Raw genomic sequence first — 230,686 nt, 5'->3', positions numbered from 1 at the left:
ATCAAACCTTCGACAATTTTAGTATTTAGTATTGCTTTTGGTATTTCGGTTGATGACACCATACACTTTCTAGCCAAATACAGACAAGAATTAATAGTTAATCAATGGCGGATTAAAAAATCGGTTTACGCAGCATTAAGAGAAACGGGTGTGAGTATGTTTTACACTTCTATTGTTCTTTTCTTTGGTTTTTCAGTCTTTGTGATCTCTAATTTTGGAGGTACAGTTGCTTTGGGCTCCCTAGTTTCGGCAACATTACTATTTGCTATGTTGGCGAATTTAATTCTTCTTCCTTCTTTACTTTTATCCTTAGAGAGAAGTATTGCTAACAAAGAAGTTTTCAAAAAACCACAAATCAACATCTTACCAAAAGAAGAGCCAGCGCTTAACGAATACGACGACGAAGAATAAGCTCGTATTTACCGACATTCTGTTCGAATATTTTTAGTCAAAAGGCTATCTTTGACAATTAATTCAAGACGCATTTTTTCATGAAATCTATTAGCATAAAAGAAATTCTTTCTACCGAACCAAAACATCAAGAAGTCACCGTAAACGGATGGGTTAAGACTTTTAGAAGTAATCGTTTTGCTGCGTTAAATGATGGCTCTACAATTCACAACATTCAATGTGTTGTAGATTTTGAGCAATTTGACGAAGAACTTTTAAAGCAAATAGCTACTGGGGCCGCATTAAGAATAACAGGTACTCTAGTAGAAAGCCAAGGTAAAGGACAAAGTGTTGAAATACAAGCTAATAACATTTTTCTACATGGTGCTGCTGACCCTGAAACATACCCTATTCAACCTAAAAAGCACTCCATGGAATTCTTGCGTGAAAAAGCGCATTTAAGAGTTCGCACAAATACTTTTTCTGCTGTTATGCGCGTGCGATCGGCTCTTGCGTTTGGGGTTCATAAGTATTTTAATGAAAACGGATTTAACTATTTTCATGCGCCAATAATAACTGGATCTGATGCTGAAGGTGCAGGTGAAATGTTTCGTGTTACCACTTTAGATGGCAAAAACCCTCCATTAGATGACAATGGCGAAGTAAACCACAAAGAAGATTTCTTTGGAAAGGAGACAAACCTTACAGTATCTGGTCAATTAGAAGCTGAAGCCTATGCAATGGGATTAGGTAAAGTATATACTTTTGGACCAACTTTTAGAGCTGAAAACTCTAATACATCAAGACATTTAGCCGAATTCTGGATGATAGAACCAGAGATGGCTTTTTTTGATTTAGATGCAAATATGGACCTTGCAGAAGATTTTATTAAAGGCGTGCTTTCTTACGTTCTTGAAAACTGCGCAGATGATTTAGCATTTCTAGAGAAACGTTTGTTGGATGAAGAAAAGACAAAACCTCAAGCGGAAAGAAGCGATATGCCTTTAATCGAAAAATTACAATTCATTATAGGCAACAACTTCAAAAGAGTAACCTACACTGAAGCCATAGATATATTAAGAAATAGCAAACCCAATAAAAAGAAAAAATTTAAGTATCCTATTAATGAATGGGGTGCCGACTTACAAAGTGAGCATGAACGTTTCTTAGTAGAAAAGCATTTTAAATGCCCTGTTATTCTTTTTGATTATCCTGCAAAAATCAAAGCGTTTTATATGCGTTTAAATGAGGATGGTAAAACAGTAAGAGCTATGGATATACTTTTCCCTGGTATTGGTGAAATAGTTGGTGGATCGCAACGTGAAGAACGCCTAGATGTACTGAAAGAAAAAATGGCCGCTTTAGATATTCCTGAAGAAGAACTTTGGTGGTATTTAGACCTTAGAAAGTTTGGTACTGCTGTACATAGTGGTTTTGGACTTGGCTTCGAAAGACTAGTTCTCTTCGCTACGGGTATGGGTAATATTAGAGATGTAATACCATTTCCAAGAACCCCTCAAAATGCGGAATTTTAATTGAAAATGGTTAACTTTATAAGAAGCTGAAACAACCTAAATGCTAAAACAACACTTACAATTTAAACTTTCTCAAAAGCTATCTCCTCAACAGATTCAGCTTATGAAATTGATTCAATTACCTACACAGGCATTTGAACAACGTCTTAAGCAAGAACTTGAAGAAAACCCTGCATTAGAAGGTGGTAAAGAAAAAAGTGATGATTTAGACAATGAGTATGATGACAATTATGAGTCGGATACTGATAATGAAACAATCGCAGCTGAAGACATCAATATAGACGATTATTTAAGTGATGATGAGATTCCTGATTATCGCACGAAAGCAAATAATTATAGCGCAGATGATGATGAGAAGAGCATACCGTATGCTGCCGGAATATCATTCACTCAATCGTTAATCAATCAACTTAATACGGTTTATTTAAGTGATGAAGAATGGAACATTGCAGAATTTTTAATCGGAAGTGTTGATGAAAGTGGTTACATCAGAAGACCGCTTACCGATATTCTTGATGACTTAGCTTTTACACAAAATACATATACCGACGAAAAAACCATTGAAAAAGTTCTTAAAATAGTACAAGAACTTGACCCTCCAGGGGTGGCAGCGCGTTCATTGGAAGAATGTCTTATAATACAACTAAAAAGAAAAGAACCAACTTCTAGTACAGAACTTGCAATTGCAATTTTAGAAAAGTCTTTTGACCAATTCACAAAAAAACACTATAAAAAATTACTTCAAAAACATGGTATTACAGAAGCAGAACTAAAAGATGCCATATCTGAAATAGAACGTTTAAATCCGAAACCTGGAGGATCATACGCAGGTAATAATCGTATTGTTGAGCACGTTGTTCCGGATTTTTCCATTCGCATTGTAGAAGGTGAATTAGAGCTTTCATTGAATGGTAGAAATGCACCTGAATTACATGTATCTAAAGAGTATAGTAACATGCTTAAAGGTTATAAAGATTCGAAAGAGAAATCTAAATCGCAGAAAGACACCGTGATGTTCATCAAGCAAAAACTTGATGCAGCTAAATGGTTTATTGATGCTATTAGACAGCGGCAACAAACGCTTTTTATTACGATGAATTCCATAATGAATTATCAAAAAGAATATTTTCTTACCGGTGATGAGCGTAATTTAAGACCAATGATATTAAAGGATATCGCAGATGAAATTCACATGGATGTTTCTACTGTTTCTCGTGTTGCTAATAGCAAATATGTAGATACCCCTTATGGCACTAAATTGATTAAAGAGTACTTTTCTGAATCAATGAAAAACGAACAAGGTGAAGATGTGTCTACAAAGGAAATAAAGAAAATATTAGAAACCGTAATCGGTGAAGAATCAAAGAAAAAACCCTTAACAGATGACAAGCTCGCTGCCATTTTAAAAGAGAAAGGTTATCCAATTGCTAGAAGAACAGTAGCTAAATACCGCGAGCAATTAGCTATACCCGTCGCTAGGCTTAGAAAACAGATATAATCTTTATGCGGTTTTTTTTACAGTTTATATCTTATCTATTTCATCCTTTATTTACACCCATTGCAGGCACTTTAGCTTATTTTTTATCTTCGCCAAAATATAGTAATCCGGAATTGCAAAGCGCTAACATTTTGCCTATTCTAATTCTCACGGTAATAATTCCAATAATATTCTATTTAATTCTATTAAACATAGGCCTTGTAAGTTCCATCTTTATGCCTAAAGTACAAGAACGCATTTATCCAATTGTTATAAATATTATTTTACTTTTAACTATTGTCTTAAAGATAATTCCAAACAATTATATCGCAGAACTTTATTATTTTTTTATTGGTTTAATTATTGCATCACTTACCGCCCTTATGTTTGTAATTATGAAACTTAAAGTAAGCATGCACTTAATAGGCATGGGCAGCTTACTTATGTTTTTAATTAGCCTTAGCATTCATTTTGAAATTAATATCACTATAGCTATTAGTGTTTTCACACTAGCAACAGGACTTGTAACCACCTCTAGATTATTTCTAAAAGCACATACTAAACCCGAATTATTGATAGGTTTCTTTATTGGACTCACCTCCCAACTTCTTACGATTCAGTTTTGGCTGTAATGAATTCTAATCTAAATTCTTAAACGCATCTCCTTCATAAGTGGTATAGTTTATCTTAAGAGCATTTATTTTTCTCAGCTCATTTTTTATATCCGAAATAAGCCCCATATTAGCACGCCTATCAACTTTTAAAGATACTGTCACAAATGCCCTAATATGCTCCGGCTTGCTTTGTATTTGTCTTAAAACGTAAGGTGCTACTTCAGATATATCAGCAAATTTATCATTGAGCTGAATCCTCGGTTCTTCACCAACAAGGTTACTGTATTTTAATGAAGGTTTACCTACGTGTATTTCTATAATTCTATCCTTTTTCTCTAAACGTTTAATTTCAGATGCATTTGGCAACTCATTTTCAACATTCAATTCAGTATTTTTCATTACAGTTACTGTCATAAAAAAGAATAGTAACATAAAAACAATATCTGGTAAAGAAGCTGTTGAAACTTCTGGAGTTCTTAAACTAGATTTCTTATTAAATTTACTCATGGTTATTGGTTTTTTAGTTCGGCTTCTGATATATTCATCGGATACATATTCTGAATTATTTTTATCCTAGCTTTCAACTTTTCTTTATTCAATAGGGTTGTTTGTGAATTGTGATATAAAGAATCCATCTCAGTATAATTCATATTATACAGTCGATTGGACTCACGGTTACGCAAGAAATTATAGGCAGCTACAATTTCATTTTGCATAGTTATATACGTACCATATTCCGTTTCTCTATGAGTACTTAATACAACCACTGCTTTTTTAGGATTATCTGAAGATGTGGCATCCCTTAAACCTCTGCAATAGTCACAAACCATAGCAGCTTCCTGCAAACCACCGTTGTCTATAAAATTAATAACGATTTTTTTCAAAAACTCCGCTTCAATCGGTACTTCATCAATCAATAATTGACCATTTGTATTGACCAGTACCGACAATATATTACGTTTTTGATATTCAATAAAATCTCCATCTTCTTTAGGAAGCATTCGATCTAAACCAACATCAGTATCAATTGTAGTTGTGACCAAAAAGAAGATTAATAATAAAAATGCAATATCAGCCATTGATCCAGCATTCACCTGAGGCGCACTTTCCCTTTTTCCCATAATAAAATATTTAGTGGTTATTACATATAACTTTGCCTTGTAGGCATAAGCTACTTTATTAAATTATAATATGTAATAGAAGGGTGTAGTAGTAGATAGATGATAAAATCAACTATTTTTAATGAGCAATATTTATGCCAAAAGAAGAGATTTAAACAAGAAATTAAAGAATATAAAATATAAAACCAACCCGCAGTGGTTTAAAGTTTATATCCTCACCTGTATCCGTTTGAACATCGTTAAAAATACCATTTAACGCATAGTAAACTTGTAAATTAAAGGTATTATAGCCAAAATTAAATGTAAGTCCATACTGAAATTTATTCACATCTTTATTTACAAAAGACAGTTTATAATCTTCAAAAACAGCTTTAGATCTTGCACCAAAAACATAGCCCAATTTAGCCCCTGCATATATTCTATAGAACTTATAATTAGTTGCATTTGAAGTTCGCCACCTAAATTCTAATGGAACCTCAATCATATGGGTTTCTATTTTATTACGCTTAAGATTATCTACATCTAAAGGAATACCATAATTAATATTGCCGCCAACCGCTATAGCTTGCAGATTTGTATAATAGGAGTAAACACCATAACCTAAGCCCAAACCAATTGCAACCGTCCTATCTACATTTAAAGGCATATCCTTTACAAAACCTGCTTGAAAACCATACGACAAATTACGTTGACTAACTTCTGTTGGCTTATCTAAAATAAAATTATAAGTAAACCCAAGATAAAATTGATCCTCCAGATAACGTGTATCCGCAGGTAAAGTATCTTGCACTAACTGAGCATTGCCCATAAAGTTTATTAAAGCAAAAAATATAAATAGCTTTATTCTCATTAAAACAAAGTTACAGAACTTGATCAAGAACCCATTTAATATTTTTAATTGACTGAAACTATATTATAAAAAAAACGCTCCAATTTAAATTAGAGCGTTTTTTCAAAATAAGTTTGAACGGTAAGCTATTGTAAATTTCTAAAAGCATCACCTTCGTAGGTGGTATAATTAACTTTAAGAGCATTTACTTTTCTGAGCTCACTTTTAATATCAGATATAAGACCCATATTTGCATTCTTATCCACCTTCAATGATGTGGTTAAGAAATTTTGCAAATCTTGATGTTTCTTAGCTCTTTCTTGTAAGATATAAGAACCAACCTCAGAAGGATCTGAGAACTTATCGTTAAGTTGAATCTTCGGCTCTGTACCGTATACTTTTTCGTATTCTTTTGAAGGTTTCCCAACATAGATATAAATAACTCTATCTTTTTTATCGAGCTTCTTTATTTCGTTTGCGTTAGGCAAAATATTTTCAACCTTCAAACTATTATCTTTCATCACGGTAACCGTCATAAAAAAGAATAACAGCATAAATACAATATCAGGCAAAGAGGCTGTTGATACCGCAGGTACTTCACCACTCTTCTTTTTGCTGAACTTAGACATATTATTATATTTTTATTCTTGTTAATTAGCTGATGTTTCTGCCTCCGATAATTTCTGAGGAAAAAGCTCTTGAACCTGTTTTACCTTTTCTTTCAACTTCTCTTTCTCACTTGGAGGGGTCTGTTGGTCTAAATAGGTAGCTTCCATCTCTGTAAAATCTTTACCAAAAAGCCTATTCGCTTCTCGGTCACGCAAATCATTGTATGCACCTACTAATTCATTTTGAACTGTAATGTATGTACTATACTTTGTTTCACGGTCATTTTTTAAAGAGATAATCGCTTTAGATGGATTATCAGACGATTCGGCATTCTTTCTACCTTTACAGTAGGTACATGTACCATCACCGTTATTATCTAAAAAATCCTTAGCCTTCAACCTTAAAGCCTTAATATCCGTTAACTCATCGTCAACAAGTAACTGACCATTTCGGTTGATAATTACCTGCAAAATATTTTTTTGCTTGATAACAACATCATCTTCTGGCGGCTCCATTGGAGGCAACATACGATCCAAACCTGCATCCGTTTCAATGGTAGTCGTTACCAAGAAAAAGATAAGTAATAGGAAAGCTATGTCCGCCATTGATCCAGCGCTTACTTCAGGTGCTCCTGCTCTTCTAGCCATAGTTATCTATTTTTTTATTTACTAAACATATTTTTTACAGCAGGTAATACAAGAGAAGCCACAGCTACGATAGTAAGAATGAAAAATACATTTAATCCCATTCCAATTTTCTTAATTGTGCTTTCTGATGTTTCAATTCCTCGACCTGCCATTTCCTCGACACTAACATCGGTACCACTAGCAAATACGTAAGCAATTACAACAACTACCAGAAAACCACCTACAACCATCAAAGTCTTTTTAAGACCAGCCGGATTAGCAAATAAATTCATTAAGGTGAATAAAAGGCTTGCAACAACAGCAATAGCCAGTAATATATATGTGATAATGAACATACCGCTCATTGCTCCACTATTTACCGCTTCTGAGGCGGGCATTTCACTTTCAGGCAGCATAAACCAAAGCAGGGCTCCGATTAATCCGACCACTAAAAGTGCAATTTTTATTATTTTATGCATGATGCTTTGAATTAAGAGTCCGACTTATTTTTTGTGATCCACCAACATATCAATCAAAGAGATTGAAGAGTCCTCCATATCGTTAACGATACTATCAATTTTAGCAATAATATAGTTATAGAAAATTTGAAGAATAATCGCAGTAATAAGACCGAATACTGTTGTTAATAATGCCACCTGAATATCACCTGCAATAAGTGATGCACTCAAGTTACCAACAGCAGCAATCTTTTGGAAGGCTTGAATCATACCAATAACCGTACCCATGAAACCAAGCATTGGTGCAATAGCGATAAATAAAGATAACCAAGAAACGTTTTTCTCAAGTTGTCCCATTTGAACACCACCATAAGATACTACAGCTTTCTCTGCAGATTCTATACTCTCACCAGCTCTATCTAAACCTTGATAGTATATTGATGCAACTGGCCCTTTTGTATTTCTACAAACTTCTTTAGCAGCTTCTACACCACCTGATGCTAATGCATCTTCAACTTGTTGCTTCAATTTACTAGTATTTGTACTAGCCATATTTAAATAAATAATTCTTTCAATAGCTACTGCTAAACCAAGAATTAAACATAAAAGAACGATACCCATAAAACTGGCACCACCAGTAATAAACATTTCTTTTAAAACTTGTGTAAAGCTCTTTGCTGCTTCTGGAGCTTCGTCTTGTAACATAACTGCCGTTGCTGTTACAGTTGTCGAAAGATTCGAAACTGCCGATGCAGCGATTGTTTTTGCATTTACCATGTTTGCACTTAAGACAAACAACCCAGTCATTGCTAGGATAGAGAATAATTTTTTCATTTCGTTCAAACTTAAATATTAGTTAGTTAATAGGGTTAAAGATATAAAAATTTTGCAATTAAAAAAGTTAATAAGAAATAGATAGAGAAGCTACTAAAAATCAACTTCTTATCCATCACTTTTGTAGCTCTTATTATTCAAACTACTATATTCATTATGCTGCGAGCAGCTTATATTTCATTAATTCGACTTTCAACTTTATTATAAGTAGTTGAATGGTAAAGCAATTTACACATTCTCTTAAACACTAATGCGAGTTTTTACATTTGTTTCAACTAACATATGTTCTCGCAGAGAGGAAGGGATTCGAACCCTCGATACACTTGTGATGTATACACACTTTCCAGGCGTGCGCCTTCGACCACTCGGCCACCTCTCTAAATTCAGAATTTCAAGGAGTCCAAGAAACAAAAAAAATACTGTACTATGAAATTTGTTTTGATAATTTTAATTCATCTCCCCACGAAGTGATGTTTCAAACACAGTTTTAAACAGTTTAGAAGAAACATCATCACCTATCAGATACATCAATTTTGTAATTGCTGCTTCTGTAGTTAAATTTTTTCCATCAATAATTCCCAACTTTTTTAAATGCTCACTTGTTTTATATTGCCCCATAATTACGCTACCTCCAGAGCATTGGGTAACATTAATAATATGTATTCCTTTAGAATTAGCATATTTAAGTTCAGACATTAGCCAATTTTCTGTTGGCGCATTACCTGCTCCGTACGTTTCAATAATTAATGCTTTTAAATTTGGAGTATTTAAAATACTTCTAAAAACAATCGCGTTTATTCCAGGAAATAACTTCAAGATTGCAACATTTGTAGCCATTTGCTTATGAACTTTTAGCTTTTTGCGTGAATTTATCTTTAACAAATTCTCCTCATAAACCTTTAAATGTACTCCCGACTCTGCAAGAGCAGGGTAATTTAATGAAGCAAAAGCCTGAAAATGTTCTGCATTAATTTTTGTAGTTCTATTTGCTCGGTATAATTTATATTCAAAATACAAACACACCTCGCGTACAACGGGCGTATCTTTTTTACGCAAAGAGGCTATCTGAATTGCAGTAATTAAATTTTCTTTTGCATCTGTTCTTAAATCACCAATTGGCAGTTGAGAACCCGTAAAAATCACTGGTTTTGACAAATTCTCTAACATAAAACTTAAGGCAGACGCCGAATAACTCATAGTATCACTACCATGAAGTACAACAAAACCATCATGTGTGTTGTAATGCTTCTCTATAATTTCCGCTATTTTCACCCAATAATCTGTATTCATATTAGATGAGTCGATAGGACTTTCAAAAGAAACCGAGTCAATTTCGCAATCGAGTTGCCCCAATTCGGGAATATGTTTTTCTAACTTTTTAAAATTAAAAGGCACAAGCGAATCGGACTCATAATCTTTTACCATACCAATGGTACCACCAGTATAGATTAACAAAATAGAAGTAGTATTTTTCAATTTAGACTATTTATCAAATTCCAAAAATATCTTTAGAATTCTGAGTTGTAATTTGCGCTAACTCATTAGAATCTAAATTATAAATATTTGAAAGTTTCTCTAAAACATTAATAAGGTATGCACTTTCGTTTCGTTTTCCCCTATATGGTACCGGTGCTAAATATGGTGAATCAGTTTCTAAAACAATATGCTTAACGTCTACCTGATTTAGAAAAGTATCAATTTTACCATTTTTAAAAGTAACCACCCCACCAATTCCTAATTTCATATTATAAGAAATAGCTTGTTCCGCTTGGTTAATATCGCCTGTAAAACAATGAAAAATACCATACAAATCATCGCCTTTCTCACCTTCCAAAACTTCAAATACTTCATCAAAAGCATCTCTACAATGAATCACAATTGGTAGTTTATATTTCTTAGCCAATCGAATTTGTTGCTTAAAAGCCTCTTGTTGTTGTTCTAAAAATGATTTATCCCAATACAAATCAATTCCAATTTCTCCAATAGCATAAAATTTTCTTTTACTCAACATCTCTGTTACATGTGCGAGTTCCTCAATATAATTTTTTTTTACATGTGTTGGATGCAACCCCATCATTAAAAAAATATTATTAGGATAAGATTTTTCTAGTGCTAACATTGCCGACGTATAAGTAGAATCAATAGCAGGAATAAAAAAACGTGAAATTCCATTTTTCAATGCATTAGCCACAACCTCATCACGATCTTCATCAAAAGCTTCACTGTATAAATGGGTGTGTGTATCTGTTAATATCATGCTGCAAAAATAGGTTTATCTTTACCAAAAAAAAGTATGTCAAGTCTTAAAAAACTTCTTAAGAAAAAAAAATACACTCAAATACCGCTAACACTTACTGGTACCAACCATTTTGAAATTAAAGCAACCTTAAACGGAGTAGCTGGTAAATTTATTCTTGACACAGGCGCATCCAATACATGCGTTGGAATAGACAAAATGGAGTTCTTTAAACTAACCTCCAAAGACTCTAAAATAAAAGCTGCAGGAGCTGGAGCAACTGATATGGACACGCAAATTTCAACTAAAAATAAAATCTCGCTTGGCAATTGGAAAAAGAAGAAAATTAAAATTGTACTTTTTGACTTGGTACATGTAAACGAAGCGCTAACCCAACATAAAGCGAGTCCGGTTGATGGAATTATCGGAGCAGATATCCTAATTAAATCAAATGCAATTATTGATTATAATTCGAAAAAACTTTATTTGAGCAATAAGTAAAGTATGACAAGGAAGAAAATGTGATAAACCATACTATTAATTGTACAAAAAAAATCCCCTTATCAACTTGATAAGGGGATTTTATATTTAATATTATTCGTTTACATTTCCAGTGCTTTTTTCACATCACCATTCATTAATAATTCCTCCGGATTCTCCAAAGCCTCCTTTACGGCAACTAAGAAACCAACAGACTCTTTACCATCAATGACACGGTGATCATAAGAAAGAGCGACATACATTATAGGTGCTATTGCAATAGCACCATCACGAGCGATTGGTCTTTCTACAATATTATGCATACCTAAAATAGCACTTTGAGGAGGGTTTATTATTGGCGTCGACAACATAGAACCAAATACACCCCCATTAGTAATGGTAAATGTACCACCTGTCATCTCGTCAACTGTAATTTCACCATCACGAGCGCGAATAGCCAATCTTTTAACTTCAGCTTCCACACCTCTAAAGGTTAAATTTTCTGCATTTCGTATCACGGGAACCATCAAACCTTTTGGCCCGGATACCGCAATACTTACATCACAAAAATCATACGATATCATCTCTTTACCATCTATCATAGAATTTACTGCAGGATACATCTCTAATGCTCTAACTACTGCTTTAGTAAAGAATGACATAAACCCTAAACTAACTCCATGTTTCGATTTAAAATCTTCTTTGTACTGCGAACGCAAGGCGAAAATCGGTGACATATCTACCTCGTTAAAAGTAGTTAACATTGCCGTTTCATTCTTCACCGCAACTAATCTTTCGGCAACTTTACGTCTTAACATCGAAAGCTTAGAACGTGACTCTCCTCTATTACCACCACTAGTAGGTGTGCCCATAGAAGGATTAGCTTTCACAGCATCGTCTTTTGTTATTCTACCATCTTTACCAGACCCAGAAACAGCCGAAGCTGAAATACCTTTTTCATCTAATATTTTCTTTGCAGCAGGTGAAGCTGTTCCAGTTGCATATGTCTTAGCTTCTACCTTTGCTGCTGGCTGCGCTTTCACCTCAACCTTTGGTTCCTCTTCTTTTTTGGCTGTTTTTGGCGCATCGCCACCGGCAGGTTTTTCCGCACTAGTATCAATCAAGCAAACCACCGCACCTACAGCAACAGCATCACCTTCTTCTGCTTTAAGGGTAATAATTCCACTTTCCTCAGCAGGTAATTCCAATGTAGCTTTATCTGAATCGACCTCTGCAATAGCCTGATCTTTTTCGACATAATCACCATCTTCTACTAACCATTCTGCAATCTCTACTTCGGTAATCGACTCCCCTGGCGAGGGTACTTTCATTTCTAATACCATACTATTATATCTTTAGTAGTCTTTTTTATTATTGAACTCTTGTTGCGTTATTGTTTTGGCTTTCTACGTGTCATATTATCTTTTGTTTTATCGAAAACAAAATCAATAACTTGTTGATGTCTCATCTTAGATCGAACTGCACTACCTGCCGCCGGAGCAGCATAAAATCTTCTAGTTGCAACTCTAAATTTACTTGCACCTTTATAATGCATCATTAAATGACTCCAAGCTCCCATATTTCTAGGTTCTTCTTGAGCCCAAACTAAATCATCAGCAGCTTTATACTTCTTAATTATTTCTTCTATTTTCTCTATCGGAAGCGGAAACAATTGCTCTAAACGAACCAAAGCAACATCATCTCGATCCAACTCTTCTTGTTTAGCCAAAAGATCATAATAGAATTTACCAGTACAGAAAACCAAAGACTTCACTTTTTTAACATCTGCAGTGGCATCATCAATAACTTCTTGAAAACTTCCATTTGCTAATTCATCAACAGTTGAAACCGCTTTTGGATGACGCAATAAACTTTTTGGCGTGAATATAATAAGCGGCTTTCTAAAATTCGCCTTCATTTGTCTTCGAAAAATATGAAATACTTGAGCAGGCGTAGAAACATCTGCCACATACATATTATCTCTTGCGCATAGCTGTAAATATCGTTCCATACGAGCTGAAGAATGTTCCGCTCCCTGACCCTCATAACCATGTGGAAGTAACATCACCAAGCCGTTTTGCAATTTCCATTTATCTTCAGCTGCCGATATATATTGGTCAATCATAATTTGAGCACCATTGCTAAAATCACCGAATTGAGCTTCCCAAATAGTTAGGGTATTCGGACTAGCCATAGCATATCCGTAATCAAAACCAACCACACCATATTCTGACAATAGTGAATTATAAATTTCAAAATTACCTTGCTTTTTGGCAACGTGATTTAGAAGCAATACTTCTTCTTCACTAGCTTCGACCTTCATAACAGCGTGCCTATGTGAAAAAGTGCCTCTTTCCACATCTTGCCCTGATATACGAACATCAAAACCTTCTTCAAGCAAACTACCATAAGCCAACAGTTCCCCCATTGCCCAATCTAGCTTATCACTCTCAAAAAACATTTTTTTACGATCACCTACTAATCGCTCAACCTTTCTTAAGAACTTTTTACCTTCCGGCAATTCGGTAATGGTTTTGGCAACATGAGTTAATTTCTTCTTATCATAAGTTGTGTCAACTGTATCTAACATCTCCCATTCACGAACGCGTTCAAAACCTTTCCAAGCATCTTCCATAAAAGGAGTAATGACAGTTTTCGCCTCTTTACGTGAATCTTCTAATTCTTCTTCAAGTGATTCTTTATATTCTTTTTCTAATTGCTTAACATATCCATCATCAATAATGCCTTCTGCTAATAATTTTTCTGCATAAATATCTCTTGGATTCTTATGCTTAGCAATTGCTTTATACAATTTTGGCTGGGTAAAACGTGGTTCATCACCTTCGTTATGCCCATATTTACGATATCCTAATAAATCAATAAATACATCACGTTCAAATCGCATTCTATATTCTAGTGCAAATATTGCGGCGTGTACAACAGCCTCGGCATCATCTGCATTTACATGAAGCACCGGACTTAATGTAACCTTACCAACATCTGTACAATAGGTAGATGATCTAGCATCTAAATAATTAGTTGTAAAGCCAATTTGATTATTGACTACCATGTGAATAGTACCGTTAGTTTTGTAACCATCTAAGGTTGCCATTTGCACCAATTCGTAAGCAATTCCTTGCCCAGCAATAGCAGCATCACCATGTAATACAATAGGTAATACTTTAGAAAAATCGCCTTTATAACTTGCATCTTGTTTGGCTCGTGAAATACCTTCTACCACAGCGCCAACAGTTTCTAAATGTGAAGGATTAGGAGCGATATTCATGGTAATCTTGTTACCATTATCTGAAATGCGATCGGAGGTCCACCCTAAATGATATTTAACATCACCATCAAAAATCTCTTCTTCATAGTCTTTACCATCGAACTCACTGAAAATATCTTTCGCCTTCTTACCAAAAATATTAGTTAGGACATTTAAACGACCTCTATGTGCCATTCCCATTACAAATTGCTCTACACCCATTTCTGCGGCGCGTTCAACAATTGCATCTAATGCCGGAATTAAAGACTCGTTACCTTCTAAGGAAAAACGTTTTTGACCTACATATTTAGTATGCAAAAAGCCTTCAAAAGATACCGCTTGATTTAATTTTTTAAGAATATGTTTTTTATGATTATCATCGAAATTAGGATGATTGTCGTTCACATTCAACCAATTCTGAATCCATTCAATCCGCTCAGGCTTTCTAATATACATATACTCCACCCCTATAGCATCGCAATAAATTCGCTTGAGATGTTTTATGATTTCACTTAGCGTAGCTGCACCAATACCAATTATTTCACCAGCATTAAACACGGTATTCATATCAGCCTCTGTGAGACCAAAACTTGCAACTTCTAATGTCGGCGAATACTTTCTTCTTTCCCTTACAGGGTTAGTTTCAGTAAACAAATGACCGCGACTCCTATAGCCATCAATCAAACGTATGACCTGAAATTCTTTCTGAAAAGACTCCGGCACTACCACTTGCTCACCATTGGCAATTGTCATAGTTGCACTACCTTCTTGAATTTCAAGTTCATCTAAAGAACTCTCTACTCCAAAATCAAAACCTTGAAAAAAGGCACGTAAACTAGGTTCAACACTATCAGGGTTTTTTAAGTACTGATCGTAACGTTCCGCGTAAAATGAAGTATGTGCGGCATTTAAAAACGAATAATTATCCATATAAAGATTACTCTTTCAGCTTTGTAAAAGTTCTTCAAAAATACAACATTTAACAATTCTAGGCTTATCTTAGCCCTTATATTCAAGTAAAATTACAAATAATGCAAATTGTTCAATTCAGTTGTTTTAAAAACTTAACTATATTTTTCTTTTTGTTATTTATCAACAGCATTGGTTATGCTCAAGACCAAAACCAGTCGACTAAAAGCCCAAATGCTTTTTGGAGCAATGTACGTTTTGGTGGCGGCCTAGGCTTAGGATTCACTAACGGCGGGTTTAATGCCAGCGTCTCTCCAAGTGCTATTTATCAATTCAACAATCAATTTGCAGCAGGTGCAAGTGTATCTTTCAACTACGCAAAATATTTAGAAGATAAACGTACAGCTTATGGCGGTAGTATATTGAGCTTATATAATCCAATACCTTTTTTACAAATTTCTGCAGAATTAGAACAATTACGTGTAAATCAACGATTTGATAATGGTAGCACTCTATACGAAGAAAACTTTTGGTCCCCAGCTTTATTTCTAGGATTAGGCTATACTAGTAATTTTGCAACTATAGGGATTCGATACGATGTACTTTTTGATTCCAACAAAAGTATTTATGCTGGAGCTTGGATGCCATTTGTCCGGGTATACTTTTAGAATTTAAACAACTAAACAACAGAAGCAATATCAACTTCTACTTTTAGTTTACTTTTCCCACTTCCAAAAACAACTCCTTTTAGCGGCGGTACATCGTAATAATCTCTACCCCAACCTACAACAATATGTTGATCCATTGGAATCAAATTATTTGTTGGATCAAAATCTACCCAACCAAAACTAGGTATAAATATAGAAAACCATGCATGAGAAGCATCGGCACCAACTAATTTTTCTTTTCCTTCAGGTGGTAGTGTTTCAATATAACCACTAACATACCTAGCTGGCAATCCGACTGAACGAATGCAAGCTATAGCAATCTGGGCAAAATCTTGACAAACTCCTTTTTTCTCCTTCATTACTTCCGAAATAGGAGTAGATATACTAGTAAAGCCCGAAACAAAATCAAAATCAGTATAAATACGCTGCATTAACTCAAAAGCTGCATCAAAAACAGAACGATTAGGCTTAAATGAAACTTTAGCATATTCACGTATATTGGCATCAGCACGTCTAATAAAAATGGACTCCAAAACAAACTGTTTTGCATCCATAACAGCAACATCACCATTAGTTCCAATCAAAGCCAATAGAGCTTCATTCATAGTAGTACCCTTACATGCTGGAGAGAAAAAAGAATCTTGAAATTGAGAATAATTTCGAACAACTTTACTTCTAGTTGTAACCTTTAATTCTCTATGCTCGGTTTGAATTGAAAAGCGAGTTATATAATTGCCAAAAAAATCTATTCGTTCAGATATTTCTGCTGGGCTTGGCGTTATATCAATTTTATAATCCAACAACTCTTGACCTTTTGATTCTCTTGGTCTTAAAGTAGCAATATTCTGGCAATAATTTATTGGAGCATTATATTTATACTTAGTCGTATGGGTGACATTAAAAATCATACTATATCGGGAATGACTGCGTTACCAATTGATTTTGCTTATCTGTATGATTGAAATACGTACTACTGATAGATTGAGATGTTTGATATAAAAGTTTAGAGAGATTACCCAATAACTCATCAAGTTCTTCACGTGAAAAATCAGAATCACTTTTCGTCTTAACCAAAATAGAAGACTCAGCTAAACGAAGTTTAGAAAATGCATCAAAAATATATTTTTGATAATTACTGAGATTATTATCATTTCGAGAATGTGGTAATCGTGCAATATCTTTTTGAATTCTATTTAACATGAAAGTTAAAGACCTAGGATATTCTAAATCAAACACCACTAAATCTAATACATTTTCTATTTGAATGTAAGATCGATAACTATATCGATAAATATTCAAACTTTCATGACTCGTTAAAAAATATTCGAGCAAATCATATTCTACTTGCTCATCATACTTTATAGTAAGAAGTGAACGACACTTTGTAATCGTTAACATACTTTGCTCCAATTGCAAGCCAATGAAATAAAGCAACAACCCTTGTTGCACTAAAATACTTTCCTCAATCAGACCCATAAATGCAATTAATCGCGTTATTAACTGATTAAGCACTTTCAGTATTTTATTTACAGAACGGTCATCACTTTTCTCAAATGAATTCCAGAGTTTTTGAATATTCTCAAATACTCGCCACATATCCGACGACCACAGATTTCGAATACTGTAATACGAATTACTAAACATTGAAATTGTATGCGCAAGACTGCCAGGTCTATCTTTATCTAATATTACAGACAACATTTCTTCCATGGGATTCTCCATAGCTTGCTTACCATCTTTAGATTTTTCTGCAAAACCAGGATACGTTCCTGTTAAATGCGTAACCGCCTTAAATAAAACCTGAAGTTTAATAGCATCTGGTTTCTCATTTTTATTCTGTTCTAAGGCCATTTGCCTCATAACCATCCGAATAAAACGTGCATTAACTAAAGTACGACCCACATACCTACCAGCCCAATATAAGTTTTCAGCAGTAAGACTTGGTAAATCATTTAAACCAGAAATTGCAATTGGGCTCTTTTTTTGCCACTGCCTATTTGAATTCTCCTGAACAGGAGTATCTTGAATCACCCAAAAATCTTTACTTGTACCTCCACGCTGATTAGAAACTCTTACTGTTTCTCTATCTGGGGCCACGCGAACCAAACCACCGGGCATTACATTGTAATCTTCATTTCCCGCGATACAAAATGCGCGAGTAACCAAGTTTCTAGATTCAATAGAAGCTCCAACCAAATTAGGTGCAGTTGAAAAACTTATTTTTTCTTGAGCTACATATCGGTAAGGTGTTGTCTCTATTTCTTCCTTAAGTTCATCTAACTCTTCCGAACTCATAAATTCAGCAAAATGTATACTTTCTCTATTTGTACGATCTATTCTTTTAATAACCAATTGAGAAAGATTCTCTAACACATATTTTTTCTCTTGCTCTTGACCACACCACCAAGATGCTATTTGAGGCAGAATTAAATCTTCATTTAGAAAATACTTCGCAACCGCAGGCATAAAAGGAATTAATCCCGGGTTTTCGATAACACCACTACCAACTGGGTTTACAATTGATACATTCTTTCTTCGAACTACATCTAGCAAGCCGGCAACACCTAAATGAGAATCTTCACGTAATTCTAAAGGATCAGTAAAGGCATCATCTACCCTGCGTAAAACAACATCAATTTGCTTAAGACCTTGTAAAGATTTCATCCAAAGAAAACCATCTCTTACCACTAAGTCATTCCCTTGAACTAAAGGATAACCTAAAAATGAGGATAAATATGCATGCTCGAAGTAAGTTTCGTTATGTGAGCCAGGAGTTAATATAACAATATTTGGATTTTCCTTTTTTATTGGAGAGGCATCTATTAACATCTGGTTTAATTCCTCAAAGAAGCCAGAAAGACGTTTTACGTTCATTTTGCCAAACATTTCTGGTAATATTCTACTTGTGGTAGACCTATTCTCGAGCGCATAACCCATTCCTGAAGGCGCTTCAGAACGATCATTAACCACCCAAAGCCTACCATCGGTACCACGAGAAAGATCGGCCGCATATATTGAAAGAAACTTTTCTGTCGTATACTCTATACCTGCACATTGTCTCAAAAAACCACGATGGCCGTATATTACTTCATGGGGAACTATGCCGTTTTTAATTAAATTTCGCTCACCATAAATATCTTTTAAAACCAAATTCAGCAATTCGGCTCTTTGCTTTAATCCAGCTTCTACTGTTTGCCATTCGCTCTGTCGGAGTAAAAAAGGAACCACATTTAGGTTCCATGGACGGTGCATTCCATTTGGATCATTATAGACGTTATAGGTAACTCCATTTTCAGAAAGCAACCAATCAATATCTTTTTGACGGGCTATTAAACCTTCGACACCAACTTCATCAAATTCTTTAAGCAATTTATTCCAATACGATTTTACACCATTATCCGGCGTAAACATCTCATCATTTTTAAATGCAGTAATATAATTACTCAACCAACGAGTACTTGTTATCGGCATACAACTTTTCGATTACTTCTTTCGCAAATCCAACACATGTGGATATTCAGGGTTTACAGGCACCTCCTTATACACAAAGGTATTGGAAGCATTCTTAGGTTCAACCATTCTACTCGTAAAATTTGTAACAGGACCCATTTCCATAGGAGTTATCTCTCCTTGTGTGTGACCAAAATCCCAAAAACGATTAATTCTTCTAGATTCTGCCTCATAACTATTCACAGGATATGTTTCATAAGAACGCCCACCGGGGTGCGCTACAAAATAAGTACATCCTCCAATAGATTTTTTATTCCACATATCAACAATATCAAAAACCAAAGGCACATCAACTCCAAGAGTTGGGTGCAATGCCGACCAAGGCTCCCATGCCTTGTATCGCACTCCCGCCACATACTCACCTTTTGTGCCAGTTGAGCTTAGTTCAATTTTCACCCCATTACATGTTAGACTATAACGTTCGTCTGTGAAATTTCTTACTTTTATTTGAACCCTTTCTAAAGATGAGTCAACATATCGCGCTGTTCCCCTACCCGACATTTCTTCACCCAATACATTCCATGGTTCTATCGCCATGCGCAATTCAATTTGCATAGAATTAATCTCAACCATACCATATAATGGGAAACGGAATTCAAAAAATGGATCAAACCAATCTAATTTAAAAGGATAACCAGCATCATTTAATTGTTCTACTATATCTCGAATATCTTCCTTTACATAATGTTCCAACAAGAATTTATCATGCAACTCTGTACCCCAACGCACTAAATCGTGTTTATAAGGTTTCTTCCAAAACCACGAAACTAGCGTACGTACTAACAACATTTGCATCAAGCTCATTTGTGCATGGGGCGGCATGTCGAAAGCTCTTAATTCTAATATACCTAATCTACCCGTTGATGAATCTGGAGAATATAATTTATCGATACAAAACTCTGCACGATGTGTATTTCCCGTAATATCTGTTAATAGATGTCTAAACAAACGATCTGTTAACCAGAAAGGCACTTCTTCGTCATCGGGAATCTGCGAAAATGCAATTTCCAATTCATATAGATTTTCCAATCTTGCCTCATCTACTCTTGGTGCTTGACTTGTAGGACCAATAAATGCTCCGGAAAATAAATACGAAAGTCCAGGATGATGCTGCCAGAAAGTAAGCAAACTTCTTAACAATTGCGGGTTTCTAAGTAAAGGACTGTCAGCAGGAGTAACACCACCTAAAGTTACATGGTTACCCCCGCCAGTTCCCGTATGCTTTCCATCGAGCATAAACTTTTCGGTACCCAATCGTGATTTCTTAGCTTCTTTATAAAGCTTTAATGTATTATCAGTAAGCTCTTTCCAGTTTTTAGCTGGATGCACATTCACCTCAATCACTCCAGGGTCCGGTGTGATTTTCAATACCTCAAGACGATTATCTCGAGGTGGATCATAACCTTCCATAATTACAGGAACATTCAATTCTTTAGCCGTAGCCTCTATACTGGACACTAAATCCAAAAAGTCTTCGGCTGTATCTAAAGGTGGTAAGAATAAAAATAATTTATCATCTCGCACCTCCGCGCAAATAGCTGTGCGCACAAAAGGTTGTTTTTTACTGGTTGTAAAAGTGGAATTATTCTCTAATCTTTTTTGCAAATCCGACCCATAATTTTCTAATGGCGGTTTGGCCTCAAATAATTCTGGTTCTGCAGTAGGTTCCGATGGCACTTCTGGTTCTTTCGGAAGTGATTCTAAAGGCAAACGTAACCCTACTGGTGAATTACCAGGAGTTAAATACAAATGTTTACCTCGAAATTCCCATTGGTTAGTAATCCAATTATCATCTTTTTTCGCCAACGGAAAAACATGACCCACTGGCTTACCTATACCTTGCTCTAACACTTCACCCAACTTGCGTCGCAAGGCTGTATCTTTCTTATCGTAATCTTTCGGCTCTACATCTACTGGCAGTTTTCCTTCTTCCCATAAAAAATAGAAAGCATCTTCAAAAGCAGGAACAATACTATCACTACTGCAGACCAAATATTTAGTCAACGTATTTAAAAATGTACTCGTAATATCTTTTGGCAAAGTATAGGATTCGGTAAAGGAAGCCAATAATTTGTGGTTTTTCCAGATAGATTCTCCATCTTTACGCCAATGAATACCTATTAGCCAGCGAGGAAGCGGTTCACCAGGATACCACTTACCTTGAGCATGATGCAACATTCCACCTTTACCAAAGGCATCAAGTAAACGTAGCGATAAGGAACTAGCTAATTCTCGCTTATGCTCACCATCAGCAGATGTATTCCACTCTTCACCCTCCATGTCATCCACAGAAACAAAAGTAGGTTCACCTCCCATAGTTAGACGAACATCATTCTGCTGCAATTCATCTTCAACAACAAATCCTAAATTATAAATCGCTTGCCACTGTTCTTCGGTATATGGTTTTGTTACTCGTGGAGATTCAAAAATTCTAGTAACAGAATTATCAAATTCAAATTCGGTTTCACATGGGTCGGTTAATCCATATACAGGAGCCGCACTCTCAAAAGATGGTGTACAAGCTAAAGGAATGTGTCCTTCACCAGCAAGAAGTCCGGAAGTAGCATCTAAGCCTATCCATCCAGCCCCAGGCAAATAAACTTCTGCCCAAGCATGTAAATCTGTAAAATCTTCTTCAGGCCCTGAAGGACCATCTAAAGATTTTTCGTCGGACTTTAATTGCACCAAATAACCTGAAACAAAACGAGCTGCCAAACCTAAATGACGAAGTGTCTGTACCATTACCCAAGCAAAATCTCTACAAGACCCTAATTTATTCCCCAGAGTCTGTTCACAGTTTTGCACCCCCGGTTCCATTCGTATGGTATAATTTAAATACTCATATAATTTTTGATTTAATCCTGTGAGAAAATCAATAGTTCGCATCGGAGTAAGATCTATTTTATCGAGCCATTCCTGTAGCAGAGGACCTTTTTCTGTTATTTCTAAGTAAGGTAATAGCTCTTTTTTAAGATCTTCGGAATAAGACGACGGAAAATTCTCAAAAGCTTCTTCTACAAAAAAATCAAAAGGATTAATAGTTTTTAAATCTGCTATAATTTCTACCTCTACGGAAAGCTCTTCTGTTTTCTCCGGAAAAACTATTCGCGCTAGATAATTGCCGAATGGATCTTGTTGCCAATTGAAGAAATGATTCTCAGGCTTTATTTTAATAGAATATGCCTCAATTGGTGTTCTACTATGTGGCGCAGGTCTTAACCTAAAAATATGAGGAGAAAGATTTACCCGTCGATCATATTTATATACTGTTTTATGAGCAATTGCTACTTTTAGTGCCATATGCGATTGAAATTTTCAAGAATTTCTAAGATAAGTACTAATTCTAGCAAAAACTATCTAAATCAGTAAACTAAGTACAACTTTTATTCTATAAAAAAATATAGGTAGCTCTTTTTGCTAGATTGATAATCTATAACAATAATTCCATAAAAATTGTTAACATTTCGCAAGTTTGGATTTACAATAATGTTCTTAGGCATACTTCTAGAAAGAACTCGGAAAATGAAAAACTATTTTCTAATTTTTTGCTCCCACTCCCATGCGGATTTCATAGCCTGATCTAGAGTAGATTTCGCTTGCCACCCTAAAACAGTATTTGCTTTTGTAGTATCGGCATAAGCCGTAGTAATATCACCTGCTCTTCGAGCTACTATTTTGTAGTTCAATTTTTGACCAGAAACCTTTTCAAAACTCTTAATTACCTCTAAAACAGTACTACCAGTGCCTGTTCCAACATTAAAAACTTCGTAATTTGATTCATTTTTTCCTTCGAGTAATCTTTTCAATGCCACAACATGGGCTTTAGCTAAATCTACAACATGGATATAATCGCGAACACAAGTGCCATCTTCCGTTGGATAATCATCGCCAAAAACAGAAAGTTCTTTACGCATTCCCATTGCGGTTTGCGTTATAAAAGGTACTAAGTTTTGTGGAACACCTACTGGCAACTCACCTATTTCTACGCTTGGATGAGCTCCCATAGGATTAAAATATCTCAGAGCTATGGCATTTAAGCTAGGAGTTACATTACAAGTATCTGCAATAATCTCCTCACCCATCTGCTTAGTATTCCCATAAGGTGATTCCGCTACTTTTACCGGAGCATCTTCAGTAATAGGCATTTCATCTGCTTGCCCGTAAACGGTACAAGAAGAGCTAAAAATGAAGCTTGATTTCGCTTTCTGTGAAAGCTCCTTCAAGATATAAACCAAAGTTCCAATATTGTTCTCGTAATACAACAATGGTTTTTCAACACTCTCTCCTACCGCCTTTGAGGCTGCAAAATGTATAACACCTTCTATATCATCATGTTTTTTAAAGAAATTCTCAACTTTATCACGTTCCTTTAAATCTAATTTTTCAAACAGGGGCAACTTGCCTGTGATTGAAACTATACCGTCTAACACTTTTTCTGTAGAATTAGAACAATCGTCAATAATAACAACTTCAAAACCTTCATTCTGCAATTCGACAACAGTATGCGATCCAATAAATCCTAAACCACCTGTAACTAATATTTTCATGAAAAATTATTTTTTCGTTCCAGTAACACCGGAGTATGATGTAATTCTTTTCTAAGCGAGATGCAAAAATAAAACTATTAATTACTTAGCATTAACAAAACCGATAACAGCCTCTGTAATATAGTTTATCTGTTCATCATCTAACTCTGTGTGCATTGGAAGCGATATCACCTCCTTCACCAATTGGTTCGTTATCGGAAAATCTACCTCTTTATAGCGTTTATTTTTATATGCCTCTTGCAAATGCAATGGAACAGGATAATAAACTCCATGCGGAATATCCTTAGATTGTAAATAAGCCGCCAATTCATCTCGCTTACCATTGGTTATTTTCAATGTGTATTGATGAAATACATGACAAGCATAATTTTGATTTTCCTCTGAAGCTTCTGCTATCATTTTAGGAACAACAATATTTTCTTGACCCTCAAATGCCTTCGAATACTTTCTAGCGGCAGCTCTGCGCTTTTCACAATACGAATCGAGCAATGGTAATTTAGATCTTAATACTACTGCTTGAATAGAATCTAATCGAGAATTCACTCCAACCACATCATGATAATACCTGCGATACATACCATGATTGACAATACCTCTAATGGTATGCGCTAAATCATCGTCATTGGTAAAAATAGCTCCACCATCTCCGTAACAGCCTAAATTCTTTGATGGAAAAAAAGATGTTGACCCTACATGACCCATAGTGCCTGCCTTTTTCTTACCACCATCTTTAAATGTATGGCTTGCACCAATTGCTTGTGCATTATCCTCTATTACAAAAAGATTATTTTTTTCAGCAATTTCTAAAACTGCATCCATATTTGCACATTGCCCGAAAAGATGCACGGGTACTATTGCTTTTGTTTTTGGAGTAATAGCGCGCTCGATTGCTTCAATATTTATATTGAAAGTATCTGGATCCACATCGACCAATACAGGGGTTAATTGCAACACTGCAATAACCTCAACTGTTGCGGCAAAAGTGAAATCGGCTGTAATCACTTCATCACCAGGCTTAAGACCCAGCCCCATCATGGCTATTTGCAAAGCATCTGTACCGTTTGCACATGGTATTACATGCTTAACCCCAAGATAGTTCTCTAATTCAGCTTGAAAAGCATGAACCTCTGGTCCATTAATATATGCTGAAGTTTCTAAAACCGAAGTTATTCCGTTATTTACTTGTTCTTTTATCTCTTGATACTGGCCTTTAAGATCGACCATTTGTATTTTTTTCACGAAGGATTTTTATAGCGTTATACAAAAATACAAAATGAGTCTATATGATTTTAGATGCATTTAGAAAAGAAAAAGTATTTTCGTATCAAAGTTTTCTACATTGCACTTCATCTACAATATTTTCGTTCAACTTTCCTGGCTACTCTTACAAGTAGTAGCGCTATTTAATCAAAAAATAAAACTTTTTGTTCAGGGACGAAAAAACACATTCCAGATATTAGACAAGCAAATATCGAGCAATGATAAAATAATATGGATACATGTTGCTTCATTAGGAGAGTTTGAACAAGGCCTTCCTATTATTGAAAAATTGAAAGGAATATATCCGACCAAAAAAATTGTAGTTACTTTTTTCTCACCATCGGGTTATGAAGTGAAAAAGAATACAAAGGCGGCTGATGTTGTTTGCTATATGCCTTTAGACACCATAAAAAACGTACGTAAATTTTTAAATAAAGTCCATCCAGAATTAGTGATTTTTATTAAATATGAAATATGGCCAAACTTTTTAAATGCATTGCAAAAAAGAAACATACCGACCATTTTAGTCTCTGCTATTTTCAAAAAAGATCAGATATACTTTAAAAGCTATGGCAACTTTATGCGGAAGGCCTTAAATAGATTTGACCATATTTTTGTACAAGATGAAAATTCCAAAAAATTATTAGCATCCATTAAGCTAAAAAACACAACTATTAGTGGTGACACAAGATTTGACCGTGTCGCTCAAATCTTAGAGCGCGACAATACGAATGAACTGATAGCAAAATTTAAACAAAACGAGACATGCATTGTTGCAGGAAGCTCTTGGCCCGAGGATGAAAAAATTTTAATTGAATCAATTAATGTTTCTAAAAGATCCGTGAAATGGGTTATTGCTCCACACAATATAAAGAGCGATCAAATTTTAAAACTAAAAAGTTCCATCAACAAAAAAGTCCTACTATTTTCTGAGAGTGATTTATCGACCATTCAAAACTTTGAGGTTTTAATAATTGACAATATTGGCCTATTAACGCAAATCTATAGTTACGCAGACCTGGCATATGTCGGCGGTGGTTTTGCTACTGGTTTACATAATACACTAGAACCTGCTGTATTTGGCATTCCAGTGATAATAGGCCCCAATTTTCAAGGTTTTAAAGAAGCAGAAGAATTAGTAGCGAACAAGGGCATTTATACGATTTACAATTACGAGGAATTTGAAAAATTACTTCACTTATTTTTAGACCAGAACCCCCGTATATTCTTAAATGAAACAGGTGCCATTAATACTACTTATGTTCAACGAAACAAAGGTGCTAGCGTCCAAATAACCGATTACATACGTACATTACTCTAACCTACAACGTTAGTTTAATGCAGTTCCTCAAAAAAATTATATCCCCCCTTTGCCTTATAACACTATTATTAGCCTGTAATAGCACTATTGAGAAAACAAAAGAAAAAAAGCCTTTAAAAAGATATGAAGGCATTGAGAAAATTAAAAAAAACCATAGAGAGATTGACAGTATAAATTCTTTAAAAAAGAAAAAAATCAAACAGTCAGATTCCCTAAAACCAAGTATAGCAGTACTATAATTAGATTATTTAATTTTTGTTAGTTTTACCTAAACCGTAAAACCAACTAAATGAATTCTAAACTTTTTCGAATATCACTTACTGCAGCACTTTCTGGGTTTCTATTTGGATTTGATACTGTAGTTATCTCTGGCGCGAATCTGCCAATTAAGGAACTTTGGGACACTTCGCCGTGGTTTCATGGTACATTTATTATGTCCATGGCTCTCTGGGGCACAGTGGTCGGATCTTTATTTGGCGGCATACCCTGTGACCGTTTTGGTAGAAAGAAGACACTGTTTTGGATTGGAATTCTATACGCAGTTTCAGCAATAGGTTCTGGAATCGCCACCGATCCCTATATGTTTTCATTCTTTAGGTTTGTGGGAGGTTTAGGTGTTGGTGCATCATCGGTAGCTGCGCCGATATATATATCTGAAATTTCTTCGCCAGAAAACAGAGGTAAACTTGGAGCTCTTTACCAATTCAACTTAGTATTGGGTATTCTAATTGCTTTTATTTCGAACTACCTACTACAAGGTGTTGGTGGAAGTAACGATTGGCGCTGGATGCTTGGCGTTGAAGCCATCCCCGCTTTATTATACACCATAATGGTTGTAAGCATACCCAACAGCCCTAGATGGCTCGCAATAACTAAAGGTGATGATGTTGGCGCTTTAAAAACATTAAAACTATTATACAACGAAGAACAGGCACAAATTAAATTAAAAGAAATAAAAGATAGTATGTCTATCTCTTCGGTAAAGGAAAAACTATTCTCTGGCCGCTATAGCAAACCGCTCTTACTAGCCTTTTTAATTGCATTTTTCAATCAATTATCAGGTATTAATTTTATACTATATTATGCCCCGGAAATTCTGGAGCGAGCAGGTCTTGCAGCACAAGAATCATTATTCAGCTCTATCGCTATAGGCATTGTAAATCTAATTTTCACTTTTGTTGGAGTTTGGTTAATTGATAAATTAGGTAGAAGACAACTAATAAAAATTGGATCATACGGCTATATTATTAGTCTTAGCATGGTAGGCTGGTGCTTTTATTCTGGTGCCAGCTCAGCGTTATTATTAACTTTTGTGCTAGTATTTATAGCTTCTCATGCAGTAGGCCAAGGTGCCGTTATTTGGGTTTTCATCTCGGAGATATTCCCGAATAAAGTTCGTGCATATGGTCAATCTTGGGGCACAGGTACACATTGGGTTTTTGCTGCAATAATAACATTAGTTACACCTATATTTTTAGATGCTAATGATGGAATATTCAAAGACAATCCTTGGCCGATTTTTATCTTCTTTGCATTTATGATGGTACTACAATTACTATTTGTGATTTTCATGATGCCCGAGACAAAAGGGGTATCCTTGGAGGAGTTAAGCAAAACACTAAGTGGAGAAAAAAAGACCAACTAAAATTTCTTTAAAACAAGTTGTCGAATATTTTTGCAGTACAACGTACTAATAAAATAAGTTTTATACCAATCATCGAATTAACATAACTCACTGCAATACAGACACTTTTTTTTATTATATTTATTCAAACTAGTAAATTAATTATATGGAAACTGATATTACATTTGGAACCCGTCTATTAAACGGATTTTTAAAAGTTATGGTCTTTTTTCTGGTTATTACTTTAATTGCTGTCGTTGTAGGTCTTCTACTCGTCGGTGTTGGAGTTCTTTAATTAGATTAATATTTCAATTCCCAAATTGAATCTAATTCCTATTTATAATTAAAAATTTGATTTTGACAAAAAAAGATAGCCTTGACAGATGTCAAGGCTTTTTTTTATTTCCTTTTATAAATAAACAAAGCCACCTACTAATGCAGATGGCTTTGTACTGACCAATTCAAAATATCAAAAATGACATCTTAATATAATAGACTGATCTAAACTATAAATGTTACAATTTTAAACCACTATTTCTTACCAATAATATGTAACACGTCAAAGGTTTTCTTAACAATTAATGTATTCCCATTACTTACGTTTAGATCTTTAGAAGAAATCTCTTCGTTATCAATTTCTACTTTAAGAATTTTAAATGGTAAACCATGTAAATTAATTTTCAATGTTTCATATGAAGTAATATACTTGCCTGCTTTGTACTGTTGTATAATTATTTCATCTTCTTTACCTGTAAAACTAAAGTTTCGTTCGCTGTACACTCCATTTCCATACTCAAAACCATCATTGGCATCTTCATACACCATCGACATTTCTTTTCCTTCTTTATAGTATACATCTAAAACTAGTTCTGTAATTTCCTTTTCCCCTACGTACTGTTGAATAGGATATTTTGGAATAATTGCACCCTCACGAATAAAAATTGGCATGAAATCTAAATCGGCATCTACCCATTGTTCTTTTCCACCAATAACAACTGCATCATCCCAGAAATTATACCATCTACCTCTAGGCACATACATCCTTCTTCCTTTTGCATTAGGTTCAATTATAGGACAAACCAATATATGATCACCAACTACAAATTCGTCTGTTCTAAAATGCGTTTGTGGATCTGCCTGATCTATCATTACTAACGATTTCAACATTGGCACTCCCTCATTTGCATACTGCCAGAAGGTACTATATAAATAAGGTAATAACTGATATCTAATCTCAATAAATTTACGAACAACATCAGTAATACCTTCATCAAATGCCCAAGGTTCTTGATCTCCATGATCTCCAGATGAGTGTGTTCTACAAAATGGGTGAAAAATACCCAATTGAATCCAACGTGCATACAATTCGCCATTCGGCTGTTCAGCAAAACCACCAATATCAGAGCCAATAAAAGAAAAACCGGACATACACATACGTTGTGCTTGAATATTAGCTATCCATAGATGTTCCCAATTTGCAACATTATCACCTGTCCATGAAGAAGTATAACGCTGAGTTCCTGAGTATGCTGCTCTTGTTATTACAAATGGTCTTTTTGGATAAATAAACTTCTTAACTCCATGATAGGTTGCCCTAGCCATTTGCATACCATATACATTATGTGCTTTTCTATGACTACATGGATTACCATCATAATCGTGTCTCACATCATTTGGAAAAGTTTTGTTTGGCACCTCCATTACTGCAGGTTCATTCATATCATTCCAAACACCGCGTACTCCAATATCTTCTATCAATTCTTTATACAATCCTGCCCACCATTCTCTAACCTCCGGCTTTGTGAAGTCTGGGAAATAACATTCTCCTGGCCAAACTTTACCTTTCATATATGGACCGTCTGCTCTTTTACAGAAATAATCCTTCTCTAGTGCTTCTTGAAAAACATCATTTTCAGGATCTATTTTGATTCCTGGATCAATAATTACCACCGTCTTAAAGCCATCATCTTCCAACTCCTTTACCATTCTTTTAGGGTCTGGGAAATAATCTTTATTCCACGTAAAACACCTAAAACCTTCCATATAATCTATATCGAGATAGATTGCATCACAAGGGATCTGTAATTCTCTAAATTTATTGGTAATTTCTTTGACTTTAGACTCTGGATAATAACTCCATTTACATTGGTGATAACCCAACGCCCAAAGTGGTGGTAAATGGTGTGGCTTTCCAGTTAAATCGGTATAATCGGCAACCACATCAGCCATATCCGGACCATAAATGAAATAATAATTCATTTCACCCCCTTGTGCCCAAAAGCTTGTTACATTTCTGCGTTCACTTGAAAAATCGAAATATGAACGGAACGTATTGTCAAAAAAGATTCCATAAGCCTTCGTTTTATGCAAACCGACATAAAAAGGAATTGTTTTATATATTGGATCAGTATCCTTAGAATACGCATATGAATCTGTAACCCAGTTCTCAAAGCGCTTTCCTTTTAAATTTAAATGAACAGGCTTATCACCAAGACCATAAAAGCTTTCGCCTTCTTGACTCACTTTACTCATTTTAACTACGTTACCACCAAACTCATAACTCTCTTCCCAATGAAAACCTAATTCGTCTTCACTAAGTAAGGTTTTATCTTCGGCATCATAGATAGCTTTTCGCATATCTGATTTATGAATTTCACAAATCAATTTAGCAGTAGTAATGGTGTACTTATCATCATCTTCTGTTATCTCTAGATGATTATAACCTTCACTATGATATTTAGTTATTGCGTAGGAAAAATCTTGACTTATATCTTGATGGCTAGTATAGCGAAAACGCAATACTCCGTCTCTTAAAATCTTAACTTGTAAGAAAATATCATTATCTGCCTTAAAAATTAAGGTGTCAACATTTTTCTCATATGTAGCTATCTTACCCGGAAAAAGGTTACCCTTATATTCCAGTTCAGTATTAGTAATCATAGTTTTTATTTAGTTAATTACACACAAATGAAATCATTTCTGCTAAGAATAAAAATATTTTATAATGCATTTCACAAATTGCTGAATATCATCAAAATTCTTGTCAATTACATGAAATTATTTAAAATAAATACGAAAATAACATGACTTAATTATTCCCATTTTAAAACAATTACTCCTAATGGAGGTAAATTAATCGTTGCGGAATACAATTTATTGTGCCATGGTGACTTTTTAATTTTAATTGTTTTAGTATTTGAAACCCCACTACCTTCATACTTTTTTGAATCGCTATTAAATATTTCTTTTAGACTTCCTTTTCTTGGGAGTCCAACCTTATAATTCTCTCTAATTACAGGGGTCATATTACAAATAACGACAAGGTCATTTTCTTCATCATGCCCTTTTCTGATATAAGATAGCACTGAATTTTCAGCATCGCTGTGATCAATCCACTCAAAACCTTCGCTACTAAACTGCTTTTCATATAACGCAGGCATGCTTTTGTACAGCATATTTAAATCTGTAACGTATTTCTTTACCCCATTATGAAAGTCATATTGTAACAAATGCCAATCTAAACTTCCTTGAAAATTCCATTCTTCACTTTGGCCAAACTCAGAACCCATAAAAATTAAATTGGTTCCAGGATGCGTAAACATATAGCCATATAACAGTCTGAGATTCGCATATTGCTGCCACTCATCACCAGTCATACGGCCTTTTATTGACTTTTTACCATAAACAACTTCGTCATGCGAGAGTGGTAACATAAAATTCTCTGAAAAGGCATAGGTCATGCTAAATGTAATATCATTTTGATGGTGCCGTCTATAAATACCTTCTTTTTGAAAATATTCAAGCGTATCGTGCATCCAACCCATCATCCATTTCATTCCAAAGCCCAAACCTCCTAAATCTATAGGTTTAGAAACTCCAGTAAAATTGGTAGATTCCTCTGCTATTGTTTGAGTATCAGGATAATTCTCATACACTGCAGCATTTAACTCTTTAATAAAGTCTATTGCCTCTAAATTCTCATTACCTCCAAACTTATTTGGATCCCACTCCCCTTCTTCTCTAGAGTAATCTAAATATAACATTGACGCTACCGCATCTACCCGTAAACCATCTGCATGAAATTTATCGAGCCAAAACAATGCATTACTAATTAAGAAAGATTTTACTTCATTACGACCATAATTAAAAATTAAACTTTTCCAATCTGGATGATAACCTCTTTTTCTATCAGGATGTTCATAAAGGTGAGATCCGTCAAAAAAGCCAAGTCCATGGGCATCTTCAGGAAAATGTGAAGGAACCCAATCTAGAATTACACCAATATCATTCTGATGTAGTTTATCTACCAATAACATTAAGCCTTCTGGCTCACCAAAACGAGATGTTGGAGCAAAATATCCTGTTAACTGATAACCCCAAGATGGGTCATAAGGGTATTCCATTACAGGCATAAACTCTACATGGGTAAATTGCATTTCTTTAAGGTATGCTACTAGCTCTTCAGAAAGTTCAGCATAGGTTAAAGAACGATTTTCCTCCATTTTACGTTTCCATGAAGCTAAATGAACTTCATATACAGAATAAGGTTTATCAAGGGCGTTCTTATCTTTACGATAGCCCATCCAATCATTATCTTTCCATTTATAGTTGAAATCCCATACTACTGAAGCAGTTTTCGGAGGGTGTTCACAGCTCAAGGCAAAAGGATCTGCTTTTTCTGTTTGAATACCATAATTGTTGCTATGTATCTTGTATTTATAAGTTTCACCTTGCTTAACTCCTGGAATAAAACCTTCCCAGATACCAGAATCATCCCACCTCACATTTAATTTATGTTCTCCATCCGTCCAAAAGTTAAAATCGCCTATAACTGACACTTGATTCGCCGATGGAGCCCAAACTGCAAAATAAGTTCCTTTTTCACCATTTACTGTTATAAGATGTGAGCCAAACTTCTCATACATTCGATAATGCTTGCCAGCTTTTATTAGATCTACATCAAATTCGGTTAAAAGACTGTGTACAATAACGTTGCTCATATTTGGTTTTCTAGGTAAATACTGTTTTTAGTTTACTATAACAACCTGTTTATATTTCAAATAACTCACCTATATACTTTTAGCGTAACTTTTTTTTACTATCTAAATGAGTTTAAATTTCAACTTCTACAATTTACTTCAAACTATTTATTACCATGGTTGGGCATTAAATATCGTATTTCTATTTCGTTTTATCATTATATCAATAGTAATTTATTAGCACATAAATATATTTATACAGCACTACAACGCTATCGTAATGCAAATTGCTGAATTAAAACCAATTTTAAGGTTCAAATAAAATTAAGACAATGCCCTTTTGAAAAGATAGTTGAAGTATTTATTATTAAAGTTGATAAGCTAATGGATGCTTAAGATAAGAAAACTATCGTCTAAAAATTAATAGACAACAACTTTCAATTTGTATTTACATCAACTTAAAGAGCTACAAAACGGGTTATTATTCATTCACCGAACAAAGTATACCATTCGTCTGAAGCACTATCTCGGGGATAGCGTACAGCACCATTTTCCACCACATAAAATGACCATTTCACATCTAAAAAGGGTGTAATTCACAACATATAGCAAATGTGAGGCTTACTTCAATCTAACTTTGAATCAGAATTAAAAAACTCAAATCATGTCAAATAAAATTAAAAGTTCATTATTCTTAAGTTGTTTTATCGCAGTCTTTACTATTTATAACTTTAGCATAACTGATTCGGAAAACAATTATAACAATACTACCGAATTTGCTCATGCAGAACTTGAACAAGATGCTCCAGCTTTCGAATTAGAAGTTAAAAACAATAAATAATACATACTTAACCTACTAACTAACCGGGATCAATAAAAACTCAAATCATGTCAAATAAAATAAAAAGTTCATTATTCTTAAGCTCGTTCGTTTTTGCCCTTACTATTTATAATTTTAGTATTGATGAAACCGAGACCAACTTTAGCCACTCGTCTGAAAATATTGAAGGTAAATTTGAACAATTGACAATGATAGATAACCTACAATTTGAAGAAAACAATTAAAACATTACAAAACTAACTTAAAAGAAGGGCTCAGATATAAATCTGAGCCCTTCTTTTTTTTATTATTCGAACACTTCTACGAGCAAAATTCATTACAACCATTATGCTCTAATGACTATTTGCCTTAAATTGCTACAATAGCAATATAATTACCATATACTATCAGTCTCATGCATTATAATTGAAGGAAAGGATGAACTCAAATTCTTTTCAATACAAACGCTACAAGCCTTTATAATGACTAACATATATTCTTGTCATTATCTTTAATTCTACTTACTATTTATAGCACAACCTTTAAAAGTACACGCTATATTCTAGCTTGTGCTTTCAAACCATAAAAAATCAAAAAGTAGCTCGTCGTAGAAATCAAACATTTCATCCGAGGGCCTATATAACAGGAGCTAAACGCAATTATTTTCTACCACAAAAAAGAATCATTTCACATCAAAAAAGGGTGCTTTTCACAACAATTACCCAAAACGAGGCCTACTTCAATATAACTTTGAATCAGAATTAAAAACCTAAATCATGTCAAACAAAATCAAAAGTTCGTTATTCTTAAGTTGTTTTATCGCTGCACTTACATTATATAATTTCAGCATTACTGAAACACAAAATCATTATAGTGAATCAACTGAAATTGTTAAAGCTGAAATTGAACAAGTAACTGTCATTGACAACCTTAATTTTGAAGAAGCTCATTAAGGTTTTTTAATAGCTAGCAACAAAATATACCTACAACCAATTATATTGAAAAACTAAAAAACCCAAATCATGTCAAATAAAATCAAAAGCTCATTATTCTTAAGTTGTTTTATAGCTGTCTTTACTATTTACAATTTTAGCTTAACCGAAACCACTTCTAACAATACTGCAGAAATTGCAATTGCAGAACTAAATGAAATACCTACGCCAAACTATCTTTTGGAAGTAACAAAATAAGCCTACACTTAACCTACTTAAGAAATGAACTCAGATAAATCTGAGTTCATTTCTTTATTCACTTAATTACTAACACTTTAACCTTGTTTTTAGTCAATTAAAATATAATTTAGCAGTTAAACTATTATTGTGGTAGTATTAACTTAATATAACAACTCTTCTCATTTATATATGGTACTATTGCGGTAATTTACAAATACTCCAATGATGTATACCACTTACACCAATAGGTTTAAGAACTGTATTATAAATCCTGTTACAAATTATTTTAACAACAGAAACAACCCACTAAAGCTATGTGGTTTTTTGTTTTTAATAGCGGCTTTACTTTCAACAACTGTAACGCAAGGGCAATTAGAATGTGGTTCTGAACCTTTTCCTAACCAATGGACCGTACATGAATATTCAGCTAACCTATATACAGCGGTTTACACCTTTGCCAAGTATGATTTAGATGGAGATGGTCTTAAAGACATTGTTACTGGAGGATGGTGGTATAAAAATTCAGGGAATGCCTCTGACAATTGGACAAAAAGCACAATTGGTGGCAACTTTGGCAATATAGCTCATGTTCATGATTTTGATAATGATGGCGATATGGATTTATTAGGAACGACGTTAGGCTCCTCAAGAACTGAATATCAAAGTGTTCAACTTGTATGGGCAGAAAATGATGGATTTGGAGTTTTCACGCTACATACTAATTTACCAACTATCAACTCATCATGGTCCGAGCCTTTTCTTGCAGGTTTAGCAGGAGGCGATTTTGGATCAGGAGGTACATATCAAATGGCAATAAACTGGAATGGTGCAGAGCATACAAATGAACCCGTTCAATTACTCACACCAACAGTAACACCAACCATAGGAACATGGAGCTTAGAAGACATAAGTAATGATTCTTCTGGAGAAGATCTTCAGGCGGCTGATATCGATAATGATGGTGATTTAGATCTTTTTCAAGGGGTGAATTGGTTGGAAAATAATGGCTCAGGTACTTTTACTACACATTTAACAGGTTTAAGCTATGGCAGCACTCCAGATCGAGCACAATTAGCAGATTTTGATAAAGACGGTGATTTAGATGCTGTAGTAGGCCAATTAGGATATGGTTCTGATTCTAATAGATATGATTTTGCTTGGTTTGAAGCACCTGCAGACCCAACTCAAACTTGGGACAAGCATTTATTATCTACTGACGTTCATGGGAGTTTAAGTGTATTTGCTGCTGATATTGATTCTGATGGAGATGAAGACATAATCGTAGGTGAATGGTTAGGTTCAAGAAGATTAATGGCATTTGAAAATAATTTATGTAGCAACGAAGATTGGGAAATGCATGTCATTGATGATAGTCCTCAAAATTGGGAGCACCATGACGGCGCAAGAGTAGTAGATATAGATAATGATGGTGATTTAGATATTGTTTCCAATGGCTTTAAAAACCAAAAAGTAGTTAGAATTTATGAAAATTTGTCTACAATTGCAGCTAACCAAGACCCAGTTGCAAATGCTGGAAACAACAAAACAATTTCACTTCCAACCAATTCTACTACCATAAATGGAACTGGAAATGACCCAGATGGTGGAAATGTTTCCTTTTCTTGGTCGCAAACTAGTGGGCCAAATACCGCATCTTTAAACAACTCATCAACAGCTAACTTATCAGCTAACAACTTGTTAGAAGGGACTTATGTATTTAGACTAACGGTTACCGATGATGAAAATGATACTAATTATGATGAAATGTCTGTCACGGTAAATGCTGAACCGAATAATGATATACCGATAGTTAACGCTGGTAGTAATCAAAATATAACATTGCCAACAAATACAATTTCCTTAAATGGCTCTGGAAATGATCCTGATGGCGGCACTGTTACATTCACATGGACTCAAACAAGTGGCCCAAATACAGCGATGCTTTCTAATTTAAATACCACTGAATTAACTGCTACCAATTTAATCGAAGGCACTTATGTTTTTCAATTAAAAGGAACCGATAACGAAAACGATTCGGCATCAGACAATGTTACTGTAATTGTGGCACCACAAGCAAACTCTGATATTCCAGTGATTAATGCTGGAAGTGACCAAAATATAATACTCCCAACTAATATGTCAACCTTAATTGGATCAGGCAATGACCCAGATGGAGGCACTGTTACATTCTCGTGGATACAAATGAGTGGTCCAAACACGGCAACACTGACTAACACAAACACTTCTGATTTAACTGCTAGTGATTTAATCGAAGGCACCTATGTTTTTCAATTAACCGGCACCGATGACGAAAACGATTCGGCATCAGACGATGTTTCTGTCATTGTAACACCTCAAACAAACACCGATATTCCTTTAGTTAATGCTGGAGGCGACCAAAACATAATACTGCCAAGCAATACAAGCACCTTAAATGGTTCTGGCAATGACCCAGATGGTGGTACCGTAACATTTTTATGGACTCAAATTAATGGACCAAATACTGCTATTCTTAGCAATACAGATACTGCTGTTTTAACTACCAATGAATTAATTGAAGGAACGTATGTATTTCGATTAACCGTTACTGACAATGAAAACGATACTGCATTTGACGAAGTATCAATAGTTGTAAATACAGAAAGCAGCACTAATGAACCACCAAATGCAATTTTGGAATCAGATATTATTATTGGCGAATACCCTTTAACAGTAAATTTCACAGGAAATAATTCAACAGACGATTCTGCTATTTCCGCATATGCTTGGAATTTTGGCAATGGCGAAACTAGTGACATCGAAAATCCGAGTTATACTTATACTGCTCCTGGCACTTTCGAAGTTGAATTAACAGTTACGGATTCAGAAGGACTATTCAATAGCACTTCATTAACCATTACAATTAACACACCTGAAGTAATCGAGGAAGAATCTAATATTATTTTAGAAGTAAACCCAGCCAAAGAAGGCATAGCACGTATACTATTACAGAATAAACCAATGGGCACGGAGATAACCTCACTTTATTTACACGATGCGACAGGACGCTTAATAGAAACATTCCACATACAAGCAATTACATCAGATAATAACATTTACGAATTACCTATAAACACTCTCAGAGAGGGCTTATATTATATTAGCATTGACTTAAATAATGGCGAACAAGAAGCGCTAAGTTTAATCATAAAAAATTAAGATTAACCTCATTAGATTAAAATTCAATTAATCTTAAAAAAGTCTTCAAAACCCTATATTAATATAAGTTTTGAAGGCTTTTTCTTTCTATTACATTTGGTTAAATATTTGCCAAAATCAATATCTTCATTAAACCAAACCTCCCTTTACTAGTCAAAGATGTGTAATTAATAAAAAATAAACAGATGAAAAAAGTAATAGTATTAATGATGCTTTTAGTGGGCGTAACCACAATAGCACAAGATAAAAAAGAGAGAAATCACAGAGACGGTATGAAAGATTTAACAGCCGAACAGGTTGCTACTTTACAAACCAAGAAGATGACTTTAGCCCTAGATCTTTCTAACAAACAACAAACGCAAATTCAAGCAATTAATCTTGAACAAGCTACTACTAGAAAGGCTAAAATGGCAGAAAGAAAGGCAGCAAGAGAAGATGGCGAACGTAAAAAGCCTTCTTCCGAAGAACGTTATGCTATGCAAAATGCTCGATTAGATGCTCAAATTGCTCATAAATCTGAAATGAAGAGTATTCTTTCTGATGAACAATATGCTAAATGGGAAAAAATGAGCCATGCTAGAAAAAAGCGAGGTGGTAAACAGAGTAAAAAAAACACCAAAAGAAAATAGGTTGATAGTGAGAGTTGATTGATTGAAAAGGCCATCCGAGTTAACGGATGGCTTTTTGTATTTTATAAACCTTCAATATTATAAAGACAACTTCTCTACTGCTCCTATTGTTTTATCTAAATCTTCATACGAAAGGGCATCATTTAAAAAATAACTTTCAAAAGCACTTGGTGGCAAATAAATACCTTGTTCCAACATACCGTGAAAATACTTTTTAAATGTATCATTATTTCCTTTTGCTGAAGAGGCAAAATCAACAACAGGTTCATCCGTGAAATGCACCGAAATCATACTACCAAAGCGATTAATCTGAAAAGGAATTCCTTTTTTATTAAGGGCCATTTCTAAACCTTCATGTAAGTGTTTGGTTTTCTTGGATAGACTCTCGAAAACCACAGGTCTGTTATTTAATACTGTAAGCATTGCCAGACCAGCACTCATAGCCAATGGGTTTCCACTTAAAGTCCCTGCCTGATACACCGGACCATCTGGCGCCAAATGAGACATTATTTCATTGTTAGCTGCAAATGCTCCTACAGGTAATCCACCACCTATAACTTTCCCAAAGCACACTATATCAGCATCGATATTCAATGCTTCTTGTGCACCTCCTTTTCCTAATCTGAATCCGGTCATAACCTCATCAAAAATTAAAAGAATATTATTTTCAGTACACAGTGCTCGTAATCCGGTTATAAAATCATCAGAAGGTATAATACAGCCCATATTACCAGCCACAGGCTCAATAATAACAGCAGCAATTTCATTTGAATTCGCCTTCACTAAGGCTTCAACACTAGCTAAATCATTATAGTTTGCTAATAACGTATCTTTTGCTGTACCCTGCGTTACGCCAGGGCTATTAGGACTGCCGAAAGTCACAGCTCCACTCCCCGCCTGTATTAAGAAAGAATCTGAATGTCCATGATAACAGCCCGAAAACTTAATAATCTTATCTTTTCCTGTAAAACCACGAGCCAATCGAACAGCACTCATACAAGCTTCGGTACCACTATTAACAAATCGAATTTTATCAATATTTGGCACCATAGAAACTGCCAACTTCGCTAGTTCGGTTTCAATTTCGGTTGGCATACCAAATGAAGTTCCCTTTTTAGCTTTTTCAATAACTGCGTTAATTACCGGTTCGTAGGCATGACCTAAAATTAAAGGCCCCCACGACGCTATATAATCAATTAAACGATTTCCATCTTCATCATAGAGATAAGCACCTTTCGCTTCTTTTACAAAAATTGGATCTCCACCTACGGCTTTAAAAGCCCTTACTGGCGAATTTACTCCACCAGGAATATATTTTTTAGCTTCAGAAAATAAAGCACTGCTTCGTTTATAAATCATTATAAAATTTCTTGTATTACCTTAAATTTTCGAAAAATTACTTTAGACAATCAATCTACTCAACATCAACTATTATCTGTTGTCCAATAGCTAGATTTGAGTTATTCATTTTATTGAGACGTTTTATTTCAGATACTGATATCGCATACCTTCTAGAGATAGAATATAGAGTATCGCCCTGTTTTACTGTATGAATATTATCTGCATTACCTAACCCCGAAGATGCTATAACAACATCACTTCTTATCTCTGTTTGTAAATCGTATTGATATAATTTATGCCTTTCTATTAGTGAAATTAATTTCTGAGGGTATTTTTTATCGGTAGCATAACCTGCTTTACTTAAACCTTTTGCCCACTTCTTATAATCATATGGCTTAAAATCGAATAAGAAAGCATAGCGCGAACGCGAAGTTAAAAAATGACTATGATCACGATAGGAATACATAGGGTGATTGTATTTACGAAAACATTCGCCTTTTTCATCATCATCATGAAAATCATAATCTCCTTGCCAACCAGTATGACATTTTATTCCAAAATGATTGTTTGTTTTGGCCGCCAATGCACCCTTTCCAAATCCGCTCTCTAATAAACCTTGTGCCAAAGTAATACTAGCGGGAATACCAAAAGCCTTCATTTCAAATTGAGCAATTTCTGAAAACTCGTCTATATATTCTGCTATACTACCAATTTCAAATTTTTGAAATTTTCCAGAATCATTAGGCAAAGGATACAAACCATCATCCTCAGTACTGCTAGTTGTACTCTTTTTATCAACCACCACCTTAGGCCCTCTTTTACTTTGATCAGAGTATGTAACTTTTTGCTTCACCTTACAGCTAGAAACAGTAATTAAAATAGCACAAAACAAGATTATATTCTTAATCATATAGCGATTAATGGTTTGTTCTTTTTCTCTAAGATTTGATTCATTCCTGAAATGCCTTGTAGACCACCAGTATGAATAGCTAAAATTTGGGTTCCGGGTTTAAAACAGTCCTTTTGAATCATATCTATGATTCCATAAATCATTTTTCCCGTGTAAATTGGATCCAATACAATTTTGGTTTCTTTTTTAAAATTGTTTAAAAAATGAACCAACTCATCATTTACTTTAGCATAACCTCCAAAATGATAATCTGCTACTAAATCCCAATTTTTCTTCAGTACAAACTTACAAATATCTTCCTTTAAAAAATCACCCTTTAAGGCTGAAAAACCGAGAATCTGCTGTTTTGCACTACTCGAATTTATTATTCCTGATACAGTACCTCCCGTTCCTACAGCACAACAAACCACATTAAAATCTACATCATTTGCACCTAAAATTTCTTCACAACCCTTTACAGCTAATTTGTTAGTTCCTCCTTCAGGAAGCAAAAAAAAGTTTCCAAATTCCTTTTTTAAATCGGCAATAAATCTCTCATTTTCCTTATTTCTATAGGCACTTCTCGATATAAATTTGAATTGCATACCATACTCATGAGCTAATTTTAAAGTTGGATTACTTATAAAGTTTTCATTTAGCTCTTCGCCTCTTATAATGCCTATTGTTTTTAACCCATACTCATTGCCTGCACAAGCCGTTGCTGCAATATGATTAGAAAATGCGCCACCAAAAGTTAAAATTGTATCATGTTTATCCTGCTTGGCTTCAAGCAAATTATATTTCAATTTACGGAACTTATTACCTGATATAACGGGGTGCAACAAATCTTCACGCTTTACAAAAAGCGAAATCTTTTTTTTATTTAAAATTGAAAGTTGTATTTCTTGGTTCTCGCTCAATACTTTGGATATTAAACCCAAAGATATTTAATAAAGCTAAAAGGTGTACGTTGAGAAGTATAGTCTAAATTATCTTCGTGTAAATAAGCCTCTCTTTCAAAACTAATATTTTGATATCCTTTATACCTATCAAAATAATATAGTGACTTTATAATCCATTCAGATACATAGAAAATATAAAAAGGAATTACCAACAACTCTAATTGTTGTTTAAGATGTATTTTCTCATGATTAATTAAAGAAACATCACTCTTTAAAGCGTCATTCTTTAAAATAATGAAAGGCCAAAGAGAAAGGCCTACATAATTCTTGCGGAAAAAATGTTTAAAAACTAAAATCATATTCTGACTTTTAAACGTTTTTTAATAAAGATAATTGTTAAAAAACTCGTCATAACATAAAACCAAAAATCTTGCCAACTATTATCTAAAGTCGATTTAACTATTGATTTATACTATTAAAGACACATTTTCAAACGATATTACTACATCCATAGCAAAAAATCAAGTAATTTTATACTTGAATTAATATCAAATCAAGGTTTGTGAAGAAGCATATACCTATTGAAGAAGGTGATTTTTACTGGTCTGAAGAGGGGTATCGTGTTTTCACAAAGCAATACCATTTAAAAAGAGGCTACTGTTGTGAAAGTGGTTGCAGACATTGCCCATATGGCTATGACTCTAAAACTAATTCGCAGTAAACATAGTTAAGATTATGCATACATAATGGTTCGGCATAGTTTTTGAAGCTTAATCAATTAGAACAAACTGAATCTAATTCTAAAAATATCCGCTATGAAAAAAGTTAGAAATTTTGCACTTCCAGTACTTGTTTTAATGCTTTTAGCATCTTGTACTTCAGTGCGTGTATTATCCGATTACGATAAAGAGGCGAATTTTAATACCTACAAATCATATGCTTTTTATAAAACAGGAATTGACAAAGCTCATATTTCTGATTTAGATAAGAAGAGAATTTTAAGAGCCATTGAATCTGAAATGGATACTCGAGGCTTTGTAAAATCTGAAGATCCAGACATATTAGTAAGTATTTTTACAAAAGAAAAAGAACAAGTAGACATTTACAACAATTACTGGGGTGGTGGTTTCGGTTGGGGATGGAGCCCATTTTATTATGGTGGATATGGCCCAGGTTGGGGTGGAAATAATATCCAAAGCAGAACTGAAGGTTCGTTATACATTGATCTAATTGATGCTAAAAACAAAGAATTAGTTTGGCAAGGCAAAGGAATTGGAAACCTAGGAAACACTACCAATATTGAAAAGAAAGAAGCTCGAATTAAAGAATTTGTAACTAAAATACTTGAAGCATATCCTCCTTCTTTAGAAACAACAAAATAAGGGCTATAATGTTATATTTAAAAGCCTCCTATCGAACGATAGGGGGCTTTTTTTTGTAACTTTCGCTTAGAACAACATATTATTATATCATAAAATGAAATCTCTAATTTCCACTATTTTTTGTCTATTTATTGTCCAAATTGCTTTATGTCAAAACAAGTATGAACGCAATTTTGATGAAAACAAAGTTCCGCAATTTGAAGTACCGAATCCGCTCGTGACCTTTGAAGGTATAAAAATCAACTCTGCTCAAGAATGGACACAAAAGCGAAGACCTGAACTTTTTTCATTCTTTGAAGAAAATGTATATGGAAAAGTACCTGACACTATTGATGACTTATCATTTGAAATTCTAGAACAAGGCAATAATGCTATTAACAATAAAGCAACTCGTAAACAAGTAAAAATCACAATTGCTAAAAACAACGATGCTATTAGCTTTACGGTTTTAATTTATTTGCCAAAAGGAATAGCAAACGCTCCAATATTTCTTAGTACGAATTTTAGAGGAAATCACACTATAAATGAGGATCCAAATATTATTATAACTGATGCTTGGGTTCCGAATACGAAAGAACTGGGGATTACAGATCACAAAGCTAAAGAATCATCACGTGGCACACGTACTAACCGATGGCCTGTAGAAAAAATTATTGATGGTGGTTTTGGACTTGCTACAATATATTATGGCGAAATTGACCCTGATAAAAATGATTTTTCTGATGGATTACATGCTCTTTTTTACAATGAAGGTCAAAAAAATCCAAAGCCTAATGAATGGGGAAGTATCACCGCTTGGGCTTTTGCGCTGAGTAAAACCTTAGACTATTTTGAATCAGATGCAACTATTGATGAAAATAGAACAGTTGTTTTTGGACATTCGCGATTAGGTAAAACTTCACTTTGGGCTGGAGCTACAGACCAGAGATTTGCAGGTGTTATTTCTAACGATTCAGGTTGCGGTGGGGCAACACTTTCTAAACGTAAATTCGGCGAAACCATCGCTATTATCAATACTTCTTTCCCCCATTGGTTTAATGACAATTTTAATCAATATAATGAAAATGAACCTGCATTACCCGTAGACCAACATGAATTATTAGCATTAATAGCACCAAGACCATTATATGTTGCCAGTGCACAAGATGATGAGTGGGCTGACCCAAGAGGTGAATTTCTTTCAACACATTACGCTTCTGCCGTCTACGATTTATTTGAAAAGAAAGGAATTTCTACGACCGAGATGCCAAAGGTGAACCAACCGATACAAAACACGATTGCATATCATATTAGAACCGGCAAACATGATGTTACCGATTTCGACTGGGAACAATATATTAAATGGGCGAAAATAAATATTGAATAACTTAAGAAACTCGACTCTTAATATATCTTATCTGCCCGTTATGATTCGATTCATGTTCAACAACATGAAACCACTTACAATAATTATTAGTTTGCTGATTTGCAAAGAATTTTGTCGATTGCATTAGCCAACCATCATCCCTGTTTTTTAATTCTTTCTTAGATAATTCTCGCACATCGTTTAAAATATCTATATAAAAACTTACTGGCTTACCTTTGAGTAGTTTTCTACCCGAATCTCCCAAATTACTTGCTGCGTTCCACAACTCTTCATTAAGCCCGTAATTCAAACTATTTTTCGCTACGCCAGTAAATGTATCTAATTGATAATAACGTTCCGTAGCGGCAAGATGTAACAACATAGCACCTATTGAATTTGAGTTTTCATCTAACAGAAAATCTATATCCTTCTGAGTTACATTATTTACATCTCTATTTAATGTAGCTCTCATCCAATCCATCATAGAAATTAATATGCTCACTTGTTCTGTATAACCTTCTCGTTTACCGAATTCATGAATATTATCCTTGACTGAAATAGTTCCGCTTGATGCAAAATTTACTTGTGGAATTAATAATCCAGCACCAAATAAACCGGATGCTTTTAAAAAATTTCTTCTCTGAATTGATTGATGGTCGTTATTCATTTTAATTGATTTGCATAGAAGATAGTTACAAACCAATAATATTATCTCCGAATTCTGGAAAGTTTAACATTAATCCTTTAACAACAATTCTGGTAAACCAGAATCTATTGTTTGACCTAAATATTCCAACTTCCACTCCAGAGAATTGGTTAAAATGTAAAACATCTGAAGCTCACTTAAAAGACGATTCTGAGCATTACTTTTTAAAGTTGAGGCTTCAACCTTTTTCAATAATGAATTATTGACATTCTTTTTAATTCGATTATAATCTCGCTCATCAAACGGATTAAAGTAATCTGCAGTAACATCGTAATATTCGAAATCAGGATTAATTTTCACTTCTGCTTCTGGTATGCTTTTTATACGTAATGTTTTATTGGTCTCGTCTATCTCAAAGTCGATTTGTGATAAATCATATGCTACGGTTACCTCCGCATTTACTACCACCAAAGCTTTTTTGTTAGCAGATATTAATGATCCAAAAAGCAATTGCGAATCTTTATAATTATAAACTTCAGCAAAATAGCCTTCAGTTACTACCAACTTAGAAACATTCTCAATCTGTTTTTGAATCAACATTGAATTTTCTTGAAGTATCGTTTTTTCCTCTTTATTATCTGAACACGACCTAAAAATCAGCACACCGATTAATGTAACAACTACCCCAAGCAATATTTTTTTCATAATTACAAAACAGGTTTACAGTTTAACTAACAGCATTAAAATCTGATTTAAAAATGCATAAATGCAAAAGACTCTTTAAGATACATAATTTTCTTTTCGAGCGCTTTTTCGAACTTCATATGTTGTTCTGAATTTGGATTAAATGGTCGGTGTTTTAAATCTTTTTGAACCGATTCAACTTTATCCATTATTGGATAATCACTAGCAGAAATCCACGAATTTTTAAAGCGCTCCCAGATATAATCAATCGCTAATTGGTTAGGATGTACCATATCTGTTTTATAAAAACGATAATCACGTAACTCATCCATCATTATTTCATAAGAAGGAAAATAAAGTCCACTATCCCCACAAGAGGGAACCCCAATCATTTCGTGTATAGCCGTAATCAATCTTGATTTGCTAAGTTGGTTTTCTACAAAGCCATCTTTTAAATGTCTTACAGGAGAAACCGTAAAGATTATTTCAATATTTTTATTAATCGTCTGAATTTTTTCAACACAATTTCTCAAACAATTTAAAATCAATTCAACGCTTAGAATTTCTTTTTCAAACTCTTTCTGGGGTATTTTGTGACAATTCGAAACTATTTTATCATTTTCGATTTTTCGATAAACCCAAGACGTACCAAGTGTAATTATGATATGCGTTGACTCTTTTAATCTTTCATTTGTATATTTAAGTCCAGCATTTAATTGCTGCAATAAGTTCACTTTAGATACATCACTCAAGTCTGAATGCGCATCAAAACAATGCCAACGTTCATTAAAAAAAAATATATCTTTTTCTGAATAAAATGAATTTGATATTGCCCTAGTTATTAGATTTTCAATCGCTAACGGATGAAATAAAATGCCAAATGGGTTTTGAACAGACTGAAATTTATAGTACTTAAATTTACCTCCAATATGTTCAGAAAAACAAGAACCTAAAAAAAACAATTGACTATTATAATCAATTTGGTTTTCGACAGATTCTAAAGGAATTTGTGTTTGTAATTTCATTTAGATCTAGACATTGGACTTAACTTATTAAATACTTGATACGGATATACCTCATAAAACACCTGATCCTCATTTATAGAATTTTTTGCATTTTTATAAGCACTTTTACGAACCTCTTGCGCTTCTAAATCTCTGTTCAATTCGGTTAAACAAATAGATTTAAAAAAAAGTGCATCACCAAAGTTATCATAAACCTTCAAAGACATATCTAAATTTTCTATAGCCTTTTCATAATTTTGAAGTTCGTATTCGGCTAGCCCCAAATAGAACCAATCTAAATGATGAACCGCATGCTCCGGTTTTCGTTTCGGAAAATCAGCAATTTGCTGTTCTTTACTTTTTTCTAAAAACTCTTTTGCCTTTTCAAATTTATTTAACTGCAAGTAATTTAATCCCAAATAAAAATTATGGGTATGATCCATTACATAAGAATCACCATATTTTTCTTTTACACGCATAAATTCTTCAATAGATTCTTGGTGTTCTTTAGAAAAAAGACATTTCATAAAAGCACTATATTCTAAATATTTCTCTGGATTAAGGGCTGCTGCTTTTTCTAGAAAAGGCTTGCCAACTGCATATTTTCTTGATTTATATAGTGGCATCGCTTTTTGTTGCCAGAAATAGGCTGAATCTGGAACAATGATTAAAATTGAATCTAGGTATTTTTGATAACCATTAGAGTACATACCCTGCCGGTTTGCTTTATACCAATAATTAACCACCTTATTCGAATCTATCTTACTTAAATTCGTATTTGAACTCGATTTAAATCCTGATTTATTTTCAGAACAAGATGCTAAGACTAAAAAAAGTAGTGCGAAGTATTTCATAATAAAAATTAGAATTAAAACTTAAACAGACTGTATTACCAATAATTTCTAAGACAAGTATTTTTTAGCATTATCTAATGCCGCTTCAATACCAGAAGGATTCTTTCCGCCTGCTGTTGCAAAGAAAGGTTGACCTCCCCCGCCACCTTGTATATACTTACCTAATTCACGAACAATAGTACCTGCATGTAATTCTTTCGCAGCAACTAATTCTTTTGAGATATAACAAGACAGTAGCGCTTTTCCATTTTGTTCTGTTCCAAATAAAAGAAATAAATTTTCTTGATTATTTCCCATTTCAAAACATAAATCTTTAATCCCACCAGCGTCCAAATCAATCTTTTTAGCTAAAAAACTAACCCCGTTTATTTCTTCTAATTCTTTTGCTAAATCTCCTTTTAGATTTTTGGCTTTAGCTTTTAATAGTTGTTCAACTTCCTTTTTAAGTTTTGCATTTTCCTCTTGCAAGTTAGCTACCGATTTTACTGGATCTTGCGCATTATTCAACAAATCTTTAATCTCAAAAAGTGTTCTATTATTTTCAAAATAAAAATCTTTAACAGCATCAGAGGTAATTGCTTCTATTCTTCTAATTCCTGCTGCTACAGCACCTTCGGATTTAATTTTAAAATGCCAAATATCAGCAGTATTCTTAACATGCGTACCACCACATAGCTCTATTGATTGTCCAAAACGCACCGTTCTAACAGCGTCACCATATTTCTCTCCAAACAATGCCATTGCACCTGCTGCCATAGCTTCATTTATAGGTACATTTCTATTTTCTTCAAAAGGCAAATGACCATCAATACGTGCATTCACAAAATTTTCTACAGCTCTTAATTCTTCAGTTGTCAATTTAGAAAAGTGAGAAAAATCAAAACGCAAATATTTCGAGTGTACAGCAGAACCTTTTTGTTCAACATGTGTACCTAAAATTTCTCGAAGTGCTTGATGCAATAAATGCGTTGCACTGTGATTAGCTTCTGTTCTATGTCTTTGTTTTTCATCTACGACTGCGATAAAAGTTTCGTTTAAATTCTTGGGTAGATTCTTAACAAAATGTATGATTTCGTTATTCTCTTTTTTCGTATCTACAATATAAACAACATCGCCATTTGGCACTTCTAAATACCCCTTATCACCTACTTGACCTCCTCCTTCGGCGTAGAATGGTGTTAAATTAAAAACAAGCTGAAACTGCACTCCATCTTTTTTAGAAGTAACTTTTCTATATTTCACTAATTTAACTCTTGCATTTAAAACATCATAACCAACAAATTCTTGTTCTAAATCTTCCAATAAAACTGTCCAATCACCTTTAGAGACTTCAGAAGCACTCCTCGAGCGATTTTTTTGCTCTTGCATTGCAACCTCAAATCCTTTTTCATCTAATGAATAGCCTTTCTCACTTAAAATTAAAGCCGTTAAATCGATAGGAAATCCATAAGTATCATATAATTCAAAAGCTTTTCTTCCATCAATTTCTTTTCCTGTGGCCCGGGCTATAACAGTATTTAACAACACTAAGCCTTGATCCAACGTGTTTAGAAAAGAATTTTCTTCTTCTTTAACAACATTTTCAATGAGTTGTTGCTGTTCTTTCAATTCGGTGAAATTCTCACCCATTGTTTCAACCAACACTTGGGTTAATCGATAAATAAAAGGCTCTTTAGTATTTAAGAAAGTAAAACCATACCGAATTGCTCTACGCAATATTCTTCTTATTACATATCCTGCACCTGTATTACTTGGTAATTGTCCGTCTGCTATTGAAAATGCTACTGCCCTTATATGATCGGCAATAACACGTATAGCAATATCAATTTCTTCTGACTTACCGTATTTAGAATGTGTTATAGCTTCTATTTCACGAATAATTGGTTTAAAAACGTCGGTATCGTAATTCGATTTTACATGCTGCATTACCATGCATAAGCGTTCAAAACCCATTCCTGTATCTACATGTTTTGCAGGTAAATTTTCTAAACTACCATCTGCTTTACGATTGTATTGCATGAAAACTAAATTCCATATCTCAACAACCAATGGGTGGTCTTTATTAACTAATGAAGCACCAGACACTTTCTTTTTCTCTTCGGCTGAACGAATATCAACATGAATTTCTGAACAAGGTCCGCAAGGCCCTTGATCGCCCATTTCCCAGAAATTATCTTTTTTATTCCCTAAAATAATGCGATCCTCAGGCACAATAGCCCTCCAAAGTGCATAAGCTTCTTGGTCTTTTTCTAAATTATCAGAATCACTACTACCTTCGAAAATAGAGACGTATAGACTTTCTTTATCAATCTCACAAACTTCAGTTAAAAACTCCCATGCCCATTGAATAGCTTCTTTCTTAAAATAATCACCAAAGCTCCAATTACCGAGCATTTCGAACATGGTATGATGATAAGTATCTTTACCAACCTCTTCTAAATCATTGTGTTTACCACTAACTCTTAAGCATTTTTGAGTATCTGTAATACGAGAATTCTTAGAAACAGTGTTTCCAAGGAAATACTCTTTAAACTGATTCATACCCGCATTGGTAAACATTAAAGTAGGGTCATCTTTAATAACCATTGGGGCTGAGGCAACAATCTTATGTGATTTACCTTTAAAAAAATTTAAAAAATTCGATCGTATATCTTTGGAAGTCATAGAAATTGCTAACGTTTTGCAAATTTTAACAATTTGTACAAAACAATTTTTATATTTGTTTGTTCTGTAAAAAAACAGTTGCGCAAAAATAGGATAAAATCCATTTATGTCTAAGGTAAAGTACTATTACGATCCAGATACGTTATCCTATCGAAAGATAGAGGTACAGAAATCGAAACGTTACCGCAATATTGCCTTCTTCTTTTTAGGCTCATTACTCTTTGGAATCCTTTCCGTTGTTTTACTATTAAACACGAATTTAATTAATACTCCACGCGAACTTTCTTTAAGACGTGAAGTTAAAAATTACGAATTACAATTTGAATTGCTCGATAAAAAAATGGAGCAAATTGAAGAAGTTTTAACGAATATTGAAGATCGCGACAACAATATTTACCGCCTTTATTTTGAAGCAAATCCGATTCCGGAAGAGCAGAGACGTACTGGTTTTGGTGGTGTAAATAGATATCGTTCTCTTGAGGGTTTTAATAATTCTGAGATGATAATTTCAACTACGAGAAGATTAGATATTATTAAAAAGCAAATGGCGATTCAGTCAAAATCTTTAGATGAGATTACAAAACTTGCCGAGGAAAAAGAAAAATTACTAATGGCGATACCTGCTATTCAGCCAATAAACAATGAAGATTTAACACGAATGGCATCTGGTTTCGGATGGCGTTCTGATCCCTTTACAAAAGCACGTAAAATGCATAGAGGAATGGATTTTACTGCTCCAAGAGGCACTCCAGTTTATGCTTCTGGTGATGGCAAAGTTACCCGTGCAGATAATGGAGCTTCAGGATTTGGAAATCATATTCGTATTGATCACGGCTACGGATATCTTTCACTTTATGCGCATTTAAGTAAGTATAATGTAAAAAAAGGACAAAAGGTAAAACGTGGCGATTTAATAGGATTTGTAGGTAACACTGGGCGATCAGAGGCACCTCACTTACATTATGAAGTTTGGAAAGACAAAGACCGTATTAATCCTATTAATTTTTACTACGGAAGTTTATCAGCGGAAGAATTTGAGAATATGTTGAAATTCGCAACTCAAGAAAATCAATCCCTTGACTAATGCAAATAGAACTACCTGAAAAAAGATATTACGGTATTGGCGAAGTCGCTAAGGCGTTTGGCGTAAATACATCTCTCATACGTTTTTGGGAAAAAGAATTCGACGCCTTAAAACCTAAAAAGAATGCCAAAGGCAATCGCAAATTCACACCAGAAGACATAAAAAACCTCAAACTTATTTACCACTTGGTAAAGGAACGTGGTTTCACATTAGATGGCGCAAAAATTCACTTGAAAGAAAACCGTCAAAAATCTTTGAACAATTTTGATATTATTGATAAGCTTGAGAAGGTAAAAGCTGAATTAATCAAAATTAAAGAACAGTTGTAATTGTTTATAAGCGAAATTTTTTTCGCTATGCTGTAACATTTTACTACTTTCTGCTGACTAACATGTATTAACTATATTTTCAAACACTAAAATAAACACTATCATGAAAAAAGGACTAATTGCATTAATCGTACTTGGGGTCTTAGCCATAGGCATATACCAATGGGCTGTTGGATTTAATAATACCGCCGTAGAACATGAAGCGAATGCTAAAACCGCCTGGTCTAATGTTGAAAGTTCTTACCAACGAAGAAACGACCTTATTGGTAATTTAGTAAAAACGGTACAAGGTGCTGCTGATTTCGAAAAAGAAACTTTAGAAGGCGTTATTCAAGCGAGAGCTAATGCTACCAAGACAACTATTGATGCTGGAAATCTAACTCCAGAAAAAATGGCTGCATTTCAAGATGCGCAATCTGGACTTACAGGTGCTTTGAGTAAATTAATGGTTGTGGTTGAACGCTACCCAGAGCTAAAGGCAAACCAGAATTTTCTAGAACTACAATCGCAATTAGAAGGTACTGAAAATCGCATAAATGTAGCACGTGATCGTTTTAACGAGGCAGTAAATATCTACGATAAACACACGACCAAATTCCCAGGAAAACTATTGGCGGGTCTTTTTGGTTTTGATGAAATGGCACGCTATGAGGCAGCCGCTGGATCAGAAAATGCACCTGATGTAGATTTCGATTTCAAATAGAAACTTATGTCTAGAGTAGAAGACTTTTTAACTACCGAAGGTGAGCAAGAAATAGTATCGGCCATACTTGAAGCTGAAAAGAATACTTCTGGTGAGATACGCGTACATATTGAGGCTCACACCCGAATGTCACACGATGATCGTGCTAAAGAAGTCTTTCATCTCTTAAAAATGGATAACACTAAAGATGCAAATGGGGTATTAATCTACATTGCTGTAAATGATAAAAAGTTTGTAATCTACGGTGATCGCGGAATAAATAAAGTTGTACCAGTAGATTTTTGGGAGTCAACTAAAAATGCAATACAAGAACAATTTATAAAAGGCAATTTTAAACAAGGTATTATTAACGGTATTTTATCTGCTGGAAACGAATTAAATACTCATTTTCCTTGGAATGCAAATGACACTAATGAACTGAGTAATGAAATATCAAAAGGTTAGCATATTGCTCTTTTTCTTGTGTTGCCTAGTTGGGCATGCGCAGTTTAAAATCCCTGAAATACCTGCGGAACAAACTAGTGTTTACGACTATGTAAACTTACTATCACAGCAGCAGAATAGTGCCTTAGAACAAAAATTAATTCGATATTCCGATAGCACTTCAACACAAATTGTTATCGCCATTATAAAATCCACAGAAGGTGAAGAGATTAACTATTTGGGTGCTAACTGGTTGACGGAATGGGGTATTGGTCAAAAAGGAAAAGACAATGGCATTCTTGTTATTTTAGCCAGAGACGACCGAAAAATTGGAATTAATACCGGCTATGGTGTTGAAGGCTCACTTACAGATGCAATGAGTCGTCGCATCATAGAAAATGTAATTATTCCACATTTTAAACAAAATGATTATTATTCGGGACTTGACAATGGAGCAGATGCCATTTTTCAGGTACTTAATGGAGAATTTGAAGAGGAACGCACATTTGATGATCAACAAGGTTTTCCTTTAGATGCATTACTACCCTTTATCATATTTATCGTTATTCTGATAATCCTATCGCGCAGAAACAACAAAGGTGGCGGTAGAAATGGAGGAAAACGTTCAGGCGGATTAGATCTTTGGGATATAATCATTTTAAGCAATATGGGGCGTAGCGGTCACTCTGGAGGAGGCTTTGGTGGCGGCGGTGGAAGTTTTGGGGGAGGAGGCTTTGGTGGCGGTTTCGGCGGCGGAATGGGCGGCGGCGGCGGCGCATCCGGAGGTTGGTAGTATTATATAAAACACTTCACATTATTATAGACTTCTCCGAGTAATATATTTTACTTTTTACGCATACAAATTGTTGCCGGAACCCCCGTAAAATTAAAGTTTTCGCGAAATATATTATTGCGAGTTTTTTGAAAATTTAATAATTAAACTAGATTCCTTAATGAAAGAATAACTAAATCTACTATAAAGTGCATTACTATAGCATAAACAAAACCGATTCTAATTCGAATATATGAAAATATAAAAGCGTAGATTAAAAAGGGTAGTATTATCAACGGCCAAAAAGCCAATTGTTTCATTGAAAGATCAAATGTTGGTAAATGGAGTATCGCAAAGATTAAAGCAAGCGTATAAAAAAGAAAAGTATTTACTTTGTTCCAATTCCTTTTAAACCATAATAGACTATCTTTTTTTTGTAGTAATACAAGAAAAATAGATAAAGATACTAGTATCGCATTTGCGTGGTACTGAATTAAAAAACTACTATAGAATTCTAAATTGACAAAAAAATAAGGACCAATCAAATCAATAACAAAATAGCCTAAGTTTATCGCAATAAAAACATTGAAGTAAGTTGCATTAAACTTACCAAGTATCAATCGAAATTGCGTCTCCTCCACTACCCCAGCAATAATCGGGATCATTAATGTAGTCAAAAATATATCTATTTTATTCGTATAATATTCCGGTAAATAGCTAATTTGCTCTGGCACTTCCACAGCAAAGAATTCGTGAATTAGTATGGTAGGTATTTGTGCAAGTATAAGAATCAGTAATGCTACCAAATAAAATCGCAATGTAAGTAGGATTCGGTTTTTTGTAGTAGTTTGTAATCGATGTGAATCAGGTTTACGTACGAATTTCAGAAAAGACTTGGTATATCTAAAGTTCTTTTTTGATCTTTTTATAAATTTCTTAGGACTATTGACTTTATCTTTTTCAGCAACAATTGCATTGGGATTATTGATTTCAGAAACATCATTTATTCGATTAGCTAGTTCTTCTTTAGCCGCAATTATTGCTTCTTTTACATATAGGTCAGGAGAATTAATAATGTTTTCAAGCTCAGTCGAATCTTTCTTTTTATATTTTTCTGAAAAAAAGTTAGGCATAAGCACATATTAACAACTTGTAATTTCGTGCTAATATACTTAACTCACAAATGTGTTATTTCTTACGCATATAAATAGTAACCGGAACACCTGTAAAATCGAAATTCTCTCGTAATTTATTCTCTAAAAAACGCTTGTAAGGATCACGTACATACTGTGGTAAGTTGCAAAAGAATGCAAACTGAGGATAGTGCGTTGGCAACTGCGTAATGTATTTTATTTTTACGTATTTGTCTTTGTAAGCTGGAGGAGGTGTATGTTCTATTATCGGTAGCATCACGTCATTTAAATCACGTGTTTTAATTTTTTTAGAACGATTTTTATAAACTTCGACCGCCGTTTCTATTGCCTTATAAATCCGTTGTTTATTCAACACAGAAACAAAGAGAATTGGAACATCTACAAATGGCTCCATTGCTTGCTTTATTCTTTCTGTATATTGCTTCATGGTATTGGTTTCTTTTTCTTCAACCAAATCCCATTTATTTACCAAAATAACTATACCCTTATTGTTTCTTTGTGCCAACCAGAATATATTTTCCACTTGGCCATCAAAACCTCTTGTAGCATCAAAAATTAAAATACAAACGTCTGAATTTTCGATAGCTCGAACAGACCGCATTACAGAATAAAATTCTAAATCTTCTTTAACCTTCGCTTTTCTCCGGATACCTGCCGTATCAACAAGATTAAATTCGAAACCAAATCGATTGTATTTGGTATCCATACTATCTCTAGTTGTACCGGCTATATCGGTAACAATGTATCTATTTTCCCCTATTAATGCATTAATAAATGATGATTTTCCGGCATTAGGTCTTCCAACAACTGCGAACCTAGGAAGTTCCACCTCTTCCTTTGTGTTTTCTGGCAGCACTTTTACGAGGTCATCCAGCAACTCACCCGTACCACCACCATTCATACTAGATAGTGTATAATACTCCCCTAAACCTAATGCATAAAACTCAACCGCGTCTGCTTCTCTTTTTGCATTATCAACTTTATTGATCACAAGGAAAACTGGTTTCTTAACTCGGCGAAGTAATTTAGAAACTTCTTCGTCCATACCAGTGACACCCGTCTCTACATCTACCATAAAAATAATAGCATCTGCCTCATCAATTGCCAATTCTACTTGTCGGTCAATCTCCTTCTCAAAAATGTCTTCACTACCAACAACATAACCTCCAGTATCAATTAGTGAAAATTCTTTACCGTTCCAATCACTTTTCCCATAGTGGCGATCACGTGTAACACCGCTAACGGCATCAACGATAGCCTCTCTACGTTGAATTAAGCGATTAAAAAAAGTGGATTTTCCGACATTAGGTCGTCCTACAATAGCAACAATAGCACTCATTATGGTAATTTAAGCCACAAAGGTAATGTTAATCGCTTTAAACCTTCTAATCAATAAAGGAAATTAGATTTTCTACGTTGTAGTATGCTCTTTATTCTTATGAATGACAATCAAATCGGTTTTCGCATCCTTGTTTTTAGCCAAGTAAGGCTCACCTACTAATCTTTCACGAATAACTTGAGAGGGAGCTCCATAAGCAACTACATGATTCTCTATATTATTCACAACCAAAGCGCCTGCACCAACAACGGTATGTGCACCAATAGTAATACCTTCTATAACACTAGCTCCTAAACATATTGCTGAAAATGCTCCTAAACTCACATGACCACCAGTAGAGGCACGCGGAGCTAAACTTGAATAATCTGCCATACTGCTATCGTGATCCAAAGAAGCATTGGTATTTACAATACAAAAATCACCTATTTCAGCATTTGAATTTATAATAGCACCAGGCATTATAATTGTACCTACACCTATTGTTACGTCTCTGCCTATTACTGCCTGAGGATGTGCGGAAGAAACAAATTCAAAATTGGGAACTATCTCGGTGATTTTATCAACTACTTTTTTTCGTATCCAATTATCACCAATAGCAACAATACCTGCAGTGATATTAAATTTATCTATAAGAAAAGGGAGTTCATCTTCTGTGCCTAAAACTTCATAGCCATTGGCTAAGCGGCATTTTTCTTTGTAGGTATCAATAAAGCCAATTACATTAAAATCGGCCTCTTTCTCGATGATATCTAAAACCACATTTCCATGGCCGGATGCACCGATAATAACAATATTTTTCATTCTCGTGGGGGATTTGGGGGTTCCACTTTCGATTACTCAAATGTAGGAATTATTAAGAGGGAAATAGATAATATGTAATATTATTCGATGAACTACAAAAAATCAACAAACCTTCTTAACATAAGTAATAACGTGCTTTATAAGCCTTTATTGCTAACTATTGTTGTAGCCAAAACGTTTTAACTGACGCGCATCGCTACGCCAGTTTTTATTCACCTTTACATATAATTCTAAATGTACTTGTTTACCAAAAAACTTTTCGAGGTCTTTTCGTGATTCAACGCCCACACGTTTTAAAGCACTGCCTTTATGGCCAATTATAATTCCCTTTTGCGAATCGCGTTCTACCATAATAACGGAACGCATTCGAATAATATCCTCATCTTCAAAAAACTCCTCCGTTACTATTTCTACTGAATAGGGAATTTCTTTTTTATAATGAATAAGAATTTTCTCGCGTATCGTTTCATTTACAAAAAAGCGCTCTGGCTTATCCGTAAGTTGATCTTTTGGATAATAAGCAGGTGCAATGGGAAGTAATTCTATAATTCGTTCAAAAACATTCTTTACATTAAAATTAGATAGGGCAGAAATCGGATGTAATTCTACGGTAGGTAGTAACTCTTGCCAGTATTGCACCTGTTCCTCTAATATTTCTTGGGTAGTGGTATCCACTTTGTTGAGCAACAATAAAACTGGAATCTTACTATTTTTAATTTTCTCAAAAAAAGCTTCATCTTTTAAAGCTTTTTCCCCTATTTCCACCATATATAATAACACATCTGCATCTTCAAATGCGGATTTCACAAAATTCATCATAGAAGATTGCAGCTCGTACGCAGGTTTAATAATTCCCGGTGTATCAGATAATATCATTTGAAAATCATCTCCATTTACGATTCCCAAAATACGATGTCTTGTGGTTTGTGCTTTTGAGGTAATAATAGATAGTTTTTCACCTACAAAAGCATTCATTAAAGTAGACTTCCCAACATTTGGATTACCTATAATATTTACAAAACCAGATTTATGCTCTTTCATTACGGAGGTTTTTGAAATAAGCTTTAGTAGCTTTATTAACCTTTGGAGCTAGCAAAAGTACTGCAATCATATTTGGTATCACCATTAAAGCATAAGACAAATCAATTAAGTTCTTTACTAAGTCTAAAGATGCAACCGCCGCAAACACTATCATAATAACAAAATACCAATTGTAAAATTTACCAATTTTAGCATTTGTTAGAAAAGAAAGACATTTTACACCATAATATGAATATGTAAATAAAGTAGATAGCGCAAAAGCAGAAACTATAATCATTAATAAGTCGTCACCATAACCAAAAAGTGTACGTTCGAAAGCGGTTAAAGTCATTACAATTCCGCTTTGATCTTCGAGATATGCACCACTTAAAATAATAACAACAGCTGTAAACGTACAAACCAAAATAGTATCTATAAATGGTCCTAGCATTGCTACCAGCCCCTCTTTAATAGGATTATCGGTTTTAGATTGACCGTGATACATGGGCGCACTACCTAAACCTGCCTCATTTGAAAACATAGCTCTTCGAATACCTATTATTACTAGACCCCAAAAACCACCAGTTACTACTGTATTAAAATTCCAAGCTTCGGTAAGTATTAATTTTAAAGAAGGTATAATTTGAGAAGCATTCATAGCCATCACTATAATTACCGCAATTAAATAAACAGCAACCATAAATGGCACTATTGCCGAAGCTACCTTCGCAATTTTGGTTAATCCACCAAAAATTACGAATGAGGTAACTATTGCCAACATAAATCCAACAGTCCATTTCCAATTGTTTTCCTCCATCTCAAAAATAGTTTTCGATGGTTCTATTACACTCATAAAAGTTTCAGTAAATTGATTAGCAGTAAAGACTCCTAAAAAACCGAAAAGTCCGCATACAGCAAAGAATATAGCCAAGGGTCTCGCTTTTGGTCCTAAGCCCTGAGTAATATAAAACATTGGGCCACCTTGCAGTTTACCATCAGAATCGGTTCCTCTAAACATTATAGAAAGACTACACGAGTAAAATTTAATACACATGCCTATTAAAGCAGTAACCCATATCCAGAAAACGACACCTGGTCCACCATCATGAATGGCTATTGCAACACCCGATATATTCCCTAAGCCCACTGTTGCTGCTACTGCAGCCGATAGCGCTTGAAAAGAACTTACATCGCCTTTTGCATTTTTATCATCATACTTTCCAGCTGTTATTGCTATTGCATGACCGAAATACCGATAGGGCAAAAACTTTGAATAAAATACTAAAAAAAGCCCTCCACCAATTAAAAGAATGAACATTGGCCATTCTGTGAATGGTATTAATTGCGCTAAAATATCGTTGATTGTCTCCAAAGGCTATGTATAAAATCCGAAGTTATACATTTTACGGACTTTGGAAAACGTAGTTACAAAAAATATTCTTCAAACAAACTTTGAAATAACTAAAAAACGGTTGTATATTTGTCGCCCGTTACAAATAGTAGCGCACCTTTATCTCGTCAGCGTAATGACCTGAAGTTGCAAAACAAGTGAGATAAAAAACCCATATCGCGGGGTAGAGCAGTAGGTAGCTCGTCGGGCTCATAACCCGAAGGTCGCTGGTTCGAGTCCAGTCCCCGCTACTAGCAAAGAGCTTCAGAGAAATCTGGAGCTTTTTTTATTCCCATAACTCAAAACAATATCAGTGCTGGTTCCCCCGAAGCGTCGGGGCTGTCCCCGCTACTAGCAAAGAGCTTCAGAGAAATCTGGAGCTTTTTTTATTCCCATAACTCAAAACAATATCAGTGCTGGTTCCCCCGAAGCGTCGGGGCTGTCCCCGCTACTAGCAAAGAGCTTCAGAGAAATCTGAAGCTTTTTTTATGCCCATAACTCAAAACAATATCAGCGCTGGTTCCCCCGAAGCGTCGGGGCTGTCCCCGCTACTAGCAAAGAGCTTCAGAGAAATCTGGAGCTTTTTTTATTCCCATAACTCAAAACAATATCAGTGCTGGTTCCCCCGAAGCGTCGGGGCTGTCCCCGCTACTAGCAAAGAGCTTCAGAGAAATCTGAAGCTTTTTTTATTCCCATAACTCAAAACAATATCAGCGCTGGTTCCCCCGAAGCGTCGGGGCTGTCCCCGCTACTAGCAAAGAGCTTCAGAGAAATCTGAAGCTTTTTTTATACCCATAACTCAAAACAATATCAGAGCTGGTTCCCCCGAAGCGTCGGGGCTGTCCCCGCTACTAGCAAAGAGCTTCAGAGAAATCTGAAGCTTTTTTTATTCCCATAACTCAAAACAATATCAGCGCTGGTTCCCCCGAAGCGTCGGGGCTGTCCCCGCTACTAGCAAAGAGCTTCAGAGAAATCTGAAGCTTTTTTTATACCCATAACTCAAAACAATATCAGAGCTGGTTCCCCCGAAGTGTCGGGGCTGTCCCCGCTACTACGAGGAGCTTCAGAGAAATCTGGAGCTTTTTTATGCCCATAACTCAAAACAATACCAGCGCTGGTTCCCCCGAAGCGTCGGGGCTGTCCCCACTACTAGCAAAGAGCTTCAGAGAAATCTGAAGCTTTTTTTATGCCCATAACTCAAAACAATATCAGAGCTGGTTCCCCCGAAGCGTCGGGGCTATCCCCGCTACTAGCAAAGAGCTTCAGAGAAATCTGAAGCTTTTTTTATTTCTATACTTTTTTATTTACAAATGCTTTTTAATAAATCCAACACATTATGTATTAGAACTACTCTGTAGTTATAAATGAGTTAGAATTAAATATATGCTCTGGCACATATTTATTTATTATGTATGGCGTAATTTCATCTAAAGTCTTTTTTGTAATCGGATGAAGTCCAGGTGCCGTAAAAAATTCAATTTCCCCTTCCTTCGTTTTATAGTACCAAATTATTGGTCGATTGGTTTCTTCATTAAAAAAGGTTGTAGCCATATTAACTTCTACTTTTTTAAAATTTGCTAATTTAATTGGATCTAAGGGTTCTATCTCTTTATCAAACTTTTTATTGCAATCGACCTTCGCGTAATGTGTTTTATTCCATACCATACAGTCTTCTGTAGCTTGTTTTGACAACTCCCCAGATGTTCGATTTAAAAAATAAAACAAACCAAAAACGCAAAAAGAAACTACACCAACTATGAGCCAAACCCATTTCCCAACAAATAGTCCTTTTTTCGAAACAACACCATCAGCATTTACATATGCAGCATAATTATCATAACCTATATAATTACACAACATATCTACAGTCGTTTGTGTTGGAGAACCAATATTAGGTTTTTCATTTATATATAAATCAAAAGCTCTTTCTACAGTTTTATAACTTAAATCTGAATTATTAGAAACATAAGTTGCCAAAGCATAATTAGCCTGAGAAGTACAATTGCTTTTTGCCTTTTCATATACTTTCCGAACAATTTCTTCAATTCGATTTGATTCCATCCTGTTAAAATACAATTATTAGCTAATACTAAAAGTAACAAAATGATATGGGATTGCCCAGTGTCACTCGTGTCCAATACTTGTCCAAAACAAGTCTTACTCCTGTCTACACCTATTCTAAATAGTACCCTTTTATTTGTCTCAGAAATGATTCATACTGTGCTTTGCTAACATAGTTATCTAGAAAATCATTCTCTATTTAAATCTAACATGCGTCGGCAATTGCCCAATTGAGAAGAAGTGTAAGAACTGGCGCATTTAGATTTTTTCTTCTCAAAAAAGGGAGACGTCTCTTCAATTTTTAAAGCGATGCATTATCGCACAATTCACTGAGTAATAACTCGGACAGCCAAAGGTATGTCCAAAAATTAAAAAAAATGAAGAAAGCAATGATAGCCGTAATGGCAATAGTTTTTAATATGTTCTTATTTTCTTGTACAAACGATTCTACTGCAGACACCGACAATTTATATGATGTTCAAGCAACTGAAGGCGATGATGAAGATGTAAATGACGGCAGAGGTGACGGTGAAGGATAATTTTCCTTAACCAATATTATAGAAAGCCATATCTAACGATATGGCTTTTTTATTTTCTTAAATTTAACGTCAAACTTAATCGATATGAAAAACGCTAGAGGCGTGTTTTTTTTGCTATTACTATTATCTATTGGCTGCAACAGTTTTAAAAAAAGTGAATCATTAAAATTTGAAAAATCTCAAATATTAAAATTACACAACCAGAGTAAAAATGTAAAACTTGAAAAGTCACAAAGACTTATTTTAGCCAACAGTGTATATAACCTTGTTAAAAGAACCCCTGTAGATAGCTTTACACTGGCAACTTTATACAATAAAAGCAATATCCATTATGCCTTAAAACAAATTGACAGCTCTTCTTTTTACGATCAATTATTATTAAAACAATCGAACTTAATACAGAACAAATATTATGCAGGAAAGGCAAGTCAGGCTATAGCTTATTATTTTGATGCTAAAACCCAATACGATAGTGCCTATTTCAATTACAACCAATCGAAAAACTATTTTCAAAGCATTGGTGATAGTAGCCAAGTTGGTCGTCGTTTGCTAAGCATGGGACAGATTCAAAAAAATCAGAACGATTTTTTTGGTAGTAAAGAAACATTAACCGAAGCACTCCAATTTCTTAAGCCTGAAAAGGATATAAATTATATAGCTTCTAGTTATAGCGCGTTAGCATCCAACCATCGCAAACTATTAAATTACGATGAGGCAATTAATTACCACTTAAAAGCTATTAAACTTTCAAAATCATCAAAAAATATTCTTGCCTATAAAAACAATTTGGCGACCACTTATATTGATAATAATGAATATGAGAACGCCATTACCCTTTTAAACACGGTACGCCATGATACTCTATTGAAAAAAAAATCTTCACAATATGCTAGAGTGCTAGACAATTTAGCCTATGCTCAATGGTTATCCAATAACAACCAATCAGAAGACCTATTTATTAAGGCACTTTATATTCGACTACAAAATAAGGATCAAAGAGGACAAATTTCTAGCTATACACATTTGGGTGAATTTTATGCTGAAAAGAACAAAAAAAAGGCATTTGATTATTTCGATTCTGTAATACAATTATCTAAAAGTTTAAAAATTCCGAAAGCAGAAAAAGATGTTCTCGTTCATTTAATGGATTTGGATGACAAGAACACGAATCTAAAAGATCGCTATATATTTTTACAAGACAGTTTGTATGCCGAAGAACTAAAAGTTAAAACGCAATTTGCTAAATACAAATATGACGACAAGCTAAAACAAGAAGCTATTCTGCGTTTAGAGAAAGAAAATGCAGAACAAGCATTGAAAGCTAGCAAAGAACGAAATCAAAAAATTATGTATTTGGGAGGAGCAATTTTTTTGGCCTCCCTCCTAGCCTTTGTATTTTTTATATTTAGCCAGCGTACGAAACAATTAAAACAAAAAAACAAATCGGAAAAGCTAGCTGCTATTTATGAAACTGAAGCAGAACTATCCCGAAGATTACATGATGATCACGGTGGTCGATTAAATCAAACCATGCTATTGGTTGAAAATGATGCTGATAAATCTATAGTCTTAGACAACTTGGAAACATTGTATAAACAAAGTAGAGATTTCTCGAGAGAAATTAATGAAGTAGATACAGGAGCTTATTTTTGGGAGAACCTATTAGCAATGATAAAACTTAGAACACCAACCGATGTAAAACTATTTATAAGTGGTGCTAAAGAAATTAATTGGACTGTAATACCCGCAACAACAAAAACCGCCTTGTTTAAAATAATGCAAGAGTTGATGATTAACTTAAAAAAACACAGTGGTGCGAGTATAGTCGCAATAACATTTGAAAATACCAACGATGTTTTACAAATAAACTATGAAGATGATGGTAACGGTGCTACACAAGAAGAACTTCGACTAAAAAATGGACTGCTGAATACGGAAAAGCGTATTCTAGCCATTGGTGGAAGTATTATTTTTGAATCAGAAAAAGGAAATGGTTTTAAGGCAGCGATACAATTTCCTATTTAATTATACCGTGCTATGTTCAAAAAAGTACTAATTGCAGAAGATTTTCAAGATGCCAATTTAGGTATTATAGACACGCTTAGAGAAAGATTACATATTACCGAAGTTCAAGAAGAACTTTATTGCGACAGGGCTTTGTCTCGTTTAAAAGTAGCCCTTGGGGCTCAAGAACCTTTCGAACTCTTAGTTACCGACTTACATTTTAAAAAAGACCATGTAACGCAGCGTATATCATCAGGTATTGAACTTATAGCAGCTGCTAGGTTACTGCAACCCGGTATAAAAGTGATTGTAAATTCTATGGAAGACAATCCTATTAAAATTAATGCTCTTTTTAAAGACCAAAAGATAGATGGCTATGTTTGCAAGGGTAGACACGGCTTAAACGAACTGGTTTCTGCTACAAAGGAAGTATATCACAATCGAACGTATTATTCGCCGCAAATAAATTTAAATATCGCTGATAACGTTTTTGAACTAGACGATTATGATTTAAAAATATTAAAAGAACTGGCCGCAGGACTCACCAAAAAAGAGGTTTCCGAAAAATTTAAAAAAGAAAATATCTCACCTAGCAGCGAGAGCACCATTGATAAAAGAATTAGCCGACTCTATGACGAATATCGTGCTAAAAACACTACTAACCTTCTCTTTAAATTAGTAAAAGAAGGAAAAATATAACGCGCTAAGCTATAAGCTTTCTTTATTAAAATACAATTTAATATTCCTTACAGATATCTGTAAGGAATTCTTCTTTTATGGGTATAGGTTTGGTGCATCATTAAGTATAAAACAGTATTTAAAATGATAAATAAACAAATCAATTTCAACGTATAACAAATTGTTGGCCATCCTGCTGTGTGGGGTATTCGGGGGAAGTTCTATTTGGCGGGTTTGGCCTTCATTAAGTTTTTACAATTCATTAGATTAACCATTATTTTATAAACATAGGTAGAGGTCGATTTTACAATCGACCTTTTTGTTGCGGTTACTATTTTTAAGAATGCTATGAAGTCTTTTTAAACTTATTTAATTGTAAAACGCATATAAACTGGCAAGTGATCCGATAGATTTCTGGCTTTATCAATATTTTCACAATGCTTAACAAAATCTATAACAGTGCCATCCACTCTATTAATTTCACTATTATAAAAAACGTTATCTATGGCATAATTTAGATATTCATTTTTAGAACATATTTTTTTTAAGGTCGTTTTTTTATTAGAAACCGCGGCATTATAACCCAATCTTTTTAACCCATCAAAAACACTTTCCTTTTCATCTACATTAAAATCGCCTGCCAAAATAATTGGATGCTCGGCTGTACTCGTTTTCAAATACGATGTAATAGCCATTATTTCACTTTCTGGATTCTTATCATGTGGTCTGGAGTGAAAATTTAATATCGAAAATTTCTTGCTATTGCTATAAAAATCGAGATAAAAGGGCTCTCTATCCACCAAAGAATCTAAATCTGAAATTAGTGCACCCCTATTTTTAATCTTTATATTTTTTGTTTTCCAGATAAACGCATAACGCTCCGTCACATATTTGGTACTGTTGGTAGGATTACTAATCACATAATCCCATTTTGCCCCTTTTCTGTTTAATTCATCAGACAATTTAGCAACGGCCTGCGCCCCACCATAACCCGCCACAACTTCTTGCAAGGCGACAATATCAGCATCACGTACTATTTCCGCTATCCGATTCAACTCTTCGCTGTTCTTTGTTTTTCCAAAATCTTGAATATTCCATGAAACTAGACTAATCTGTTCTTGTGCGGTTACCGAAAAATGAAATAGAAATAAAAAAAGGAATGTAATTTTCTTAAACATATAGGCTGACATTATACCTCACGAAAATAAACATTAATCAATTTTCGCATTACGGAATTCCGTAAAACATGCTGCTGAATTTATAGTAGGTTTGAAACACCAAATTCAACCAACTGTTGCGATGAAATACATTTTCAAAAACGATTTCCATAGTTATATAGCCCTTGCCTGTACCATACTTCTACTAATTACTATATTCCCTTTACCTGGAATATTTTACAAGTTTTTAAGAATAGCTATATTTCTTGGTGCAATTATTATTGGTGGTAATGCTTATAAAACACCATTTTATTTACTCTCATTTGCCTTAATCGCCTATTTATTTAATCCGATAATACCTGTGTACCTATTTGAAAAAACCATTTGGATGCCTGTAGATATACTCTGCGCACTACTATTTATTGTTAGCGCTTTTAATATAAAAAACTCAAAAACCTACATCCCATATGCTAAAAATAAAAAAAGCCCAAAAGCATATGGTAGAGATAGAAAATATTAACCCAACAAAAACTACCTATGGAGGAACAAGCTATTACCGAAGAAATAAAAAGTCATTTTCTAAGATTATATCAAATTGCCCTTGCAGATGAAGAATTCAGTCCTTTAGAGATGAAACTTCTCTATCAATTTGCTAACGAACGAAAAATTTCTAACAATCAATTAGACGAAATACTAGTTGCACATTCGGGACCAATTACGATTCCAGAATCTTTAGAAAAAAGAATTGAGTACTTATACGATTTCGCACTAATGATATGGGCAGACGGTATAGTAACAGATGATGAATATAATACCCTTAAAAAGTATTGCCGAAAATTTGACTTTTTAGAGGAGAAAATAATTACGCTAACCGATTATCTAATCAATAGCGCAAAAGAAGGCAAAAGCCGAGAATCTATTCTACAAGAACTTAACTAAAAAATTATGGGACTTTTAAAAAGTATCGCAAAAATAAATCCAATTAAAAAAGTAGAAGAAGAATCACCTATTTTATCCTTTGAAGAACAGCGAAAAAACTTTCACGAAGATGGTTTTTCTTCATCAAAATCTTGTCAAGGACGTTCAGAAAACTTACAAGCTGGACTAGAAGCCATTTATTTTAAGTTCGAAAATAACTGCAAAAAAGAAGAAGTTGAACAACTAAAACTGAAACAACCTTACGTTACAGAATTAAAAGGAAAGAAAACTTTATTACTAACGAAAGATGAAGAACTGCAACGAGAAAAAAACCGTCTTGAGGACCGAGAAACTAAAATTGATAAATTAAAAAATGACATTGTAAGCGTACGTAGAAGTCCACAAGATTACGGCATACCAGTTGACCGAAGATCCACATCTAAATTCTGGATAGGTTCTGTTCTATTATTGTTTTTAACGATATACATTTTTATTTTTTACATCTCAACTTCTTTTTCAGCGTTCTTTAGAACTTTCGACCCATCGACTGAGCTTTTTGGCGGCATGTTTTATCCAAAGGCATTGCAAGAAGCCTATGAAGCCGGAGCATTAGAACTAGGTTTTATTCTCTTTATACCCTTTGTATTCTTTGGACTTGGGTATTTAATTCACATGTTCTCGCATAAAAAAAGTTTTATTAATTATGTAAAAGTGACTTTACTATTTGTAACCACTTTTATTTTTGATGCACTTCTAGCCTATCTAATTGATGAAAAATTATATAATCTAAACAAAACTTTTGAAGACCCTGCTTTTTCTATTTCCGTTGCTATTAACAGCCCAAGTTTTTGGGTTATCATATTTGCAGGTTTTGTTTCCTATATCATATGGGGTCTCGTTTTCGACTTTGTAATGAAGGAACATGCAGATAGAGATAAAATCGAAAATTATATTATTTCTTTAGAGGGTGAAATTAAAATTTTAAGACAAACTATCAACAAACAAAATGATACCATACAAGCTTTAGAGAAATTGATTGACGATCATAAAGTGCGTTGTACAGAATTAGAAGATATTATTGATGGTTTTATTCTACCTATTAGAAATTATAAAGCACTTTCATCTGAATACCTACAAGGGTGGCAAGAGTGTATCTCCTCACAAATTGCATTGGGTCACGACGAAACCAAAGAATATTTAAATGAATGCAGAAAAGTTTATGAGGACCACATTACTAAGTTAGACTTAGACTCAGATGATTATCAGAACAAAGTGTACACTAAAACATTATAAAAATGAAAAAACTATTTCAAATATTAATGATAATCGCCCTTACTATCAGTCTAAATTTCTGCAAATCCGAGAAGTCAGATGCAGCAATTGAAAAGGCAGTAGCAAAAGAATTAAAGAAGCAAACTAAAGTTGATTGTCCAAAATATATTTTTGAGAACAAAGCGAACAATTTAAACATTAGTATTTTTTTAGACCTATCTGATCGCATAACCCAACCTAAAACAATTCAAAAAGATCTAGACTACCTAAAAAGTGTTTCCACCTCCTTTTTAAAACATGTAAAAACAAAAAAATTAATATTACTACAAGATAAAATTCAGCTTTATTTTAATCCAGAACCCACAAATGACACTATTAATTCTGTAGCTGAGAAACTGCATATAGAGTTTACTAAAGATAGTCCAAAAGCTAAAATAGAGGCTACAGAACAACTATACACTACTCAACCTAGTGTACTTTATGATTTGGCACAAGCAGACTCCAAAAACCCTAAGGATTATCCTGGCTCAGATATCTGGCGATTTTTTAAAGACAATGTAAAAGACTACACTATTAGCGATTGTCATAGAAACATTTTGGTAATCTTAACCGACGGGTATATGTATCATGAAAATAGTCAGATGAATGAAGATAATCTAAGCTCCTATCTAACCCCAAAATCTTTGGGTAGACTCCCTTTATCAAATTCTAATTGGGAAACTATCATAAGCGAAAAAGGATATGGCTTTATTAAGGCAAATGATGGATTAGACGATTTAGAAGTTTTGGTAATTGGTGTAGAAAGCTTAAACCCTAAAAATCCGTATGCTATTGATATAATGAGAGCCTACTGGACCAATTGGTTCAACGAAATGGGTATACAAAAATTTAAAATTCAAAATGCAGATTTGGCTTCGAGTGTTGAAAAGGTCATAGAAGACTTCATTAATCAAAACTAAAAATACAAACTTTTGAAAAATCTTATTAGTGTATTATTTATTTTATTCATTAACTATAGTTCCGCTCAACACTGTTCAAACGATAACCCAATATATTACACCAATAGCGCTACAAAAGTTTATCAAGAAATGAGCTCTGATTCAGCTATTAAGTTTATAATTCCGAACGGGAAATCGGTGAGTGTTGAAAGTTCCTTTTTTGGAAGTACTGGTTTTTGGCGTATCTGTTGGAATGGTAAAAGTGGATTTGCTCTAAAAAAACAATTATCATTCAACAAAACCGCTGAACAATCTAATTCTATTGCAATTGACAAAAGTAATCCAGCTTCAACACAAGAGGTAAAATTCAATCCTTTTTTAGGGCAAACTTCTACAGCCATAAATTTTCGCACTGGTCCATCTTCTTCATTTACTAAAATATCAACTTTAGCAGCTGGTAGTACTTTGTATGTATATTCCCATGAGACGGTTAGTGGATACTATAAAGTCATTGATATAATGACGAATGATATCGGTTGGGTTTATTCAAAATATGTAGAATACATTCAAGACATTGAAATTGATGAATCGGGGGTGTTTCAAAATACTGGTTATTCTTCAAATTATAATTCTGAAGTTACTGTTGAAAATAAATCAAATTACACCCTTAAATTAATAATCGACACCGAAACCTTCGCATTAAAGCCCAATTCCACCAAACAACTAGACATTAAACCAGGCAAAAAACATTATATAGCATCTGCCCCTGGTGTTATACCTGCGTCTGGCTACCAATCTTTTGAATCAAACAATGGCTACCAATGGTCATTTTGGGTGTCCACAACAAGAAATTAGTAAAGGAATAAAACTTGCTAAATATGTTACTGTAAAGCCTAATTATTAAAAATACATTTTAGCCAAAAATCAGGTTTTAAACCTCTAATGGAATAGGTATATTTACCCTTATTCAAAATATAAATAATGGCAATAAAAAAATCAGAACTCTACTCATCCCTTTGGGAAAGCTGTGATAAACTTAGAGGCGCTGGCGGGATGGATGCCTCACAATATAAAGATTACGTACTTACGATGCTTTTTGTAAAGTATGTGAGTGATAAATATACAGGCGATGCAATGAGCCTTATTGAGGTGCCTAAAGGTGCTTCTTTTGAAGACATGGTGGCGCTTAAAGGACAGCCCGACATAGGCGACCGTATCAATAAAGAAATACTACGACCGCTATTTGCCTCAAACGGACTAGAAGGCTCGCTAGAAATTGTAGATTTTAATGATGATGAAAAACTAGGTAGCGGTAAAGAGAAAGTAGAATTGCTTTCTAAGCTTATTGCCATTTTTGAAAACCCTGCGCTTAACTTTAAAAACAACCGTGCCGAAGATGATGATGTACTAGGTGATGCCTACGAGTTTTTAATGCGTCACTTTGCCACCGAATCTGGTAAAAGTAAAGGGCAGTTTTACACGCCCGCCGAAGTATCTAGAATCTTATCTAAAGTAATAGATGTACATAAAGCAGATAAGCCATCTTATAGCGCTTATGACCCAACCTGTGGTTCTGGTTCGCTATTGTTAAAAGTAGCTGGTGAAGCACCTAACGGATTAACGCTGTATGGTCAGGAAAAAGATGTAGCGACCAAGGGACTCGCTATTATGAATATGTGGCTGCACGGCTACCCAGAGGCTTCTATTGCCGGCAAAAACACCATTGCATCACCACAGTTTAAAGATGAAAACGGACAGTTAAAACGTTTTGACTTTGTAGTGGCAAACCCACCGTTTTCTATTAAAAACTGGGACAGTGGTATTGTACCGCTAGATGATGTGTATAACCGTTTTAGAGGCTACGGTGTGCCGCCAGATAAAAATGGCGATTATGCCTTTTTATTACACATTATCGCCTCGCTTAAAAGTACTGGTAAAGGCGCTATTATTTTACCGCACGGTGTCCTCTTTAGAGGTAATGCAGAGGCTGCCATTAGACAAAACATCATAGAACGCAGGTTGATTAAAGGGGTGATAGGCTTGCCAGCCAACTTGTTTTACGGTACCGGTATCCCTGCTTGTATTATTGTGATAGATAAAGAAGATACAGACACCCGCGAGGGCATCTTTATGATGGATGCCAGCAAAGGCTTTATAAAAGATGGAAACAAAAACCGACTGCGTGAGCAAGACATTCACCAGATTGTAGATGTGTTTAACACACAGACTAAGGTGGAGAAGTACGCACGCTTTGTCTCTTTTGACGAGATAGAAAATAACGAGTACAACCTGAACATACCGCGCTATATAGATACCCAAGAGGCAGAAGATATACAAGACCTCAATGCACACCTTAACGGTGGTATTCCAGATGTTGATATAGATGGCTTGCAACGCTTTTGGGAAGTATATCCTACACTCAAATCTCATTTGTTTTCTCGCTTTCGCGAAAGCTACTCACAATTAAACGTAGCTGCCAGTGATATAAAAGGTGCCATTTATGAGCACCCAGAATTTACGGCATATAGTGATGAGTTGGCATTGGTTTTTGAGCGTTGGAAAAACAAAATCTATGACGACCTACAAGGCATTAATGAACACACGGCACCTAAAAAACTAGAAAAACACATCTCTGAAGCGCTCCTACACGAGTACAACGGTAAACCACTGGTAAACTCGTATGCGATGTACCAGCATTTTATGGATTACTGGAATGATATGATGAAGGATGATGTGTACCTACTTGCCGAAGATGGCTGGGTAGCAAAAACCAAACGTGTACTAGAAAAAAACAGCAAAGGCAAAGAGGTAGATAAAGGCTGGACCTGTGACCTCATCCCTAAGCAATTGGTGATAGATAATTATCTAGCCACAGAGCAACAAGCCTTAAACGACTTGGTAAGTACCCTAGAAACCAAGCAAGCAGAAATTACAAGCTATAACGAAGAGCACGCTGGCGAAGAAGGACCACTAGCCGATGCTACTAATGATAAAGGAACCATTACCAAAACCACACTCATTAAGTATTTAAAAAGCATAAAAGGAGATACTAGCGAAAAAGAAGCCTATGATTTGGGTAACAAATTGTTGACCGCTTTCGCGAAAGAAGCCACCCTAAAAAAGCAAATTAAAACAGCCGAAAAGGAACTAGACGAGCTCACCTTAAAGAAATTTGGTGCCCTTACCGAAGCCGAAGTACGCACCTTAGTAGTAGATAAAAAATGGTTACAGACGATAAGTGACTTGTTACAGGCAGAGATAGACAGCATCTCACAACGCCTTACTGGGCGCATCAAAGAACTGGCAGAACGCTATGAAAACGCCTTACCACAACTTGCCGAGCAAGCCACTACTGCTGAAGAAAAAGTAGCCAGCCATCTTGCAAAAATGGGATTGGTATGGAGTTAGAAACAAAACAAGGCTTTAAACAGACTGAAATTGGTTTGATTCCAGAGGATTGGGATGTTGCAACTATGAGGTCCTTAACAACCTTAATGACCAATGGTTTTGTTGGTACAGCTAAATCACAATATACTGAAGCAAGAGATGGCGTTCTTTATATTCAAGGATTTAATGTAAAAGAAAATTCATTCAACTTTAAAGGAATTAAGAAAGTTAACCCTGAATTTCATAAGAGAAATAAAAAATCTGATTTAAAAGAAGGAGATTTATTGACAGTTCAGACAGGTGATGTAGGATTAACTACGATTGTCCCGAAAGAATTAGAAGGAAGTAATTGCCACGCATTAATTATTTCTAGATTTAAAAGTAATAAAGCATATCCTTGGTACTATACTCAATATTTTAATTCTAAAGAAGGTAGAGCTAGATTAGTAGAACTAGAAACCGGTACCACAATGAAACACATCAATGTTGGAGAACTTCAACATTGGTTAGTCCCGTTACCACCAACCCTAGCCGAACAAAAAGCCATCGCCACCGCATTAAGCGATGTAGATGATTTAATAAGCAGTCTAGACGCACTCATCGCCAAAAAGAAAGCCATAAAACAAGGCGCAATGCAACAGTTGTTAACGCCACCTAGTAAGGGTGGAAAACGCTTAGATGGTTTTGATGGGGAATGGGTGGAGAAGAAAATAGGGGGAATAGGAAAGACCTACGGAGGCTTAACGGGTAAAACCAAGGTAGATTTTCAAAATGGCTACTTTCCATATATAACTTTTCTGAATGTGATGAACAATACAGTTATTGACTCTTCGATTTTTGATTATGTTAATATTAAATCTGGAGAACAACAGAATAAAGCAAGAAAAGGAGATTTGTTTTTCAATACCTCTTCAGAAACACCAGAAGAAGTTGGAATGTGTGCATTTCTAAATGAAGAAATCAACAACTTGTATTTAAATAGCTTTTGCTTTGGTTTTCGTTTAAAAGAAGATTGTAATATGGATGGTCTATTCTTTTCCTATTTGATGAACTCAGATATTGGAAGAAATTTATTTCTATCCTTGGCTCAAGGAGCTACAAGATATAATTTATCGAAGAATAATTTTAATAAGCTAATTATTACTGTTCCAATTATAGAAGAACAACAAACCATCGCTCAAATTCTTTCAGATATCGATGAAGAATTGGAGGAGCTTGCCACCAAAAAAGAGAAATACGAGCATATAAAACAAGGGATGATGCAGGAGCTACTTACTGGTAAAACTAGGTTGGTGTAATGGAAAAAACAGCCCAAATTAACAAGGTAGTCCAGTCTTATTTTGAAAAAAATAAAGATCTGGATATCGTACCCGCAAAAGAACTAATGCCGGAGTTTATAAAAGCTGGCATATTTACAAAAGATAATAAAAATGGTAAACCTATTAGACAGGTGCTACGTGATTTAAAAGAAACAAACCAATTGCACCTTATACCATTTGCTCACGGCATACAGAAGCCTAAGAATACGAGTTGGTTTTTTATACCCTCAAATAAATCTACACCCAAAATTAAGAGTGTAACTCCAAAATTTAAACGGGTTACAACACCTGATAAATTAACAGCCAAAAGGAAGCATAAAGATGAAGACTATATCATTGATTTATGCGATGAGATTTTAGGTGTAAAAGCATCTAGGCAACACCGTTTCGATTTCTTGCTAGGAGACCTACACACTAATGGAGTTTCAAGAACCAAACTACCAGTTGATGCGTACTATGCGCCTAAAAACCTAGTAATTGAGTTTCACGAAAGACAGCACACCGAGTATGTAAGCCATTTTGACAAACCCAACAAAATGACCGTAAGCGGAGTGCACAGAGGTAAACAACGCGCAAAATACGAACAACTTAGAAGAGACTTATTACCAGAAAACGGAATACAATTAGTAGAGCTAGACTATTCTTTGTTTGAGGTTACCAGTCAAAAGAAGTTGGTGAGAAATAAGAAGAACGATTTAGAAGTGCTTAAAGCAATTTTAAATAAAATATGATGGAAGAGTTATTGAATGCTAAAATGAGCATGGTATAATGATTAAATAATATTTAAAATAATGGCAAGATTAATAGAAGTAGAAGAAAGAGATATCAATTACATTTTTGGCAAACCGAAGCCATATAGCTTAGACGTATACCAACGTGATTATCGTTGGTCAGACACTAAAGAATACAAAATCGTAACTACTTTATTAAAGGATATCGAATTACGATTTGAAAATAATATTCTGAAAAACTCACGCAGTACCAGTAGTGATCTTGCCAAGATTCTTAAAGATGTTGAAGCGAACTTCAAACCTTATTTTTTGAATACCATAATGCTCAATGAACAAGCTGGTAATATTTATATCGTTGATGGTCAGCAACGTTTAACAACACTTCTGCTAATTTTAATAAAATTATATCATATTGGAATGAGCAATAAAACAGACTTCAATGTAAAGAAGTTTATTGGAGACCTGGTTTATGAAGAGGATATGGCAAGTCAGAAACATTTTAAAATTTCAAATCCAGATCGTAATGCCATCATTGAAAAAATCTTCGAGAAGCAAACAGTTGAGAAAAGTGATATTACTAATATCACGCAGCGCAATCTAAAAGAGAATTATGATCTTATCTCTAAGTATCTAGACGAATATTTTAGAACATCAGATGTTTTTGACGCTAAGAAATACAATTATTACGTGTATAATTTATTGCAAAAGGTTCTTATAATAGAACAGGTCATTAAGCATAAAGAAGATGTGGCTATGATTTTTGAAACTGCAAATGACCGTGGCAAGGAACTTGATCCACACGAAGTACTAAAGGGTATGCTGTTAGGAGTTCTTGAGGTTGAAGTTAAAGAAGAGTGCAATACACTTTGGAATCAAGCATTGCAGACATTTTTTGAAATTGATGGCAACTACAAGAATGTAGATGATTTTTTTCGCACCTATTTTAGAGCCAAGTATGCTGATAATGCTGCACAATACAATCGTTTTGCTAATAAATACCACCGCAATTTACTTTCTAATGACAAAATTATAGCAGATTTAGATAGAAGTGACCCTGCTAAAATTGCCTCTTTTATAAGTAAGGAATTTGTTTATTTCTATAAAGTGTACCTTAAATTAAAACGACTGGCTAGTGAGGATGAAAACCTGTATTTATCTTCTAATTACGCCAATGAACAAGGACAACAGTATCTTCTTTTACTTTCCGCTCTTACCTACAACGATGTGGATGAAGATGAAAAAGTTGATTTAGTTGCAAGAAAGTTTGATCAATTCTACACAATATCGCGTTTAATTGGCGCCGGAGACAATAACGACCGTCAAAAACTATTTTATGACCTAACGGTTGCAATAAGAAATAAACCGCTTTCAGATGTTGCAAAAAGTTTTGATACAGTCACTATAAAGTTTTTTAATGAAAAGAGTTTCCAAATCAAAACTATCAACGATATTTTCCAATATAAATATTTTAGCAGAGCAAAAAGAGATGGTAGGTTTACAAAATATGTTTTAGCACGCATAGACCTATTTCTTGCAGGTATATTACACGAAAATTCATTTTCTAAAGAATATTCATTTCACTATTTAACTCATTCAGGTAGCAAACCTGTTAATGGGTTCCACGTAGAACATATATTTTCTTATAATGAGGATATTATGGATCAGTTTGTAGATGATGAAGGCTATATAGACGATAAGCTATTTCATGACGAAAGAGAACGACTTGGAGCCCTTATACTTATGAAAGGAAATGAAAATATTAGGACCAGTAATTGGAAGTATCATCGTAAGAAAAAATCATACTCAAATAGTGGTTTCATATGGAATCGAATTTTAACCGATTCCGTGAATAAAGCTTCACTTAATAGTTGTACTCACCCTATTAAAAATGATTTTAAGAGTTATAAACCTATAGAAGGTGGTTTACTTGAAATAGAAGCAATAGGTGAAAGACAGGAGTTACTCTTTAAATTAATTAAAGAAATATATCAGGATTAATTGAAATTCTAACCTTACAATTGAACTATGATTATAAATCACATAGGCAAATCAGAACGCGACTCTCAAAATAGAATCATTAAGCTATTCCAAAATGAGCTACACTATACCTATTTAGGCAATTGGGAAGAGCAAGAACGTAATCAACCCATAGAGGAACACTTAATATTTGATTACCTTATAAAAGATGGTAAGTATTCAAGAACGCTAGCTCAAAAGGCAGTAAATAAATTGGTTAAGACCGCAACTAGCCTATCTGATGATTTATATGAAACCAATAAAGAAGTCTATAAATTATTGCGTTACGGTATCACCGTACGTGAAGAGTTAGGGCAGCCAAAAGAAACTGTCTGGATTATAGACTGGAAAAATCCATACAATAACGATTTTGCAGTTGCAGAAGAAGTTACCGTAAAAGGAAAATACACTAAGCGACCAGATGTAGTGCTTTTTGTAAACGGTATTGTAATAGGTGTTATAGAGTTAAAAAGAAGTAAAGTAGGTGTATCAGAAGGTATACGCCAAAACTTAGACAACCAGAAACCAGAGTTTATACAAAAGTATTTTACCACAATGCAACTTGTAATGGCTGGTAATGATACGCAAGGTTTACGTTATGGTACTATTAAAACTTCGGAGAAATATTACTTAAAGTGGAAAGAAGAAAGTTCTAAGGAATATGACTATTTAATAGATAAACAAATCAACCAGCTTTGTGAGAAATCGCGATTACTAGAACTCATCCACGATTTTATTGTGTTTGATAAAGGCACTAAAAAGTTATGTCGTCCTAATCAGTTCTTTGGTATTAAAGCGGCACAAACACACGTAAAAACCAAAACAGGTGGTATTCTATGGCATACCCAGGGTTCTGGCAAAAGTCTTACGATGGTATGGCTTACCAAATGGATTCGCGAAAATCTAAAAGATAGTCGTGTCTTGATTATTACAGACCGTGAAGAATTAGATGACCAGATTGAAAAACTATACACAGGTGTAGATGAAAGTATCTACAGAACAAAAAGCGGGCGCGATCTTATAGGCGTACTCAATCAAAAAACAGAAATGTTAGTGTGTAGTCTCGTGCATAAATTTGGCAGAAAATCTGATGAAGGTGATTATGACACGTACATAGAAGAACTTAAAGCTAGTTTAGGTAGTGACTTTAAAGCTAAGGGTGATATTTATGTTTTTGTAGATGAATGTCACCGTACACAATCTGGAAAGTTGCATGATGCAATGAAACTTATTTTACCAGATTCTCTATTTATAGGTTTTACCGGAACACCATTACTTAAAAAGGACAAGCAAAAGAGTATAGAGGTTTTTGGTCCGTACATAGGTGATCCATACAAATTTGATGAAGCAGTAGAAGATGGTGTGGTACTGGATTTATTGTACGAAGCACGCGATGTGGAACAATTCATCACAGACCAGCAAAGTATAGATGAATGGTTTGAAGCAGAAACCAAAGGATTAACAGATGTTGCTAAAATTCAGCTGAAACAAAAATGGGGCACCATGCAAAAGGTGCTAGGTTCAAAATCTAGACTAGAGAAAATAGTATTTGATATTGTAAAAGATTTTAAAGTCAAGCCTAGGCTTTCTACAGGTCAAGGTAATGCGATGCTTGTTTCAGGTTCGGTGTATCAAGCTTGCAAGTATTATGAGTTGTTTCAAAATGCAGGTTTTAAGAACTGTGCCATTATCACATCGTATCAACCACATCATGGCGATATTAAAGGAGAAGAAACAGGAGAAGATAGTCCTACAGATAAGCTCTTAAAGTATGAGGTATACACCAAGATGCTTAATGGTCAATCTGCCGAGGATTTTGAAGCTCTCGCAAAATCACAATTCATAAACGAGCCAAATAAAATGAAGTTGCTTATTGTGGTGGATAAGCTTTTAACGGGTTTTGACGCACCATCTGCTACCTATTTGTACATTGATAAATCGATGCAAGACCACGGCTTATTTCAAGCTATTTGTCGTGTAAACAGAATTGATACAGACGATAAAGACTATGGGTATATCGTAGATTATAAGGATTTATTTAAAAGCCTACAAAAGTCAATAGGTGATTATACTTCAGAAGTATTTGACGGTTATGATGAAGACGATGTAAAAGGATTATTGAAGGATCGTTTTACAGAAAGCAAAGAACGTCTTGAAACAGCATTAGAAGTTTTGAGAGCTATGTGTGAACCTGTACACCCTAAAGATGAACCTACTTATATTAAATTTTTCTGCGGAAATACCGAGGATCCATTAGATGTAAAAGCCACAGAAGATAAGCGTGTAGGTTTATATAAAGCAGTAGTGAGTTTAATAAGAGCATATGCAAATATTGCAAACGAAATTCACAAACTTGGATACAGTGATAAGGAAGCAAAAGAAATTAAGGAAGAAGTAAAATACTATTCAGATTTACGAGAAACTATAAAAAGAGCTAGTGGTGATTACATTGATTTGAAAAGATTTGAACCAGGAATGCGTCAATTAATGGATATGTATCTAGATGCAAAATCAAGTAAAAAAATATCTGACTTTGAAAATAAATCTCTGGTAGATTTAATTGTACACGTTTCAGAACCAAGTGCGGAATATCAATCAAAAAACAGAAGAGAGGCAGTTGCAGAAACTATTGAGAATAACGTAAGAAAGGCAATTGTAGAAGAGGCAAAGGCAAATCCCAAGTACTACGAGAAGATGTCTGCCTTACTCGACGAACTTATCTTACTTAGAAAAGAGGAAGCAATTTCTTATGAAGAATATTTAGAAAAAATCAAAACCTTAGCAGAACGAGTAGCAACACCTTCTAGTGGTTCTAATTACCCTAATACTGTAGATTCCAGAGCAAAACAGGCATTGTACGATAATTTAGATAGCAATGAGCACCTAGCAATCGCAGTTCACTCTACTATTATTGAAAATAAACTTGACGGCTGGCGTGATGGTGGTATTAAAGAAAAGAAGTTAATGCTTGCCGTAGGTAGAGTCGTTAACGATATTGACACTACATTGCATATAATGGAAATTATAAAAGCGCAAAATGAGTACTAAAACAGAAACTATTGCATTTGCAAATGTAGAAGTTGAGGTTCTGCGCAAGAATATTAAAAATATGCACCTTGCCGTTTATCCTCCAAATGGCGCAATAAAATTAACTGTTCCTACTAAAACAGATGAGGAAGTTTTACGTCTTTTTGCCATTTCAAAATTAGGTTGGATTAAGAAGAATGTAAAGAACTTCAAAGAACAAGCAAGAGAAACAAAACGCGATTATGTTTCTGGCGAGAGCCATTACTTTAAAGGTCAGCGGTATTTATTAAACGTTAACCATCATAACGGATATAACAAAGTAGAGATTACAGGCTCAAATAAAATTCAACTTTGGGTAAAGCCAAATGCAACAGTAGATGAAAAAGCAAATATCATTAAAGAATGGTATCGCAAACAACTAAAGAGCCAAATACCAGAACTGCTTGAAAAATGGGAAAAAATCATCGGAGTTCAATCTAATGATTGGAACGTAAAACAAATGAAAACCAAATGGGGTGCTTGTAATGTAGATGACAAACGTATCTGGTTGAATCTTGAATTAGCTAAAAAGCCAACCATTTGTTTAGAATATATACTTGTTCACGAACTAGTTCACTTGCATGAAAGAAATCATAATGCACGTTTTATTTCACTTATGAATCAGTTTATGCCCAAGTGGAGGATGTATAGAGATGAATTGAATAGTCTACCTATAGTTCATAATGATTGGGGATATTAATTAAATTAGATTTTAAGCATATATAAATTGAAGAAATACTAAGAAAATAATAAACTGAAAAGAAAATAAGTAAAACCACCAATATTTATTAGCAAATTTTTTCAAACTATTATGGTGGTGGAAAAACTGGTTATCAAATTTATAACTCTATTGCTTCTACCCTCCATCCTATCGTTTCCGTCAACATTTTAATGATTTGAGCTAAGCTTAAGCCTTAATAATAAGCAACTTTGTAGTGTAAGAAATGGTGATAGCCATCATAGTAAATAAAAAACACATACAAATGAGTAATACAGGAAATACAGTTTTAGGAATATTAGCAGGAACAGCAATTGGAGCAACCTTAGGAATATTGTTTGCACCTGATAAAGGTGAAAAAACAAGACAAAGAATTGCAGATCAAGCAGCTGCCACAAGAGACAGCATTGCTGAAGGCGCAATCGATTTAAGCGATAGAGCAGCTCATAGTCTTTCTTCAAAGACAGATACACTAGAAACTAAAATGAATAGCATTGTATCGGACGTGAGTTATAAAACCGAAGATGTAATCACAACATTAGAAAGCAAATTAGCCGATTTAAAAGCTAAGAATAAAAAATTACAAAAAACATCGTAATGGGAATTATCAAATCATTAAACCAAACCTCCGATAAAGCCATTGATATTAGTGAAAACTATTATCAAAAAACACAAGAATATTATAAGCTTAAAATTTTTCAACAGCTTACGCAAACCATTGGTTTGTTTTGTAAAACGGCACTTATAGGCAGTCTAATTTTTTTAGGAATTATTTTCTTAGCCGTTAGCGGGACTTTGGCTTTATCGAATTTATTAAATAACCCTATAGCTGCTTGTTTAATTATCGCAGGATTAATATTTCTATTGGCGTTCGTAGTTTATTATTTACGTGCAAAAATAGACGCCTACATCATTAAAAGTAGTAGTAAAACATTTTTCGATTAGATGAAAACATATAAAAATCAGAAAGAAATAAATGCAGACCTCGCACGGCTAAACCTTGAACGTAAAATAGCCTGGGAAGAAATTAAAGGACTGCGTTACCAACTAGAAGAAGATTTGCAACCTTACAATTGGATGAAAACCGCAATTTCGGTTACCAAAAAATATGGTTTACTTTATCTAGTTCGTAAAATTCTTAAATGATTTTTTAATACAAGTTTGGTTGGTTGATTTGGATAGGGGTACATAGCAATATGTATCCCTATTTTTTTTACAGCATTTCTAACGGAACAGTAATATTGTTCTGAAATTCACTAGGGCTAATGCCGTATTTTCTTTTAAATATTTTAGAAAAATAACTGCGACTACTAAAGCCTATTGTATAAACTATTTGTGATATATTCATATCTGAGGTTCGAATATGATCACGAGCTGCTTCTAAACGTATGTGTCTAATATATTCGGTAACCGTTCGCGTATACAATAGCTTAAAACCCTCTTGCAGTTTTGCCTGTGATAATCCCGATTTTGCCGCTAACATCTCAAGTGAATAATCTTTTGAAGGGTCTTTTATAATGGCATTTGCCATTTTCCGCACTAGTTTTAATTCATTTCTAAGTAATGAAGTACTTGGCATTTTATTTTTGAATTCCTTATCGTGTTGTAAAATATGCATGGATAAAATCTCGTATACTAGACCTTCAATCTGCATAATGCGAATCATTCCTTTTGTACGAACTTTACGTAAAGCACCTATTTTAGTGGCCAACTTTAAATTGTAATTACCATAAAAAGAAAAAGCCTTCTCATGATCCGCATCTAAAAAAACGCGATACAGACGCTGATTAAGTTCATCTACATTATTCAATCTCTTTTTAAGAAATTTCTTTCTAGTAATTTGGATTACATTAATTGCTAATTTTTCATCTTTAGGAAAATACCCAAAATTATAACCGCCGTCGCGACTGGTAATTATCACAGACTGAAATTGCTCTAATGTTTGTATATCATCTTCAGATTGATAGCCGAATCTATGTTTACAATAGCCTTCAAGACAATACGAAAAGTGAATTGGATTATATTCTGAAGCATCCATTCTTATAACAACATCCTCAAAAAACTTAATATCATATTCCAAAAGACTAACTCCCCAGTCAAAAGTGATAAAGCGTATAGAACCAAAAGCTATCTTACTATTTACAGTCAGTATATATTCACCCCAACGCTCGTCAATTTCCCCGCCAATAACCTCCTGAATTTGACGTACTGTACCTTCAGTACTTTCAGCATCTACAAATATTTCAATCACATTTTCCTTTTTTATAGCAAAAGCCATTATAGGCTGTGAATCAAATATATAAATAAAGCCAATACACATCTAAAATAGTTTGGTTTAACAAAGGTTTCAAAACTAAAAAAGCTCCTTTAAAGGAGCTTTTAGTTATTCGAATTTACATCTCGCAAATAAATATATTTTAAAAAGCTTCACTATTTTCAAGATTTACAGCGTTTAAATTAACCGGATTATTCATTTGTAATGTGCGAATTGGGAATGGTATATTAATATCGTGTTCGTTAAATTTCTTTTTAATTGCCATAATACCTGCACTTTTAGCATCTAACCTATTTTTGGCATCTTCGGCATCTACCCAAAAGCGACAAATAAAATTAATAGAACTATCTGCAAATGCAGTCCAGTAAACTTCTATTTCAGAATTGTCATTTTGATGATATACAGTTTCTATTGCTTCTTTTACTAGAGATTCAACCAAATCTAAGTCTGACTCATAACCAACCCCACATTCAACGGCTATTCTCATTTTTTTTGTTAGCGAGTAATTCTTTAACGGATTTTCAATGATTGTTTTATTCGGAATTATAACCAAACTATTATCAAATTCTTTTAAGACCAAGCTGTTTAGATTAATATCTACAACCTCGCCTGCATAACCCGAAGTTTCAATCCAATTACCTACATTAATTTTGCTTCTAAAAGACAGTATAATACCGGAAAGAAGATTTGACAATGTACCTTGCAAGGCCAAACCTATAACAAGACCCGATATTCCTGCACCAGCTAATAATGTGTTTAATGTTTTACTTAGATCTAGTGCGCCAAGTGCTAAAAACAACCCTATAGACACCACAAAAATTGCAGAAAAACGACCAATTAGTTTTGTGATACTTTCTTGTGGTATTCTTTTTTGCGCAATCCGTACCGACCATTTATTCACATAACGTGCCATATAAAAGGCCAACACCATTACTATGGTGGCCACTAATAAATTAGGTATGCTCTCAATAAACGAGGTCATCCATCCTGTTAGTTTTTCAAATATATCGGTAAATGATTGTTCAATTTTATCTTTCATTACAATTGTTTTAAAGTTCAAATTTCTTTTAAATTATCGCTATAAAACATTAAGAAACTTCTTCAAGCTCACTTATTTTAAGTTGATCTGCCGTGTCTTTAATGAACGCATCCAACATCCAACTAGACTTTTCTAATTCACCAATATAGGCTCCTAACATATCTACTGATCCTTCATCTCCTGCTTCATCAGCTTTATCTAATATAATCTTCATCTGCTGTAATAATTTTTTATGGTCTGATAGCAGACTATTAACCATTTCTTTATCTTCTATAAAGGGTGATTCTTCTTCTATGTTTGACATTTTAAGATATTTAGATAAATTACTTACCGGATGATATCTTAAGGTTAAAATACGTTCAGCGATTGCATCAATTTTAATTCTAGCTTCGGTATACAATTCTTCGAATTTTACGTGTAAATCGAAAAAATTTCTTCCCAAAACATTCCAATGGAAACTTCTTAATTTTTGATAGTAGATGGTATAATCTGCTAAAAGAATATTCATTTCCGTTACAACTGGTACTAATTTTTTGTCATTTATATTTAAGTAATTCATATGTAATAATTTTAGTTCAGGTGGACTATGATTTTCATACTCTCAACTTCTACTACAAATATATTCTCAAAGCAATTTGGTCTTTTGCTCATATGAAGCAGATGTTAACACATTCACGTAACCATCTCATTTAAAATTAAATAGCACTCCATAATGAATGTATATTTTACAATACTATTTAGCATTTGAGTTAAGGATTTAATCATTTGAACAAAATTTGAATTATATATCAACATAGCTTTGTATCAAACAAAAAACACTAGCGACCTGTTTAAGTATAACATAGAAATGGTGTTTTTTATAGGATGTAAAATGATAAGCATCCATAAAAGAAGTTATCATTCATTAAAATTTTAATTTAAATGCAGACGTATACCGAGAAAATTGGAAACAAATTAAATGAATTATTAGAAAAAACTTATGATGCCGAAAAGGGGTTTAAAAAAGCCGCAGACCATACAAATCATACGTATTTAAAAGAATACTTTGAGAAAAAAGCTGTACAACGAAAAGATTTTGGATATCAATTAAAAACTGAGATTAATTCCATTGGACAAAAAGCGGAAACAGGCGATAGTATGACCGCGAAAGTTCATAGAACATGGATGGACGTTAAAGCACTTTTCTCATCTGATAGTGAAGAAGCTATGCTAGAGGAGGCTATAAGAGGTGAAAAAGCGGCAATTGCTGAATACGAAGATGTCTTATCTGAGACAACTTTACCATCAACAACAGAAATGCTACTTCAAAAACAAAAAGACAGCATTCAATCTGCACTTTCTACCGTGAAAACTTTAGAAAATTCATTTTAAGTAAGAAAAATAAATCTAAAAAAAAGGGAAGCACTAGCTTCTCTTTTTTTATGCCTTATTATTTATAAAAACGATTTAAAATAGAAATAAGGTGCTCATATTTAATATGTTATATAAATTTCAAATGAGTCAAGATTTAGATTGATACGGCTAAAGTGGGGCTCTAAATATATTCATCTTTGTAACAGTTAGAGGGAACAATACGATTTCCTAAGTATAAATTTAAAAACCATATAATATGTTACGTTGGACAATCACTTTTATAATATTAGCAATTATCGCCGGAATTTTTGGATTTGGTGGAATAGCCGCAGGAGCTGCTAGTATAGCTAAAATCTTATTCGTTATATTTTTAGTGCTATTTGTAATCTCATTACTTAGAGGAAAAAAGGCATTCTAATTTCCGCGTAGACATATTCAAAATATATTTTATTAATAAAAATTAAATCAAGATGAAAAAAATCGCAAAACTATATTTATTATTATTTGTTTCAGCTCTATTTTTAACTGCAACTAGTTGTAGAGAAAAAACTACTAAAGAAAAAGTTGAAGACTCTATTGAGGAAGTTGGAGATGAGATGGAAGAAGGAGTTGAAGAAATTAAAGATGAGGTTGATGATGCTACTGATGACCAATAATATGCATTGATACAAAACATTAAGGCAGGCAATTAATTTTGCTTGCCTTTTTTATTTAAAATTAGAATTTGATTCAAATAAAAAAGAGGCGGTAATACCGCCTCTTTTTTTTAAACATTAAATAATTTAAAACTACTCTACGATAGTAAATTCTGACCTTCTATTTTCTTGATGCTTAGCAACAGAACATATATTTTGATTATTACAATCATTAACTAATCGTTTTTCACCGAAACCTTTTCCTGATATTCTTGAAGGCTCAATTCCTTGCAGCACCATATACTCACTAGTACTTGTAGCTCTTCTTTGAGATAGCGCCTCGTTGTATGCATCATTTCCTCTTGAATCGGTATGTGATTGCACTTGTACCTTAACCTCTGGAAATGCTTTCATATAATCAATTACCTTTTGTATTGACACTACTGCATCTTCACGAATATTTGATTTATCAAAATCGAAATAAATTGGTTCAATATCCAAGTATTTCACCAAGTCTGTTCCTACCGGAGCTGACTTATCTATAGGCTCTAAGAACACTTCTACATTGTTTACATCTTCGTTCTGGTTTATTGTAAATGATTTATCACCATCATTGAAATCTTCTTTTGATGCAACAATACTATACATACCACCATCACAATAACCTTCCATATCGAAATTTCCATCTTCATCAGATACCCCTTCTGCCACAACAACTCCTTCTGCATCTGTTAAAACCAATTTTGCATTAGGTATAATACTATTGGTTTGCTGATCTTTAACAATACCAGCAATAGCTATATGGCAATCTAGATCAAGTTCTTTAACTTGGGTAAAACTATAAATATCATCTCCACCATGACCCCCTTCTCTATTTGAAGCAAAGAAACCTTTTTGCGTATCACTATCGAAAATAAGCGAAAAATCATCTTCATCAGTGTTTATAGGCTTCCCTAAATTCACAATATTCGGTTTATCTAAATTATCTAATTTAGAAGCAAAAATATCCAGACCTCCTAAACCAGGATGGCCATCTGAAGCAAAATAGAGAACATTTTCTTTTGTTACATATGGAAAAGTTTCACGGCTCTCCGTATTAATTCCTTTCCCTAAATTTAAAGGAGTACCAAAACTACCATCTTCATTAATATCAACGACAAACAAATCAGACTCTCCCACAGTTCCATTCATATCGGAGGCGAAATACAATTTGCTTTCATCTGTTGAAAGTGCTGGATGTGCTACAGAATGACTATCACTATTAAATGGCAATGAAATAACATCTTTCCAATCGCCATTAACTAATGAAGCACGATATATTTTTAAACGACTTATACCTTGCTCATCTCTAGAAAAATTTCCGTTTTTAGAGTTGTTTCTTGTGAAATAAACAGTGTTGCCATCTTTTGTGTATGCTGAAGAAGATTCATGTGTTTTCTTATTAAAAATTTTAGACAATTTTTCAACACTTTCGTAATCCCCATTCTCATTTGCAATCGCTTTATAAAGATTTGTAAATGATTTACCATTCCATAAATGGACATTTCTTTTGGTTATTCCACTATCTCTTGATGTTGAAAAAATTAAATCTTGTCCTTTAAATGACGGAGCAAAATCTGATTCGCTGGAATTTATATTTAGATTTTTAATTTCAAAAGCATCTGATTGCTCTTCTATTTTTGCTAAATAATCAGGGGCTTCCGTTAGTTTTACAGCCCGAACTTCACCACTAGTAGCTTCCTTGTATTTATTCATCCAGAGTTCAGAAGCATCATAATTTCCATCAGATTTTAACGACTGCGCATATCTATATATATATTCAGGCTCTACTTCTACACCCTCGAGGTTGAAAAGTTTTTCGTACCAAACGGCAGCTTCTGTATATCGCGCATTCTGATAATTTGCATTACCCAAATCTCGATAAATTTGCTCATCTGAATGACCTTCGGCCACTAATTTTTCGTAAGAATCTATGGCTAATATATAGTCATAGTTTTTATAATCACTTCCCGCTTTTTTTATCTTCTTTTCTTGGGCCATACCTAAGGCGCAAACCATTGACATTAAGAATAGCGTATATATATATATATATTTCTTGTGCATTTTAGTATATTTAAAAGAATCTTGGGGCTATTACCCTTCTAAATCTATTTTTAAACTCATAACGTAACATTACCTCAAAAGAACCATCATTAAAAGCTGTATTACCCAACTCTGTAGTTTCTTTATCATAAGCTAAGCCTATTAAAAACTGTTCTGAAACCTGGAACCCAAACATTGCGCTTACGGCAGCATCCCATCGATAGGCAACACCTAAATTAAATTTATCATTTAGTAAGAAATTTGCAGAAGCATCTATTTGTAGTGGTGCGCCATTAACTGCTTTTAATAAGGCTGCTGGCTTAAATTTTAAATTCTGATTTAAATCAAAAACGTAACCTGTAATAAAATAAAAATTCATTCTTTCTTGAGCAATGGTAGAACTTGCATTATCAAAATGCTGAGTTTCTAGAAAGTTTGGTACCGATAAACCTGCATAAAATTGGTTTGTATGATAGTAGATTCCTGCTCCAAAATTGGGCGAAAATTTTTTATCAATATTCGTACCCCCGATAGAAACAGCTTCATTACTGTAATTACGAAGTTTTGTGAAATCTAAATTCAGTAAGTGTCCACCAGCTTTTACTCCAAAGGATAATTTACCTGTATCAGAAGTATTTATGGTATATGATACTACACCATCGAAATAAGTATCTTGATTTGTACCATTACCAATCTCATCATTAACAATAGATAGACCAATACCCACGCCACGACCTATAGGTGTGTTAAAATTTAAAGTCTGAGTGGTAGGCGCTCCATCCAATCCTATCCACTGCGAACGGTGAAGCGCAGTAATACCAAGAACACCACGTGAGCCCGCATAGGCAGGATTTACTGCCATTGTATTGTACATGTATTGTGTGTATTGGGCATCTTGCTGTGCCGTAATACCCCACAAGGAGAATACAATAAACAAACTCGAAATAATTAATTTTTTCATCCTATTGATTTAATAATTGTATTTGATTTTCGTCTTTTTATCGATTAACATAGAGGTAACCGTTTTTAACTTTTGCGACACCTTCATTCATATAATCTATTATATAGAAATATGTACCTACTGGCAATTCATCATTTTGTTTAACAGTAACACGGCCGTTAGATATTCCTCTAAATGCATTAGAACTATTATCATAACCTTTGGTTTCAAAAACTAGCACACCCCATCGGTTATAAATCCTAACGGTATTATCGCGATAAGATTCTATATTATTTATTTTAAAGATTCCATTATTCATTCCTGGACCAACAAGATCACTCTGAATTACGATATCACATACCGTTCCAGACGGCGTCATTCCTCCCACAGCACTACATGGCTCATATGGATTTGTATTATCAGCTATCTCCTGTTCATTTGACACATCGTCACCATCACAATCTGCAGTTAACCATAGACCTGTGCGTTCCACTGTAATGCTCATTTCTTCAAAATCGCATGGATCTAATGGATTTGTTTGATCATTTAGTTCTGTTCCATTTAGCACACCATCTCCATCACAGTCAATAATTAAATAATCACCTGAAGGATTAACATTAACATTATCAGCGTCATAATCGCAAGGGTCTTCCGGATTGGTACCGTCTTCTAATTCTTGACCATTTAATACGCCATCTCCATCACAATCAGTAATAAGATATGTTCCAGTTTGAATCATAGTCATACTTGCAATTTCATAATTACATGGGTCATTTGGATTTGTTCCATCTAATATCTCTTGGTCATTAGACACTCCATCTCCATCACAATCTGCACTACCCAATCCGTTACATTGGTCATAGTCAATTGTGATAGTGGCTTCATTTGATTCATTACCATCATTATCTTCTACCGTGTATTCAATTACTTCTGGGTCTGCTGTAAAACCTGATTCTGGGGTAAATGTTACTTCTCCAGTAGTTGGATTTACCGTCCATACTCCTTCATTTGGAACGGTTACTTGTGTACAATCGCCATTAGCATCGGTAGTATCACATACACCACCAGTTACGGATGTTGCATCTAAACTTACCGTCGTTGGGTCAATACTTCCATCGGGGTCGTTATCATTGTCAACTATATCAATCGTAACAGTATCTCCAGTAATATTATCAGCACTATTATCATTATCTGCGACTGGTACTTGTACTGCATAGTCAATTGTGATAGTGGCTTCATTTGACTCATTACCATCATTATCTTCTACCGTGTATTCAATTACTTCTGGGTCTGCTGTAAAACCTGATTCTGGGGTAAATGTTACTTCTCCAGTAGTTGGATTAACCGTCCATACGCCTTCATTTGGTACCGTTACTTGGGTACAATCGCCATTAGCATCGGTAGTATCACATACACCACCAGTTACAGAGGTTGCATCTAAACTTACCGTCGTTGGGTCAATACTTCCATCGGGGTCGTTATCATTATCAACTACATCAATTGTTACTGCTGTATTGGTAGGATTGTTAGTACTGCTATCATTATCGGCTACCGGTACTTGTACTGCATAGTCAATTGTGATGGTTGCTTCATTTGACTCATTACCATCATTATCTTCTACCGTGTATTCAATTACTTCTGGGTCTGCTGTAAAACCTGATTCTGGGGTAAATGTTACTTCTCCAGTAGTTGGATTAACCGTCCATACTCCTTCATTTGGAACGGTTACTTGTGTACAATCGCCATTAGCATCAGTAGTATCACATACACCACCGGTTACAGAGGTTGCATCTAAACTTACCGTCGTTGGGTCAATACTTCCATCGGGGTCGTTATCATTATCAACTACATCAATTGTTACCGCTGTATTTGTTGGATTATTCGTGCTGCTATCATTATCGGCTACCGGTACTTGTACTGCATAGTCAATTGTGATGGTTGCTTCATTTGACTCATTACCATCATTATCTTCTACCGTGTATTCAATTACTTCTGGGTCTGCTGTAAAACCTGATTCTGGGGTAAATGTTACTTCTCCAGTAGTTGGATTTACCGTCCATACTCCTTCATTTGGAACGGTTACTTGTGTACAATCGCCATTAGCATCGGTAGTATCACATACACCACCAGTTACGGATGTTGCATCTAAACTTACCGTCGTTGGGTCAATACTTCCATCGGGGTCGTTATCATTGTCAACTATATCAATCGTAACAGTATCTCCAGTAATATTATCAGCACTATTATCATTATCTGCGACTGGTACTTGTACTGCATAGTCAATTGTGATAGTGGCTTCATTTGACTCATTACCATCATTATCTTCTACCGTGTATTCAATTACTTCTGGGTCTGCTGTAAAACCTGATTCTGGGGTAAATGTTACTTCTCCAGTAGTTGGATTAACCGTCCATACGCCTTCATTTGGTACCGTTACTTGTGTGCAATCGCCATTAGCATCAGTAGTATCACATACACCACTGGTTACAGAGGTTGCATCTAAACTTACCGTCGTTGGGTCAATACTTCCATCGGGGTCGTTATCATTATCAACTACATCAATTGTTACTGCTGTATTGGTAGGATTGTTCGTGCTGCTATCATTATCGGCTACCGGTACTTGTACTGCATAGTCAATTGTGATGGTTGCTTCATTTGACTCATTACCATCATTATCTTCTACCGTGTATTCAATTACTTCTGGGTCTGCTGTAAAACCTGATTCTGGGGTAAATGTTACTTCTCCAGTAGTTGGATTAACCGTCCATACTCCTTCATTTGGAACGGTTACTTGTGTACAATCGCCATTAGCATCAGTAGTATCACATACACCACCGGTTACAGAGGTTGCATCTAAACTTACCGTCGTTGGGTCAATACTTCCATCGGGGTCGTTATCATTATCAACTACATCAATTGTTACCGCTGTATTTGTTGGATTATTCGTGCTGCTATCATTATCGGCTACCGGTACTTGTACTGCATAGTCAATTGTGATGGTTGCTTCATTTGACTCATTACCATCATTATCTTCTACCGTGTATTCAATTACTTCTGGGTCTGTTGTAAAACCTGATTCTGGGGTAAATGTTACTTCTCCAGTAGTTGGATTAACCGTCCATACGCCTTCATTTGGAACGGTTACTTGTGTACAATCGCCATTAGCATCGGTAGTATCACATACACCACCAGTTACAGAGGTTGCATCTAAACTTACCGTCGTTGGGTCAATACTTCCATCAGGGTCGTTATCATTATCAACCACATCAATTGTTACTGCTGTATTGGTAGGATTGTTAGTACTGCTATCATTATCGGCTACCGGTACTTGTACTGCATAGTCAATGGTGATAGTGGCTTCATTTGACTCATTACCATCATTATCTTCTACCGTGTATTCAATTACTTCTGGGTCTGCTGTAAAACCTGATTCTGGTGTGAATGTTACTTCTCCAGTAGTTGGATTTACCGTCCATACGCCTTCATTTGGTACCGTTACTTGTGTGCAATCGCCATTAGCATCAGTAGTATCACATACACCACTGGTTACAGAGGTTGCATCTAAACTTACCGTCGTTGGGTCAATACTTCCATCGGGGTCGTTATCATTATCAACTACATCAATTGTTACTGCTGTATTGGTAGGATTGTTAGTACTGCTATCATTATCGGCTACCGGTACTTGTACTGCATAGTCAATTGTGATAGTGGCTTCATTTGACTCATTACCATCATTATCTTCTACCGTGTATTCAATTACTTCTGGGTCTGCTGTAAAACCTGATTCTGGTGTGAATGTTACTTCTCCAGTAGTTGGATTTACCGTCCATACGCCTTCATTTGGCACCGTTACTTGGGTGCAATCGCCATTAGCATCAGTAGTATCACATACACCACTGGTTACAGAGGTTGCATCTAAACTTACCGTCGTTGGGTCAATACTTCCATCGGGGTCGTTATCATTATCAACTACATCAATTGTTACTGCTGTATTGGTAGGATTGTTAGTACTGCTATCATTATCGGCTACCGGTACTTGTACTGCATAGTCAATTGTGATAGTGGCTTCATTTGACTCATTACCATCATTATCTTCTACCGTGTATTCAATTACTTCTGGGTCTGCTGTAAAACCTGATTCTGGTGTGAATGTTACTTCTCCAGTAGTTGGATTTACCGTCCATACGCCTTCATTTGGCACCGTTACTTGGGTGCAATCGCCATTAGCATCAGTAGTATCACATACACCACTGGTTACAGAGGTTGCATCTAAACTTACCGTCGTTGGGTCAATACTTCCATCGGGGTCGTTATCATTATCAACTACATCAATTGTTACTGCTGTATTGGTAGGATTGTTCGTGCTGCTATCATTATTAGCGACAGGCGATGCATTAATTGGCACTACAATTATTAGTGGCTCGCACATGCAATTGCTATTTGAAGGTATAAATTCAATTATAACAGATTTCGATGTACATATTGGAGAAGCACTATTAAAAGTTAGTGTTTCAGACACTGTTGCTCCTTCAGCAATTATATTTGAAGTGTTTCCAGCCCCAATTGAAAATCCTGTTTTAACTCCTGTGCCATCATCACAATAGACATCATAAGTATAACCTGCTACCGCCTCGTCTCCACCTACATTATTAAAATCAAGATTTACGGTAAAATCAAAACTTCCATCAGTCTTTTCAAAATAAGTACCTCCATTATTATTAGTTACTTCTAAAATTGGTTTCTCTAAAGGTAGAATTTCATAGGAAAAACCTGTTGCTACTTGAAAATCACCACAATTTTGAGTGGAACAACTAATACCTGGTACTTGAACATAATTTACTATTTGTACTTCAGCCGAATCATCACAAATTGCATCACCTAAGGTTATAATATCAAATTCGAAATCTATAGTATCGTCATCGACTACTCCACTAGGATATTTAATAATCATTTCTTGATGATCACCAACAAAACTTATACTTTCATAAGTAGCAATATTTGTCCCATTAGCAACAAATGTGCTTGGAACATATTCAATACCTGGAATCAATATAATCTTCGCATAATCTGAACTACTAGAAGTTCCATTTTTAATTGTTGTTACTACATTAATTGTCTCTTGAACACCACAACCATCAATTGGCACCCCGTAACCTGGAAGGTTTATAGTACTCAAAGCACTATAAGGCGCTACCGCTTGATCCACTTCGATAGAGGACGTTACTGCTCGAAGTCCATTTCCTAACGCAGGGTCTCCACATGGACTTTCACCATAAACTTTAAATGTTATTACTGAATTAGAAATAAAATCACATTCCAACTGCACCAACATATTAATATGAGCTGTTCTTTCATTTGTATCGTTGTTTGCAGGATCTCCGGCTATACCCTGAATTGCAGCAATAGCCGTATGACCCATAATATCCAATCGGGCTATACCATTTGTGACAACAGAATTCACAGTCTGAACATCCCCAGAATCCTTAGGATATTCTATTTCAACAGAATTTATGGTCATACCGTCATCACCTCCTGGAATTGCAAATTCGACATATGGATGAATTAAATCTGCTAATTGAGCACTAACCACATCTAATTCAATATTAAAAGGCGTACATAGCGTTTGTGCTGAAGAAGGTTCATTTGTAATAGCCATTTGAACCTGGGCATCTTTGGGTTCAAGTATGATTGAGGTTGATCTTTGATAACAACTGGCTCCTATACTTTGAAAATCTGAAACATCAACATTTAAATCAGGATATCCTGGGTAACCTAGACAATCCCATCCATGTTCAAAAATTACGGTTTCATCGGTACACACATTTGAATTTACTTTTAAACGAATAGAACCTGTTTCATCCTTTGCCAATGCTCCAGCTTCTATCCATGCTTTGTCAGCTGCTATATGATAATTGATAGCTGTTTCTACACCACCGGATACACTATAAGCACCAATTACATCTACTCCAGTTGGAATAGTTGCTTGCAACCAATTATAACCTACATCTTCGGCACTGGTATTACTAATATTAACATCCAAATCAACAATATACGAATCACCATTTACTGTAGGTGATGGCGATTGCATTAAGAAAGTTGGAGGCGTATATTTAAATGTATTGGTATTCGTAAAGCTTGTTGCCTCGGAACTTGCATAAGCAAATTCATCAAAGTTTATGGTATAATTATAAGTGGTAGTTTCCGGAGAGAGACATGTGCCCGTAAATTCTACATAAAAACGAGGATAATGCAGTGCTCTTTGGTCGCGATTTACAAACCCAGGGCCTGGAGTTATAATAACTTGACCATTATTTTCTGTGGCCACAAACTCACCTGTTGCGGTAGAATATGCACCTAAAAAGCTTACTGAAGTTACATTACCTGTAAACCTTGCTCCCTCAGGAATATCTACCACAGTTGATGTCCATTTAGAAAGAGGCCTATATTCATCTGGAAACATATCACCAGGAGCCATGTTATGCGTAAAATAAAGCACTCCAGTTTCTGGAGCACAACCATTGGCTGAACGCGATTGATTACTTCCATAAATTCTAGGTCTAGAATAATACGCACGATCCCCCCATGTATCACAACTTACTCGTGTTGTACTATCCGAAAGGTCTGTAAAAGCATAAAAATCACCTCTAAATCCGGACAACTCAAAGTATAAAATATCCCTAAAATCTTTTGCAAACTCAAAATTTAGTTCTAATTCAATTTCATCGGTTTCTAAACCTTCTCCATAATTATAGGTATTACTAATGATATCTCTATAGGAAGAAAGGTCGAAAGTGAGCATATAATCATCCGGTCCATTAGTAGTTAAGGTGGGTGGCACGGTTATAACAGTAGTTTGGGTTGTACTCGATTTATCATTTATTGTAATGGTTCCATCAACAAATGAAATAATATCAGCACCCTTAGTTTCTGTATCTGCTGTGTGATAATCTATATCTAAAAAAAGATTATTAAGGCTAATGTTGTTTATGCTTGCAGTAGTTACCAAAGTCATGGTATCACCTGCCAAATATTTTTTAGTTTCATGAACATTTTTATCTAAAACAACCTGCGTACTCTGAGTATCATCTGTCCAACCAGCGGTAGTTCTATTTGCTTCAAAACTGGTAATACCAGGGCCAGAGCAACCTCCTGGGCAATGTGCATATATTTGAACAGATCCACAATGAATATCTTGATCCCAACAAATACCGCTTCCACTAGTACATTTGTAATTAGTTTTATATGGAATTGTTTGTAATCCATTAAGACCAGGTCCACACGTAACGGTCAATGGAAAATTAACCCATTCCTTAAAATGACCACTCGTCATGGAGGTTGTCGTGTAAGTAACCTCACTACCTGTTTGTGTGAACTCTGAGGATGCAGATGGTTGTAAAGTCATCCCATTAGGAACTGTTATTGATACGCTCCATTCGGAACCAGCATCATTTGAACCCATATTGTCACCGTCACAAAGAGGGTAACCCGTACCACCAATATATAATGATGGTGCAATTGCTACGACAAAATCTTCTCCGTCCACAACGTCCGTTGGAGCCTCAACTTCTGTTACACTTTGATAATCTCTAATAATATTAAAGTAGTTGAAATCTACTCTTTTTGGTAATCTATCACTCTTGCATTGATCTTTAAAGTTTACATCTAAATATGTATGCTCCCAAACCATGTAATCATATCTTCCAGTACCACAGTTATCTCTTGGATCTATTTCAAAGTCAAAGGATAATTCTGTAAATTTTCCTGGTGGCAGATCATCATAAAAACCATCGTTATCCAAATCATCAAGACCGAAATTAAGTCCATCTGGATCTGATGTAAAGAAATCAGCTGGTATATAAACTGATTCGCCAGAGCCATTTGTTGGATATCTATCACTCGGAAGTGACGATGGTGTAAACGAAGGATTAGAGCCAAACCTGAAATTTGAAACACTACGTGTATCTCGATAATCAAATGCCCAAAGTGGGTTGTTCGTTGGATCGGTAATCTCAGAAGTATTGTGTCCTAAACCTAGATTAATAGCAACATCCAAAGCCATAGAACCTACAGCTGTTTTTGTGTTTTCAATTTTAATCGTATACGAGACTGCATTACACAGTTCAACGCGCGTAGCTCCACCTTTGGTTAATTCAATTTCAGGCACATTTGCGCCAAAATTTAAAGAACCGGTTTGTTGTTGGGCTGCTTGACAAGTTTCATTAGGAGCACAACCCCAATAGGCGTTGTGTAAAATATCAGTATTGATACAATCATCTACCCTAAAAGTTTCTGTTAATACTATAGATTCGCCATTATCAAAACATCCATTTCCATCACCTACTGACAGAAAAGGAGCTGCGGTCATATCAAAATTATAAGTATAAACACCTCCAGTTATTGAGGTTGGACTTAAATCTGCAGTACCATAGGAGAGTTTGTACAGGTCATCAACGTCGGATCCGACCGTTACATAATAAGTATAATTATCGGTACACCCATTACCACCTTGGGCTAAAGTTATATTACGTGTATATGTTTCACCTACGTTTGCATTAGTTGTTGGAATAGAAGAAATATTTAATGAAGCGGCCCTTAAAGTATATGAGTCGACTGTTATGTCATCATCTGTAGCCGTTTGATTCCCTCCTTGATCTATAAAAGTAATAGTATGGGCATCTTTAAAGATTCCTCCAGAATTCAAAAATTCTACAGCTTCACAATTTGCACTACGTTCAAAAGAAAAATAAACTTCGTCTCCGACAACCCACGTGGCATCGCTAGGTCTGCGAATATTAAAAATTGGTTCATTTGCTGTACCGCCTTCAGATAAAACAAAATCAGCTGATCCATTTTGAGCAGTAATTACTGCAGTTCCAGAAACATATTCTATTCCATCAGGAAGTGCAAATGTTATACTAAACTCGTGACAAGTAGCATTTTTACCTTGAATATATACTTTCTCTAAAGAATTGTTGGCGCCACCACAGGTACCTAGTTCCTCTGGATCTATTGTTACTTTAAATCGATTAGTATCAATTTGTGCCATACTGGCCGTAACAAAAAGAAACAAAGAAAACAATGTTAAAATTGTTTTTCTGTTCATTTTACAAAGATTGAATTTGAGAGTAGCGTGTGTGAAAACAGCAGAATGGCACCGTTTGATTATCTCAAAAACTTTGTAGGACCATTTTAGGGGGATAAAATGTTTCATAGTTTTTTCTAGATACGTCGATAAAACCTTAACTAGATAGATTTTAACACTGACGCAATTATGTCTTTAGGGTATTTTACCCTTTTACAAAGAATAGTTTTCTTTACATTTTATCGAAAAAATTGTTGTGGCTGCCTATTTATTTTGATGTGAAAAGTATATTTTTCGTTATAAAACTATTAGAATTATAATTTATTAACAATATTTATCCTACAAATAAATTGTCTTTTTCTTCTTTTTTTACTGCTACCAACTTTTTTAAATGCGGCTAAACCATGAATAAATCCACCAGATATTAAGTGATTTTAGTTGCCAATTGCGCTTTATAGAGAAGAGATATTTACAATTCTAGCGCTCATTACGGAAGTTTTATTAACGTACTACTAAATTATATATGTTTTTTTAAATTCTAATTCTTTGCACCTAGAATATTAAAATACCATTCAGTATTAGAATATTCTTTTATTGATTGATGCCAAATACTAAAGTTCGCCTCCGCAAATAATTTTTCATAATTATGTGAAAATGAGCACTCTGGACCATATATTTGAGAATCGCTGTTTTTATCAAAATCTACTTTTATACCAATTGGTTCTATTGCAATAAACATGACTTTTCCTAAATTATTTATATGCTTTAAGAATTTTTCTAGGTCTGCTTGGGTAAAGTACTCCAAAACACCACCTGAAGTAACAAAAATAATATTCTCTCTCTCATTTTCTCTTATCCATTCAAGAGCATCGACAGCTACAAACTCAAGTCTTAGGTTATCTTCGAATTTCTTTTTATTAATTTCAATCTGTTTTACACTTAAATCTATTCCTACCAACCTATCTACTTGAGGAAATTTTTCACTCAAATAATTTAGAACATTACCGTTGCCTGTACCAATTTCTACAATTGTATAAAATTCACAATTGGTTTGGGATAATTGCACTTTGAGTTGGTCAAATATGAATGACCAATCCGGCAAGAAAATATTTTCAAACATATCGTCGGTGCGAAGAAACAATTCATCCCCTTTGCTTGCCCAATAATTGCGATGTAACTTAGAAAGATTCTCAAAATCTTGGTCTTTTTCTGCCTTCTTCAAAATAGCATCTCGCATTAAAAATTCCAATTTAGAAAGGTTTTTATCTAAGACTATAGTCATACCTTTTTCTCCTAATCTGGCTGCTTTTTTTGGCATTAAAACCACCAATAAATGACCAATTAAATACCTCAGTTTTTCTTTCATTTTACAAAATTGTGATTTGTTAAGAAATCATTTTTAACATTGTAGTCCGTATCTTAACAAAATTTATCATTAACAAGTCATCGAGAACTTTGACAATATAAAGATTATAATTACTGCTAAGTGATTTACTTTATACATTAGTTCTTGTTTACCTAAAGTATTTTACAAAGGTTGAGTTTAGAAGTTAGATTATTAAAAAAACACCCATCAATAAACACCTCTAAATTTTCATTAGTCTAAGAAAATAGCATTAAATCTATTTAGTATAATTAATCTTTTCCCCCTTCGTTAAAAATATTCGATACAATTAAAATTATCAATTAATAAATAGTTACTGATAATTAATTAAAATTTAAGCATGCCTACACCACACAAGAAGAATAACGGCTCATCGCCTTTTGAAAATCAGATTAAGGGCAGAGACTTGGCGTACCCAAATACTACACTACATGAACTTTTTAATGTAATAGCAACAGAAAACCCGAATTCGTTAGCATTAAAATTTAAAAACAAATCTCTTAGTTATGGTGAATTACAAAAGAGCATTAATCAAACTGCTCAATATTTAAGATCTGAGGGACTTAGTACAGGACAGGTCGTAGCTATATCCTTAGATCGCACACCTGAGTTTATTATTACAATCTTCGCAGTCTTACAATGTGGTGCGGCTTATGTTGCAATTGATACCGGATACCCTCCTAAACGAATTGAATTGATTTTAGCCGATTCGAACTCTAGTTTTTTTATTTGCAGTGAATTACATAAAAACTTACTGCCTCCAGTAAAAAAATTATACGTTGATGATATTTCTATGAAATCTAGAAATTTATCACCCAAACCACTGCAGCTGCGTGTTGAAAACACTACTGTTGCATATATTATTTATACTTCAGGTTCTACCGGAAAACCCAAAGGGGTGCAGGTTACTCATAAAAATATCATGAACCTAGTTAATTCAATGGGTAAAGAACCCGGTATAAATAAAAATGATAGAATTTTTGCTGTTACCACCATATCGTTTGATGCTATGGTTATGGAAACTTTTTTACCACTACTTCATGGTGCAGCAGTAATATTAATTGATGAAGATACTCGCAGAGATGGCGAATTACTCATAGCCAAAGCCGAAGCTGACAAAATCACTGTTATGTGGGGTACACCAAGTATTTGGCAAATTTTGATAGATTCGGGTTGGAAAAAACCGTTAAAACTAAGAGCTTTAATTGGTGGGGAACCAGTACCTAAAAATCTAGCAAATAAATTATTAGACCGCTGTACTGAAGTCTGGAATATTTACGGCCCTACGGAAACTACGGTATGTTCTATACTTACCAAAATCAACAAAGCAGATGACCCAATTGTAGTCGGCCAACCAATTGCAAACACTCAAATTCATTTATTAGACAAAAATAAAAACCATGTTGAGCAAGGCGAAATAGGTGAAATAGTTATTGGCGGAGATGGGGTCTCTACGGGGTATTTGAACAGACCTGAATTAACAAATAAACTCTTTATACCAAACCCATTTAATGGAAAATCAGATAGTAAAATGTACTTATCTGGAGATTTGGGAAAACTATTACCAAACGGGCAGATACAATGTCTTGGAAGAAAAGACAAACAAGTAAAAGTTAGAGGACATAGAATTGAGTTAGGTGAAATAGAGGCTATACTGAACCAAATAACAGTCATAAAAAAATGTACTGTAATTGTTAGTACTTCTTTAGGTAATGAACCAAAATTGGTTGCCTATTTACAATCCACTGACAATCTAAAAGACACTATTGCTTTACGTGCACAACTTGAAGAAATATTACCCGATTATTTGATACCCTCAATTTTTATGTGGGTTGATGAATTTCCGATTACAACTAATGGAAAAATAGATTTTAACAGCCTTCCAAAGCCCGAATATGTAAGACCAGATTCCACCCCATTATTTAAAAAACCACGCACACAATTAGAAAAGGATATTGCAATAATCTGGAGTGAGCAACTCCATATACCCGCTATAGGTATTGACGACAACTTTTTTGAAATGGGCGGCACATCGCTATTAACACAAAAGGTAGCTTCTTTGATTCGAAAACGCCTAAAATTAAAAGTGCCAGTTACCAAAATATATCAATTTCCAACAATCGCTGGTTTAAGCAATTATTTGAATACAGCAAGCAAGATATCATCATCTCCAAAAGTTAACAAACAAACAAACAGCAAATTAGACAACGACGTTGCAATCATTGGTATGGCTGGGAGATATCCTGGTGCACTAACAATAGATAGGTTTTGGGAAGTATTACGAGATGGTGAAGAGACTATTTCCTTTTTCACTCCTGAAGAACTTGACAAGGCTATTCCTGAAACTCTTAGAAAAGACCCATTATATGTGGGCGCACGTGGCGTTGTACCTTCCGCAAAAGAATTTGATGCGCGCTTTTTTGGCATCAACCCAAAATTAGCAGAGGCAATGGACCCCCAACAACGTCTATTCTTAGAAATTGCTTGGGAAGCTCTAGAAGAAACTGGGCATTTGCCAAAACATTATACTGGAAGCATAGGTGTTTATGCTGGGACTGGCACAAATACTTACTACAAAAACAATATTCTACCTAATAAAGAATTAATAAATCAAATTGGGCATTTGCTGGTGAATACCGTAAATGAAAAAGATTATATAGCTTCTAGAACAGCTTATCATCTTAATTTAAAAGGTCCGGCTGTAAGTGTTCACTCCGCTTGTTCTACTTCACTTCTTGCGATTGCTGAAGCCGTAGAAGCAATTAGAAATGGACAGTGTGATATTGCTTTAGCAGGCGGCTCTAGTTTAACAGCACCTATAAATAGTGGTCATCTTTATCAAGAAGGTTCAATGCTAAGTTCTGACGGACATTGTCGTTCATTTGATGCAGATGCAAAAGGAACCGTATTTAGCGATGGAGCAGGTGTTATACTACTCAAAAGCTTAGCAGCTGCAAAACAAGATGGTGATTACATTTATGGCGTAATAAAGGGTGTTGGAATTAATAATGACGGTGGCGGTAAAGGAAGCTTTACAGCACCAAGTGTTGAAGGACAAGCTGATGCTATTTCAAGAGCATTACAAGATGCAAATGTACCTGCTTCTTCAATTAGTTATGTTGAGACACACGGTACGGCTACTCCATTAGGAGATCCAATAGAAATAGAAGGACTTAATTTGGCCTTTGGCGAACAAGAACAAAATGGATTTTGTGCAATAGGCTCAGTAAAAAGTAATATGGGACATTGTACAGCTGGAGCGGGTGTTGCTGGTGTGATAAAGACAATTTTATCAATGAACCATCAACAGATTCCTGCTTCTTTAGGTTTCTCCAGTCCAAACCCAAATATTGATTTTAACGATAGTCCGTTTTATGTAAATAACAAATTATCAGATTGGAAAGTTAACACCGACTTAAGACGCGCAGGAATTAGCTCTTTTGGAGTTGGAGGTACTAATGTTCACCTCGTTGTTGAAGAATATGTAATGGAGTCAATAAAAACAGATACTGGCAGACCCTTGCAAATTGTGCCATGGTCAGCTAAAACTGAAAACAGTTTAAACGATTATGGGAATAACCTAGGTGCGTATTTGAAATCAAACACATCGAATAACTTAGCAGATATTTCATATTCACTTAATGTAACCAGAGATGATTTTAATCATCGTCGTTTTATACTTGCAAACACTAATAAAGAAGCTGCTCAAATTCTTTTAAATGGAGAAAAAACAACTACATCATCGGCAATTCTTAAAGAAGTACCCACTGAAATAGCATTTATGTTTCCTGGGCAAGGCGCTCAATATTTGCAGATGGGAAAGGCTCTTTACGAACACGAAAAGGTTTTTAAAGAAGCTGTTGATACTTGTGCTGAAATACTGCAAAAAAATATTGAATTAGATATACGAGAAGTTATATTTCCAGAAGAAAATACAGCTGAAGTAGAGAAAAAATTAAAAGACACTCGCTTTACACAACCAGCACTCTTTGTAATTGAATATGCCCTAGCTCAATTATGGTTAAGTTGGGGAATAAAACCAACACTAATTTGTGGTCATAGTATTGGCGAATTTGTTGGCGCTCATTTAGCAGGAATTCTAAACCTAGAAGATGCTTTGCATTTAATAGCTACACGTGGTCGTTTGGTAAGCGAATTACCTGGAGGTAGTATGTTAACAGTTCGAATTACAAACAATCACTTAACCAAAATACTTCCTAATGAGCTCTCAATTGCAGCAATAAATGCAGATAGATTATCAGTCGTTTCTGGATTAAACACGGATATTCAAGATTTTATCCTAACTCTAAAGGAACAAAAAATTCCATATCAATTATTAGCAACTAGCCATGCTTTCCATTCAACAATGATGGACCCAGTATTAGATACTTTTAAAGATGAAGTTGAAAAGATTCAACTTCAGAAACCAAATCTGCCAATAGTTTCGACAGTTACCGGAAAATGGCTTACAGATAGTGAGGCAACTAGCGCTGAATATTGGACTAATCATTTACGAGCAACAGTCTTATTTTCAGATGCAATGGACACCATTTTAGCTTTAGAAGATGTTCTCTTACTTGAGGTAGGACCAGGTAAAGCTCTTACTACTTTGGCACGCCAAAAGAAAACAGCTAAATCTAAACCTATTATTTCTAGCTTACCTATACCAAAAGACAATCATAATTCTTATCCTGATTTATTAAATGCTTTGGGACAATTATGGCTAAATGGTCTTGAACCTGACTGGCTAGCATTTTACGCGGGTCAATCTAGACAAAAATTAAGACTGCCAGCCTATGCCTTTGACCGTAAACTATGTTGGATAGACCCCATAAAAATTGAACAACCAACTTTATTAACTGAAACAGATTTACCAATTGCCGTTCAAGACAATAAAATTGAACATCAAATCCAAACAAAACCAATGAGAAAGCCCATTCTTCTTAATAAAATTTCAGAATTGATTGCGAATGCATCTGGAATTGAACTAGAACCTTCTGATAATTATTATAGCTTCTTAGAACTAGGCTTAGATTCTCTTATTTTAACTCAGATTGCATTAACCTGCAAAAAAGAATTTAATTTACCACTTACATTTCGCCAACTCAATGAAGATTTTAACACCCCAGATCGCCTAGCTGATTATTTAGATCAAAATTTGGCTGCAGAAGCCTTTGCGCCAATACCAATAGAAGTACCTAATCAATTTACTGGAACCCCTACTCCAAGTACAAATTCTTCATCAATAACATCAGTTTCTACCAATACCAATGGAGGATATGCTATTGCTGGTAATCAAAATACAGCACTTGGACTTATTGCTCAGCAATTACAGCTTCTGGGTAAACAAGTTGAACTTATGCAAGGTGGCAACATCGCCCACAACCCAATAGAGGCTAATCAACAAAACGAGCCGCTAACAAATTCTAATGTAACTAAGGCTGCACCATCAAAAGCTATACTTTCTGAGGAAGAAAAGATTGAACATAAAAAGCCTTTTGGAGCTGCACCAAGAATTGAAAAAAAATCTTCCGATTTGAGTGATTACCAAATGGAATTTTTAAATACATTGACCAATCGATACAACAAAAAGACACTGGGTAGTAAAAACTCTTCACAAAAGAATAGAGCATTAATGGCTGACCCTAGAGTGGTTTCAGGCTTCAAACCCTTGACCAAAGAAATGATTTACCCATTAGTCATTGAAAAATCGTCTGGCAACCGACTTTGGGATATTGATGGTAATGAGTACATAGATGCTTTAAACGGTTTTGGTTCCTGCATTTTTGGACATCAACCCGAATTTGTAACTAAGGCCTTAAAAAATCAAATTGATTTAGGTTACGAAGTTGGTCCACAACACCCTCTTGCTGGGGAAGTTTGTGAATTACTATGCGAATTTACGGACCACGAAAGAGCCGCTCTTTGTAACACTGGATCAGAAGCAGTACTTGGAGCAATGCGCATCGCTCGTACCGTAACTGGCCGTTCTCTTATTGTTGCATTTTCAAGATCTTATCATGGAATTAATGATGAAGGTATTGTTCGCGGTTCTAAAAAATTAAGAACCTTCCCAGCCGCAGCCGGCATACTTCCAGAAGCAGTTCAAAACATGTTAATTTTAGATTATGGCACTGCCGAAAGCTTAAAAATTATTAAAGAAAGAGCTCATGAATTGGCAGCCGTTTTAATAGAACCTGTTCAATCTAGAAGACCAGAATTTCAACCTATAGAATTTATAAAAGAAATTAGGGAAATAACAACAGAATCTAACACTGCTCTTATTTTCGATGAAGTTATAACAGGTTTTAGAGTTCACCCAGGTGGCTTTCAAGCACTTTATGGTATTAAAGCAGATTTAGCTACTTACGGTAAGGTTATTGGCGGTGGCCTTTCAATTGGGGCTATCTTAGGAAAACAAGAATATATGGACGCCTTAGATGGCGGCTTTTGGCAATACGGAGATGATTCCTATCCGGAAGTTGGTGTCACCTATTTCGCTGGTACTTTTGTAAGACATCCATTGGCACTTGCAGCATCTAAAGCTTCACTTCTTCATTTGAAAGAACAAGGACCACAGCTTCAAGAAGGTTTATCTGAAATGACCAACGATTTAGCCACAGAACTTAATTTGGAATTCCACAATAGAAATCTTCCCTTAGAAATTACTCATTTCAGTTCGTTATGGAGACTAAACTTTAAAGAAGAAATTCCTTATTCAGAATTATTGTTTGTACTATTAAGAGAGAAAGGAATACATATTTGGGATGGTTTCCCCTGCTTTATAACAACTGCTTACACAACAAAAGATATAAACATTATAATTAAAGCCATTTTGGATAGTTTGGAAGACATGATGGCTGCTGGTTTTTTTCAAAAAATTGCAACAAATCGTAGCCATAAAACAAATGCAAAATTACCTTCAGCTCTACTAAACAAACCACCAGTCACGGGGGCAAGATTAGGTTTGGATAAATCGGGTAACCCAGCATGGTTTATTTCCGATAAAAAGCAAAATGGAGAATATGTGAAAATAGAATTTTAATGGAAAAAGACCAAACTATACCATTAATTCAACGTCAAAAACAAAGTTCATCTTTTGACCCCTTCTCGGGGCCTAAGATTGAACGAGTAGTTTGTACTACTCGTTCACAAGAAGAAATTTGGACTGGGTGTAAGTTAAGTGGCGTTGATGCTAACAAAGCATATAATGAATCTATTTCATTAAAACTAAATGGCAAACTGCATACAGATGCACTAGAACTTGCTGTGCAAACTCTAGTTCAAAGACATGAATCGTTACGTTCGGTATTTAGTACTGATGGACGTTTTATGACCATATTCGAAAAACTAGAAACTAAAATAGAATATATTGATATTAGTGAACAACAACAAGATTTAAAAGAACATGCTTTAGCCGAATATTTAAAAAAAGACGCAAACCATCTTTTTGATCTTATCAAAGGTCCTTTACTAAAATTAGGATTAATAAAAGTCGAAAACAATCAACACCTTCTAGTAATTACAGCACATCACATAATTTGTGATGGATGGTCAATTGGTATTATATTGCAAGACCTGGGGTCGCTTTACTCCGCCTACGTAAGAAACGAAACTCCGACATTACCAAAATCTGAAAGTTTTCATGTTTATGCAGATGAACAACATAAATATACAAGCAGTATTGATTACAATGAAATTGAACAATATTGGCTGAAACAATTCAGTAATACTATACCTGTTGTAGATTTACCAACTGATTTTCCACGACCTGCACATAGACAATTTAAAAGTGCACGACTTGATTTTCCTATGGACTCTATGTTGCTTGAGTCTTTAAAGAAAACCGGTGTAAACGCGGGGTGCAGTTTGGTTGCATCATTGTTAGCAGGTTTTGAATTGTTTTTGCACGAACTTACAAACGAAGAAGATTTAATAGTAGGACTACCAGCCGCAGGTCAATCAGCCGCAGGCCGAATGCAATTAGTAGGACATTGTGTAAATATTTTACCATTACGAAGCAAACTCCGTTCTGAAAGTACTTTTAATAGTTATTTAAAACAACGAAAAACTGAGCTTTACGATGCTTATGAACACCAACAATTTAGTGTTGGTCATTTGCTGCAAAAATTACCAATTGCTCGAGATGCATCAAGAGTACCTTTAGTTCCGGTCGTCTTCAATATTGACTTAGGCCTTACCGATGGAGTTACATTCGAAGGACTTACATTTGAATTAATTAGCAACCCCAGAGCATATGAAACTTTCGAAATATTCTTAAATGCTAGTGGTAATACCGATGGTTTGGTTTTTGAATGGTCTTACAACACAGCACTCTTCACATCCAACACCATACAAGAGATGATGACGTCTTTTGAAACACTATTAAAAAAATTGCTTGCTAATCCTAATCAAGAGATTTCTAAAATAACATCAAAAAACTATTTATCAAATTATTCAGAACTCAACAATACAAATGCCAATTATTCGACTTTAGCTTTACCAGATTTAATAAAAAAACAGGTTGAAAAATCTCCATACAAAACTGCTCTAATCTATAATGATTCCGAATATAGTTATGAAGAATTGCAGTCCAAAATAAATCAATTATCTCATTATTTAATTGAAAAAGGTGTTAAACCAGGAGACTTAATAGGTGTTTCTCTACAACGATCTAAGGAGCTGCCTATAATATTATTAGCCATTTTACAATGTAGCGCTGCCTTTGTACCATTAGACCCAAAATATCCAACAGCGCGTTTAGAATATATGTTAGAAGATTCAGAGGCTAAACTCCTAATTACTTCCAAAGAAATTTCAGCAAAATTTACACCTTCCCTAGAATTACTTTTTATTGAAGATGCTCTTGCTGCGGCTCAAACATTTCCTAAAATTAGTATTTCGGAACCAGTAGACCAAGAAACTTTAGCTTACCACATTTACACTTCTGGATCCACTGGAAAACCTAAAGGTGTGCGAGCTACTCATAAAAGCTTAGTAAACTTTTTATGCAGCATGTTAGATGAACCAGGGCTGAACGAAAATGATCGAGTATTATCTATAACCTCAATGTCATTTGACCCTGTCTTTCTTGAATTATTTTTACCATTAATTACTGGAGCTACAATAATTCTAGCAGATGACGATATGGCTCGAGATGGACGACTACTGCTTGATTTTTTAAAAAGTGAAAAAATAACCGTTTTTCAAGCTACCCCAACTGCTTGGCAAATGCTAATAGAAGTGGGCTGGAAAAAGCAATTACCAATAAAAATATTGTGTGGTGGAGAAGCATTGACTAGACAGTTGGCAGATCAACTTCTCGAACGCAGCAATGAGTTGTGGAACATATATGGGCCTACTGAAACTACAGTGTGGTCAATTATTAAGAAAATTGAACCTGGAAATGATATAATCACAATAGGCAAACCCATAGCCAACATGCAACTATATCTTCTCGACAATAAGAACCAATTAGTTGCGCCTGGAAAAATAGGAGAAATATGTATTTCTGGTGCTGGAATGACCCTTGGATATTGGAATAGACCAGACCTTAATGAAAAATTATTCATTAAAAATCCTTTCAGTGTAGAAAATAATGTTCTCTATAAATCTGGTGATTTAGGTAAATTATTACCTAATGGAGAAATACAATGCTTAGGCCGCGTAGACCATCAAATTAAAATAAGAGGTTACAGAATTGAACCAAGTGAAATCGAAAACGCTCTTATTTCACTCGACGGTGTACAAAATGCAGTGGTTGTAGCCAATTCAAATAGACTTATTGCTTACTTAGTTCCTTGTTGCAAATTAGACAACATTGATAATCAAGTAAGTATTTGGAGAAATAATCTAAAATTAGATTTACCAGCTCATTATATACCCCAAGATTTCAATATTCTAGGAGAGCTACCAAAGACACCAAACGGAAAAATTGACCGTAAGTCTTTAATGAATACCCCAGAATCCCTTATAAAAATTCCTTTAAATAAAGCACCTCACACAGCTAATGAGAAATTAGTTTCTAAAATTTGGGAAGAAGCTCTTGAAATTAAAAACATCGATTTAAATAGTAACTTTTTTGAATTGGGGGGCCATTCAATCATTGCTGTAAGAGTAATGTCATTAATTGAAGAGAAAACTGGAAAAAGACTTCCTTTAGCTACGCTTTTCGAACACTCTACTATAAAAAAATTAGCAAAACTATTAGATTCTGACAAAGCTATTAAAACTAATTCAGTAGTCGTTCCGATAAAACCTAATGGTAACAAAACACCCTTATTTATTGTACACGGAGCAGGACTCAATGTGTTAAATTTTAATGAAATAGCGAACCATCTGGATGGTGATCAACCGGTGTATGGTATACAAGGCCAACAAATACTCCCAAAAGACCAACCGCTACCCACTATAGAAGAAATTGCAGCTAAATATGTAACCAGCATAATAGAGGCAAACCCCGAAGGACCTTATGCATTAGCAGGTTATTCCCTAGGTGGATATATTGCCTATGAAATGGCAAAACAATTAAAACTAGCTGGAAAGAACGTTAGTATGCTTGCGATACTTGACACCTATATTGACCCACAATTTTTTCATACATCACTTGTTCGAAAAAAATTGGCAACTACCGGATATCATATTGCACGACTTTCCTTTTTATTAAAAGATATGACTACTAGTTTAAAGGACTTAAAATTTCATACGAACAGGAAGATCAAAGAAATATTTTTTGGTGCCAACAGATATACTGATGAAGACAAATTAAGAAGTCAAGGTCATACTAAAATTGATAGTCGAGTATTCAAAATAATGAATAATTACCATATTATTCCAGATGACATTCGAGTAGATTTATTAAGAGCTGATGAAAAAATTTATCACATGCACGACCCTAAATACTTAGGATGGCAAGAAGTAGCTTTGGCAGGAGTTGAAATACATATGGTTCCCGGACATCATTTAAATATGCTAATAGCACCAAATGTCCAAAAATCTGCTAAAATATTGCAAAAAGTATTGGATACAAGAAATTGAAAATACCCTAATTAGCATATTTCAGTAGAAAATCATAATAAATATTTACACAAAAATGTGCGATAGAATTTGCATGAAAAGGCTCTAAATAATTCAAAGATTATTTAGAGCCTTTTTTCAAGAAAAAAATTCATTTGAACTTAGTCGTATTTATCAGGAGTTAGTCGAATCTAAACGTACATTAAAATGATTATAAATTAAACTATTAAATCAACATCTCTAAACCCCATACTCCTGCTAAATAGAGGAATACGTACAACTTATAAACAATCTTTAAAATAAAATAATTTGATTATAATCATATATTTAATAGATTCAATTGTGTGGTTTTGAGCGAATATTTATCTTAGCTTTTAGACAAAATAATCCGCCCCCGAAACCCTTGAATTCCTACACAACTATTTTTATAAATCATCAATAAAAAAGTAGATTTTCAATTAATTATTTAAGAACTATTTAATTGAAAAACTAGGCAATAAAAATTGCATTTTAAGCATTATTGCTACAAACAAAAGACTGTATTAGGTTAATTCATGAAAAAATATAAAAATTCAGACTTCATAATTCCTATATCTGTGATGCTACAACTTTGTATCATCAATGGTGTCTTTGCCTTTCTTATAACCGAAACTTATTTTAACATCTACCATATAATATATTATAACTTTATGTGGATTCTGACAATAAATGGGGTTAAATACTATCCTTTCGCACGCAAAGACCGCTTTTTTACACAAATTAGAAAAGTAATTCAACTCTATGTAGTCTATGGTTTAGCATATTTCGCTTTATTCAGTTTTATGAATGAATTACACGAAACCATACAATATTACTTACTAGTTTATATACTATTATGCCTTTCACTTTTCACTTATAGAGCATTCTTTTTCTGGTTAAGAAGCAAATATCGCACAGGAGGCGGAAACTCTGTAAAACTAGTAGTATTAGGGGCTGATGAAAATCTTGATAAGATACAAAAGGTTTTTGATGTACCAGAACACGGTTATAGATATTCGGGCTTTTTTAGTGACATACCTTCTGTTCAGTCAAGCTATTTAGGAAAAGTTGAAGATAGCTTTCTATATATTTTAGAAAATGATATTGATGAAATCTATTGTGAAGCATCAAAATTCAATGCCCAAGAATTAAAAAATCTTATTGGATTTGCTGATAATAACCTCATAAAATTTAAAGTTTTATTGGACAACAAAGAAATGTTCTCAAGAGCCATGTCTATTGAGCTCTATGATAGCATTCCTGTTTTAAATTTAAGAAATGTACCACTAGATACTGAATATGCTCGTATTACTAAAAGAACTTTTGACATACTTTTTTCTTCTTTAGTAATAATCGGAATACTATCATGGTTAAGTCCTTTACTATATGTTCTAATAAAATTAGAATCTAAAGGAAACCTTTACTTTAAGCAAAAGCGACATGGCTTTAAACGTCAGGTTTTTTGGTGTTATAAGTTTAGATCCATGGTATCGAATAAAAGCTCTGACACTAAAATGGCAACTAAAGATGATGCAAGAGTAACTAAAATCGGTAACTTTTTGAGAAAAACCAGTATTGACGAATTACCTCAATTTTTTAATGTCTTTAAAGGTGATATGAGTGTTGTAGGCCCAAGACCACATATGGAACTACATACTGATCATTTTGAAAGTTCAGTAGACAAATATTTAGTTCGTCATTTTGTAAAACCAGGCATTACTGGGTTAGCCCAAACTAAAGGGTATCGTGGCGAAATAGAAAATAAACGAGATATCCAAAATAGAGTACGCCTAGATATCTTTTACGTTGAAAAATGGTCTTTATGGCTCGATATATCGATTATTTTTGATACTGTTATGAATATTTTTAAAAAGGAAGAAAAAGCATATTGACAGTAAATTCATAACAATATTGAAAGACAAACTATAAAACGTCACGTTCGACGATCTTATTTTGGGTCGCAATTATGAATTCTTTACTTTACCGATTACAAAACACTTAGTAACCTATTAACTATCATCTTATTAAGATTACAATGAAGAAAATTAAACTTAAACATAACCATTCATTTATTATAGGTGCATTGTTTGTGATTTTTATGTCGACCTCAATGGTTTCGTGCGTAAACACAAAAGGAGCAACATATTTCTATGATACACCAGATACGCAATTCGTGACCTCAAATGAAGATTTAGAACCAGTAATTCAAGAGAACGATCTTTTAAGTATCACTGTAAGTAGTATTAATCCTGAAGCTGCTGAAATGTTTAACGATTCAAATATTTCACAGGCGCAAACAGCCAATGCTGTTGGAAACGTGGCCAATATTTCAGGTTATTTAGTTGATCAAGATGGTTTTATAAGATTCCCAGTTTTGGGAAAAATCATGGCTTCTGGCAAAACTAAAAAAGCTCTACGAGAGGAAATCACTTCTATATTAGATGATCGAAAATTATTATTGGACCCCATTGTTGATATACGTTATCTAAATTATAAGGTATCCGTTTTAGGAGAGGTGAAAAACCCAACTGTTTTAACAGTACCAAGTGAAAAAATATCAATTTTTGAAGCTCTTGGTCTAGCAGGTGATATAACAATATTCGGAGTTAAAGAAAATGTTGTTATTTTAAGAGAAGAAGGTGGAGTTAAAAAACTAGCTAGGGTTGATTTAACAACGGATGATATTTTTAGCTCTCCCTATTATTATTTAAAATCTAATGATGTTGTTTATGTAGCTGCCAATAAAACAAGAATATCTAGTTCAAGTCAAGCAAATCTTTGGGTACCTGTTATTCTAAGTGCAATTTCTCTTGGTATTGTGGCAATTGTAAACTTCAAATAAAACTTAAATGGCATCAATTCAAAAAAATAAAGCACATGAAGAAGAGAATTTCTTGAGCGAATTGTTCTCAAGATTTCTTCCCTTTTGGCCTTTATATGTATTATTAGCTTTAATTGGGCTTTTTAGTGCATGGACCTATCTAAAATTTACAACACCAATTTACGAAGCTTCTGCAACTTTACTAATTAAAGATGAGAATAAAGGTGTGGATGACGCCAAAATGCTAGAATCAATTGACCCATTCGACTCCAAAAAAATTGTTGAAAACGAAATTGAAGTAATACAGTCTAGAACTTTATTAGATAAAGTAGTAACAGAATTGCATCTTTACGCACCTGTTATGGAGGAAAAATCTTTTGGTGAGTCTTCGGCATACTCTATTTCTCCTATTTCAATTGAATTAAAGGATCCGAATAACATTCCACTTTATTCGGAAGATGAGCTCATGAAATACTATTTCAACTATAACGCAGAAAAAAATTCTGTTTTAGTTAATGGTAAATCATACCGTACCGATGAATGGATAACAACCTCTGAATTTGGTGAAGTTAAATTCAACACAACAAAGAATATAAGTACAGGTAAAAAAGGAAAACTATATTTTTCTTTATACAACCCAAGATATCTTACAGACTATTTATTAGGTAATCTATCAGCTGGTGCTACCACGAAACTTTCAACTGTAGTAAAAGTCACTTTTACAGACCCTGACCCAAAACAAGCGGAAGATATTTTAAATGCATTGATTTATGCATACAATCAAAAAGCCGTAAATGATCGTAATAGACTCGCAAATAACACCCTAGAGTTTATTGAAGATCGAATGAATAAGGTTAAAGAAGAACTTGGAAGTTTAGAACAAGAGATTCAAGAGTTTAGATCAAATAAAGGAGCTATTGACCTTAGCGAACAAGGCAAACTGTATCTTCAAGATATGGGGTCTTACGATAGGCAAATGGCCTCAGCAAGACAACAAATTGCGGTGTTAGATCAAGTTGAAAGTTATATAAAATCGAATAATACACAGGGTGGTATCGTTCCTTCTAGTCTTGGTGTAAACGATCCATCTCTTACGCAACTTCTGAATAAATTATATGATTCTGAAATAAAATACGAGAAACTAAGAAAAACAACAGCAGAGAATAACCCTATTTTAACTTCAGTATCTAATGAAATTAGAAAGATTAGGCCGAGTATCCTTGAAAACATTCAGAATCAGAAAAGCAACCTAGAGGCTAGTTTAAGCAATTTAGGGCAAAGTGCTGGTTCATCACGTAGTGCTTTAAAAGCAATTCCTGAAAAGGAAAAGGAACTTCTCGAAATAAGCAGAAGAAAAGCAATTAAGAGCAATTTATTCTCATTCTTACAACAAAAAAGAGAAGAAACGGCACTCACCTATGCGCCAAGTGATCAAGAAAGTCAAATTGTTGATTTAGCACAAGCATCTATGGACCCCGTTAGTCCAAATGCCAAATTAATTTATTTAATAGCATTAGCATTATCCGTTTCATTGGGTCTCGCATATGTAATTGTAAAGGAATTTTTAAATAGAAAGATTTTATTCCGCTCAGAAATTGAAAAATACACTTCAATACCTATTATTGCCGAAATACCTTACATTGAAACCAAAGACATGGTTAAAATTGAAATTTCGGAAGATTCAAAAGTTTCTGACGATAAAAAAATAGTTAAAAAATTAAATCGCAAGAAGACTAGGCCATTAAATAACACCTCTGTTTTAGTAGGACAAGAAATATACTTACAAGATTACTTTAGACAACTTGGTGCCTCTTTAGGATTATATAGTAGAAGTTTTACTAAAAAAAGCATCTTAGCTACTTCAAGTATCTCTGGAGAAGGAAAGAGTTTTATCTGTACCAATCTTGCGAATAGCATCGCTAAATCAGGAAAAAGAGTTGTATTAGTTGATGTTGATTTTATTCGACCTAATACCTCTAAACAATTTAATTTACTAAAAAGCAAAGGTATTCTTGATTACTTAAGAGGAAACTGTGGCTTATCTGAGATAGTTAATTCTACAACTGTAAATAAGAATTTGAGTGTTGTATCAGTAGGTCATAGAGATGGTGATGATCACACAAACCTTTTACTAAATGGCAAATTGGATTTACTTTTTGAATTTTTAAAGAACAAGTTCGACTTTGTAATTATGGATGCTCCACCAATTGATCTTGTTGCTGACGTAAATCTATTAGCTGAATTTTGTGATGAATCTTTGTTAATGGTCAGACACGACCACACACCGAAGCAAATTGTAAAACATTTTGAACATTCAAATATTTTAAAAAGACTAAAAGAGGTTTCAATAGTTTTCAATGGTGTTAAAAAACGAGGTGCTTTAAATAAAGAAATAGGTTATGGATATGGTTATTCATCTAAACATAGTCATAAATATGAGTATATGCCAGATGAGTAAAAATATGATATAACAAGTAGAAAAAAAATCCATGTTAAAAAGTAAGTTCAACATTTACTATAACAAATGAGCTTTAAAGAGAATGTAAAAGCAGCAATCAAAAAACAAGGTTGGCTTACCAAAATACTTCGTAATTACAGAGATGGATTTCTCTTTTCAAAATCGTATAATCGAAGTATTAAAGGCAGCAACAACAGGCTGAATATAGATTCATCCGCTAGATTTGTAGGTTGTAAAATAAATGTTGATGGTAACAATAATACCATTAATATAGGAGCAGATTCATTTTTTAAGAATGTTGAAATTTTCATTTATGGAAATTCAAACAAGATAGACATTGATCAGCTGGTTTCATTTAACAAGGGTGGATCACTTTGGATAGAAGATGAAAATTGCAAAATAGAAATTGGCATGAAAAGCACCTTTGAAAACGCACATATTGCTGCTACAGAATCTAATTCAAAGATTACTATAGGCACTGATTGTATGTTTGCATATGACATAGATGTTCGCACAGGTGACTCACATGCTATATTAGATAAGGCAACAAAAAAAAGAATTAATGCCGCACAAAACGTGATGATTGAAAATCATGTGTGGGTAGGCGCGCATGTATCTATACTAAAGGGGGCGCTAATTGCCTCAAATAGTATTGTTGCCACGCGTTCGGTTGTAACTAAAAAATTTAAACAAAAGAATATCATTTTGGCTGGAATACCAGCCTTAGCAATTAAAGAAAACATCACATGGACAAGGGAACGCATCCCTGACTAAAACAACAGGAACTTGTCAAGTAATCGAAAACACATAACCATTAAACACCCGATTAACCTTGTTTGACCCTTTAAAAAATAGATTCATTGCTCCTTTAGCAAATTTCATCAGAAATAAAATTGGAGGTGGTCATGAGCGAAGCATTAAAGCAAAAAAGAATATTGCTGGATCTCTAGTAATTAAAGTAGTTAGTATTGCTATTAGTTTAATAGTTGTGCCACTAACACTTAATTATGTGAACCCATCTCGCTATGGAGTTTGGCTTACATTAAGCTCAATTGTAGCTTGGTTCAGTTTTTTTGACATTGGAATTACTCACGGACTTAGAAATAAATTCGCCGAGGCAAAAGCAAAAGGCGATGATGAAAGCGCACAAATTTATGTGAGTACCACTTATGGTATTTTAGCTATTGTATTTGCAGCAGTATGGTTAGTATTCATTCTTGTCAATCCATTTTTAGATTGGTCGTCACTTCTTAAACTAGCACCAGAATATGCGGCTGATGTATCCAAATTGGCTTTAATCGTTTTTACCTATTTCTGTTTACAATTTGTACTGCAAACCATAACAACAGTAATCACTGCAGACCAGGAACCAGCGAGAGCATCCTTAATTAACGTAATTGGACAGGTAATCACCTTAATCGTAATTGTTATTCTTGTGCAAACTACTGAAGGTTCGCTTGTAAATTTAGGATTGGCACTTTGCGTATCGCCATTAATAGCATTAATAGGAGCAAACTTCTTTTTTTTAGAGGAAAATATAAAGCCTATAGACCGAGATTATCCAAAATTAAATTTAGTCATGCCAAAGGCCTATTTAATCTGGGTGTTATTTTTTTCGTAATACAAATCGCAGGTCTTGTACAATATGAATCTGCTAACATAATTATCTCTAGAAGTTTTGGACCAAGTGATGTTACCTCGTATAATATTGTTTACAAGTACTTTAATATCTTGAGCATGGGCTTCATGATATTCCTAACACCTTTTTGGTCAGCTTCTACAGAGGCTTACATGAAGAAAGAAATCGACTGGATTAAAAATAGTATAAAAAAATACAATTATCTCAATTTAGCATTTTGTGCTGCTGGTATCGTTATGCTCTTTGGCTCTGAAACTATTTATAACCTTTGGCTAGGTAAAGATGTAGTTGATATAGACTTTGAATTATCTTTTTGGGGATTTGCTTTCTTTATGGTTTCCTTGTACGGATCCAAATATGTTAGTTTTTTAAATGGGATTAGCGCATTGCGTCTTCAGTTTTGGGCTAGTTTATTCAGTCCTATACTTTACCTGATTTTGGCATATCTGTTAATTGATTATTTTAAGATGGGCGTACATGCTATGTTCATTGCGGCAATTTTAGCCAGTTTCAACAGTTTTATACTTGCACCATTACAATATCACATGATTATTAACAAAAAGAAAAAAGGCATCTGGACTAGATAGTTAACACCACTTTTTCCTAATGAATTTGAACAACTTTAAACATAAAGTCAAAAATAAAATCTGGCGCAACATAAAAGATCACTTTTATGATGAGCGCATAGCAGATAGTGCTTTGGTGCAAAACATTAACTTGAGCACAGCTAAAAATCAAAAAAAAGCAGTTATTAGTTATGTAACGTACAGTCACTTTAATGATTGGGAAAACAACAATATTGGAAGAACTCAACCATTTGAAATACTTTCAATGGTTAAAGTATTATCAGAAGCTGGCTACGCAATAGATATTGTAGGTTGTCATGATTTAAAATCTTTGGAGTACTTAAAACTTAAGAAATACGATTTAATCTTTGGTTTTGGTGAGACATTCTATCAATTAACATTACTGCATCCGAATGCGACTTCTGTTTTATATATGACAGAGCATCATCCAGATTTTACTAAAATAGAAGAGCAAAAGCGACTTGACTATTTTTATGAACGGAAGAAAAAAAAGGCAAATACAGTAAGAACAGGCAACTTCTATTGGGACCATCATATGAAAAAAAAATACACTCATGTAATAACAATGAGTGAAACTATGCCCTTTAAACAGGAATACACAAAGCCTTTTAATATTTTCCCCACTGGAATTCTAAACAAAAACTTTGAATTTAAACCAAAAAATCATGATTCTTCAAAGAAACATTTTTTATGGTTTGGCTCGTATGGTGCTATTCATAAGGGCTTAGATTTACTGTTTGATGTATTTGAAAAGCATGATGACATTATATTGCATGTAGCTGGTTTTTATGAAGACGATAGACGTCTTTTAGAAATTCCAAAAAAGAAAAATATTATAGATTACAAGTATATTGATATTCAATCTGCACAATTTCTCGAAATAATAGACACTTGTACTTATTGTATTCTCCCTTCCTGTTCAGAAGGTTTTTCCACTGCAATAACCACTACTATGCGACATGGCTTAATACCAATTGTAATGGAAGGAACGGGATTTAATAGATTAGATGACTTAGCGTTCTATTTAAATGACTTTCATGTAGATTATATTGACGAGCAAATAAAAGAGTTTTCTAACAAAGACCCCGAATATTTAGCATCTTTAAGTGAAAAAGCATTTTCTTTCGCAAAATCAAACTTTTCCATATTAGCTTTTGAAAACAAGTTCAAAGCAATTCTAAACGAAATAAACAATTAAATGATTAATGTTGTTCACATACAAACACATTTACCGTCATCTGGCAACGCGGCTTTTCGTCTCCATCGAGAGCTAATTGAAAGAGGGGTTAATTCGAACATGTTATCATTATCGTCAGATGTTTCCGAATCTAAAAACATTCAACACTTAAGAAAGAGATCAGAAGTTGTTTCAATTTTGAACCAAAAAATAGAAAGTCGCCTAACCCAAGATTCTATTGAAAAATTCGGAATGTTTTCATATCCAGTTTTAGGTAATAATATAACTAAACATGAATTAGTTGAAAATGCAGACATTTTATATATTCATTGGGCCATTGGAGGTTTTTTAAATTTTAAGAACTTTCATCAATTAGCCAAACTTAATAAGCCAATTATTATTTTCATGCATGACATGTGGAATATAACTGGTGGTTGCCATTATAGTTTCACATGTGATAACTATATTACGGACTGTTCAAATTGTCAAGTTTTTTCTAAAGACAAACAAAAAAAATTAGCCGTTAAAGAATTTCAAAAAAAGAAGAAATTTTATGATGCTTATGACAATCTTCATTTTATAGCACCAAGCATGTGGCTCTATGAATTAGCTAAAAATTCAATGCTATTAAAACAAAAACCTATTTATTACATCCCTAATATCATAGGTAAAGAACCATTTAAGCCATTAGATAAAAAGGTTACAAGAAAATTACTAAACTTAAATGAAGATGAAACAATTATTGCCTTTGGTGCTGCTTCACCTAATAGCCCTTACAAAGGTTGGAAATATCTAAAACAAGCTTTAGATATTTTATCAAAAAAATTAAAAAACACTGCCATTACTGTTATCATTTTTGGTAGTGAACATAATGCTGAAATCGCAGAAGCCATTCCTTTTAAGACAATATTTTTTGGAAAGTTAAATGACAATTATTCTACTGCCTTAATTTATAATGCTGCCAACGTATTTGTAGCTCCTTCCGTAGCTGAAACCTTTGGCCTTGTAATACTAGAAGCTTTGCGTTGTGAAACGCCAGTTGCTGCTTTTAAGACAGGAGGGATTCCTGATATAATCGAACACAAACAAAACGGATACTTAGCAGAGTATAGAAATGCAGAAGATTTATCCGAAGGAATATTATTCTGTTTACAAGAAACTATAGTTGGTTTTGCACCAAAACAATTTGACACTGAACCAATAATTAGCAGTCATTTGGAAGTTTATGATAAATTATTATCAGCTAAATAAGAACATTAAATGGAACAAGAAGAAGAAATCTTTCTCCAATTATTAGAATCTAGAAACGCACTTAAGCACCGACAATTGCTTAATGTCTTTTGGGCTGGTTTTTTAATTTACACTTTAGGCTTTTCTCTTTCAGCTGATCCAGCTCCTAATTATATGATTTGTGATTTATTAAGACTCACAGGCATAGGACTTTTCATTACTTCATCACTATTATTGGTAGCATTTAAATTTGAGAATAAGTATTTAGGAACAATGTTTCCATTACTTATGTTTTGGCAATTTTTCGTTATATCTAGGGGTATTGAACTCGATTATGAGGGTGTTAAAAATATTCTATTTAATCCTTTGAACGGTATGTTTCTATACCTAACTCCACTTATACTCTTACTTCCTAGAAACCCACGTTCACTTAAATTAATATTTAAAGTAATAGCCGTTCTAGGTATTCTTTTTTTTACAGAACTAGCCCTTATGCATGCTCCTATTATAGACCGAGACAATGTAATGGGTAGAGATATATTTGAGGTACTTGTAAAAATACTAGCATTACCGTTGGGCTTCTTAATTTTGACTTATAATTACCACTCTAAATACTTGAATTTTCTAGCGATTGCAGTTATTCTACTTGCCTTAGCCATAGCTGGATTTCGCGTTCGGAGAGGCCTAATATTTATTTTAGGTTTGGTTTTGGTTTTTGCTTTTTTAATTTTCTTATATATCAATAAGAGGCAATCTGTATTAGTGGTTTTTGCGGTTTTTGCAGGTGTATTATTCACTATTCTAGGCCTAGGTATTTTTGGCAATAGTGACATTGAATTTGTAAATAGGATAAAAGAGAGATTAGAAGAAGATACTAGAAGTGAAGTCGAACTATATTATTATGCAGACATGGAAGCCCATGATTGGCTTATTGGCAGAGGAATGAGAGGTATGGTAGCAGCTCCTGCAGGCATTGACTCGTCCGGTGATTACACTGGATACAGAGACGGTATTGAAACTGATTATCTAAATATAATTTTAAAAGGAGGAATTGTAAGTTTAGGATTATTGCTTTTAATAGCAATTCCGGCTATGGTAAAGGGATTATTTTTTTCTAACAATTCGCTTTCAAAAGCTGCTGGATTCTGGATTTTATTATGGCTGGTATCACTATACCCCTCAACAGTAACAACCTTTAGCATGAATTATATATTAGTATGGATTGCAATTGGTATTTGTTACTCTCCAAAATACACTCAATTAAGTGAAGAAACATTAAAAGATTACTTTAAATATGATATAGAACCTAGCATAGAACATGATGATTCCCATCACTTAAATTAAAATATAATTAGATGCCCTCACCTAAAATTTTAATATTAAACCAACCTTTTGTATCTGATACTGGAGGAGGAATTACACTTTCGAATTTATTTTCTAAATGGGAAGCCGATAAAATAGCTGTGGCTTGTTCAGGTTATCTTTTAACAGGTGATATTGCCAAAGATAGATGTAACAATTATTATCAATTAGGTTCTGAAGAAAGAAAATGGATTTTTCCTTTAAACCTATTTGGTCGCAAATATGAAAGTGGTGAAGTTAGCTTCTCAAAACAACCTAAAAAAAATGTATTGCATGAAGAAACTGATACAAAGGTAAGGTCAAATTTCATAGAAAAATATATATCTCCAATTTTTCACTACTCTGGTCTTTCTCATTTTATTTCTAAAACACAACTGTCTCCAAAATTCTGTGATTGGCTTACCGAAATTAACCCAGATGTAATTTATGCGCAAAGCTCATCCAGAGAAGAAATTCTTTTTTGTATTGCAGTTCAAGAGTATTTAAATAAACCCATGGTTTTTCATAAAATGGATGATTGGCTAACACTAGCTGGTAACAAAACGTTTATGAAAAATTATTGGAGAAAAAAAATAGATTACGAATTCAAAGATCTACTAAACCACTCGAATCTTGTTATGAGCATTAGTGATTATATGGGTGAAGAATATTTAAGAAGATACAACAAGGAATTTGTCACTTTTCACAATCCAATTGATATAGACTTTTGGAAAACTGGACAAAGAAGTGACTACGCTATAAACCATAGTCCTACAATAATGTACGCCGGCAGAATTGGTCTGGGCATCGACAATTCGTTAATGACCATAGCGCATGCTATTGATCTTGTAAATGAAGATTTAGATATGGAAATAAATTTTCTGATTCAGGCACAAGAAGCGCCAGATTGGCTTGACAACTTCAAATGCACTAATCATCAGAATTTTGTGTCGTATTCTAGGTTGCCAGAAGTCTTTGGCGCGGCTGATTTTATGATATTACCCTATGATTTTGACCCGGACGGACTTGCTTTTATCAAATATTCTATGCCTACAAAGGCCTCTGAATATATGGCAAGTGGCACCCCAATAATCATTTTTGCTCCTGAAGACACAGCTTTAACTCAATACGCCAAAAAGCGCAAATGGGCAGCCGTGGTTACCGAAAACAAAACAGAAAAATTGGTCGAAAAAATCAAAAACTTAATAGAAAACAAGCAGTTACGTGAGGAATTTGCCCTTACAGCTAGAAATCTAGCAGAAGAACGCCACAATACCGATATTGTAGCCAATAAATTTAAAAAATGCATTGAAAGTGTAATTCATAATTAACAAACACAAAGTGTTTTACACATCTTACTGTCGAAGATAAAAATATGAATAATCTAGTAATAGGTATACCAACTTACAAAAGACCAGATATGTTGGCGAAATTAATACGCAGCATATACCTATGTACTATAGACCGTTCAATCATCAATAAAATTGTCATTTTAGTTGTAGATAATGATTTAGAGAAAACGGCAGAAAAAATTGCAATTACTCTTGAAAAAGAGTGTCCAATGAATTTCAATTTTATTTACCAGAGTTATACCATAAAAGGCTTATCCAACGTTAGGAACGAAATTTTAAAACAGGCCATAAATTTAAATCCCAAATACATCATTTTTGTCGACGACGATGAATATGTTTCTAAAAGCTGGCTGAATGAATTGGTTAATCTAGCAGAAAATAAAAACGCCGATATCGTTCAGGGCCCAAATATTCCTGTATTTGAAAGTGAAGTAAAACAAAGTATTTCAAATCATTTTGATTATCTAGATTTCGAACACCATAAAGAAATAACCGATTTTGAAAGTAATAATGTACTACTAAAAACAAAATTTATAGTAGACAATCATTTAACCTTTGATATACGCTTTAACATTACAGGTGGTGAAGATTCGTTTTTTGGTGTTCAAGCAATGAAGAAAAAAGCTAAAAATTATTGGTCTAAAAAAGCAGTTGTGTATGAAACCATACCAGATACCAGAGCAAATTTATCATGGTTAATCAAACGTACTTTTAGAGGTGCATCAACGTACACATACATTTTAAAATTACAAAAAGACTTTAAACAATTAATCAAGAAATTTGTAGTAAGTATTTTTTATTTAATAACAGGCATTATAACATTGCCCTTTGCCATCATTCCTTGGAAAAACAGATTTTGGGGTGTACTAGCTATTTCAGATAGTCTTGGAGCTTTGTCAGGAATGATTAATGTGAGATACAATGAATATTCATCATAAATAATTAAGTAAAAGTTTCAATCAATAAAGCATTAAAAAAAGCTAATAATCAAAACTAAATTTTAGAATTATTCACTAATGAGAACTGCACTAATAATAAATATCCCGGCACCTTATCGATTGCCAATGTATGAAATCCTAAACCAACATTATGGAGAAGATTTCATGGTTATTTTTTGTGCGAATACAGAATCAAATAGAAAGTGGAACATCAATGAACTTCAATTCAAACATGTTTTCTTAAAAGAAAATGTACATCTAAAAAAAGATGGTTTCAATTATGTGCATAATAATCCTGAAGTATTTAAAGTATTAAAAGAATACAAGCCAGATAACGTTATTGCTACAGGCTTCAACCCTACACACCTTTACGGCTGGATTTACACACTAGTTTATCGCAAAAATTTTATACCGATGACGGATGGCTGGCTCGGCTCAGAAAAAGATTTGTCTTGGGTTCATACCCTTGTTCGCAAAATTGTTTTTAAAACATCTTCAGCATATATCGGCGCCAGCAAAAATAGTATGAAACTTTTTGAAGCATACGGTATTAAGAAAGAGAAAATCTTTCAAAGTGCACTTTGTATCCATAATTCTAAATTTGAAAACGAAAAAAGATTTGATAGTCGCAAGTATCATGTTATTTATTCTGGACAGTTTACAGAACGCAAACTACCATTATTCTTTGCAGATGTAGTTATACAGCTAGCGAAAAAAATCGAAGGCTTTAAAATTTTGATTCTTGGAAGTGGACCATTAAAAGGAGAACTCTTTTCGAAATTAGATGCACATAATATTGATTATGATTTTCCCGGATTTATATCTCAAGAAGAATTACCAAAATATTATTCAGATGCTAAATTGTTTTTGTTCACAACAAGAATGGATCCATGGGGAGTTGTAGTTAACGAAGCTATGGCAAGCGGTACTCCAGTAATTACAACTCCTTTTGCAGGAGTTGTAGATGATCTTCTAATTCATAAATACAATGGGTTTGTATTAGAAATTGACACAGACAAATGGGTGCAGAAAACAAATGAAATTTTAAATAATGCCGAAACTTGGCAGACGTTAAGTGAAAACGCCAAAACTAAAGTACAAGAATTAAATTTCCAGAATGCTGCTCAAGGAATAATTGATACCATTAACCATATAGAAAAAAAGTGATACTAATCTATCATTAAATATAGTCCATAAAAATGCTACCAAAAATACTATTCATTTTACATTTACCACCACCTGTTCACGGGGCTTCGATGGTTAGTAAACGTATGAAGAATAGTTCGATAATTAATTCAAGTTTTGAAGCAAACTATATCAACCTAGCCACCTCATTTAATTTAGAAGATATTGGCAAACACAGTCAGGGTAAACTACGTGAAGTATTAAAGATTCAAAAAAACATAGTAAAAACATTATTTAGAACAAACTACGACCTTTGCTATATGACCTTAACTTCTAAAGGTCCTGGGTTCTATAAAGACTTACTAATTGTCATTTTACTTAAGCTTTTTAGAAAAAAAATAGTTTTTCATTTTCATAATAAAGGAGTGAAAGAAAACAGTAGTAACTGGTTAAAAAAACTATGTTATAGCTTTGTATTTAATAACACCAAATGCATACTCCTTTCTCCACTACTTTACGATGATATTGCAAGATATGTTAAAAAAGAAGATGTATATTTTTGCGCTAATGGCATTCCTGAGATTCAAATTATTAGCAATAGAGAAATCTCAAATGAAACAGTAAGTTTTCTTTTTCTTTCAAACATGATGAAATCTAAGGGCGTATTTACGCTCTTAAAAGCATGCCAGATTTTAGCTGCTAAAAACTTAAATTTCGAGTGTAATTTTGTTGGTGACTGGTCTGATATTGATGAAATTACATTTTCTTCTAAAGTAAAATCCCTTGGGTTATCTAATAAAGTTTTTGCTCATGGCAAAAAATATGACACCGATAAGAACCCATATTTAGAAAAGGCAAATGTGTTTGTTCATCCCACGCATGAAGATTGTTTCCCACTTGTTCTTTTAGAAGCAATGCAATATAATTTGGCAATTATTGCTACTGATGAAGGCGCTATTCCGGAAATAGTAATCAACGGAGAATCCGGCTTTGTCATTGAAAAAAAGAACACTAAAGAACTGGCTAATAAAATGGAAAAATTTATCAAAAACCCAGAGCTAAGCACTAAGATGGGCAATGAGGGCAACAGACTTTACAAAGAGTCGTTTACATTTCAAACATTTGAAAAAAGAATGATTTCTATTTTAAACAATGTAAATAAAACGAATTAAATAGGTTTATGAAAATTGCAGTTCTAACAGATAATATTAACAACATAGCCAACTGGCAGTTGCGAATACTTAAACATATTCTTGACACGGCTGAGCTTGAGTTTTCTGCACTTATAATTTCTGAAAAACCTAAAACCAGCAAATACCCCGAACTCCGGTTACCTAAAAACTTCTTAAGTAGTGTAATTTTAAAAATGCAATGGCATATCGAACGAAAGTTCTTTTTTAACAAACCAGCAACAGTCAGTTTCTCTAAGTTAAAATCTGAATTAAAAAACATTGAAAAGTTTGAATTCAATCATAAAGAAACAAAAGTAAATTCTAAAATAATTGAAAAATTAACAAGCCTAGAATTAGATTTAATACTTGAACTTGACACTTGTTTTAATTCAGACTTACTCGCTCCTTTTTCAAAAAAAGGTAGCTATTCTCTAAAGCATAATGCTGAGCATATTAGTTCCAATAGTCCGATAGGTTTTTGGGAAATCATAAAAGAAGAAGCAACTGTTTTTGTTTCATTGCGCAACCAAAAAGAACAAGACAATGACATAGTTATCATAGACCATGCACATTTTAATAAACATTGGTCTTTAGTAAAAACTACAGATATGGTTTTGGAATCTGCTGTGGCACTTTTAATAAAAAATCTAAAACCAAATATTCAAAGAAAACTCCATGTTTCTGGAACATTAGAAACTACTAAAACCTTATTAGAGCAGCCTAATTTTATACAGGTGTTAGATTATTCATCTCGATTTTACTTCAAAGTAATTTCTAAAGTTTTCGAACGTATTGCTACTAAAATATTTAAATGGCGTTATCAATGTTTTACTTTATTTATTGCTGATGGTAAATTTAACGAAACAGATTTATCAACTTTAAAGCCTATCGATTTACCTAAAAATGAATTTTGGGCAGATCCCTTTTTGTTTGAATTTAAAAATGAGAGATACGTTTTTTTTGAAAATTTCCCCTACGCTACCAAACGTGGAAAAATTTCTTGTGGAAAATTAAAAGACGATAAAATAATTGAAGTTATTGATATTTTAGATTTGGATTATCATTTATCCTACCCATTCATTTTTGAGGAAAATGGAGAAATTTTCCTCATGCCTGAAAGCTCTGAAAATAAAAGACTTGATATTTATAGATGTGTAAAGTTTCCTGAGAAATGGGAATTACACACATCGGTGTTTGAAGGTAAATTAGTTGCCGACGCCTTTTTCTATAATGACGAGCAGGGAGACAAATGGTTATTTCTAAACAAAGGCGATGAAACCACAGTACCTCTAGAAAATGAATTACATATTTATAAAGTAGAATCATCGGACTTTTCAAAATTGACACCACATAGTCAAAATCCCGTTTTAATTGATTCTCGAATTGCCAGAAATGGCGGTGCAATTTTTAGCTATAACAATGAAATTTATAGACCGTCACAATGTAACGATCAAGGCGTTTATGGTCGTGCGTTAAATATCAATAAAATAAAAAAATTAAACTTAGAAGAATATGAAGAAGAAACTGTAAAAACTGTTGAACCAGATTTTTATGAGGGACTTATGTCTGTCCATCATCTTCATCAAACCGATGATCGTTTTGTTATAGACGTTGCTTATACAAAACATTAGATTATATAATTTGTTTAAAATGCATAAAAAACTACATACAGAATGTTTAGGTTATCAAGTTTTTAATGGCGAATTAGCACAAGCTTTTTCACCACAAAAAACACTTGTTAATACAATCAATCAGTATTCTTATTGCATTGCAGAATCTGACCCAGAGTTTAGAGAGGCCTTAAAGCAAAGTGAAGTTCTATTACCAGATGGAATTGGCATTGTTATAGCCGCCAAATTACTTTATGGTAAAAAAATTAGAAAAATAGCTGGAGCTGACCTGCACGATTATTTACTAAATAAATTGAATTCAGAACAAGGCTCATGCTTTTACTTAGGTTCATCTGAAAACACTTTATCACTAATTAAAAGTCGTCTTTCAAAAGAATATCCTAATATTAAAACAGGCTTCTATTCACCTCCGTATAAAGATAAGTTTTCAGAAGAAGATAATGCCCAAATGATTGCTGCCGTAAATGAATTTAAACCTGACGTGCTTTTTGTTGGCATGACCGCTCCGAAACAAGAAAAATGGTCCTTTGTCAATAAAAGCGAACTTGATGCTTCTATAATTTGTTCGATTGGTGCGGTTTTCGATTTTTATGCAGGCACTATGAAAAGGCCAAATAAAATTTGGATTAATTTAGGTCTCGAGTGGTTAGGAAGATTGCTTAAAGAACCTAAACGCATGTGGAAACGTTATATATATTATGGTGTTATTTTCTTGGGTTACTTAATTAAAGCATTCTTCAAGAAAGTATTCTAGTATATTAAACATAATACTACTCTTAATTTTCACGTCTGACAATTACTTTTTTCTGTGTACAATCATGGGCTGTAGCCACAGATTTCCTAGGCTTTACATTATTCTTGAAATTTTAAAATTTGTTTGATTTTTTGAAAAATTTACACCTTTAAAATTCAACCAACGCTATTTCTTATTATCTTAAATGCCCATTGAGTAAAATCAAATTGGAGCAAACATTTTATTTATCAAACCAACTAAAATGAAAAACAATCTAAAACATCTTATTGCACAAAATAAGAAAGAAGAGAATGCTTACACAGCTAAAAGACAATCAGAAATAGACAACCCAAAAACAGGAGACAAAAGACGTGACTTTTTAAAAAAAACTGCCTTAGGTGGAATTGCCTTATCTAGTTTCATGGGCTACTCTTTTGAAGATACTGTTGCAGAAACAACCTCAAAAGTTAACCGATCTTCTTCGCCTTCCGAACTAAAAATAACCGATATGCGTTATGCGCTTACCAGTGTAATGGGCGGAACAGCAATTATTAGAATCGACACCAACCAAGGAATTTATGGTTTAGGTGAAGTAAGAGATGCGGCCGATGTTCGATATGCATTAATGTTAAAAGCTCGTATTCTGGGGCAAAACCCATGTAATGTTGAAAAAATATTTAAAAGCATAAAGCAGTTTGGAGGCCCATCCCGACAAGCGGGAGGTGTATGTGCCGTTGAAATGGCATTATGGGATCTTTGTGGCAAAGCATATAATGTGCCTGCATGGCAATTATTAGGCGGAAGATATCGAGATAAAATAAGACTTTATGCAGATACTCCAGAGGCAAGTTCACCCGAAGAGCAACAACGTTTAATAAACTTTAGAGTAAAAGATCAAGGGTATACTTGGTTAAAAATGGATGTTTCTATAGGTGAGCTAAAAGGAATTCCTGGCACTGTTGTAAACGGTAAATTCTGGGAGGACAATAAAGGGAACCTAAATCAATGGGGAGACCAAAGAAATTATATGTCTTATGGAAATACTGCACACCCATTTACACAAATTCAGATTACAGAGAAGGGACTAGAACATCTTCAACAAGTAGTTGAAAATGTTAGAAATATGGTTGGTTATGAAATTCCAATTTCTACAGACCACTATGGTCATTTTGACCTTAATAACGGTATTCGTTTAGCCAAAGCATTGGATAAATATCGCTTAGCATGGTTTGAAGACATGATACCATGGCAACACACAGAACAATGGAGAACTATTTCTGACGCCATAGAAACACCTACAACAACTGGAGAGGATATACATTATTTAGAAAACTTTAAACCATTAATTCATAATCGTTCCGTTGATATTGTGCATCCAGATTTAGCATCTTCAGGAGGTCTTTTAGAAACAAAACGCATTGCAGATTATGCTGAAGAATTTGGTATTGCAATGGCCATGCATCAGGCGGGTACTCCCGTTTCATTTATGGCTAATGTGCATTGCGCTGCCGCCACACAAAACTTCCTAGCACTAGAACATCACTCTGTAGATTTACCATGGTGGGAAGATTTGGTAAAAATGACTGGCAAAGAAAAAATGATTGACAAAGGCTTTTCTCCGGTGCCTTTAGATTCCCCTGGCCTTGGAATTGAACTTAATATGGATGTCATAAAAGCACATATGGACCCGAGAGATAAATCATTCTTCGCTCCAACTGATGAATGGAATGAACTTAGATCTCACGATAGAACTTACAGTTAAACAACTTAATTAGAATTATCTATAAATAGGAAAAATGAATAAAAATATAATATTAGTAATTGCAGGAATCTTAATATCATTTTCTACTCAAGCACAAGAAGTTGGAAGTAGTCCAGCGTATATTAAAGCACTAACATCTGAATGGAAAGGAGAACGCTTTGAAGACGGCAGACCTAAAGTTTCAGATGCTCTTTTAAAAAGAATGAAGAATATTCAAATTGAAGAGGCTTGGGGATATTTAAGAGGAAAAAACTATCATACCCAATATGAAGGAGATTGGAAAGTAATTCACCCAGATGGCGTTATGACCGGCCGTGTTGTTACAGCACAATATATGCCCGAAAGACCTGACTATAAGCAATTAATTAAAGTCACCGGAGGCAAAGAAAAAAGAGATACTATTGGAGGAAGCAACTCGTGGCCGATTCAAATTCTACAACCTGGTGATGTTTATGTAGCTGATGGTTATGGTAGAATTATTGACGGCACATTAATTGGATCTAATTTAGGAAATGCAATCTATGCCAATTCTGGCAATGGTGTAATCTTCGATGGAGGAATTCGTGATTTAGCAGGTCTTTTGGATATTGAAGGTTTTAATGGATGGTACAGAGATGAGGACCCCTCGTATTTACAAAATCAAATGTTGACTTCAATTAACACACCCATTAGAATAGGACGCGCTACGGTTTTACCTGGCGATGTGGTTTTAGCTAATAGACATGGTACAATTTTTATTCCATCTCATCTGGTTGCCAACTTAGTTATCTCATCTGAAGTAGTGGGATTAAGAGATGTGTTCGGTTTTCAAAGACTTAAAGAAAAAAAGTTCACCGCTGGTCAAATTGATACGAAATGGACTGACGAAATAAAAACTGATTTTAGAAATTGGTTAAAAAATTATCCAGATAGTAAATTGCCAATGACTAGAAAAGAACTAAACGATTATCTGAAAACACAAGACAAATAAAAACGGTTTAAAAGAGCAATTGTAATATGAAAAATATCAAAAAGCTATTTCTATTATTTGTTTTTTGCGGTACTCTCGTTTCTGCCCAAAATTCAAATAATGAAGAAATTTTGGAAGTTGAAAAAACCATTAATAAACTTAGTAAAGCTATGGTAGATCGCGATAGTGCAGCACTACAAAGTATAATGATGGAAGAATTAACATACGGGCATTCTTCCGGTAGAATTGAAAACAAAAAACAATTTATTGAAGCCGTAGTAAATGGTACATTCGATTTTATTACAATTGATAGAAATGATCAAACCATTTATTTATCAGGAGACAACATAGCTGTTGCACGTCATATTTTTCAAACCAAGGCACGTAATGCTGGCGAACCTGTAGATGTTAAGATTGGAAATATGATGATTCTAAAAAAGCACAATGGCAAATGGCAAATACTAGCAAGACAAGCTTATAAATTGTAGCTCTAAGTTAGTTAAAAGGAAGATTAAAATTATAGCCTTGTATTCGTTACAAAGGCTATTTTTTTGCTGTCTGGCGACCAACTTGGCACATTTATCGTTCCTTGACCTCCGTATATATATCCAATAATTTTCGGCTCCCCTCCTTCATAAGGCATTACTCTTAAAAGACAATGTTTATAAAACGGATGTGAACTTGGATCTATATCTGATGGAAATGAAATAAAAGCTATCCATTTTTTATCCGGACTTACATGAGGAAACCAATCATTGTACTGATCAAAAGTAAGTTGAGTTTGCTTTTTTCCATTAGCTTTCATTCTCCATAATTGCATTGTTCCCGTTCGCACTGAATTGAAAAAAACATGCTTTCCATCAGGGCTGTATTCAGCCCCATCATCAAGTGTAGGTAAATCTGTTAATTTTTCTTCTCTACCAGATTCAACATCAATCGTAACAATATTATACGCACCATCACGATTGCCCGTGAATATCATTTTTTTATTATCGGGTGACCACCCATGCAAGTACGATGCACCTACACCTTTTTTAGTGACCAACTTTGGTAATGAATCACCTTCAGTTGGCAAATAATATATAGCAGAAGTACCACCATCATGCTGATTATGATTACTTATCCCCAACATTTCTCCATCAAAAGACAAGACGTGATCATTATTATTATTTACTGCAAAACCTGTATTTAAAGGCGTAATTGAATTGCTTGAAATTTCGTAGTTATATAAATGCCCTTTTGAATTATAAATTAGTTTCTTCCCGTCAACTGTCCAATTTGGAGCTTGTATAGAATGTGCAGACTGATAGATTATTTTTCGATGACCCGATTCAACATCCATTATTTCTAGGTTACTACCTAGGTAATCACGATACGGTTTATAGTCAGAATCTACTGGCCGAATAATTCTCACATTTCTGTAAATAGCACTTTCTACTACATCAGAATTATGCGAACACATATATATTCCAACATAAACTTCATTATCCATTTTAACGGTATCGAGGGTTACACTTGTAAAATCTTCGCCAAACTTGGCTGTAGACATTATATAGGTGTCTCCTTTTCTTTCCAATTGAATCACATCTGGATTGGTTCCTGATGAAACTACTTCTTCCGTATCTGCCCCGACTTCTTTTCTTGACTGTAACGTTGTTAACCCATCGCCATGAGTAGAAGCATTTACATGTTTTGAATTTGGATCTAAACTATTTTTAATTATCCAACCTACTTTTCTATGTGGATCCACTCCATCACCAACGAATTCTACCTCAGCTCTTAGTATAAAATCTCCCTGAATAGTTGTCCATAAATAATGAAACTCATCTGAGCCAAACCACATATTAGTACCAGACCCACTAACAGTATATGTTTGTTCTTTTTCAGAATAAATAACCTTTCCTGAATTTTTACAATCACCTATATCTGTATTTCGATCAAATTGCCCAATTTCATTTTGAGCGTATCCTGAAGAAAAACATAGTAGTACTAGGAAAAAGAATAGCGATTTTAATAATTTCATTTTAAGTTGGTTTAGTTGGCACCTTGCTAATTTCTATCATTGCAGTAGAATGAGCATCTAAAAAAAATAATTATAGAAGTTACAAATTTTAAAATATAGCATCCGCTAAATTTAAAAACAGATTAATCTGATTTAGTCATATCATACCGTCTTTTGTAATCTAGTGGAGTAGTATTCGTTATTGTTTTAAACTGCCTATTAAAATTAGACATTGTTCTAAAACCACTTTCATAACCTGCTCTTGATGCATTCATTTTTTTTTCAATTAAAAGCTTACATGCATGTCCAATTCTTATTTCACTTACAAATTCTGAGAACGTTTTGTTCGCATGAATTTTAAAATATCGACTAAATGATGTTGGGGTCATGTTGGTTAATGTAGCAAGTTCAGTTATTGAAATTTTTCTCTGAAAATGCTTCAGTACATAGGCATACACTTTATTCATACGCTCTGTATCGCCTTCTCTAAGTGTATTAGTGTAACCAACACTTGCTAAGGGCTCTAAATTATCGATTTGTGATAGTTTATTTAAAATATGCATTAAACCCAATACCGCATCAAACCCTTCAAGATTTGGGAGATTTAAAATCATTGTTCGTATCTCTTTTGCACCACCTTTTGTCACATCAAAACCACGTAAACTTTTACGAAATAATTTCCGCAATAAAATTCCTTCCTCTTTATTTAATAGTGTTTCGCCAATAAAATTCTCGTCAAAATATATCACTATACCTTCTGCCCAATTCACATTATCGTTTGTACCTTCTAAATTATCACTACGCCATAGATGAGGCAAGTCTGGCCCTAAAAAAGTAATATCACCAGCTTGGAAAGATTTTACATGATCCCCAATGAATCTGGTGCCAGTTCCATTTAAAACCATAAATAATTGATACTCCGGATGAAAATGCCAGTTTGGATCAAAAATCGTTTGTCTTAATAACTGAACCACAAAGGCATGCGTTTTAGGAATTGGTGATTTTTGTAGTGCTATTTTCAATTTTATAATTTTTGATAACAATTAAAGTAACACTAAACTATCTACAAAAACAATTATTTGACAATTATGTGATATAATAAAGTCAATATCTGCAATAAGACAGTCTAATTGATGTGATATTATTACTTAAAATTGATAATTATTTAGATAAGCATATTATGAAAAATGTTCTAGGAGGGATTATCGGTGGTCTAGTTGTGGTAACGTTATTTATAGGATGTACTAGCAAGAAACAAAAAATTGTTTTTGTCGATGATCAACCAAGACGTATAGAGTTATTATTTCTAGGACATGAATTAGAGCATCATAATTCTAATGAATATTTCCCAATTCTTGCAGCCGCACTCACAAAAGACGGTATAAATATTACATATACAGAAGATATAAATGATCTAAATTCTGATAACCTAAATTTATTTGATGGTTTAATAATTTATGCGAATCATGAAGAAATTGAACCGAGTCAAGAAACAGCTCTTCTAGAATATATTTCAAGCGGCCATGCTTTAATTCCGATTCACTCCGCTAGTTTTTGCTTTAAAAACTCTCCAGAATATATAGATTTAGTTGGGGCACAATTTAAGAATCATGGAAAAGGTACTTTTAATACTACCATTGTAAAAAAAGACCACCCTACTATGCAAGGTCTTCAAGAATTTTCTACTTGGGATGAAACTTATGTACACGATAAAATAGCAGATGATATTGAAATTTTAATGGAACGCGTAGAAGGTGAACATCATGAACCGTGGACTTGGGTTAAAAAAGTTGGTGAAGGAAAAGTTTTTTACACAGCATATGGCCATGACGAACGCACTTGGAATCAATCTGGGTTTCAACAATTAATAAAACAAGGTATACTCTGGGCCGTCGATGCTAACGCTAAGAAAAATTGGGAAGCTTATACTAAAGACATTCCAACTTTAGCCTATGAAGAACGTGACAATATTCCTAATTACGAAAAACGTAATCCACCTTTAAAATATCAATTACCATTAACACCAGAAGCATCAGCTAAGTTAATTCAAGTACCAGCCGGATTTAATTTAAAACTCTTTGCATCCGAACCAGATATTATTAATCCGATTGCAATGAACTGGGATGAAAAAGGCAGACTTTGGGTTATCGAAACTGTTGATTATCCTAATACGGTACGTGATGAAAATGGCATAGGTGATGACATGGTAAAAATTTTAGAAGATACTGATAATGATGGCAAAGCCGACAAGGTTACCGTCTTTGCGGAAAACCTAAACATACCTACTAGTTTTGCATTTTACAATGGTGGAATTATTGTTTCTCAGGCTCCACATTTCTTATTTCTAAAAGATACCGATGGCGATGACAAAGCAGATATTAGAGAGATTATTATTGATGGCTGGGGAACATATGACACCCATGCTGGGCCTTCCAATCTTCAAAATGGCATTGATAATAATCTATATGGCGTTGTTGGTTATTCTGGTTTTAAAGGCTCTATTTATGGTGAAGGGCTTGACTTTAATCAAAACATGTATCGTTTCAATCCAAAGAAAAAATACTTTGAAGTGTTAACGAATACGAGCAATAACACTTGGGGATTGGGTATCACTGAAGATAACTCTCTTTTTGCTTCAACGGCAAACAACACCCACAGTGTTTATTTAGGAATACCCAACAAAATAATGAAAGGTTTGGATGGAATTCCAGCTCAAGGAAGCTTAAAAATTGATGGGCACTATGCCATGCAACCATTAACTCCGAATATTAGACAGGTTGATGTTTTCGGAGGGTTTACTGCTGCGGCAGGGCATCATTTTTATACAGCAAGAAATTACCCAAGTACGTATTGGAACAAAGTTGCTTTTGTTTGTGAGCCAACTGGTGGTGTTGTTCATATTGCAAAAATAGAAAGAGACGGCGCTGGGTATAAGGAGAAAGATGGAGGTAATATTTTTGCTAGTTCTGATGAATGGGTTTCTCCTGTTGAGGCCAAAGTAGGTCCTGATGGTAATGTTTGGGTTGCAGATTGGTACAATTTTATTGTGCAACACAACCCGACTCCAAGAAAAGATAATGCAGGGTACAATGCTACAAACGGAAAAGGGAATGCTTATGAAAATCTATTGCGTGATAAATCAAGAGGGCGAATATGGCGAATTGTACCAAAAAACATGGAAGAAGAATCTCCATTAACTTTAGATAAAAATGAGCCTGATGAATTAATTGAAGCACTTTCAAATGACAACATGTTTTGGCGTTTAACTGCTCAACGCCTATTAATTGAACTAGGAAATAAAGATATTCTATCAGATCTCTACGAACTAGCCAACAACAAAAATGTAGATAAATTGGGAATGAATGTCTCTGCGCTACATGCACTTTGGACTATTGAAGGGCTAACGAATTTAAATACAAATAAAGAAGCTTATAATATTATTAGTAGCGCTCTAAATCACCCTTCTTATGCAATTCGTAAAGCAGCATTACAAATAATCCCTAAAAATGAAAAAAGTGATACGTCTATTTTAGATTCTAATCTTTTAGCTGACAAAAATGAATTAGTACAATTAGCTGCACTATTATATTTTGCTGAGCGCCCTGCCTCTGAAGTTATTGGTAAAAAATTGTTTAATATTAGTGAAGAAGAATCAACTATAAGTGATGATTGGCTATCTAAAGCAACATATGCTGCTGCAAGTAAGCATTCGATTAGCTTTATCAATGCGTTTACAGCATCAAACCCAAATTTAAAAATAAGCTCAGTACTTGCTAAAAAAAGGCAAGAAGTAGATTATGATGACCAGGATTGGAAAACTATGCAAGTACCCCAATATATTGAAGATGCGGGTTTAGATATGGATGGAATAATCTGGTTTCGAAAAGATTTTAATTTCAATTCTACCGAAAAGACACATATCTCATTAGGCCCTATAGACGATTCTGATGTAGTTTATATTAATGGTGAACAAATTGGTGCAACAGAAAAAGATTATGAAAGAAACCGATACTATGATGTTCCTACAAAATTACTTTCAAAAAGAAAAAACACAATTGCAATTCGCGTAGAAGATACTGGAGGTGGGGGCGGTATTTACGGTAAACCAGAACAACTTTATATTCGTTCCGGCAAAAGAACAGTAAAACTATCTGGCAATTGGAAATATGAAATAGAAACGGATTACTCACAAAGAACGAGAAACGCTTTTAGCGGTGCTTCTATAGCTCAAGTTTTTGCGCAAAATTATGCTAATGCAAGCACTACGAGCAACCTAGATGAAGTTGATACCGACCGTAACAGTACCGTTATCAATATTAAAACGATAAAGAATGAAATGAAATTCGACCTTTCAGAATTCGTTGTTGAAGCAGGCGAATCTATTGAATTGGTCTTAGAAAATGTTGATTTCATGCAACACAATTTAATTATCATTAAACCCGGAACTACAGATAAAGTTGGCGCTGCTGCAGATAAATTGGCGCAAGACCCTAAAGGAGCCGATTTAAATTATGTGCCAAATATGAACGAAGTACTTTTTGCAACAGATTTAATAAATCCGCAAGAAACTGTGACACTTAAATTTACCGCTCCGAGTGAACTAGGCATGTATCCTTTTATATGTACGTTCCCTGGTCATTGGCGAATTATGAAAGGAGTAATGAAAGTAGTTTCCAAATAAATATAAGCATGTCAAAAAATATACAATTTGGTGTAAGCACTTGGCTTTGGCAATCACCATTTACTACAGCATCTATTTCACTTTTTCCCAAGATTAAAGAAATGGGGTTTGATGTGGTTGAAATTCCTGTTGAAGACCCAAATTTAATTGATGGTGTAATTGTGAAAAAAGCGCTAATAGACAACGGATTAACTCCAACTGTTTGTGGTGTATTTGGTCCTACAAAAGATTTAACATCTGACGATGTTAGCTTACATGAAAACTGCTTTAATTATGTAGAAGAATGCTTCAAACTATGTGCAACTTTTGAAGTTGATTTTTTAGCTGGACCAATGTATTCTGCCGTAGGCAAAGCAAGAATGGTATCGGAAGAACAACGTAAGATGGAATGGCACTTAGCAGTTACAAACCTTCAAAAAGTTTGTGAAATAGCAAAACAGTATGGACAACAAATTGCCTTAGAATCATTAAATAGATTCGAATCTGACTTGGTAAATACCGCTGCTGATTTACTTCGCTTAACAAAAGACGTTAATGAACCTAATGCCAAAATTTTACTCGATGGTTTTCATATGACTATTGAAGAAAAAAATATTAGAGAAGCTATTAAAAGTGTTGGCGACAAATTAATTCATGTGCAAGTTTCTGAAAATCACAGGGGAATACCTGGAACAGGACTCACACCTTGGAATGAATTTAAGTTAGGCTTAGATGACATAAATTATAGAGGAGCTATGGTAATCGAAAGTTTTACTCCAGAAATAAAAGAATTAGCAGGAGCTGTATGTATTTGGAAAAACCTAGCAAACAGCCAAGATGAATTTGCATCCGAGGGACTCAAATTTTTAAAACAAACATTTAATTAAACTAGAATGCAGAAAATAAATATAGCTATTGTTGGATTAGGCTTCGGTGCAGAATTCATTCCAATTTATCAAAAACATCCGAATGCAAATTTGACTGCCATATGCCAACGGAATGAAACCAAATTAAATAAAATCGGAGATGTTTTTAATATTGAGAAAAGATTCACTTCGTATGAAGAATTATTAAAAGACCCCGAAGTTGATGCAGTTCATATAAATACTCCTATTCCTAATCACGGTGAACAATCAATTAAAGCATTAAAAGCTGGAAAACATGTTGCTTGTACGGTACCTATGGCAACAACTGTTGATGAATGTAGACAGATTGTAGAATTGGTTAAAGAAACTGGCCTGACCTATATGATGATGGAAACTGTTGTTTATGCACGTGAGTTTTTATTTATGAAAGAGTTGTATGACAATGGTGATTTAGGGAAAGTCCAATTTCTAAAAGCTAGCCATCAACAAGATATGGATGGATGGCCAAATTACTGGCCTGGACTTCCGCCAATGCACTATGCAACGCATTGTGTAGGCCCTGTTTTAGCATTAACGCGTGATGAGGCCGAATATGTTTCTTGTTTTGGCTCAGGTACTATTAGAGAAGAATTAATAAAAGAATATAATTCACCATATGCGGTTGAGACTACGCATATTAAATTTAAAGATTCCGATTTAAGCGCTCAAGTTTATCGCTCTCTTTTTGATGTTGCACGCCAATATCGAGAAAGTTTTGAAGTGTATGGTTCGAAAAAATCTGTAGAATGGCCATTGATTGAGGGAAAACCATTGGTAGTACACACTGCTAAAAAACCAGAACCAGAGATTCCTGAAGAAGTTGAGAGCCCAGATTTTGCCAAATTACTACCTAAAGAAATTCAAGGTTTCACAACACATGGAGTTTATGATACAGATGATAACACACACCTTTCATTTACTCAAGGTGCTGGTCATGGTGGTTCACATCCTCATTTAGTTCATGCCTTTGTTGAAGCTCTAATTAACGGAGAATCTCCATATCCGAATGCTGCCCAATCTGCAAATATTACCTGCGTTGGCATATTATCTCATGAATCAGCTTTAAAAGGTGGAGAATTAATACGACTCCCAGAATTTACTTTTAATCAGTGAATCTCTAGCGACCCATATTAATTAATATTTAAAATACATTATACTACAATTTGAAAAACAATTACAAAACTCAATGCAAATTGCTCTCATCATTTTTAGCACTAAAAGATTTATTCTATATTGACATGTTTTAATCTTATAATTTAAGATTAAGAGTGTTCAAGAAACCCAATAAATTTAGGATAGTTTCTTATATTCTAATTCAAAAACTAACACAAATAACATGAAAAAATTAAAACTTAATTTAACACTTAAAAGCTTTGCTCTCGCTTTTTTACTTATAGGAGGTATCTCCTGTAAAGACAACATCAAAAAAGATGCGGTTACTGAAGAAAAAACAACTAAAACAGGCGAAGAAAAAACAAACACTGTTAATTTTGGCGGTTTAGCTTTATACACGGTTCGCGATGATATGGGAACTGATGCAAAAGCTACACTGCAAGCAGTTGCAGATGCTGGATACAAAAACATAGAAGCCGCCGGATATGCCGATGCCAAGTTTTATGACATGTCGCCCACTGATTTTAAAGCATTTTTAGACGAATTAGAATTATCTCCAATTAGTACGCATCAAGCAACTGTTACCCTTGAAAATGCCGATGCCATGATGGCGGATGTAAAAGCAGCTGGATTTGAATACTTTGTCATTCCAATTCCTCCTATGGGTATGTTTGAATATAACCAGGAAAAACAAGCCATGGGGATGAAAGGTTCTGCTGCAGATCTAGCTAAAATATTAGACACTTTAGGAGAGAAAGCTTCCGCTGCGGGACTTAAACTTCTATATCATAATCATGATTTTGAATTTAAAAAGAATGATGCAGGCGAAGTAATTATCGATTATTTATTGGAAAACTGTAACCCCGAAAATGTCAACTTTCAAATGGACTTATATTGGGTTACTAAGGCAGAAGCTGACCCTATTGCGTATTTCGAAAAATATCCTGGAAGGTTTAAAATATGGCATGTAAAAGATATGGATAAAGAAGGACGATTTGCACCAGTTGGTACTGGAGAAATTGATTTTGCGAAAATTCTTGCTAAAAAAGACCTCTCTGGAATGTTATATTACATGGTAGAACAGGATCAAACATTCGATGGCATGAAACCCTTGGAAGTTATTCAAACGAGTCATGATGGATTAAAGAAAATTGGTTTTAAATAAGCCTCTTTAACTAACTTTTAGCAATTTAAAACCCATTTAAGCTTCTTAACGGCCGATGGGTTTTTCAACCTTAAATAAAACCAAATGATGAAAAGAACGTTTGCGCTATTCAATGTAATTTTAATTTTGATTGGCACCAGTAAATTATTGGCTCAATCGAAAATTGAAACAGGATCCAATGTAGCGGTTACAAATACCAATTCAGGAAAAGTTAGAGGGTACATACATAATAAAATAGTAACTTACAAAGGTATCCCTTATGCGAAAGCTAATCGCTTTGAATTAGCTCAAAAACCAAAACCTTGGGATGGTGTACGTAGCTCCACTATGTACGGAGCTGTTTCTCCTTTATTAATTCCTACCACTAGTGTTCAAGATGAATCAGAATTTGTTTTTGATCATGACTGGGGGTTCACCAATGAAGATTGCCTTAATCTAAACGTATGGACACCAGGTTTAAAAGACGGAAAGAAAAGACCCGTCCTTTTTTGGATACATGGTGGTGGTTTCACATCAGGCTCAAGTCACGAATTACCCTCCTATGATGGTGAAAACTTAAGCAAAAAAGGTGATGTTGTTGTTGTATCCATAAACCACAGATTAAATGTATTAGGCTTTTTGGATTTATCCTCATATGGAGAAAAATATAAGCATTCTGCTAATAACAGTATTATTGACATAAAACTTGCATTAGAATGGGTACGAGATAATATTTCCAATTTTGGAGGAGACCCTAAAAACGTTACAATATTTGGTCAATCTGGGGGTGGAGCTAAAGTAAACACGTTAATGGCTATGCCTTCAGCGAAGGGCTTGTTTAATAAAGCTATTAACCAGAGCGGATCGTTTAGAATTGGCATTTTGGAAAAACAAACTACTCAAGCTATTGCCGCTGAAACTTTAAAAGCGCTAAAAATAGATGTAAACAATATAGATGACATTCAGAACATTCCGTATTTAACTTTAGTAGATGCTAGTAATAAGGCGCTGAAAATCGTAGCAGAAAAAATGAAAGCCGCGGGAAAACCAATAATTGGATTTGGTTTAAATTGGGGGCCTAGTGTAGATGGTGAAGATTTACCATATCAAACAGGATCAACAGAAGCTTTAGAACTTTCAAAAAGTATTCCATTATTAATCGGAACTGCTAAAAATGAGTTTTCCCCATTTGCTAATATGCGTTTTGTAGGTGCCCCCGATGAAACTGTTATTAATTACATTAAAGAAACTTATAAAGATAAAGCAGAAGCATATATAACTGCAGCTAAAAAAGCTTATCCAAACGATACTAAAGTAAAAGACCTCATAGACATTGACCTTATATTTCGCCCAGGTGCAGTTGACCAAGCAAATTCAAAATCATCTTTAAAGGATGGTGGTGATGTATACATGTATCTTTTCACATGGCAATCACCCGTCTTTGATGGAAAATATAAATCACTTCATTGTATGGAACTTCCTTTTGTATTTGACAACATTGCACTAGCAAATCAAATGACTGGTGGTGGTAATTCAGCTCATAATCTGGCTGATGTTATGAGTGAGGCTTGGATAAATTTTGCAAAAACAGGAAATCCTAATACACAAAACTTACCGGAATGGCCTAAATACACTAGCCAAAATACGGCGACCATGCACTTTGACAATACTTGTATTGTAAAACCGCAATTAGACAAAGAATTATTCGCACTAACAAAACAAAAGTAAGTTAGGCCACTTAGGGCTTCAGAATATGCACTTAGAAAAACATATTTAAACTTTTAAAATCTAAACATAAAGTTGCACTATTTATAATAAAATATACTTAATAGTATATTTAATTATGGTTTATTTTGCCCCAACATTCTAAAAAGATTTTATACTCCAGAAAAGTTCAATTAACATTTTTAATTTTCTTAAAATATCACTTAAATATGAGCTCCCGATTGATGAAAATTGGAATTCATAATTAAATAAAATTCAATTAATTTTATCTATTTTAAACTTAAGATAAATTTATTAAAATGTCCAATTTCCTTCAAATTTAAATTTAAAAAAACCAACCGTTCTGTATTTTATACTTATTGATATATTATAAACATCTGCAAATTAACAACTTAAAAAGATATGCGGAAATAAATTTTAGTTGAATAGTATATTTCAATTTATACTTATTAGTATTTTAATAAACTATCATTTCTTATTTTGAATGAGAAGCATTAAAAAAATAATTGATAAAATTTGGTGAAAATTTAAATCTTATTGTTTTCTAAATCACAAAGTATTTTATCCACATCTTGACAAAATTAGCAGCAGAAAACTACCCTTATAACAACGCAATTCTTGTTCGTACAGATCGAATGAATTTTCCACTAATAATACTATCTCAAAGAGCATCTCAAGGAAAAATTCTGTTTAATATACTTTATGGTATATTAAATATTCTTATCGATTTTCCATTCATTAAACTCCTCAGAAATCTTTTCATCTGTAAGCGGATAAAGACCAACTATTGTCCTCCCCGCTGCTACCTTTTCCATCACAAATTCTTCAAATAATGTCATTCTCAAACATTCATCTGCAACCTCTTCTGCTATAGCAAATGGTATTACCATTACACCATCATCATCACCAACGAGAATATCCCCTGGAAAAACAGCCACATCACCACAACCAATTGGCTCGTTTAAAGCAATGGCTTGATGCAAAGTTAAATTAGTAGGTGCAGAAGGCCTTGTGTGATATGAAGGAATATCTAGTGATGCTATCTCCGCAGAATCCCTAAAACCACCATCAGTAACAATTCCAGCAACTCCCCTAACCATTAAACGAGTGACCAAGATGGAACCAGCTGAAGCTGCTCTAGCATCTTTTCTACTATCAATTACCAATACAGCTCCTTCAGGACATTCTTCCACCCCTACCCGCTGCAAATGTTTTGGATCCTTAAAAACTGTAATCGGATTTAAATCTTCACGGGCCGGGATATAGCGTAATGTATACGCTTCACCAACCATTGTCGGCTTACCTAATTTAAGCGGATGTACGTCTTGTATAAATTGCTTTTTTAAACCTTTTTTAAATAAACAAGTGGCTATTGTTGCTGTACTAACTTTCTTTAATTTTTGTTTGGTTGAAATCTGATTCTCTTTCATATTCTTATGCATTACGCCAAGTTTCTTTTAACCATTCTAAATCTTTCTTCATTTGCGCGTAAACAATCTCCTTATCAATCGTAAGTGTTCTGGCTCCATGTTCGGCTCCACCTAATTCATACTCCAAATGAAGAGATATTGGTACATTAATTTTATACTTTTTAAGTAACTTAAAATAGCGTGTAAAATCTACCATTCCTTCGCCAAGCGGCGTATCTATTAGCTCCCATTTACCATCCAATATTCCCCATTTAAAATCTTTTATTACAATTGACTTGATAAAAGGACGAATTAACCTCAGGCCTAGCTCCCAGCTACCTCCACCTTCAACAACCGCATGACGAATATCGTATTGACTGCCAATAAACTCATTATTAGTTAAACTTAAAATAGGTTCCAAATCCCAAATCGGCGCTCCTACGTGGTTACCAGCATGATTCTGATAGCATCCGATAAGACCAAGTTTAGCATTCAGTTCTTCTAATTTCTTTAACTGATTACCATACAGCTCCTGACTTTCAGCTATACTACGCTCTTCAGGATATGCCAACCATCCTGTTCTATAATGAGTTAAACCTAATTTACTCGCTATTTCTAACACCTTTTGCTGAACACCGTTTTCAGCATCTAAGACATTAGTTGTCATTAATTTTGATAACAACCCATGTTTTTTCATTGCCGCCACGGCCTTAGGTAAATCGACCTCAACATTTTCAGGCAATACATGACCTTTAGGTCTTACCGTTAAATCTATTCCATCAAAACCCATTTTAGAAGCTATTTTAGCCATCTCATTATAGTCTAGAAATTGGAGGTGTTTCGAAAAAAGATGAACAGAAATATCGTCTATATTAAACCTTTCTAATTCTAATGGATTTGCCACTCCCAATACCGGCATCGCCATAAGACCCGTAGAAGATAGTTTTACAAAATCTCTTCGAGATAAAATATTGTTCTCTTTTTTCATAATTCTGCGTGCTTTTTTGATTTATATGAGTGATTTTATGTTAAAAATTTGATAGTCTAACAAATATACCTATTTTTGGTTTACCAAATTGGTTTACCAATTTAATTGTATTATTACGAAATATCTACTTCTATTATTGTTAGCTTGTACTATTCACAAGCTGTTAAATATCGAATATACAATATTGACTACAGCAGGTGTCGAAAAATTTAAGAAATGAATTAGCTAAAATCATACTTTTCGACACCTAATTAGTAAAAACAACAGTAGTTAAATTATGACGTTAAACCATATCTCGCCATTTAAGCAAATAAAGAAAATACTTAAAAATCTAGGGCCAGCCTTCTTTATCATTGGTTATATAGTAGGCACAGGTAGTGTTACCTCAATGGTAGTTTCAGGTGCTAAATATGGCTTAAGCCTTTCTTGGGCATTGTTACTCTCTTGTTTCTTTACTTATTTCTTGCTTGTTGCAATCAGTAAATTGACTATAGTTTCTGGAAATACTCTCATGTTTAATTATAAAAAAGCATTTGGCAAACCAGTCACAATATTTATTATAACTGCTCTACTAGTTTCAATTGTTTCTTCTTGTATAGGCGTTATGGGTGTAGTAGCAGAAGTTGCAATGGAATGGATTTCTGTTAAAACATCTATCTCTTTTTTGAATAAACCAATTATTTCAATTTTCTTCATAGCTATCTTAATTGGACTATTTTGGACTGGTAAACATGAAAATTTCATTAAAGCAATGAGTATTATGGTTGGCTTCATGTCATTCGCTTTTATAATTACAAGCTTTATGGTTGTTAATGAAGCAGGAACGTCCATTGTTGATTTTTTTCCGGAATTACCTGAAGGCGATAATACTGGTCTTGTAATTGCGGGTATTGTTGGAACCACCATGGCAGGAGTATGTTTGGCTTCTAGGAGTATTTTAGTACAAGAACAAAATTGGGGCTTAAAAGACTTAAAAACAGAAAATAAAGATGCAATGTCGTCTATGGTAATGACTTTTCTTATAAGTCTAGCTATTATGATAAGCGCAACAGGAACGCTTTACTTCCAAGGAACTGAAGTTGATAACGCGACAGATATGATGCATGCCTTAGGCCCGTGGGCAGGTGATTTTGCACTTACCCTGTTTACCATGGGAATTATTGGTGCAGGCTTATCCTCTATATTTCCAAACCTACTACTATTCCCTTGGTTATTGGCAGACTATACAGGCACTGAAAGAAACATGAAAAAACCCATGTATAAGCTTTTTGTAGTATTGATAGCTCTTTCCGGATTGATAATTCCTATTTTAGGAGGAAAACCCGTCTGGATATTAATCGCTTCACAAGCATTAAGTCCTTTTATAATGCCCTTGATTACGCTGTTCTTATTAATTCTTCTTAATAAATCGGATTTAATGAAAGAATATAAAGCTACAATATGGATGAATATCGCTTTGGGCGCAACCTTACTATTTAACTTCTATATGCTCTATGTCGCATTGACAGGATTTATAAATTTTATCTAGCAAATTTCTGAAATTCAACAAATCTCACAAACCAAGTTGAAACTATATATTTAACGTGCATTATTTTTATTACAAAAACAACTCATTCCAATTCTCGACTATATTGGCGGGTAGCACAACAAAATCTTTGATTCTTTTTCAGAATTAAAATTTATTTCATCAATGGCAGCAGAGAAGAAAATCTCATCTCCTTGAGTAAAACTATATTCCTTGCCTCCACATATTATTGTACCTGCTCCAAAATATATTACTGCAACAAAAAAGCTGCCGTTCGCTTTTAAAGTACAGTTACCATCCAAATCAAGTTCCTTTAACCCAAAACAATCAGTATGGGTTTCGTTAAAAATAGTCTTTAAGGAATATGACTCTGAAGATTCAATAGTTTGCGGATTTACTTTCCATCTCTTTAAAGCCTCCTCATATGAACAACCGTCATAATGAAAACACTCTAACATACTTTTCTCGCCTACACCTTGATGTATTAACTCATCACTAATGTGAAGTCCGCCTGGTGTTATCTTTTCAACGCGCATTGTGTAATCCGTCGGCTCTTGTACCTCCATTAAAAAACAACCACTTCCTATAGCATGCGGCACACCACCATATATCATATAAGCATCACCTGGATTCACCTCTATCTTGTGTAGACATGCTAACATGCCTTCAATGTCTTGATTTATAAATAGCGCTTTCCAGTGTTCTTTCGATACACCTTCTTTAAACCCCATGTAAATAACACTTTTCTCACCGTCTATTTCGCGCTTATTTAAAACATACCAAGACTCTGTTTTTCCAAACTCAGAATTTAACTTTTCTCGAGCATACGCTTTATCCGGATGCACCTGTATAGTAAGCCTCTCTTTAGAATCGAGCATTTTTATCAAGACCCCTGTAGTTCCGAATTTCTTAGCTAGTTCCTCTCCTAAATACAATTCAGGATTAGATGCAACCAATTCTTTTAATGAATGTGTACCAGCAGTTGTTTGCATCAGCGAAAGACCTTCATTTTCAGGCCTATTTTTACCTCTCGCAGTAACCGTAGACATAATCCATTCTTCAGGAAGACTGCTGTCTTCCTCTTCATTTTCTAATTTCCATCTATCTATTAATGCGCCACCTTCATATGTACGCCATACTCTATTTGAAAATTGCTTTAAAGGTATATATGCAAACTGTTCTAAATCACTTTTCATTTATTTGTTTATTTTTTAAAATATTTACAATATAACTTCTGAAATACTATTCATAACAAATAATCTATTTTAAATAAACCACTTTAAAGACCAAATATAATTTATAGAATATCATATATAAAGTCTTAGAAGTTTTCTGATTACACTAAATAACTTATCTAAAAGATAAAAAGTCATATAATCATCATATTATCAACAGGTTTATTGTTAAAAATTTGTGAGTCTTATAAATATATGTATTTTTGGTGAACCAAACTGGTTAACCAATTTATATAGTATGATCAATCGACAACTATCCCTTATTTGCCTCTTAATTTTTGTTATCTCTTGCAAAACAGAAACTAAAATGAATAATATCGTTAACTCTATTGATGAATTTAATGAGCGAGTTTCAAATATTCAACCTGGCGATAGCATTGTTTTGGCAAACGGTGTATGGAAAAACGCAGAACTACTTTTTGAAGCAAACGGAACAGCTGAAAAACCGATTACACTTATAGCGGAAGAAAAAGGCAAGGTAATCTTAGAAGGTGAATCAAATTTGAGAATTGCAGGTGACTACTTAATTGTAAAAGGCTTGGTTTTTAAAAACGGATATACACCCACAAATGCTGTTATTTCTTTTAGAAAAAGTAGAGAAGAAATGGCAAATAATAGTCGCCTCACAGAATGTGTTATTGACAATTTTAATAATCCTGAGCGACAAGTTCAAGATTACTGGATTACTATTTACGGCAAAAACAATCGAATCGACCACAACCATATTACCGGTAAAAAGAATTTGGGTGTAACGATGATTGTCGGACTAGACACAGAAGAAAGTAGAAAAAATAATCATAAAATAGACCACAACTACTTTGGCCCTCGGCCTACCTATGGCAACAATGGTGGCGAAACGCTAAGAATAGGCACCAGTCATCATGCCTTAGAAAATTCTAACACCTTAGTAGAATCGAATTACTTTGATAGAACAAATGGCGAACATGAAATTATTTCTAATAAATCGTGTCAAAACACATTTAAGTATAATACATTTTTTGAGTGCACAGGAACACTAACTATGCGCCATGGTAATGAAACGCTGGTAGATGGAAATATGTTTATAGGAAATGGCAAACCAAGTACAGGTGGTGTACGTGTAATTAATGAAAAACAAATTGTTACCAATAATTACCATATTGGTTTAACTGGTTACCGTTTTAGAGGGGCATTTGTAATGATGAACGGCGTACCTAATTCACCGCCTAATAGATATGTTCCTGTTATAGATTCTAAAGTAAATAATAATATATTTATCAACTGTGATAACATTCTTTTTGGAGCGGGTAGCGATTCGGAAAGAAGTCAAGCTCCTCGAACTTCAGAATTTTCGGAGAACATTATCTACAATGAATTCAAAAAAGACATTTTTACAATTGATGATGACATCAGCGGTATTAAATTTTTAGGTAATATTCTAGGTGAAAATTCAGAAACTAAAATTAAAGAAGGTTTCGAAAATTCCGAAATACAATTGGTGAAAAATGAACAGGGTTTTTTAATTCCCAAATCTGATAAAATTAAAACTATAGTTACAATTAGTCCTAACATTGCAACCAAAGAAAATACCGGAACAACTTGGTATTCAAAATCTGATAATAGCATTGTATTAAATTCGGGCCAAGCGATAAAGGTTGAAGCAGGGATTAATACCTTGTATGAGATTGTAAAAAATTCTAAAGGTGGCGACATTATAGAATTAGAAGAAGGCGGCTCTTACCTTTTAACTAAAGCTGTAAAAATAAATCACCCCCTAACATTTAAAACTTCTGGGAAAGAAAAAGCAATTATACAATTTGAAAGAATGATGGCCTTCGAAATAGAAAATGGAGGAAGCTTATCATTAGAAAATATAACTTTTGATGGTACAAAATCTCCTGACTATGCTGGCAATTCAGTTATTAGCACCAGCAAGAAATCAATGATTGACAACTACAAATTATTTATAGACAAATGTGAGTTTAAAAACATGATTGTAAATCATTCTTTTGATGTGCTTAGAGTGTCTAAAGGAACATTTGCAGATACTATCAGCATACAAAACTCAACGTTTAGAAAAATTTCTGGAAGCATTGCTGCTTTAGATAAAGAAACAGACGATATTGGAGCTTATAATGTTGAATACTTCTTAATGAAAAACAACACAATTACTGAACTGCAAGGAGCAGCGTTAAGATTATATAGAGGTGGCAAAGATGAGAGTACCTTTGGTCCATTTTTAGAAATAGATCATAATGTATTCGACAATGTTGGTTTTGGAAAGAAAAACAAATACGATGCGGCTATATCTTTATATGGTGTGCAAGAAACAGACATTAGAGATAATATATTTAAAGATAGCAAGGCCATTAACATGCATCTGGTCGTTGGTGAACCTATTGTTAAAGTGCGAAACAATGCCCTAAGCAATTCTGAAAAAATAAAGGTTACTGGCGACCAGAAATACTTGGTTGAAAACCAATGGAACCTTACACCAACATTTTCAGATAACACGTCATATTTATTAAATGAAAACTCTCCACTTAGAGGCAAAGCTACAGACGGATTAGATTTAGGAATTCTAAAAAAATAGACTCGTGAAAATTAGCAATCAAAATATTATGCGAACTGTAATTCTTGTAGGAGTATTTCTATTAGGTTTATCACTTATGAAACTACATGCCCAAGAACACCCTAATTTAATTTTAACTAAATCGGGTGTAGAAAAAATAAGAAAAGAATTAGGCAAAGTTCCCCTTTTTGATGCCTCTTTAGAAAAAACAAAGCAACAAGTTGATGCCGAAATTGCTTCAGGAATCGAAATACCAATTCCAAAAGACTACTCTGGAGGCTATACGCACGATCGTCATAAACGCAACATGGTAGTATTACAACAAGCAGGAGTTTTGTATCAAATTCTTAATGACGAAAAATATGCGAAATACATAAAAGACATGTTGATGCAATATGAAGAACTATATAAAACACTTCCACTGCATCCTAAAACAAGATCATACGCTAGAGGTAAATTATTCTGGCAATGTTTAAACGATTCTAATTGGTTGGTTTATGTAAGTCAAGCATACGATTGTGTCTACAATTATTTAACTAAAGACGAACGCAAGAAACTAGAAAAAAACTTATTCAGACCCTTTGCAGACCATATTTCAGTAGACAGTCCACAGTTTTACCAAAGAGTTCACAACCATAGTACTTGGGGTAATGCTGCGGTGGGTATGATTGGTTTAGTTATGAATGATCAAGAATTAATAGACCGAGCGCTATATGGTATTAAAGGCGTAAACCTTGATACAAATGCTAAAGATGACGATGGTGGTTTTTTAAACAAAGATGGAAAAGCAGGTTTTTTAGCGAACATAGAAGAACCTTTTTCCCCCGATGGCTATTATAACGAAGGACCTTATTATCAAAGATATGCCATGTATCCTTTTTTAATTTTTGCCGAGGGATTGCATAATTTGAAACCAGAAATAAAGATTTTTGAATACAAAGAAGGTGTACTTATAAAATCTATAAATGCGTTATTAAATTTATCTGATGCCGATGGTGAATTCTTCCCATTGAATGATGGTCAAAAAGGAATGTCATACCACAACAGCGCTTTAGTAACCGCATTAGATATCTCTTATTATTTTGGGAATCAGGATCCAGGACTATTATCTATTGCTAAAGAACAAGGAGAAGTCTTATTAGATGATTCTGGATTAGCAGTAGCTCTTGGGGTTAAAAATGGCATTGAGAAACCATTCACTAAAAAATCAATTAATTTATCTGATGGTCCCGAAGGTAAACAAGGTGGTGTTGCCATTTTAAGAAATGAAAATATCGAACTAGTTTTTAAGTACGCATCGCAAGGGTCAAGTCATGGCCATTACGACAAACTTTCTTATTCCTTATTTGAAAAGGGAGATGAAATTATTCAAGATTATGGTCTTGCTAGATTTGTAAATATTGAGCAAAAAGGTGGTGGCAATTACCTAAAAGAAAATAAAACTTGGGCAAAACAAACCATAGCCCATAATACCATTACCCAAAATGAAACTTCACATTTTAATGGCAAATATGAAATCGGCAGTAAGCATCATTCCGAACTTCATTATTTTGATAATTCTAATCCGAAAATTCAAATTGTTAGTGCCCTAGAAAAAAATGCATACCCCGGTACAGAAATGTATCGAACAATGGCTCTAATTAAAGATGTAGGTTTTACCAAGCCTTTTTTGATAGACATCATGAAAGTAAATTCTAATAAAGAAAATCAATATGACTTTCCCTACTATTTTATGGGTCAAGTACTGCAGTCCAATTTTGACTATACTAGTCCGACCACACTAACCACATTAGGATCGAAAAATGGTTACCAACATTTGTATGTAGAAGGAAAAGGTAAAGCTCCATCTGAAAACACTAAATTTTCATGGTTAGGAAATGGTAAATTTTATTCACTAACAACCGCAACTAGTAATACAGACGAACTTATTTTTACTAGATTAGGCGCTAATGACCCAGAATTTAACCTAAGAAGAGATGCTGCGCTAATGATTCGAAGAAAGAATTCTAAAAACACGATATTTGTTTCAACAATAGAAGCTCATGGTAGTTATAGCCCTGTTACAGAATCGGCAATTAACTCTAAAAGTAGCATTAAGGAATTAAAGGTAGTTTTAGACACTAAAGATTATACAGCTATTGAAATAACGACCATAAATAACAATACAAAGTTATTTATAACGACTAATACAAACGCTTCAAAAGAAGCAAAACACATTTTAAAAATTAACGATAAGAACTATAATTGGTCTGGTCCTTATTTTTATAAATAAAAACTAATAAATTAGAAATTATGAAAAGATTTAGTGAAAAATACGTCATCGCAAAAGATATGGAATGGGAAGTACTAGGCGGTGGAGTATCAAGAAAGTTTCTAGGTTACGATAACCAAATTATGATGGTAAAGGTTAAGTTTGAAAAAGGGGCATTAGGCACCCCGCATCAACATTTTCACACGCAAGCTACTTACTGTGTTTCGGGTAAATTTGAATTTGAAGTTAATGGAGAAAAGAAAATTGTAGAAGCTGGTGACGGAGTATATATTGAACCTAACTTACTTCATAGTGCAGTTTGCTTAGAAGAAGGTATTCTTATTGACACGTTTAGCCCAGTTAGAGAAGATTTCTTAAGTGGTGATGCAGTATCTTATTTTGGTGATAAGTCATAAAAAAATAGTTACAACTAGTACATTCCCAAAATCAACAAGATTTCCATGGCGTACTAGTTGTAATTTCTGACTCAACCTCACCTAAGGTGTTGTGAACGAAGATTTAATAAAAATAAATTGTATAGTCCTCAAACCCATTAGTTCACAATAACAATAGGACTTGCTCACAAAAGCAGTGTAAAGTTCGAGTAAGCTAATCTTCATTACACAAATTGCATAATAATAGAAAACGATTCCATTTCTATTACGTTTATTGAAATTTTGACAGTAATTGAATCATTCTTGCGTTCGCTTAGCACATAATTTATGTGCTATTTTAGACTAATAGCTTTAAAGCCATCAGCAAAATTTTCCTGCAAAACAATATGTCCTGCCTCCAAAATAGTTCCATTGTTTGCTTTCCATTTCACAGTAGCACCATCAATAGAAATCTTTGGCAAAACAAAACTATCTAAGCCACTATTAACACTAAAAGACCCCTCTCCAATTGACATAAGTCTAGCAGGTAATTCTACGCTTGTTAAGCGATTAGCAAGAAAAGATTTCTCCCCAATAAACGTAAGACCGTCAGGCAAATCAATACTTGTTAAACGGTTATCACGAAAAGCACTTGCCTCGATAGACGTTAGTCCTGCAGGTAATTCCACGCTAGTTAAGAAGTTTACATTAAAAGTACTCTCCTCAATCGTCTTAAGACTAGGAGGTAAAGTCACACTCGTTATTCTGTTATTCTGAAAAGCAAAATCTCCAAGAGACTTAAGTCCAGTAGGCAATTCTACATTGATTAAACTATTATCTCTAAAAGCTCCACTCTCAATAGACAAAAGCCCAGCAGGCAAACTCACAGCGGTTAAATTGTTCGATTCAAAAACACTCTTATTAACGGACGTAAGTCCTGCAGGTAGCACTACACTGGTAATACTATTATTCTGAAAAGCACTATTCTCAATTGACATAAGTCCAGCCGGCAAAACTAAGCTCGTAAGACTATTGTTCTTAAATGCACTATCACCGATAGATATAAGACTAACAGGCAAATTCACACTGATAAGGCTCTTATCTCGAAAAGCATTTTTACCAATCCCACTTACAACCTGTTTGTTAAGCATCTGAGGGATAATAATGTCTGATTGATAATTTTTTCCGTCGGTATCGGTGAGTGACGAGGAAGTTATTATTCCATCTACTATGGTTACATCATTATCTGTGAGGCTATAGGGTGTTTGCGACTTACCCACAAAGGCTAGTGCAAACAAAAAGATTGTACTCAATATAATTCTACTCATAATATCTATTGTGTAAATTTTTTATATCAGGCTAATTGCAGCCTTTTTTTATTCATCATTTATCAATCACCTTCTTGACAGCTTTATCTATTGCAGAATAATCTGTTGATTCAATAAAACCAATCGAAAAGGTCTGAACCGTTGTCAAATGTTTGGTTGTAGTTTCTCCGTTTTGTCTCCCAAAACCAAGAACGGTCATATCAGGTCTGCTCACATAATTATCTGGAATATCATCATCTTCATGATGCAGCATATAAAGTACACGAGGTGATTTCGGATCCCCGAAAGCCATCCATTCTGGGGCAGGAAGATCGCCCTCAAAAGGTTCTTCAATTGCATGTTTTTCACTATCAACTGATGCATACCAAAAATCAGTCACTTCCATTTCACCATTAGGAACTCCCTCATATTGCACCCAATAATTATAACCATCACTAATATTAGTCATTGTAAAATCACAACGATTTGGATAAAAATCCCATTGTCCTTGCCATTTTTTATTATCTGATGTAAAAGTTATTCGCACATGATTATCAGATTCCATATCCACTACAGAACTTGATGGATCTGTTCCTGCATTCATGGCATGAAAATAACTGCCATCTTGCTTATGAATAGCGTTTGGAAATCCTCGATATTCACCTTTATGAGCAGAGCCTTTCTCATTATGAAAGCCTATCCAATCTACACCATCATTGTCAATCATGCTTGAAAGGCCTCCACCTTCCTTTTCTAAATAATAAGTAGTTGAGGGTGTTGTAATAATATATGCTGATCCGCCACCGGCCGATTCATCTATACCATGTGTTAGTTGAACTTTCTGCTCAGTACAAGAACCGAATACAAACAGTAGAACAAGTAATGATGATAATTTTGTAATACCCATGTTTATTTTCTAACTAATTACAGAACCTTTATCAACCGCACTTCTTTTAAGCAAAAAGCCAATCACAGAAATAATTAAAGCACAAACAACAAACATCATTCTACCCCACGTCGGATTTGGGATCAACGACATTAGTAAAATACCAATACTCATTACCATAACCATATTACCTAATTTTCGTCGTTGTTGTTGATCTACTTCGTCTTGCTGATTATCAGATATTATTGGAGTTTCCAAATCTTCAAAAAAGCGGTCAGTTTCAATTTTATTTTTGTCCTTTGCCTCTTTATAGAATAGTGATGTCGCCCAGAAAAAGCCACCGGTGATAAATACATGACCAGCAATCGTAAGAATAATGTTCATGTCAATAATCTCCCTTTTGGTAAGCGATTCAATTCCAAACATTGACACAAAAACTTCGCCAGTAATAACATTAACAACAAGCCAAGAAACAACTAAACCGACCGCGATTGTTGCCCATGGAGCCCATTGTGGGGTCTTCTTAATAATAACACCTAGTAAAAGTGGTACCATCATTGGCATTTGAATCATAGTAGAAACGGACATCATCAATTCAAATAAACTAAGTTCTTTTAGCGATGCGAAATAAAGCGCAGCGATTATTACTCCAATACCACTTATAAAGCTTACTACTTGACTTAGTCGCAATAACTTTTTATCATCAGTTTGTCGATTCCTTTTTGCAAGAAAAGGTTGATAAATACTTCGAACAAATATTCCAGCGTTTTTGTTTAAAGCCGAGTCCATAGAAGACATGGATGCTGCAAAAAGACCTGCCATCAACAGCCCAACAGTTCCTATTGGCATTGCGTTACGAGCAAAAACAAGATATACAGCATCGGCAGCTTTGTTTCCCAACTGAGCATAATCTGCAGGTGCATCGGGATACAAAGTCGCAGCAGCCCAAGGCGGAATAAACCAAATAATAGTTCCAACTCCCATTAGCGTCATTGCCAATAAAGCCGCTTTACGAGCATTTATGGAATCTTTTGCATTCAAAAATCGAAATGAATCATGAAGATTCATCATCGTAATAATTTGTTTGGGTAAAAAGAAAATGAATGTGCCTATTAATATTAACGGATAGTTCATATTCGGACCAATGAAAAATCCTCCTGGGAAATTATCTATTAATTCAACAGGCCCTCCAACTTTAACTAGCGCCACAACAGCACATGCAATGGACACTACAGCAACCACCAAAGTTTGCACAAAGTCTGAAGCCACAACACCCCATGCTCCAGACAATACTGAAACGAACAAAACTGTAAGACCAATAGCAATTATGGTATATGCAATATCAGCATCAAAAACAGCACTAGTAAAAACACCTAAAGCATTTAACCAAACACCAGCATTCAAGAAGGAAAACACGATTAGTGCCCAAGAAAAAAATGTTTCATTTTGAGGTCCAAATCTCCTTTTTATGCCTTCAGTAGGAGTATCTACCCTCATTTGTCTAAAACGTTGAGCGAAGTAAGCATACCCACAAAAGAATGCAAAGGTATTTCCAAGGTAAACAGCGCTAATTGCAAAACCATCGGCAAATGCTTTACCTGCCGCTCCTGTAAATGTTACGGCAGAAAATTGCGCCATAAACGCCGTCGACCCTACCATCCACCAAAGCATTTTACCACCTCCACGAAAATAATCACTGGTAGATTTACTGGCCATTCGTGAAAACACGACACCAATTGCTAGAATTAAAATAAAATAAAGCCCAATAACTAGATAGTCATAAAACATAGTTCCCGTTTTTTACTGAAGATGACGAACATCTGTCCAGTTATCATTCTTTCTGATTAAATCTATAAGTTGTTGATACAAGCTACCTTCTTTGAAGGACTGATAGTAGTCTACTTTTTCTCCCTTTATATCTTTCACAAACTCTCTTGCTAAATATTGCCAATTGCGTTCTGTATCACCTGCTACCTTTGGTTGATCATCAATAATTTCTTGTGGCAATGGAAGTTGTTTCCATTTCTTATTTTCATCCCAAATATGAAGCGGTCCCATTCCGTAGTGACCTTCTATAAAAATGGCTCCTTTAGTTCCATAAAAAACAATATGGTTTTCATGAAATTTTGGATTAAGTCCGCCATGCTTGAATAGCACTGATACAGGTTTTGAAGCTATTTCACTTTCTAATTGTGCCATTACCGTATACGACCACTCGACATTACTTTCTCCCCACTTCAGCGAAGGGTCATTAAGGTCTTTAGGAATATGGTCTCTTCGCGTTTTAAAATTATGAACACCCTCTACAATTGGGGCTTTTCCTAAATCATCACGAACCTCCCCAATTATCGATAGAATTTTTTCACCTATAACTGATGTCGCTATTGACATCATGTGCGTGAAATTATTGTTCAAGCGACCGCCGCCATCTTCTTTACGATGCGACCATCCAAAAGGTATATCTCGTTCAAGATTAAAATGTGAAATAAATTCAGCCTCTACCGGTTCTCCAATTACTCCATCTGCCACCAACTGTTTTGCATGTATTACACATGGCATGTAGCGAAAACTAGAAGCAAATGCTGTTTTTACATTTTTACGCTTAGCAAGTTCATATAATTCAAGTGCTGAATCTCCATCAACAGTTAGCGGTTTATCACTATATACATGACAACCAAACTCGATTGCTTGTGTTATCGTTTCATAATGAGCGCCTCCTGGGGTAGCAATGGATACAATATCTGGTTGACAATCTTTTAAAGCTTTTTGCCAATCCGTGCTTGAGTATGGAATTTCCATTTTCTTTGCCACTTCAGCGACAACTTTCGGAGTTCTACCCACAATACCAACTACCTCCGCACCTACGGCACGAAAAGCATCTGCATGGCCTTGTCCTGCAAATCCGGTTCCTGAAATAAGCACTTTTAATTCTCTATCCATTTTTTAAATTTTATTATCTGATTCCTTCATTTCACCCCTTCTCAAACACTATACTTGCTTAAAGACGATATTCTTTAAACGGAATTACAAATTAGGGCTTCTTGAATACGCGCATTAAAATGCCAATTACTGACCAGTAAATCTAATTCTAATAATTTGGTTAACCAAAAATCATTTCAATTAAATACTTATAAATTACTATAAAATGTAATGTAATTTTACATTTTAGTAAAAATTATACATATTTTACAGTGATATATTATTATATTAGCATTTTTTAAAGTTGATGGATTTTTTAAATTTTAGTCTAAAAAAGAGAATTTCAACGATGGTTAACCACTTTCACAACTAACCAAGTTTGATAAAATTAAGAGGATTTATGTCTGCGGATAAAATTAAAAACATAGGAGAAATAAACATTGAAACATCAGTCGATACAATTGTCGACCAGATAAATGAATTGATTAGTTCAAATAAATTAATTGAAGGAGACAAAATACCATCCGAAAGATTCCTTAGTGAACAGTTCAAAGTAGGCAGAATGTATGTTCGAAATGCGCTTAGCAAACTCGAATTTTATGGAATTTTAAAAAAATTACCTAACGGTGCGCGAGTTGTTGCAGGAAACAAACACTCTGCTCTTACTACACTTACCGCAAATGCGGTGAACTTACTAAACCCCGATTATAAATCTCTAATGGAAGTGCGAAATGTTCTAGAAATTGAATCTGTTGGGCTTGCAGCGGAAAGGTTTAAGCAAAGTAATATTGAAGAATTAGAAATTGCAATAGAATTATTAGGCAAAAAGGTTGCTGCAGGTGAAGCGGGCATAGAAGAGGACTTAATGTTTCATATTGGAGTAGCAAAAGCATCCCAAAACAATGTAATCATCTACCTTGTTTCATACTTGGTTTCCCAAATGATGAATTTTTCTAAAAAATACGACATCTGTCGTGATTCAAGACCTCTTAAAGCATACAATGAACATGTTGTAATTCTAGAGCATATTAAAAATGGAGATGTCGAAAGAGCCAAACAAGCTATGCGTGATCATTTATCTACCCTTTTCGACTTTATTCCAGAATCAGAAATAAAATAAACTATACTAATGAAAATTGAACAAATAAAGGTATTTGTAAGTTGCCCAGGAAGGAATTTTGTAACCGTAAAAGTTATCACCGATGAAGGTGTTTATGGCTTAGGTGATGCTACTGTAAATGGCAGAGAAATGGCAGTTGTTGCATATTTAGAAGAACATGTTGTGCCTTGCTTACTAAACAAAGACCCACACCAGATAGAAGATATATGGCAATATTTGTACAAAGGTGTTTATTGGAGAAGAGGACCGATTACAATGGCAGCAATAGCAGCAATAGATATGGCATTGTGGGATATTAAAGGAAAGGTTGCTGGTCTTCCTGTCTACCAATTACTTGGCGGCAAAAGCAGGGAAGGAATTACCGCTTATGGTCATGCAAATGGCGAAACAATCGAAGAGACATTAGACAACTTAGGCAAGTTTATTAACAAAGGATTTAAAGTAGTTCGCCTACAATGTGCAATACCAGGACTTGCTGGTTCTTATGGAACATTAGGTAAGAAGAAGGACTACTATGAACTTCAAAGTGATCGCCCGTTACCTCCAGAACAACCTTGGTCTACATCGAAATACTTGAATTTTATTCCTGAACTTTTCAAACAAGCTCGCGAAAGATTTGGATATGACATACAATTGGTTCATGATGTGCATAGTAGATTAACACCAATAGAATCGGCACATCTAGGTAAAATACTTGAACCATACCAACTAATGTTTCTTGAAGACGCATCACCAGCTGATAATCAAGATGGATATCAAATTATTAGAAACCACACTACAATTCCCTTGGCTATTGGAGAAATTTTCAATACCGTTTGGGATGCCAAAGATTTAATAGTTAATCAGTCTATTGACTACCTAAGAACAGCAATTACTCATGGTGGCGGAATTACACCAATGAAAAAAATGGCGAATTTTGCTGACATGTATAACGTAAGAATGGCTCCACATGGCGCGCCAGACCTATCTCCTATTTGTCACGCAGCGCACGCACATTTCAATATTTGGGCTCCTAATTTTGGCGTACAAGAATTTATAGGATTTGGAACGGAGAAACTGAATAGTGTATTTAGCCATCCATTATCTTTTGACAATGGCTATATCCGTCTTGAAGACAAACCCGGATTGGGCGTTGAATACGATGAAGAAGAAGCTTCTAAATATGAATACAAACGATCTTATCTGCCAGTAACTCGTTTAGAAGATGGCACATTGTGGTATTGGTAAACAAATTAAGCATTAAAATCTTATCTTCAATCTATCAATGAAAATGACGAGTTCAATTACATTTAGACTCAGACAACAGCAATACTCTGGATCTATACCTTGGTATTAGCTAGTTTCCTTTTGCAAGTTAGAATATTAAATTTTGGATTCGACCAAGATTAATACTGACAAAAAAAGCCCTTCCCCCTGGCTCATTTATATAAGTGATTTAAAAAAAATCTAAATGAAAAACAGTCTACTGCATTACTGCATATTTCTGTTGCTTTTATCTTGTGGAGGAAACTCAAACAAAAAAGAAGTGATGTCAGCAATAATATTGCCAGCATTTAATTCTCAATACCACGAAGCACCAGAACTAGTTGCTGCTGTTGCATCTAAAGACTTACCACCAGTTTCTGTCCGTCTACCAGACACTCCGCAAGTAATTACACCCTTTAACAAAATAGGCAAATATGGTGACGAATTACGTTTTGGACTATCTGGGCAAGGGAATATGGACCCCATTCGAGCTTGGGGGAACATGAGTCTAGTGCAACATGATTTTGATTCTGATTTCACCAAAATAATACCACATGTAGCGAAATCTTTCGAAGTTAATGAAGACAACACAGTATTTACTTTCTATTTACGAAAAGGAATGAAGTGGTCCGATGGCACACTTTTCACTGCTGATGATGTTGAATTTGCTGTGAATGATATTCTTTTAAATGAAGATTTACAACCATTAGCACAAGTCTGGAGTGCAGGAGGAAAAAGTGTTGAATTCAAAAAAATTAACGATTTAACTTTTACCTTCTCTTTTATAGAACCTTATAGTGAATTTCTTCATGTATTAGCTGATCGTCGTTACCTGCACCCCACTCTTTATCAAAAAGCGTATTGTTCGAGAGCACACCCTGATTACAACCCTAATCTTGAAGCTGAATTGAAAGCGAATAATTTAAACGATTGGCGAGACTACCTACGTATGCTTTCAGGAGATCCAAGAGCAGTTGGTACAAGATGGGAGAATCCCGATCGCCCAACTCTTGAAGCATGGAAAATAGTTGAACCATATAAAGGTGGATCAACAATGGTTGTTCTTGAACGAAATCCATATTTCTGGCAGGTGGACACCGAAGGCAATCAATTACCTTATATAAGCAAGTTAATTGGCATTGTATACGGGGACCCCGAAGGAATGTTACTAGGAGCAATTGGAGGCAATAACGATTTGGGTTTTTCCATCTTTGGAACACCTGTTAACCGTCCGCTACTTGCCAAAACTGCTGGACGCCATGGATCTGAACTATATCCTGCAACAGCCATTGGTGGAACTAGTTTATTGTTTCAATTGAATTTAACGCATAAAGACCCAGAATTAAGGAAGCTATTCAATGAAAAAGATTTTCGTGTAGCACTTTCAATTGGCCTTGATCGTCAGGAAATAATTGAAACTGCACTTTTTGGCGATGGCACACCATGGAACAACGCACCTTTTGAAGATAGCCCGATGTACCATAAGCGATACGCTACAGAGCACTTGCAATTCGACATGGACCAAGCCAATAGATTACTTGATAAACTTGGTTTAACGAAAAGAAACTCCGATGGTATTAGACTTATGCCAAGTGGACGTCCGGTTCATTTTATTGTAGAATCAACGAATCGCCCGCCAGAGCGAATAGACCAACTAGAAATGATGATTCAACAATGGCGTAGAAATCTCGGGTTAGATATCCGAGCCAACATCACAGTAAGTTCTCTTATGTTATCGCGCACCAATAATAATGATCACGACGCTGCCATATGGGTTGATTTTGCAAGTTGGATGCCAGGTCGCTTTCCTACTAGTATGGTGCCACTAGAGTTTGATTCCCGTTGGGGAATTGACTGGGTAAATTGGTATAAAAGCGATGGGGAAAGAGGTGAAGAACCACCCGAACATATCAAAGAACGTTTTCTGCTCTATGAAAAATCCAGAGGAGCACCGGACCTTGAAGCCCGCAGAAATTATTATCATCAAATTGCTGAAATCGCAGCAGATCAGTTTGAAACTTTTGGCATATCAAAAAACACAACCAATTACGGACTCAAAAAAATTGCATTAAAAAACGTTCGACCCAGCAATCCAAGCAGCAATCAATACCCACTATCGTTACAACGTCCTTGGAGTTTTTACTGGGATACAGAAACCGGTAGTCGACCTGATATTTAAATTTTTCATTTATAACTATTCGAATATATTAATCAAGTCTAATAATCATAATAAAAGCAATATGTTGTCTGCTTCATTAATTATCATATAACACCTAATAAATATAATGTTTGAATTCATTATTCGTCGCATCCTCTGGACAATACCAATACTTTTTTTGGTATCGCTTTTGGCATTCGCTATAATACAAGCACCTCCTGGCGACTTTGTAACCGCATTAAGTGCATCGCTAGCAGAACGCGGCGAAGAAGTTGACATGGCCCAATTAGAAGCACTTCGTGCTCGCTTCGGCCTTGACCAACCTTTTTATATTCAATATTGGAAGTGGATTAGCGGTGTAGTAGTTGGTGATTTTGGCATCTCTTTTGAATGGCGTCAACCAGTAAGCGAACTAATTGGGGAACGTCTAGGATTATCCTTCATTTTAGCCATATCAACAGTTTTATTTACATGGGCACTTGCATTACCAATTGGAATTTATTCGGCAGTAAAAAAATATACAATCGGTGACTACATTGTAACAACTATTGGATTTATTGGCTTGGCTTTACCAAATTTTTTATTAGCACTGGTTCTTATGTATGTTGGTGTTGTTCATCTAGGGAATGATGTTACGGGTTTATTCTCTCCAGAATTTAGAAACGCGCCATGGTCATTCGCAAAATATATGGACCTCCTTTCTCATTTATGGATTCCTGTGGTTATTTTGGGCACGTCTTCTACAGCGAGTATCATTCGAATAATGCGTGCCAACTTGCTTGATGAACTTCCAAAACCGTATGTAACTACCGCTAGAGCGAAAGGTCTCTCAGAATTTAAATTACTAGTTAGATATCCTGTTCGCGTTGCTCTTAACCCTTTCATTTCAACTATTGGATGGATGTTTCCTCAAATTATAAGTGGATCTGTAATCGTTTCGATTGTATTATCACTTCCAACAGCTGGCCCCTTGCTATTATCTTCTCTTAAGGCGCAAGACATGTATTTGGCGGGTTCCTTCGTACTTCTTCTAAGCATTCTATCTGTAGTAGGCATGCTCGTTTCTGACATATTACTCGCTATTGTTGACCCTCGAATTCGTGCAAAGAAATAAAGCTATGAACGATATTCCCAAAAAGCAAGAAACGAAAGTCACCGCACAATCAAATCAAGATAATGCTTCGCAATGGCGTTTAATGTGGTATAGCTTTCGCCAACACAAGCTTGCAATGTTAGGGGGAATCGTAATTTTATTATTCTATATAGTAGCATTATTTGCAGAATTTATAGCCCCTTTCGACCCAAACGCATCGACATCAAAAAATGTGTATCATCCACCACAACTTATTAAATTTATTGACTATGATGTAAATGGTAGCCGGTCTTATCGACCGCATGTCCAATTAATGAAACTAGATAGGGACCCTATTACTCTTGAAGGAAAATTTACTCCTGTTCAAGGCAAAAAGGTTTATTTAAAATTACTTGCAAAGGGCGATCCCTATAAAATGTGGGGTAAAATCAGCATGAGTCGTCACCTCATAGCTCCTGTGAACCCAAATGAACGTTTTTATCTATTTGGTGCCGATCGTTTAGGACGTGATATGTTAAGCCGTACCATTATGGGTACAAGAATATCAATGTCAATTGGACTTGTAGGTGTTGCCTTAAGCTTATTTATTGGAATTATTTTGGGTGGAGTTTCGGGTTATTATCGAGGTGTTACTGATACCATAATTCAACGCGTTATAGAAATTATGATTGCCTTACCAACGATTCCGTTATGGTTAGCGCTCAGTGCAGCAATGCCCCAAGATTGGTCTACAACAACACGTTACTTCGCTATTACTATTATCTTATCATTAGTTGGGTGGACCGAATTAGCACGGGTTGTTCGAGGGCGTTTTTTGACTTTACAATCTGAAGATTTTGTAATTGCAGCCAAACTAGATGGCGGATCGCAATGGCGTATTATTTTTAGGCATATTTTACCATCGATGACAAGCCATATTATTGCAGCTGTTACACTTGCGATACCAGCTATGATACTTGCAGAAACAGCATTGTCATTTTTAGGTCTCGGACTACAACCTCCAGCTATATCTTGGGGAGTTCTACTTCTTGAAGTACAAAACATTAGATCAATTGCCGCTGGCCCCTGGTTATTTCTACCAGGAGCTATGGTTTTGATAGCTGTTCTTTCTTTAAATTTTCTTGGTGACGGATTGCGAGATGCAGCCGATCCATATGCACGCAAAGACCATTGATAAATATGAACGAAGCAACGCAGAAAAAAACTAACGATACGGTTCTCGAAATAAAAAATCTAGTGACCGAATTTCCAACTCGCAAAGAGACCTTTCGTGCAGTGGATGATGTTAGCTACTCATTAAAGGCCGGTAAAACCCTCTGTGTTGTGGGCGAAAGTGGTAGCGGAAAAAGCGTTACTGCTAGGTCTATATTGCAAATCCTTGATGCACCCGGAAAAATTGTATCCGGTGAAATTCTATTGCACAGTGAACGCGGAAAAGCTCTAAATGACCCCATAGATTTAGTTAGGCTTAAACCAAGATCTAGAGCTATACGCTCCATTCGAGGACGTGAAATTGCAATGATTTTTCAAGAACCTATGAGCTCTTTATCTCCAATTCATCGCATCGGGAATCAAATTGCGGAAGTTCTACAATTACATGAAGGATTGTCTAAAAAAAAAGCTTGGGCACAGAGCGTTAGTTTGCTAGAACAGGTCGGAATTCCCGAACCAGAAACTGCCGCTAAACGATTTTCATTTGAATTTTCAGGAGGCATGCGTCAAAGAGCGATGATTGCAATGGCATTAGCCTGTAATCCTTCCGTATTAATTGCCGACGAACCAACAACCGCATTAGACGTTACCACTCAAGCAGAAGTACTCGAGCTAATAAAATCTATACAACTAGAACGAAATATGGCCGTCCTATTTATCACGCATGATATTGGAGTCGTAGCGCAAATTGCCGATGAAGTAGTTGTAATGAAAAAAGGTAAAGTACTCGAACAAGGTGACGTATTTAACATTTTTGCAAAACCAAGCCACCCATATACTCGCGAACTCATTTCTAGCGCTCGAGAACTCGACCAACCCGCGGTTCAACGATTAGAAGCAAGGGCACGAAAAAAATTGGGCGAACCGATTTTAACAGCAGAGAATGTTCGAAAAGAGTTTGTTATTTCAAGTGGGATGTTTGGATTGAAAGCCAAAAAAGTCGCAGTTGGCTTAAAAGATGCAAGCATCGAACTTCGGGCAGGAGAAAACCTAGGAATAGTTGGTGAAAGTGGCTCAGGAAAAACCACCTTAGCTAGGTGCTTACAGCGCATCTACGATATCACTTCTGGAAAAGTTAATTATACTGACCGAAATGGTGAATCTGTAAATTTAGGAAGCCTAAAAACCAATCAATTACGACCCTATTGGCGCGATATTCGTACAATATTTCAGGATCCATTCGGATCATTAAATCCTCGAATGACAGTAGCTAAAATTATCGGAGAACCCATGCTCGTTTCAGGAGAACTTTCAGGTCGAGCGCTACAAATGCGTGTGGAGGAATTACTCGAACTTGTAGGTCTTCCGGCATCAGCGGCCCATAGATACCCCCATGCTTTTTCTGGTGGTCAACGTCAACGAGTTGCGATTGCTCGTGCGATAGGCCCAAAACCCAGAATAATTATTGCAGACGAACCCACTTCAGCTCTTGACTTAAGCTTGCGCTCAAAAACCCTTGACTTACTACTCACGTTACAGGATCAAATGGATCTTAGCTTTGTTTTTGTAACCCATGATATTTCCGTAGTACGCTATTTCTGCGATCGTGTTGCTGTAATGTATAAAGGAGAAATCATTGAAGTAGGTGATTCTGAACAAATTTGTACAAACCCACATCATTTGTATACACAATCTTTATTATCTGCAGTACCAAAACCAGACCCATTACAACGAAACAATAAACGAATTCTATATTCCTAAACTAAAAACAAATTAATTATGTTAGAAAATTGGTTTTCTCTAGAGGGCAAAGTTGCATTGGTAACAGGAGGTTATCGTGGACTTGGACTTTCCATTACACAGGCCCTAGCCAATGCTGGAGCTAAAGTTTACATAAACGGACGTAATGCTGAGGGTGTAAAAAAAACAGTGTCTGAATTACGTGAAAAAGGTTTAAATGTTGAAGGAGCTGTATTTGACATTACTAATGAAAAATCTGTGATAGCGTCCGTTCGGAAAATAGAAAGTAACAACACCTGCATCGACATCCTAGTTAATAATGCTGGCATTCAACGACGAGGTCTTTTAGTCGACATGTCTGTTGAAGATTTTGAAACCGTAATTCAAACAAATTTAAGCGCAGCGTTTATTGTTTCGAAAACAGTTGTGCCAGCAATGCAAGTAAAAAAAGGAGGTAAGATAATCAACATATGTTCACTAATGAGCAGTCTGGCACGAAAGACAACAGGCAACTACGCTGCTGCAAAAGGTGGTCTTGAAATGCTTACAAAGGCAATGACTGCAGAATGGGCTGAAGAAAACATTCAAATTAATGGAATTGCTCCTGGATATTTCGCAACTGAGATGACAAAATCACTGGTAGAAGACAAATCTTTTAACGATTGGATTTGCGGACGAACCCCATCTGCTCGTTGGGGCAAACCAGAAGAATTACAAGCATTAGCCGTCTTTCTAGCATCGAATGGATCGAGCTTTGTGAATGGTCAAGTTATAATTGTGGATGGTGGACTGAGTTCTGTTATCTAAAATTTAAATTTTTCATCAAATTGTCCAATGATTAAAAGCAGCTTAAGATTTATTTTAATAATACAATTAATCGCTACGAATAAAAAAATACTGAAATGAAGATCAATCTAATTCTAATCTTTTCTTGTGCTTTTCTACTTTTTATTTCCTGTGGAAAAACTTCAAATTTAGACGATACCTATGTAAAAGATATTAAGGAATTAAAAGAAGCAATTAATCAAGCAAAACCAGGTAGCGAAATTATACTCGCAAATGGAATTTGGAAGGATGTCCAAATCAAATACTTTGGTAATGGCACTAAAGAAAAACCAATTACGCTACGTGCTGAAACTGAAGGAAAAGTTTTTATAGAAGGGCAATCATTCTTACATCTTGGCGGAGAACATCTAAAAGTTGATGGATTATATTTTAGAAATGGCCATTCACCTACTTCTGGAATAATTCGATACAAAATCGGATTGGACAGTGTTGCCAACAACAGCGAGGTTACTAATTGCGTTATTGAGAATTTCAATAAGCCTAAGGTAACAACAAGCGACCAGTGGATTGAATTTTATGGAACTCATAATCAATTTGACCATAACTACATTGCTGGAAAAATAAATAATGGCTCCACTTTGATGGTTTATCATGATGGAAATGAAAACACAAACAATTATCATCAAATAGTGAATAATTATTTTGGGCCGCGCCCAAGACGTAGTGGAACAAATGCAAAAACTATTCAACTTGGAAATAGTAAAACACGCTTAACCCCAGGACGAGCAACTATTTCAAACAATTATTTCGAAGCTTGTAATGGAGATGAACAAGTCATTTCAGATATGACAAACTACAATTCATTCATCAACAATATTTTCAACAAATGTGAAGGCGCTCTAGTCTTGCGTCATGGAAATTTTGCAACGGTGGATCGAAATATATTTATTGGAGGCGACGAGTCTAAATTATATGGCGGAATAAGCGTCATGAACACAGGACACTGGATTACCAATAATTATTTTTATAAAATAAAAGGAGAAGGGTTTAGAAGTCCGCTAGCTATAATGAATGGTATTAAAAACACACCATTACAAGGGTTTAGACAAGTTACTGACGTTGTAATCGCCTATAATAGCTGGATAGATTGCCAATCAACTTGGCAAATAGGTGTAGGACAAAACAAGGCAAGTATAGATTCAATACCATTTACTGAAATTCGATCTGAACCTCCTTTACGCTCAACCATCGCCAATAATTTAGTTTATAACACTCAGGTAGATAAGTCTCCACTTATCAATTATGACAACATGGAGGGCATCTTATTTAAGAACAATATACTTGATAATCATGGTACTCAATTTTCAGAATACAATGTATTTAAAAATGAGAAGTTGAAAATGAAACAAATCAATGATTGGTTATTCGCCCCAGAAGATGAACAAAACGAAATACTAAATAAAGTGTTCTACGGATATGATTTTGGTAGAATTAAAAATGACCTTTTTGGAAATTCAAGGGCAGAGAAAAATAGAGTTGGTGCAATTAACGAACTTGGATTTGCCGAAAAGTTCCAAATTGACAAAAAACAATATGGCCCAAAATGGTTCTCACCAGCTAAAATTAATTTAAAATGAAAAACTGTTTATCACTAGTACTTATTGTAATTCTACTTCATTCTTGTGGAGAAAAATCAAGTTCAGAAAGTATTTTAGTAAAAACCATTATTGAATTAAATGAAACAATTGACCAAGCAACCCCAGGAACTGATATTGTTTTAGCCAATGGAGTTTGGAAAGATGTCCAAATCAAATTCTATGGAGAAGGCACAAAAGAAGCTCCAATAACATTACGCGCAGAAACACCTGGACAAGTATTTATAGAAGGACAATCGTTTTTACATTTAGGAGGAGAAAATCTTTTGGTAAGTGGATTGTATTTTAGAAATGGCTACACCCCATCTTCCGGAATTATACGTTATAAAATCGGATTAGACAGTGTTGCAAATAACAGTAGAGTAACCGATTGCGTTATAGAAGAGTTTACACAACCTAGTCGCGCAATGAGCGATAGGTGGATTGAATTTTATGGCAAACACAATCAAATGGACCATTGTTACATCGCTGGAAAATCTAACGACGGAAATACTTTAATGGTTTGGCATACAGGTAATGAGAACACCAATAGCCATCATCAAATAGTATATAATTATTTCGGACCACGACCGAGAAAAGGAGGACCAAGAGCAGAAACCGTGCGTATTGGAAACCCGCAGATGACACCTGGCTATGTGAACGTATCTAATAACTATTTTGAAGCTTGCAATGGAGAGGTGGAAATCGTTTCTGATAAAGCTGACTTCAATATTTTTAGAAATAATATTTTTTATAAATGTGAAGGCTCGTTAGTCTTAAGACATGCTAATTACGGAACAGTAGACGGTAATATTTTTATAGGAGATGACGACTCTGATTTCTATGGCGGAATAAGACTAGTGAATACTGGGCACTGGATTACTAATAATTATTTTTATAAAATTAGAGGAGAAGCATTTAGAACACCATTGGCTGTTATGAATGGAATACCGAATTCAATTTCAAATAGATACAAGCAGGTAACAGACGCTGTAATCGCATACAATACATGGGTAGATTGCAAATCGCCTTGGCAGTTTGGAATTGGACAAAACAGAGCAAGTGCAGATGTGTTACCCGCAAGTGAAATCCGCTCCTTACCACCAATAAGAACAACTGTTGCGAACAACTTAATTTATAATTCTAAAGTTGATAAAGAACCGGTGATTGATCATGATAGCATAAACGGAATTTTATTTAAAAATAATATCCTAGATAATAACGGAGCTGTATATTCAAAATTTGACATTTTCCAAAACGAGAAAATAAATATGAAACAAATAAATGAATGGCTGTATGCACCCGAAAACAAACAGAACGATTTCATGAACAAAGTATACAATGGATATGACTTTGGTAGAATTAAGCATGACCTCTTTGGTGAATCTAGAATAAAGAAAAGTAGGATTGGTGCAATCAATAATTTAAAGACCGCTGAAAAATTTGTAATTGACAAGAAAAAGTATGGGCCAAAGTGGTTCTCGACTAAAAAAGTTGATACCGAACCAAAAGTTTTTAAAGCATCTTCAAAAGAAGGGGTGCTTTCACAATTAATTGAACAAGCAAACCCAGGTGATATTATTGAGCTTGTAGATGATTTATATTCTATTACTACTTCACTTAAAATTGACAAGGAAATCACGCTAAAATCAAATAATGAAGACAAAGCACAGCTCCTATATATAGGCAAAGAAAATACCCCTGTATTTGAAATGAACCCCAAAGGTGTTATTCGCCTTGAAAATATTTCTATAAAAGGTCAGAACAACCAATTAGCCTTTGCTCCGTTAGATACAAACATGTCTTCAGCTTATAAGATTTTCGTTGAAAATTGTATAATAGACAGTTTTAGCAATGTACTTAAAGCATCTGAAGGATCTTTTGCTGACACCATCACAGTAAGTAATACTAAGATTCAAAATTGTGAAAATGGTATTATCCTAGCGGCCGATGACAAGGGTGATTACAATGCAGAAATGGTAACCTTTAACCAATGTGATTTTTTCAATATAAAACGCAATGTTATTAATTTTTACAGAGGCGGCTATGATGAATCTACAATTGGCGGAGTTTTAACTTTGACTAATAACACTTTTAAATCGTGCGGTAGCAAAGAAGAAAGTGGATTGCTAATTAAGACTCGCGGTATAATTAATGTAATTATCGATGGGAATACCTTCAGTGATAATCCTGTAAAATTGGTTGCTTTATTATGGGGTGCAAAAAACAACCGTCACAGCAATAATTCTATAATTAAGTCTGGCGAGATCAAAATAGAAGAGCAACAAGAACTAGATATACTCTACTAAACGCCTAACAATTTCTTTAGTATTGCGAGGAATTTTCACTCTCTTTTTATTGTCCTCTTTTAATAGACTACTCAGCTCTGTAAGTTTTATAGTAAGTCGATTAAAATCATTCTACAAATTAATTACTGTCTAAAGGATAAAATATTTAATTATACAGGTGAGTCTTTGTCATGAAATAGATGACCAATTACACAAAACATCACTTCCTAGCACTGGATATGGTCTAAAATAATGTATAGATTTTATTTTTTTAAATTATCGATAACTACGAAAACATCAATAAATAAAGATATTTTTTGTCAAATTGAAACCTAACCATAGTGTTAAATTCAAAATTAATTTTTCATTAACAAAAGAATAACATATATTTGGTCAACCAATTTGGTAAACCAGTATGGTAAACCAAATAAGAAATTCTCTAACAAGTATAAATTAAAACGATATGTGCCAATGAAATTTTAAAAAAGAAAGGATACTTAATCATCCTTTGCAACAGTACGTTACTTCATTCTAAAGAGAAGCAATAAGAACAACATGTAAATAATACTAAATCTATTTAAACGATAAAAACAAAGAGTTAAATAGATTTTACGATTAGTATTATATAAGATCAAATTTGATTTCTGAAATCATATTAAAATCGGCTCATCCGAATAGCATTACTAACTTAATCTTAATACAAATGAAATTTAAAAATAAACTAGCACTAATATTTGCCCTGTTTGTCAACATGGTAATATTTGCTCAAGACGGCACTCAATTGACCGGTACAATTGTAGATGCAGATAACATCCCTATTGCAGGGGCAAACGTTATAATCGCCAATACTACAACAGGTACGGCGACAGACTTCGATGGAAATTATGAGATTACCGTAAATGATGGTGATCAACTTCAATTTTCATATATAGGATTTGTCACTCAAACAATAGCCTATACAGGACAGGGAACTTTAAATGTAACTATGGCCGAAGATGCAGCATTACTTGATGAAGTAGTGGTTGTTGGTTATGGTACACGTAAAAAATCTCACCTTACAGGTGCAGTAGCTAAAGTTAAAGGTGATGCTATTGCCGGAATACAGGCTGCACGTGTTGATGACGCTTTAGCAGGTAAACTACCTGGTGTTTTAATTCAAAATCAAAGTGGTGCACCTGGTGCCGATCCAAAGATTCAAATTAGAGCAGCTTCATCTATTACAGGAAATTCAGATCCATTAATTGTTGTTGACGGGTACCCTATTTCTGGAAGTTTAGCTACAGTTAACCCAAACGATATTGAAAGTTTAGAAGTTTTGAAAGATGCGGCTTCCGCTGCTATTTATGGTTCTAGAGGAGCTAATGGTGTTATCTTGATAACTTCTAAAAAGGGTAGAGCTGGTAAAACTAAGTTTAGTTACAATGCTTACACAAGTTTTTCGAATAAGTATGTAGACAATATTAAAATGACAGCTAGCGAATTCGCAGATTACGCTGATGCTTCTATTGCAAATGGCAATTGGGATGTTTCGGAAATTGAGGCAGCCGCTCCAGGATATACACAGTTTAAAATAGACGGCTTTAGAAATGCACCGGATGTTGTTGCTAGAGAAGATTATTTTTTTGGAACAGGTTCTACTCAAAGCCATGACTTTAGTATGAGTGGTGGTAGTGAAGATTCGAACTTCTTTGCATCAATGGGTTATCAAAACACCGATGGTGTTGTAGTAAAACAAGGATTTGAAAGGCTCAATGCACGTTTAAGCGCTGACACTAAACTTGGTAAGAAATTCAAGGCGGGAATAAGCTTTAACGGATTTGCTTCCGATAGATCTGATTTCGAAGGTAGCTTAAGAGATGCAAATAGACAGTATGATATTAGTCCAATTTACCATACACCCGCATCTATTGCATTCGTACAACAATTAGAAGCGCAACATCAAGCTTTGGATGGTGGTAATGGTATTAGAGTGAGCAGACAAGGTGGTGTGTCTGGTTTTAGAGCATTTGATTCTAGAGCTGTAGCCGGAGACCTTCCAGGCATTTTCCCTCAAAGTATATATGACTTACAACCTGGTGATCCTGCATGGGACTGGCACTACGGAAGAGATGGTAACGGTATTGGAGGGTCAGGTAATCCTGGTACTGCTAGTATTCTTGAGAACAAATCAAATACCGAAAAAACGTATTTTGCTAATATTAGCTCCTATTTATCATATGCTATAGCAGAAGGTTTAACCTTAAAAACTGTTTTAGGTGGAGATTATAGAGCTACACAATTCAAACAACACGCATTAATTACTGGTGACGGTGGTGGCGAATTAAAAGATACTTATTTGGACCAACAGGACGTTCAAAGAAAGTCTATGTTAAGCGTAACTACTTTAGACTATAATACCGTGCTAAATGATAAACATGATATATCTGCAGTACTTGGGGTAGAATTTCAAAAGAACCATCTTTTAGGTACTTCAATACAAGGGAATAATGTAGAACAAACTTTCGGAGAACCTCTAAATTATGCTTTTATATCTAACGAAAATACGATTGTAACGGAAAGAAATGAAACTATACATAGAGAGAGTATTTTTGGAAGAATAGCTTATGCCTATGACAATCGATACTTAGTATCGGCTTCTGTAAGAAGAGATGGTGATTCTCGTTTTGGTGCTAATAACAAACATGAAATATTCCCAGCATTCTCATTAGGATGGAATATACATAATGAATCGTTTTGGAATTCAGAAAGCTTTATTAGCAAATTTAAACCAAGAGTTAGTTACGGGTCATTAGGTACAACTTCTAATTTAGGAGCTTATAATGCTTTAAGTTTTGCAAATCCTGCAACAACACCATTAGGGAATGCATTTCTTATTCCGTCAGATACTTCAAACCCAGATTTAACATGGCAAACTAATACTGAGACTAACTATGGTATTGATTTAGGTTTTGCAGATAATCGTTTCACCTTGGGTGTAGATTATTATACGTCTGACATTGAAAATATTTTAATTGACCTAAGTGTTTCTGAAGTATTGGGTAGAAGTTCTATTAGAGTTAATTCTGGAGATGTGAAAAGTTCCGGTTTGGAATTTGAAATGAATGCAGGAATCGTTAGAAACGATAATTTCAATTGGAGTTTGGGTGCAAACCTTTCTACAGTTCAAACAGAGATTACAGACTTAGGTCCTTTAACACAATTACCGGATCAAATTTATGGTACTTCTGGTAGAGGTGCTGTTTATAGGAATTACGTAGGCGGAGAAATAGGTGAATTATGGGGTTTACAAACCACAGGATGGGTTGAAGAAAAGCATATGATAAACCCTACCGATGTAATCGGTGCATCTAGTGGAGAAGTTTATGTAGTTGATCAGAATGGTGATGGCAAAATTGACGCAACAAAAACAGTTGAAGATGGTGGAGATTTAGTGAAATTAGGAACAAACACACCTGATTTTTACTGGGGTCTTAATAGTAATATGAGCTATAAAAATTTAGATTTATCTTTCCAATTGCAGGGTTCTCATGGAGCAGTGCTTTACAATGTTGATCCACTTTATTATGGTTCAAATTGGGGTGGTAGATTACGTGGTAGTTTTGATGCTGATGGTGATGGTATTGAAGATGCTACTGGCAAACATTATACGAGAGCAAGAGATCAAACTGACGCAACCGTACAAGATGCTGGTTATGTTGCTTTAAGAAACCTTACACTAGGTTATACATTTAACCAAGATCTTATGAACAAAATTGGTTTAAGTTCTATTAGGATATATGGTGCAGCCACCAATTTATTATATTTAGTTGGGGATGATTATACGTCTTACAACCCAGAAGGTATAAACACTTCAAATTCTGGTTATGGAGGACCAATTACTTCTGGGCATCAAGAAGGTGCGTATCCAGTATTAAGAACTTTCACTTTAGGTTTAAATGTTAACTTTTAATAATGAAAAAAATAATGAAAAAAATATTAATAGTAATGGTTTCAATGTTGTTTATAACAGCATGTACCACAGAGTTAGACCAGGCACCACCCAATCAAGTGGATGCAGATAATATTAGTGATTATGAACCTGTATTAATTGCGGCATATTCTTATCATTATGATGCTATACATACAATGCCAGTATTAGGCGATTTTAGATCAGACAACTGTTTGTTTGACGAAACACCTTATACAGATTTTGCCGATTTTTCTGGCAATAATATAACTAGTAGTATGAATGCAGATTTCTTTAGACCTTTTTACTCTAGTTTATATCAATCTATATTAAGTGCTAATGATGTCATAGTAAACTCTACAGATGCTACGCAAGTTGGTGAAGCTCAATTTGTAAGAGCGTTAGCTTATTTTAAATTGGTACAAGTTTTTGGCGATGTAACTGTTAATTTATTAGGAGCACCTACCGTTGAAGAAATTGCTGCTGCTGACCTTACAAGACAACCTAAAAATGATGTATATAACAATATCATTATACCTGACCTACAAGCAGCAAAGAGTGTTTTAGGCGCTGCTAATGCCGCAAATGCAGGTGGTAGAGCAACAAGTAATGCTGCTCAAGGATTGTTAGGAAAAGTGTATGCAACAATGGGTAACTATGGAGCAGCTGCAACAGAACTTAGTGCGGTAATAAACGGAGCTGCTGCTGCGGGCATTTCATTAGTACCTGATTATTCTATGATTTTTGGTAGTGATAATAATTTCAATTCAGAAGTTTTATTTGCAACAGCGCAGTCAGCTTCCTCAGTTATTCCTGGTGCTACTCGTACCGAAATTATTGGAAATTGGTATTCTGGAAGAAATACAAAAGCAGATGATGGTGCACCACTATCTGCAGATTTAATTGCTGCTTTTGCCGCAAGTACAGGAGATTTAAGAACAGCTTTGACACTTAACGGTGAGACTGCTTCGGTAAAATATGATGCTGGTTCATACACTGATATGAATTGGATAGAATTAAGATTAACTGATGTTGTAATGTTATATGCGGAGGCATTGAATGAGACTACAAATGCTGGTGGAGGAGAATCTGCAACCATTTTAGCATTATTAGACCCTATTAGAACTAGAGCAGGATTAGCTAGCTTAAGTGGTACTGCAACAACGCAAGCAGAAGTAAGACAAGCTATTTTAGACGAAAGAAGATTAGAGTTCGCCTGTGAAGGACAAAGATGGTTTGATTTGGTTCGTTTTGATGCCGCTAGTCCTGGTATACTTAGTGCTGAAATGGGACAAACAATTAGTAGTAATTATTATGTTTTCCCTATGCCTGTTACAGAAGTAACTTCATTTGACGAAATAGTGCAAAACGAAGGGTATTAATACTGAGTTTTGTTTAAGACATCTACAATTAAATAAGTTAATTAGTTGAGTTGGTTTTTTATCTGAATTTGCTGACCCTGTACACAAGGGTCAGTAAATTCTATTAAAAATGAAAGAAGTTGCAACTAATTAATCTTTTAAGGTTCTATTAATTTTTTTGGTTGAACAAATTAAGTATTTTTAGCAAACCAATCTGGTTAACCAATTTTAAAACCTCCGGAATACCTATTAATTATGAAGTTAGAAATCCTCACTAAGAACGAACACAAAGAAACTCAGAACATAATAATCTCAAAAATTCGAGATTTAATAATTTTTAAAAATTTAGAACCAGGTGATAAGCTACCATCGGAACGTTCTTTATCAGATAAATTTGAGGTAAGTCGTAGCAACATTCGTGAGGCAATTCAGAAGTTAGAATTTTATGGTTTGCTAATATCCAAACCACAAAGCGGAACATTTGTAGCAGATATCGCCCAGGTAGCTATGAACGGGATGATTGATGACATTCTTCGACTAGAAGACCCCGATTTTAGATCATTGGTGGAAACTAGAATTTTACTAGAACTAAAAACAGTTCGGTTAGCAGCTTTAAGGAGAACGGAAGAAGATTTACAAAAATTAGAAAATGCGCTAGAAGCATTTAAAATAAAAGTAATGAATGGAGAAGATGCTGTTCAAGAAGATCTCCTGTTTCATTTAGCCATTGCAAAAGCTAGTGGAAACAGCACCATGAATACATTTATGTTAATAATTACGCCCGAAATTATTACCAACTTTGAAAAACATCATGTTTGTGATAAAGATCAAAGCATGAAGGGCATTCAAGAACATAAAGATATTTTTGATGCCATTAAAGAACAAAATACGCAGAAAGCGAAAGAAATGATGAAGGTTCATTTTAACCAACTATATCAATACTGTTATAATAAAAAAACTCAGAAATAAATAATTTGTAATTGAAGACATTTTAATACTTCCCGTGATTTTTTTAATTACTAAGGCTTATGAAGAGGCTTTATTAATTACTGTTATATTCATATCTAATATAAATATCTTTTCTTAAACCAAATAACAACCTAAAACAAGAAATATGAAATTAAACGGATTAAGATGGTGGGTCGTAGGACTTGTAGCTTTAGCAGCAGTTATAAATTATATAGATAGGCAAGCTTTTGGAGCTTTATGGCCTGACATTGCTAATGAGTTGTTCCCTGACATGGATAAGGATGGACACAAAGCAATTTATGGCACAATTTCCACAGTATTTATACTTTCCTATGCTGGGGGTCAAGCACTTTTTGGCAAAATATTTGATTGGATAGGTACAAGACTTGGTTTTGCATTATCAATAGGCGTATGGTCTATTGCTACTATGTTACATGCATTTGCACAAGGAGTATTAAGTTTCTCAATCTTTAGATCTTTATTAGGTATTGCAGAAGCAGGAAATTGGCCCGGTGCTGCTAAAGCCAATGCAGAATGGTTTCCAACTACAGAGAGAGCTCTTGCGCAAGGAATCTTTAATTCAGGAGCCGCTATAGGTGGTATCGTAGCTTACCCAGTAATTGGGTTATTATCAATTTATTTGGATTGGCAAGGAATTTTTATTGTTGTAGCTATCCTTGGATTCTTATGGTTACTACCTTGGATGTACATTGTAAAAGGTGACCCTAAATCACATCCTTGGTTAACTGACGAAGAAAAACATTATATACTTTCTGGACAAAGAAATCAAGATATTGACGACGATGGAAATTACGATGAAGGATATACTCCTAACACTGGACAATTATTCAGACACAAAGAAAGTTGGGGTGTTATAATAGCCTCAGCAGCGATTGACCCCATTTGGTGGCTTTTCATAGTTTGGATACCTATTTACCTGTCGGAAGTTTTTGGAATGGATGTCAAAGAAATAGCATTTTCGGCATGGGTACCTTACGTTGGAGCAATGATTGGAGCCATAATCGGTGGTTTACTTGCCAAAAATAGAATAAAGGCTGGCTGGACTGTAGATAAAACCCGAAAGATGACTATCACTTTAGGTTGTCTAATTATGATTCCATGCTTCTTCCTATTAAAAGCACCAGGATCAGCTATCAATGCTGTAATTATTATGGCGGTATTACTTTTTGGATTTCAAATAGCAATCGGAAATATACAGACATTGCCAAGTGATCTTTTCAGTGGTAAAATAGTAGGAACATTGTCAGGTTTTGCCGGTATGGCTGCCAAACTTGGTGCTGCAGGACTTACCATTTTAGTAACATTCATAACCACTGGAGGTAACTATACACCAGCATTCTTAATAGGAGGAGCATTGGCAATAATAGCACTACTTGCGGTGTGGTTATTATGCCCTAAAATTGAACCCTTGAAAAGTAAAAACTAAATAAAATTCAAATAGATTTAAATTAAATATAAAATGAGCAATAAAGGAAAAGTAGCAGTAGTAACCGGCGCAACCGGAGGAATTGGCTTTGCAGTAGCCAAAAGATTAGGGCAAGACGGATATACGGTTGTTTTAAACGGTATAGAAGACGAGAAAGGAGCCGAGAGAGTAAAAGAATTAGAGGCAGAAGGAATCACTGCTGAGTATTTTGGTTTTGACGTTACAAGTGATGACGCTGTAACTTCTAATATAAAAGCCATTGGCGATAAATATGGTAAAATAGATGTATTGGTAAATAATGCTGGTGGACTTGGTGGTAGATCAAGGTTTGAAGAAATGACAACAGATTTTTACAGATTTGTAATGGCATTAAATCTTGATTCTGTATTTTTTGCATCAAGAGCTGCAATACCTTACCTAAAAAAAGGAGAGCACCCATCTATAATTAACTATACATCAAATGCAGGATGGACTGCTGGTGGGCCAGGAGCTGGTATTTATGGAACTTCTAAAGCAGGAGTTCATGCAATAACAAGAGCTTTAGCTAAAGATCTTGCTGAATATGGAATTAGAGCTAATGCTGTATCTCCTGGTACAATTGACACGCCTTTTCATGCTCAAATTAAAGCAACGAAACCAGAAGTTTTTGCTTCATGGGCAAACAATATTATGTTAGGTAGATTAGGCCAACCGGAAGATGTAGCTGGTGTAATTTCTTTCTTAGCTGGTAAAGATGCTTCATTTATAACAGCTGAAACTATCCAAATTGGTGGTGGCCAAGCGTTAGGAATCTAATAATTAAACTTATTTTTAGTTTTTTAAAACAATCTAAAACCCAATTCCTTTTTCCCTAGAATAAAGGCTAGTAGAAAAACGGAATTATTAAAATTAATTAACCATGAAGAAAGTTGTTACATTCGGAGAAATTATGCTTCGTTTAGCACCTCCAGGATTTTTAAGATTTTCACAAGCTAACAGTTTTGATGTCGTTTATGGTGGTGGTGAATCTAATGTTGCCGTATCATTAGCCAATTACGGTGTTCCTGTAGATTTTGTCACCCGTTTACCAAAAAATGACATCGGCGAATGTGCACTTATGGAAATGCGCAAAAGAGGAGTTGGTACCAGTAAAATAGTTTATGGCGGAGACCGTTTAGGAATTTATTTCCTTGAAACTGGTGCTGTATCACGTGGCTCGAAAGTAGTTTACGATCGCGCTCATTCTGCTATAGCAGAAATTGAATCAGGTATGATTGACTGGGATTCCGTTTTTGAGGGTGTAGAATGGTTTCATTGGACAGGTATTACACCTGCTATTTCGCAAGGTGCTGCCGATGTTTGTTTAGAAGCTGTAAAAGCTGCTGACAAAAAAGGGATTACCATTTCTACCGATTTAAATTACAGAGCTAAATTATGGAATTACGGAGGAGACCGTGAAAAAATCATGACTGAACTTACTTCGTATTGCGATGTTATTCTTGGGAATGAAGAAGATGCTGAAAAGCATTTTAACATTCATCCAGAAGGTTTAGATGTACATAAAGATGGTGCTGATGTTAAAGCGGAAGCTTTTCTTTCGGTGTGTAAACAAATGATGAAAAAGTTCCCAAAAGCTAAAAAAGTAATTACAACTTTAAGAGGCTCTATATCTGCATCACACAATACATGGGCGGGTGTTTTATGGGACGGTTCTAAAATGTTCGAAACAAGACAATACCAAATTACCGACATTGTTGATCGTGTTGGTGGTGGTGATTCTTTTATGGGTGGATTAATCTATGGCTTATTAAAATATCCAGAAGATGATCAAAATGCATTAGACTTTGCTGTAGCAGCTTCTTGTTTAAAGCATACTATAAAAGGTGATGCGAACTTAGTGACAGTTCCAGAAGTTGAAAAACTAATGGGAGGTGACGCATCAGGTAGAGTGGCTAGATAATTTAAAATAACTAATAATGGCGTCAAAGAAATCCATATTAATTATTTGTGGTGGTGGCCCTGCCCCCGGAATTAACGCTGTTATTAGCACAGTAGCTAAAATCTTTTTAAAGGATGGCTATAGAGTACTTGGTTTGCATGAAGGTTTTAAAGGAATCTTTTCTGACAGTCCGCAAATAAAAGAATTCGATTTTGATCATGCTGATCGTATATTCAGCAGAGGAGGGTCGACGCTTATTATGAGCAGATTCAAACCAAGTAATGAGAAACTAAACACTAACCTATTTTCTCAAAACAATGTAAAACTGTTGGTAAGTATTGGTGGCGATGATACCGCTTCTACTGCCAACAGAATTACTGGTTATCTTGCAAAAGAAAATATTTCCATATCCAATATTCACGTTCCAAAAACTATTGACAATGATCTTCCATTGCCAGATAGAAATCCTACTTTCGGATTTCATTCTGCCAAAGACGAAGGCGTTCGTATAGGTAACACCACTTATGAAGACGCCCGAACCAGTCAAAATTGGTTTGTCATGTCTACTATGGGTAGATCAGCTGGGCATTTAGCTTTTGGCATTGCCGCTAGCTGTCATTTTCCAATGATGGTAATCCCTGAGATGTTTGACAAAACTGAGATAACTTTTGACAAGGTTGTTCGGTTGATTGTTTCTTCGATGGTGAAACGTAAAATTGAAAATATCAATTATGGTGTTGCTTTAATAAGCGAAGGTGTGTTTCATATAATGCCCGATTCTGAACTTGATAATTGTGGCATTAATTTTACCTATGATGATCACGGACATCCTGAATTAGGTAATGTAAGTAAATCGCATATTTTCAATATGCTTGTTCAAATCAAATTAAAAGAACTTGGCATAAACATTAAAAGTAGACCTGTTGAACTTGGCTACGAACTTCGTTGTTGCCGACCTATCGGATTCGATTTAACTTTATGCACGCTATTAGGGCTTGGGGTTAAAAAAATGTATGATGAAGGTAAAACTGGCTGTATTGTTACGGCCAACTCAAAGGGCGAAGTAACACCTTTATTTCTTAAAGACCTACAAGGTGAAGATGGCAAAATTGCTCCTCGATTAGTAAATATAAATTCGGAATTCGCAAAACTGTGCTTTCAGAATTTGCACTACTTATCGGAAGTTGACAATGAAAAAGCCAAAGAATACTTAAATAAACCTGAAGATTATTATTTTAATAAAATATTAGAAGCTTAAAATTTATGGCACAATATACGCGTATAGAAGTAGCAAATGTTATGAAGGAAACAGGTATGGTTCCTTTATTTTATCATTCAGATATTGAACTTGGTAAAAATGTTCTAAAAGCATGCTACGACGGTGGAGCTAGATTAATGGAATTTACTGCAAGAGGCGATTTTGCTTTTGAAGTATTTTTAGAATTAAACAAATTTGCAGTTAAAGAACTGCCAGGTATGATTTTGGGAGTTGGCTCAATTACTGATGCCGGTGCAGCATCAATGTATATGTCTATGGGTGCAAACTTCATTGTTACACCTTCGTTAAGAGAAGATATAGCATTTGCTTGTAACCGAAGAAAGGTACTATGGTCTCCTGGCTGCGGTTCATTAACTGAAATAAATAAAGCAGAGGAATTAGGCTGTGAAATTGTAAAACTATTCCCTGGTTCTACTTATGGACCTGGCTTCGTAAAAGCAATAAAAGGACCCCAACCTTGGACTAGTGTTATGCCAACAGGTGGTGTAAGTACAGAAACGGATAATTTGAAGGGATGGTTCGATGCCGGTGTAACTTGTGTTGGTATGGGTTCTAAATTAATTAGCAAAGAAATCTTAGCAAATAAGGATTTTAAAGGCTTAGAGAATAGTGTAAGAGAAACCTTGAATACCATAAAAAAACTTAGATAATGGAAAGCACGGCTAATAATAAATCGATATTGAAAAAATTATTAGCCATTATTTTAGCCTTTGGCCCAGGCATTTTTGCAATAGGCTATACAATAGGCACAGGTAGTGTAACTTCAATGATTGTTGCCGGAAGTACTTACGGCATGCAATTACTTTGGGTTTTATTATTAAGTTGTGTTTTTTCGGGTTTACTAATGTTCGCCTATGGTAATTTTGCTTTAGTCTCAGGAGAAACAGCTCTTTATGCTTTTAAAAAGCATTTAAAATGGGGCAAGCTTATCGCGATACTTATTATCATTGGTGTATCCTTTGGTCAATGGAACTCTCTAATGGGAATTTTAGGTATCTCGGCCAATATAATATTTGAAATATTCCTGATATATTTTCCCGACTTAGCTGGATATCAATATGAGTCGGTCTTAATAATTGCAATAGTGGTTATTGCAATTTTCTATAGATTCTTATTAATTGGCAAGTACGCATTTTTTGAGAAGATTCTAGTGATTTTTGTTACAATAATGGGCCTCTCTTTTATCATATCATTATTTATGGTATACCCCTTACCTATTGAAGTTGCGAAAGGACTAATTCCAACTATTCCTAAAGTACCAGGTGGTCAAATGATGGTTGCAGCCTTTGTTGGGACGACTATGGCCGCAGCTACATTTTTATCAAGACCGCTATTTGTGAAAGGTAAAGGGTGGACAATTAAAAATCTTGCGCAGCAGAAGAAAGATTCCATAATAGCAGCTACTTTAGTTTTCTTAATTAGCGCCTCAGTTATGGCCGTAGCCTGTGGAGCGCTATTTCACCAAGGGCAACCAGTCACCAAAGTATTAGACATGGTTAATACTTTAGAACCCGTAGCGGGCAAATTCGCTCTTACGTTATTCTTTTTCGGAACATTAAGTGCGGGACTGTCTTCTATTTTTCCTTGTTTATTAATTGCTCCTATTCTAGTGGCAGATTATCAATCTGGTGAATTAGATACAAGTTCTAAACAATTTAGGATTATTACGGCTGTTGCTTGCTTATTTGCCTTAATTGTTCCAGTATTTGGCGCCAATCCTATTGAGATGCAAATTGTATCTCAGGTGTTAAACGTATTTGTTTTGCCATTAGTAATTATAGGCATCATTCTATTGATTAATAGCAAAAAGATAATGCGTGAATACAAAGCCACAATTTGGTTAAATTTAGGCCTATTTGCAGCCCTATTCTTTTCTTGTGTTATTTCGTATAATGGAATAGTAGCACTTATAGAGTACTTCTAAAAGAAACAATACTATTTAAAGAAAGACGCGAGCGCTTTTAAAAGCATCGCGTCTTTTTTTGTGCTTAAGAATAAATATCTAAATAAACTGTATTCTAAAATCAATTCAGACTTTGAAAATTATATTCAGATAAGGTTAATTATTAGATACAAAAAAAGGGACGAACCTTTCGGAAGTCCCTTATAATTGTGATGGCACTAGGATTCGAACCTAGGACCGCCTGCTTAGAAGGCAGGTGCTCTATCCAGCTGAGCTATGCCACCAATTTTTTAAGTGGCTGCAAATTTAGTAAAAATTCTAGATTTTCGGCACTGAATCTTTAGCTATAAAAAAACTTTCTTTCTCTTGATCAATTCCATCGATAATATGCAGGTCTGAACGTTCAATTTTCAATCGCTTTAATCCCTCTTCAGAAATTGAACTCCCCCCTAAATACAGGCTTTTTAAGCCTAACATACTCGAAAACACTTTAAGACTCTCATCTGTAATGTTTGTCTTAAAAACTTTTAAAAATTCTAGTTTTTTTAATTCAGAAAGCAACTTAATGTCATTATCACCCACTGCAGTTCTATCTAATTCCAGCCTTTCAAGGTTCTTCCAAGTTGCAATTAACGTTAATTCATCCTTGGTTATTGGCAAGCCTGATAAATCAAGTTCGACAATATTTTGCCCCACACGACTTAAACTTTTCGCCCAACTCGAATCATATGTTGGAGGCTTAAACACATCAACACCTAAAGCATTAAGATTACTGGCCACTCTATTAATAGTTATATAATCTGAGGATAAATTAATTAAAGTACTATCATCAACTACCGGAAGATTCTTCCATCTATCCGTTGCATCTGGTTTCATTAAATTATGAACTAAACTCACCAAAGGATCTAACGTCGGCAATTGATTTAACTTCAAAGTATCACTGGCCCCCAAGGCAATCCATCTTTCTAAAATTTGTATTTCTTTAGCTGTCAGTTGCTGCTTACCTTCGGGTGGCATATGTTCTTCATCTTCTATAGGCAAATACAATCTATTAATTAATTCACTTTCTTCAACGTTTTGGGGAATAACAGTACGCCCTAACTCACCACCAGTAAGAATACCATCTAAAGTGTTTAATAATAGCTCTCCTTTTTTCTTATTAGGGTTATGACAAGAAACACATTTATCATCCAAAATTCTACTAACAATATCCTTATAAATCAATGGATTTTCAGGAATTTGATCTTGTCTTTTCTCAATTGGTAATGCTAAGAAATCTTCGCCATGGGTAACCATACCACCATAATGACCTGTTACTAACACTAAACATATTATTGCCCCTTGTATTATTTTAGGTATGATTCCATTTATAGCTGCACTTGAACTTAGCCAATACCATATGGTTACTAATAAAGCCAAAGCACCACCTAACCATTGATGCCAAATTAACAACTCACCTTTTGACCCAGATTCTTTGCCAAGAAAAAAACCAGAAACTGCAGTAATTAATGTTAACAATACAGTAATTGTAAAAAGTAGCGGCGGAATTTTTTTATTTGTTAATCCTAAAAAAGCACAAATCAATAAAAGTACAATAGGAAAATGCAATACCAATGGATGCCAATGTCCTATCCAAGCAACTAATCTTGGTAAAACAATATAGGAATCAAATATGAGACAAAATATAAGGAATATTGAAAGTCCTAAAACCACATAATCTATCCATTTATTCTTAGCGATGTCTATCATTTGTTACGCTAAAAGATCTTTAATTACATTACCAGCTACATCTGTTAAACGAAAACGTCTTCCTTGATATTTGTAAATAAGCTGCTCGTGATTTATTCCCATTGTATGCATTAGTGTAGCATGAAAATCATTTATATGAACTGGATTTTCTACTACATTGTATCCGAACTCATCGGTCTGACCGTAATTAAATCCTTGTTTCACACCTCCTCCGGCCATCCAAATACTAAATGCTCTTGGATGATGATCGCGTCCGTAATTTTCAGGATCAAATTTACCTTGCGCATAATTACCTCGTCCAAATTCTCCACCCCAAACCACCAATGTATCATCTAGCATACCACGTTGCTTCAAATCTAAAATAAGAGCAGCTGACGCTTGATCTACGTCTTTCGCTTGTCCTTTCATTTCATTATGTAAATTACCGTGCTGATCCCATCCTTGGTGATATAACTGGATAAAACGAACTCCATTTTCGGCAAGTCTACGAGCCTGCAATGCATTTGCAGCATATGTACCTGGCACTTGGCAATCTTCACCATATAAATCAATAATTGATTGTGGTTCTTTTGAAATATCCATTACATCTGGCACGGACATTTGCATTCGATATGCCATTTCATATTGAGCAATCCGCGATTCAATTTCGTCATCACCAGTATCCACATGATGCAATTTATTCAAAGAAGACACATGATCCAGCAAATGACGCTTATCTGAACGAGAAAGTCCATCAGGATCATTTAAATATAAAACCGGATCTTTACCTGAACGCAAAAGAACACCTTGATGCTTTGAATCTAAGAAGCCACTCGACCATAATTTGGAATATAAGCCCTGACTATTTCCTTTACCTCTAGAAGTTAAAACAACAAATGATGGTAAGTTTTTATTTTCACTACCCAAACCATAACTCATCCACGAACCCATACTTGGCCGACCTGAAATTTGACTCCCAGTTTGAAAAAAAGTTATTGCAGGATCATGATTAATGGCCTCTGTATGCATACTACGAACTATTGTAATTTCATCAGCGATTTTTGCAATATGCGGAAAGAAATCACTAATCCACGTTTGGCTTTCTCCATGTTGCTTAAAACCAATTTTCGGAGGCATTAATGGAAATTTGTCTTGATTCGCAGTCATTCCGGTTAAACGCTGACCGTTACGAATAGACTCCGGCAAATCTTCACCCATTCGCTTGCGCAAAATAGGTTTGTAGTCAAATGATTCTAGTTGCGATGGTGCCCCTGCCTGAAACAAATAAATAATTCTTTTAGCTTTTGGCGCATAATGAGGAATACCTAAAGGTTGTGATAAAACACTTTCAGGAGAGCCCTTAAATAAATCTGGAATCAATAATGAACCCAAGGCCAATGAACCAACGCCTACGCTTAATTGTGAAAAAAAATGTCTGCGATTAACCTTTAAAGGGTTTTCAGACTTGTTCTTATCTTTCTCCTTCATATGTTAAATTATTCTTTGGTAATAGTTTCGTCTAAATTATAAATAACCTGAGCTGTTAACATTAATGCGGCAGTCTTAGCCGGATCAACATTCAATTGTTCATATTCCCCTAACGATGCCAACTTCTGCGCATCATCACTATCATTTGTATAGATATTCACCGCATCATAATAATACTTATTTAAAGTAAGCAACTCTTCCTCCTTCGGAGAACGCACCAATATGCGCTGAAAGACCTCTTTAACAATATCTGGATTACTTTCGCCTTCAATGAGCGTTCGCTGCGCCAAAACCCGAGCTGCTTCTAATATCTGGATATCATTTTGCAGAGCAAGTGCCTGCAATGGTGTATTTGTTTTTTGCCTTCTTACTTCACAAAAATCACGATTAGGTGCATCAAAAATGGTCATCGTTGGCGGTGGCAATGTACGCTTCCACAATGTATATAGTGATCGTCGATAAAGATCTTCACCTTCACCTTGAACATATTTGGTAAGCACACCCCTATTTTCACCTGCATTAGTTTCAGCCCACAATCCATCTGGCTGATAGGGCATAACACTAGGACCACCAACCTCAGTATTTAACAACCCACTTGTAGCCAAAATATAATCTCGAATCATTTCCCCACTCATTCTAAAACGAGGTACTCTTGCTAGCAATTTATTTTCAGGATCAGAAATTTTTAAATCGGGACGCAATATAGATTGTTGTTGGTATGTTGCCGAAAGCATTATCTTCTTCAACAAATATTGCACATCCCAATTATGCTCCATAAAATCGACAGCTAACCAATCAAGTAATTCTGGATGCGTAGGTAAACTACCTTGCACACCAAAATCTTCAGAAGTTTCTACGATTCCCTTCCCAAAAAGCATCGCCCAAATTCTGTTTACAAAAACTCTTGCCGTTAATGGATTCTTTTTATCAACTATCCACTTAGCCAGTCCCAACCTATTTTTAGGCAATTCTTTCGCAAACGGGTAAATATTTTCTGGTGCATTTGGCACAACAGAATCTGTTGGTTGGTCGTACTCCCCCCTATTTAATATATGAGCAGTTCTTGGGGCAGAATCATTCATCACCATTACATTAACTTGCTTTCCCTCTTCTAAATTGACAAAGTCTAAAACACCACTTACCTCTTTAGATGAAAGTTTAATATATGGAGGGTCTGCAAAGAATTTTTCATTCTTGGCTTGTACAGCGTCCATTTGCAATCCTTTTTCGTTAACCTGATTGAAAAAGGAAAAGAATTCAAAATAATTTTCCTGAGATAAAGCATCATACTTATGATCATGGCAACGTGCACATTCTAACGTAAGACCTAAAATTCCCTTACCTAAAGTATTTGTCCTGTCAATCACATAATTCGTTCTGTATTCTTCTTGAATAGCTCCTCCCTCTTGTGTTATTGGATGATTTCTATTAAAACCCGTTGCTAGTACCTGTTCTAAATTTGCATCAGGTAAAAGATCGCCAGCTAGTTGCCATGTTAAAAACTCATCATAAGGTAAATTTTTATTGAAGGCATGTATTACCCAATCGCGCCAAGGCCACATTGTTCTATAACTATCATCTTGATAACCATGAGAGTCAGCGTACCGTGCAACATCTAACCAAGATTGTGTCATACGCTCACCATAAGCCGATGTTGATAAAAACCTATCGATGGTTTTCGGAATTATTTCTTCTGATGGCAGTGCTAACAATTCCTTAGTTTGTTCAATATTAGGTGGCAATCCAGTGAGGTCTAAGCTAATTCTCCGAACTAAAGTTTCTTTCGATGCTTTTTCTGAAGGTTGAATACCATTTTCGATTAGCTTTTTTAAAATAAAACCATCAATTTCGTTCTGTGCCCAATCTGGAGTATTTATCGTAGGAACTTTTTTCTTCACTGGTGATAGATACGCCCAATGCTTTTCAAAATTTGCTCCCTGTTTAATCCATTTTTCTATAAGTCGTTTTTCGTATGAATTTAGACTCAACTTAGAATCTTTAGGAGGCATTATTTCATCTTCATTATTTGTAATAATTAGATGATAGGCTTTACTCTTATTTGGCTTCTCTGAAACAAAAGCATATTCACCGGGACTTTCTTTTAACTCTTCAAAGGCAGCTTTTTCTGTATCAAGCCTAAGTTTAGCTTTTCGCTTGTTAGCATCTGGCCCATGACAAGTATAGCAATTATCAGAAAGTATAGGCTTAATATGAAAATTGTAATCCACTTTCTCAGGGAGTTCTATACTAGCAAATTTGTCATCTAAAGTATTAAAAGAGCCAGTTTTAACAGCATATATCAGCAAAATTAAAACACCAAAAATAACCGCTAAAGCAAAAATTCTTTTCATAGTACGCACAGCTATCTATTACTGCATCATTAAATGTAGCAATTTTAAATATAATAAAGGAAAGAATATTTACTGTAACCCTGCTTTTACTTGAACTTTTAACGGGTTTTTTAAACAATTGTAATAGTACAAGATTTCCTTTTCGGGATTTGTAGAATCTACTGCAAAAACTAAATATGCATTTTTCTCGTAATATCGACTACCTACAGGAAATGTTTGAATAGTATCTGACAATATACGATTCCAATACCTACCATTATTAGAAGACCTGGTAATTTTGGTGTATGGATTATGCAAAGGTGAGAGTTCACCGTTAACATTGGTATTATCGTACTGTAATCGAATTGAAGCAAAGCCATAACCTTTGTCCAAATTATAAAAAGCTAACCAACTTGCATCATCAGTTACGTGATCTTTCTCTAAAACATCTAATTCATCTGAATATAACTTTAAATGCGCGATTGACCCATCTTTCTTTGTATAGGCGATATGTGTAAAAAGACTATCCATCGTCATTTCATCATTGCGCAATAAGTTCAATTCCACTTCTTTTTTGACCGTCATTGTAGATTCAAACAAGAAGTATGGAAGGTCTTTATAAAATTCGTATCGCCCTTCAATTAAAATTTCAGGCACACTATCGGTTATACCAGAACGTTCTTTAAACACTTTATAAACATTCTTTTTTACTTCATTTAACGAACCAGCCTCTAGATCTTCTAAATTGAAATAATAATCAGAATTTGTCTTAGAAAAATTAGGAGCCCAATGCATCGCGATATGACCTCTTCTTAAAAGTTGTTTATTAAAGTCTTTAAGAACTATTCCATTTACTTGACCACCACGTTTGTCATCTTCCGTACTAAAAGTTGCTTTGTAAACCTTGTTATCTATTGTAAGATTATCTTCTGAAAGAATACTTCTATTTTGCGGTGTTTTCGATTCTTGATTTTGAACAACAGTAACATTGAATGTCTTGGTTTGATTTGCTTTTAATGCAACAGGAAAAATGATATCGTATTTGTAATCATTTTTATTCTCATTGGCACTTTTACTCACTGATAAAACAGTCGTGCCGTCTTCCACATTCGTTAGTAATATAGACTCACCAATTGATAATGCTTTATCCAAGTTAACGGTTGCACTTACATATTCTACTTGTCGCTCAATACCGGCGGATTCAGAAACCTCAATTTCAATACCATTTTTCGAATTAGAACAGCTAGCAATTAATGTGATTAAAACAATGTATTGGAAAATCGACTTCATTATTTAGTAAAAATCAAATTAAACTTAACTGTTACGTCAGGCCCAACTATTACCTGTCCAAACATAGCCGTTGGCGGCTCTATTTCATAATCCTTTAGAGCAAGACCATATTCACCTGAAATATTTAATTTATCGCCCACCTTTTCTACCTTACTTGCAATCTCAACTTCTTCAGCTTCACCCGCAATTGTTAGCGTACCAACCAAAATAGATTCATTTTTTACTTCCTTTAAATTAAATATCACTTGAGGATGTGAGTCTTTCTGCAATGCAGCATGCATTTTTTTATCCATTGTCGCACCACGTTCACTCTTAATATCAGCTACAGCAACTTGAAAATCTATTGTTTTAGGAAGATTGGCATCAGTACTCAATTCGCCTTTCAAAGTATTCGCGATCACTGTCCAATCATGTACTGTTGAAGTACCATCAATTGAGAGTTTGCTTTCACTTGACAAAACATATGTATCTTGAGCAAACCCAGAAATAAAAGAAATTGCAAATAAGAATGTAAAAAATATACTTTTCATTTTGTAATTTTTAAAGTTTTTATAGAACAGGAATAGTCGGGTTCGGAATTAAATAATTACCATCTTCTAATGGTGCATTGGGCATCTTCATATCCCATGTAAGATTTTCAGGCACAATGTTTAAATTAGATTCCTTTGCTTTGTCTAATTCAATAATCTTGCCAGATTCTATAGCCATCCTACCCATTATGGTGGTCATAGTGCTCTCCGCTCCATACGCTGTATTATTCACATATGGCTTATTTCCTAAAACTGCTCCGACAAAAACATCTTGTTCTATCTGTGAAGATGAAGGGTCATCTTTATCACGATATCTCCATAATGAGTTTCCTTGTAAATCTACTATTTGAAAACGCTCATCGGCTTTAGCTTTTGACCCTTGTATATTAAAACCCATTCTATTGGTGCAGTTATCCATTTGTCTACATTGCACATGTAATTTTGTGCCATCGGCATATTCAAATTCCACGTAATGATGGTCAAAAATCTCGCCATGATCGGGACCTTTTAGCATAGCTCGTCCTCCCATTCCACTTGCCTTAATTGGAAAATCTTTTTTTATCCAATTTACAACATCAATCTGGTGTATTGCTTGTCCCGCTAACTGACCTCCCCACAACCAATTAAAATAATGCCAATTGCTTATTTGATATTCTAATTCAGTTTGATTGGGTTTTCTTGGATGCACTGTTGCAATACCTACATTATAATAAACATCCATTGAAAGCACATCGCCAATATCACCTGCATGAATTTTCGACACCATTTCATTGAGTGCCATTTCATACCTTGACTGCAAGCCTACAACAACATTTAATTTCTTTTCTGTAGCTGTTTTACCTACCTCAATTATTTTACGATATCCTGGCCCATCTACTGCTAACGGCTTTTCCATAAAAACATGTTTCCCAGAAGCAATAGCATATTCAAAATGATTCGGTCTAAAACCTGGTGGTGTTGCCAGAATTACAGCATCACACTCATCAATAACTTTTTTATATGCATCTAAGCCTAAAAACTGACGTTCTCTTGGCACATTTACTTGTGTAGCAAAATCTTTTGAAACTCTTTGAACACTATTATCAAGCTCATGTTGAAAAACATCACCCATAGCTACCAATTCTACAGATTCTGATGCCGTTAATGCCTGAAAAATAGCTCCAGTACCGCGACCACCACAACCTACCAAACCGAGTTTGATTTTTTGTTGTCCCAATACATTTGCACTTGAAAAAGCTGGAAGATGACTAAACACCATACCTGCAGCTACTGTTTTTGAAGTTTGCTTAATAAACTTTCTTCGGGGATTCGTCTTCATAAGTCATTTATCTATATTCGTAAAATCTATTCATCTAATACTGTTTGCCAGAATTTTTTCTGGTCTTCTGGTGATGGTTGAACTTTAGGACTTACTAAACGAAAACCAACAAAGTTACTATCTGTAAACCACCAAAAACTTTTAGGAATCTGTGGATCTCTTTTTTGTAATTTTTTGCTTGATGCAGTTCTGGCAGCCGAACGCAATTTATCTGGATCATCATCCCAAGAACCACCTCTAATAACACGTGGGTGAATTACCATGGGCGTAACCCATGGGTTCTTCTCTTCTGAATTTGCGTAAGTATCTACTTTATATTCATCAAGTGTCCACTCCGATACGTTACCGTGCATATCGTAAAGTCCCCAGGCGTTTGGAAGTTTCGTTCCTACTTTTGCCGACTTGTTATTCGAATTTTTATAATAAACAGCATATTTATCTAACTCCTCTAAAGAATCTCCAAAAGAATAAGTGGAATTTGACCCTGCTCTAGCAGCATATTCCCATTCTGCTTCTGTTGGAAGTCTATAAAATTTTCCGGTGACCGTACTTAACCATTTACAAAATACAAGTGCTGAATACGTAGACATACTAATTGCAGGAAAACCTTCTTTGCCCATTCCATATGAGGGATCTTCATAAGGTGGACTGGGTCTACTAATAGCATCTATTTTAATAACTTTATCATTATCTAATTTTACAAAGAGCTCTTGATTTTGCTTAAAAAATAATTCAAAAACATCCCAAGTCAACTCATATTTACCCATATAATAGCCATCCAAGACAACCTGATGTTGCGGTCCTTCATCTGCTTTTCTATTCGCTTCACTTTCAGGACTACCCATAGTAAAACTACCTGAAGGAATTTCAACCATATCAAATGTCACATCTGTCTGAGGAACCGCTTCCGTAAAACCCTCTAGCTTTTGAGAAACAACAGGAGTTTTTCCACTACTTTCAGCTGTTACTGTATTTGAAGATTTACATGCTGGTAAAACCAAAACACATGCTGCTAGTATGATATAAACAAACTTTACTTTGGGGGTTGATTTTTGAAAGCCAACAAGGAAATCCTTATTATTTTTTGTCATCAATTCTAATTTTGATATTAATATTTTAAAACAAGGGATTAAGTTATGCATTACTTAAGGAATGAGAAAATTAATATTACTTATACACACAATGCCTGAACAAAATTATATATCCTCAAATAATATTACTTTTGAAAGCTATTATTCTAACAAATAAAAACTATTTAATATGAAAAATATAATATTATTCTTCGCTCTTATAATTGTTTCCATCTCAACAAAGGCGCAAGAAAAAATCACTGAAGACCTCAATCCTTTTACTCAGGTAAAAGCCTTTGATCAAATAACAGTCACCTTAATTAAAAGTGATAAGAATCAACTCATTCTTACGGGTGATGATATTGGAGATGTTAATATTGACAACAAAAAAGGACTACTAAAGATTAAGATGGATATTGAAAACCACATGGACGGTGATGATATTGAAGCTACTCTATATTACTCAGGAGAATTAACATTATTAGACGCCAATGAAAATGCAAAAATTTTTTCCAAAGGCACTTTTAAGAGCAAGGATGCAAAACTTGCTGTACAAGAAGGAGCAGATATCGTATTGGATGTAGCCATAGATAATCTTTATGTTAAATCTACTTCGGGTAGTGAGGTCACACTTACTGGTAAAGCAACAACGCAAGAAGTAGTAGCAAATGCTGGAGGTAAAGTTTACAATAAAGAACTTACCACGAAAGACACAAAAGTAACTGTTAATGCAGGCGGCTCAGCTGAAATTAAAGCTTCAAACAAGGTAGATGCTAAAGTTCGTGCTGGTGGAAAAATCAGTATTTATGGCAATCCTAAAGAGGTAAGTAAGGATAAAGTGTTTGGAGGCAAAATTGAAGTAATCAAATAAAGCTATATCACTTTTTCGAAAATTGAACCATTGCAAAAATTGATACAAAAAAATCCCGATGAAAAATTCATCGGGATTTTTAATTATGTGGGCAATGAGGGATTCGAACCCCCGACCCCCTCGGTGTAAACGAGGTGCTCTGAACCAACTGAGCTAATTGCCCTATTACTTATCCGCTTAGGAGGGTGCAAATATAAACTAGTTTTTGAGATGCCAAAAGAAAAAAAAGAAAAATATTAAACAACTTCAGCAACAACGAATGTACTACCACCAATAAATATGAAATCATTCTTGGTTGCATTTCGTTTAGCAAAAGCAAAAGCCTCTTCTACTGAAACATAAAGTTCTCCATGCAACCCATATTCTATAGCCTTTTCAGACAATTTAGAAACTTCTAAACCTCTTGAAATATTAGGTTTCGCAAAATAATAAATCGCATCTTTTGGAAAAAGCGGCAATATGGCCTCCAGATTTTTATCCTTAACAAAACCTAAAACAATATGTAATTTTTCAAATTCTTGCGCTTTTAATTGTTGTGTTACCTCTGTAAGTCCTTCTTTATTATGGGCTGTATCACAAATCGTCTTTGGATTTTCACCTAGAACCTGCCACCTTCCTAATAAACCAGTATTTTCAACAACATTCGTTAAACCTTTTTCAATTTGATTTTCTGTTATTTTAAAACCATCTAGATTGTTAATAGTTTCAACAACGCCTTTTATATTTTTTATTTGGTATTTGCCAAGAAGCGAAGTTACATAAGCTTTTGTCTGCTTTTTTGCAGCAAAAACAACCTTAGTCCTTCTATCCTTAGCTATTGTTTTAAATACTTCTGCAATTTCCTCTTGATATTCGGATATAACAACTGGAACCTCATCTTTAATAATTCCAGCTTTTTCGATTGCAATTTTTTCCAAAGTATCGCCCAACATATCCACATGATCTAATCCTATATTAGTAATCAATGAAACTTCAGGGATAATAATATTTGTAGAATCTAAACGACCACCGAGTCCAACTTCAATAACTGCAATATCTACCGATTCGGCAGCAAAGTAAGCAAAAGCCATACCTACTGTCATTTCGAAAAACGAAAGTTGATTCGCTTGTAAATAATCTTTATACTTAGCGATAAAATCGACTACAAAATCTTTCCCAGCAGGTACACCGTTGATACGTATTCGTTCTCCAAAATCTTTTAAATGTGGTGAAGTATAAAGTCCTGTTTTATAACCCGCCTCTTGTAGAATAGAAGCCAGCATATGACTACTAGAGCCTTTTCCGTTAGTACCAGCAACATGTATACTTTTAAATTTGTGCTCCGGATTACCTAAATAACTTGCCAAAGAAATACTTTTATCAAGCTTGGCATTAAACGCACTCTTACCTTTTTGTTGATACATTGGAAGTTGAGCAAACATCCAATCTAAAGTTTCTTTATAGGTCACTCCCCTAACTTAAAGTTTACAACAACAAATCCTACTTGTTGACTAGGCGCATTAGAATCTAAATTCCATTTATGCTTGAAAGCTGTCTTTTTTGCAGGTTCTAATAAACATGCACTATTATTAGTTGTTCCTCTTACACCAGGTTCAGCGCTAATAACATTGCCGTTTTTATCAACTACAATTTTCACAACTACTCTACCAGCTTCATTACATTGCTGTGCAACCTTACCGCGACTAACTAATGAACGACCGTTCAATCCGTAACCTCCTGTTCCACTACCTGAACCTGGACTTCCATAATAACTAGTAGCGTATGGATTACCATCTGGCGAACCTTTATCTCCTGCTCTATTATCGTCGCCTTCTGAACCTGAGGCATTGCCGTCAGACTTATTGAGGCCACCCATCAATTCATCAAGCTTTTTCTTCTTTGCCTCTTGTTCTTTTCTAGCCTTTTCTTCAGCATCGCGTTTTTCCTGAGCTATTTTAGCAGCTTTCGCCTTTTCTCTTTGAATAGCTTCATCCCTTTTACGCTGTGCTTCTTTTGCTGCATTATCTGCTTTTTGCTTTGCCTCTTTTGCCTGCTTAATTTTTAGTGCTTCTTCATTTTCTTGGGTTAGCACCTTTTCTGAAGGAGCTTCTTTTTCTGCTACTGCTTCTGGTTCTTCTTCTACAACTTCCTCAACAACTTCTTCAACAGCTTCTTCCTGTTTGGTAGGTTCAACCGGAGGAGTATCCAAGGGTTCTGATCGTATTTTTTCTTTTGGTTGCACATTACCCGATCCAAAATCTGTAGTACCAAAATTTACGGATATACCCATCTCTTCTGGAGGATCCATATAAGTCATCCCTATATAAAACAGAATAAGTACAAGCGCACTTAATATTGCGGTTGTAAGAGTAAATGATTTTTTCTTGTGTCTCGTATCTAGTAAAGGCATTAGGCCAACTTATTTTTCAAGTTCAAATCAAAAATGTTGCCAAAAAATAGCATGTGCTAAATTAAGCAGAATGTAGGTATGATATGGGCGAAATTTTTTAACCGATATATTAATTCGGTCGAACAGCTAAAATAACCTTATAATTATTGCGATTTGCAATATCCATGACATTTACAGCCTCTTTAATAGCAACACTTTCTTCTGCTCTAAGAATAATTGTTGGCTTATCTTGACCTTCTAATGCCTTCTTCAATTCAACCTCAATATAGTCTCCGTTAATTCTTTCATTATTTACAAAATACTGCAAATTCTTATCAATACTAACAGACACATTTTGCGTATTTGTAGATTTACCCTTAGCCTTTGGCAAAAGTAAATCGAGAGCATTCGGTGAATTCGCTGTTAACATAAAGAATATTAACAATAGAAAAACGATATCGGTCATAGACGACATACTAAAATCTGGACTGACCTTATTTCTTCCTTTCAATTTCATAAACAGCTACTAAAGAGGTTCGTTCAAAAGGTCTAAGAATTCTACTGCATTGGCTTCCATTTTATGAACTACCTTATCAGTTCTATTTACCAAGTGGTTGTAACCGATATAAGCAATAATACCTACTATCAAACCAGCTACTGTTGTTGTCATTGCTGTGTAAATACCAGAAGCAAGAGATCCCATTTCTGCCTGACCACCACTAGTCGCCATTTCATGGAAAGCTAATATCATACCTATAACGGTTCCTAAGAATCCAATCATTGGTGCTGCCCCAGCTACTGTTGCTAAAACACTCACATTTTTTTCCAATTTGTATACTTCTAAAGTACCAGCGTTTTCAATGGCTGTATTTATATCATCCAGAGGTTTACCAATTCTAGAAACACCCTTCTCAGTTAATCTTGCAACTGGAGAATCTGTTTGCGCACATAACATTTTTGCAGCATCGAGTTTACCACTTGTTACATAATCTCGAATTTGATTCATGAAATTCTTATCTATTTTAGAGGCTGCCTTAATCGCAAAAAGCCTTTCAAAATAAATATAGCAAGCAACAAATAATAAGATAAATAACACTCCAATAATAACGATACTACCAATACCGCCACTAAAGATTAAATCGATAACAGAAAGAGTTTTCTCTTCTGATAGTGCCTCACCCATTGCTGGATCTTGTGCTAGGTCTTGAAAAATTGACATATAAATTCCCTTTTATTAGTTGCCTTTATAACGGTAGTTTATCGATTAAATTATGCGTTTAAGACGAAATCTCTCAACAAAACAAAAGTTAATGCTCCCATTAAAAAACCAATAAGTGCCAACCATGCAATTTTCTTAAGATACCAGAAGAAATCAATTTTCTCCATACCCATGGCAACAACCCCTGCTGCAGAACCAATTATTAACATACTACCCCCTGTACCAGCAGAATACGCAATGAAGTGCCAAAGCGGATTATCCATAGGCTCAGAGAACATTCCTAAACTGGCAGCCACTAATGGTACATTGTCAATAACAGCAGAACCCACACCAAATAACATTACAACAATATCTGTGTTTGGTATGGCTGTATTTAAGCTTTCCGCATAGTGAAATAAAATACCTAAAGACTCTAAGGCAGCAACAGCTAATAATATACCTAAGAAAAATAATATACTAGGTAATTCAATTTTCGACAATGAGCTATGTACCGGACTATGATGTCCTACAGAATCATCGCCTTCACCATCTATGTTTGACATGCTAAACTTGGAATTACTATAAATCTCAGCAAAAGTAGCAACCAATGCCAAAGACAACATCATGCCAACATATGGCGGTAAATGAGTTACTGTTTTAAAGAAAGGAACAAATACAATCGCACCTAAACCTAAATAAAGCATCGTTGCCCCATATTTAGATTTAGATTCTTCTAAACTACTTACATCACTATCTATATTTCCTTTAAAAGCTTTAAATCGACTTGCAATTAACACAGGCACAACCATACAAACTATTGAAGGCAGTAAAACATGCTCTACCAATTGCAACGCAGAAACTTTATTTGCAATCCACAACATTGTAGTGGTAACATCACCTATTGGCGACCATGCACCACCTGCATTTGCAGTAATAATTATCATACCAGCAAACCACAAACGAGTTTCACGATCTTTAATTACCTTTTGCAATATTGTTATTAATACTATAGTCGCAGTTAGGTTATCTATAATTGCAGATAATATAAATGCTAGAATTGAGAACAACCACAACAACTTGCGCTTACTTTTTGTCTTAATAAATCCTTTTATCGTGGCAAATCCATCAAAATAATCGATGATTTCTACAATTGTCATTGCCCCTAAAAGAAACACTAATATTTCAGCCGTCTTTCCCAGATGGTGTAACAAAATTTCCTCTAAATGGGTTGGCTCGAGCTGCCTGAGCTCCGTATTCACATTAAACACATCCATATGTGTTAAGGCAATTATCGCCCATAGCAATGCCATCATAGCTAATGCCGGAATCAGTTTATCAATTTTAAGATTATGCTCAAGAGTAATAGCAAGATACCCCGCTAGAAATACGACGATAATAATGGTCTCCATAATATATTAATTAGTTTAATAGAAGTTGTTCTGGTACTACTTTAAATCCTTTTAAGAAAGGTTTAGTGTTCTTAGATTTTGGCTAAATATATTCAAATTTGACTTTTTAATTGTACTACTAGTGTCATTAAATAATAAAATTTCTAATAAAATTTTTCCAATTACCAGTAAATGAAGACACAAGACCGATTTTCATTATAATAATTTAACAATTATCTATATTAAGTTTATTCTAAAGTACAACCCAATGCACAATCAGAATTTATTTTATATTGAATCAATATTTACTAATTAAATGCCTTTTTATTCATAGTCAAAAATCAACAATAGGCTTGTATCTTTGTTTAACATCAATTTAAATCATTTTAAGATATGGATTTCTCACTTACCGAAGAACAATTAATGATTCAACAGGCGGCAAGAGATTTTGCCCAAACCGAACTTTTACCCGAAGTTATAGAACGAGATGATGCACAGCGGTTTCCTAAAGAGGAAGTAAAGAAAATGGGAGAACTGGGTTTTTTAGGTATGATGGTAGATTCTAAATATGGTGGTAGTAATCTTGACACCATTTCTTATGTATTAGCAATGGAGGAACTTTCTAAAATAGATGCTTCAGCGTCTGTTATTGTCTCTGTAAATAACTCACTAGTATGTTGGGGGTTAGAAACTTACGGTAACGAAGCACAAAAAGAAAAGTATTTAACTCGATTGGCTACTGGTGAAATTATTGGCGCCTTCTGCTTGTCTGAACCTGAAGCTGGCAGTGACGCCACTTCTCAAAAAACAACAGCAATTGACAAAGGCGACCATTACATATTAAACGGAACCAAAAACTGGATTACAAATGGCGGTACTGCAGAAGTATATTTAGTAATAGCACAAACAGATAGAGAAAAAGGCCATAAAGGCATAAATGTGCTTATTGTAGAAAAAGGGATGGAAGGGTTTGAAATTGGTCCTAAAGAAAATAAACTTGGTATACGTGGCAGTGATACACACTCTCTAAATTTTAATGACGTAAAAATCCCCAAAGAAAATAGGATTGGAGAAGATGGTTTTGGTTTTAAGTTTGCCATGAAAACACTTGCTGGCGGTCGAATTGGCATTGCAGCCCAGGCACTAGGAATAGCCGCTGGAGCTTACGAATTGGCTTTAAAATATTCTAAGGAACGAAAAGCATTTGGAACCGAAATAGCAAATCATCAGGCTATTGCTTTTAAGTTAGCTGATATGCACACACAAATTCAAGCAGCAAGACACCTTGTTTATAAAGCAGCTTGGGACAAAGACCAAGGTGAAAATTACGACCTCTCTGGCGCCATGGCAAAATTATACGCTTCTAAAGTCGCCATGGACACCACCATTGAAGCTGTACAAGTACATGGTGGGAATGGTTTTGTAAAAGAATATCACGTTGAACGTCTTATGCGTGATGCTAAAATTACTCAGATTTATGAAGGCACTAGTGAGATTCAAAAAATCGTAATTTCGAGGAGCATCTTACGAGATTAAAAAGATTATCTATTAATTTATGTGATTTATAAAAGATTTTCCGATAACCCCATTATCAATATCATAATTAAATAGGGTGAAAATTTCGATATTTCATTTAAATTGTACAATTATCACAAACGTTGATTTTTTTATTCGATTATCCTGTAACAATTGCAGATAATACATCAAAATTGATATTTTTGATTAAATACCTCAAGAACATGACGTTGAAGAAACAGGGGCTTTATTCGCCCGAATTTGAGCACGATAACTGCGGAGCAGGATTCATTTGTAGCCTAAAAGGAAAAAAGTCTAATGATATAATTCATAAGGCATTAGAAATACTAGATAAACTAGAACACCGTGGTGCAGTTAGCGCCGATGGTAAAACTGGTGATGGTGCCGGAATTCTGATTGATATTCCACATGAATTTTTCCTAGAGACTTGTACTTTTGATTTACCAGAAGCTGGAGAATATGCTGTCGGTAATATTTTCTTACCTCAAAAAGAAAATCAACGTGATTTTTGCGTATCTATTTTTGAAGAAAATATCGCAAAACAAGGCCTTAAATTATTAGGTTGGCGAGACGTTCCGGTAAATCGTTCTATTCCTGGGAGAATTGCCATGGAAACCGAACCTTATGTAAAGCAATTGTTTGTTGCTAAAAGTTCTGAAAACCAGTCTTTTTTTGATTTCAATTTAAAATTATATATCGCAAGAAAAACAACGGAGCATAAAATCAATGCTTCAAAAATGTCTGAAAGCAAGTTTTTCTATGTACCTAGTCTCTCCACTAAAATTGTTATATTCAAAGGCCTTTTAATGCCTAAAGATATTAGTCTTTATTATAAGGACTTAATGGACTCTAGAGTTATTACAAGGCTAGCTCTAGTACACCAACGCTTTTCCACCAACACATTCCCCACTTGGGACCTTGCACAACCGTTTAGATACATGTGCCATAACGGAGAAATCAATACGCTACGTGGTAATGTTTCTCGAATGAAATCACGCGAAGAATTATTAAAAAGTGATTTATTTGGTGACGAAATAAAAAATATACTCCCTGTTATTCTTCCAGCAAAATCTGACTCAGCTACCATGGACATGGTTGTAGAGTTGTTATTAATGACTGGCAGATCTTTACCAGAGGTAATGATGATATTAGTCCCAGAAGCGTGGGAGAAAAATGCTGACATGTCTGATGCTAAGAAAGCTTTTTACGAGTATCACTCATGTATGATGGAACCTTGGGACGGACCAGCCTCTATTCCTTTTACTGATGGAAATTATATCGGCGCCGTATTGGACAGAAATGGATTACGCCCTTCACGTTATTCAGTAACCAAAGATGGCTATGTAATTATGTCTTCCGAAGTTGGTGTTGTTGATTTAGAACCAGAAAATATTCAAATGCACGGCCGACTAGAACCAGGTAAAATGTTCTTGGTAAATATGGAAGAAGGTCGCATCATTAATGATGAAGAGATTAAAGAAGAAATTGCTCAGCGACATCCTTATAAAAAATGGCTAGATAGCAATATGGTTCACCTTGCTGATATACCTTATAATGATTGTCCATTATTCTTAGGTGAAGCATCATTAGAAAAAAGGAAGTCAACTTTCGGATATACCCTAGAAGATATTAATACAATTATTCTTCCAATGGGTAAGAGTGCTAAAGAGCCAATCGGTTCCATGGGCTCTGACACCCCAATTGCCGTGCTTTCCGAAAGACCTCAACTTATATACAACTATTTTCAGCAATTGTTTGCCCAAGTAACGAATCCGCCATTAGATGGTATTCGTGAGGAAATGATTACTGATATAAGTCTAACATTAGGTAGTGATCAAAATATTTTCGAATCTACAGAATTGCATTGTAGAAAGTTGAAAATTAAAAATCCTGTTATATCTAAAGAAGATTTAGATAAAATTAAAAATTATGATGTAAGTCCAGATTATAAGGTTGTATCTATTCCGATATTATATCAAATAAAAAAAGGACTAAACGGACTTGAAGATGCATTAGCTAGCATTTTAGATCAAGCATCTAAAGCTATTGACGAAGGCACTAATATTATCATTCTTTCTGACCGTAATGTAAATAAAGGTCTAGCACCAATACCTGCATTATTAGCTTGTTCATTTGTTAATAGCGGGCTACAGAAATTAGGAAAACGTTCTAAATTAAGCATAATTATAGAATCTGCTGAACCAAGAGAAGTTCACCACTTCTGCTTATTATTTGGTTTTGGTGCTAGCGCTATAAACCCTTACTTAGTTAATGAAATTATTGCTGAACAAATTGAAGAACGTGATATTACAGAATATTCGTTTGAAGATGCTATACAGAATTACAACAAGGCTATTGGTAAAGGAATTCTTAAGGTGATGAATAAGATTGGAATTTCAACTTTGAATTCTTATCGTGGTTCACAGCTTTTCGAATGTATAGGCATTAACACTAAAGTTGTTGATAAATACTTCCCAACTACCCCTACCAGAATTCAAGGTATTGGTCTTTATGAAATAGAGAAAGAGATTGCAAAAAGACACCAAAAAGCTTTTTCTGAAGTAGAAATTGCGGCCGACTTAGACTTAGAAGTTGGTGGTGAATATCGCTGGAGACGAGATGGGGAAAAACATATGTTTAACCCATTAACAATAGCCAAACTACAAAAGGCAGTTCGTGGTAATGAGGAGACAACATATAAAGAATATGCTAATTTAATTAATGAGCAATCTAAAAGCCTCCTTACTATTAGAGGTTTATTTGAATTCTCTAATTACGACCCTATACCTTTAGAAGAAGTAGAGCCATGGACAGAAATCGTAAAACGATTTAAAACTGGTGCCATGTCTTATGGATCTATTAGTAAAGAAGCACATGAGAACTTAGCAATTGCAATGAACCGTATTGGCGGAAAGAGTAATTCTGGTGAGGGTGGCGAAGATGCAGAACGTTTTTACAAAAATGCTTCAGGAGATTGGAAAAACAGTGCAATTAAACAAGTTGCATCTGGTCGTTTTGGAGTAACATCTAACTACCTTACAAACGCTAAAGAGATACAGATAAAAATGGCCCAAGGCGCCAAGCCTGGTGAAGGCGGACAATTACCTGGACCAAAAGTAAATCCAGAAATTGCAAAAACAAGAAATTCTACGCCTTATGTTGGTTTAATTTCACCGCCTCCACATCATGATATTTATTCAATTGAAGATTTATCCCAATTAATTTACGATTTAAAATCGGCCAATAGATCTGCAAGAGTTAATGTAAAACTAGTATCTGAAGTTGGAGTTGGAACTGTTGCCGCAGGTGTTTCTAAAGCAAAAGCTGATGTAGTATTAGTTTCTGGTTTTGATGGCGGAACAGGTGCTTCACCTTTAACATCACTAAAACATGCTGGTCTCCCTTGGGAATTAGGTATTGCTGAAGCGCAACAGACGTTAGTGATGAATGATCTTAGGAATAGAATCGTACTAGAATGTGATGGGCAGTTAAAAACAGGACGTGATGTTGCAGTAGCTTGTTTACTTGGAGCAGAAGAATTCGGTTTTGCCACTGCACCACTAGTGGCCTCTGGCTGTATTATGATGCGAGTTTGCCATCTAAATACTTGCCCAGTGGGTATAGCAACTCAGAATCCAGAATTACGTAAAAAATTCGCCGGAAAACCTGAACACGTTGTAAACTACATGTACTTTGTAGCGCAAGAGCTTAGAGAAATAATGGCGCAATTAGGCTTCAGAACTGTTAACGAAATGGTTGGTCAGGTTCAAAAACTGGATCGTAAAAAGGCAATAGAACATTATAAAGCTTCCGGTATTGATTTGAGTCCAATCTTACATCAAATAGATGTCCCTGCTGGCACTAAATTATATAACACTAAAAAGCAAAGTCACCATATAGAAGATTCAATTGAATTTGATATCATCAAAAAAGCGAATCCTTCCTTATTCCGTAAAGAAAAACTTGCTCTAGATTATCCTATTAAGAATACAGATCGTGCTGTGGGAGCAATTATCAGTAATGAAATTTCTAAAACCTACGGAGCTGAAGGACTACCTATTAACACCCTAAAAATTAATTTTACAGGGTCTGCAGGGCAGAGTTTTGGTGCATTTGCAACACGAGGGTTAACTCTTACCGTAAATGGCAACACAAATGATTACCTTGGCAAAGGACTTTGTGGCGCTAAGCTAGTTGTTAAGGTTCCTGAGAAAGCAACCTTTGTACCAGAGGATAATGTTATTACTGGTAACGTTGCATTATACGGGGCTACCGCTGGTAGAGCTTATATTAATGGTAAAGCTGGTGAACGTTTTTGTGTTAGAAATTCTGGAGCTAAAACAGTAGTTGAAGGTATCGGAGATCATGGTTGTGAATATATGACCGGTGGTATTGCCGTAATCCTTGGTGAAGTTGGCAGAAATTTTGGAGCTGGTATGAGTGGAGGAATAGCATTTGTATTTGATCCAAACGAAACATTCGAGAAAAACTGCAATAAAGAGTCTTTAAATCTTCTGCCAGTTGATGAGCAAGAAGACATTAAACAATTAAAAGAATTAATCGAGAGCCATTACAATTATACGATGAGCCCGTTGGCACAGCGAATATTAGAGAATTGGGAAAAGAATCTTCCTAAATTCGTAAAAGTATTCCCTGAAGAATACCGACAAGCACTTATTAGAATGGAAGAAGAAAAATTACAAAGTATATAGTTGAGACATGGGAAAGACTACAGGATTTTTAGAATTTGAAAGAAAAGTAGAAGGTTACGAACCAGTTGAAGAGCGTGTCAAAAATTACAAAGAATTTACAACGCCGCTACAAGAAAAAGACTTAAAAGAACAAGGAGCACGTTGCATGGATTGCGGAATTCCTTTTTGCCATAGTGGATGTCCACTTGGTAATTTAATTCCTGATTTTAATGATGCTGTTTATCGTGGCAAATGGGAAAAAGCAGCAGCAATATTACATTCAACAAATAATTTTCCAGAATTTACAGGAAGACTCTGTCCAGCACCTTGCGAAGAAGCTTGTGTACTAGGCATCAATGAAGACCCCGTAACAATTGAGAATATTGAAAAAAATATCGTTGAAACAGCATTTAAAAAAGGTTGGATTGTCGCGCAACCGCCTAAGGAAAGAACAGGCAAAAAAGTTGCAGTTGTTGGATCCGGCCCTTCTGGCTTAGCGGCAGCACAACAATTAAATCGCGCAGGTCATTTAGTAACTGTTTTTGAACGTGATGAAAAACCAGGTGGACTTTTACGTTACGGTATTCCAGATTTTAAAATGGAAAAAAGTGTTATCGATAGAAGATTACAGGTTTTAGAAGAAGAAGGAATCGAATTTAAATGTGGAGTAAACATTGGAGTGGATATAAAAGCTGATGAATTAAAGAATGATTTCGACGCCATCGTATTATGCGGCGGAGCAACAGTTCGTAGAAACCTTCCAATAGAAGGTGCCGACTTAAATGGTGTTGTTCAAGCAATGGATTTTCTTCCTCAAAACAATAGACGTGTTGACGGTGTTAAGAAATTTGATAAAGAAATTTTAGCAACGGGTAAAGATGTAGTTGTTATTGGTGGAGGCGATACAGGATCTGACTGTATAGGAACTTCAATTAGACATGGTGCAACTTCTGTTTCAAATTTTGAAATTATGCCAATGTCTACTACGAGTCGCCCAATAGATCAACCCTGGCCTTTTTGGCCTATGCGCTTACGTACTAGCACATCGCATAAAGAAGGAGCTGATCGCTTTTTTAGTATTTCAACGAAGAAATTTATAGGTGATAAGGACGGCAATTTAAAGGGTCTAATTACAGCTGAAGTAGAATGGATTAAGGAAGCTGGACAAAGACCTACTTTAAAAGAAGTTGAAGGAACAGAGAAAGAATGGAAGTGTGAATTAGCATTACTAGCAATGGGATTCACAGGTTCTGAAATGACCATTGCAGAGCAATTAGGCCTAGAAGCTGATGCAAGAACTAATATTAAAGCTTCAGAAGAAAATTACAAAACTAACGTTCCAGGTGTGTTTGCAGCAGGTGACCAAAGGAGAGGACAATCTTTAATTGTATGGGCGATTTCAGAAGGTCGTCAAGCCGCTCACCATGTTGATTCATATCTTATGGGATCTTCCAATTTACCATTAAAAGGCCCAGGAGATTTACCTAGAGTATAAATTTTAACAACTAGTAGTCCATTAGAGGTTTTTTTAACTGCAATGTGTTTTCTTAATCAGATAAGCACGGTATATTTGCAATCTCAATCAAACCTCTAATGAACAAACTTACCTCACTACTGCTATTTGCTGCGTTTTCTATTTTTTCAAATTCAGCCTTTTCTCAAATTACCATTAATGGCGAAGTAAAAGATACCCAAGGAAATCCCTTGGCTGGAGCAAATGTTTTTTTATCTCCTACAGACAAATATGTAATTACAGATATGCAAGGCGTATTTGAAATACCTGGTATAACTTCTGGCACATATACACTTACAGTTTCATATGTAGGTATAAGAACACATAAAGAAACTTTGGACATTACAAATGAAGATATTTCTTTAGAACTTACTTTATTTGACGACCCTCTTAATTTACAAAATGTTGTTGTCACTGGTAATTTTGACCCAAGACTCCAATTACAATCGAGTACTGCTGTTACAACTTTAGACGCAAAAGCAATACAAGAAACAACCCAAAGAGGTACAGCAGATTTATTACAAGCGATACCGGGCACATTCACAGACCCTTCTGCAGGTGAGGTTTTCACTAAAGTATATACTAGGGGAATATCTGCTTCCGCCGAAGATGATATGGGATGGTATTATGTAAGCCTCCAAGAAGATGGTTTACCAGTTAGTCTTGTTCAACATTCTTACTACGGACCTGATTTGTTTCACAGAGTTGACATCACAACAACTAAACTAGAAGCTATCCGTGGCGGTAATGCTGCAATTACTGCTTTAAATGGACCTGGAGGTATTTATAACTTCATCTCACAAGCGAAAAGAGAAAACTTAGGTGGTGAAATTCAACTACAAGGTGGTGTTCAAGGGGAAAGCAATTTAAGCACAAGAATTGATGGAACCATTGGTGGTTCATTTGGCAATAACTGGTATTACAATATTGGTGGCCATTACAGAAATGACGAAGGTGCTAGAAATACAGATTTCACATTTAGCAAGGGAGGACAAGTTAAGTTCAATCTTCTAAAAGAGCATAGTAATGGTTATTTAAAATTTTATGGTAAAATTTTAGATGACTTTACAAATCGTTACACCGGTGTTGCTGCAACAAACTGGAACAACCCAGAAGCTGCATTTGGACAGGATTTTAAAGCTACTGCTTTAATGATGCCAGGATATACCGCTAATGTACCTGATGGACGTCGCGTAAGCGAAGGAGCGACAAATTCGTTCGACCCCTCCCAAGGTGCACACGCACAAGATCGCGCTTTTGGCGTTGACTTATTACAAAGTTTAGGCAATGATTGGTCCATTCGTTTTAATTTAAAGCACTCGGACAAAAGTGCAAATTGGCAAACTGCTATTAGTAATGCATTTGTTTCTTTAAGCAATCCATTAGCCTATTTTATTACCGGTGCTCAATTTCCAGTAGGTCAAGTCGTATTTAACGATGCAGTTTCAAAAACCGAAGTTGCTCGCGTTGACAATAGCGGAATGTTTAGCGGACTTCCGTTTAACTACATTTCCGGAAGCCTTCCTAACGATGCTATAATGGGAACAGCCGCTTGGTTAAAACAAAATGAATCTGATGAGTGGATGAATCAAATTACAATCCGTAAAAAAGCCGATATGCACGACCTTAATTTCGGTTTTGCTGGCGGACTGTCATCAACATCATTATACACACAAGGCAGTTTTGGCTTCGTTACTTATGAACCAAATCCAAGAATGTTACAAGTAACCTTGCAGAATCCAGGACAGCCTACTATTCAACTTTCAGACGAAAATGGTTTAAGCAATTATGGCGGGTTATTCTTCGACAACTCCAGAGCAGATGTTACGCAACTAGCTTTCTTTGCAAATGACAATTGGAAGCTTAATGAGAACATTTATTTAGATTTAGGTGTACGTTACGAAACCATTTCACACAAAGGTAGTAAAGACCAGTCTGCTCCTCTGGATCGTGCTGGTGGCGTAGATGGAAACCCACTTACTGATTATGATAATGGATTATTAGTTCCAACTGGTGACCAAGATAATTTTGATTATAACTATAACTACGTATCCTATTCAGGTGGAATCAATTATAAAATAAATGATAGTGCTGCTTTATTTGGACGATATTCATCAGGTAACAAAGCGCCAGAATTAAACTATTATTTCAATAACTTCACAAATGTTCCTATAAACCAAGCAGGTGAAGTTCAAAAAATCAATCAAGCTGAATTAGGATTAAAATTCTCCGAATCTAGCTTTTCTGCTACTGCCACTGCCTTTTACAGTACACTTACAAATATTGGTGTAGCTGACTTTGCTTTTGATGGCGACACAAATAGTGTGTTTTACACCCCAATACAATTTAACGACTCTCGAACTATTGGTGTAGAATGGGAAAGTGCATATTCCGCCACAAAAAACTTAACATTTAGATTTAATGGCACCTTACAAGAAGGAAAAGCTACCAAATGGACGGTGTATAATGCAGAAGGATCTGTTGATGTTTCAGACGACACCACAGTTGACTATTCAGACAATAAACTACCTTTCAACCCCAACCTAATGTTTAATTTAGGTGCGGAATATAACAATCAAATAGTCAACGGGTTCTTTAAGTGGCAATACATGGGAGAGCGTGAAGGTAATATTGCAAATGCTTTTCAATTATCAGCTTATAGTATTTTCAATCTTGGCCTAGGCTTTAATGTAAGTGAGGATATTACACTTAATTTCTTAGTGAACAACTTGTTTAACTCAGATGGCTTGGCAAATTTCTTTGGAGCTAACGAATTTGGAGCAAGTGCTAATGGTGTTACTAAAGAATATATTGCAGAAAATCCTGAGGCCAGTTTTGTTGTTGTACCTGTATTACCAACAAGCACCATGGTACGAGTTGGATATCGATTTTAAGTTATTCTAAGTCAGAAATTTTCAACTGTTTTTGCAACCAGTATTCATCGGTTTGAAAACCATATGCAGACGGTTTATATTCACCTACCAAATCAACATTTGCTTTTTCTGGAACGGTAGAATCCATGGTCCAAAAGACAGCATTTACGATTAGGCGTCGTACACTTTCGTTTAACAAATCGGTTGCAGCACCGATAGTCGAAGTGAATACCTTACCTTCTTTTCCATCAGGAATTTGATAACTTTTTGTCCATGAAATAGGCATTAGCACATCGTTTACTTTTTCGCCTACATTATTTTCTGTAGCCAACTCTGAATCTGTAGACTTCATACCAAATAACACATCGTTCTCATCATAATCGCCAGTCCTATTCACAACCTGACCAAGAATTATTGGCTCAACATTTTCTTGCATTGGAAAACGAACGCCATAAACATCTGTAGGCCCCCAAATTTCACCACTAACAATACCATTAGTTATGGGATGCTCTTCAGCACCTTTTGCAAAAATACCACGTGTACTTTGATGCTTATGGTGCCCATGATGATTTACCCAGTTTTCACCAAGTACTAAACGACCAAATCCATCTTTCCATTCCGACAACTCCCCATCGTAATAATTACCATACTTCGCATACTGTGAAGTTGATTCTTTTGGAAAATTAAAGGCATGTGTAGATGTACGTAAGCCAACTAATGGCTTACCTGCTTTTAGGTAATCCTCAAAATGCTGCATCTGCTCATCCGGTAGTGCTCTAAAACGAGTTAGCATAACCAACATATCAGCATTATCGAGCGCATCTAATCCTGGAATATTATTTACATAATTTGCATTTACAATACCTGGTTTAGCAGGGTCCTGAGCAAACAATACTGTACAATTAAAACCATGATGTTTCGATAAAATCTTTGCTAATTGAGGTAAAGCCTCCTCTGAACGATATTCTTCATCGCCAGAAACCAAAACAATATGTTTCGCACTATCATTACTTCCCGCAAAAGTCAACCACTGTTTTGGAGCCTCAATTTCTGTTACTACTTCCTTTTTTTCTGACTTCTGTTCTTTACAAGCAAAAAGTGTAAAACATAATATTAGCAACAAATACGCATTCTTCATTCCAATTATTTTAGATTTATTTTTCTTCAATTATAACAACATCTAGCCAAAAAATGAATACTAAATGCCCATTCCCTTTTTAATCAACTCTAGGCCTTTGGTATAGATTTCCTCAGAATCAGAATAATTACGCCAGACGTTAATTGCATTTGCGAATTCTGGAATAATAGTACTGAAAGCTTCAATAGTTAACCAGCCATCATATCCAATTTCTTTTATAGCTGGAAAAACATCATTCCATTGCACTTGACCACTACCTGGTGTACCTCTATCATTCTCACTAATATGAATATGTTTTAATACTGGAGCTATTGTTTTTAAAGCACCGGACTGACTTTTTTCTTCAATATTACTATGGTGAGTGTCATACATTGCACCCAAGTTAGGATGATCTACTGCTTCTACCATTTTTCTTAAATCAGCCATTGTATTATACAAATAACACTCGAACCGATTTACTGCTTCTGGAGCAAGAATAATATTTGATTCTTCAGCATATTCGGCTGCTTTACGCAACATCTCGACACTCCATTTTCTTTCTTGTTCCGTAGGCGGTTGTCTGGTAAAATATGCAAATGTAGAATGAAATGGACCACAAATTACTTCAACATTTGAAGCAGCAGCCATATCAATAGACCATTTGAGTTTATCTAAACCTGCTGATCTATAGTTCTCATTAGGACTAGCAATGTTCTCTTCAAGAGCTAATGCAGCAACTGCGGTTACACCCATTTCTATATCGGAAAAATACCTCCCTAATTTAGAATAGTGTGCTTCGTTACCTTCACCTAAAAATAATTCAACACCATCATAGCCAACTTTCTTTAAGGTGTCTACAATGGGAAAATGCTCTTCCGTTACATGGTTTGTCCACAGTAACATGTTCATTCCTATTTTCATTACTATATTATATTTTCATTTAAATAAACAACCCCTACCTACATGAGGTAAGGGGTTATTAAATATCATTTAATTTTTAATGTGCTGCTACTGGAACAACATCATCTTCTTTTTTATTTTTTAACCAGAAATATAAGAGTGTAAACAAGACAATTAAAATTCCTGGAAAAATTGTCATTGTCAACATTGTCTCCTGTCCTGCAACAAGTTCCAATTCATCACCAGTTAAACCAGCCGCTGAGGCCGCAGCTCTATCGCTATCAATCCATCCGCCAATAATAGGTTGAAATATAGTATTTGCAAACATGCCAACACCTCCTACAAAAGACATACCCAATGCTCCACTTTTAGGAACTTTGGTAGCAACCAATCCAATCATGTTTGGCCAAAAATAAGCAATTCCTAAAGCGAATATTATTGCCGCAACATAGGCCATTGCTCCAGTTTGGGTACTAAACAAATAAACACCAAGCGTAGCTAATATAGCAGAACCTAACAAGACTCCAGTTTGATCAAATTTAGCCACCATATTTCCACCAAAATAGCGAGCAACTGCCATTAAACCAGCTGTCAGCGCTAAAATAATCATGGGCTCAGCTCCACTTTTTGCTAAAATTAAACTCACCCATTGATTTGGACCAAATTCAGAAATTGCAGTTAAAGACATACATACTGCAATAAACAAAAACAACGGCGTGAACATCGCCTTAATATTACCTCCTAAGGTAGAAGCTTCCTGAACTTTAGCCTTAGGCCAAGATTGTCCTAAAAACAAGTATCCATAAATAAAAGCCGGAACTAAAAGTAACCAAATCTGGTTTACCCCCATTATACCCATCTTGGTCATAAAGCCAGATAACAAACTACCTATAGCTATACCTCCTGGGAACCACATATGAAAACGATTTAACATCGTACTCATCCTATTCCCTTCGTACGCATCTGCAATCATAGGATTACAGGCAGCCTCAGTACAACCGTTTCCTAATCCTATTAGTAAATTCGCCACTAAAAGCCCTGTAAAACTCCCTGAAAATATTAGCAGTAAAATACCTACCACATGTGCAAAAAAGGCAAATTGCATAATTGCTTTCCCTCCTACTTTATGATAAATAAGCCCCCCTATTACCATAGAAATTGGAAATCCTAAAAACCACATTGAAGTAATTAATCCTGCCTCGCCCGCTGTTAGACCCAATTCTGTTTTTAATTGGTCTAAAATACCTGCAGCGATTGCAAACGAAAAAGCCGTTGTTATAAGTGCAAAACAACTGCCATAAAACAATCTATTTGCATTTGATTTTGATTCCATAATTTTAATTTTTAAAAATGTTCTTAATTTAGTTAGTCGAATTGTTTGAGCCTATAAGTTTACTGCTTTTTTTACCATATTCATAATCACAATAGAACATACTTGCGAAATTGCTGATTTTCAACTGCATAATTCATAAAAATCATGGCGTTAGGCGCAATCAAACAAATCTATTGTAAAAGTCTATTTTATGATTCCTCTATTTTGTTAAATGGTGACACTTTCTTGTCATTTTAAGAAATACTAGATTTTATATTTAAAAACAAGCCGCGATATTCATGTGGACTCATTTCAGTAATCGACTTAAATTGCCTATTAAAATTGGAGAGTGCATTAAAACCACATTCATAACTAATTTGGGAAATATTAAGATTATCTTCAAGCAACAACTTACGTGCATGCCCAATTCTAATTTCATTTACAAATCGCGTAAAAGTTTTATTTGCTCTTGGTTTAAAATACCGACAGAAAGAGGTAGTGGTCATATTTAACATCACTGAGACTTCTTCCAATGAAATTTTAGTTTTAAAATTATTCATCACATATTCATATACTAATCGCATTTTTTCAGCATCATCACCTTTAAACACATTAGTATAACCCGGGCTTGCTAATAAATCATACTCTTCACTTGTAGCTAATACATCTAATATTTCTAGCAATTTAAGTATCCTTTGAAATCCCTTTTTAAAAGGAATTTGTAAAAACAAACTTTTAATCTTAGCACGAGTTACTCCGTAAAACTCAATACCTCGACTAGCATTCTCAACAAGTTTATTTAAATTATAAAACTCTTCTCTACCTAAAAGCGACTCACTAAAAAGCTCTTGATCAAAATATATAACTAAACCTCTTGTCGAAAGCGCACTTTCTTTTTCAAAATATTTATCATCACTACGCCACAAATGAGGCAAACTAGGACCTGTTATAACCAAATCTCCTTCTTCAAAACTATGAACATGGTCACCTATAAAACGTGTGCCTTTTCCTTCAACTATAAAAGATATTTGAAACTCAGAATGAAAATGCCAATTGGGATTAAAGTAAGGCCCAACTAAATCTTTAAAGATAAAAGTCTCTTTAGTAGTAAGTGTTTTTTCTATATTCGGAGTACTCATAAATTTTCACTTAATTAGAGAATATTTCAAATATATGACAAAAAAGTGTCACCTTTTAGCAAGATAAAGGAAATATAAAAACCTATAGTAGTATAGCTTTGTACAGCTATATTTTAATTGTCGAATTTTATTAAAACAAATTTTAAGAATAGCGCAATAAAATGGGATTTTATTTAGAAATTAATACATTTAATAACTTTAATACTCAAGAGATCCTCGAATGCAGTATGGCGTTATAAGAGTCGTAAAACTACAGAATCGTTTTTCTTTAAAAATCAAAATGAACCAACCCTAGTGTTCTAATTATTATGTCGAATAGATTACTATTTAAATACATTGGCTCAATCAAAAAGAACTCTAGAGTTCTGTACTTTTTTGCGCTTACTTGTCTTGTGTGCTCGTGTGCAAATCATAAGATAGCCGTAGATAATTTTAATGATAATCGAATTGTGGATAATATTCGTACTGACAATCTTATTTTATCTAACGAAATTAAGTCTGCAGAAAATCATCGTGTTGTATATCAAGGAAACAAAGGTCCTGGAAAAGGAAAAAGCATTGTATTTATTGCTACTGACCACGAGTATCGAGGTGAAGAAACACTACCTGCTTTGGCTAAAATATTAGCTAAGCGATATGGTTTCACCTGCACAGTTATTTGGGCCTTAGACGAACAAGGAAATATATTCCCCGGTAGTTCAAACTTAAAAGGACTGGAAGTTTTGGAACAAGCGGACCTCATGGTCTTGTTCACTAGATTCGCTGATTTCGATGACCAACAAATGAACCATATTAACAAATACTTATTAAAAGGACTCCCTGTAATTGGACTCCGTACATCTACTCATGCTTTTAAAATAGCAAAGAATAAAAAGTGGAGCCATTATGATTATAAGTATGAAGGTGATAAGAAAAAATGGCATGGTGGTTTTGGCGAATTAGTATTAGGAGAAACTTGGGTAGGGCATTACGGAAAAAATCATCAACAGGCTTCTGTTCTAATTACAGAGGAAGCCAATATTCAACATCCAATTATGATTGGAGTAGAAAATTCTTGGGCGCAATGTGGAGGTTACAATGCCTACCCGCAAGGAAAAAATTTAAAAATTTTAGCACGTGGTAGAGTATTGAACGGAATGACTCCTGATTCGCCAGTAGACATTTCTAAAGAAGAACTACCTGTAGCATGGGTTCGCAACTATAAATTACCTTCAGGTAAACTAGGCAGAGCATTTACTACAACACACGGAGCTTCTGAAGATATTCTTAGTACTGGTTTTAGAAGAATGCTAATTAATGCCTGCTTTTGGGGCCTTGAAATGGAAAACCTCATAAAAACCGAAAATTCTATTGCGTTTGTTGGAAATTATTTTCCAACAACCTTTAACTTTAAGGGATTCCAAAAAAATGTTAAGCCTTCGGACTTGGCCGACTGGAATTCCACTATAATGCCAAAAAAGAATAAGTAACAATAAAAACAACTGTTATGCCAGACAACAATTTTCCAAAACTTCACAATGCTTCATGGCCAGGTGTAGTAGGTAAAGGACCAGATTCCGAACCACCTATTGACCTGGACACTATACTTGAAATGACAGCAAATGCCGAGGTAAACGGCAAAAAATTTGATGGAATCGATTTATTTTTAGCTGACCCCCATGTAAATATTGACTCATCTGATGACGATTTAAAAAAGCTAGTAGACAAAGTAAGTTCTTACAATTTAGAAATAGGAAGCTTTGTTGCTCCTATATGGGCAGGCACCGGTGGTGGTTCGGCAATGGGCTCTGCTGAGGACCGAAAGAATTTTGTAACTCAAGTTAGAAAGGCCTGTGAAATTGGACAAAAATTACGGGATATTGGAATTCGTCCAAACGGAATTATTCGTATTGACTCATCAATAGATCCTGAGACTTGGGCAAAAGATGAAGTAGCAAACACTAAACTAATAGCGCAAACTTTCAGAGAAGCTTGTGACGTGGCTGCTGATTATGGAGAATCATTAGCTGCCGAAGGTGAAATTTGCTGGGGTGGTATGCATGGATGGAAAACTATGTTAAAAACCTTAGAAGCTGTAGAAAGACCAAACATTGGTTTTCAAGCAGATATGGCCCACACACTTTTATATCTTTTAGGTTATAACAAAGAAGATGAGCGCATTCTACCAGAAGACTTCGAATGGAGTGATAGAGCTACACTTACTGAAGGTTTAAAAACATTAACCGCTGCACTTCGACCATGGACTATTGATTTTCATGTTGCACAAAACGACGGGACTGTTTTTGGCGCTGGCTCGCATGATAAAACGGGTAGACATTGTCAAGCTACCGATCCAAATGGCAAATTAGACATTCCTGTTGATGCAGGACATTGGCTAAGAGATGAGAATAGAATTCTAACTAAGAAATTTAAACACATTTGTTGGGATGGTTGTATGTTCCCTAATGATGTAATGATGCAACCAAAAACTTGGAATGACATATTGGGAACAATGATAGAGGTTCGTGAACAACACGGATGGTATGAAGCAGAATAAAACTTTCAATTAGCAATTTTAATATGAGCAATAAAAAAGAACTAAGAGTAGGGTTAGTGGGTTATGGTTTTATGGGCCGTACACACTCTAACGCATATAAAAGAGTAGGAGATTTTTTTCCAGAATTAAAATACAAACCAGTTCTAAAAGCTGTTTGTGCTAGAAATAAAGAACGCGTTCAAGCTTTCGCAGATCAATGGGGATACGAATCTATAGAAACAGATTGGCGCGCTTTAATTGCACGCGATGATATTGATGCTATTGATATATGTACACCAAATAACATGCATGCCGAAATAGCAATTGCTGCGGCTGAAGCTGGAAAAATGGTGCTTTGTGAAAAACCACTAGCAAGAACTGTAGCCGAAGCACAACCTATGGTAGATGCCATTGAAAAAGCAGGCGTACCAAACACAGTATACTTTAATTACCGAAGAATACCTGCAGTAACATTAGCAAAGCAATTGATTGACGAAGGAAAATTGGGAAAAATATTCCACTTTAGATCTAACTTTTTACAAGATTGGACGATTAGTCCTGAATTACCTCAAGGCGGTGAAGGACTTTGGCGATTAGATAATAACGCCGCTGGATCAGGTGTTACAGGTGATTTATTAGCACATTGCATCGATACTGCAATGTGGTTAAATGGCGGCATAAAAGATGTTTCGGCAATGACTGAAACTTTTATTAAAGAAAGAGTGCATTCGCTAACAGGTGAAACACAAAAAGTAGAAATTGATGATGCTTGTCTTTTTCATTGCCATTTTGACAATGGGTCTTTGGGTTTATTTGAATCTACGAGATATGCACGTGGTCATAAAGCATTATTTACATTTGAAATTAACGGAGAACATGCATCTATAAAATGGAACCTACATGATTTATCTAGATTAGAATATTTTGATCATCGTGATGAATCTCAAGAAAGAGGTTGGCGTTCTATTCATGTTACTGATGGAGACCATCCATATATGGACAAATGGTGGGTACCTGGTTTATCAATAGGATACGAGCATAGTTTTGTGCATCAGGTTGCTGATTTCCTAAAAAATTTAGGTGAGGGAAAACCTTGTTCACCTACTTTTAAAGAGGCGCAAGAAACTCAAAAGGTATGTGAAGCCGTATTAAATTCTGCGAAGTCTAAAAGCTGGAAAGATACTGGTGTAAACTGGCAATAAATTATTACCGTTAAATAAAAGATCAAAACTTAACAACGAACTTAAAGAATGAGTCAAACAATAAAAGGATTTTGCCTTCAAGGAAAAGAGAAAATATATCCAAACTCAGGTGTTTCTGTAACCAGTAATGCTGCAGTGGTAACTATGGATATTCCTGAATTGAAAGAAGGCGAAATATTAGCAAAACCTCTTTACACAGGCATTTGTGGTTCAGATAATAGTGCAACCATTGCCAAAGCAAATTTTGATTGGGTGCAACGCCCAAGAGTAATCGGTCATGAATTTAGTGCCGAAGTTTTAGAACTTGGTCCTGGTGATCATGGTGATGTTAAGGTTGGTGATATTTTTACACCACTTGCTATGTTAGGCTGTCAAGAAGAAGATTGTCCTGCTTGCAGTGTTTCTAAATGGAATCTTTGTGCTAAAAAAGAAATAATTGGCTTTCATAGAAATGGCGGATTTGGCCAACGTGTCGTACTTGAATCTGATCGCGTAGTTCATTTATTAGATGGATTGACACCTGCACAAGGTGCCCTTGTAGAGCCATTATCAATTATCACAAATGCGCTTAATAACAAGTGCAACATCAAACCTGGGCAAGATGTGATTGTTACAGGTTGTGGTATTATTGGCTTAATGTCTGCGGAAGTAGCCCGGGCTTCAGGTGCTCGAGTAGCAGTAACAGGTCTAGCTCACGATAGAGATATCCGATTAAAAAAAGCAAAAGAAAGAGGGTTTATTACACTTGAAGTATCACCTGAAAATTCGCTTACTTCTCAATTACAAAATGGAATTGTAGATGACAAAGGAATCCCTTTCGGAACTAATGGAAAAGTTGATTTGGTTATTGAATGTTCTGGTGTGCCACCAGTATTAACAGAAGCTATTGACGTTGTTAGGCCAGAAGGAGATATCTGTGTTATTGCAACATACGGATCCGAAGTTCCAATTAATGCAACGCATTTAACTAGAACGTCTTTAAATATGCGTGGCTCTATGGGATCTTGCAGAGAAGATTACATGTCTGCAATGAAACTTATGGTAACTGGCGTTTTTCCGGCAGAACATTATACCGATTTATATGAATTTGACAATGTAACACAGGCCTTCGAAGATTCAATTAAAGCGCAAAACATGAAAGCGGTTGTTAAAATGAATTAGTCATTTTAACTAATCTAAAAATTAAGTCTATTCTTAAAAAAACATGAATAAAATTTTTATAACAGGCGGAACAGGATGTATTGGTTCAGTCACCATATATAAATTATTACAATCTGATCAAGTTGATAAAATAGTAATTGCTTCGCGTTCCAATAATCCTGAACCCTTAAAATTATGGCTCGGAGAAAATTTAGACCCTCGACTAGAGTTTGTAACTCTTGATGTTTCTAATTATTCAGAAATAAAACGTGTATTATTAGAGGTTAATCCAACACACATTATTCACCTTGGCGCCTATCAGAGCCCCGATTGTTCTAACGACCATATTGGTGGCATGGAAATAAACACCGGAGGTACAATGGCTTTATTTGATGCTGCTGAAGAACTTACGAAGTTAAAACGTTTTGTTTTTGCAAGTTCTGCTGCCGTTTACGGAATGCGTTCTATGTATCCTCAAGAAATAATTTCAGAAGATTTACAGCTTGCTCCACCGAATCACTACGGAATTTGGAAATTAGCAGGTGAACACCTCGCGCGTTTGTTTTACGACAACACCAAAGTTCCAACGGTCTGCTTACGTATAAACACCACTTATGGCAAAGGGCGTGACAAAGGAAAAACATCTGCCCCAACAAACGCATTAAAAGCAATTGTAATGGGGGCTGTAAAAGGTGAAGTAATGCCATTTGCAATGCCATATCAAGGTAGAGAAAATTACCATTTTGTAGAAGACGTAGGCGCACAATTTGCGGCAGTAACCACGCAGACTTTTGATGGGTATAGCGCTTTCAATATTCAAGGAGAAACTATTCCTATTCAGTCTTATTTAGACTTAGCGAAACAAGAAGCCATAGCATTAGGAATGGGCAAATATGTTTCATTATCAATTGTAAATAACGCGCCACCCAATCTTTTTGTATGTGATTTGGACCATACGAAAATTGCAAGTACATTCTCCAACTTACCCTTATGTAACATTTCAGAGGGAATTAAAAAATCACTTTTGGAGTTTAAGGAAATGGCAGAAAAAGGCACATTAGAATATTCGACACCTGCCTCGTAGATTGAGATTGAGATTGAGATTGAGATTGAGATTGAATATTATTAAACTAAATATTTCTGACCAAATTAATAGTTACAAGACAAATGAAAACGATAGGTATAGGATTTATTGGTGCGGGAGACATAGCTGATTTACATGCAGAGGCAATAAATGACTTAAATGGAGCCGAGCTAATTGGAATTTGGAATAGAACAACTGAAAAAGCTGTGACTAAAGCTGCAAAATTTGGCTGCGATGTTTATTCATCTGTTGACGAGTTATTAGCAGATTCAAAGATTGATGCCGTCTTCATATTAACGAATATGGAAACGCATTGTGAGTATACTATCAAAGCAGCTTCATACGGAAAACACATATTAGTAGAAAAACCAGCAGCTTCATCTATTGCGGAATTAGAAAAAATGCACGCTGCCATCAACAAAGCTGGTGTCTCTTGTATGCCTGTTCATAATTACATTTATGAACCGGGCATTATGCGGGCAAAACAAATGATAGAAACAGGTAAATTGGGTGATATCACTCAGTTTTATATGATGTACAATATTCATCATGCAGATGAGATTCGTGCAAGATATCCTGGAGTAATTCGGCAAATATTAACGCATCATAGCTATACGATGCTATATTTAGCTGGCAACCCAAAAACTATATCCTGTTTAAAAAACACTGTAGATGACACCTTGGCTCCACAAGAAAATGTTGCTATGGCCACCATACAAATGCAAAATGGAACCCTAAGCCATCTATGTGCAAGTTTCGCTAATGATGACCATGCCGGCGACCCATGGAGCTGTATTATTAAAGTTATTGGAACTAAAGGAAGTACTCGATATAGTTATCGAGATTTTGTAATCAACGATAGAAATGGAGCTCATTCTCAAACATATCAATGCTATCCAGAATCTATTAAGAACACTGCAACACATTTTATAAATCAAGTTTTAAGGCAAGGTGCAAAACCACTTTCAAGTATTGAAGATGCTATTACATGTCAAAAAATAATTGAAGCTTGTGAACAATCTGTTGAACAAGGAATACATATACAATTTTAATGAACAAGGACACTTTTAGCAAATTAATAAGCATGAAGAATATTATTGGAATATTATTTTTAGTAGCCCTTTTTAGTATTGGCTGCACAGACAAAAAAGAAGGTGCAATTAAAATATATAAGGATGACCACATTGTGCTTATTGGAAATAATTTAGCCTCTAGAATGCTAAATTTTGGGCATTTTGAAACAGAAATGCAATTACGATACCCCGATAGCACTTTGTTTATCCGTAATATGGCGGACCCTGGCAATACACCGGGTTTTCGCCCACATTCTTCGCGTAAGGAGCCTTGGGCATTTCCTGGAGCAGAAAAATTTCATACTGAGTTAGCGAACAAATCGGGTAGTATCGGTTTTTTTCCAACAGAAGATGAATGGTTGACTGATTTAAAAGCCGATGTTATTCTTGCTTTTTTCGGGTATAACGAATCTTTTAAAGGCGAGGCTGGTTTAGAAAATTTTAAAAATGAATTGCAAGGCTTTATTACACACACTAAAGCACAAAAATATAATGGAGAAAGTGCACCAAAATTAGCTATAGTATCGCCTATTGCCTTTGAAGATTTATCTTCTAAAATGGACTTGCCAAATGGTAAAGAGGAAAACAAAAACCTAAAACTATATACAGATGCAATGCGTGAAATAGCAACCAAAGAGGATGTTCTTTTCTTAGATGCTTTTACACCTAGTAAAAATTGGTACGAGACCGAATCTGAAGACATTACTGCGGATGGATTTCAATTAAACGACTTAGGATACCAAAAATTTGCTAAGCTCTTAGCTGATTCTTTTTTCGGAGAAGAAAACACAAATGAATCTCACCGGAAATTAGTGCATGACGCTGTAACTGAAAAAAATTGGTATTGGCACAATGTAATTAAATTACCCAATGGTGTGCATGCCTGGGGAAGAAGGTACGATCCTTTCGGACCTGATAATTACCCTTACGAAAAAGAAAAAATTAGTCAAATGGCCAAAATTCGGGATACTGCCATTTGGGAAGCTAATCTTGGGAAAACTATGGATTTGGCCGCTGCAGATGAGAAGACAAGAACGCTTCCACCAGTGAAGTCAAACTACGACGATGGTATGGGTGATGTAGAACAAGGATATATTACCGGTGAAGCATCTTTAGATAAGTTTACTGTTGCTAATGGTTACAAAGTTGAACTATTTGCCTCTGAAGAGGACTTCCCAGATTTGGCGAACCCTAATCAAATGGCATTTGACAATAAAGGTAGACTATGGGTGGGTGTAATGCCCACATATCCTGCATACAAACCAGGTGACAGTAAGCCTAATGACAAGCTTATTATTTTGGAAGACACAGATAACGATGGAAAAGCAGATAAGCAAACCACATTTGTAGATGACCTATACCTAACTATTGGCTTTGAATTTGCGCCAGAAGGTGTTTATGTATCACAGGGAACTAATCTAGTACTCCTTAAGGATACAGATGGAGATGATAAAGCAGATGAGCGGGAAATTATTCTAAGTGGTTTTGATGATCACGATACGCATCATACTGCAGGTGCTTTTGTAGCCGACCCATCTGGGGCAATATATATGGGCGAAGGTGTTTTTTTACACACAAATATAGAAACAGCTTATGGACCTGTTAGAGCAACCAATGGTGGCTTTTACCGTTATAGTCCACAACGCCATCATTTAGAAAGAACTGCGCAATTACCAATACCCAATCCCTGGGGAATGGCATTTGATGATTGGGGACAACCATTTTTTGCAGATACCTCTGGACCAGATATGACTTGGATGACTCCAGGTACTATTCGACCACGTTATGGTCAGGCATCCCCAAAACCAAAAAATCTTATCGAAGACGACCATCGCGTTAGACCAACATCTGGATTAGAATTTATATCTAGTCGACATTTCCCAGATGAAGTTCAAGGAGATATAATAATTAATAATACGATTGGATTTTTAGGCACAAAACAACACACTATCGTTGACGACCCTAATAGTTCTGGTTTCTTAAGTAGACATCGTATTGATTTAATCAAAAGCAGTGATACTAATTTTAGACCAGTTGATATGGAGTTTGCTCCAGACGGATCTTTATATGTTATAGATTGGCAAAATATATTAGTAGGGCACATGCAACACAATGCACGTGACCCCTTACGTGATCACGTACATGGCAGAATATATAGAATTACCTATCCATCAAGACCATTGGTCGAACCAGCTAAGGTCGCTGATGCTAGTATTAATGAATTACTAGATAATTTAAAACTTCCTGAATATCGTACACGATACAGAACAAAACGTGAATTGCGAGCTAGAGACTCCTCTGAAGTATTAGCTAAAATAAAAAAATGGGTGAATGGATTAGACAAAACAGATCCAAAATACGAACACCATGTCTTAGAGGCATTATGGGTTACTTGGGGATTAGATGCCGTAGACGCAGACTTATTACTACAAATGTTAACTGCTAAAGATTTTAGAGCAAGAACTGCCGCCGTAAAAGTTTTACGATATTCTGGACATCAAATTCCAAATCAAGCTGATTTATTAATGGCCACAGCTACAGATGAAAATCCAAGAGTGCGCCTTGAAACATTTGTCGCTGCATCATGGTTAGACAAAGAAGTTGGTTTACCTATAATTGAAGCAGTTGGTAAAATGCCTTTAGACAAATGGATGCAAAAACCTTATGAAGCTGCAATTGCACACATTAATGATGTTAATGTTGGTCAAGATCCAGATACAAAAGGAACTAAAACCGACCTTAAGGGAGCTGAAAAAGATCTTTTTGTAAAAGGAGAAGAAATATATAACCGTGAAGGTTTCTGCGTAACCTGTCACCAGTCGGATGGTAAAGGCCTTAGTGCTTCGCAATTTCCACCTTTGGCGAATTCACAGTGGGTGACTGGAAATGAAGACCGCTTAATTAAACTTACATTACATGGTCTTATGGGCCCTTTTGAATTGAATGGCAAGAAATATCCAGGTCAAGTTCCTATGACACCATTTGGCGGAATGTTAAATGATACTGAAATTGCATCTGTATTAACTTTCGTAAGAAATGCTTTTGGAAATAAAGCATCATCTATTAGTATTGATAAAGTTAAAGAAGTACGTGAAGCTACAAAGGACAAAGAAGGTTTTTATACACCTAAGGAGTTGTTAAAAATGCATCCGATGAAGTAATAAATATTTTTATCATTTACCATAAAAAAGAAAAAAGTATAGTTCTACTATACTTTTTTCTTTTTTCCATGTATAACACTTCTACAATTTTAAGCCATAAGCAAAAGTCCTATTTCTAAAATTACCTTTATATTTTATGTATTGTTTTCTGCAATAAATCCAAAACGAACAAGAACATCTTCACCTTATCGATGTAAATACTATTCCGTATCTGCATCTATATTTTTCAAAATGATTGTTTCAACCACTACAGCAAGGGCTAGAAATATAAAGAGAACAAGCTCTATTTGCAGTACCCCTAATTTAGCTGGCAGCACACCTAACTTTGCTAAAATAAAAACTACCAATGCCATCAACGTAGCAATAGGCATAAGTTTACTAAGCTTTTTAGAACTTAAAATACCGACAAGAATCATTGGTGCCATCATTGCTGTTCCTGTAAAACTTGTTCTTGCTAATAATACAAGATGTTCTGTACTTACTATTGAAAATATGAGAGCCAGTATGCCGAATATGAAAATGAATACTCGGGTTAACGACACCGCCTTTTTATCATCAATTGTAAGTAATGAACGTAGCTCTGAACCTAAAGCAAATATTTGAGAATCTGAAGTTGAAATTGCTGCTGCTATCAACCCTACTAATCCTAATGCGGCAATACTCGAAGCCTGATCATGTAATAAAACATGGCCAATAAAATCTTGCGTAGAAGAGTCAGGATATAATACAGCTCCATACATACCCATAAACAATGTTGGTAATATAATTAGAATCGCCACTACTCCAAGACCAATAGCCATTTTTCGTAAAGCCGAACTACTCCGCATTATTACCACACGAGTTGAAATCTGTGGCTGTGTAAAAGGCAAGCAAATAATCGCAATAGCAGAGATTAATAAAAATTGTGGCGTAAATAAACCTTTCGGCCCTGGCACTGATAACAATTCATGATTTACAGATTCTACCTTTTTAAACATAGATTCAATACTTCCAAAATGTTCAATACAATTATAACCGACTATCCATATCATTATAAATAGCAAAATACCTTGTAATGTATCATTATACATTATTGCTCGCAAACCTCCTGTCTCACTATAAAGTATCATTATTGCTACTATCATTACACTCCAGCCCCATACTGGAATAGCATCAGGAAAAGCTGCATTTAAAAAGATTGAAATTCCACTTATTTGCACAGCGATATAAGGAATTAAGAATACAACAGCACCACCAAAAGCAACATAACCCGCTAATTTAGCCTGATAAGTTGTTGCCATTAAACCGGACATTCCTTTAAATTCTAACTTCCGGGCTTTTCTACGAAGTAATTCACCTACACGAATTAAGCCATATACCATCATAGCATCAGATACCGCTAGAAATATCCAAGCACCAATACCATGTGTTCTAAAAAAGTCAGGCATTCCAATTACAGTAAAGGCACTAAACAAAGTTGCAGCGGTTGTAAATAATCCTATTACAAATCCAACGTTACCACCACCCAAAAGATAGTTAGATGTCGTTTTTTCTTTTACGCGCGTTATCCTGACAAGAAATATCAAGATTGCAAGATAAATTGTACCAGCAATAATGAATTTAGTCAGCATGTTCTTTTTCTTTATTTACTAGTGAAACTAAAAAGGCGAGCACCACAAAAAGCACACTGACCAACAAACCCATAAACATGGTATAAGACACCCCCATAATATATGGATCAACCTTTCCACTAGGTGTGACAAATGGACTAAAAGTTGCGGCAAATAATAATAATGCTAACACATCAATTATTGCTAATAACTTGTTACGTTTTGTTTTCATATTATTCTAAAATCGGGGTATTGATAATCCACCATCTATGTGTAATACTTGACCCGTGGCATAAGGTATTTGACCTTTCACCAAGGCTAATACTGCGATTGCAACGTCTTTAGGAACACCCATTCGCTGCTCAACAGTTAGCCCTTCAGTAACTAATTTTTCATATTTCGCTTGTACTCCCGCTGTCATATCTGTTTCAATTACTCCAGGTCTTAATTCATATACCGGAATATTGTATTCACCTAGACGAGTAGCAAATAATTGAGTCATCATGCTCATTCCAGATTTTGAAATACAATATTCACCTCTTTCTATAGAAACCATAGTTGCACTCACAGAAGACATATTTATTATTTGAGCTTCAAAATTTGAATCGGATAGTTTACTTTTCACCATATGATTGGCAACCATTTGGGTCAGGAAAAATGATCCTTTTAAGTTAATTCCCATCACTCTATCGTAACTCACTTCACTTGTCTTAAGTAGGTCAATTCGTTCTTTAGGACCAACTCCAGCATTATTTACTAATAGGTTTATACCTCCAAATTTGGCTAAAACCTTAGAAATTATATTTTCGCGATCTTTTGCTATGGCAACATTTCCTTGGCAATAAATCACTTCTGTTCCAAAACTTTTCAATTTATCGAGTACTGTTTCGACCTGAGATTCTACACGTACGCCATTAATTGCTACATTACAACCAGCTTTTGCTAATTCAAGAGCAATACCTAATCCAATACCTCTTGAACCACCGGTTACTAAAACATTTTTTATCATAATCGCCCTTCCTTCTTGTATGTTTTAACCGCTTTTGCTTCTGGCATTTTTTTATAATAAGCATCTAATGGGAAACAGCCAGATAATAAACCTATTCTAGGCCCTGTAGTACAGTCAGAAAAAGTTCTACAAATTTTGCCTCGTTCTAATGTTTTACCTTTCAAAACATCTTCAGGTAAATTCGGATAACTTAAAACCATTCGACCTATTCCCACAAAATCTGCCATATCGTTATCAATTACAGCTTCACCCACGTTTGGCAACCATTCTTGCAAATAAGAATAACCAGAACCTACAAAGGCTATATTTGGAAACTTACTTTTCAAATCTGCTGTAACTTTTAAATGTCTTGAAACTCCAACTAATGGGTCTTCAGGTGGCAAATACCCATCTGAAGGAGGAAATATAGCGGGTCGTGTTAAATGAGGATTGTAGTATGGACTACCTGCTGTCACACAAACCAATTCAATTCCCATATCCTCAAAATGACCTAGTAATTCATACACCTCGGTAAGATCGATTCCAACTCCAGAGTTATCGCCACCGAAAGATTCTGTATAAGGCCCTTTCATTTCAGAAGGAATGCCAATATTAGATTTGTCTTTTTTAAATGGCACAAAATCAAAAGCACTCAATCGCACCCCAACTGCTATGCCACTTGTTGCATTAATTCCATCAACTATAGATTTTAGAAATCTTAATCTATTTTCTAAAGAACCCCCATATTTACCTTTCCTATTGCTTGCGCTTAAAAATTCATGCCCTAAATAACCATGACAATGTTTAATATCGACAAAATCAAATCCTGCTTCTTTAGCAAGCGCTGCAGCTTTAATAAAATCCTCAACTAAAACATCTATTTCTTCATCAGTCATTGGCTGATGTGTATTCGGCAAGTTAAATTTATCATCTAATACCGAATGTTTATATAATGTTTTAGGTTCTCTTTCACCCTTTTTGTTTGGTATAGAAAAACGACCTGAATGGGTTAATTGTAAACCTACTAATAAATCAGATGTATCCCCGAACTTCTCCTTATGATCCGTTAATAATTGCGAATATAAATTCTTAAATACTGGAATGTGTTCTTCTTTCATTAATAATTGATTCGGATTCGCTCTACCATCATGTCGCACCGCTACTGCTTCACATCCCCATAACAATTTAGCTCCACTAATTGCAAAATGATGCCATCTACGTTTTGTGTGTTCACTTGGCAAACCATCAGTACTTCCATCCCAACCTTCCATTGGTAAGATGCAAAATCTATTGCCAATAGTTTTTCCTGATTTTAAGCTATAAGAATGCCCTAAACTAGATTCACCAATTTCACTTAGCCTATCTTTAAAAGGCAGTTCTGTTCCTATTTCTGAAAGATGGTTTAAAAAATCGTCTGCTGTTTTTAACTGAGCTACTCGTGTTATTTTTTTACTCGCCATTATTTAGATATGATGTCTTTGAAAAATGTATAATAAGAATCGCCTTTAATTATATCACCTAAATAGTGCGCTAGTTCGCGGGCATGATAATCCCCCCACATACAGGCTTCACCATATGGAATTTTACTATTTTCTGGCTTATGATCCCACCCATTTGGTTGATGATATATACTATGCAATATTAACCCCTGATGATTAAGGTCTTTACTCAAATATGGCTCGTCAAATAAAGTATTTGCAACGGTTAGGCCTGCTGACCAATATTTATCCGCATCTAATGACTTTTCATTTTTAAGGTAATTACCTAACCTTAACAAACCTTGGGCTCCAATTGCAGCAGCAGAACTATCAATAGGTTCAAAATCATTGAAGGGATTAGATTTTTGAGCTTTCCAAGTAGTAAATCTTGATAAACCTGGGGCACCAGTGTCCCAGTATGGAATTCCATCCAGTGCAGTATTTTCAATATAAAAATCACAAGTCGCTCTAGCTGCTTTTAAAAACTTCTCTTCCAAGTATTTTTTACCACCAAGCTCTTTAAATTCAGGCAAATCTTCTTGACTTTGTATAAACTCTAATTGTTCTGCAAACCCAAGCATAGCCCAACTAAGACCTCGTGTCCATGTTGAAAAACCACTATAACCCTGTTGTGTTGAAGCTGACCTAAAATTCCCATCATTAATGTTGAATACAGCTTCATGTGCAGTTCTACCCCAGTCATCATAAATATCACGACCTTCGCCATAATAAACAGAATATTCTGCCGTAGCTAAGGCATGTTGATAAGCCCTCTTTAGTAGATTTATTTTTACATCATTCTCTCCGGAAGAATGATGTCCTAACTGATGACCTGCTACCATTATACGAATGGTACGAATGGTATCTACAAATAGTGAATGAGGACCATTAAAAGAATATAGATAACCACCATTTGGTAAATTAGTCCAACGTTCTGCCTGAACAGAAGCTGAAAGCTTTAATGCTAAAATACAATAATCTCTGAGCCCAGAATTATTAGAAACTTTTCCTTCATTTAATAACCTTAGTAAATTTCCATACGTACTTAAATTATTAAAACCATGATCATGTACTCCAAAATGACTTACATGTGAGGTCATTTTATTTTTTATATTATCAATAGACAGATTTAGAAAGTATTCATCTCCCGTAGCATTAAATTGAAATAGCTCCGATCCAAACTGAAATCCTTGCGTCCAATCAGTCCAACTTCTTGGTTCATATTTCCCATTTACTGTTACTACGGGTGAACCAACTGAGCCTTCTAAAGAAGAAGTCATATTTTTCAATTTCGCACCTGAATACGACCATAAATTTTCAAGCTTCTCGGTTAAATCTATGGGTTTAATCTCTGTGTTTATTTTCATTTAGGATTTTAAATTA

Annotated in this window: 172 protein-coding genes and 4 tRNA genes (1 of these 176 cut by a window edge); 102 read left to right on the top strand and 74 right to left on the bottom strand. The window is 34.9% G+C overall.

Features of this window, described 5'->3' with window-relative positions; all coding sequences use genetic code 11:
* The 4 genes from UH7x_RS11090 to UH7x_RS11075 all read left to right on the top strand — a co-directional run.
* Positions 1 to 411: the 3' portion of an efflux RND transporter permease subunit gene (locus tag UH7x_RS11090; protein WP_482360001.1), read on the top strand. Its footprint begins 1,992 nt before the window's first position; 411 of the gene's 2,403 nt are visible here — the last part of the coding sequence; the start codon falls outside the window, past its left edge; its stop codon occupies positions 409 to 411.
* An 80-nt stretch (positions 412 to 491) separates the two neighbouring features.
* Entirely contained in the window at positions 492 to 1,925 is a 1,434-nt protein-coding gene (gene asnS / locus UH7x_RS11085; RefSeq protein ID WP_482360000.1) for an asparagine--tRNA ligase, read from the top strand.
* 40 nt (positions 1,926 to 1,965) lie between these two features.
* Positions 1,966 to 3,423, top strand: coding sequence for an RNA polymerase factor sigma-54 (gene rpoN, locus UH7x_RS11080; protein ID WP_482359999.1), 1,458 nt, complete (start codon positions 1,966 to 1,968; stop codon positions 3,421 to 3,423).
* Positions 3,424 to 3,428: 5 nt separating this feature from the next.
* Positions 3,429 to 4,034, top strand: coding sequence for a hypothetical protein (locus tag UH7x_RS11075; RefSeq protein ID WP_482359998.1), 606 nt, complete (start codon positions 3,429 to 3,431; stop codon positions 4,032 to 4,034).
* Between the two features lie 6 nt (positions 4,035 to 4,040).
* Here the strand turns inward: UH7x_RS11075 and UH7x_RS11070 are convergent, their stop codons facing one another.
* From UH7x_RS11070 to UH7x_RS11025, 10 genes are all read right to left on the bottom strand, one after another.
* Positions 4,041 to 4,523 carry an ExbD/TolR family protein gene (locus UH7x_RS11070; RefSeq protein ID WP_482359997.1) on the bottom strand — a complete coding sequence of 161 codons (483 nt, stop codon included), beginning with the start codon at positions 4,521 to 4,523 and terminating at the stop codon, positions 4,041 to 4,043.
* A 2-nt stretch (positions 4,524 to 4,525) separates the two neighbouring features.
* Positions 4,526 to 5,137 carry an ExbD/TolR family protein gene (locus UH7x_RS11065; RefSeq protein ID WP_482359996.1) on the bottom strand — a complete coding sequence of 204 codons (612 nt, stop codon included), beginning with the start codon at positions 5,135 to 5,137 and terminating at the stop codon, positions 4,526 to 4,528.
* Positions 5,138 to 5,300: 163 nt separating this feature from the next.
* Positions 5,301 to 5,987: a porin family protein gene (locus UH7x_RS11060; protein WP_482359995.1), complete on the bottom strand. Its 687-nt coding sequence runs from the start codon at positions 5,985 to 5,987 to the stop codon at positions 5,301 to 5,303.
* Between the two features lie 125 nt (positions 5,988 to 6,112).
* Complete coding sequence (locus tag UH7x_RS11055) at positions 6,113 to 6,595, bottom strand: ExbD/TolR family protein (protein ID WP_203252165.1); 483 nt, start codon at positions 6,593 to 6,595, stop codon at positions 6,113 to 6,115.
* Positions 6,596 to 6,616: 21 nt separating this feature from the next.
* Positions 6,617 to 7,222 (bottom strand): ExbD/TolR family protein, encoded by a 606-nt coding sequence (locus UH7x_RS11050; protein ID WP_482359994.1) that lies wholly within the window; start codon positions 7,220 to 7,222, stop codon positions 6,617 to 6,619.
* 14 nt (positions 7,223 to 7,236) lie between these two features.
* The gene (locus tag UH7x_RS11045) at positions 7,237 to 7,680 is read right to left on the bottom strand and encodes a hypothetical protein (protein WP_482359993.1); all 444 of its coding nucleotides are present in this window, start codon (positions 7,678 to 7,680) and stop codon (positions 7,237 to 7,239) included.
* Between the two features lie 24 nt (positions 7,681 to 7,704).
* Positions 7,705 to 8,493 carry a MotA/TolQ/ExbB proton channel family protein gene (locus UH7x_RS11040; RefSeq protein WP_482363598.1) on the bottom strand — a complete coding sequence of 263 codons (789 nt, stop codon included), beginning with the start codon at positions 8,491 to 8,493 and terminating at the stop codon, positions 7,705 to 7,707.
* A gap of 291 nt (positions 8,494 to 8,784) precedes the next feature.
* Positions 8,785 to 8,872 (bottom strand) — tRNA-Ser (locus UH7x_RS11035).
* Positions 8,873 to 8,940: 68 nt separating this feature from the next.
* The gene (locus UH7x_RS11030; RefSeq protein ID WP_482359992.1) at positions 8,941 to 9,969 is read right to left on the bottom strand and encodes an asparaginase; all 1,029 of its coding nucleotides are present in this window, start codon (positions 9,967 to 9,969) and stop codon (positions 8,941 to 8,943) included.
* Between the two features lie 13 nt (positions 9,970 to 9,982).
* Positions 9,983 to 10,750 carry a TatD family hydrolase gene (locus tag UH7x_RS11025; protein WP_482359991.1) on the bottom strand — a complete coding sequence of 256 codons (768 nt, stop codon included), beginning with the start codon at positions 10,748 to 10,750 and terminating at the stop codon, positions 9,983 to 9,985.
* Between the two features lie 36 nt (positions 10,751 to 10,786).
* Here UH7x_RS11025 and UH7x_RS11020 point away from each other — a divergent pair, with 36 nt between their 5' ends.
* Positions 10,787 to 11,230: a retropepsin-like aspartic protease family protein gene (locus UH7x_RS11020; protein WP_482359990.1), complete on the top strand. Its 444-nt coding sequence runs from the start codon at positions 10,787 to 10,789 to the stop codon at positions 11,228 to 11,230.
* Positions 11,231 to 11,331: 101 nt separating this feature from the next.
* On the opposite strand, the gene odhB is transcribed toward UH7x_RS11020, so the two are convergent.
* Together odhB and UH7x_RS11010 are read right to left on the bottom strand one after the other, a co-directional pair.
* On the bottom strand, positions 11,332 to 12,552 hold the full coding sequence (gene odhB / locus UH7x_RS11015) for a 2-oxoglutarate dehydrogenase complex dihydrolipoyllysine-residue succinyltransferase (RefSeq protein WP_482359989.1): 1,221 nt from the start codon (positions 12,550 to 12,552) through the stop codon (positions 11,332 to 11,334).
* Positions 12,553 to 12,599: 47 nt separating this feature from the next.
* The gene (locus tag UH7x_RS11010; RefSeq protein ID WP_482359988.1) at positions 12,600 to 15,404 is read right to left on the bottom strand and encodes a 2-oxoglutarate dehydrogenase E1 component; all 2,805 of its coding nucleotides are present in this window, start codon (positions 15,402 to 15,404) and stop codon (positions 12,600 to 12,602) included.
* A 101-nt stretch (positions 15,405 to 15,505) separates the two neighbouring features.
* Here UH7x_RS11010 and UH7x_RS11005 point away from each other — a divergent pair, with 101 nt between their 5' ends.
* The gene (locus UH7x_RS11005) at positions 15,506 to 16,051 is read left to right on the top strand and encodes an alpha-ketoglutarate decarboxylase (protein WP_482359987.1); all 546 of its coding nucleotides are present in this window, start codon (positions 15,506 to 15,508) and stop codon (positions 16,049 to 16,051) included.
* A gap of 11 nt (positions 16,052 to 16,062) precedes the next feature.
* Here the strand turns inward: UH7x_RS11005 and UH7x_RS11000 are convergent, their stop codons facing one another.
* The 5 genes from UH7x_RS11000 to UH7x_RS10980 form a co-directional block, all read right to left on the bottom strand.
* On the bottom strand, positions 16,063 to 16,959 hold the full coding sequence (locus tag UH7x_RS11000; protein WP_482359986.1) for a transglutaminase family protein: 897 nt from the start codon (positions 16,957 to 16,959) through the stop codon (positions 16,063 to 16,065).
* Position 16,960: 1 nt separating this feature from the next.
* Complete coding sequence (locus UH7x_RS10995) at positions 16,961 to 19,522, bottom strand: circularly permuted type 2 ATP-grasp protein (RefSeq protein ID WP_482359985.1); 2,562 nt, start codon at positions 19,520 to 19,522, stop codon at positions 16,961 to 16,963.
* A gap of 12 nt (positions 19,523 to 19,534) precedes the next feature.
* Positions 19,535 to 22,861: a transglutaminase family protein gene (locus UH7x_RS10990; protein ID WP_482359984.1), complete on the bottom strand. Its 3,327-nt coding sequence runs from the start codon at positions 22,859 to 22,861 to the stop codon at positions 19,535 to 19,537.
* A 230-nt stretch (positions 22,862 to 23,091) separates the two neighbouring features.
* Entirely contained in the window at positions 23,092 to 24,108 is a 1,017-nt protein-coding gene (gene galE, locus UH7x_RS10985; RefSeq protein ID WP_482359983.1) for a UDP-glucose 4-epimerase GalE, read from the bottom strand.
* A gap of 81 nt (positions 24,109 to 24,189) precedes the next feature.
* Positions 24,190 to 25,347, bottom strand: a complete 1,158-nt coding sequence (locus tag UH7x_RS10980) for a DegT/DnrJ/EryC1/StrS family aminotransferase (protein WP_482359982.1) — start codon at positions 25,345 to 25,347, stop codon at positions 24,190 to 24,192.
* 100 nt (positions 25,348 to 25,447) lie between these two features.
* On the opposite strand from UH7x_RS10980, the gene UH7x_RS10975 reads away from it, so the two are divergent.
* Positions 25,448 to 26,689 carry a 3-deoxy-D-manno-octulosonic acid transferase gene (locus tag UH7x_RS10975; protein WP_482359981.1) on the top strand — a complete coding sequence of 414 codons (1,242 nt, stop codon included), beginning with the start codon at positions 25,448 to 25,450 and terminating at the stop codon, positions 26,687 to 26,689.
* Between the two features lie 289 nt (positions 26,690 to 26,978).
* Positions 26,979 to 28,334 (top strand): sugar porter family MFS transporter, encoded by a 1,356-nt coding sequence (locus UH7x_RS10970; RefSeq protein ID WP_482359980.1) that lies wholly within the window; start codon positions 26,979 to 26,981, stop codon positions 28,332 to 28,334.
* Positions 28,335 to 28,844: 510 nt separating this feature from the next.
* On the opposite strand, the gene UH7x_RS10965 is transcribed toward UH7x_RS10970, so the two are convergent.
* Both UH7x_RS10965 and glgB read right to left on the bottom strand, forming a co-directional pair.
* Entirely contained in the window at positions 28,845 to 31,253 is a 2,409-nt protein-coding gene (locus UH7x_RS10965; protein ID WP_482359979.1) for a glycoside hydrolase family 31 protein, read from the bottom strand.
* 152 nt (positions 31,254 to 31,405) lie between these two features.
* Positions 31,406 to 33,313 (bottom strand): 1,4-alpha-glucan branching protein GlgB, encoded by a 1,908-nt coding sequence (glgB, locus tag UH7x_RS10960; RefSeq protein WP_482359978.1) that lies wholly within the window; start codon positions 33,311 to 33,313, stop codon positions 31,406 to 31,408.
* 643 nt (positions 33,314 to 33,956) lie between these two features.
* Here glgB and UH7x_RS10955 point away from each other — a divergent pair.
* The 6 genes from UH7x_RS10955 (at position 33,957) to UH7x_RS10930 (ending at position 39,111) form a co-directional block, all read left to right on the top strand.
* Entirely contained in the window at positions 33,957 to 34,133 is a 177-nt protein-coding gene (locus tag UH7x_RS10955; RefSeq protein WP_482359977.1) for a hypothetical protein, read from the top strand.
* A gap of 47 nt (positions 34,134 to 34,180) precedes the next feature.
* Positions 34,181 to 34,357 (top strand): hypothetical protein, encoded by a 177-nt coding sequence (locus UH7x_RS10950; protein WP_482359976.1) that lies wholly within the window; start codon positions 34,181 to 34,183, stop codon positions 34,355 to 34,357.
* 531 nt (positions 34,358 to 34,888) lie between these two features.
* The gene (locus UH7x_RS10945; protein ID WP_482359975.1) at positions 34,889 to 35,065 is read left to right on the top strand and encodes a hypothetical protein; all 177 of its coding nucleotides are present in this window, start codon (positions 34,889 to 34,891) and stop codon (positions 35,063 to 35,065) included.
* Between the two features lie 69 nt (positions 35,066 to 35,134).
* Positions 35,135 to 35,302, top strand: coding sequence for a hypothetical protein (locus tag UH7x_RS10940; protein ID WP_482359974.1), 168 nt, complete (start codon positions 35,135 to 35,137; stop codon positions 35,300 to 35,302).
* Positions 35,303 to 35,506: 204 nt separating this feature from the next.
* Positions 35,507 to 38,482: a PKD domain-containing protein gene (locus UH7x_RS10935; protein WP_482359973.1), complete on the top strand. Its 2,976-nt coding sequence runs from the start codon at positions 35,507 to 35,509 to the stop codon at positions 38,480 to 38,482.
* 185 nt (positions 38,483 to 38,667) lie between these two features.
* A complete protein-coding gene (locus UH7x_RS10930; RefSeq protein ID WP_482359972.1) occupies positions 38,668 to 39,111 on the top strand; it encodes a hypothetical protein in 444 nt (147 codons plus the stop codon).
* 78 nt (positions 39,112 to 39,189) lie between these two features.
* On the opposite strand, the gene hemL is transcribed toward UH7x_RS10930, so the two are convergent.
* Genes hemL through UH7x_RS10910 form a run of 4 tightly spaced genes read right to left on the bottom strand, consistent with a single transcriptional unit; the run spans position 39,190 to position 42,602 of the window.
* Positions 39,190 to 40,470: a glutamate-1-semialdehyde 2,1-aminomutase gene (hemL, locus tag UH7x_RS10925; protein WP_482359971.1), complete on the bottom strand. Its 1,281-nt coding sequence runs from the start codon at positions 40,468 to 40,470 to the stop codon at positions 39,190 to 39,192.
* 55 nt (positions 40,471 to 40,525) lie between these two features.
* Positions 40,526 to 41,362: a glucosaminidase domain-containing protein gene (locus tag UH7x_RS10920; RefSeq protein WP_482359970.1), complete on the bottom strand. Its 837-nt coding sequence runs from the start codon at positions 41,360 to 41,362 to the stop codon at positions 40,526 to 40,528.
* Positions 41,359 to 42,261, bottom strand: coding sequence for a 1-aminocyclopropane-1-carboxylate deaminase/D-cysteine desulfhydrase (locus UH7x_RS10915; protein WP_482359969.1), 903 nt, complete (start codon positions 42,259 to 42,261; stop codon positions 41,359 to 41,361). Before UH7x_RS10915 ends, UH7x_RS10920 begins: the two co-directional genes overlap by 4 nt.
* 11 nt (positions 42,262 to 42,272) lie before the next feature.
* Positions 42,273 to 42,602 (bottom strand): hypothetical protein, encoded by a 330-nt coding sequence (locus tag UH7x_RS10910; RefSeq protein ID WP_482359968.1) that lies wholly within the window; start codon positions 42,600 to 42,602, stop codon positions 42,273 to 42,275.
* A 203-nt stretch (positions 42,603 to 42,805) separates the two neighbouring features.
* Here UH7x_RS10910 and UH7x_RS10905 point away from each other — a divergent pair, with 203 nt between their 5' ends.
* The 3 genes from UH7x_RS10905 (at position 42,806) to UH7x_RS10895 (ending at position 44,991) form a co-directional block, all read left to right on the top strand.
* A complete protein-coding gene (locus tag UH7x_RS10905; protein WP_482359967.1) occupies positions 42,806 to 42,964 on the top strand; it encodes a C1orf53 family protein in 159 nt (52 codons plus the stop codon).
* Between the two features lie 94 nt (positions 42,965 to 43,058).
* Positions 43,059 to 43,625 carry a DUF4136 domain-containing protein gene (locus UH7x_RS10900; RefSeq protein ID WP_482359966.1) on the top strand — a complete coding sequence of 189 codons (567 nt, stop codon included), beginning with the start codon at positions 43,059 to 43,061 and terminating at the stop codon, positions 43,623 to 43,625.
* Positions 43,626 to 43,719: 94 nt separating this feature from the next.
* Positions 43,720 to 44,991, top strand: coding sequence for a glucuronyl esterase domain-containing protein (locus tag UH7x_RS10895; protein ID WP_482359965.1), 1,272 nt, complete (start codon positions 43,720 to 43,722; stop codon positions 44,989 to 44,991).
* A gap of 1 nt (position 44,992) precedes the next feature.
* On the opposite strand, the gene UH7x_RS10890 is transcribed toward UH7x_RS10895, so the two are convergent.
* From UH7x_RS10890 to alaS, 5 genes are all read right to left on the bottom strand, one after another.
* Complete coding sequence (locus UH7x_RS10890) at positions 44,993 to 45,637, bottom strand: DinB family protein (protein ID WP_482359964.1); 645 nt, start codon at positions 45,635 to 45,637, stop codon at positions 44,993 to 44,995.
* A 69-nt stretch (positions 45,638 to 45,706) separates the two neighbouring features.
* The gene (locus tag UH7x_RS10885) at positions 45,707 to 46,321 is read right to left on the bottom strand and encodes a DUF4230 domain-containing protein (protein ID WP_482359963.1); all 615 of its coding nucleotides are present in this window, start codon (positions 46,319 to 46,321) and stop codon (positions 45,707 to 45,709) included.
* A 47-nt stretch (positions 46,322 to 46,368) separates the two neighbouring features.
* A complete protein-coding gene (locus UH7x_RS10880; RefSeq protein ID WP_482359962.1) occupies positions 46,369 to 47,325 on the bottom strand; it encodes a GSCFA domain-containing protein in 957 nt (318 codons plus the stop codon).
* Positions 47,322 to 48,158: a tetratricopeptide repeat protein gene (locus tag UH7x_RS10875; protein WP_482359961.1), complete on the bottom strand. Its 837-nt coding sequence runs from the start codon at positions 48,156 to 48,158 to the stop codon at positions 47,322 to 47,324. The genes UH7x_RS10880 and UH7x_RS10875 overlap by 4 nt, the downstream gene beginning before the upstream one ends.
* Before the next feature lie 48 nt (positions 48,159 to 48,206).
* On the bottom strand, positions 48,207 to 50,822 hold the full coding sequence (gene alaS, locus UH7x_RS10870) for an alanine--tRNA ligase (RefSeq protein ID WP_482359960.1): 2,616 nt from the start codon (positions 50,820 to 50,822) through the stop codon (positions 48,207 to 48,209).
* 106 nt (positions 50,823 to 50,928) lie between these two features.
* Between alaS and UH7x_RS10865 the strand changes: the two genes are divergently transcribed.
* From UH7x_RS10865 to UH7x_RS10845, 5 genes are all read left to right on the top strand, one after another.
* Positions 50,929 to 51,906, top strand: a complete 978-nt coding sequence (locus tag UH7x_RS10865) for a M23 family metallopeptidase (protein WP_482359959.1) — start codon at positions 50,929 to 50,931, stop codon at positions 51,904 to 51,906.
* The gene (locus UH7x_RS10860; RefSeq protein ID WP_482359958.1) at positions 51,906 to 52,235 is read left to right on the top strand and encodes a MerR family transcriptional regulator; all 330 of its coding nucleotides are present in this window, start codon (positions 51,906 to 51,908) and stop codon (positions 52,233 to 52,235) included. Before UH7x_RS10865 ends, UH7x_RS10860 begins: the two co-directional genes overlap by 1 nt.
* A 103-nt stretch (positions 52,236 to 52,338) precedes the next feature.
* Positions 52,339 to 52,938 carry a LemA family protein gene (locus UH7x_RS10855; protein WP_482359957.1) on the top strand — a complete coding sequence of 200 codons (600 nt, stop codon included), beginning with the start codon at positions 52,339 to 52,341 and terminating at the stop codon, positions 52,936 to 52,938.
* A 6-nt stretch (positions 52,939 to 52,944) separates the two neighbouring features.
* On the top strand, positions 52,945 to 53,382 hold the full coding sequence (locus UH7x_RS10850) for a TPM domain-containing protein (RefSeq protein ID WP_482359956.1): 438 nt from the start codon (positions 52,945 to 52,947) through the stop codon (positions 53,380 to 53,382).
* Positions 53,363 to 54,154, top strand: coding sequence for a TPM domain-containing protein (locus UH7x_RS10845; RefSeq protein ID WP_482359955.1), 792 nt, complete (start codon positions 53,363 to 53,365; stop codon positions 54,152 to 54,154). Before UH7x_RS10850 ends, UH7x_RS10845 begins: the two co-directional genes overlap by 20 nt.
* Before the next feature lie 143 nt (positions 54,155 to 54,297).
* On the opposite strand, the gene UH7x_RS10840 is transcribed toward UH7x_RS10845, so the two are convergent.
* The 5 genes from UH7x_RS10840 to UH7x_RS10820 form a co-directional block, all read right to left on the bottom strand.
* Positions 54,298 to 55,266: a hypothetical protein gene (locus UH7x_RS10840; protein WP_482359954.1), complete on the bottom strand. Its 969-nt coding sequence runs from the start codon at positions 55,264 to 55,266 to the stop codon at positions 54,298 to 54,300.
* Between the two features lie 55 nt (positions 55,267 to 55,321).
* Positions 55,322 to 56,626: a ribosome biogenesis GTPase Der gene (der, locus tag UH7x_RS10835; RefSeq protein ID WP_482359953.1), complete on the bottom strand. Its 1,305-nt coding sequence runs from the start codon at positions 56,624 to 56,626 to the stop codon at positions 55,322 to 55,324.
* A 72-nt stretch (positions 56,627 to 56,698) separates the two neighbouring features.
* The gene (locus UH7x_RS10830; RefSeq protein WP_482359952.1) at positions 56,699 to 57,427 is read right to left on the bottom strand and encodes an acetyltransferase; all 729 of its coding nucleotides are present in this window, start codon (positions 57,425 to 57,427) and stop codon (positions 56,699 to 56,701) included.
* Positions 57,428 to 57,580: 153 nt separating this feature from the next.
* Positions 57,581 to 58,468, bottom strand: coding sequence for a GTPase Era (era, locus tag UH7x_RS10825; protein WP_482359951.1), 888 nt, complete (start codon positions 58,466 to 58,468; stop codon positions 57,581 to 57,583).
* On the bottom strand, positions 58,455 to 59,819 hold the full coding sequence (locus UH7x_RS10820; RefSeq protein ID WP_482359950.1) for an alanine/glycine:cation symporter family protein: 1,365 nt from the start codon (positions 59,817 to 59,819) through the stop codon (positions 58,455 to 58,457). The genes era and UH7x_RS10820 overlap by 14 nt, the downstream gene beginning before the upstream one ends.
* Positions 59,820 to 60,015: 196 nt before the next feature.
* Here UH7x_RS10820 and UH7x_RS10815 point away from each other — a divergent pair.
* Positions 60,016 to 60,088 (top strand) — tRNA-Met (locus tag UH7x_RS10815).
* Positions 60,089 to 61,184: 1,096 nt separating this feature from the next.
* Here UH7x_RS10815 and UH7x_RS10810 read toward each other — a convergent pair.
* Complete coding sequence (locus tag UH7x_RS10810) at positions 61,185 to 61,898, bottom strand: hypothetical protein (protein WP_482359949.1); 714 nt, start codon at positions 61,896 to 61,898, stop codon at positions 61,185 to 61,187.
* 377 nt (positions 61,899 to 62,275) lie between these two features.
* Between UH7x_RS10810 and UH7x_RS10805 the strand changes: the two genes are divergently transcribed.
* From UH7x_RS10805 to UH7x_RS10795, 3 genes are all read left to right on the top strand, one after another.
* On the top strand, positions 62,276 to 62,437 hold the full coding sequence (locus UH7x_RS10805; protein WP_482359948.1) for a hypothetical protein: 162 nt from the start codon (positions 62,276 to 62,278) through the stop codon (positions 62,435 to 62,437).
* Positions 62,438 to 62,521: 84 nt separating this feature from the next.
* Positions 62,522 to 64,462, top strand: a complete 1,941-nt coding sequence (locus tag UH7x_RS10800) for a tetratricopeptide repeat-containing sensor histidine kinase (protein WP_482359947.1) — start codon at positions 62,522 to 62,524, stop codon at positions 64,460 to 64,462.
* Positions 64,463 to 64,474: 12 nt separating this feature from the next.
* A complete protein-coding gene (locus tag UH7x_RS10795) occupies positions 64,475 to 65,140 on the top strand; it encodes a response regulator (RefSeq protein ID WP_482359946.1) in 666 nt (221 codons plus the stop codon).
* A gap of 344 nt (positions 65,141 to 65,484) precedes the next feature.
* Here the strand turns inward: UH7x_RS10795 and UH7x_RS10790 are convergent, their stop codons facing one another.
* Positions 65,485 to 66,297 carry an endonuclease/exonuclease/phosphatase family protein gene (locus UH7x_RS10790; protein ID WP_482359945.1) on the bottom strand — a complete coding sequence of 271 codons (813 nt, stop codon included), beginning with the start codon at positions 66,295 to 66,297 and terminating at the stop codon, positions 65,485 to 65,487.
* A gap of 121 nt (positions 66,298 to 66,418) precedes the next feature.
* On the opposite strand from UH7x_RS10790, the gene UH7x_RS10785 reads away from it, so the two are divergent.
* From UH7x_RS10785 to UH7x_RS10720, 14 genes are all read left to right on the top strand, one after another.
* Positions 66,419 to 66,796: a DUF6804 family protein gene (locus UH7x_RS10785; protein ID WP_482359944.1), complete on the top strand. Its 378-nt coding sequence runs from the start codon at positions 66,419 to 66,421 to the stop codon at positions 66,794 to 66,796.
* Between the two features lie 17 nt (positions 66,797 to 66,813).
* Complete coding sequence (locus tag UH7x_RS10780) at positions 66,814 to 67,215, top strand: hypothetical protein (protein WP_482359943.1); 402 nt, start codon at positions 66,814 to 66,816, stop codon at positions 67,213 to 67,215.
* 6 nt (positions 67,216 to 67,221) lie between these two features.
* Complete coding sequence (locus UH7x_RS10775) at positions 67,222 to 68,487, top strand: beta-carotene 15,15'-monooxygenase (protein ID WP_482359942.1); 1,266 nt, start codon at positions 67,222 to 67,224, stop codon at positions 68,485 to 68,487.
* 2 nt (positions 68,488 to 68,489) lie between these two features.
* Positions 68,490 to 69,425 carry a hypothetical protein gene (locus UH7x_RS10770; protein ID WP_482359941.1) on the top strand — a complete coding sequence of 312 codons (936 nt, stop codon included), beginning with the start codon at positions 68,490 to 68,492 and terminating at the stop codon, positions 69,423 to 69,425.
* A 129-nt stretch (positions 69,426 to 69,554) separates the two neighbouring features.
* The gene (locus tag UH7x_RS10765; protein WP_482359940.1) at positions 69,555 to 70,259 is read left to right on the top strand and encodes an SH3 domain-containing protein; all 705 of its coding nucleotides are present in this window, start codon (positions 69,555 to 69,557) and stop codon (positions 70,257 to 70,259) included.
* A 126-nt stretch (positions 70,260 to 70,385) separates the two neighbouring features.
* Complete coding sequence (locus tag UH7x_RS10760; RefSeq protein ID WP_482359939.1) at positions 70,386 to 72,812, top strand: type I restriction-modification system subunit M; 2,427 nt, start codon at positions 70,386 to 70,388, stop codon at positions 72,810 to 72,812.
* Entirely contained in the window at positions 72,803 to 74,089 is a 1,287-nt protein-coding gene (locus tag UH7x_RS10755; RefSeq protein WP_482359938.1) for a restriction endonuclease subunit S, read from the top strand. The genes UH7x_RS10760 and UH7x_RS10755 overlap by 10 nt, the downstream gene beginning before the upstream one ends.
* Positions 74,089 to 74,841, top strand: coding sequence for a hypothetical protein (locus tag UH7x_RS10750; RefSeq protein ID WP_482359937.1), 753 nt, complete (start codon positions 74,089 to 74,091; stop codon positions 74,839 to 74,841). The genes UH7x_RS10755 and UH7x_RS10750 overlap by 1 nt, the downstream gene beginning before the upstream one ends.
* A 60-nt stretch (positions 74,842 to 74,901) precedes the next feature.
* Complete coding sequence (locus UH7x_RS10745) at positions 74,902 to 76,839, top strand: DUF262 domain-containing protein (RefSeq protein ID WP_482359936.1); 1,938 nt, start codon at positions 74,902 to 74,904, stop codon at positions 76,837 to 76,839.
* A gap of 27 nt (positions 76,840 to 76,866) precedes the next feature.
* Positions 76,867 to 79,905 carry a type I restriction endonuclease subunit R gene (locus tag UH7x_RS10740; protein ID WP_482359935.1) on the top strand — a complete coding sequence of 1,013 codons (3,039 nt, stop codon included), beginning with the start codon at positions 76,867 to 76,869 and terminating at the stop codon, positions 79,903 to 79,905.
* The gene (locus tag UH7x_RS10735) at positions 79,895 to 80,623 is read left to right on the top strand and encodes a M48 family metallopeptidase (protein WP_482359934.1); all 729 of its coding nucleotides are present in this window, start codon (positions 79,895 to 79,897) and stop codon (positions 80,621 to 80,623) included. Before UH7x_RS10740 ends, UH7x_RS10735 begins: the two co-directional genes overlap by 11 nt.
* A 283-nt stretch (positions 80,624 to 80,906) precedes the next feature.
* Positions 80,907 to 81,239, top strand: a complete 333-nt coding sequence (locus tag UH7x_RS10730) for a YtxH domain-containing protein (protein WP_482359933.1) — start codon at positions 80,907 to 80,909, stop codon at positions 81,237 to 81,239.
* Positions 81,239 to 81,586: a hypothetical protein gene (locus UH7x_RS10725; protein ID WP_482359932.1), complete on the top strand. Its 348-nt coding sequence runs from the start codon at positions 81,239 to 81,241 to the stop codon at positions 81,584 to 81,586. The genes UH7x_RS10730 and UH7x_RS10725 overlap by 1 nt, the downstream gene beginning before the upstream one ends.
* Positions 81,587 to 81,787, top strand: a complete 201-nt coding sequence (locus tag UH7x_RS10720; protein ID WP_482359931.1) for a hypothetical protein — start codon at positions 81,587 to 81,589, stop codon at positions 81,785 to 81,787.
* A gap of 67 nt (positions 81,788 to 81,854) precedes the next feature.
* Here UH7x_RS10720 and UH7x_RS10715 read toward each other — a convergent pair whose 3' ends face one another.
* From UH7x_RS10715 to UH7x_RS10705, 3 genes are all read right to left on the bottom strand, one after another.
* On the bottom strand, positions 81,855 to 82,961 hold the full coding sequence (locus UH7x_RS10715; protein ID WP_482359930.1) for a helix-turn-helix transcriptional regulator: 1,107 nt from the start codon (positions 82,959 to 82,961) through the stop codon (positions 81,855 to 81,857).
* Between the two features lie 97 nt (positions 82,962 to 83,058).
* Entirely contained in the window at positions 83,059 to 83,955 is an 897-nt protein-coding gene (locus tag UH7x_RS10710) for a mechanosensitive ion channel family protein (RefSeq protein ID WP_482359929.1), read from the bottom strand.
* A 49-nt stretch (positions 83,956 to 84,004) separates the two neighbouring features.
* The gene (locus tag UH7x_RS10705; protein ID WP_482359928.1) at positions 84,005 to 84,514 is read right to left on the bottom strand and encodes a Dps family protein; all 510 of its coding nucleotides are present in this window, start codon (positions 84,512 to 84,514) and stop codon (positions 84,005 to 84,007) included.
* 362 nt (positions 84,515 to 84,876) lie between these two features.
* Here UH7x_RS10705 and UH7x_RS10700 point away from each other — a divergent pair, with 362 nt between their 5' ends.
* From UH7x_RS10700 to UH7x_RS10690, 3 genes are all read left to right on the top strand, one after another.
* Positions 84,877 to 85,326, top strand: coding sequence for a ferritin-like domain-containing protein (locus UH7x_RS10700; RefSeq protein ID WP_482359927.1), 450 nt, complete (start codon positions 84,877 to 84,879; stop codon positions 85,324 to 85,326).
* 238 nt (positions 85,327 to 85,564) lie between these two features.
* On the top strand, positions 85,565 to 85,726 hold the full coding sequence (locus UH7x_RS10695) for a DUF1328 family protein (protein ID WP_482359926.1): 162 nt from the start codon (positions 85,565 to 85,567) through the stop codon (positions 85,724 to 85,726).
* Between the two features lie 52 nt (positions 85,727 to 85,778).
* Positions 85,779 to 85,964, top strand: a complete 186-nt coding sequence (locus UH7x_RS10690) for a hypothetical protein (protein WP_482359925.1) — start codon at positions 85,779 to 85,781, stop codon at positions 85,962 to 85,964.
* A 132-nt stretch (positions 85,965 to 86,096) separates the two neighbouring features.
* On the opposite strand, the gene UH7x_RS10685 is transcribed toward UH7x_RS10690, so the two are convergent.
* The 4 genes from UH7x_RS10685 to UH7x_RS10670 form a co-directional block, all read right to left on the bottom strand.
* Positions 86,097 to 88,046, bottom strand: a complete 1,950-nt coding sequence (locus tag UH7x_RS10685) for an OmpA family protein (RefSeq protein ID WP_482359924.1) — start codon at positions 88,044 to 88,046, stop codon at positions 86,097 to 86,099.
* 10 nt (positions 88,047 to 88,056) lie between these two features.
* The gene (locus tag UH7x_RS10680; protein ID WP_482359923.1) at positions 88,057 to 88,986 is read right to left on the bottom strand and encodes a PorP/SprF family type IX secretion system membrane protein; all 930 of its coding nucleotides are present in this window, start codon (positions 88,984 to 88,986) and stop codon (positions 88,057 to 88,059) included.
* A 37-nt stretch (positions 88,987 to 89,023) separates the two neighbouring features.
* Positions 89,024 to 98,068 carry an Ig-like domain-containing protein gene (locus tag UH7x_RS10675; protein WP_482359922.1) on the bottom strand — a complete coding sequence of 3,015 codons (9,045 nt, stop codon included), beginning with the start codon at positions 98,066 to 98,068 and terminating at the stop codon, positions 89,024 to 89,026.
* 517 nt (positions 98,069 to 98,585) lie between these two features.
* Positions 98,586 to 99,413 carry a class I SAM-dependent methyltransferase gene (locus UH7x_RS10670; protein ID WP_482359921.1) on the bottom strand — a complete coding sequence of 276 codons (828 nt, stop codon included), beginning with the start codon at positions 99,411 to 99,413 and terminating at the stop codon, positions 98,586 to 98,588.
* A gap of 358 nt (positions 99,414 to 99,771) precedes the next feature.
* Here UH7x_RS10670 and UH7x_RS10665 point away from each other — a divergent pair, with 358 nt between their 5' ends.
* The 20 genes from UH7x_RS10665 to UH7x_RS10570 all read left to right on the top strand — a co-directional run bounded on the left by UH7x_RS10665 (position 99,772) and on the right by UH7x_RS10570 (position 131,868).
* Positions 99,772 to 106,476 carry an amino acid adenylation domain-containing protein gene (locus UH7x_RS10665; protein WP_482359920.1) on the top strand — a complete coding sequence of 2,235 codons (6,705 nt, stop codon included), beginning with the start codon at positions 99,772 to 99,774 and terminating at the stop codon, positions 106,474 to 106,476.
* The gene (locus UH7x_RS10660; RefSeq protein ID WP_482359919.1) at positions 106,476 to 110,468 is read left to right on the top strand and encodes an amino acid adenylation domain-containing protein; all 3,993 of its coding nucleotides are present in this window, start codon (positions 106,476 to 106,478) and stop codon (positions 110,466 to 110,468) included. The genes UH7x_RS10665 and UH7x_RS10660 overlap by 1 nt, the downstream gene beginning before the upstream one ends.
* 533 nt (positions 110,469 to 111,001) lie before the next feature.
* A complete protein-coding gene (locus UH7x_RS10655; protein WP_482359918.1) occupies positions 111,002 to 112,357 on the top strand; it encodes an exopolysaccharide biosynthesis polyprenyl glycosylphosphotransferase in 1,356 nt (451 codons plus the stop codon).
* A 143-nt stretch (positions 112,358 to 112,500) separates the two neighbouring features.
* Positions 112,501 to 113,307 carry a polysaccharide biosynthesis/export family protein gene (locus tag UH7x_RS10650; RefSeq protein WP_482359917.1) on the top strand — a complete coding sequence of 269 codons (807 nt, stop codon included), beginning with the start codon at positions 112,501 to 112,503 and terminating at the stop codon, positions 113,305 to 113,307.
* A 7-nt stretch (positions 113,308 to 113,314) separates the two neighbouring features.
* The gene (locus tag UH7x_RS10645) at positions 113,315 to 115,744 is read left to right on the top strand and encodes a GumC family protein (RefSeq protein ID WP_482359916.1); all 2,430 of its coding nucleotides are present in this window, start codon (positions 113,315 to 113,317) and stop codon (positions 115,742 to 115,744) included.
* Positions 115,745 to 115,810: 66 nt separating this feature from the next.
* Complete coding sequence (locus tag UH7x_RS10640; RefSeq protein WP_482359915.1) at positions 115,811 to 116,518, top strand: acyltransferase; 708 nt, start codon at positions 115,811 to 115,813, stop codon at positions 116,516 to 116,518.
* A gap of 58 nt (positions 116,519 to 116,576) precedes the next feature.
* Positions 116,577 to 117,365 (top strand): lipopolysaccharide biosynthesis protein, encoded by a 789-nt coding sequence (locus UH7x_RS10635; protein WP_482359914.1) that lies wholly within the window; start codon positions 116,577 to 116,579, stop codon positions 117,363 to 117,365.
* Between the two features lie 116 nt (positions 117,366 to 117,481).
* On the top strand, positions 117,482 to 117,970 hold the full coding sequence (locus UH7x_RS10630) for a hypothetical protein (RefSeq protein WP_482359913.1): 489 nt from the start codon (positions 117,482 to 117,484) through the stop codon (positions 117,968 to 117,970).
* A 19-nt stretch (positions 117,971 to 117,989) separates the two neighbouring features.
* The gene (locus UH7x_RS10625) at positions 117,990 to 119,168 is read left to right on the top strand and encodes a glycosyltransferase (RefSeq protein ID WP_482359912.1); all 1,179 of its coding nucleotides are present in this window, start codon (positions 117,990 to 117,992) and stop codon (positions 119,166 to 119,168) included.
* Positions 119,169 to 120,398 (top strand): glycosyltransferase, encoded by a 1,230-nt coding sequence (locus UH7x_RS10620; protein ID WP_482359911.1) that lies wholly within the window; start codon positions 119,169 to 119,171, stop codon positions 120,396 to 120,398. It abuts the gene before it with no gap.
* Positions 120,399 to 120,407: 9 nt separating this feature from the next.
* A complete protein-coding gene (locus UH7x_RS10615; RefSeq protein WP_482359910.1) occupies positions 120,408 to 121,721 on the top strand; it encodes a hypothetical protein in 1,314 nt (437 codons plus the stop codon).
* Between the two features lie 11 nt (positions 121,722 to 121,732).
* On the top strand, positions 121,733 to 123,049 hold the full coding sequence (locus UH7x_RS10610; RefSeq protein ID WP_482359909.1) for a glycosyltransferase: 1,317 nt from the start codon (positions 121,733 to 121,735) through the stop codon (positions 123,047 to 123,049).
* A gap of 44 nt (positions 123,050 to 123,093) precedes the next feature.
* The gene (locus UH7x_RS10605) at positions 123,094 to 124,008 is read left to right on the top strand and encodes a glycosyltransferase family 2 protein (RefSeq protein ID WP_482359908.1); all 915 of its coding nucleotides are present in this window, start codon (positions 123,094 to 123,096) and stop codon (positions 124,006 to 124,008) included.
* A 78-nt stretch (positions 124,009 to 124,086) separates the two neighbouring features.
* Positions 124,087 to 125,175 (top strand): glycosyltransferase family 4 protein, encoded by a 1,089-nt coding sequence (locus tag UH7x_RS10600; RefSeq protein WP_482359907.1) that lies wholly within the window; start codon positions 124,087 to 124,089, stop codon positions 125,173 to 125,175.
* Between the two features lie 32 nt (positions 125,176 to 125,207).
* Positions 125,208 to 126,305, top strand: a complete 1,098-nt coding sequence (locus UH7x_RS10595) for a glycosyltransferase (RefSeq protein WP_482359906.1) — start codon at positions 125,208 to 125,210, stop codon at positions 126,303 to 126,305.
* A gap of 8 nt (positions 126,306 to 126,313) precedes the next feature.
* A complete protein-coding gene (locus UH7x_RS10590; protein ID WP_482359905.1) occupies positions 126,314 to 127,936 on the top strand; it encodes a glucosamine inositolphosphorylceramide transferase family protein in 1,623 nt (540 codons plus the stop codon).
* Between the two features lie 19 nt (positions 127,937 to 127,955).
* On the top strand, positions 127,956 to 128,690 hold the full coding sequence (locus UH7x_RS10585; protein WP_482359904.1) for a WecB/TagA/CpsF family glycosyltransferase: 735 nt from the start codon (positions 127,956 to 127,958) through the stop codon (positions 128,688 to 128,690).
* 241 nt (positions 128,691 to 128,931) lie between these two features.
* Positions 128,932 to 130,431 carry a mandelate racemase/muconate lactonizing enzyme family protein gene (locus tag UH7x_RS10580; RefSeq protein ID WP_482359903.1) on the top strand — a complete coding sequence of 500 codons (1,500 nt, stop codon included), beginning with the start codon at positions 128,932 to 128,934 and terminating at the stop codon, positions 130,429 to 130,431.
* 34 nt (positions 130,432 to 130,465) lie between these two features.
* The gene (locus UH7x_RS10575; RefSeq protein ID WP_482359902.1) at positions 130,466 to 131,401 is read left to right on the top strand and encodes an RraA family protein; all 936 of its coding nucleotides are present in this window, start codon (positions 130,466 to 130,468) and stop codon (positions 131,399 to 131,401) included.
* A 26-nt stretch (positions 131,402 to 131,427) separates the two neighbouring features.
* Positions 131,428 to 131,868, top strand: a complete 441-nt coding sequence (locus tag UH7x_RS10570) for a nuclear transport factor 2 family protein (RefSeq protein ID WP_482359901.1) — start codon at positions 131,428 to 131,430, stop codon at positions 131,866 to 131,868.
* 29 nt (positions 131,869 to 131,897) lie between these two features.
* Here the strand turns inward: UH7x_RS10570 and UH7x_RS10565 are convergent, their stop codons facing one another.
* Together UH7x_RS10565 and UH7x_RS10560 are read right to left on the bottom strand one after the other, a co-directional pair.
* Complete coding sequence (locus tag UH7x_RS10565) at positions 131,898 to 133,403, bottom strand: TolB family protein (RefSeq protein ID WP_482359900.1); 1,506 nt, start codon at positions 133,401 to 133,403, stop codon at positions 131,898 to 131,900.
* A gap of 122 nt (positions 133,404 to 133,525) precedes the next feature.
* Positions 133,526 to 134,404 (bottom strand): AraC family transcriptional regulator, encoded by an 879-nt coding sequence (locus UH7x_RS10560; protein ID WP_482359899.1) that lies wholly within the window; start codon positions 134,402 to 134,404, stop codon positions 133,526 to 133,528.
* A 158-nt stretch (positions 134,405 to 134,562) separates the two neighbouring features.
* On the opposite strand from UH7x_RS10560, the gene UH7x_RS10555 reads away from it, so the two are divergent.
* The 5 genes from UH7x_RS10555 (at position 134,563) to UH7x_RS10535 (ending at position 142,932) form a co-directional block, all read left to right on the top strand.
* Positions 134,563 to 138,063, top strand: coding sequence for a PVC-type heme-binding CxxCH protein (locus UH7x_RS10555; RefSeq protein ID WP_482359898.1), 3,501 nt, complete (start codon positions 134,563 to 134,565; stop codon positions 138,061 to 138,063).
* 8 nt (positions 138,064 to 138,071) lie between these two features.
* On the top strand, positions 138,072 to 138,929 hold the full coding sequence (locus UH7x_RS10550; protein WP_482359897.1) for a sugar phosphate isomerase/epimerase family protein: 858 nt from the start codon (positions 138,072 to 138,074) through the stop codon (positions 138,927 to 138,929).
* A gap of 6 nt (positions 138,930 to 138,935) precedes the next feature.
* Positions 138,936 to 140,060 carry a Gfo/Idh/MocA family protein gene (locus UH7x_RS10545; RefSeq protein WP_482359896.1) on the top strand — a complete coding sequence of 375 codons (1,125 nt, stop codon included), beginning with the start codon at positions 138,936 to 138,938 and terminating at the stop codon, positions 140,058 to 140,060.
* Between the two features lie 223 nt (positions 140,061 to 140,283).
* On the top strand, positions 140,284 to 141,225 hold the full coding sequence (locus tag UH7x_RS10540) for a sugar phosphate isomerase/epimerase family protein (RefSeq protein WP_482359895.1): 942 nt from the start codon (positions 140,284 to 140,286) through the stop codon (positions 141,223 to 141,225).
* An 84-nt stretch (positions 141,226 to 141,309) separates the two neighbouring features.
* On the top strand, positions 141,310 to 142,932 hold the full coding sequence (locus UH7x_RS10535; RefSeq protein WP_482359894.1) for a carboxylesterase/lipase family protein: 1,623 nt from the start codon (positions 141,310 to 141,312) through the stop codon (positions 142,930 to 142,932).
* A gap of 707 nt (positions 142,933 to 143,639) precedes the next feature.
* Here UH7x_RS10535 and UH7x_RS10530 read toward each other — a convergent pair.
* Both UH7x_RS10530 and UH7x_RS10525 read right to left on the bottom strand, forming a co-directional pair.
* Complete coding sequence (locus tag UH7x_RS10530) at positions 143,640 to 144,371, bottom strand: ribonuclease activity regulator RraA (protein WP_482359893.1); 732 nt, start codon at positions 144,369 to 144,371, stop codon at positions 143,640 to 143,642.
* Positions 144,364 to 145,326: a sugar phosphate isomerase/epimerase family protein gene (locus UH7x_RS10525; RefSeq protein WP_482359892.1), complete on the bottom strand. Its 963-nt coding sequence runs from the start codon at positions 145,324 to 145,326 to the stop codon at positions 144,364 to 144,366. Before UH7x_RS10525 ends, UH7x_RS10530 begins: the two co-directional genes overlap by 8 nt.
* A 277-nt stretch (positions 145,327 to 145,603) precedes the next feature.
* On the opposite strand from UH7x_RS10525, the gene UH7x_RS10520 reads away from it, so the two are divergent.
* Positions 145,604 to 146,854 carry an NRAMP family divalent metal transporter gene (locus UH7x_RS10520; protein WP_482359891.1) on the top strand — a complete coding sequence of 417 codons (1,251 nt, stop codon included), beginning with the start codon at positions 145,604 to 145,606 and terminating at the stop codon, positions 146,852 to 146,854.
* A 98-nt stretch (positions 146,855 to 146,952) separates the two neighbouring features.
* Here UH7x_RS10520 and UH7x_RS10515 read toward each other — a convergent pair whose 3' ends face one another.
* Positions 146,953 to 148,047 (bottom strand): type I phosphomannose isomerase catalytic subunit, encoded by a 1,095-nt coding sequence (locus UH7x_RS10515; RefSeq protein ID WP_482359890.1) that lies wholly within the window; start codon positions 148,045 to 148,047, stop codon positions 146,953 to 146,955.
* A 346-nt stretch (positions 148,048 to 148,393) separates the two neighbouring features.
* Between UH7x_RS10515 and UH7x_RS10510 the strand changes: the two genes are divergently transcribed.
* From UH7x_RS10510 to UH7x_RS10500, 3 genes are read left to right on the top strand one after another with little or no spacing between them, the layout of a single operon-like run.
* A complete protein-coding gene (locus UH7x_RS10510) occupies positions 148,394 to 150,658 on the top strand; it encodes a polysaccharide lyase 6 family protein (RefSeq protein ID WP_482359889.1) in 2,265 nt (754 codons plus the stop codon).
* A gap of 28 nt (positions 150,659 to 150,686) precedes the next feature.
* Positions 150,687 to 152,909, top strand: a complete 2,223-nt coding sequence (locus UH7x_RS10505) for an alginate lyase family protein (protein ID WP_482359888.1) — start codon at positions 150,687 to 150,689, stop codon at positions 152,907 to 152,909.
* A 20-nt stretch (positions 152,910 to 152,929) separates the two neighbouring features.
* Positions 152,930 to 153,304 (top strand): cupin domain-containing protein, encoded by a 375-nt coding sequence (locus tag UH7x_RS10500; protein ID WP_482359887.1) that lies wholly within the window; start codon positions 152,930 to 152,932, stop codon positions 153,302 to 153,304.
* Between the two features lie 311 nt (positions 153,305 to 153,615).
* Here the strand turns inward: UH7x_RS10500 and UH7x_RS10495 are convergent, their stop codons facing one another.
* From UH7x_RS10495 to UH7x_RS10480, 4 genes are read right to left on the bottom strand one after another with little or no spacing between them, the layout of a single operon-like run.
* Entirely contained in the window at positions 153,616 to 154,590 is a 975-nt protein-coding gene (locus UH7x_RS10495) for a leucine-rich repeat domain-containing protein (protein WP_482359886.1), read from the bottom strand.
* Between the two features lie 55 nt (positions 154,591 to 154,645).
* Complete coding sequence (locus tag UH7x_RS10490; protein WP_482359885.1) at positions 154,646 to 155,476, bottom strand: hypothetical protein; 831 nt, start codon at positions 155,474 to 155,476, stop codon at positions 154,646 to 154,648.
* A gap of 9 nt (positions 155,477 to 155,485) precedes the next feature.
* Positions 155,486 to 157,243 (bottom strand): sodium:solute symporter family transporter, encoded by a 1,758-nt coding sequence (locus UH7x_RS10485; protein WP_482359884.1) that lies wholly within the window; start codon positions 157,241 to 157,243, stop codon positions 155,486 to 155,488.
* Positions 157,244 to 157,255: 12 nt separating this feature from the next.
* Entirely contained in the window at positions 157,256 to 158,395 is a 1,140-nt protein-coding gene (locus tag UH7x_RS10480; RefSeq protein ID WP_482359883.1) for a Gfo/Idh/MocA family protein, read from the bottom strand.
* A 379-nt stretch (positions 158,396 to 158,774) separates the two neighbouring features.
* Between UH7x_RS10480 and UH7x_RS10475 the strand changes: the two genes are divergently transcribed.
* From UH7x_RS10475 to UH7x_RS10390, 18 genes are all read left to right on the top strand, one after another.
* Positions 158,775 to 159,494: a FadR/GntR family transcriptional regulator gene (locus UH7x_RS10475; RefSeq protein ID WP_482359882.1), complete on the top strand. Its 720-nt coding sequence runs from the start codon at positions 158,775 to 158,777 to the stop codon at positions 159,492 to 159,494.
* Positions 159,495 to 159,503: 9 nt separating this feature from the next.
* On the top strand, positions 159,504 to 160,721 hold the full coding sequence (gene manD / locus UH7x_RS10470; RefSeq protein ID WP_482359881.1) for a D-mannonate dehydratase ManD: 1,218 nt from the start codon (positions 159,504 to 159,506) through the stop codon (positions 160,719 to 160,721).
* A 301-nt stretch (positions 160,722 to 161,022) separates the two neighbouring features.
* Positions 161,023 to 162,918: an ABC transporter substrate-binding protein gene (locus tag UH7x_RS10465; protein WP_482359880.1), complete on the top strand. Its 1,896-nt coding sequence runs from the start codon at positions 161,023 to 161,025 to the stop codon at positions 162,916 to 162,918.
* Positions 162,919 to 163,024: 106 nt separating this feature from the next.
* Entirely contained in the window at positions 163,025 to 164,011 is a 987-nt protein-coding gene (locus UH7x_RS10460; RefSeq protein ID WP_482359879.1) for an ABC transporter permease, read from the top strand.
* 4 nt (positions 164,012 to 164,015) lie between these two features.
* Positions 164,016 to 165,164: an ABC transporter permease gene (locus UH7x_RS10455; RefSeq protein ID WP_482359878.1), complete on the top strand. Its 1,149-nt coding sequence runs from the start codon at positions 164,016 to 164,018 to the stop codon at positions 165,162 to 165,164.
* 5 nt (positions 165,165 to 165,169) lie between these two features.
* Positions 165,170 to 166,903 (top strand): dipeptide ABC transporter ATP-binding protein, encoded by a 1,734-nt coding sequence (locus UH7x_RS10450; RefSeq protein WP_482359877.1) that lies wholly within the window; start codon positions 165,170 to 165,172, stop codon positions 166,901 to 166,903.
* Between the two features lie 18 nt (positions 166,904 to 166,921).
* Complete coding sequence (locus UH7x_RS10445; protein WP_482359876.1) at positions 166,922 to 167,689, top strand: SDR family oxidoreductase; 768 nt, start codon at positions 166,922 to 166,924, stop codon at positions 167,687 to 167,689.
* A gap of 95 nt (positions 167,690 to 167,784) precedes the next feature.
* The gene (locus UH7x_RS10440) at positions 167,785 to 169,305 is read left to right on the top strand and encodes a chondroitinase-B domain-containing protein (RefSeq protein ID WP_482359875.1); all 1,521 of its coding nucleotides are present in this window, start codon (positions 167,785 to 167,787) and stop codon (positions 169,303 to 169,305) included.
* Positions 169,302 to 171,611 (top strand): chondroitinase-B domain-containing protein, encoded by a 2,310-nt coding sequence (locus tag UH7x_RS10435; protein WP_482359874.1) that lies wholly within the window; start codon positions 169,302 to 169,304, stop codon positions 171,609 to 171,611. The genes UH7x_RS10440 and UH7x_RS10435 overlap by 4 nt, the downstream gene beginning before the upstream one ends.
* Positions 171,612 to 172,293: 682 nt before the next feature.
* The gene (locus UH7x_RS10430; RefSeq protein ID WP_482359873.1) at positions 172,294 to 175,539 is read left to right on the top strand and encodes a SusC/RagA family TonB-linked outer membrane protein; all 3,246 of its coding nucleotides are present in this window, start codon (positions 172,294 to 172,296) and stop codon (positions 175,537 to 175,539) included.
* Positions 175,540 to 175,553: 14 nt separating this feature from the next.
* Complete coding sequence (locus UH7x_RS10425) at positions 175,554 to 176,918, top strand: RagB/SusD family nutrient uptake outer membrane protein (RefSeq protein ID WP_482359872.1); 1,365 nt, start codon at positions 175,554 to 175,556, stop codon at positions 176,916 to 176,918.
* 234 nt (positions 176,919 to 177,152) lie between these two features.
* Positions 177,153 to 177,866, top strand: a complete 714-nt coding sequence (locus tag UH7x_RS10420) for a FadR/GntR family transcriptional regulator (protein ID WP_482359871.1) — start codon at positions 177,153 to 177,155, stop codon at positions 177,864 to 177,866.
* Between the two features lie 145 nt (positions 177,867 to 178,011).
* The gene (locus UH7x_RS10415; protein WP_482359870.1) at positions 178,012 to 179,313 is read left to right on the top strand and encodes an MFS transporter; all 1,302 of its coding nucleotides are present in this window, start codon (positions 178,012 to 178,014) and stop codon (positions 179,311 to 179,313) included.
* A gap of 33 nt (positions 179,314 to 179,346) precedes the next feature.
* Positions 179,347 to 180,108, top strand: a complete 762-nt coding sequence (locus tag UH7x_RS10410) for an SDR family NAD(P)-dependent oxidoreductase (protein ID WP_482359869.1) — start codon at positions 179,347 to 179,349, stop codon at positions 180,106 to 180,108.
* 103 nt (positions 180,109 to 180,211) lie between these two features.
* Positions 180,212 to 181,252, top strand: a complete 1,041-nt coding sequence (locus UH7x_RS10405) for a PfkB family carbohydrate kinase (protein WP_482359868.1) — start codon at positions 180,212 to 180,214, stop codon at positions 181,250 to 181,252.
* Positions 181,253 to 181,268: 16 nt separating this feature from the next.
* Positions 181,269 to 182,489, top strand: a complete 1,221-nt coding sequence (locus UH7x_RS10400) for a 6-phosphofructokinase (protein WP_482359867.1) — start codon at positions 181,269 to 181,271, stop codon at positions 182,487 to 182,489.
* A gap of 5 nt (positions 182,490 to 182,494) precedes the next feature.
* Positions 182,495 to 183,160, top strand: coding sequence for a bifunctional 4-hydroxy-2-oxoglutarate aldolase/2-dehydro-3-deoxy-phosphogluconate aldolase (locus UH7x_RS10395; RefSeq protein WP_482359866.1), 666 nt, complete (start codon positions 182,495 to 182,497; stop codon positions 183,158 to 183,160).
* Positions 183,160 to 184,434 carry an Nramp family divalent metal transporter gene (locus UH7x_RS10390; RefSeq protein WP_482359865.1) on the top strand — a complete coding sequence of 425 codons (1,275 nt, stop codon included), beginning with the start codon at positions 183,160 to 183,162 and terminating at the stop codon, positions 184,432 to 184,434. The genes UH7x_RS10395 and UH7x_RS10390 overlap by 1 nt, the downstream gene beginning before the upstream one ends.
* A gap of 189 nt (positions 184,435 to 184,623) precedes the next feature.
* Here UH7x_RS10390 and UH7x_RS10385 read toward each other — a convergent pair.
* The 8 genes from UH7x_RS10385 to UH7x_RS10350 all read right to left on the bottom strand — a co-directional run bounded on the left by UH7x_RS10385 (position 184,624) and on the right by UH7x_RS10350 (position 194,188).
* Positions 184,624 to 184,697, bottom strand: a tRNA-Arg gene (locus tag UH7x_RS10385).
* A 34-nt stretch (positions 184,698 to 184,731) separates the two neighbouring features.
* Positions 184,732 to 186,162, bottom strand: a complete 1,431-nt coding sequence (locus UH7x_RS10380; RefSeq protein ID WP_482359864.1) for a c-type cytochrome domain-containing protein — start codon at positions 186,160 to 186,162, stop codon at positions 184,732 to 184,734.
* 3 nt (positions 186,163 to 186,165) lie between these two features.
* Entirely contained in the window at positions 186,166 to 187,629 is a 1,464-nt protein-coding gene (locus UH7x_RS10375) for a DUF1501 domain-containing protein (RefSeq protein WP_482359863.1), read from the bottom strand.
* 8 nt (positions 187,630 to 187,637) lie between these two features.
* The gene (locus UH7x_RS10370; protein ID WP_482359862.1) at positions 187,638 to 189,980 is read right to left on the bottom strand and encodes a PSD1 and planctomycete cytochrome C domain-containing protein; all 2,343 of its coding nucleotides are present in this window, start codon (positions 189,978 to 189,980) and stop codon (positions 187,638 to 187,640) included.
* Positions 189,981 to 190,049: 69 nt separating this feature from the next.
* Positions 190,050 to 191,249, bottom strand: a complete 1,200-nt coding sequence (locus UH7x_RS10365; RefSeq protein ID WP_482359861.1) for a hypothetical protein — start codon at positions 191,247 to 191,249, stop codon at positions 190,050 to 190,052.
* Positions 191,249 to 191,779 (bottom strand): YceI family protein, encoded by a 531-nt coding sequence (locus tag UH7x_RS10360; RefSeq protein WP_482359860.1) that lies wholly within the window; start codon positions 191,777 to 191,779, stop codon positions 191,249 to 191,251. Before UH7x_RS10360 ends, UH7x_RS10365 begins: the two co-directional genes overlap by 1 nt.
* A gap of 19 nt (positions 191,780 to 191,798) precedes the next feature.
* Positions 191,799 to 193,097 carry a Gfo/Idh/MocA family protein gene (locus UH7x_RS10355; RefSeq protein WP_482359859.1) on the bottom strand — a complete coding sequence of 433 codons (1,299 nt, stop codon included), beginning with the start codon at positions 193,095 to 193,097 and terminating at the stop codon, positions 191,799 to 191,801.
* 26 nt (positions 193,098 to 193,123) lie between these two features.
* Positions 193,124 to 194,188: a formylglycine-generating enzyme family protein gene (locus UH7x_RS10350; protein ID WP_482359858.1), complete on the bottom strand. Its 1,065-nt coding sequence runs from the start codon at positions 194,186 to 194,188 to the stop codon at positions 193,124 to 193,126.
* 169 nt (positions 194,189 to 194,357) lie between these two features.
* On the opposite strand from UH7x_RS10350, the gene UH7x_RS10345 reads away from it, so the two are divergent.
* Positions 194,358 to 195,038 (top strand): head GIN domain-containing protein, encoded by a 681-nt coding sequence (locus UH7x_RS10345; protein WP_482359857.1) that lies wholly within the window; start codon positions 194,358 to 194,360, stop codon positions 195,036 to 195,038.
* Between the two features lie 88 nt (positions 195,039 to 195,126).
* Here the strand turns inward: UH7x_RS10345 and UH7x_RS10340 are convergent.
* The 6 genes from UH7x_RS10340 to nhaD all read right to left on the bottom strand — a co-directional run bounded on the left by UH7x_RS10340 (position 195,127) and on the right by nhaD (position 200,013).
* A tRNA-Val gene (locus tag UH7x_RS10340) sits at positions 195,127 to 195,201 on the bottom strand.
* A gap of 73 nt (positions 195,202 to 195,274) precedes the next feature.
* Positions 195,275 to 196,486, bottom strand: a complete 1,212-nt coding sequence (locus UH7x_RS10335) for a bifunctional folylpolyglutamate synthase/dihydrofolate synthase (RefSeq protein ID WP_482359856.1) — start codon at positions 196,484 to 196,486, stop codon at positions 195,275 to 195,277.
* The gene (locus tag UH7x_RS10330; RefSeq protein WP_482359855.1) at positions 196,483 to 197,427 is read right to left on the bottom strand and encodes an energy transducer TonB; all 945 of its coding nucleotides are present in this window, start codon (positions 197,425 to 197,427) and stop codon (positions 196,483 to 196,485) included. The genes UH7x_RS10335 and UH7x_RS10330 overlap by 4 nt, the downstream gene beginning before the upstream one ends.
* 109 nt (positions 197,428 to 197,536) lie before the next feature.
* On the bottom strand, positions 197,537 to 197,923 hold the full coding sequence (locus UH7x_RS10325) for an ExbD/TolR family protein (RefSeq protein ID WP_482359854.1): 387 nt from the start codon (positions 197,921 to 197,923) through the stop codon (positions 197,537 to 197,539).
* A 9-nt stretch (positions 197,924 to 197,932) separates the two neighbouring features.
* A complete protein-coding gene (locus UH7x_RS10320; protein ID WP_482359853.1) occupies positions 197,933 to 198,625 on the bottom strand; it encodes a MotA/TolQ/ExbB proton channel family protein in 693 nt (230 codons plus the stop codon).
* Between the two features lie 50 nt (positions 198,626 to 198,675).
* Positions 198,676 to 200,013, bottom strand: coding sequence for a sodium:proton antiporter NhaD (nhaD, locus tag UH7x_RS10315; RefSeq protein WP_482359852.1), 1,338 nt, complete (start codon positions 200,011 to 200,013; stop codon positions 198,676 to 198,678).
* Positions 200,014 to 200,385: 372 nt separating this feature from the next.
* On the opposite strand from nhaD, the gene UH7x_RS10310 reads away from it, so the two are divergent.
* The 4 genes from UH7x_RS10310 to UH7x_RS10295 all read left to right on the top strand — a co-directional run bounded on the left by UH7x_RS10310 (position 200,386) and on the right by UH7x_RS10295 (position 210,626).
* Complete coding sequence (locus UH7x_RS10310) at positions 200,386 to 201,528, top strand: acyl-CoA dehydrogenase (RefSeq protein WP_482359851.1); 1,143 nt, start codon at positions 200,386 to 200,388, stop codon at positions 201,526 to 201,528.
* Positions 201,529 to 201,731: 203 nt separating this feature from the next.
* Positions 201,732 to 206,240 (top strand): glutamate synthase large subunit, encoded by a 4,509-nt coding sequence (gene gltB / locus UH7x_RS10305; protein ID WP_482359850.1) that lies wholly within the window; start codon positions 201,732 to 201,734, stop codon positions 206,238 to 206,240.
* Between the two features lie 7 nt (positions 206,241 to 206,247).
* Entirely contained in the window at positions 206,248 to 207,714 is a 1,467-nt protein-coding gene (locus UH7x_RS10300) for a glutamate synthase subunit beta (RefSeq protein ID WP_482359849.1), read from the top strand.
* A 98-nt stretch (positions 207,715 to 207,812) separates the two neighbouring features.
* Positions 207,813 to 210,626 (top strand): TonB-dependent receptor, encoded by a 2,814-nt coding sequence (locus UH7x_RS10295; RefSeq protein ID WP_482359848.1) that lies wholly within the window; start codon positions 207,813 to 207,815, stop codon positions 210,624 to 210,626.
* Position 210,627: 1 nt separating this feature from the next.
* Here the strand turns inward: UH7x_RS10295 and UH7x_RS10290 are convergent, their stop codons facing one another.
* The 4 genes from UH7x_RS10290 to UH7x_RS10275 all read right to left on the bottom strand — a co-directional run bounded on the left by UH7x_RS10290 (position 210,628) and on the right by UH7x_RS10275 (position 215,073).
* Positions 210,628 to 211,743, bottom strand: coding sequence for a ThuA domain-containing protein (locus UH7x_RS10290; protein ID WP_482359847.1), 1,116 nt, complete (start codon positions 211,741 to 211,743; stop codon positions 210,628 to 210,630).
* 60 nt (positions 211,744 to 211,803) lie between these two features.
* Positions 211,804 to 212,643, bottom strand: coding sequence for a sugar phosphate isomerase/epimerase family protein (locus tag UH7x_RS10285; RefSeq protein WP_482359846.1), 840 nt, complete (start codon positions 212,641 to 212,643; stop codon positions 211,804 to 211,806).
* A gap of 76 nt (positions 212,644 to 212,719) precedes the next feature.
* A complete protein-coding gene (locus tag UH7x_RS10280; protein WP_482359845.1) occupies positions 212,720 to 213,955 on the bottom strand; it encodes an MFS transporter in 1,236 nt (411 codons plus the stop codon).
* Positions 213,956 to 214,188: 233 nt separating this feature from the next.
* Positions 214,189 to 215,073 carry an AraC family transcriptional regulator gene (locus tag UH7x_RS10275; protein WP_482359844.1) on the bottom strand — a complete coding sequence of 295 codons (885 nt, stop codon included), beginning with the start codon at positions 215,071 to 215,073 and terminating at the stop codon, positions 214,189 to 214,191.
* Positions 215,074 to 215,381: 308 nt separating this feature from the next.
* Here UH7x_RS10275 and UH7x_RS10270 point away from each other — a divergent pair, with 308 nt between their 5' ends.
* The 7 genes from UH7x_RS10270 (at position 215,382) to UH7x_RS10240 (ending at position 225,248) form a co-directional block, all read left to right on the top strand.
* The gene (locus UH7x_RS10270) at positions 215,382 to 216,542 is read left to right on the top strand and encodes a ThuA domain-containing protein (protein WP_482359843.1); all 1,161 of its coding nucleotides are present in this window, start codon (positions 215,382 to 215,384) and stop codon (positions 216,540 to 216,542) included.
* Positions 216,543 to 216,559: 17 nt separating this feature from the next.
* A complete protein-coding gene (locus tag UH7x_RS10265) occupies positions 216,560 to 217,609 on the top strand; it encodes a sugar phosphate isomerase/epimerase family protein (RefSeq protein WP_482359842.1) in 1,050 nt (349 codons plus the stop codon).
* Between the two features lie 23 nt (positions 217,610 to 217,632).
* The gene (locus UH7x_RS10260) at positions 217,633 to 218,790 is read left to right on the top strand and encodes a Gfo/Idh/MocA family protein (RefSeq protein WP_482359841.1); all 1,158 of its coding nucleotides are present in this window, start codon (positions 217,633 to 217,635) and stop codon (positions 218,788 to 218,790) included.
* 48 nt (positions 218,791 to 218,838) lie between these two features.
* The gene (locus UH7x_RS10255) at positions 218,839 to 219,951 is read left to right on the top strand and encodes a zinc-dependent alcohol dehydrogenase (protein ID WP_482359840.1); all 1,113 of its coding nucleotides are present in this window, start codon (positions 218,839 to 218,841) and stop codon (positions 219,949 to 219,951) included.
* A gap of 43 nt (positions 219,952 to 219,994) precedes the next feature.
* Entirely contained in the window at positions 219,995 to 221,014 is a 1,020-nt protein-coding gene (locus tag UH7x_RS10250) for an NAD-dependent epimerase/dehydratase family protein (protein WP_482359839.1), read from the top strand.
* An 83-nt stretch (positions 221,015 to 221,097) separates the two neighbouring features.
* Positions 221,098 to 222,066: a Gfo/Idh/MocA family protein gene (locus tag UH7x_RS10245; RefSeq protein WP_482359838.1), complete on the top strand. Its 969-nt coding sequence runs from the start codon at positions 221,098 to 221,100 to the stop codon at positions 222,064 to 222,066.
* A 32-nt stretch (positions 222,067 to 222,098) separates the two neighbouring features.
* Complete coding sequence (locus UH7x_RS10240) at positions 222,099 to 225,248, top strand: PVC-type heme-binding CxxCH protein (protein ID WP_482359837.1); 3,150 nt, start codon at positions 222,099 to 222,101, stop codon at positions 225,246 to 225,248.
* 200 nt (positions 225,249 to 225,448) lie between these two features.
* On the opposite strand, the gene UH7x_RS10235 is transcribed toward UH7x_RS10240, so the two are convergent.
* Genes UH7x_RS10235 through UH7x_RS10215 form a run of 5 tightly spaced genes read right to left on the bottom strand, consistent with a single transcriptional unit; the run spans position 225,449 to position 230,670 of the window.
* Positions 225,449 to 226,858 (bottom strand): sodium:solute symporter family protein, encoded by a 1,410-nt coding sequence (locus UH7x_RS10235; RefSeq protein ID WP_482359836.1) that lies wholly within the window; start codon positions 226,856 to 226,858, stop codon positions 225,449 to 225,451.
* Positions 226,848 to 227,069 (bottom strand): hypothetical protein, encoded by a 222-nt coding sequence (locus UH7x_RS10230; RefSeq protein WP_482359835.1) that lies wholly within the window; start codon positions 227,067 to 227,069, stop codon positions 226,848 to 226,850. Before UH7x_RS10230 ends, UH7x_RS10235 begins: the two co-directional genes overlap by 11 nt.
* Before the next feature lie 6 nt (positions 227,070 to 227,075).
* On the bottom strand, positions 227,076 to 227,846 hold the full coding sequence (locus UH7x_RS10225; RefSeq protein ID WP_482359834.1) for a 3-ketoacyl-ACP reductase: 771 nt from the start codon (positions 227,844 to 227,846) through the stop codon (positions 227,076 to 227,078).
* A complete protein-coding gene (locus tag UH7x_RS10220) occupies positions 227,843 to 229,285 on the bottom strand; it encodes an oxidoreductase (RefSeq protein WP_482359833.1) in 1,443 nt (480 codons plus the stop codon). Before UH7x_RS10220 ends, UH7x_RS10225 begins: the two co-directional genes overlap by 4 nt.
* Positions 229,285 to 230,670, bottom strand: a complete 1,386-nt coding sequence (locus UH7x_RS10215; RefSeq protein ID WP_482359832.1) for a hypothetical protein — start codon at positions 230,668 to 230,670, stop codon at positions 229,285 to 229,287. The genes UH7x_RS10220 and UH7x_RS10215 overlap by 1 nt, the downstream gene beginning before the upstream one ends.
* Positions 230,671 to 230,686: the final 16 nt, after the last annotated feature.

Source organism: Aurantibacter sp. UH7 (genome assembly GCF_056839165.1).
This window is presented reverse-complemented; position numbering and strand designations above follow the sequence as displayed.

Bases quoted from the DNA above. Each gene is read 5' to 3' on its own strand.
- asnS (WP_482360000.1), top strand. From the start codon at position 492: ATGAAATCTATTAGCATAAAAGAAATTCTTTCTACCGAACCAAAACAT.
- rpoN (WP_482359999.1), top strand. From the start codon at position 1,966: ATGCTAAAACAACACTTACAATTTAAACTTTCTCAAAAGCTATCTCCT.
- UH7x_RS11075 (WP_482359998.1), top strand. From the start codon at position 3,429: ATGCGGTTTTTTTTACAGTTTATATCTTATCTATTTCATCCTTTATTT.
- UH7x_RS11070 (WP_482359997.1), bottom strand. From the start codon at position 4,523: ATGAGTAAATTTAATAAGAAATCTAGTTTAAGAACTCCAGAAGTTTCA.
- UH7x_RS11065 (WP_482359996.1), bottom strand. From the start codon at position 5,137: ATGGGAAAAAGGGAAAGTGCGCCTCAGGTGAATGCTGGATCAATGGCT.
- UH7x_RS11060 (WP_482359995.1), bottom strand. From the start codon at position 5,987: ATGAGAATAAAGCTATTTATATTTTTTGCTTTAATAAACTTTATGGGC.
- UH7x_RS11055 (WP_203252165.1), bottom strand. From the start codon at position 6,595: ATGTCTAAGTTCAGCAAAAAGAAGAGTGGTGAAGTACCTGCGGTATCA.
- UH7x_RS11050 (WP_482359994.1), bottom strand. From the start codon at position 7,222: ATGGCTAGAAGAGCAGGAGCACCTGAAGTAAGCGCTGGATCAATGGCG.
- UH7x_RS11045 (WP_482359993.1), bottom strand. From the start codon at position 7,680: ATGCATAAAATAATAAAAATTGCACTTTTAGTGGTCGGATTAATCGGA.
- UH7x_RS11040 (WP_482363598.1), bottom strand. From the start codon at position 8,493: ATGAAAAAATTATTCTCTATCCTAGCAATGACTGGGTTGTTTGTCTTA.
- UH7x_RS11025 (WP_482359991.1), bottom strand. From the start codon at position 10,750: ATGATATTAACAGATACACACACCCATTTATACAGTGAAGCTTTTGAT.
- UH7x_RS11020 (WP_482359990.1), top strand. From the start codon at position 10,787: ATGTCAAGTCTTAAAAAACTTCTTAAGAAAAAAAAATACACTCAAATA.
- odhB (WP_482359989.1), bottom strand. From the start codon at position 12,552: ATGGTATTAGAAATGAAAGTACCCTCGCCAGGGGAGTCGATTACCGAA.
- UH7x_RS11010 (WP_482359988.1), bottom strand. From the start codon at position 15,404: ATGGATAATTATTCGTTTTTAAATGCCGCACATACTTCATTTTACGCG.
- UH7x_RS11005 (WP_482359987.1), top strand. From the start codon at position 15,506: ATGCAAATTGTTCAATTCAGTTGTTTTAAAAACTTAACTATATTTTTC.
- UH7x_RS11000 (WP_482359986.1), bottom strand. From the start codon at position 16,959: ATGATTTTTAATGTCACCCATACGACTAAGTATAAATATAATGCTCCA.
- UH7x_RS10995 (WP_482359985.1), bottom strand. From the start codon at position 19,522: ATGCCGATAACAAGTACTCGTTGGTTGAGTAATTATATTACTGCATTT.
- UH7x_RS10990 (WP_482359984.1), bottom strand. From the start codon at position 22,861: ATGGCACTAAAAGTAGCAATTGCTCATAAAACAGTATATAAATATGAT.
- galE (WP_482359983.1), bottom strand. From the start codon at position 24,108: ATGAAAATATTAGTTACAGGTGGTTTAGGATTTATTGGATCGCATACT.
- UH7x_RS10970 (WP_482359980.1), top strand. From the start codon at position 26,979: ATGAATTCTAAACTTTTTCGAATATCACTTACTGCAGCACTTTCTGGG.
- UH7x_RS10965 (WP_482359979.1), bottom strand. From the start codon at position 31,253: ATGATTACTAATACTGAACTGGAATATAAGGGTAACCTTTTTCCGGGT.
- glgB (WP_482359978.1), bottom strand. From the start codon at position 33,313: ATGAGCAACGTTATTGTACACAGTCTTTTAACCGAATTTGATGTAGAT.
- UH7x_RS10955 (WP_482359977.1), top strand. From the start codon at position 33,957: ATGTCAAATAAAATTAAAAGTTCATTATTCTTAAGTTGTTTTATCGCA.
- UH7x_RS10950 (WP_482359976.1), top strand. From the start codon at position 34,181: ATGTCAAATAAAATAAAAAGTTCATTATTCTTAAGCTCGTTCGTTTTT.
- UH7x_RS10945 (WP_482359975.1), top strand. From the start codon at position 34,889: ATGTCAAACAAAATCAAAAGTTCGTTATTCTTAAGTTGTTTTATCGCT.
- UH7x_RS10940 (WP_482359974.1), top strand. From the start codon at position 35,135: ATGTCAAATAAAATCAAAAGCTCATTATTCTTAAGTTGTTTTATAGCT.
- UH7x_RS10935 (WP_482359973.1), top strand. From the start codon at position 35,507: ATGATGTATACCACTTACACCAATAGGTTTAAGAACTGTATTATAAAT.
- UH7x_RS10930 (WP_482359972.1), top strand. From the start codon at position 38,668: ATGAAAAAAGTAATAGTATTAATGATGCTTTTAGTGGGCGTAACCACA.
- hemL (WP_482359971.1), bottom strand. From the start codon at position 40,470: ATGATTTATAAACGAAGCAGTGCTTTATTTTCTGAAGCTAAAAAATAT.
- UH7x_RS10920 (WP_482359970.1), bottom strand. From the start codon at position 41,362: ATGATTAAGAATATAATCTTGTTTTGTGCTATTTTAATTACTGTTTCT.
- UH7x_RS10910 (WP_482359968.1), bottom strand. From the start codon at position 42,602: ATGATTTTAGTTTTTAAACATTTTTTCCGCAAGAATTATGTAGGCCTT.
- UH7x_RS10900 (WP_482359966.1), top strand. From the start codon at position 43,059: ATGAAAAAAGTTAGAAATTTTGCACTTCCAGTACTTGTTTTAATGCTT.
- UH7x_RS10895 (WP_482359965.1), top strand. From the start codon at position 43,720: ATGAAATCTCTAATTTCCACTATTTTTTGTCTATTTATTGTCCAAATT.
- UH7x_RS10890 (WP_482359964.1), bottom strand. From the start codon at position 45,637: ATGAATAACGACCATCAATCAATTCAGAGAAGAAATTTTTTAAAAGCA.
- UH7x_RS10885 (WP_482359963.1), bottom strand. From the start codon at position 46,321: ATGAAAAAAATATTGCTTGGGGTAGTTGTTACATTAATCGGTGTGCTG.
- UH7x_RS10880 (WP_482359962.1), bottom strand. From the start codon at position 47,325: ATGAAATTACAAACACAAATTCCTTTAGAATCTGTCGAAAACCAAATT.
- UH7x_RS10875 (WP_482359961.1), bottom strand. From the start codon at position 48,158: ATGAAATACTTCGCACTACTTTTTTTAGTCTTAGCATCTTGTTCTGAA.
- alaS (WP_482359960.1), bottom strand. From the start codon at position 50,822: ATGACTTCCAAAGATATACGATCGAATTTTTTAAATTTTTTTAAAGGT.
- UH7x_RS10865 (WP_482359959.1), top strand. From the start codon at position 50,929: ATGTCTAAGGTAAAGTACTATTACGATCCAGATACGTTATCCTATCGA.
- UH7x_RS10860 (WP_482359958.1), top strand. From the start codon at position 51,906: ATGCAAATAGAACTACCTGAAAAAAGATATTACGGTATTGGCGAAGTC.
- UH7x_RS10855 (WP_482359957.1), top strand. From the start codon at position 52,339: ATGAAAAAAGGACTAATTGCATTAATCGTACTTGGGGTCTTAGCCATA.
- UH7x_RS10850 (WP_482359956.1), top strand. From the start codon at position 52,945: ATGTCTAGAGTAGAAGACTTTTTAACTACCGAAGGTGAGCAAGAAATA.
- UH7x_RS10845 (WP_482359955.1), top strand. From the start codon at position 53,363: ATGAAATATCAAAAGGTTAGCATATTGCTCTTTTTCTTGTGTTGCCTA.
- UH7x_RS10840 (WP_482359954.1), bottom strand. From the start codon at position 55,266: ATGCCTAACTTTTTTTCAGAAAAATATAAAAAGAAAGATTCGACTGAG.
- der (WP_482359953.1), bottom strand. From the start codon at position 56,626: ATGAGTGCTATTGTTGCTATTGTAGGACGACCTAATGTCGGAAAATCC.
- UH7x_RS10830 (WP_482359952.1), bottom strand. From the start codon at position 57,427: ATGAAAAATATTGTTATTATCGGTGCATCCGGCCATGGAAATGTGGTT.
- era (WP_482359951.1), bottom strand. From the start codon at position 58,468: ATGAAAGAGCATAAATCTGGTTTTGTAAATATTATAGGTAATCCAAAT.
- UH7x_RS10810 (WP_482359949.1), bottom strand. From the start codon at position 61,898: ATGGAATCAAATCGAATTGAAGAAATTGTTCGGAAAGTATATGAAAAG.
- UH7x_RS10805 (WP_482359948.1), top strand. From the start codon at position 62,276: ATGAAGAAAGCAATGATAGCCGTAATGGCAATAGTTTTTAATATGTTC.
- UH7x_RS10800 (WP_482359947.1), top strand. From the start codon at position 62,522: ATGAAAAACGCTAGAGGCGTGTTTTTTTTGCTATTACTATTATCTATT.
- UH7x_RS10795 (WP_482359946.1), top strand. From the start codon at position 64,475: ATGTTCAAAAAAGTACTAATTGCAGAAGATTTTCAAGATGCCAATTTA.
- UH7x_RS10790 (WP_482359945.1), bottom strand. From the start codon at position 66,297: ATGTTTAAGAAAATTACATTCCTTTTTTTATTTCTATTTCATTTTTCG.
- UH7x_RS10785 (WP_482359944.1), top strand. From the start codon at position 66,419: ATGAAATACATTTTCAAAAACGATTTCCATAGTTATATAGCCCTTGCC.
- UH7x_RS10780 (WP_482359943.1), top strand. From the start codon at position 66,814: ATGGAGGAACAAGCTATTACCGAAGAAATAAAAAGTCATTTTCTAAGA.
- UH7x_RS10775 (WP_482359942.1), top strand. From the start codon at position 67,222: ATGGGACTTTTAAAAAGTATCGCAAAAATAAATCCAATTAAAAAAGTA.
- UH7x_RS10770 (WP_482359941.1), top strand. From the start codon at position 68,490: ATGAAAAAACTATTTCAAATATTAATGATAATCGCCCTTACTATCAGT.
- UH7x_RS10765 (WP_482359940.1), top strand. From the start codon at position 69,555: ATGAGCTCTGATTCAGCTATTAAGTTTATAATTCCGAACGGGAAATCG.
- UH7x_RS10760 (WP_482359939.1), top strand. From the start codon at position 70,386: ATGGCAATAAAAAAATCAGAACTCTACTCATCCCTTTGGGAAAGCTGT.
- UH7x_RS10755 (WP_482359938.1), top strand. From the start codon at position 72,803: ATGGAGTTAGAAACAAAACAAGGCTTTAAACAGACTGAAATTGGTTTG.
- UH7x_RS10750 (WP_482359937.1), top strand. From the start codon at position 74,089: ATGGAAAAAACAGCCCAAATTAACAAGGTAGTCCAGTCTTATTTTGAA.
- UH7x_RS10745 (WP_482359936.1), top strand. From the start codon at position 74,902: ATGGCAAGATTAATAGAAGTAGAAGAAAGAGATATCAATTACATTTTT.
- UH7x_RS10740 (WP_482359935.1), top strand. From the start codon at position 76,867: ATGATTATAAATCACATAGGCAAATCAGAACGCGACTCTCAAAATAGA.
- UH7x_RS10735 (WP_482359934.1), top strand. From the start codon at position 79,895: ATGAGTACTAAAACAGAAACTATTGCATTTGCAAATGTAGAAGTTGAG.
- UH7x_RS10730 (WP_482359933.1), top strand. From the start codon at position 80,907: ATGAGTAATACAGGAAATACAGTTTTAGGAATATTAGCAGGAACAGCA.
- UH7x_RS10725 (WP_482359932.1), top strand. From the start codon at position 81,239: ATGGGAATTATCAAATCATTAAACCAAACCTCCGATAAAGCCATTGAT.
- UH7x_RS10720 (WP_482359931.1), top strand. From the start codon at position 81,587: ATGAAAACATATAAAAATCAGAAAGAAATAAATGCAGACCTCGCACGG.
- UH7x_RS10715 (WP_482359930.1), bottom strand. From the start codon at position 82,961: ATGTGTATTGGCTTTATTTATATATTTGATTCACAGCCTATAATGGCT.
- UH7x_RS10710 (WP_482359929.1), bottom strand. From the start codon at position 83,955: ATGAAAGATAAAATTGAACAATCATTTACCGATATATTTGAAAAACTA.
- UH7x_RS10705 (WP_482359928.1), bottom strand. From the start codon at position 84,514: ATGAATTACTTAAATATAAATGACAAAAAATTAGTACCAGTTGTAACG.
- UH7x_RS10700 (WP_482359927.1), top strand. From the start codon at position 84,877: ATGCAGACGTATACCGAGAAAATTGGAAACAAATTAAATGAATTATTA.
- UH7x_RS10695 (WP_482359926.1), top strand. From the start codon at position 85,565: ATGTTACGTTGGACAATCACTTTTATAATATTAGCAATTATCGCCGGA.
- UH7x_RS10690 (WP_482359925.1), top strand. From the start codon at position 85,779: ATGAAAAAAATCGCAAAACTATATTTATTATTATTTGTTTCAGCTCTA.
- UH7x_RS10685 (WP_482359924.1), bottom strand. From the start codon at position 88,046: ATGCACAAGAAATATATATATATATATACGCTATTCTTAATGTCAATG.
- UH7x_RS10680 (WP_482359923.1), bottom strand. From the start codon at position 88,986: ATGAAAAAATTAATTATTTCGAGTTTGTTTATTGTATTCTCCTTGTGG.
- UH7x_RS10675 (WP_482359922.1), bottom strand. From the start codon at position 98,068: ATGAACAGAAAAACAATTTTAACATTGTTTTCTTTGTTTCTTTTTGTT.
- UH7x_RS10670 (WP_482359921.1), bottom strand. From the start codon at position 99,413: ATGAAAGAAAAACTGAGGTATTTAATTGGTCATTTATTGGTGGTTTTA.
- UH7x_RS10665 (WP_482359920.1), top strand. From the start codon at position 99,772: ATGCCTACACCACACAAGAAGAATAACGGCTCATCGCCTTTTGAAAAT.
- UH7x_RS10660 (WP_482359919.1), top strand. From the start codon at position 106,476: ATGGAAAAAGACCAAACTATACCATTAATTCAACGTCAAAAACAAAGT.
- UH7x_RS10655 (WP_482359918.1), top strand. From the start codon at position 111,002: ATGAAAAAATATAAAAATTCAGACTTCATAATTCCTATATCTGTGATG.
- UH7x_RS10650 (WP_482359917.1), top strand. From the start codon at position 112,501: ATGAAGAAAATTAAACTTAAACATAACCATTCATTTATTATAGGTGCA.
- UH7x_RS10645 (WP_482359916.1), top strand. From the start codon at position 113,315: ATGGCATCAATTCAAAAAAATAAAGCACATGAAGAAGAGAATTTCTTG.
- UH7x_RS10640 (WP_482359915.1), top strand. From the start codon at position 115,811: ATGAGCTTTAAAGAGAATGTAAAAGCAGCAATCAAAAAACAAGGTTGG.
- UH7x_RS10630 (WP_482359913.1), top strand. From the start codon at position 117,482: ATGGGCTTCATGATATTCCTAACACCTTTTTGGTCAGCTTCTACAGAG.
- UH7x_RS10625 (WP_482359912.1), top strand. From the start codon at position 117,990: ATGAATTTGAACAACTTTAAACATAAAGTCAAAAATAAAATCTGGCGC.
- UH7x_RS10620 (WP_482359911.1), top strand. From the start codon at position 119,169: ATGATTAATGTTGTTCACATACAAACACATTTACCGTCATCTGGCAAC.
- UH7x_RS10615 (WP_482359910.1), top strand. From the start codon at position 120,408: ATGGAACAAGAAGAAGAAATCTTTCTCCAATTATTAGAATCTAGAAAC.
- UH7x_RS10610 (WP_482359909.1), top strand. From the start codon at position 121,733: ATGCCCTCACCTAAAATTTTAATATTAAACCAACCTTTTGTATCTGAT.
- UH7x_RS10605 (WP_482359908.1), top strand. From the start codon at position 123,094: ATGAATAATCTAGTAATAGGTATACCAACTTACAAAAGACCAGATATG.
- UH7x_RS10600 (WP_482359907.1), top strand. From the start codon at position 124,087: ATGAGAACTGCACTAATAATAAATATCCCGGCACCTTATCGATTGCCA.
- UH7x_RS10595 (WP_482359906.1), top strand. From the start codon at position 125,208: ATGCTACCAAAAATACTATTCATTTTACATTTACCACCACCTGTTCAC.
- UH7x_RS10590 (WP_482359905.1), top strand. From the start codon at position 126,314: ATGAAAATTGCAGTTCTAACAGATAATATTAACAACATAGCCAACTGG.
- UH7x_RS10585 (WP_482359904.1), top strand. From the start codon at position 127,956: ATGCATAAAAAACTACATACAGAATGTTTAGGTTATCAAGTTTTTAAT.
- UH7x_RS10580 (WP_482359903.1), top strand. From the start codon at position 128,932: ATGAAAAACAATCTAAAACATCTTATTGCACAAAATAAGAAAGAAGAG.
- UH7x_RS10575 (WP_482359902.1), top strand. From the start codon at position 130,466: ATGAATAAAAATATAATATTAGTAATTGCAGGAATCTTAATATCATTT.
- UH7x_RS10570 (WP_482359901.1), top strand. From the start codon at position 131,428: ATGAAAAATATCAAAAAGCTATTTCTATTATTTGTTTTTTGCGGTACT.
- UH7x_RS10565 (WP_482359900.1), bottom strand. From the start codon at position 133,403: ATGAAATTATTAAAATCGCTATTCTTTTTCCTAGTACTACTATGTTTT.
- UH7x_RS10555 (WP_482359898.1), top strand. From the start codon at position 134,563: ATGAAAAATGTTCTAGGAGGGATTATCGGTGGTCTAGTTGTGGTAACG.
- UH7x_RS10550 (WP_482359897.1), top strand. From the start codon at position 138,072: ATGTCAAAAAATATACAATTTGGTGTAAGCACTTGGCTTTGGCAATCA.
- UH7x_RS10545 (WP_482359896.1), top strand. From the start codon at position 138,936: ATGCAGAAAATAAATATAGCTATTGTTGGATTAGGCTTCGGTGCAGAA.
- UH7x_RS10540 (WP_482359895.1), top strand. From the start codon at position 140,284: ATGAAAAAATTAAAACTTAATTTAACACTTAAAAGCTTTGCTCTCGCT.
- UH7x_RS10535 (WP_482359894.1), top strand. From the start codon at position 141,310: ATGATGAAAAGAACGTTTGCGCTATTCAATGTAATTTTAATTTTGATT.
- UH7x_RS10530 (WP_482359893.1), bottom strand. From the start codon at position 144,371: ATGCATAAGAATATGAAAGAGAATCAGATTTCAACCAAACAAAAATTA.
- UH7x_RS10525 (WP_482359892.1), bottom strand. From the start codon at position 145,326: ATGAAAAAAGAGAACAATATTTTATCTCGAAGAGATTTTGTAAAACTA.
- UH7x_RS10520 (WP_482359891.1), top strand. From the start codon at position 145,604: ATGACGTTAAACCATATCTCGCCATTTAAGCAAATAAAGAAAATACTT.
- UH7x_RS10515 (WP_482359890.1), bottom strand. From the start codon at position 148,047: ATGAAAAGTGATTTAGAACAGTTTGCATATATACCTTTAAAGCAATTT.
- UH7x_RS10510 (WP_482359889.1), top strand. From the start codon at position 148,394: ATGAATAATATCGTTAACTCTATTGATGAATTTAATGAGCGAGTTTCA.
- UH7x_RS10505 (WP_482359888.1), top strand. From the start codon at position 150,687: ATGCGAACTGTAATTCTTGTAGGAGTATTTCTATTAGGTTTATCACTT.
- UH7x_RS10500 (WP_482359887.1), top strand. From the start codon at position 152,930: ATGAAAAGATTTAGTGAAAAATACGTCATCGCAAAAGATATGGAATGG.
- UH7x_RS10495 (WP_482359886.1), bottom strand. From the start codon at position 154,590: ATGAGTAGAATTATATTGAGTACAATCTTTTTGTTTGCACTAGCCTTT.
- UH7x_RS10490 (WP_482359885.1), bottom strand. From the start codon at position 155,476: ATGGGTATTACAAAATTATCATCATTACTTGTTCTACTGTTTGTATTC.
- UH7x_RS10485 (WP_482359884.1), bottom strand. From the start codon at position 157,243: ATGTTTTATGACTATCTAGTTATTGGGCTTTATTTTATTTTAATTCTA.
- UH7x_RS10480 (WP_482359883.1), bottom strand. From the start codon at position 158,395: ATGGATAGAGAATTAAAAGTGCTTATTTCAGGAACCGGATTTGCAGGA.
- UH7x_RS10475 (WP_482359882.1), top strand. From the start codon at position 158,775: ATGTCTGCGGATAAAATTAAAAACATAGGAGAAATAAACATTGAAACA.
- manD (WP_482359881.1), top strand. From the start codon at position 159,504: ATGAAAATTGAACAAATAAAGGTATTTGTAAGTTGCCCAGGAAGGAAT.
- UH7x_RS10465 (WP_482359880.1), top strand. From the start codon at position 161,023: ATGTCAGCAATAATATTGCCAGCATTTAATTCTCAATACCACGAAGCA.
- UH7x_RS10460 (WP_482359879.1), top strand. From the start codon at position 163,025: ATGTTTGAATTCATTATTCGTCGCATCCTCTGGACAATACCAATACTT.
- UH7x_RS10455 (WP_482359878.1), top strand. From the start codon at position 164,016: ATGAACGATATTCCCAAAAAGCAAGAAACGAAAGTCACCGCACAATCA.
- UH7x_RS10450 (WP_482359877.1), top strand. From the start codon at position 165,170: ATGAACGAAGCAACGCAGAAAAAAACTAACGATACGGTTCTCGAAATA.
- UH7x_RS10445 (WP_482359876.1), top strand. From the start codon at position 166,922: ATGTTAGAAAATTGGTTTTCTCTAGAGGGCAAAGTTGCATTGGTAACA.
- UH7x_RS10440 (WP_482359875.1), top strand. From the start codon at position 167,785: ATGAAGATCAATCTAATTCTAATCTTTTCTTGTGCTTTTCTACTTTTT.
- UH7x_RS10435 (WP_482359874.1), top strand. From the start codon at position 169,302: ATGAAAAACTGTTTATCACTAGTACTTATTGTAATTCTACTTCATTCT.
- UH7x_RS10430 (WP_482359873.1), top strand. From the start codon at position 172,294: ATGAAATTTAAAAATAAACTAGCACTAATATTTGCCCTGTTTGTCAAC.
- UH7x_RS10425 (WP_482359872.1), top strand. From the start codon at position 175,554: ATGAAAAAAATATTAATAGTAATGGTTTCAATGTTGTTTATAACAGCA.
- UH7x_RS10420 (WP_482359871.1), top strand. From the start codon at position 177,153: ATGAAGTTAGAAATCCTCACTAAGAACGAACACAAAGAAACTCAGAAC.
- UH7x_RS10415 (WP_482359870.1), top strand. From the start codon at position 178,012: ATGAAATTAAACGGATTAAGATGGTGGGTCGTAGGACTTGTAGCTTTA.
- UH7x_RS10410 (WP_482359869.1), top strand. From the start codon at position 179,347: ATGAGCAATAAAGGAAAAGTAGCAGTAGTAACCGGCGCAACCGGAGGA.
- UH7x_RS10405 (WP_482359868.1), top strand. From the start codon at position 180,212: ATGAAGAAAGTTGTTACATTCGGAGAAATTATGCTTCGTTTAGCACCT.
- UH7x_RS10400 (WP_482359867.1), top strand. From the start codon at position 181,269: ATGGCGTCAAAGAAATCCATATTAATTATTTGTGGTGGTGGCCCTGCC.
- UH7x_RS10395 (WP_482359866.1), top strand. From the start codon at position 182,495: ATGGCACAATATACGCGTATAGAAGTAGCAAATGTTATGAAGGAAACA.
- UH7x_RS10390 (WP_482359865.1), top strand. From the start codon at position 183,160: ATGGAAAGCACGGCTAATAATAAATCGATATTGAAAAAATTATTAGCC.
- UH7x_RS10380 (WP_482359864.1), bottom strand. From the start codon at position 186,162: ATGATAGACATCGCTAAGAATAAATGGATAGATTATGTGGTTTTAGGA.
- UH7x_RS10375 (WP_482359863.1), bottom strand. From the start codon at position 187,629: ATGAAGGAGAAAGATAAGAACAAGTCTGAAAACCCTTTAAAGGTTAAT.
- UH7x_RS10370 (WP_482359862.1), bottom strand. From the start codon at position 189,980: ATGAAAAGAATTTTTGCTTTAGCGGTTATTTTTGGTGTTTTAATTTTG.
- UH7x_RS10365 (WP_482359861.1), bottom strand. From the start codon at position 191,249: ATGAAGTCGATTTTCCAATACATTGTTTTAATCACATTAATTGCTAGC.
- UH7x_RS10360 (WP_482359860.1), bottom strand. From the start codon at position 191,779: ATGAAAAGTATATTTTTTACATTCTTATTTGCAATTTCTTTTATTTCT.
- UH7x_RS10355 (WP_482359859.1), bottom strand. From the start codon at position 193,097: ATGAAGACGAATCCCCGAAGAAAGTTTATTAAGCAAACTTCAAAAACA.
- UH7x_RS10350 (WP_482359858.1), bottom strand. From the start codon at position 194,188: ATGACAAAAAATAATAAGGATTTCCTTGTTGGCTTTCAAAAATCAACC.
- UH7x_RS10345 (WP_482359857.1), top strand. From the start codon at position 194,358: ATGAAAAATATAATATTATTCTTCGCTCTTATAATTGTTTCCATCTCA.
- UH7x_RS10330 (WP_482359855.1), bottom strand. From the start codon at position 197,427: ATGCCTTTACTAGATACGAGACACAAGAAAAAATCATTTACTCTTACA.
- UH7x_RS10325 (WP_482359854.1), bottom strand. From the start codon at position 197,923: ATGAAATTGAAAGGAAGAAATAAGGTCAGTCCAGATTTTAGTATGTCG.
- UH7x_RS10320 (WP_482359853.1), bottom strand. From the start codon at position 198,625: ATGTCAATTTTTCAAGACCTAGCACAAGATCCAGCAATGGGTGAGGCA.
- nhaD (WP_482359852.1), bottom strand. From the start codon at position 200,013: ATGGAGACCATTATTATCGTCGTATTTCTAGCGGGGTATCTTGCTATT.
- UH7x_RS10310 (WP_482359851.1), top strand. From the start codon at position 200,386: ATGGATTTCTCACTTACCGAAGAACAATTAATGATTCAACAGGCGGCA.
- gltB (WP_482359850.1), top strand. From the start codon at position 201,732: ATGACGTTGAAGAAACAGGGGCTTTATTCGCCCGAATTTGAGCACGAT.
- UH7x_RS10300 (WP_482359849.1), top strand. From the start codon at position 206,248: ATGGGAAAGACTACAGGATTTTTAGAATTTGAAAGAAAAGTAGAAGGT.
- UH7x_RS10295 (WP_482359848.1), top strand. From the start codon at position 207,813: ATGAACAAACTTACCTCACTACTGCTATTTGCTGCGTTTTCTATTTTT.
- UH7x_RS10290 (WP_482359847.1), bottom strand. From the start codon at position 211,743: ATGAAGAATGCGTATTTGTTGCTAATATTATGTTTTACACTTTTTGCT.
- UH7x_RS10285 (WP_482359846.1), bottom strand. From the start codon at position 212,643: ATGAAAATAGGAATGAACATGTTACTGTGGACAAACCATGTAACGGAA.
- UH7x_RS10280 (WP_482359845.1), bottom strand. From the start codon at position 213,955: ATGGAATCAAAATCAAATGCAAATAGATTGTTTTATGGCAGTTGTTTT.
- UH7x_RS10275 (WP_482359844.1), bottom strand. From the start codon at position 215,073: ATGAGTACTCCGAATATAGAAAAAACACTTACTACTAAAGAGACTTTT.
- UH7x_RS10270 (WP_482359843.1), top strand. From the start codon at position 215,382: ATGTCGAATAGATTACTATTTAAATACATTGGCTCAATCAAAAAGAAC.
- UH7x_RS10265 (WP_482359842.1), top strand. From the start codon at position 216,560: ATGCCAGACAACAATTTTCCAAAACTTCACAATGCTTCATGGCCAGGT.
- UH7x_RS10260 (WP_482359841.1), top strand. From the start codon at position 217,633: ATGAGCAATAAAAAAGAACTAAGAGTAGGGTTAGTGGGTTATGGTTTT.
- UH7x_RS10255 (WP_482359840.1), top strand. From the start codon at position 218,839: ATGAGTCAAACAATAAAAGGATTTTGCCTTCAAGGAAAAGAGAAAATA.
- UH7x_RS10250 (WP_482359839.1), top strand. From the start codon at position 219,995: ATGAATAAAATTTTTATAACAGGCGGAACAGGATGTATTGGTTCAGTC.
- UH7x_RS10245 (WP_482359838.1), top strand. From the start codon at position 221,098: ATGAAAACGATAGGTATAGGATTTATTGGTGCGGGAGACATAGCTGAT.
- UH7x_RS10240 (WP_482359837.1), top strand. From the start codon at position 222,099: ATGAAGAATATTATTGGAATATTATTTTTAGTAGCCCTTTTTAGTATT.
- UH7x_RS10235 (WP_482359836.1), bottom strand. From the start codon at position 226,858: ATGCTGACTAAATTCATTATTGCTGGTACAATTTATCTTGCAATCTTG.
- UH7x_RS10230 (WP_482359835.1), bottom strand. From the start codon at position 227,069: ATGAAAACAAAACGTAACAAGTTATTAGCAATAATTGATGTGTTAGCA.
- UH7x_RS10225 (WP_482359834.1), bottom strand. From the start codon at position 227,846: ATGATAAAAAATGTTTTAGTAACCGGTGGTTCAAGAGGTATTGGATTA.
- UH7x_RS10220 (WP_482359833.1), bottom strand. From the start codon at position 229,285: ATGGCGAGTAAAAAAATAACACGAGTAGCTCAGTTAAAAACAGCAGAC.
- UH7x_RS10215 (WP_482359832.1), bottom strand. From the start codon at position 230,670: ATGAAAATAAACACAGAGATTAAACCCATAGATTTAACCGAGAAGCTT.